This is a genomic window from Desertibacillus haloalkaliphilus (genome assembly GCF_019039105.1).
In the GTDB taxonomy this organism is placed as follows: Bacteria; Bacillota; Bacilli; order Bacillales; family KJ1-10-99; genus Desertibacillus; species Desertibacillus haloalkaliphilus.
In genome coordinates this window covers 1-184565 of the sequence record NZ_JAHPIV010000011.1, presented here as the reverse complement: position 1 = coordinate 184565, position 184565 = coordinate 1, and the positions used below count along the sequence as shown (strand labels likewise).

General features: G+C 39.7%; 167 protein-coding genes, 1 other RNA gene, 1 pseudogene and 2 riboswitches. Of the genes and pseudogenes, 49 read left to right on the top strand and 120 right to left on the bottom strand.

What is annotated here, in order from left to right:
• Positions 1-38 precede the first annotated feature (38 nt).
• Positions 39-962: a reverse transcriptase N-terminal domain-containing protein gene (locus KH400_RS13910; RefSeq protein WP_217225477.1), complete on the bottom strand. Its 924-nt coding sequence runs from the start codon at positions 960-962 to the stop codon at positions 39-41.
• A 1126-nt stretch (positions 963-2088) separates the two neighbouring features.
• On the opposite strand from KH400_RS13910, the gene KH400_RS13905 reads away from it, so the two are divergent.
• The 3 genes from KH400_RS13905 to KH400_RS13895 all read left to right on the top strand — a co-directional run bounded on the left by KH400_RS13905 (position 2089) and on the right by KH400_RS13895 (position 3509).
• The gene (locus KH400_RS13905) at positions 2089-2289 is read left to right on the top strand and encodes an alpha/beta-type small acid-soluble spore protein (RefSeq protein ID WP_217225475.1); all 201 of its coding nucleotides are present in this window, start codon (positions 2089-2091) and stop codon (positions 2287-2289) included.
• 250 nt (positions 2290-2539) lie between these two features.
• Positions 2540-3079 (top strand): hemerythrin domain-containing protein, encoded by a 540-nt coding sequence (locus KH400_RS13900; protein ID WP_217225473.1) that lies wholly within the window; start codon positions 2540-2542, stop codon positions 3077-3079.
• A 160-nt stretch (positions 3080-3239) separates the two neighbouring features.
• Entirely contained in the window at positions 3240-3509 is a 270-nt protein-coding gene (locus tag KH400_RS13895; RefSeq protein WP_217225471.1) for a DUF1292 domain-containing protein, read from the top strand.
• Positions 3510-3659: 150 nt separating this feature from the next.
• On the opposite strand, the gene KH400_RS13890 is transcribed toward KH400_RS13895, so the two are convergent.
• Positions 3660-5753: a PAS domain S-box protein gene (locus tag KH400_RS13890; protein WP_217225469.1), complete on the bottom strand. Its 2094-nt coding sequence runs from the start codon at positions 5751-5753 to the stop codon at positions 3660-3662.
• 192 nt (positions 5754-5945) lie between these two features.
• Here KH400_RS13890 and KH400_RS13885 point away from each other — a divergent pair, with 192 nt between their 5' ends.
• Both KH400_RS13885 and KH400_RS13880 read left to right on the top strand, forming a co-directional pair.
• Complete coding sequence (locus KH400_RS13885; protein ID WP_217225468.1) at positions 5946-6725, top strand: S-layer homology domain-containing protein; 780 nt, start codon at positions 5946-5948, stop codon at positions 6723-6725.
• Positions 6726-6895: 170 nt separating this feature from the next.
• Positions 6896-8344, top strand: coding sequence for a PAS domain-containing sensor histidine kinase (locus KH400_RS13880; protein WP_217225466.1), 1449 nt, complete (start codon positions 6896-6898; stop codon positions 8342-8344).
• A gap of 50 nt (positions 8345-8394) precedes the next feature.
• Here the strand turns inward: KH400_RS13880 and KH400_RS13875 are convergent, their stop codons facing one another.
• Complete coding sequence (locus KH400_RS13875; RefSeq protein WP_217225464.1) at positions 8395-8583, bottom strand: hypothetical protein; 189 nt, start codon at positions 8581-8583, stop codon at positions 8395-8397.
• A 384-nt stretch (positions 8584-8967) separates the two neighbouring features.
• Here KH400_RS13875 and KH400_RS13870 point away from each other — a divergent pair, with 384 nt between their 5' ends.
• On the top strand, positions 8968-9534 hold the full coding sequence (locus tag KH400_RS13870; RefSeq protein WP_246589568.1) for a spore coat protein: 567 nt from the start codon (positions 8968-8970) through the stop codon (positions 9532-9534).
• Between the two features lie 63 nt (positions 9535-9597).
• Here the strand turns inward: KH400_RS13870 and KH400_RS13865 are convergent, their stop codons facing one another.
• The 3 genes from KH400_RS13865 to hcp form a co-directional block, all read right to left on the bottom strand.
• Positions 9598-9891 (bottom strand): hypothetical protein, encoded by a 294-nt coding sequence (locus tag KH400_RS13865; RefSeq protein WP_217225463.1) that lies wholly within the window; start codon positions 9889-9891, stop codon positions 9598-9600.
• Positions 9892-10040: 149 nt separating this feature from the next.
• Entirely contained in the window at positions 10041-10727 is a 687-nt protein-coding gene (locus KH400_RS13860) for a DUF421 domain-containing protein (RefSeq protein ID WP_217225461.1), read from the bottom strand.
• Between the two features lie 262 nt (positions 10728-10989).
• Complete coding sequence (gene hcp, locus KH400_RS13855) at positions 10990-12645, bottom strand: hydroxylamine reductase (RefSeq protein WP_217225498.1); 1656 nt, start codon at positions 12643-12645, stop codon at positions 10990-10992.
• Between the two features lie 670 nt (positions 12646-13315).
• Here hcp and KH400_RS26415 point away from each other — a divergent pair.
• Entirely contained in the window at positions 13316-13609 is a 294-nt protein-coding gene (locus KH400_RS26415) for a nuclease-related domain-containing protein (protein ID WP_312889188.1), read from the top strand.
• Positions 13610-14243: 634 nt separating this feature from the next.
• Here KH400_RS26415 and KH400_RS25320 read toward each other — a convergent pair.
• Both KH400_RS25320 and KH400_RS13845 read right to left on the bottom strand, forming a co-directional pair.
• Complete coding sequence (locus tag KH400_RS25320) at positions 14244-14369, bottom strand: hypothetical protein (protein ID WP_281418713.1); 126 nt, start codon at positions 14367-14369, stop codon at positions 14244-14246.
• Between the two features lie 128 nt (positions 14370-14497).
• Positions 14498-15241 carry an SIMPL domain-containing protein gene (locus tag KH400_RS13845; RefSeq protein ID WP_217225459.1) on the bottom strand — a complete coding sequence of 248 codons (744 nt, stop codon included), beginning with the start codon at positions 15239-15241 and terminating at the stop codon, positions 14498-14500.
• 243 nt (positions 15242-15484) lie between these two features.
• On the opposite strand from KH400_RS13845, the gene KH400_RS24135 reads away from it, so the two are divergent.
• Positions 15485-16198 (top strand): hypothetical protein, encoded by a 714-nt coding sequence (locus KH400_RS24135; RefSeq protein WP_246589567.1) that lies wholly within the window; start codon positions 15485-15487, stop codon positions 16196-16198.
• Positions 16199-16372: 174 nt separating this feature from the next.
• Complete coding sequence (locus tag KH400_RS13835; protein WP_217225457.1) at positions 16373-17023, top strand: cation efflux transmembrane domain-containing protein; 651 nt, start codon at positions 16373-16375, stop codon at positions 17021-17023.
• Between the two features lie 205 nt (positions 17024-17228).
• On the opposite strand, the gene KH400_RS13830 is transcribed toward KH400_RS13835, so the two are convergent.
• The 9 genes from KH400_RS13830 to KH400_RS13790 form a co-directional block, all read right to left on the bottom strand.
• Entirely contained in the window at positions 17229-18233 is a 1005-nt protein-coding gene (locus KH400_RS13830; RefSeq protein WP_217225454.1) for a DUF3221 domain-containing protein, read from the bottom strand.
• A 408-nt stretch (positions 18234-18641) separates the two neighbouring features.
• Positions 18642-20135 (bottom strand): xylulokinase, encoded by a 1494-nt coding sequence (gene xylB / locus KH400_RS13825; protein ID WP_217225453.1) that lies wholly within the window; start codon positions 20133-20135, stop codon positions 18642-18644.
• A gap of 82 nt (positions 20136-20217) precedes the next feature.
• Entirely contained in the window at positions 20218-21192 is a 975-nt protein-coding gene (locus tag KH400_RS13820; protein ID WP_217225450.1) for a 2-hydroxyacid dehydrogenase, read from the bottom strand.
• Between the two features lie 74 nt (positions 21193-21266).
• Complete coding sequence (locus KH400_RS13815; protein WP_217225448.1) at positions 21267-21815, bottom strand: D-lyxose/D-mannose family sugar isomerase; 549 nt, start codon at positions 21813-21815, stop codon at positions 21267-21269.
• Positions 21816-21839: 24 nt separating this feature from the next.
• Positions 21840-22871: a zinc-dependent alcohol dehydrogenase gene (locus KH400_RS13810; RefSeq protein ID WP_217225446.1), complete on the bottom strand. Its 1032-nt coding sequence runs from the start codon at positions 22869-22871 to the stop codon at positions 21840-21842.
• Positions 22872-22915: 44 nt separating this feature from the next.
• Positions 22916-23341: an HIT family protein gene (locus tag KH400_RS13805; protein ID WP_217225444.1), complete on the bottom strand. Its 426-nt coding sequence runs from the start codon at positions 23339-23341 to the stop codon at positions 22916-22918.
• A 44-nt stretch (positions 23342-23385) separates the two neighbouring features.
• A complete protein-coding gene (locus KH400_RS13800) occupies positions 23386-24663 on the bottom strand; it encodes a TRAP transporter large permease (RefSeq protein ID WP_217225441.1) in 1278 nt (425 codons plus the stop codon).
• A gap of 39 nt (positions 24664-24702) precedes the next feature.
• On the bottom strand, positions 24703-25185 hold the full coding sequence (locus tag KH400_RS13795) for a TRAP transporter small permease (protein WP_217225439.1): 483 nt from the start codon (positions 25183-25185) through the stop codon (positions 24703-24705).
• 78 nt (positions 25186-25263) lie between these two features.
• A complete protein-coding gene (locus KH400_RS13790) occupies positions 25264-26337 on the bottom strand; it encodes a TRAP transporter substrate-binding protein (RefSeq protein WP_217225437.1) in 1074 nt (357 codons plus the stop codon).
• 284 nt (positions 26338-26621) lie between these two features.
• Here KH400_RS13790 and KH400_RS13785 point away from each other — a divergent pair, with 284 nt between their 5' ends.
• On the top strand, positions 26622-27833 hold the full coding sequence (locus KH400_RS13785) for an ROK family transcriptional regulator (protein ID WP_217225436.1): 1212 nt from the start codon (positions 26622-26624) through the stop codon (positions 27831-27833).
• Between the two features lie 165 nt (positions 27834-27998).
• Here KH400_RS13785 and dgoD read toward each other — a convergent pair whose 3' ends face one another.
• From dgoD to KH400_RS13760, 6 genes are all read right to left on the bottom strand, one after another.
• The gene (gene dgoD / locus KH400_RS13780) at positions 27999-29147 is read right to left on the bottom strand and encodes a galactonate dehydratase (protein ID WP_217225434.1); all 1149 of its coding nucleotides are present in this window, start codon (positions 29145-29147) and stop codon (positions 27999-28001) included.
• Between the two features lie 225 nt (positions 29148-29372).
• Positions 29373-29930 carry an IS200/IS605 family accessory protein TnpB-related protein gene (locus KH400_RS24130; protein WP_312889186.1) on the bottom strand — a complete coding sequence of 186 codons (558 nt, stop codon included), beginning with the start codon at positions 29928-29930 and terminating at the stop codon, positions 29373-29375.
• A 98-nt stretch (positions 29931-30028) separates the two neighbouring features.
• Positions 30029-30913, bottom strand: a complete 885-nt coding sequence (locus KH400_RS24125; protein ID WP_246589566.1) for an SSO2105 N-terminal domain-containing protein — start codon at positions 30911-30913, stop codon at positions 30029-30031.
• A complete protein-coding gene (locus tag KH400_RS13770) occupies positions 30885-31541 on the bottom strand; it encodes an IS607 family transposase (RefSeq protein ID WP_217225432.1) in 657 nt (218 codons plus the stop codon). The genes KH400_RS24125 and KH400_RS13770 overlap by 29 nt, the downstream gene beginning before the upstream one ends.
• Positions 31542-31632: 91 nt before the next feature.
• Positions 31633-32679 carry an aldo/keto reductase gene (locus tag KH400_RS13765; RefSeq protein ID WP_217225430.1) on the bottom strand — a complete coding sequence of 349 codons (1047 nt, stop codon included), beginning with the start codon at positions 32677-32679 and terminating at the stop codon, positions 31633-31635.
• Between the two features lie 26 nt (positions 32680-32705).
• Positions 32706-33131 (bottom strand): RbsD/FucU family protein, encoded by a 426-nt coding sequence (locus KH400_RS13760; protein ID WP_217225428.1) that lies wholly within the window; start codon positions 33129-33131, stop codon positions 32706-32708.
• A gap of 1229 nt (positions 33132-34360) precedes the next feature.
• Here KH400_RS13760 and KH400_RS13755 point away from each other — a divergent pair.
• On the top strand, positions 34361-36223 hold the full coding sequence (locus KH400_RS13755; RefSeq protein ID WP_217225425.1) for a DUF262 domain-containing protein: 1863 nt from the start codon (positions 34361-34363) through the stop codon (positions 36221-36223).
• A gap of 244 nt (positions 36224-36467) precedes the next feature.
• Here KH400_RS13755 and KH400_RS13750 read toward each other — a convergent pair.
• From KH400_RS13750 to KH400_RS13685, 15 genes and pseudogenes are all read right to left on the bottom strand, one after another.
• A pseudogene (locus KH400_RS13750) lies at positions 36468-37447 on the bottom strand (restriction endonuclease).
• A gap of 357 nt (positions 37448-37804) precedes the next feature.
• Complete coding sequence (locus tag KH400_RS13745) at positions 37805-40243, bottom strand: DEAD/DEAH box helicase family protein (RefSeq protein ID WP_217225494.1); 2439 nt, start codon at positions 40241-40243, stop codon at positions 37805-37807.
• On the bottom strand, positions 40236-40562 hold the full coding sequence (locus KH400_RS13740) for a nucleoside triphosphate pyrophosphohydrolase (RefSeq protein WP_217225423.1): 327 nt from the start codon (positions 40560-40562) through the stop codon (positions 40236-40238). Before KH400_RS13740 ends, KH400_RS13745 begins: the two co-directional genes overlap by 8 nt.
• A 111-nt stretch (positions 40563-40673) precedes the next feature.
• Positions 40674-41042, bottom strand: coding sequence for an HIT family protein (locus tag KH400_RS13735; protein ID WP_217225421.1), 369 nt, complete (start codon positions 41040-41042; stop codon positions 40674-40676).
• A 139-nt stretch (positions 41043-41181) separates the two neighbouring features.
• A complete protein-coding gene (locus tag KH400_RS13730) occupies positions 41182-44325 on the bottom strand; it encodes a DEAD/DEAH box helicase (protein WP_217225419.1) in 3144 nt (1047 codons plus the stop codon).
• Between the two features lie 794 nt (positions 44326-45119).
• Positions 45120-46493, bottom strand: a complete 1374-nt coding sequence (locus KH400_RS13725; protein ID WP_246589565.1) for an SNIPE associated domain-containing protein — start codon at positions 46491-46493, stop codon at positions 45120-45122.
• 131 nt (positions 46494-46624) lie between these two features.
• Entirely contained in the window at positions 46625-47206 is a 582-nt protein-coding gene (locus tag KH400_RS13720; protein WP_217225417.1) for a hypothetical protein, read from the bottom strand.
• Between the two features lie 40 nt (positions 47207-47246).
• Positions 47247-47690 carry a hypothetical protein gene (locus tag KH400_RS13715; RefSeq protein ID WP_217225416.1) on the bottom strand — a complete coding sequence of 148 codons (444 nt, stop codon included), beginning with the start codon at positions 47688-47690 and terminating at the stop codon, positions 47247-47249.
• A gap of 134 nt (positions 47691-47824) precedes the next feature.
• Positions 47825-48508 (bottom strand): WYL domain-containing protein, encoded by a 684-nt coding sequence (locus KH400_RS13710; protein WP_246589564.1) that lies wholly within the window; start codon positions 48506-48508, stop codon positions 47825-47827.
• Entirely contained in the window at positions 48468-48686 is a 219-nt protein-coding gene (locus KH400_RS24120) for a helix-turn-helix transcriptional regulator (protein WP_246589563.1), read from the bottom strand. Before KH400_RS24120 ends, KH400_RS13710 begins: the two co-directional genes overlap by 41 nt.
• A gap of 172 nt (positions 48687-48858) precedes the next feature.
• Positions 48859-50832, bottom strand: coding sequence for a DUF262 domain-containing protein (locus KH400_RS13705; RefSeq protein WP_217225414.1), 1974 nt, complete (start codon positions 50830-50832; stop codon positions 48859-48861).
• 193 nt (positions 50833-51025) lie between these two features.
• A complete protein-coding gene (locus tag KH400_RS13700; RefSeq protein ID WP_217225412.1) occupies positions 51026-51448 on the bottom strand; it encodes an SMI1/KNR4 family protein in 423 nt (140 codons plus the stop codon).
• Positions 51449-51460: 12 nt separating this feature from the next.
• Positions 51461-52183 (bottom strand): HNH endonuclease, encoded by a 723-nt coding sequence (locus KH400_RS13695; RefSeq protein ID WP_217225410.1) that lies wholly within the window; start codon positions 52181-52183, stop codon positions 51461-51463.
• 19 nt (positions 52184-52202) lie between these two features.
• Positions 52203-53093, bottom strand: a complete 891-nt coding sequence (locus KH400_RS13690; protein ID WP_217225408.1) for a hypothetical protein — start codon at positions 53091-53093, stop codon at positions 52203-52205.
• Between the two features lie 372 nt (positions 53094-53465).
• Positions 53466-54338 (bottom strand): gamma-glutamylcyclotransferase family protein, encoded by an 873-nt coding sequence (locus KH400_RS13685; RefSeq protein ID WP_217225406.1) that lies wholly within the window; start codon positions 54336-54338, stop codon positions 53466-53468.
• A gap of 666 nt (positions 54339-55004) precedes the next feature.
• On the opposite strand from KH400_RS13685, the gene KH400_RS13680 reads away from it, so the two are divergent.
• The gene (locus KH400_RS13680) at positions 55005-55646 is read left to right on the top strand and encodes a cell wall hydrolase (protein WP_217225404.1); all 642 of its coding nucleotides are present in this window, start codon (positions 55005-55007) and stop codon (positions 55644-55646) included.
• 153 nt (positions 55647-55799) lie between these two features.
• On the opposite strand, the gene KH400_RS13675 is transcribed toward KH400_RS13680, so the two are convergent.
• From KH400_RS13675 to KH400_RS13660, 4 genes are all read right to left on the bottom strand, one after another.
• Positions 55800-57275 carry a M20/M25/M40 family metallo-hydrolase gene (locus tag KH400_RS13675; RefSeq protein ID WP_312889181.1) on the bottom strand — a complete coding sequence of 492 codons (1476 nt, stop codon included), beginning with the start codon at positions 57273-57275 and terminating at the stop codon, positions 55800-55802.
• 39 nt (positions 57276-57314) lie between these two features.
• Positions 57315-58349 (bottom strand): hypothetical protein, encoded by a 1035-nt coding sequence (locus KH400_RS13670; RefSeq protein ID WP_217225402.1) that lies wholly within the window; start codon positions 58347-58349, stop codon positions 57315-57317.
• A gap of 84 nt (positions 58350-58433) precedes the next feature.
• A complete protein-coding gene (locus tag KH400_RS13665; protein WP_217225400.1) occupies positions 58434-59513 on the bottom strand; it encodes a hypothetical protein in 1080 nt (359 codons plus the stop codon).
• A 188-nt stretch (positions 59514-59701) separates the two neighbouring features.
• Positions 59702-61129 (bottom strand): DHA2 family efflux MFS transporter permease subunit, encoded by a 1428-nt coding sequence (locus KH400_RS13660; RefSeq protein ID WP_217225398.1) that lies wholly within the window; start codon positions 61127-61129, stop codon positions 59702-59704.
• Between the two features lie 351 nt (positions 61130-61480).
• Between KH400_RS13660 and KH400_RS13655 the strand changes: the two genes are divergently transcribed.
• Entirely contained in the window at positions 61481-62083 is a 603-nt protein-coding gene (locus tag KH400_RS13655; protein WP_246589562.1) for an MBL fold metallo-hydrolase, read from the top strand.
• Positions 62080-62286, top strand: a complete 207-nt coding sequence (locus KH400_RS24115) for a hypothetical protein (protein ID WP_246589561.1) — start codon at positions 62080-62082, stop codon at positions 62284-62286. The genes KH400_RS13655 and KH400_RS24115 overlap by 4 nt, the downstream gene beginning before the upstream one ends.
• 25 nt (positions 62287-62311) lie before the next feature.
• Here KH400_RS24115 and KH400_RS13650 read toward each other — a convergent pair whose 3' ends face one another.
• The 7 genes from KH400_RS13650 to KH400_RS13620 form a co-directional block, all read right to left on the bottom strand.
• Entirely contained in the window at positions 62312-62737 is a 426-nt protein-coding gene (locus KH400_RS13650; RefSeq protein ID WP_217225396.1) for a MaoC family dehydratase, read from the bottom strand.
• 327 nt (positions 62738-63064) lie between these two features.
• Entirely contained in the window at positions 63065-63943 is an 879-nt protein-coding gene (locus tag KH400_RS13645) for a serine hydrolase domain-containing protein (protein WP_246589560.1), read from the bottom strand.
• Between the two features lie 39 nt (positions 63944-63982).
• The gene (locus tag KH400_RS13640; RefSeq protein WP_217225394.1) at positions 63983-64570 is read right to left on the bottom strand and encodes a TetR/AcrR family transcriptional regulator; all 588 of its coding nucleotides are present in this window, start codon (positions 64568-64570) and stop codon (positions 63983-63985) included.
• Positions 64571-64777: 207 nt separating this feature from the next.
• The gene (locus KH400_RS13635; RefSeq protein WP_217225392.1) at positions 64778-65185 is read right to left on the bottom strand and encodes an acyl-CoA thioesterase; all 408 of its coding nucleotides are present in this window, start codon (positions 65183-65185) and stop codon (positions 64778-64780) included.
• A gap of 174 nt (positions 65186-65359) precedes the next feature.
• Positions 65360-66625, bottom strand: a complete 1266-nt coding sequence (locus KH400_RS13630; RefSeq protein ID WP_217225390.1) for a cytosine deaminase — start codon at positions 66623-66625, stop codon at positions 65360-65362.
• Entirely contained in the window at positions 66626-67885 is a 1260-nt protein-coding gene (gene codB / locus KH400_RS13625; protein WP_217225387.1) for a cytosine permease, read from the bottom strand.
• 340 nt (positions 67886-68225) lie between these two features.
• Positions 68226-68396 (bottom strand): hypothetical protein, encoded by a 171-nt coding sequence (locus tag KH400_RS13620; protein ID WP_217225385.1) that lies wholly within the window; start codon positions 68394-68396, stop codon positions 68226-68228.
• Positions 68397-68539: 143 nt separating this feature from the next.
• On the opposite strand from KH400_RS13620, the gene KH400_RS13615 reads away from it, so the two are divergent.
• Complete coding sequence (locus KH400_RS13615) at positions 68540-68890, top strand: PH domain-containing protein (RefSeq protein ID WP_217225383.1); 351 nt, start codon at positions 68540-68542, stop codon at positions 68888-68890.
• A 51-nt stretch (positions 68891-68941) separates the two neighbouring features.
• On the opposite strand, the gene KH400_RS13610 is transcribed toward KH400_RS13615, so the two are convergent.
• From KH400_RS13610 to KH400_RS13600, 3 genes are all read right to left on the bottom strand, one after another.
• A complete protein-coding gene (locus KH400_RS13610; RefSeq protein WP_217225381.1) occupies positions 68942-69283 on the bottom strand; it encodes a hypothetical protein in 342 nt (113 codons plus the stop codon).
• A 33-nt stretch (positions 69284-69316) separates the two neighbouring features.
• Positions 69317-69673 carry a hypothetical protein gene (locus KH400_RS13605; protein WP_217225379.1) on the bottom strand — a complete coding sequence of 119 codons (357 nt, stop codon included), beginning with the start codon at positions 69671-69673 and terminating at the stop codon, positions 69317-69319.
• Between the two features lie 62 nt (positions 69674-69735).
• Entirely contained in the window at positions 69736-70026 is a 291-nt protein-coding gene (locus KH400_RS13600) for a hypothetical protein (RefSeq protein ID WP_217225376.1), read from the bottom strand.
• A gap of 178 nt (positions 70027-70204) precedes the next feature.
• Here KH400_RS13600 and KH400_RS13595 point away from each other — a divergent pair, with 178 nt between their 5' ends.
• Positions 70205-70978: a YheC/YheD family protein gene (locus tag KH400_RS13595; protein WP_217225374.1), complete on the top strand. Its 774-nt coding sequence runs from the start codon at positions 70205-70207 to the stop codon at positions 70976-70978.
• A gap of 54 nt (positions 70979-71032) precedes the next feature.
• Here KH400_RS13595 and msrA read toward each other — a convergent pair whose 3' ends face one another.
• From msrA to KH400_RS13575, 4 genes are all read right to left on the bottom strand, one after another.
• Positions 71033-71497 carry a peptide-methionine (S)-S-oxide reductase MsrA gene (gene msrA, locus KH400_RS13590; protein ID WP_217225372.1) on the bottom strand — a complete coding sequence of 155 codons (465 nt, stop codon included), beginning with the start codon at positions 71495-71497 and terminating at the stop codon, positions 71033-71035.
• A 180-nt stretch (positions 71498-71677) separates the two neighbouring features.
• Positions 71678-71793: riboswitch (SAM riboswitch) on the bottom strand.
• Between the two features lie 162 nt (positions 71794-71955).
• Complete coding sequence (locus KH400_RS13585; RefSeq protein WP_217225370.1) at positions 71956-72651, bottom strand: OmpA family protein; 696 nt, start codon at positions 72649-72651, stop codon at positions 71956-71958.
• Positions 72644-74470: a MotA/TolQ/ExbB proton channel family protein gene (locus KH400_RS13580; RefSeq protein ID WP_217225368.1), complete on the bottom strand. Its 1827-nt coding sequence runs from the start codon at positions 74468-74470 to the stop codon at positions 72644-72646. The genes KH400_RS13585 and KH400_RS13580 overlap by 8 nt, the downstream gene beginning before the upstream one ends.
• Positions 74471-74703: 233 nt before the next feature.
• Positions 74704-74931: a hypothetical protein gene (locus KH400_RS13575; protein WP_217225366.1), complete on the bottom strand. Its 228-nt coding sequence runs from the start codon at positions 74929-74931 to the stop codon at positions 74704-74706.
• A 171-nt stretch (positions 74932-75102) separates the two neighbouring features.
• On the opposite strand from KH400_RS13575, the gene KH400_RS13570 reads away from it, so the two are divergent.
• The 3 genes from KH400_RS13570 to KH400_RS13560 all read left to right on the top strand — a co-directional run bounded on the left by KH400_RS13570 (position 75103) and on the right by KH400_RS13560 (position 76027).
• Complete coding sequence (locus tag KH400_RS13570) at positions 75103-75390, top strand: hypothetical protein (protein ID WP_217225364.1); 288 nt, start codon at positions 75103-75105, stop codon at positions 75388-75390.
• A 103-nt stretch (positions 75391-75493) separates the two neighbouring features.
• Positions 75494-75759: signal recognition particle sRNA large type (ffs, locus tag KH400_RS13565), an RNA gene on the top strand.
• Positions 75760-75922: 163 nt separating this feature from the next.
• Complete coding sequence (locus KH400_RS13560; RefSeq protein ID WP_217225362.1) at positions 75923-76027, top strand: YjcZ family sporulation protein; 105 nt, start codon at positions 75923-75925, stop codon at positions 76025-76027.
• Between the two features lie 279 nt (positions 76028-76306).
• Here KH400_RS13560 and KH400_RS13555 read toward each other — a convergent pair whose 3' ends face one another.
• Together KH400_RS13555 and KH400_RS24110 are read right to left on the bottom strand one after the other, a co-directional pair.
• Positions 76307-76501 carry a hypothetical protein gene (locus KH400_RS13555; protein ID WP_217225361.1) on the bottom strand — a complete coding sequence of 65 codons (195 nt, stop codon included), beginning with the start codon at positions 76499-76501 and terminating at the stop codon, positions 76307-76309.
• 291 nt (positions 76502-76792) lie between these two features.
• On the bottom strand, positions 76793-77251 hold the full coding sequence (locus tag KH400_RS24110; RefSeq protein WP_369009380.1) for a PCYCGC motif-containing (lipo)protein: 459 nt from the start codon (positions 77249-77251) through the stop codon (positions 76793-76795).
• Between the two features lie 271 nt (positions 77252-77522).
• On the opposite strand from KH400_RS24110, the gene KH400_RS13540 reads away from it, so the two are divergent.
• From KH400_RS13540 to KH400_RS13525, 4 genes are all read left to right on the top strand, one after another.
• The gene (locus KH400_RS13540) at positions 77523-78146 is read left to right on the top strand and encodes a M50 family metallopeptidase (protein WP_217225355.1); all 624 of its coding nucleotides are present in this window, start codon (positions 77523-77525) and stop codon (positions 78144-78146) included.
• A gap of 56 nt (positions 78147-78202) precedes the next feature.
• On the top strand, positions 78203-78895 hold the full coding sequence (locus tag KH400_RS13535) for a hypothetical protein (RefSeq protein WP_217225352.1): 693 nt from the start codon (positions 78203-78205) through the stop codon (positions 78893-78895).
• Positions 78896-79017: 122 nt separating this feature from the next.
• Positions 79018-79473 (top strand): hypothetical protein, encoded by a 456-nt coding sequence (locus KH400_RS13530; protein ID WP_217225350.1) that lies wholly within the window; start codon positions 79018-79020, stop codon positions 79471-79473.
• A 342-nt stretch (positions 79474-79815) separates the two neighbouring features.
• Entirely contained in the window at positions 79816-81249 is a 1434-nt protein-coding gene (locus tag KH400_RS13525; RefSeq protein WP_217225348.1) for a DEAD/DEAH box helicase, read from the top strand.
• A 428-nt stretch (positions 81250-81677) separates the two neighbouring features.
• Here KH400_RS13525 and KH400_RS13520 read toward each other — a convergent pair whose 3' ends face one another.
• The 6 genes from KH400_RS13520 to KH400_RS13495 form a co-directional block, all read right to left on the bottom strand.
• Positions 81678-82733 carry an LLM class flavin-dependent oxidoreductase gene (locus KH400_RS13520; protein ID WP_217225346.1) on the bottom strand — a complete coding sequence of 352 codons (1056 nt, stop codon included), beginning with the start codon at positions 82731-82733 and terminating at the stop codon, positions 81678-81680.
• A gap of 212 nt (positions 82734-82945) precedes the next feature.
• Positions 82946-83122, bottom strand: coding sequence for a hypothetical protein (locus KH400_RS13515; RefSeq protein ID WP_217225344.1), 177 nt, complete (start codon positions 83120-83122; stop codon positions 82946-82948).
• Positions 83123-83201: 79 nt separating this feature from the next.
• On the bottom strand, positions 83202-85049 hold the full coding sequence (locus tag KH400_RS13510; protein ID WP_217225342.1) for a S8 family peptidase: 1848 nt from the start codon (positions 85047-85049) through the stop codon (positions 83202-83204).
• 285 nt (positions 85050-85334) lie between these two features.
• Positions 85335-85496, bottom strand: coding sequence for a hypothetical protein (locus KH400_RS13505; protein WP_217225340.1), 162 nt, complete (start codon positions 85494-85496; stop codon positions 85335-85337).
• A 65-nt stretch (positions 85497-85561) separates the two neighbouring features.
• Positions 85562-86974, bottom strand: a complete 1413-nt coding sequence (locus KH400_RS13500; protein ID WP_217225337.1) for a Na+/H+ antiporter NhaC family protein — start codon at positions 86972-86974, stop codon at positions 85562-85564.
• A gap of 101 nt (positions 86975-87075) precedes the next feature.
• Positions 87076-87840 carry a potassium channel family protein gene (locus KH400_RS13495; RefSeq protein WP_217225335.1) on the bottom strand — a complete coding sequence of 255 codons (765 nt, stop codon included), beginning with the start codon at positions 87838-87840 and terminating at the stop codon, positions 87076-87078.
• A gap of 158 nt (positions 87841-87998) precedes the next feature.
• On the opposite strand from KH400_RS13495, the gene KH400_RS13490 reads away from it, so the two are divergent.
• Together KH400_RS13490 and KH400_RS13485 are read left to right on the top strand one after the other, a co-directional pair.
• A complete protein-coding gene (locus tag KH400_RS13490) occupies positions 87999-89702 on the top strand; it encodes an S-layer homology domain-containing protein (RefSeq protein ID WP_217225333.1) in 1704 nt (567 codons plus the stop codon).
• Positions 89703-89713: 11 nt separating this feature from the next.
• Complete coding sequence (locus KH400_RS13485; protein ID WP_217225331.1) at positions 89714-89971, top strand: DUF3006 domain-containing protein; 258 nt, start codon at positions 89714-89716, stop codon at positions 89969-89971.
• A gap of 66 nt (positions 89972-90037) precedes the next feature.
• Here the strand turns inward: KH400_RS13485 and KH400_RS13480 are convergent, their stop codons facing one another.
• From KH400_RS13480 to KH400_RS13450, 7 genes are all read right to left on the bottom strand, one after another.
• On the bottom strand, positions 90038-90616 hold the full coding sequence (locus KH400_RS13480) for a nitroreductase family protein (RefSeq protein ID WP_217225488.1): 579 nt from the start codon (positions 90614-90616) through the stop codon (positions 90038-90040).
• A gap of 255 nt (positions 90617-90871) precedes the next feature.
• Complete coding sequence (locus KH400_RS13475) at positions 90872-92614, bottom strand: WG repeat-containing protein (protein ID WP_246589558.1); 1743 nt, start codon at positions 92612-92614, stop codon at positions 90872-90874.
• 119 nt (positions 92615-92733) lie between these two features.
• Positions 92734-93123, bottom strand: a complete 390-nt coding sequence (locus KH400_RS13470; protein ID WP_217225329.1) for a VOC family protein — start codon at positions 93121-93123, stop codon at positions 92734-92736.
• 101 nt (positions 93124-93224) lie between these two features.
• The gene (locus tag KH400_RS13465) at positions 93225-94139 is read right to left on the bottom strand and encodes a fumarylacetoacetate hydrolase family protein (RefSeq protein WP_217225327.1); all 915 of its coding nucleotides are present in this window, start codon (positions 94137-94139) and stop codon (positions 93225-93227) included.
• A gap of 39 nt (positions 94140-94178) precedes the next feature.
• Positions 94179-96149, bottom strand: a complete 1971-nt coding sequence (locus KH400_RS13460; protein ID WP_217225325.1) for a sodium:solute symporter family protein — start codon at positions 96147-96149, stop codon at positions 94179-94181.
• Between the two features lie 12 nt (positions 96150-96161).
• A complete protein-coding gene (locus KH400_RS13455) occupies positions 96162-96932 on the bottom strand; it encodes a cyclase family protein (RefSeq protein ID WP_217225323.1) in 771 nt (256 codons plus the stop codon).
• A gap of 216 nt (positions 96933-97148) precedes the next feature.
• On the bottom strand, positions 97149-98822 hold the full coding sequence (locus KH400_RS13450; RefSeq protein WP_217225321.1) for a ribonuclease J: 1674 nt from the start codon (positions 98820-98822) through the stop codon (positions 97149-97151).
• Between the two features lie 154 nt (positions 98823-98976).
• Between KH400_RS13450 and KH400_RS13445 the strand changes: the two genes are divergently transcribed.
• Entirely contained in the window at positions 98977-99183 is a 207-nt protein-coding gene (locus KH400_RS13445; protein ID WP_217225320.1) for a hypothetical protein, read from the top strand.
• A 369-nt stretch (positions 99184-99552) separates the two neighbouring features.
• Here KH400_RS13445 and KH400_RS13440 read toward each other — a convergent pair whose 3' ends face one another.
• Positions 99553-99882: a toprim domain-containing protein gene (locus tag KH400_RS13440; protein ID WP_217225318.1), complete on the bottom strand. Its 330-nt coding sequence runs from the start codon at positions 99880-99882 to the stop codon at positions 99553-99555.
• A 236-nt stretch (positions 99883-100118) separates the two neighbouring features.
• On the opposite strand from KH400_RS13440, the gene KH400_RS13435 reads away from it, so the two are divergent.
• Entirely contained in the window at positions 100119-100517 is a 399-nt protein-coding gene (locus KH400_RS13435; RefSeq protein ID WP_217225316.1) for an SET domain-containing protein, read from the top strand.
• 105 nt (positions 100518-100622) lie between these two features.
• On the opposite strand, the gene KH400_RS13430 is transcribed toward KH400_RS13435, so the two are convergent.
• Together KH400_RS13430 and KH400_RS13425 are read right to left on the bottom strand one after the other, a co-directional pair.
• On the bottom strand, positions 100623-100802 hold the full coding sequence (locus tag KH400_RS13430; RefSeq protein ID WP_217225314.1) for an H-type small acid-soluble spore protein: 180 nt from the start codon (positions 100800-100802) through the stop codon (positions 100623-100625).
• A 133-nt stretch (positions 100803-100935) separates the two neighbouring features.
• Entirely contained in the window at positions 100936-102510 is a 1575-nt protein-coding gene (locus KH400_RS13425; RefSeq protein WP_217225312.1) for a SpoIID/LytB domain-containing protein, read from the bottom strand.
• Positions 102511-103185: 675 nt separating this feature from the next.
• On the opposite strand from KH400_RS13425, the gene KH400_RS13420 reads away from it, so the two are divergent.
• Positions 103186-104772 (top strand): LysM peptidoglycan-binding domain-containing protein, encoded by a 1587-nt coding sequence (locus tag KH400_RS13420; RefSeq protein WP_217225310.1) that lies wholly within the window; start codon positions 103186-103188, stop codon positions 104770-104772.
• Between the two features lie 53 nt (positions 104773-104825).
• Here the strand turns inward: KH400_RS13420 and KH400_RS13415 are convergent, their stop codons facing one another.
• Complete coding sequence (locus KH400_RS13415) at positions 104826-105254, bottom strand: SRPBCC family protein (protein WP_217225308.1); 429 nt, start codon at positions 105252-105254, stop codon at positions 104826-104828.
• A 63-nt stretch (positions 105255-105317) separates the two neighbouring features.
• Positions 105318-106049 (bottom strand): HAD family hydrolase, encoded by a 732-nt coding sequence (locus KH400_RS13410; protein ID WP_217225306.1) that lies wholly within the window; start codon positions 106047-106049, stop codon positions 105318-105320.
• Positions 106050-106247: 198 nt separating this feature from the next.
• On the opposite strand from KH400_RS13410, the gene KH400_RS13405 reads away from it, so the two are divergent.
• Positions 106248-107000: a Cof-type HAD-IIB family hydrolase gene (locus KH400_RS13405; protein WP_438821118.1), complete on the top strand. Its 753-nt coding sequence runs from the start codon at positions 106248-106250 to the stop codon at positions 106998-107000.
• A gap of 137 nt (positions 107001-107137) precedes the next feature.
• On the opposite strand, the gene KH400_RS13400 is transcribed toward KH400_RS13405, so the two are convergent.
• The 4 genes from KH400_RS13400 to KH400_RS13385 form a co-directional block, all read right to left on the bottom strand.
• Positions 107138-108205 (bottom strand): NAD(P)H-dependent flavin oxidoreductase, encoded by a 1068-nt coding sequence (locus tag KH400_RS13400; RefSeq protein ID WP_217225301.1) that lies wholly within the window; start codon positions 108203-108205, stop codon positions 107138-107140.
• A gap of 107 nt (positions 108206-108312) precedes the next feature.
• Complete coding sequence (locus tag KH400_RS13395) at positions 108313-109371, bottom strand: tartrate dehydrogenase (protein WP_217225299.1); 1059 nt, start codon at positions 109369-109371, stop codon at positions 108313-108315.
• A 12-nt stretch (positions 109372-109383) separates the two neighbouring features.
• Positions 109384-110061: a GntR family transcriptional regulator gene (locus tag KH400_RS13390; protein WP_217225297.1), complete on the bottom strand. Its 678-nt coding sequence runs from the start codon at positions 110059-110061 to the stop codon at positions 109384-109386.
• Between the two features lie 414 nt (positions 110062-110475).
• Positions 110476-111441: a 3'-5' exoribonuclease YhaM family protein gene (locus KH400_RS13385; RefSeq protein WP_217225296.1), complete on the bottom strand. Its 966-nt coding sequence runs from the start codon at positions 111439-111441 to the stop codon at positions 110476-110478.
• Between the two features lie 313 nt (positions 111442-111754).
• Here KH400_RS13385 and KH400_RS13380 point away from each other — a divergent pair, with 313 nt between their 5' ends.
• A complete protein-coding gene (locus KH400_RS13380; RefSeq protein ID WP_217225294.1) occupies positions 111755-113524 on the top strand; it encodes an S-layer homology domain-containing protein in 1770 nt (589 codons plus the stop codon).
• A 348-nt stretch (positions 113525-113872) separates the two neighbouring features.
• Here the strand turns inward: KH400_RS13380 and KH400_RS13375 are convergent, their stop codons facing one another.
• Positions 113873-114427 carry a hypothetical protein gene (locus tag KH400_RS13375; RefSeq protein WP_217225292.1) on the bottom strand — a complete coding sequence of 185 codons (555 nt, stop codon included), beginning with the start codon at positions 114425-114427 and terminating at the stop codon, positions 113873-113875.
• A 229-nt stretch (positions 114428-114656) separates the two neighbouring features.
• The gene (locus tag KH400_RS13370; protein ID WP_246589557.1) at positions 114657-116060 is read right to left on the bottom strand and encodes an NAD-dependent malic enzyme; all 1404 of its coding nucleotides are present in this window, start codon (positions 116058-116060) and stop codon (positions 114657-114659) included.
• Positions 116061-116244: 184 nt separating this feature from the next.
• On the opposite strand from KH400_RS13370, the gene KH400_RS13365 reads away from it, so the two are divergent.
• Entirely contained in the window at positions 116245-117549 is a 1305-nt protein-coding gene (locus KH400_RS13365; protein WP_217225290.1) for a Glu/Leu/Phe/Val family dehydrogenase, read from the top strand.
• Positions 117550-117597: 48 nt separating this feature from the next.
• Here the strand turns inward: KH400_RS13365 and odhB are convergent, their stop codons facing one another.
• Complete coding sequence (gene odhB / locus KH400_RS13360; protein ID WP_217225288.1) at positions 117598-118872, bottom strand: 2-oxoglutarate dehydrogenase complex dihydrolipoyllysine-residue succinyltransferase; 1275 nt, start codon at positions 118870-118872, stop codon at positions 117598-117600.
• Entirely contained in the window at positions 118865-121723 is a 2859-nt protein-coding gene (locus tag KH400_RS13355; RefSeq protein ID WP_217225286.1) for a 2-oxoglutarate dehydrogenase E1 component, read from the bottom strand. The genes odhB and KH400_RS13355 overlap by 8 nt, the downstream gene beginning before the upstream one ends.
• Before the next feature lie 350 nt (positions 121724-122073).
• Here KH400_RS13355 and KH400_RS13350 point away from each other — a divergent pair, with 350 nt between their 5' ends.
• On the top strand, positions 122074-122244 hold the full coding sequence (locus tag KH400_RS13350) for a Fur-regulated basic protein FbpA (RefSeq protein WP_217225285.1): 171 nt from the start codon (positions 122074-122076) through the stop codon (positions 122242-122244).
• 109 nt (positions 122245-122353) lie between these two features.
• Positions 122354-122713 (top strand): alpha-helical endospore appendage domain-containing protein, encoded by a 360-nt coding sequence (locus KH400_RS13345; protein ID WP_217225283.1) that lies wholly within the window; start codon positions 122354-122356, stop codon positions 122711-122713.
• On the opposite strand, the gene KH400_RS13340 is transcribed toward KH400_RS13345, so the two are convergent.
• From KH400_RS13340 to KH400_RS13325, 4 genes are all read right to left on the bottom strand, one after another.
• Positions 122710-123171 (bottom strand): hypothetical protein, encoded by a 462-nt coding sequence (locus tag KH400_RS13340; protein WP_217225281.1) that lies wholly within the window; start codon positions 123169-123171, stop codon positions 122710-122712. The genes KH400_RS13345 and KH400_RS13340 overlap by 4 nt on opposite strands.
• 18 nt (positions 123172-123189) lie before the next feature.
• A complete protein-coding gene (locus tag KH400_RS13335; RefSeq protein WP_217225279.1) occupies positions 123190-123522 on the bottom strand; it encodes an alpha-helical endospore appendage domain-containing protein in 333 nt (110 codons plus the stop codon).
• A gap of 163 nt (positions 123523-123685) precedes the next feature.
• Positions 123686-124333, bottom strand: coding sequence for an SDR family oxidoreductase (locus KH400_RS13330; RefSeq protein ID WP_217225277.1), 648 nt, complete (start codon positions 124331-124333; stop codon positions 123686-123688).
• A gap of 139 nt (positions 124334-124472) precedes the next feature.
• Positions 124473-126716 carry a YheC/YheD family endospore coat-associated protein gene (locus tag KH400_RS13325; protein ID WP_217225275.1) on the bottom strand — a complete coding sequence of 748 codons (2244 nt, stop codon included), beginning with the start codon at positions 126714-126716 and terminating at the stop codon, positions 124473-124475.
• Positions 126717-126921: 205 nt separating this feature from the next.
• Between KH400_RS13325 and KH400_RS13320 the strand changes: the two genes are divergently transcribed.
• Both KH400_RS13320 and KH400_RS13315 read left to right on the top strand, forming a co-directional pair.
• Complete coding sequence (locus KH400_RS13320; protein WP_217225273.1) at positions 126922-128097, top strand: hypothetical protein; 1176 nt, start codon at positions 126922-126924, stop codon at positions 128095-128097.
• Between the two features lie 367 nt (positions 128098-128464).
• Positions 128465-129484, top strand: a complete 1020-nt coding sequence (locus tag KH400_RS13315; protein WP_217225271.1) for a CDP-glycerol glycerophosphotransferase family protein — start codon at positions 128465-128467, stop codon at positions 129482-129484.
• A gap of 204 nt (positions 129485-129688) precedes the next feature.
• On the opposite strand, the gene KH400_RS13310 is transcribed toward KH400_RS13315, so the two are convergent.
• From KH400_RS13310 to KH400_RS13295, 4 genes are all read right to left on the bottom strand, one after another.
• Positions 129689-130285 (bottom strand): AarF/UbiB family protein, encoded by a 597-nt coding sequence (locus KH400_RS13310; protein ID WP_217225269.1) that lies wholly within the window; start codon positions 130283-130285, stop codon positions 129689-129691.
• Between the two features lie 52 nt (positions 130286-130337).
• Complete coding sequence (locus KH400_RS13305; protein ID WP_217225268.1) at positions 130338-131789, bottom strand: capsular polysaccharide export protein, LipB/KpsS family; 1452 nt, start codon at positions 131787-131789, stop codon at positions 130338-130340.
• A 455-nt stretch (positions 131790-132244) separates the two neighbouring features.
• Positions 132245-133426 carry an acylneuraminate cytidylyltransferase gene (locus KH400_RS13300; RefSeq protein WP_217225266.1) on the bottom strand — a complete coding sequence of 394 codons (1182 nt, stop codon included), beginning with the start codon at positions 133424-133426 and terminating at the stop codon, positions 132245-132247.
• 5 nt (positions 133427-133431) lie between these two features.
• A complete protein-coding gene (locus KH400_RS13295; RefSeq protein WP_217225264.1) occupies positions 133432-134301 on the bottom strand; it encodes an N-acetylneuraminate synthase family protein in 870 nt (289 codons plus the stop codon).
• 256 nt (positions 134302-134557) lie between these two features.
• On the opposite strand from KH400_RS13295, the gene shc reads away from it, so the two are divergent.
• Together shc and KH400_RS13285 are read left to right on the top strand one after the other, a co-directional pair.
• Positions 134558-136432 carry a squalene--hopene cyclase gene (gene shc / locus KH400_RS13290; RefSeq protein WP_217225262.1) on the top strand — a complete coding sequence of 625 codons (1875 nt, stop codon included), beginning with the start codon at positions 134558-134560 and terminating at the stop codon, positions 136430-136432.
• A 94-nt stretch (positions 136433-136526) separates the two neighbouring features.
• A complete protein-coding gene (locus tag KH400_RS13285; RefSeq protein WP_217225260.1) occupies positions 136527-137447 on the top strand; it encodes a VanW family protein in 921 nt (306 codons plus the stop codon).
• On the opposite strand, the gene KH400_RS27435 is transcribed toward KH400_RS13285, so the two are convergent.
• From KH400_RS27435 to KH400_RS13265, 5 genes are all read right to left on the bottom strand, one after another.
• Entirely contained in the window at positions 137379-137729 is a 351-nt protein-coding gene (locus tag KH400_RS27435; RefSeq protein WP_369009381.1) for a CBO0543 family protein, read from the bottom strand. The genes KH400_RS13285 and KH400_RS27435 overlap by 69 nt on opposite strands.
• Positions 137730-137745: 16 nt before the next feature.
• The gene (locus KH400_RS13280; RefSeq protein WP_217225258.1) at positions 137746-138897 is read right to left on the bottom strand and encodes a DUF2515 domain-containing protein; all 1152 of its coding nucleotides are present in this window, start codon (positions 138895-138897) and stop codon (positions 137746-137748) included.
• 412 nt (positions 138898-139309) lie between these two features.
• The gene (locus KH400_RS13275; protein ID WP_217225256.1) at positions 139310-140209 is read right to left on the bottom strand and encodes an EamA family transporter; all 900 of its coding nucleotides are present in this window, start codon (positions 140207-140209) and stop codon (positions 139310-139312) included.
• 203 nt (positions 140210-140412) lie between these two features.
• Positions 140413-141585: a CynX/NimT family MFS transporter gene (locus KH400_RS13270; RefSeq protein ID WP_246589596.1), complete on the bottom strand. Its 1173-nt coding sequence runs from the start codon at positions 141583-141585 to the stop codon at positions 140413-140415.
• 284 nt (positions 141586-141869) lie between these two features.
• On the bottom strand, positions 141870-142463 hold the full coding sequence (locus KH400_RS13265) for a hypothetical protein (RefSeq protein ID WP_217225252.1): 594 nt from the start codon (positions 142461-142463) through the stop codon (positions 141870-141872).
• Between the two features lie 288 nt (positions 142464-142751).
• Between KH400_RS13265 and KH400_RS13260 the strand changes: the two genes are divergently transcribed.
• Positions 142752-143225 carry a hypothetical protein gene (locus tag KH400_RS13260; RefSeq protein WP_217225502.1) on the top strand — a complete coding sequence of 158 codons (474 nt, stop codon included), beginning with the start codon at positions 142752-142754 and terminating at the stop codon, positions 143223-143225.
• A gap of 306 nt (positions 143226-143531) precedes the next feature.
• On the opposite strand, the gene KH400_RS13255 is transcribed toward KH400_RS13260, so the two are convergent.
• Positions 143532-143786, bottom strand: a complete 255-nt coding sequence (locus KH400_RS13255) for a DUF1450 domain-containing protein (RefSeq protein WP_217225250.1) — start codon at positions 143784-143786, stop codon at positions 143532-143534.
• A gap of 192 nt (positions 143787-143978) precedes the next feature.
• Entirely contained in the window at positions 143979-144764 is a 786-nt protein-coding gene (locus KH400_RS13250) for an enoyl-CoA hydratase/isomerase family protein (protein ID WP_217225248.1), read from the bottom strand.
• A 241-nt stretch (positions 144765-145005) separates the two neighbouring features.
• On the opposite strand from KH400_RS13250, the gene KH400_RS13245 reads away from it, so the two are divergent.
• On the top strand, positions 145006-145926 hold the full coding sequence (locus KH400_RS13245) for a DMT family transporter (RefSeq protein ID WP_217225247.1): 921 nt from the start codon (positions 145006-145008) through the stop codon (positions 145924-145926).
• A 782-nt stretch (positions 145927-146708) separates the two neighbouring features.
• Here KH400_RS13245 and KH400_RS13240 read toward each other — a convergent pair.
• Both KH400_RS13240 and KH400_RS13235 read right to left on the bottom strand, forming a co-directional pair.
• Positions 146709-150293 (bottom strand): UvrD-helicase domain-containing protein, encoded by a 3585-nt coding sequence (locus tag KH400_RS13240; RefSeq protein WP_217225245.1) that lies wholly within the window; start codon positions 150291-150293, stop codon positions 146709-146711.
• A complete protein-coding gene (locus tag KH400_RS13235; RefSeq protein WP_217225243.1) occupies positions 150294-153689 on the bottom strand; it encodes a PD-(D/E)XK nuclease family protein in 3396 nt (1131 codons plus the stop codon).
• A gap of 252 nt (positions 153690-153941) precedes the next feature.
• Here KH400_RS13235 and KH400_RS13230 point away from each other — a divergent pair, with 252 nt between their 5' ends.
• Positions 153942-154292: a YolD-like family protein gene (locus tag KH400_RS13230; protein ID WP_217225241.1), complete on the top strand. Its 351-nt coding sequence runs from the start codon at positions 153942-153944 to the stop codon at positions 154290-154292.
• Between the two features lie 54 nt (positions 154293-154346).
• Here the strand turns inward: KH400_RS13230 and KH400_RS13225 are convergent, their stop codons facing one another.
• The 3 genes from KH400_RS13225 to KH400_RS13215 form a co-directional block, all read right to left on the bottom strand.
• A complete protein-coding gene (locus KH400_RS13225) occupies positions 154347-154847 on the bottom strand; it encodes an acetate and sugar kinases/Hsc70/actin family protein (protein WP_246589556.1) in 501 nt (166 codons plus the stop codon).
• A 234-nt stretch (positions 154848-155081) separates the two neighbouring features.
• Positions 155082-155519 carry a Dps family protein gene (locus KH400_RS13220; protein ID WP_217225239.1) on the bottom strand — a complete coding sequence of 146 codons (438 nt, stop codon included), beginning with the start codon at positions 155517-155519 and terminating at the stop codon, positions 155082-155084.
• Between the two features lie 209 nt (positions 155520-155728).
• Positions 155729-156676 carry an alpha/beta hydrolase gene (locus KH400_RS13215; RefSeq protein WP_217225237.1) on the bottom strand — a complete coding sequence of 316 codons (948 nt, stop codon included), beginning with the start codon at positions 156674-156676 and terminating at the stop codon, positions 155729-155731.
• A gap of 144 nt (positions 156677-156820) precedes the next feature.
• On the opposite strand from KH400_RS13215, the gene yxiS reads away from it, so the two are divergent.
• From yxiS to KH400_RS13200, 3 genes are all read left to right on the top strand, one after another.
• Entirely contained in the window at positions 156821-157123 is a 303-nt protein-coding gene (gene yxiS, locus KH400_RS13210; RefSeq protein WP_217225235.1) for a protein YxiS, read from the top strand.
• Between the two features lie 296 nt (positions 157124-157419).
• Complete coding sequence (locus KH400_RS13205; RefSeq protein WP_217225233.1) at positions 157420-157758, top strand: YckD family protein; 339 nt, start codon at positions 157420-157422, stop codon at positions 157756-157758.
• Between the two features lie 198 nt (positions 157759-157956).
• Entirely contained in the window at positions 157957-158691 is a 735-nt protein-coding gene (locus tag KH400_RS13200) for a DUF421 domain-containing protein (protein WP_246589555.1), read from the top strand.
• 157 nt (positions 158692-158848) lie between these two features.
• On the opposite strand, the gene KH400_RS25315 is transcribed toward KH400_RS13200, so the two are convergent.
• The 3 genes from KH400_RS25315 to KH400_RS13190 all read right to left on the bottom strand — a co-directional run bounded on the left by KH400_RS25315 (position 158849) and on the right by KH400_RS13190 (position 162023).
• A complete protein-coding gene (locus KH400_RS25315; protein ID WP_281418710.1) occupies positions 158849-158983 on the bottom strand; it encodes a hypothetical protein in 135 nt (44 codons plus the stop codon).
• 42 nt (positions 158984-159025) lie between these two features.
• On the bottom strand, positions 159026-160435 hold the full coding sequence (locus KH400_RS13195) for a hypothetical protein (protein WP_217225231.1): 1410 nt from the start codon (positions 160433-160435) through the stop codon (positions 159026-159028).
• A gap of 91 nt (positions 160436-160526) precedes the next feature.
• On the bottom strand, positions 160527-162023 hold the full coding sequence (locus KH400_RS13190) for a flotillin family protein (RefSeq protein ID WP_217225479.1): 1497 nt from the start codon (positions 162021-162023) through the stop codon (positions 160527-160529).
• Positions 162024-162353: 330 nt separating this feature from the next.
• On the opposite strand from KH400_RS13190, the gene KH400_RS13185 reads away from it, so the two are divergent.
• A complete protein-coding gene (locus KH400_RS13185) occupies positions 162354-162749 on the top strand; it encodes an acyl-CoA thioesterase (RefSeq protein ID WP_217225229.1) in 396 nt (131 codons plus the stop codon).
• A 706-nt stretch (positions 162750-163455) separates the two neighbouring features.
• Here the strand turns inward: KH400_RS13185 and KH400_RS13180 are convergent.
• The 5 genes from KH400_RS13180 to KH400_RS13160 form a co-directional block, all read right to left on the bottom strand.
• The gene (locus tag KH400_RS13180; protein WP_217225227.1) at positions 163456-163617 is read right to left on the bottom strand and encodes a hypothetical protein; all 162 of its coding nucleotides are present in this window, start codon (positions 163615-163617) and stop codon (positions 163456-163458) included.
• Entirely contained in the window at positions 163610-165046 is a 1437-nt protein-coding gene (locus KH400_RS13175) for an NAD(P)/FAD-dependent oxidoreductase (protein WP_217225225.1), read from the bottom strand. The genes KH400_RS13180 and KH400_RS13175 overlap by 8 nt, the downstream gene beginning before the upstream one ends.
• Positions 165047-165124: 78 nt before the next feature.
• A riboswitch (purine riboswitch) is annotated at positions 165125-165224 on the bottom strand.
• Positions 165225-165909: 685 nt separating this feature from the next.
• On the bottom strand, positions 165910-167832 hold the full coding sequence (locus KH400_RS13170; RefSeq protein WP_217225223.1) for an ATP-dependent DNA helicase: 1923 nt from the start codon (positions 167830-167832) through the stop codon (positions 165910-165912).
• A 56-nt stretch (positions 167833-167888) separates the two neighbouring features.
• Positions 167889-170981 carry an AAA family ATPase gene (locus tag KH400_RS13165; protein WP_217225221.1) on the bottom strand — a complete coding sequence of 1031 codons (3093 nt, stop codon included), beginning with the start codon at positions 170979-170981 and terminating at the stop codon, positions 167889-167891.
• Entirely contained in the window at positions 170978-172132 is a 1155-nt protein-coding gene (locus KH400_RS13160) for an exonuclease SbcCD subunit D (RefSeq protein WP_217225219.1), read from the bottom strand. Before KH400_RS13160 ends, KH400_RS13165 begins: the two co-directional genes overlap by 4 nt.
• Positions 172133-172314: 182 nt before the next feature.
• Between KH400_RS13160 and KH400_RS13155 the strand changes: the two genes are divergently transcribed.
• Both KH400_RS13155 and KH400_RS13150 read left to right on the top strand, forming a co-directional pair.
• Positions 172315-173064 (top strand): YheC/YheD family protein, encoded by a 750-nt coding sequence (locus KH400_RS13155; protein WP_217225217.1) that lies wholly within the window; start codon positions 172315-172317, stop codon positions 173062-173064.
• Between the two features lie 39 nt (positions 173065-173103).
• Positions 173104-173865 (top strand): YheC/YheD family protein, encoded by a 762-nt coding sequence (locus tag KH400_RS13150; RefSeq protein WP_217225214.1) that lies wholly within the window; start codon positions 173104-173106, stop codon positions 173863-173865.
• Positions 173866-173999: 134 nt separating this feature from the next.
• On the opposite strand, the gene KH400_RS13145 is transcribed toward KH400_RS13150, so the two are convergent.
• The 3 genes from KH400_RS13145 to phaQ all read right to left on the bottom strand — a co-directional run bounded on the left by KH400_RS13145 (position 174000) and on the right by phaQ (position 176061).
• The gene (locus KH400_RS13145) at positions 174000-174689 is read right to left on the bottom strand and encodes a hypothetical protein (protein WP_217225212.1); all 690 of its coding nucleotides are present in this window, start codon (positions 174687-174689) and stop codon (positions 174000-174002) included.
• Positions 174690-175076: 387 nt separating this feature from the next.
• Positions 175077-175637 (bottom strand): polyhydroxyalkanoic acid inclusion protein PhaP, encoded by a 561-nt coding sequence (gene phaP / locus KH400_RS13140; protein ID WP_217225210.1) that lies wholly within the window; start codon positions 175635-175637, stop codon positions 175077-175079.
• On the bottom strand, positions 175609-176061 hold the full coding sequence (gene phaQ / locus KH400_RS13135) for a poly-beta-hydroxybutyrate-responsive repressor (RefSeq protein ID WP_312889173.1): 453 nt from the start codon (positions 176059-176061) through the stop codon (positions 175609-175611). The genes phaP and phaQ overlap by 29 nt, the downstream gene beginning before the upstream one ends.
• A 163-nt stretch (positions 176062-176224) precedes the next feature.
• Here phaQ and KH400_RS13130 point away from each other — a divergent pair, with 163 nt between their 5' ends.
• On the top strand, positions 176225-177010 hold the full coding sequence (locus KH400_RS13130; RefSeq protein ID WP_217225207.1) for an alpha/beta fold hydrolase: 786 nt from the start codon (positions 176225-176227) through the stop codon (positions 177008-177010).
• Positions 177011-177072: 62 nt separating this feature from the next.
• Here KH400_RS13130 and KH400_RS13125 read toward each other — a convergent pair whose 3' ends face one another.
• Genes KH400_RS13125 through KH400_RS13110 form a run of 4 tightly spaced genes read right to left on the bottom strand, consistent with a single transcriptional unit; the run spans position 177073 to position 179845 of the window.
• On the bottom strand, positions 177073-178140 hold the full coding sequence (locus tag KH400_RS13125; protein ID WP_217225205.1) for an alpha/beta fold hydrolase: 1068 nt from the start codon (positions 178138-178140) through the stop codon (positions 177073-177075).
• 20 nt (positions 178141-178160) lie between these two features.
• On the bottom strand, positions 178161-178742 hold the full coding sequence (locus tag KH400_RS13120) for a polyhydroxyalkanoate biosynthesis repressor PhaR (protein WP_217225203.1): 582 nt from the start codon (positions 178740-178742) through the stop codon (positions 178161-178163).
• A 47-nt stretch (positions 178743-178789) separates the two neighbouring features.
• On the bottom strand, positions 178790-179386 hold the full coding sequence (locus KH400_RS13115; RefSeq protein WP_217225201.1) for a hypothetical protein: 597 nt from the start codon (positions 179384-179386) through the stop codon (positions 178790-178792).
• Between the two features lie 21 nt (positions 179387-179407).
• Positions 179408-179845, bottom strand: coding sequence for a hypothetical protein (locus KH400_RS13110; protein WP_217225199.1), 438 nt, complete (start codon positions 179843-179845; stop codon positions 179408-179410).
• 276 nt (positions 179846-180121) lie between these two features.
• On the opposite strand from KH400_RS13110, the gene KH400_RS13105 reads away from it, so the two are divergent.
• A complete protein-coding gene (locus tag KH400_RS13105; RefSeq protein WP_217225197.1) occupies positions 180122-180925 on the top strand; it encodes an alpha/beta fold hydrolase in 804 nt (267 codons plus the stop codon).
• A 78-nt stretch (positions 180926-181003) separates the two neighbouring features.
• On the opposite strand, the gene KH400_RS13100 is transcribed toward KH400_RS13105, so the two are convergent.
• Entirely contained in the window at positions 181004-182638 is a 1635-nt protein-coding gene (locus KH400_RS13100; RefSeq protein ID WP_217225195.1) for a long-chain-fatty-acid--CoA ligase, read from the bottom strand.
• A gap of 932 nt (positions 182639-183570) precedes the next feature.
• Between KH400_RS13100 and KH400_RS13095 the strand changes: the two genes are divergently transcribed.
• Complete coding sequence (locus KH400_RS13095) at positions 183571-184395, top strand: YihY/virulence factor BrkB family protein (protein ID WP_312889172.1); 825 nt, start codon at positions 183571-183573, stop codon at positions 184393-184395.
• Positions 184396-184565 lie beyond the last annotated feature (170 nt).

Genomic DNA, 184565 nt, shown 5'->3' with positions numbered 1-184565 from the left:
GGCCCTCCCTCATCTCCTATACAGCATAGCTTCGGTGCTTACGCACCGCACCTTCGTGGCGCACAGTCGTCGGCATATCTCACTGTTGAGATTCTTGGGCTGTTCTTAGACACGTCGTTAATACTCCATCTACCATTTGGGTCTCTTTTTCTTTTTTCAAGCATGTACTCAATACCTAACTCTTTTTCCATACCATGCAGCGCGATGTTAGCCAGTAATGGTGACACTATACCGCCTTGTGGTGTACCTTGTGGTGTTTCATTAAATACATCATTATCCATGTAACCAGCTTTAAGCCATCTTCTCAAAAGTTGCTTTTGAGGGAAGTCTTTTACCTGTTCAAGTATATAATCATGATTTAAGTTGTCAAAACAACCTTCAAAGTCACCTTCAAACACCCACATTTTCCTGCTGTTTGCGCCGCTGGTTTTCAGCCAGATATCGGATACAGCATCATGTACACCTCTTTTTGGTCGGAAACCATGAGATGTCATTTCGAAACGTTGTTCCCATTGGGGTTCTAGTGCCATTTTGACTACGTTTTGATAAACGCGGTCAATCATGTTTGGAATCCCTAGTGGTCGCAGTTTTTTGTTTTTCTTTGGGATGTAGGTTCTGCGTGTTGCTTTCGGTTTATGTTGACTTAGGTGTAAATTTTTCATCTTGTTGTATAATTCCACACGTTCCTTTGGAGTTGAAGCAGTGTAGCCATCTACTCCCGCAGACCTTTTTCCTTTGTTGATTTGTGTTACTCTTCTGATGGAAAGCAGTAATGCTGCTTTACTCTTCATCAATAACCTTTGCAGGCTTCTTACCTTTCTTCTTTGACCAAGACTATCCGCTCGATAAATCCGCTGTTGTAATCTCCTCACGTACTTTTCTAGACGATTCCAAGGGATATCGTTCCAGTTAGTAACAGGAAGAGCAGCGGACTTACCGGTGTTTCTGGATAAGCTTTTCATCGCACATCTCTCCTTGTTTGGTTTGTGTACCAAAGCCATCATCCGCAGTCCTCTCGGCTAAAACGATTTGGACGGTTTCAGAGGATTTGACTACTTTTCGTTTTTTATCAAGCAAAACATACCAGATTGGAAGTCAGCTAGCTTTCGCTATGTGTCATGGGATTGGCTCTTCGCCGACACTATCCATCGCCTTATCAAGTGTTCTTTGGCTGGACTTTCGTCCTGATGGCATTCGCTTCTTCCTTCATCCTTTACCCACTATGGATTTCCGTTTTGTTTACACTCCACCTACTTAAGCCATGTCACCTTCTCTTTGTTGATAGCGAAGGGAGGGAATGCTCAAGACCATGTTGGGTATTGACAAGTTTAGCATGTGTAGATACGCATGGGTTAGATCCTCTCTATACGCCGACAGCATTGGATATAGCATAGTGTCAATAGAAGAACACTTTTCTGCTGTTTCGGGTATCAGTCTTTTTTCCCGATTTAGAGCTATAATAACGACGCTTAAAAGAATTCACTTTTCGTTAACCACGGATATTTAAGGAATTGAATTGGTCCGCAATGGCGGGATTAATTCCTTTCATATCACTACCACGCTATCCCTATATCCCGATATCAAGACTTCAGGGGATAATTAGGCATTCCCTCATGCAACCGAACACACCCATTGCTGGATGAGCCGTTTTGGGTGTGATTATCCGTATACCTCGGATATCTGAGTCATATTGTCCTTTCGAGGTCTAATAGGGTTATAGCCTATTAAATCAACGTTCGCGACAACTCAGCACTACTTATTACCACTTCATGCCAATTTCCTGTCGCACTCTATTGTTTATATTTTACCAGTTTTTCGAATATTCAACATGTTTTTTCGAAAAAGAAAGGATAGAATTACGAGGGCACTGAAAAAGTGTGAAATTCACTTTTTCAGTGCCCTTTATGTAATGTGCGAAGCCATTACTCTTCCTGTATTGACCTACCTGTTATTTTTTGGCAGTTCCTAGAATTACCAACAATTTTTCTTCACTCATTTGCATGATCACAAGTAGGACGTGAAATGATAGGACTACAACTTAATAAAGAGGTTCAAATCATTAATCATTTGAAAAGGAGTTGTTTCATCATGGCAAATAACAGCAACAATTTAGTAGCTCCACAAGCAGAACAATTCATTGATCAAATGAAAGAAGAAGTTGCGCAAGAATTTGGTGTAAACCTTGGCGCAGATGCAACCTCTCGTTCAAACGGTTCGGTAGGCGGTGAAATTACAAAACGCCTTGTTCAAATGGCTGAACAACAAATGGGAGATGTTCGAAACATCTAATGAAGGAAACATGCAGACCACGTGTCTTTTTACAGGCTGTTGAGTATATACTCAACAGCCTTTTTGGTGTGGTACAGGGGCGGAGTGCGCTAGCAAAGGGGATAAACCAGCGATGGGCGTTTATTCGCACCGCCTGCGGATAAGGATTCTCACGAACTGTGACGGTTGTTACAGAAACAACTCTAAACTTAACTTAAACTAAAGATAATCAAAAGAAAAACAACCTTAATCTCTTGAGGAGGTAGATATAATGGATTTATCACATGCTTGTCACCATCATTCAGATCTGAACCATATATCAGAGGAGGACTACTGTGAAGCGTTAAAACAATTAAAGAAAGAACATGGTCCGTTACGACAACAAATGGATGGTTTTTACAATCAGGCAAAGGCGATCTCTAACGATAATACGATTGAGAACTGGAATGAACCGATTCATGAGCTTTATCAAACCGTTATCAGCTTTGTTAAAGACCTAGATCCACATTCGGCTCGAGAAGAAGACACACTATTTCCAATGCTCGCTAAGCATATCGGTTATGAAGGTGGACCAATTGCTGTCATGGAATATGAACATGATTTAGCTAAAGAAAATATTCGGGCGTTTATTGAGCTAGTCAATGAAACAGAACATGTAACTAAAGAAATAGCGATGACACTTATTAATCACCTCCATGTCGCGTATACAACATTGGTTAATCATTTTGCGAAAGAAGAACAAATTTTGTTCCCTATGGCTGAAAAAGCATTATCTCAAGAAGAGAAAGATTCGTTGTTAGCTTTATTCTAATTAGTGCGTAGTGAAAGATTTAAACGTTGTGCATACCGTTGTCGTCCCAATAAAGATCCATTTCCATTTCTTCCTTTACTCTCCATCAATGAAGATGAAATAGGTCACTTCTTTTATGGGTAAAGTATCATTGAATCCATTAATGAGGTGAGGTGCTCCTATGGAACATCATGAAATACGTGACCAAATAACAATTGAGGATGAACAGGGGAATGAAAAAGAATATAATGTTGAAGCCTTATTCGATATGAAGGAACAATCTTATGCTCTCCTGTCCGCTGATGATGAAACGGTTCTGATGCGAGTTGAAGATGATGAAGATGGTCAATATTTAATTGGTGTAACCGATGACGTTGAAAAAAAATCAATTTTAAATGCTTATGAAGTTGCTGTTGAAGCAAATCCAGCTGACGAAACAGATCTTCATTAATAACCACTAAAAAGGCTGGGACAATAGGTTGGCTTCCCTTTTACCTTTTGTCCCGCAATGAGCGTAACCGCCACCATCTTTTTAAAGCCCGTTGTGAGTGGGTTTCTCACAACGGGCTTTTGGCGAGTGAAGCTATTACCAATATTTTAACTAGTTTTGTCCCGACCCCTCTTTTTTGTAAAATTGATAATTATTCCGTGTTATTTTTGCTTTGTACAAAGCTTCATCTGCGTGTCTGATTAAGTCTTTATAACTTTCTCCGGCACTTGGATACATCGCTATGCCGATACTTGATGTTGCTTTGATCGTTTCGCCTCTGATCTTATACGGTGTTTGCAGTGATTGATGGATTCGCTCAGCAATCACACAAACTTCCTTTTTACTTAATACATTATTAATTAATATTAAAAATTCATCTCCACCAACTCGACACAGCACATCACTTTCCCTTACGTTTTCTTTCAATCGATTGGAGAATTGTTTAAGTAATTCATCACCAATCTCATGACCAAGGGTGTCGTTAATACCTTTGAATTTATCGATATCCATATACATGACGGCTAGCGATTGGTCATTTCGTTGAATGAGTGCCAACTGCTGCTGAATGACTTCAGTAAACATCCGTCTGTTCACTAATCCAGTCAAAGGATCATGAAACGCTAAATATTCAAGTAACTCTGCTTGTTTTTTACGCTCAGAAATGTCTCTTGAAACGATGATAAGCTTCTCGAGTTCGTCCTTTTCGTCAAATACAGGTGTCATAACCGCTTCTATCCAGGTCACTTCGCTATTTTTGTGAAGACGACGAAATTCCACCAATGTTGGCTCGTCTGTCTTTTTCTTTGCAAGCTTTACTTTCGCTTCGACAACCGCAAGATCATCTGGATGAATGGTGTATAAATAAGACTTTCCAACAAAATGATCAGGTTCATACCCAAGCATTCGTCCATGTGAAGGTGAGGCGTATTGAACAACCCCATTAGGGTCGATAACCTTGATCATATCATCCGTATTTTCGGCAATGAGTCGATAGCGCTCTTCACTTTCTTTTAACGTCTTTTCCGCCTGTTTTTGTTGGGTAATGTCTCGGCATAAGCTTGAAATCATTTCGACTTCGCCATGCTCATTATGTATCGGTGATAATGTTAGGTTCACATAAATAATTGAACCATCTTTAGTACGGCTTTTAACCTCTTCTCCTTTGACAAGCTCTCCTCTTTTCACCTTCTCAAGCAATTCCTTTGCATAGCTTTTATCCTCTGACAATAAAAACACAGGTTTGCCAACGATTTCTTCTTCCTTATAGCCAAACATTTTTTCGTATGCCGGATTGACACCGATCACATTCCCCTCTTCGTCAATAATATCAATACCTTCTTCCGTATGATTGAATAAGGCTTGCAGTTTTTCTTTTGTATCAATTAATTCTTTTTCACGATGTTTTTCTTTTGTAATGTCTTTGGCAATCCCAAATACTCCAACGACTTTCCCGTCAACGACCATCGGTATATTTTTTATATCAAGGTAAACATTGAAACCCTGTTTATGTGTGATTTCTAACTCATACTCTTGTGACTCTCCAGCAATTGCTTTATCAAAATGGTCATTAATTCGCTCGATATCTTTTTTCTTTAAAATCATTTCATAAGACGTTCCTATTAACTCCTCTTGGAGGTAGCCAGTAACTTCATACACGGCATCATTAGCACTTGTAAACTCGCGATTCAAATTACAGCTATATACAGCATCTTTATTTTGTTCAACTAATGACTTAAACCGTTGTTCACTCTCTTCTAACTTTTCCTTCGCTTCCTTTAATTCTTGTTCTCGAATTGTTCGTTCCGTTATATCTCTTGTTATCGCAAGCACATATGAACAGGTTCCATCTTTATCAATGATCGGATTAAGCATTGTTTCGTAATAAGACACCTTATTTTGACCTTCGTTAAAGAGCTGATCTTCATAGCTGAGATCTTCTTTTTGCTGAACGACCATCGTGTATATGTCCTTCAATTTCATTGCTTCATCATTAGGTAAGACTTCTTCAAACGCTTTACCGATGAGCTCCGTTTCTGAGATCTTCAATGCTTTTAATGCAGCTTTATTGGCAAAAACATAACGAAAAGTATCACCTTTTACTTCCATCAAAAACATAATTTCTGATATGTGGTTGAAAATGTTTTTAAAAATAGTTGTTAATCGTTCAAGATCCTCCGAATAAACCTTCTCAAAAAATGATTTCAAACCGATCACCTTTCATATGGAAATTACACATCAATGTTAGTAACTTGTAAGGTCCGTTCATCCTTATCATATTTAATTATCTTCCCCATGACTGTTCCTTTTATTGAAAAAAATCTTGATGAAATTGACTCATTTTTCTAAGTGTAATCTTCCTTCATCTTCACACAATAATCGCGAAAGGAGGAGATAGCAATGAAGAAACATTTACTGCAGTTATCAGCAGCTACAATCTTTGCAGGAAGTCTTGTCGGGTGTGGAGGTGATCCTGGAGCACAAAATGTGCAAAATGCTGATCGTAACATGACAGCCGCACAAAACCAAAATTTCCAAACTCCATCACCAAACCCAAGAGTTGATCAAACCGTAACGCCTAACAATGTCGCAACACAGCGTAACCGCGGTGCAACTAATCAAATGACGACTCAACGTCAACAAACAAATCAGACGGCAACGCAACAACAACCAAGAGCACAGGCACAAGCACAAAATAGAGATATGGCAGCCTTGCAAAATCCTGGTCGTGGAAATGCGAATGTGAGAGGTCGTGAATTCAAAGGTCACTTTGGAGACGTTGAAGAAGATATTTGGTATACACCTTATGTTGAATGGCTATCAGAAACTGGAGTAATTGAAGGCTATGAAGATGGAACTTTCCAGCCTAAAAAGCCAATCACACGTGGAGAAGTTGTAAAAATCATTGGTGAACTAGCTGAAGAAGGCTACCTCTTTATTCCTGAGGATGACCCAACCCAAGAGGAAGATGACCCTGAGGAAGAAACAACAGAGCCTGAGGATGAGACTACCGACCCTGAGGATGAGACTACCGACCCTGAGGAAGAAACAACAGATCCTGAGGATGAGACTACCGACCCTGAGGAAGAAACAACAGATCCTGAGGAAGAAACAACAGATCCTGAGGACGAGACTACTGATCCAGATGATGAAACCACTACGCCTGAAGAAACAACATAATAATCCCTTTAAAAAAGGAAAGGCATCGTCCTTTCCTTTTTTCGTTTTGAATATAATTTTAAATCGCACGACATTTTTATGTCGAATATTCATTTACTTTGTCGAATGAGTGGCGGATTTTTACTATTTAAGCGATACTTAGGGAAACAATGAAGACAAGGTGGGATTCAATGAGCTCATCAAATTTTTACAAAACGATATGTAACCAATCACCAGCCGCCATGTCAATCTTGGACTTAAAAGGTCGATTTATCGAGGTTAATCAAAGCTTATGTAACTTTCTTGGGTACAGTAAGGATGAGATCCTTGGTGAAACAACAGCTTTGCTTTCACATCCAAATGAAGTAGAAATCACGTCAAGAAAATTACAACAATTAACTAGCGGTGAAATTGAAAGCATTCAACTAGAAAAATGTTATCTTCATAAAAAAGGACATCCTTTATGGGGGTTAGTAAGTTTTACATTAATCCGTGACCATGACAATAGACCAACGTTTATTATTGGTCAATTACAGGATATTACGGAAAAAGTAATGATACAGCAACAATTGATGGAAAGTGAAGACCGCTACCGCCGATTAGTTGAACTATCTCCAGAAGCCATTTTTGTTCACCTCAATGGAAGGATTGTTTATGTAAATCGAGTAGGCATAAAGCTTTTAGGTGCAAAGAATAAAGATGAGATTATTGGCACTCCTTCTTTTTCCTTTATACCTGACGAAGAACGGGATTTGATCCGTGAAGAAACAGTCGCTCTACTCAACCAAACCACATCTAAGAAACTTAGGCATTCAATCATTCGCTACGACGGGAAGTCATTATCGGCTATTACAACAGCTGCAAGAATTACATATAATGGTGAACGAGCGATTCAAACAGTTATCCGGGACATTACCGAGCAAAAAATGATGGAAGAATGGTTAAGAAAGTCTGAAAAACTTTCCGTCGTTGGTCAGCTTGCCGCAGGTGTTGCACATGAGATACGTAATCCACTTACATCAATTAAAGGGTTTATCCAATTAGCAAAATCAAACCAAGAATTTAAACAAGAACATCTAGATATTATGCTCACAGAGCTGGAACGTACAGAAGGCGTTATTTACGAGTTTCTATCGTTAGCCAAGCCAAATGACCAGGTTAAATTTCAAAAACATGACGTCAAAACGATCCTAACGAAAGTGATCACTTTACTTGATTCTCAGGCGTTGATGAAAGATATTGAAATCGTGACATCCCTTGGCCACCTACCTGAGATTGACTGTGACGAAAATCAGTTAAAACAGGTGTTTATTAATATTATTCAAAATGCTTTAGAAGCGAGTCCTCGAAAAGGGGCTGTATACGTCCATTTAGATCAAATTAATGACGATAACATCATCATTCGTATTAGCGACCATGGACCAGGCATGCCAAAAGACCGGTTAAAACGACTAGGAGAGCCTTTTTATTCCACAAAAGAGAAAGGAACTGGTCTTGGATTAATGGTGAGTTGTAAAATTGTAGAAAATCATCAAGGGAAAATAAATTTTTCAAGCAAAGAAGGTAAAGGTACAACAGTAGATATTGTACTGCCTTTTGAACAACGGCTTTCTCATATTGAGGAAGGGGCTGTCCACTAAGGTTTCATACCACTAGCGGACAGTCTTTGTCATTCGTTCCTTTTTGAGTGTCAATCATCACAGAGCTCGCCTTCGACCTTTTCAACGGTCGCTCGAATTTGCCCCACTTGCTCAACCTTTGCTTGACATACAGGACATGTTGCTGATTGAATATCCAAATAATGCTTATCTTTCACGAAAAATATAAAGCCACAACTTTCATCGATACATGTGATCATGTTCACTTGAATTTCACGCACAATGCTTCCCCTCTCTTTATAAATGATTGTAAAAAAATGACTTTTGATGCATGTCTAGTATAACATTTCTTCATCCAAACGGCTGATAAAATTACAAAAATTGTAAGTTTGAGAGGTAGACATTGTTTGTTCGCGCTTTGTAGAGTCATTAGCAACCATAATCATTCTCACCTATCATGGATAGGATGTTTATTTTACGTTCCAATTATGAATGGTTTTTATATAAAGGTTTATAAAAGGAGTTATCCATACGGCAAATAATCGTAAAGCTAGTTTGCCTTCTAACTTAATCAGCACATTTTAAAACATCAGCAAATAATTATTTTGAACTTGCAAATAATGAATTTGTACTTTACTTTCATTACTTCAAGGGAGGAATTCATTATGATGAACAAACAGCTAGGTGCACACGAAACAATGGAAATCCATGAAGTTTTAACTAGTGCTGTAAATGGCCTTAACCTCTTTAAACTTTATCGCACTCATGTAAGTGATCCTCAATTACAAAACCTTATGGATAAACAATTACAATTTATGACTCAAGAATACAACACAATTGTCCAAGCAGTGAACAATCGCGGGATGAGTACACCTAAACCATACCGTTCACAACTCTCACAAGCTCCTATTTATGGCACGCAGCAAGCACCGCAATCAGAATCACCAAATATGTCACCAACTCAATTGGATGATAAGGATATTGCTACGGGGATCTTAACGAATCATAAAGCATCTGCTTCTATGAAGATGGTAGCTGCTCTTGAATGTGCCGATCCAGAAATTCGGCGGATGATGCAACAAAGTGCTGTAAACTGCTCAGAGCAAGCGTATGAAGTTTGGCAATATATGAACCAAAAAGGGTATTACCCTGTCCCGACAATGCAAGAACAGGCAACATCATCAATGATCAGTTCTTATACCCCGGTACCACAAGGAATGAACTTCAGCTAAATAAAACGAGCCAACGAAGGACATCATTCTGCCCTCCGTTGGCTCGTTCATTGTTATATATATCTATGACGTAACAAGGATTGATTCTTTACCACTACTTTGTTTCTCTACCGTTAAAGTACCTTCTCCATTTGTGAACACAAATGTCGCCTTAATTGTTTCCTTTTCATCAATTTGTAACTGCCATCCATTTGGAAACTTACTTTGTAATTGCTCAATTAACGAACTATACGTTCGGTAATCAGTCGTAATTGAGTAAAACCCTTCAGCTAACTGGTACCATATATCTCTTACTTGCAAAGTTGCTTCATTAAGTTGAGACTGTTGTCGTAGGACTTCAAATGATTGATTCTCCATTTTACTCACTCTCCCTAAAAGGTTATTTTAATATATAATTTCTCATTCGCCAAGCAGTAAAGATTGGCAGCCAAAAAAACATTAAAGGACTGCTCTCAAAAGTGTGTGATTAAGCTTTTGAGAAACAGTCCTTGATAAACCGTCGTTAATTATGTCATATCCTTCCGTGTGTCTATATAAATATTACCGAGTTGATCAACCTGAGCAAAAAACACATCTTCAAGACGAACAATCTTTTGCTCTTGTAACACTTGATCCACCCAATCGCGGTCCTTACCGAGTAATTCAAGGCTTTTTTCCAAAATTCGCCCATCAACGATAAAAGCTTGCGCATTTCCCCTACTTGCCTGCACATGTTGAACGTCTTTTTGCATCGCTTCTAAATAAGGTGGTTTTTTTAGGACGGAAACAGTACCATCTGTTTCTAACAACGCACTTTCCACTTGATCTACGTAAAAAACATCTTTTTTCCTTAAGTTGGTCAATAAACTATCCATCGTCATCCTAGTCTTTTTCAAACCTTCTTCTAAGACTTGTCCGTTTTTAATCAAATATGTCGGCTCATCTTCTAATACCTTTCGTCCTGTTAAACTTTTTATCGCTACAATATTCGTAAAGAAAGTAAAAAAGGAAAAAAGAATGAGGCCAATAACTCCTATCCATAACGGCAAATCTTGCATAAGCAAAAGACTTGCTGCAATTGAACCAATCGTGATCCCCGCAACAAAATCAAAAAATGTCATTTGTGAAATCAGCTTTTTATTTAGGGTTCGGCATAAAATATAAAGAACAATAAAAGCGACTGTTGTCCGTATGAAGATTTCAGAAATTGTCATACCATCCGGTCACTCCTTCTCTCGTCCGTTCAGCTTCAATACTAGGGTTATACCTTTATGGTTCCCAATCGCATGGATTTAATGAATAGGCACTCCTCGAATCTATTTCTTCCCCCCTCAGTGATCGATCCCGAAATATCAACCTTAGGAAGCGCGAGGAAGCCTATTTTTTATCTTTGCTCTCTGCTGGCGCACTCTAGGGGTCCTCACATCATTCATAAAAAAAGAGCAGAATCACAATCGATTCTGCTCGTTATAATTATTAAGCTGTAACCTCGCCGTTCATGAACATGTTGATGTCATCTTCAGTGTTTGTAATGCCTCCAATGTTAAATTTCTCAATTAAGAAGTTCTTAACATTATCTGATAAGAAAGCAGGTAAAGTTGGGCCTACATGGATGTTTTGCACATCAAGGTATAATAGTGATAAGAAGACAATAACGGCTTTTTGTTCATACCATGCAATGTTATATGATAATGGTAAGTCATTAACACTCTCTAATCCAAATGCATCTTTAAGCTTTAAGGCTGTCATGATTAATGAGTACGAGTCATTACATTGACCTGCATCAAGCACACGTGGAATCCCGTTAATATCACCTAAATCAAGTTTGTTATAACGATATTTCGCACAGCCTGCTGTTAAAATCACTGTGTCACTTGGTAATTCTTCAGCGAAGTTTTTGTAGTATTCACGACTCTTATGACGGCCATCACAACCTGCCATCACGAAGAATCGTTTAATCGCACCACTCTTAACCGCTTCAACAACATCACCAGCTAGTTGAGATACTTGCTCGTGAGCGAAACCACCTACGATTTCACCATTTTCAATTTCTGTTGGCGGTTCACAAGTTTTTGCATGCTCAATAATAGCTGAGAAGTCTTTTGTGCCATCTTCGTTCTTATCGATATGAATAACACCTTCTACTGCTGTTGCACCAGTAGTGTACATGCGATTCTTGTATGAAGACTTCGGTGGCACTATACAGTTTGTTGTCATTAAGATTGGGCCGTTAAAGCTATCAAATTCACGTGTTTGCTCCCACCATGCATTTCCGTAGTTTCCGACAAAGTGATCATACTTTTTGAATGCTGGGTAGTAGTTAGCAGGTAGCATCTCACTGTGCGTGTAGACATCTACACCAGTACCTTCAGTTTGTTTTAGAAGGTCTTCCATATCTTTTAGGTCATGACCACTGATTAAAATACCAGGGTTGTTACGTACACCGATGTTTACTTTAGTGATTTCTGGGCTACCATATGTTGTTGTATTGGCCTTATCTAATAGTTCCATTGCTTCTACACCATATTTACCGCATTCCATTGCTAAATTAACAAGGTCTTCCATTGTTAATTCATCATTTGTAACTTCAGCAAGAGCTTTTTGCATATACGCGTGAAGTTCATCATTATCATAGTCTAAGTTGTTCGCATGCTCTAAATAAGCCGCCATTCCTTTGACACCATAGACAACAAGCTCGCGTAAAGAACGAATATCTTCATCTTTAGTTGCAAGGATACTTACTTCTTGGCTTGCTGATTTGATTTCAAGGTCATTGTTCGTTACGGCTGACCATGTTACAAAGTCACTTGTGTTTTCTACGTTATGACCTGCTGCTTCGATTACAGATTTGATCTCTTCACGTAATGCTATGCCTGTTCGTACGGTGTCATAAAACGCTTGTTTATCCCAGTTGGCATTTGTGATCGTCATGAAAAGTGCACGAACGATAAAATCATCTGTTTCTTTTTTATTTAAACCAAGTTCACGCGCAACGTTGTTGACAATTGAAACGCCTTTACTTGTATAAATTAATAGATCTTGCATATTAGCTAAGTCGTCTTTCTTACCACATACCCCGGCAATTGTACAACCTGTTCCTTGCGCTGTTTCTTGACATTGAAAACAAAACATACTCATGATTAAACCCCTCCAACGTTAATTTATAAGTGAATGTTACCTATAATGTTTTTTCGCTATACATAGAATAACAAGGATCAAAAAAATGCGTTGTGACATTTGTTACAACGAGAGGGGTTTATAGCGAAAAATCTTGACGGATTTGTTACAGAGCTTAGGAGCGGTATTGGGTTACCTGAAATGAAGGACATTTCCGCCCCGATCCAGCAGCGATTTGTCCTTCATCCGGCTTATGAAGGACATTTCCGCCCCCGATCCAGCAGCGATTTGTCCTTCATCCGGCTTATGAAGGACATTTCCGCCCCCGATCCAGCAGTCATTTGTCCTTCATCCAGCTTATGAAGGACACTTCCCCCCTCGATTCAGCACCCTTTTGTCCTTCATCCGGCTTATGAAAGACAGTTTCACCTCGACCGAGTAGCGAATTGTCTTTCATCCTGTTCATGAAGGACATTTGCCCCTCGGTTCAGCAGCATTTTGTCTTTCATCAAGCTCATGAAAGACATTTCTCTCTCGATTTGTGACAAGGTTCACCGTAATCGATAACGATATTATGTATAATAGTTTTGGATGATCAAAAATTAGGAGAGGATGTTGACTATGCCCATATAAATCTCGTAATGAGTCTACCGAGTTACTTATCCTGAAATCATTAAACAATCGCATGGATTTGTCTAAAAAAGATAAGCAACACTTTTTCAATCTAAAAAAGGGATATGAAGGGGAAATAATATTTGATTCATTAACAGAAAAGATTCAGAGTGAATGTTTTATATTAAATGATCTGCTCCTAAAACAAAATAACACCATGTTTCAAATTGACTCACTTCTAATTTTTCAAGAATCAATTTATATCTTTGAAGTAAAAAATTTTGAAGGTGATTATTATTATGAATCAGAGAGGTTATACAAGACTCCCGACTCTGAAATTACTAATCCTCTTAACCAATTAAATTGAAGCGCATCTCTTCTTCGACAGTTACTCCAGTCTCTTAAAATCACTATGCCGATTTATGCTTCTGTCGTTTATATTAATCCCGAATTCACGTTATACCAAACACCTCTCAATAAGCCATTTATTTTCCCAACTCAAGTTAATCGCTACGTAAAAAAGCTAAGTATGATACCTTCAAAGTTAAATGAAAAACACAGGATTTTGGCTGGACAATTACATTCACGGCATATAAAAGACTCTCCATTTACACAAATACCCTCTTATAATTATGACCAACTGAAAAAAGGGATCACTTGCGTTCAATGCGACTCGCTTTCAATTACGATCGAGGGTAGAGAATGTATTTGTCAGGAATATGGTTACGAAGAAGTCATCCCAACTGCTGTTATGCGAAATGTGAATGAATTTAACGTTCTTTTCCCAAATCATAAAATCACGACAAATATCATCCATGACTGGTGCAGGGTTATAAATTCCAAAAAGAGAATAAAAAGAATTCTAGACAAAAACTTTACGATAGTCGGGGTCCATCAATGGTCATATTATAAATAAAAGTCGTTTATTAATGACTAATTTTATTATGAGCCCCTTTTACGGTAACCATCACCCGGCTTATCAAAGACATTTCCCCCTCGATTCAGCCAGCCTTTTGTCCTTCATCGGGCTCCTGAAGGACATTTCCCCCTCGATTCAGCAGCCTTTTGTCCTTCATCCGACTTATGAAGGACATCTCCCCCTCAATCCAGCAGCGTTTTGTCCTCATCTTCACTTCCCCCCTATCCTGCCCCCTTACCTGCACCTCATAAACAACAAAAAAGACGAAACCGCCTCGTCCTACAGCGATTACGTCTCTCAATCGTTATTTTTATTTTCTCTCCTTATCCAAACCCCTTACTGTAATCGATAAATCACATCCACCTGTTGTCTTACTTGCACCTCACCTGGTTCGATCACAGTAGACATTGCTGCATCCTGAGCCATTTCCTGACGTAACTCGGCTTGGACAGGTAGGGTGACACGTGCGGCCTGGTCTGCGATTTGTAGCACCTCACCCCTTGAGCGACCGGCAGTTTCAGCCATTATATCAGCTCGTGCTTTTGCTTTCTCGATCGCAAGTTTTAGAGCTTCATGCTCTGCTTCTTCTGGATTTTGCAAACCAAATCGAGTTTGTTCAATTCGGTTCGCTCCAGCGGCAGTGACATCATCGAGCAGTTCGCCAATACGCTCAAGTTCCTTATATTCGATTTCAAGAATATGTTCGGCTCGATATCTCTCCTCGTCCTGATCAGGTCGTGATTCTGGATACACATGAAAACGAGCCGTTTCGATCGCATCGTCTTCAACGCCATAATCGTTTAGCACTTGACGAACCGCACTGATTCGTTTGCTCACTTCTGTTTGTGCCTCATCAGCCGATGATGAAACAGCTTGTGCGCCTAAATGAAGAAAAGCGATATCAGGCTCAACACTAATTTCACCGACACCCGTAACAACTAGCGTCCCTTCCTCGGCATTGGCTAGAGCCGTTGACATCCCCTTATGCTCTGCACCTGGTGTGATCACTAGTTGAATCATGATAACGAAACTGACGACTGCAGCAACTACTCCACTCACTTGGATCGTTTTCTTTATCATACGTTCGTTCCCCTTTCACTATATGTATTTTCACTTATATGACGCTAACCAATCTAAAAAGGTTACAGTAAAATCTTAAAAACGATTATTAATTTTCGAACAAAAGAATCGAACATTTTTTACTTGTTAAAATTACTATTTATCGAACACATTTAATTTTACATAGAAAGTTTTTAAATCGCCTACAATAAGCGCGTTGCCTCGTTAAAGATGATTCAAATGAGGCAGCCACACTGGGGGTGCATGACCATTACAGGAATGTTTTTCTTCTTGCTCGTTTTGGTACTAGCGACAGCAGGTGTGGTGATTTATCGTTATGCAGATCGACCTGAACCTGCGCCAGCGTATGTAACAAAACGTCGAGAAGGACCAAACCAACAATTTAGGGAGGAATTCGCTATGGAAAAAGACACTAGAAGCATCTTTGAAGAAAGTGCTGAAGCAGCTGAGGAGTTCGCAATGGAAGAGGACACAAAGAGCATCCTAGAGGAGGAAGCTGAAGAAGCGAAAATGGAACGCGTTGCTGCTCAAAAAGTTGATGAAGAGATCGGTGAAGAATTAAACCCACTACGCAACCAAATAAATTCGATCTCAAGTGCACTCAATCAACTTCAATCAAACAATCAACAAACAGGTTCAATGACTATGCCTTCAGGCCAAACACAACAACAATCGAGTGAGTTGATGCAACAATTACAGCAATTTAGCTCGCAAGCACAGCAGCAACAGCAAAAAACATTCCAACAGCTGCAGCAATCAATCCACCAAGCAACACAAATGTTAAGCAGTGTTGAACAATCACTTCAATCGTTTAACACATTAAACCAAATTTCACAACAAATTAGCCAATCTCAACAACAATTACAGCAACAACAGCAGCAAACACAAATGCAAGGTCAGTCTCAACAAGGCCAACAAGGTCAATCTCAAATGAACAATCAATCATACCAACATTAATCAATTCGGGGAGGTTACTGGAAGTATCAGTGCCTCCCTTTTGTAGAGCGATACTTCTGGTCGTATCATCGATAACCGTCATTATCGTTTACATAGTAGAAAAGGCTTTCCTTATTTTAAAAATCGGGTATGAACGTTTATAATATAACACAAAGCCTAAATGAGGTGTTTAGTGTGCATAGATCTTATGCATTGGAAAAGAAATGGTTACAAATGTCTGTATTTGGCGGGTTATTGTTTGCAATATTAGGTATTATTTTAGGATTATTGATACAATCGCAAATGGTCTTATTTGATGGCTTATACTCGTTTATTAGTGTGATTTTGTCACTGTTATCGTTACTTGCAGCACAAGTGATTGAAAAAGGAGATAAAAGCAGGTTTCCATATCGGAAGGACATGCTCGAACCGGTTGTGATTATTATTAAGTATGTAGCGATTTTACTCTTATGTGTAACAGCTATCTACTCAGCTTTTGAAGCGCTTTTATCAGGTGGTAGGGAAACAAACGTGAGTTATGCTCTTCTCTATTCCCTGATTTCGACCGTTGGTTGTTGGGGGATGTATATCTTTTTAAAAAAGCATAAGAAGAACTCAGGACTGATTGGGGCCGAGGCGAATCAGTGGAGAATGGACACGCTCTTAAGTGCTGCGGTACTCGTGGGCTTTTTTATCGCCGTCGCACTTTCATTTACGTCATATACGAGCGTGATCCCATATATCGACCCGCTCATGGTTCTAGTGGCAGCGGGGTACTTCCTCAAAATTCCGGTTGTCGAAATCACCCGAGCGTTAAAGCAAATGAAATGGCACCCGGTCAATTGATCTAAAGAAATTCAAAGGAGATGATCGCTTCGATTGAAGTACAAAATCAAATCGAAGACTCTATCGTTCATTATTTTGAGGGGTGAAGAGCAGCGACATGATTATGTTGTTTTTCAAGTCATTGTTCGACTGTAGAAGTGAAAAAGATGACCTAGAGGTTTATTTATAACCCCTAGGTCATCTTCATCTTTTTAAGCAATAAAACTTACCCCTCTATTTGGATCACTTCATCATTTACTTCAATCTCCCACAGCAATGTTTCGGGATTGAAGCTTACTTTCTTCACGATAATCGCCGTATGTTCATCGGCATCGTCTAGTTGAGCGATCACTTGGGCAATGGCTTCTTGTTCCGTCATCTCTGCACCTTTAGGTTGATTACTTTCTAGTATGTTGATCTGTTTTGCGGCTGCTTGTGTTGGATAGGACTCATTCACTCCACCATCAAACCAAACTTCTACACGTTCACCAATGTCAACTTCCTCATCTACATGAGTCGTTGACACCCAAGAGGCATCATAAAATTCATCCGCCCCACCAGTCTCACTAAAATCCTGAGCTTCAATACTTACAACGAGTATGTGATTCTCCCGTTTGTTCGTCACGTAACCGACGATATCTGGGTTCGCAATCTCTTCATTATCTTGGCCTGCATCCTCACCTGTCACAACAATATCAATCGATGTTGAAAGCAGATGACTTTCTTCATTTTCCTCCCCATCATTGGTCGTAAAGGACGCGGTGACTTCTATTGTATATTCACCTTCAGGAAAGCCATCGCGGTTAAAATAATCCTGAATAAAATCATCATCGCTATGCTCTCCTGATTTCGCAAAAGCTACTTCATACCATACATCGTTTTGTAGCGTTGTATGTAATAATGGCAGTGTTTGAGCAGGATGAATCGTGACTTTACGTGTATGCTCGGTCACTTCAAATGAAAACGGCGACGCACCATGTGAAATCTTGATCTCATCCTCATTACCAACATATTTCAATTGCGCAAAGATCCCTTCTTGCTCGTGCGGTTGGTAAACAGACTTATTAGATTCTAACAGCAAAACAAAGTCCCCTTCTTGCACTTCGCTTTTAGGCTTTTTGTCAGTAGAAAAGTCACCTTGATCGCCATTATTGTCCTGGTCAGTCCAACCGCAACCTACTAGTGATAGGCTAATGAATAAAATTAACAAATAACTAAATACCATTTTCATAACTTTTCCCCCTAATTTATTTATTACTTATTACAACTTTTCTTGAACAATACGATGACCAACTAATGCGTCTGACCTTTAGAACAAGTTGTGATAAACGCCTCCTTATTAGATAGACTATACATTCGGTTAACAGCACTGTTGTTACAAATAATAATCTCGCTGTCTTTCCTAACATAAGATCCCCCTCTACTAATAAGACGAATTTAGTATAGAAAAGGTTGCATTTTTTTCTCATGTACACTAAATAACCTTACCTCTGATGAAGCAATCATAGGTAAGGTTACAATTAAAGGTACAGATTAAGGTGTCTCAATTATACACTTGGTGTGTATGTGTACCAATTCTTTTCAATATGTTAACAGGTGTTGGTGTGTTGAAAAACTCACCATCTGTTGGTTCAATTCGTTATCTAAATTTCGCAAGCGCTTCATTGAGCTCTCTTGTTTGTCCGTACACTTTTCGATAAAGTTGGAAAAGTTCCTGGTAAGTCACCACTCGTTCAGGTTCAGGATGATATTCTTCCTTTACTTTAACAAACTGATTTGCACACTCTTGCAAAGAAGAAAACCAACCAATTCCAAAAGCAGCAAGCATCGCTGCACCTAATCCGGGTCCTTGTTCACTTGTTAACTTTATTACTTTGGCATTAAAGATATCTGCTTGAATCTGCAGCCACTCTTTACTCTTTGCACCACCTCCGATTGAAACAATAGATTGGATTTCTTTACCACTTTCTCGTAAAATTTCAATCGATTCATTTAAAGAGAATGTGATTCCTTCAATAATTGCTCGACAGAAATCATTTAACTGATGTCCATCATGGGCTCCAATAAAACTACTACGGATGTTTGCATCTGCATATGGCGTTCTTTCTCCCACAAGATAAGGAGTAAACAATAAGCCTTTCGCTCCTACTGGACTTACCTCAATTCCTTTTACAAAGCTTTCGAAATCTTGGTTAGGGGCAAATGTCTCTTTGAACCAACTTAAACTGTATCCCGCTGCAAGAGTGACTCCCATAATATAAAAAGCAGATTCATCACCGTGATTAAAATAGTGTACGTTCCCAGAATAATCTCGATCATCGTCTTTTTCATAGGAGAGTACAACACCTGAAGTACCAATACTGCATAATGTTTTACCGTCTTGTAAAATACCTGCACCGATTGCCCCACATGCATTATCCGCTCCACCGGCAAAAACGGGTACATCTTCTCTCAAACCAGTACGTTGAGCGATTTCTGGTAATAATTGCCCAACTTTTTCATGAGACGCAACGAGTGGCGGGCATAAGTCTACTGGGAGTTCAGCCTTATGACATACTTCTTCACTCCAGACCTTTTTCGCCACATCCAATAAGAGAGTACCTGCTGCATCCGAATATTCTGTATGTACTTTCCCGGTCAAACGGTAGCGAAGATAATCTTTGGGTAACATAAAGATATCGGCTTTTTCATACGTTTCTGGCTCATGCTTTTTTACCCACAAAATTTTCGGTAATGTAAATCCTTCTAATGTTGGGTTTTTTGTTAAAGAATGCAACTTTTCTTTGCCTACACGTTCTTCTATTTCACGACATTCTGTTGTGGTCCTTGTATCATTCCATAAAATGGAGTGACGTAAAAGGTTTCTGTCTTTATCTAACAAAACGAGGCCATGCATTTGCCCAGAGAAGCTCATTCCTTTTATTGAAGTAGCATCATCTATCTTTTCTGTTATCTGCTTTATCGCTTCAATTGTTTTCTCAACCCACTGTTCAGGGTCTTGCTCACTATAGCCTGCTTGCTCTTGAATAAGGGGATAGCTTTTTGATACTTCATCACAAACCTCCCCATTGCGATTCACTAATAATACTTTAACTGCACTCGTTCCAAGGTCTACTCCTAATACAAAGTCCATCCACTATCTCCCCTCACATGTTTTACAGACAGCTTGGTCTTGGCTTTACTTATGATGTTGAGCTCTATACACTGTGTTTTTTTCATATAAGATGCTTTAATTCTGGCACAATGTTCTCAGGTATGTTCCCTGTTACAGCAGCAACCAAATTTTCTGCCCCTTTCAAAGCCATATCATCTCGGGTTTTTTTAGTTGCTGAACCAATATGCGGTAAGGTCACGACATTTGGCATCTGCAATAATGGGTGACTCACATCGATTGGTTCAACGTCATAAACATCAAGTCCCGCCCCTTTAATTTTTTCTTGCTGTAAAGCTTTGACTAAAGCTTGCTCATCAACGGTTTTTCCTCTTGAACAATTAATAAAAATCGCCGATCGTTTCATTAACTCAAAATGCTTTTCTCCGATGAGATGATAGGTTTCATTCGTCAGTGGGACCATCACCAATATGAAATCGGATTGTGCCAACAGTGTCGGTAAATCAGTGTAATGGATGCCTAATGTCTCTTCTACCTCACGCCGTCGACTGCGATTATAATACAACACATCCATGTCAAAGCCCAATGCTGCTCGACGTGCAACTTTCTCACCAATCCGTCCTAACCCGATAATCCCTAGGGTGGCATGATGGACATCAACACCAAAAAAGAACTCTTCATCTCTGACCCATTTTCCTTGTTTTACATACTGATCAAGCTCTGGTAACCGTCTAGCTGTTGACAATACGAGACTAAAAGCTAAGTCCGCAACTGTATCATCAAGAACATAGGGAGTATGCGTGCCAAGCACTCCTCGTTCTTCCATCGCTTTTAAGTCAAACGCATCATAACCAACGGCCATGTTACTTACAACTTTCAGGTTGGGGGCATGCTCGAGAAACTCTTTTGTGATTTTCCCTTTTGGAGTCAGCAAGCCATCAACATCAGCAACTTCCTTAAGCAACACCTCATGGGGGATTTTTTCCTCCTTATCCCACATTCGATAATGACAATGTTGACTGATCAGTTCTTCTACTTCTTTCGGTATTGGTTTTTCAATAAATACTTTAGGCTTCATCAAACCCATCCTTTTCTAGTTTCTATCATCAGGATAAGGTTGTGAACATCGATGCTCACAACCTTACGTCTAATTTATGATTCTTGAATTTCGACGATCCGTGTAATGTCTGGATCAGTAAATATATCGTGTTCATCAGTACTTTTCGTTGAAAACTCTGAAACGACAGCCCCTTCATCTCCAGACTGAAACCAATGAGGTGTATTTGGCAGTAGTGTATATTGATCACCTGGCTTTAGCACGATTTCATGCCATGCCGTGTAATACTGCTTTCGATCTTCGGGTGGTAACGCCTGCGGTTGCTCGACTTTTGGTCCTGGTACATATAGATACACCGTCCCTTGTCGGCAGCGAAACGTTTCTTCTTTCCCTTCACTATTTCCTACAGGTGGATGTAAATGTTGCGGACACGTTTGCCGAGGAAGGAGAACCAACTCCTTTGCACAACAACGCTCTGTATTCATATAAACGACCAATTGCAGGCCCATTTCTCGTACTCGACCCAATCCGAAATCAGTGACTTCTAGGTGATTCGCTTCATGTTTGGTTAGAACGATCCCAGCCTGATCAATATATTTGAGAGACTCTTTTTTTATTTCTTCATATTCTTGTTTTGTAATCACTGTCCACTTCTTCCTTTCTCTTCTTTATTTCGATTCACAATCGATCATAACGTGGATCGTATCGCCCTTATGTTCATTTCGTAATTTAAAAGCTTCATCAATTTTCTCCAATGGAAGAATGTGCGTAATCGTTTCTTTTGTATTAACTAAACCATCTGTTACTAACCGCAATCCTTCATCAAATAGGCGGCGGTTATCTATGTCACGCTTAGGTTCTGTAGATAAAATATCCAACCGCTTTTTGTGGACTTTAAAAAAATCGACCGGTTCATGACATGTACCAATACACCCGTACATAACGATTCTTCCATTTTGTGCTGCTGCATCAATCGCATCAACCATGCCAGACCCTTCTAATAAACAAGGAATCACGACATCAAATCCATCAGGAAAATCGTCTCCAATTACATCCTTCGTCTTCGCATCAGCGGAAGGCATTTGATACGTATGAGTGGCCCCATATTTTTTCGCCAACTCAAGTTTTTCTTCAAACAAATCAGTTACAACTAAATTACGTGGGCTAAATAAATTGATGACCTGCGTCATCGCTAAACCGCTAACTCCTTGCCCCATAATTAACACATTCTTATTTGGTGATATTTCGCCAAGCTCGGCTGTATGAATTAAAGGGGGTAACACTTCGATTAATGACCCTTCAATTAGCGGGAAGCTTTTTGGCAATTTTTTAACTGCAAAGGGGCTACAACATACATATTCGGCAAAGGCTCCCCAGACGTAGCGTAATGTAACGTGATCACCTTCTTGTAATCCGATCACATTTTCACCTACTTGATCAATAACACCAGCGACCTCATGACCTAATCTCGTAGGGTATGAGATAAATTCAGGTTCTCTTGCTCCACGAAAGACTTCTACGTCGCTTCCGCAAATACCAACCCATTTAACCTTTACTCGAACTTCATCAGGCTGTGGTGTTGGAATACGTGCGTATTTTAGTGAAATTTCACCTACATCATCCATCACCGCACATTGTTGTGTATTTGGACCCTTTTTATCAACTAACTCCATTGGGGGTACTGTCATTTTTCTAACCATTTTCATTTCTCCTTTCAATTTAACTTACTCATTTTTTAAAACCATTAGTTTAACTGTTGTAGCAGCGCATTCATTCTCTCTTGATATTGCTCAGTCGTAAGGATCTTCTTCTCTGCTGGCTCGTTATCAAATGCTCTTCCCCAATCTTCACCCTCTCTATATTTGGGGACGAGATGAAAATGTAAATGGGAAACTAGGTCACCATAAATTGCATAGTTAATTTTATTCGGACTAAATGCTTCATTAATAGCTTTAGATGCTTTCGACACATCTTCCATAAACAAGGTTCGTTCCTCTTTCGTTAATTGAAACAACTCTGTTTTATGACTTGTTAACGCTAAGACACACCTGCCTTTATGCGTTTGATCTTTCAATAAATATAAATTTGATATCTTCATCTCTGTAATGTTCATCATTAATCGTTCTAACCGATCATCTTTTGTACAATAAAAACAATCATAATTTGTCATCGTTCCCTCACCTCCTTAAACTGATTTCCTACCGAACAATGGGATCACCTCATAAATGTTTCAGGTAAAAACATCACAAGTTCAGGGATATAGGTAATGATCAACAACACTACAATCATTGCCATAAAATACGGTAAAATCGCTTTGATAACATCGGTTATGGAGATTTCTCCAATCGCACAGGAGACAAACAAGCAGACACCTACAGGTGGGGTAAACAGCCCGATCGCTAAATTGACGACCATGATCACCCCAAAATGAACAGGGTCAATTCCAATCGCTGTGACAATTGGAAGTAGGATTGGTGTAAAGATAATGACCGCTGGACTTAAATCTAAAAATGTACCAATAAAAAGTAACAAAACCATGATCATTAGCATGATAAGAAATGGATTTTCTGTCACCGAAAGCAACGCGTTTGCAATCGTTTGTGGGATGCCTTCGATAGCAAATAGATACCCTAGTGCCGATGCCGTTGCAATCATAAGCGCCACCATCCCAGTCGTCACAGAGACATCTAGCATGATTTTCGGTAAATCTTTTATTTTAAGTTCTTTATAATAGAACACACCTAGTAAAAATGAATACAATGCAGCGATTCCCGCTGCTTCTGTAGCAGTAAAAATACCAGTTACAATACCACCTATGATAATAATGATTGTAAGTAGCGCTGGGATACCGCGAATAATATTCATGCCAGCCTCTCTAAGCGTGATCATTTCTTCTACGGGATAATTTCGCTTTTTAGCAATAACTGCTGTAACAGCCATTAAAGCGATCGCAACAAGAATCCCAGGAATAATCCCACCCAAAAACAACTGACCTATCGATACGCCCGCTGCTACACCATAAATGACCATAGGAATACTAGGAGGGATCATCACTCCAATCGTCGACGATGTTGCTGTTACCGCTACACTAAAATCTCGATGATACCCTTTTTTAACCATTGCAGGAATTAAGATGGAACCGACTGATGATGAATCGGAAGCTGCTGAACCTGTAATTCCTGCAAAAAACATACTACTGACAATGTTTACATACGCTAATCCACCCCGCAAAAATCCGACAAGTGATTTTGATAAATTAATCAAATCAGTTGTGATTCCGCCTAATTGCATAAATCGTCCCGCTAAAATAAACAATGGAATGGCAATCAAAGTAAAAGAATTAACGCCCATTAACATTCGTTGCACCATTATGGTTAAATCGATCGAGCCAACGACCGCAAACCCAAAGATGGCAGCTAATCCAGTACTAATAGCTATCGGAACATTGATTGCCATTAGTACAACCAAAACGACAAATATAGCGACTACCATGGTTCCCCTCCTTCCAGCAGTTTATTTTTGATTTTCACATTAACTTTGAAGCTCACCTTTTCTTATAAGATTTAAGAGTTGATAGAGACTATAAACAAAGAAGAGACCACCAGCAATTGGCATCGGTAAATAAAAATAAGAGCGTGAAATTCGTAAAACCGGAGATAATTGCCCCCATCCGTTCACGACAAGGTGGATTCCGTAATAGAGTAAAACACCACCGAAGAAAGAAATTAAAATATAGATTAAATAGTTCGTTATCTTTTTAAAAGAAGGATTAAACTTCATGTAAAAATATTCAACGCCTAAATGCATTTTTTTCGTAAAGGTAATGACCCCTCCCAAGAGGCAAAACCATACAAACGCTAATCGCGCCAACTCTTCTGTCCAAGCAAAAGGTTGAGTTAAAAAAGCCCGAGCAAATATTTGCAACAATATAGTTAATACCATGATAAACCCGATGATGATCACGATATTTGCTAACACCTTGTTATAGATCACATCTACAAGCTTTTCAGCCATACTTATCACCCCGGAAAGTTAGTAGAAAGGGATAACCGCGTAACCTAGAAGCTATCCCTTTCCATTACCAAACATGTATTAGTTGTTTAAGAAGGCATCAAAGTATTCTTTACCAATGATGTCTTCATACTCTTCGTAGATCGGTTGAACAGCTTCAATAAATGTCGACTTATCCTCAATGAAATTCACTTCCATTCCAACTGCTTCTAACTCTTCCACCGCTGTTGCAATTTGCGATTGTTCCTCTTCGAATGCATATTGCCCTGCAACCTCACCTGCTTCTAGTACGATGTCTTGTAAATCAGCTGGAAGACTAGTAAAGAAGTTATTATCCATCGCAATTACATTTGGGGTCATAAAGTGATCAGTCATCGAAACATAGTCTGTTACTTCGTATTCCTTTTCTGTTAATATAAGAGCGATACTATTTTCTGCTGCGTCAACAACCCCTGTTTGTAGAGCCATGTAGCGCTCATCAGCAGAAATTGGCACAGCACGCGCTCCTAGTAATTCCATTGTTTTAAGCATTACCGGACTTTCCATTACACGAATATCAAGTCCATTAAAATCATCTGCAGTCTCAATTGGACCTCTTGAGCTGTATACGTTTCTTGAACTTCTTTGTAACCAACCAACAATTTTTATATCTGCCTTCTCCTCAAGAACGGCACTTAAGTCATCGCCTATACCACTTTTAATGACTGATCGTTGATGCTCCATGTCATTTGACAAGTACGGCATATCAAAAATTAATAATCGATCATCCAACGATGAAAGGACAGCAGTGTTTATTTCTGCCGCTTGGATACTACCAAGTTGTAAGCCATCAATGTAGTCCGCGTGCCCACCGAGTTGACCACTGTGAAGAACATCAACCTCAATTCTGCCATCACTTTCTTTTTCCACCACATCTTTAAATTCATAAAAAGCTTTTACCATTGTGTCTTCTGGGTTACTTGGAGATGCCATTTTAATGGTGTATGTTGTCTCGTCTTTTTGAGTTTCAGCATTATCGTTTTGATCCTTCTCTTCACTTCCGTTTGCATCATTCTCATCATTTGTTGCTTCTTCAGTAGTTCCACAAGCAACCACAACAGCAGATAATATTGCAACTAACGTGAATAATAGTAATTTTCTGATATTTACAGACATAAAAAATTCCTCCTTTTTTAACTGTTGATAATTTACAATCTCGTCAATCTTTCGACTTATAAACTGTCGCAACCAACCCCTTCACCTTTATTGTAAACGCTTTCTAATTAAAACTATAAATCCCAATTATACTTTTGTCAATAAATAAATTATGTTTTGCTTTTATTTTATGATTTATTCGGATGATAGCGTAAAATTTCGTTACTTTAAGACAAATATGTTGAAATCTTTACTAAAGTCCTTTTATAATAAAGTAAAATCATACCAGAATTTAGGTGTTAAATATGAATATTAATAATGTAATCGATCACAAAAATAGTAAGCTTGCGATTATACAAACGTTACGCATTCATGGTAGTATGTCTAGAATTATGCTTACAGAGTTTACAGGCTTCAGTAGAGCTACAGTTTCTGCAACGATTTCAGAATTAATGGACATGGGCATTATTAAGGAAACAAAAAAGCAGCCGTCGACTGGTGGAAGACCCGCTACAACCCTTGAGCTAGTCCCTTACTCCACTTGTGTCGTCGGCGCTTGTTTAGACAACAATCACTGGAAAATTGGGGCTTTTGATCTTCTCGATCATGTAATTAACTCGATCGATATTCCGGTGTATACTCAAGATCCGATTGAAACGTTTGAGGTGTTGAAAAAAAACCTACTCACGTTTATTGATGATCTCGATCGCCCTATCCTGCCATTACTAGGGATAGGTGCCCCTGGACTCGTTGATAAAAACGATCATCTCATTAAGGCTGCCCCTCCACGGGATTGGTTCAATGTCAATGTAGCAGAAATACTAGGAAATTCGATTGATTGGCCAATCGTTGTCATGAATCGACACCGAGCACGTGGTTTAGCTGAATGCCGATTTGGAGCAGGAAGCGATTCATCAAATATCATTTATATTGGGGTAGGATCTGGTGTGCGGGCAGGGTTTTATATTAATCGACAGTTGATTACCGATTCGATGGGAGGAACAGGTGAACTGGGTCATACAACGGTTGAACCAAATGGGCCGCTATGCTCGTGCGGTAATGAAGGTTGTTTACAGATGTTGTGTTCATCACCGTTTATCGAAAAACAAATCAGAAAATCGATTCGTTTTGGTGAAACGCCTGGTATTCATCTTGCTACAAATGGTGATATGCAGTCCATTAAGGCAACAGACGTCTGTCGGGCAGCGGATCGCGGTGATACGCTTTCAATTGAAGTTATCAATAAAGCTGCCACTTATTTAGGTATTACAATGGCTAATCTCGTCAATACATTTAACCCAGAAACGATCATTCTCGGTGGTACGATTCCGAATGCAAGCGAGCTATTCGTTGAAACATCCAATAAAATTATGCGCCAGCGTGCCTTACCAAGTATTGTTTCAAATGTTAACGTTTTATCAGCCACGTTAGGTGACAACGGTGGTGCATTAGGTGCAGCTAATTTTGCTTTAGACAGAAAGTTGCCAATCAAATATTTAAATCCTGCACTTTCATGACTTAATCTAGTCTTTAACAAAAGATAAAAAGCAGGGAGGATACACTACCGTATCCTCCCTGCTTTTTAAGTGTACATTGATGTACAAGTCCCATGGTCAAGAACAATCAAGTTTACTTATGATGATGGTGAATAATGAGGGTCTTTATTACAAAGCTAAACAATGTTACCACTCAGCTACAGAACCGTCAGCATGCCTCCAGATCGGATTTTTCCAATCATGGCCTATTTTTGCCATTTCTATGACATGTTCTTCATTAACCGTAATGCCTAACCCAGGTTTATCTGGAATTGAAACGAAGCCATCCGAATACTTAAACGTCTCTTTATCGTATAAATAATCGAGCAAATCACTGCCTTTATTGTAATGTATGCCGAGGCTTTGTTCTTGAATGAAGGCATTGTGTGTCGTCGCATCCACCTGTAGACACGCAGCTAGAGCAATGGGGCCTAACGGACAATGTGGTGCAAGAGCTACATCGTAGGCTTCTGCCATCGAAGCGATCTTCTTGCATTCTGTTATTCCCCCGGCGTGAGAGAGGTCTGGCTGAATAATATCGACATAGCCATTCGATAATAAGTCTTTGAAATCCCACCTTGAAAACATACGCTCCCCTGTCGCGATCGGAATTGTAGTATGCAGCGAAATTTCCTTTAATGCTTCATTGTTTTCAGGTAATACTGGCTCCTCAATAAACATCGGTCGGTAGCTTTCGAGTTCTTTGGCTAAAATTTTTGCCATTGGTTTGTGGACTCGACCATGAAAATCAATTCCTACATCTATTGAGTAACCGACCTTCTCACGAATTGCTGCCAACCGCTCCACGGCTTGATCGACTTTTTCGTACGAATCTATATACTGCAACTCTTCTGTCGCATTCATTTTTACAGCTGTAAATCCTTTATCATATAACTCTTTTGCAGCTTGACCCACATCATTCGGACGGTCGCCACCAATCCATGAATAGACTCTAATTTTATCCCGACATAGTCCACCTAAAAGCTGATGGATCGGTGTATGATAGTATTTTCCTTTAATATCCCAAAGCGCCTGATCGATCCCAGCAATCGCACTCATTAAAATCGGCCCACCCCGATAAAAGCCGCCGCGGTACAAGACATTCCAATGATCCTCGATTTTCATCGGGTCTTTCCCAATCAAATAGGTCATCAATTCATCCACACACGCTTTGACGGTATCGGCTTTGCCCTCAATCACAGGTTCTCCCCAACCTACGATTCCTTCGTCGGTCTCAATTTTTAAAAATAGCCACCTTGGCGGTACCTTGTAACAAGAATAACTCCTAATCTTCATCTTCTGATCCCTGGTTACTAAAATCTATAAAAACTTACTTTTCGCCACCGAACCAAGTATAAGGGTGACATACCGTGGAGATTCTCACTCCATTCCGTCGGAAGGGGGTTGGCCCCTATCATTTACCTGTTATAAAAGATTATCCGCGGCTCCCTGTTAGGGACGGCGTTGGCGATAAACCATTTCTTCTGTCGATAAGTCACCGCCAAGATTTTAGTTCCCAGGTTACACCTCCTTCATTTTGAATTTGCATTGATCAAAACGTAACGTCTTATGAACAACATTCCATGTCTTCCATGAATGAAGCTCTTTAAACGTATCGATATTCTTTAATAACATACCTAAGTACTGTCGTTGTTTTTTCCCCTGTGTTGAATGCTTAACGGATTCTTCCATGGATCCGAGTTTGCCAATCAAGTGAGGTTTCACAACGGAACGGAGGACACGGACAACTTTCTTCGGAACCTTTTCATCATAGCCTAATCCTCGCCTTGCGATCACAAAGGATGCAGCTTCATGAACAGAAATACCATATTTTTGACTGTATTTAAAACGACCGATGACGGACGTATACGCCGGATTCACTTTCTTAAAGTGAACTCCTGTACGTAATGCATTCCGAACAATCGCATTCGTCAATTTTGTTTTTGTGAACGTATGAGTTTGGCGGTTAAAGCGTTTATTCGATTCGTGCTGTTGTTTGAGTTTAATATCCTCCATCACAATCGCACCGATCTTCTTATCGTTCAACCAATGAAACAACGCTTTTATCGTTTCTCCCACCACGTTATCACGCTTATTAGACGATACATATTCTAATTCATGGCAATAGAAGATATGACTCTCGATAAAATTACCCTGTCTTGTTAAAAGTGTGACAGCTATTCTATCAATGTTAAGGTCAATCCCTGCGATGACATCATGATACTCACCAATCTCATAAACCTCTTTTCCATACTCTTCTTCGTCGTAGTTGAAGTGAACGAAATAATCGCCATTCTTACGGATAATTTCCATCGAGTACGATTGAAATGGCCCTTTCTTCGGATCATTAGGGATAGCCACATGGACAATCTCTTCAAGATATTTATCAGGCCTGTCACTTCCACCTTAATACGAGGTGCTTTCGTTTTATCCTCGGGAGTAAGGAGTGGATTCGCAATTTCTAAGAAAAAGCGATCATCATGGTGAAGGAGACGAATGTTCAAGTTCCCCTTCTTTGCCTTATCACCGCGGGCGTACAAGTGGTTCGTTCGAAGATCTTTCCATGCCTGTTTAGAAAGTAAACCTTTCCTGCGAGCGATAAAATTCTTCTTCCCACCAAAAATCACTGGAGGAATCGTACCTCTCTCTTGGTGATCGTTTAACTCGTAGAGCTTACGCTCAAGCTTTTCCTTACGCTGACCCAAGCCAATTAAAGCCGTTTCGAGATCAGTCCTTTTGGGTTTGCGTCGCCCCGTTTGATACAAGTGAAACTTTTTTTCAAGCTTTTTTAGTTTTGCTTCCGCATCTTCAATACGAGAGGGTAGTAGCTCTTTTTGGCTAGTGATAATACTTTGTGCTTGTAAAACCGCATCTTCCGCATAGCGTTTGTTCATCTTAAACTTTTCAGGAAGTGTTTTGTGTAAATCGCCCGTTTTTTCACCCTCAAGCAAACGGTTAAAAGCGTAGCGTGTCATGGATGAAAACACTCGCAATAAATCATCAAGCTTGCTCTTATCTTGTTTAGACAAACCTTTAAGCTTTAATAGTCGAGTCGTCTTCATCCGAGACACCCCCTTCTATCGTTTTAATAATCTGAGTGGACACTTTCTTTCCGCCTCTTTTCCCATAAATACGTGCAGAAAAAAAGGTTGTAATGGCAATGAGATCATCAACCAATTCTTGTTCTTCGCTCATTTGCTTTTCTTCCGCAATGATGATTTCACAACCTAATTCGCGCAAGTGATTCTCTAAATACGAATATCCAAATCGTGCTAGCCGATCCTTATATTCAATGATTAAAAAAGAAATCTTTTGATTCTTGATCTCTTTTAACAGTCTTGAAAGGCCTTTGCGATTCTCATTCAATCCACTGGCTACATCCTCGTGCACACCTGCGATATGTAACCCTTGTTTAATGGCGTAATTCATTAATCGCTCTTTCTGCCTTAGTAGATTACCAGACTCTTCTTGTTTTTTCGTAGAGACACGGACATATAAAAAAGCTTTCTTTTGATCAGGTTGTCCCTGTAAGTGCGGACGTATATCTGAAAGGGCATATCTCCGATGCCCAGAAGGGGTTCGCTCAGATTGAATATACCCTCGTTTTTCCCAATTTCGTAATGTTTGAACGGAAACACCTAACATTTCTGAAGCTTCGCCAATACTAAGAAGCATTTCTTTCTTTTTCATAAAAAACACCCTTTATAGTAAATATCTGCATATAGATTTTAATACATATTATCAGAATTTACTATATTTACAAGAACCTGTTACAGCCTCCTTAATAAATACGACTATTTTTGCGGTTTTCATAATAATCAGGATTGCTTCCAAGCCGATCTAGAATTGGTTTTGTCACTTTATTTAATTCTTCGTACAGTTCAGAAGGCATGTCATAGAGAGCACCTTGAAGGTTCTGTTCAAGTTGAGTCTCGTTCCTTGAACCTACAATTGTCGTAGTAATATCTGAATTGGCAAGCACCCATGATAAAGACAATGTAATTAAATCCACGCCATACTCATTGGATAATTGCTTGATCGTTTGTAGTGCTTCCTTAATTTCTCGCTCAGTACCCTCTTCACCGTGCCTGCTTTGCTCACCACGGCTATGATGGAAATGACGCGATCGCGCTTGCATAGGTTTGACATCTTCAAGTGCGTACTTTCCCGTCAATAACCCTTGTTGCAGCGGCATATACCCAATGATGCCAATATTGTTATTTCTACAGTGCAACGTCAGCTCGTTTTCGATCGCTCTCGACAATAAATTGTATGGCAATTCATTTGTGATGACATCTACGCCGAGTTTGTGCAGCTCCGTCATTTGCTTGATCCCATGATTACTGATCCCGATATGACGAATTTTCCCCGCTTTTTTTAGCTCTGTTAAGGTATCAATTGCTTCAGCAAGGTCTGGCGGGTTACAAATTTTTCCTTTATCATTTGTGAAATGTTTTACAGATAACGGGTTGATCGGCCAATGAACCATATACAAATCAATATAATCCGTTTGTAAGCGCTTCAAACTTTCTTCGCAACTTTTTTGCAAATCATCCGGATAAACGTTTGCCGGAGTTACTTTCGTACCGATGATGGCCTCATTTCTTCTCAATTTTAATGCTTCACCAAGTGCCTCTTCACTTTTCCCGTCATTATACATTTCAGCAGTATCGAAATAGTTCACCCCTCGGTCGAGTGCACGGTTTACGACATAATTAACATCTGCCTGACTTTGTTCGCCCCAATACTTACCACCTCCATATTGCCAACATCCCATACCGACGACACTAACATATAAATCTGAGTTTCCTAATCTTCTCTTCTCCATAAATACCCTCCATTTGTTCTATGACCTTAGCGAATGACACCCTTTTCTATTAAAATATTCCCCTTATAAGAGGTGTCCGTCGTCGCAATAATTGCATAAGCGTCTTTCGCCTTTTTATAAAAATCAAACCGATCAATATAATTGATCTCATAGGCTTTTTCATGATGGTTTGCTATGATATCTTGGTACAATTGCCACACTTCTGGTTGAGGTTCATGTTCATTTACTTTCATAAGCGATACTGGCTTATGAACTTTCGCATCTAGCGGAAACAAACGTAAAATCGCATCTAACAGCTTCGCAATCGAAACCCCATCACACCGAACAATACGCTCTCCACATCGGTAAGACGGAAAGTTACCATCAGCAATAACGAGTTGATCACCATGCCCCATTTCCATTAACACCTTTATCATTTCAGGAGAAATTAGTTCAGGTATGCCTTTTAACATAAATCACACCCCATCTTACGTTATTTTTTTACAAAAGGGAAAAATAAATCTTACCCAAAAAGAAAAAAACCAAATGATTCTGTCAATAAAATAGTAAATCAGAATTTAACTTTTGTCAATTTATAAACTAACTTTATTCTTCAATCCCTTTTCTGAAGTAATTCACTCATTTTCACATACCATGGTTCGTTAGATCTCATCCTTGACCCATAGGAAAATCTAAATAATGCTTAAATATGGGCTATTACATGTTAGTTAGGTAATTAAAAAGCGCCCAGAATTTCTGGGCGCGTAATATGCTATATATAAGTTGTTTTAGGATTATCAAGCTCCTTCTTAAACAAAACTCCAGTCCAGGCGAGCCAAGAGGTATCGTTCAATACATACGAAATTAAGTGTGACAACATACTAGTTATTAACGGGATCACATTTTTCCTATTTTGGAGATAGAGTATCTCGTGTTAAATATTTTACTCTTCAAGCATCTGTACAACTTCTTTAAACACGGTCGATGGTTGTTTTCTTAAAAGTTCGAGCTCTATTTGCACCATATGCGCGCCGTTTCGAATCTCAATATGATCATCTTTCATTTGAATGATTAGATCACGTAGACGGTAGTTTGAATGGCTGAAGCTGTCCAGCGAAAGGCTCTCTTCTTGCTTCTATGTACCCAAGAATCTTTATCCCTTGTCGCGCGAGATAATAACCGTTTCTACTTATCACTATCAGCTTGAGATGCTATATTTTGCGGTTGGTATGTACCATCAAACACTTTCTCTAAACTAATGGTTTGGTTGTAACCAGCTTCAGGTAGTTGATCTACTATTGGTGCCTAGTGTATCGACTCGCTTGATTTGACTAAATATTCGATGACCAATTTGACCAACATAAAACTTCCCCCAACACCGGACATTTTATTTCTATTGTACCAATAATATACAAAAGTTGGGATAAAATAAGACGAGCGGGATTTTATATTTCTGCAAGTTCATTAAAAAAGGTTAAAGTAATTCTCAATGGCGGAAATCCTCAAAATTTCTTAGGATATATTGCTATGCTTCAAATAAAAGGGTTACAAAATTTTCCAGACTGTAAATTAGTATTATAGCTTTGTTTTTGACATGAATTTTACCCTACATCGAGTTATAAGAGGATATATTAGTCAGAGTTTGTGCATAAATGTAATGATCATACACATAAATACTTTTATTATAAAGAGGGATGCTTACATGGCTACAGAAGTAAAACAGTACAATGTTTCGGACATTGTTGCAAGTATACAAGAGGATGACCCAAATAAAAGGAAAATTAAAATAACTGTACCAAAAATGCAAAGAAATCTTGTATGGAGTAGAGAACAAAAACATAAGTTTATCGATACATTAAAGAGAGGTTATCCATTTGGATCACTTCTATTATATAAAAAAAATAATGATGATACATTTTCTTTGATTGATGGGCTTCAACGTACATCAACTATAATTCAGTATTCAAAAGAACCTACATCTTTCTTCAATGCTGATGATATTGACGATAGCTTTATTGATTATTTTATCCAAACTGTTCATGAACTCTCCGGTGAACATTCTGAAAAAATAAGAGATATTATTGAAATGTGGGTTAAGAGTTTGGACGGATTTGATGAAGGTCATAACTTTTCCGCTTATGATCTAGTACGTAAGATTTCCAAAGATTTAGAATTAAACATAACTGTCGACGTATTTGATGAGTTAGTTGATAAATACAAAGAGTTTACTTCAAAAGTCAAAAGGGAAGCCGATATTTCTCAAATACAGATTCCAGTAGTAGTATATTATGGCGAGGAACATAATCTTCCTGAAATTTTTGAGAGAATTAATTCCAAGGGTACAAAATTAAATAAGTATCAAATTTTTGCCGCCACATGGGAAAGAACATTACCTATTAACAATAAGGAAATTATAAAAAAGATTGAAGCAAAATATGAATTAATGTTAGAAGAAGGCTTTGAAATTGAAGGGTATTATCCGGAAGAACTATACGAAAAAGGTAAAGAATTTACTATTTTCGAATATTTGTTTGGTTTTGGAAAATTTTTAAGTGAAGAATACCCACACCTTTTTGGTAAGTCAGGAAAAGCAGATACTACCGAGTCTATTGGATTTAACCTAGTAACAACTTGTTGTGGGCTGCCTCTAAATAAAATGATTGAGTTACCCAAAACTATTGAAAGCTATTACGTATCTAAGTTAGAAAAAGCGATTCTTGACACAATTGAATTTGTGCATAACTCCCTCTCAGCATTATCATTTAAAGCCAATAGGAAGAATAAAAAAGACAAAGGTGATAAGATATATCATACAGAACTACAAATAGTTTCAATTATAGGAGTCGTCTTCCACTTAAAGTATGATAAAAATTTAAATGTAAGAAATACTTGGAACACTAATAAATTTACACTTAAAAAGTATATTCCTTTGCATTATCTATACGATATACTTAGAGATATTTGGAGAGGCTCCGGTGATTCAAGGTTAAAAGATATTGTTTTTGATGAAGATTTACAGACCCGCGGACGATATTTACAACCAATTTCAAAAAGCAAATGGGAAAACCTTCTTCAAGAGTGGTTCGAAACACAACTTAATAGAACTGAAATCCAAAGAGTTAAAATTTATGATCAAGATATGTTATTTATTAAATATATTTATAACAGTATTCTTACGAATGAAGAAAATTATGATGAATTTGAAGTTGACCACTTATTTGCTATAAATAGACTAAAAAAAGTTGCTCAGGACCTAAACGGAATCCCTATTAGTGCTGTTTCAAATTTAGCCATGATCAAAAAGCCAATCAACAGAGCAAAAGGCGAAAAAACACTTAAAGAGTATTTTGATTATAGTGTTGATAAAGGTAAAGTGACGCCAACCGAGGCTAATGAAGAAATGAATAAATTAAAGAAACTGATATTTTGTGATATATCTCAGGTTGACATTAATAAGGATAGTGAGGGGAACGATAATATAACCAAAGAATGGTACATTGATAAGTTGAGAACCCGTTTCAAATTAATGAAACAGGTTTTCTTTGAAAAGGTATATAGAGATTAGATAAGATTTATAAAGATATAAGTCTTCTCCCTAACTAAATATAGAGAGGCCAAGTTTTAATGGTCTCTCTGTTGTTTTATGCCATGGTTTTATCACAGATCATATAATGACGATAATAGTCAATAATTTCTAATTCTTTACATTCTCGGTATTGACAATGCCAAACCTTCACCTCTTACCTCCATTTAGATAAGACATCTAAATTATAACAATAGTACTGAATTTTCACAGACATAAACATTGTTCATTCAGGTACATACATTCTCTGCAATGGTAGCAATGCCCTAACGTCATTCGGCATATTTTCGTACCATTTAACTACTAATTCGACTAATTCGTCTAAATCTACCAGCCTTACTGAATTATGTTTTGCAACTGCTTCAGCGTGGGAGGTAAATCCACCGGTGGAAACAAATAAGCTATTAGCATCGATAGGATTTGCCCCTAGTAATTGTTGGATCTCTGGAGCAGATGCAGAAGATTTCCGATGTTTAACTTGTACTTTTATAATTGGTTTTTCAAAGCCAAAGGCATCCTTAAATGCCAATACATCTACTCCGCCATCAGGCCCTTTGGGACTTACTTTAGTATTATAATCCATTGCTTGTAATAGCCCACCTACAAGTTCTTGCATTTGCCAAGGATCAAGTTTATCCACTTTATCTTGTACCATTACTAATGCTTTACTAACTAAGTCTTCAATAATTTCACTTTCCTCTGCTTCATCATCTTTAGTACCTTCCGAATATGGATGTTCCGATAATTTATCAAACTCACTTCCCCAGTCATCAACACGAAAAACGGTTAATACAGAACCCAAACTATTCTTTGCAGCTTGCGATAAGGAATCTCTTTCTATAGCAGCTTCTTCCCAGTTCACTCTAATATGGTTCGGGTATGCAGGATTACCTATTGCTTTGTCATAGAAATGTGCTTCTGTAACCGTGCCTACCAAGTACTCTCTTGTTTCTTTAAAGTATGTTATTACGCGATCGCCTTTTTTAATGTCTCTGCTAAATCACCAAACTTGATTAACCCAACTGCTTCTAGACATTGGTTTACTACCAGAAAATTCCCCATTTGCCTTTTTTTCATTTCAGCTTTAGTATGAAATTGTTTTGGATCACCTAGCTTAGGCCACCCTATAGATTCAATACCTTCTTCTTTCCATGTAAAAATTAATTCATTATTATCCCCCGCTCGTATCATCCACCATTTTGTCATAATTAGCTCTCCTTTAAATAAACAGCCCTAGCACATTCACATTCGGATAATGCTTTCTGCTAGGGAAAAGTTGCAGTAATTATAAAATTCCATATATCTGATCAAATTATTATATATTAACTAACCAACTCCCAATTCCCTTAAAAAACTGCATCTGTAGGATCAGAATAAAAAACAGGCTGAACCTTTACTAACAAATCTGAAGGTACAGTTTGAAAGTCGGCCACTGGCGATTCATTACGAACAGTGCCTGGGACTGTTCGTCAAAAAGCTTTTGATTAACAAGATCATCAGATTGAATTGTATTCATTCCCCCACTTATAAAACAAATAAATATATATGATCATTAGAATAAAATTATTGGTGTGGCTTATTGCCCTTCCTCTCAAAATACTCATGTAAGCGGTATTCGCAAATTTCTTTTGTCCATTTATATAAAAGCTCTTGATCTTCATCGTGAATATCAAAATCCAATGAAAGCACACCGTCGGTAAATGATAGTAGACCCTTGGAGCCTCCACTCCATTTTGTCATTGGCATATCAGCGATCAGCTTGGCCACCTTCGTTTCATCGTATTCCCACAGCTTTTTCGTTCTCTTATCCGAAAAATCGGTTTGCTTCCGATACTCTTTTTCAGTTAAATAGCGATGGAAGAATGGTGCAATTTCTGTAGGTGTAACAGGTTTCGTCCAACTATCAATCCCCCGCTCAAGCATATAGAGTAGGACGATCATTTTATAGCTTTTATTCATTCCCGTACGTTCAACTTCTTGAAGCCAATCCGTGTGATGTTGATAGACATCCTTTTCCTGATCAGATAACTCTTTTGCCCAGTGCAGAAAACCTACATACGATTTAAAATCTTGCCGATACGCACGACTTTCAACATTCCCATGTAAATGAAGCTCTAAATAAGTTGGACGTCTCCCTAACTCTTGTTTTAACTCGATATACGCCTGTCGTAGCCGTTCTTTGCGTGGTTGTTTCTTTCTTGCTAACTCCTTTAGAAGGTCAATTGCTTTGACATCGAGATCAAGGACACAGCTCTCAGGTACTTGCGGCTCAACTACCGCTTTTGCTTTTTTACGCTCGTCCTCTGTTCGAGTATCAAACAAACTGAGTTTAATATCTGCATTGCGGTAGTTACCGATTAAATCAATGATCGTGCAATGGTCTTTTCCATTAAACAAACGCAAGCCACGGCCGATTTGCTGGGTGAACACCGTTAATGATTCTGTTGGTCGCACAAACAACAGCGTATCAAGTGAGGGGATATCGGTCCCTTCATTAAATAAATTAACAGTAAAAATGACGTCAAGGTCCTTATTTTCAATTTGTTTGATCGCTTCTCCCCTGCTCATCTCCCCGCCATTTGAATGGAGACTAACAGCCTTAACGCCTTGATTCTTAAAGTAATTCGCTAGAAAATTGGCTTGTTTGATCGATGAACAAAAGCCAAGTGTACGTGTCTGCTTATGCTCCTGCCATGCACGAAACACCTTTTCGGCCATCTCTTCTCTTAATTGCACAGCTAACAGCTCTTCCACATCATAGCGATTTCCGAGCCAGGTCACTTGTGAATAGTCTGTTTCATCATAGACGCCATAATAATGGAATGGCGCTAACCACTGTCGTTGAATGGCCTCAATAAAATGGAGCTGAAAGGCAACATTTCCACCACAAATGCCATAGACGTCTTTTCCATCCATCCGATCTGGTGTCGCGGTAATTCCTAACAAAAAGGATGGTTCAAAATAATCGAGCACACGCTGATAGGTTTTCGCTGCCGCATGATGAAATTCATCAATAACGATGAGGTCAAACCGATCCTTAGCAAATTGATGAAGATGCTGTTGATTGGCTAACGTAAAGATCGAGGCAAACACACAATCGGCTTGTCCTTCCTTTTCTCTTCCGTTATAAATCCCAAATGAGCGTTCAGGCATAATGTGTTTAAAAGACTCTTGAGCTTGTCTTAAAATTTCTTCACGGTGGGCAACAAATAAGACGCGTTTGTAGTCTTGAGCAAAAAAGCCAGCTAAGTATGTTTTCCCCAATCCTGTTGCCATCACGACCATCGCTTTATCATAGCCTTCTTCCACCGTTGTACGAAGAGCATCTAGTGCTTGTCGTTGTGCCGGTCGTGGTGAAAGCGGCTCATACGAATCCCTCTTTTCATAAACAGCCTCAGCTTGCCCATGCTCGACTTTCGGGAGCATTAACTCGAGTTCTTCTGTTTCCGTCCATGTTTTAGCCAAATTAGGGTTTTGCTGATGCATTCTTTCATATGCGGATTGATAGGTCGCAATCGTCTCCTCGTTCACTGGTATCGTTTGCTCATGGTAGAAGACCTTCATAAACTGATCCAGTGCATCTTCAAATGTAGCAGGTGCAACCGTAGACTCCATCGCAAGGTTCCACTCGACACCATGAGTGAGTGCCGAACGCGAGAGGTTCGATGATCCAACAATTAAAAGACCTACCTCATCCGATCTTTGAAATAAATACGCTTTCGGGTGAAAGGATTTCCCATTGCTTTTCCATAACCGAACCTCGATGCTTTCATCAACATCAATTAAAGCTTGTAAGGCTTGTGGTTGCGTGACATACAGATAATCTCCAGTGCACACTTTCACCTCAGCCCCACGTTCAACTGCACGTTTCAACGACGGAGCTAAACGTTCGACACCTGATTTCATCGCAAACGAGGTCAAAATATAAATCGATGAAGCCGTCTCCATAGCAGGCACAATTTCATCAATGAGTGCTTCAGTTAATAGCTTCACTTTAGTCATCTTCAACATCAATCAGGAACACCTTATCCTGAAAGCCTCCACGCTTTTCAGCCTTCTCCGCTCTGATCTTTTCAATTTCAGCCATTGAAAAACCATGAACAGCTGCTAGCGCATGCATGACCTCTAACAAATCAGCAAGTTCCTCAACAGCCTTCTTGTCATCACTTTCGCTCATATACTCTTCTAACTCTTCACGGCTCTTTGCCTGTAATTCTTTTATGTACTCGTTATCATCTAAAATTCTCGTACGACACAGCTTGCCAGCTTCCTCAATCACTTCAGGAATTTTATCACGAACTAATTTATTGTATAATGGCATAAACGTCTGTCCCTCCCAAACATTTCCTGTTCCCTCTAGTTTATCATGACAAGAACTGACAAGAAAATGTCTAAAAAGCCTTTCGACGAAAACATCGAAAGGCTTCAAACATTAATAGATTCTTTTATCAGGGATCACACCCCGAACCCCGCCTCGCGGGTTATCCATATCTCCATGAAAACGGGGAATCAGATGGACATGTACATGAAAGACTGTCTGACCCGCAGCTTCACCACAGTTAATACCTACATTAAATCCATCTGGGCGATACTTCTCACCCAACAGCTCTTTACACTTCTCTAACAACTCATTGATAGCCTCTCTTTCCTCTAACGTTGTATCAAAAAAGTCGGCAACATGCCTTTTTGGTATGATTAAGATGTGCCCTTTGTTCACTGGATAGAGGTCATAGGTGGCTAGTGCTAGGTCGTTTGAATAGATGATGATGTTGCTATCTAATTGACAGAATGGACAGGTCATAGGTACCTCCTGGTATTTTGATATAAAAGGATAGCGCGTTGCATTGTTAAGATCAATAATTAAATTTCGACTTTCGTCTTCTAACTATGGACAATGATGGTATATGTTGATTGAGTCATTCATTCCGCTAGCCATTGATTTACATCACTTTATTCGCCTTTTGCACCATGTGTGGTGGCATTTCCTCTTTCAACTTCCAGACAAAGCTCATTGGTTTGCTTCCCGAGTGCTTTACATATTCTGCTGTCCCTAAAAATATAAACGGTGAAGTATATCCGTTTTCTTTGTTATACTCTCTGACAAATAAGGCGATCGTATGGCCGTTTTTCTTATGATGAATATATCGCTTCGCTGTTTTGCTTCCTTCGGCGACACGGCTTTGCGTTTGCCAATGAAATAAGCGTTCATTGATTGCATAGTCATCATACAATGTTGAAGGAGAGAAATCTTTCTCAGATTTATTTAACGTGATAAAGAAAATATCAAGATCCTTGTCCTCAAAATATTTAACCCCTTCTCGAAAAGTAGGACTTTGCTTCTCATTGTAATATTCGAACGCAGCCAGTACTTGTGTCTTAGAGTAGTAGCTATGTACTTTTAAGGGACAGTCAAACGTAAAATCATTTTCCTTTTCAACAAAGGTAATCGTTGAATAGTTGTATTGCAAAATTTGCTTTAATTCCTCTCGAACTTCATTTGTTTCTAGCATTGCTCCAATACCTTCTGCCAATGATTTATACCCTTCTTTTTCTGGTGCCTTTTGGTAAAAGGAATAGTAAAACATTGCTTCCATGATCTGATCATTTTTACTGCTGCCTTTGTTACCGTTCAAGTAGTCAATTAAGTACGTAAGAAAAGTGCTCGAATCTATATGAAAGAAGTTTGGAATCCGCTTTTTGATTACTTTTTCATTTTTAAACTCAAAATCATCTTTTATTCCTGCTTCAACTTTCATCTGCATAAAAGAACGATCACCATTTTTTCCATAAAAATCATAAAGTGATAAATGATAATGTTGTAAGAAATTAGCTAGTGTTAATGATAAGCCGGTATCTTCTTCAAAGTATTTCATCTTACTTACAAGGTTTTTCCTTGAGTTCTTCGTTTCATTGATGTTTCTTAGAATATAATCTTTCGCTTGCTTTTCTAATTGAATAAAGCAGCCTTTTGGAAGGTTAAAGAAACCATTTTCCACATAATGCTTTACGGAATGTTTTGTTCTGCCAATGAGGCTACGAAACTTATCTTCAAAATTATAATTTTTATGCGCTTGACCAACAAAGTCTAAAACGGTAAGACATTCTTTCCCTTCAGAGAGTCTGAGACCCCTTCCTAATTGCTGAAGGAATACAGTGAGACTTTCTGTTGGACGTAAAAATAGAATTGTATTGACTTCAGGAATATCAACCCCTTCATTATATAAATCAACAACGAAAATAAATGAGAGGTCCCCATTTACTAGCTTACTTTTTGATTCTTCCCTTGTTTTACGATCACTCTCACCATATAAGGCAATTGAAGGGATGTTAGATTCATTGAAGAAATTAGCCATATATTTTGCATGTTCAATACTGACACAGAAACCTAAGCCTTTAACCTCATCGATATCAGTCACATACTTCTTTAGCCCTTTAATAATTTGATTGCTTCGTAGTTTGTTTGACGTATAAACGTTTTCTAATTCCCGTATGTCATACCCTTTTCGACTCCATTTTAGCTTTGATAAATCCACTGTATCTGTGACACAAAAATATTGAAATGGAGATAATAGCTTCTGATCAATCGCATCGGTTAATCTCATTTCTGCTGCAATTGTATCATCAAAGTATTCTAAAACATCTTTTCCATCCATTCGCTCTGGTGTCGCTGTTAGTCCAAGCAACACTTTAGGTGTATAATGCGTTAAAAGCTTTTGATAAGACTTTGCAGCTGCATGGTGGAATTCATCAACAATTATGAAATCATAAAAGTCGGTTGATGTTTTCTCGTATAATTTAGAGCTATTAAAGCTTTGGATACTAACAAACAAATGATCTAATGAAGACGGGGTGTAGCCAGCAACAAATAAATCACCAAAATTGAAATCCCTAAGGATAGAGCGAAAAGTATCTCTACTTTGTTTCAAAATTTCTTCCCGATGGGCAACGAACAACAGCCTAGGTCGTCGGCCATGTACCTGGATAAACCGCTTGTAATCAAAAGCAGAAATGACAGTTTTGCCGACACCTGTGGCAGCGACTAAAAGGTTTTTATACCTGCCAAATACTTCTCGTTCTGCTTGTAAACGCTCTAAAATCTCTTTTTGATAGTAGTATGGTTGAATATCAAACAATACGGCAGGGCCATTATTTTCGTTATCCTTGGACTTGTTTAACGCTGTTTTGAGCCGTTTTAAATCCTTCTCTTCCTTGTTATTAAACAACACAAATTCACCGTCATTCCAGTAACTATCAAACGTCGCATCAAACTTTTTAATGATATCAAATGAATCTTTTTCAGTGACCTTTAAATTCCATTCTAACCCTGATGTCAGTGCTGGATTTGACAAGTTAGATGAACCTATGTATGCAGTAGTGAATCCTGTATTTCGCTTAAACATGTATGCTTTTGCATGTAATCTTGTCCTATCGACATCATACGAGATTTTCACCTCAGTATTTTCTAACTGACTTAACTCAAGAATGGCTTTATAATCAGAAGCTTCCATATATGAAGTTGTAATAACACGAAGTTCCCCCCCATTTTCAGTGAAGTCACGAAGCTGTTCAATAATGCAACGGAGCCCACTCCATTTAATAAAAGAAACCAGCATATCTATTTTGTCAGACGTTTGAATTTCTTTCTGTAATTCTCCTAACATGTTTGGTTCATGATGTGAGCCTGTAAATAAAGAGCTTTCTGATAGTGGTGTGACTGGTTTGATAACTTTTTCTTGCTTTAAACTTCTTGAATGGTTCCACTTTGAGTAAATCGAAGTTAATACTTCTCCTTCCTCAGCAATCTGTAACGACTCGAATTCCTCATCGTCCAAACGTTCACTTAACACCGTGATAATCTCGTTACATGTTTCCAGTTGTTTAAATAATGCTTCCTTGTCATCTTTTACATCGTCCCTTACATAATTTAGCGCTCTTCTTGTTATAGAAGAAATATAAGAAGCTAACATCTTTCTGGCTTCTTCAACATCCAGCTTTTCCTTTCTAATATCAACATTTTCAACCTGTTCAAGTTCAGCTTTCAACCTGTCTGTAATGATTTCTTCATAAACTCCTTCTGGAAGCATCCGTTCACCTCTTTTCAACTTTGGTTTAATGAAATGTGTCGGAGCGAACCTCGATTCACTCTTCTTACCTACATCTCTGTTAGACTTTAACCGAATCTATTTATACAGGGAAATAAGAACCTCCCCAACACCAGTACATTTATTTCTATTGTAACAATAATATACAAATGATGGCTAATTTAGACAAGAAAAAGACCTGACTCTTATTTTAAGCCAGGTTATCGGACATCATTTGGCCCAGTGCCCACATTTGAAACATCTCTAACAACGCCTTATGAGACGCTTTGTTTCCCAATATACGAAGGGTATCAAAGGAAACTTATGGATCTAAAATTGACGAAAATGTAAGCACTCAAAAATATGAATTGCGTTTAACTGGTAAAAAAAAGCAGGGGATCCCCTGCTTTTAACATATCCTTATCTTTACTTTCATTTTGCGCATTAACCTATAGCAAATGTCTCAATCCCTCACCTTAAACCAAACTTCAGCATCACTTCTGCTTTGAAACGCTATGAGTGGATCTTCGTCGTCTTTGTCAACAAGGAAGTACGTAAAGCCTTCGCGTTTTGCTCCAGCGTACATTACGTTTCGTAGGTAGGCTCTAATCCAGATAATGAAATGAAGTCATCATACGTGTTTTCAGTAGTACTAACTGAATGAAACTGAGCATGCGTAAAGTCATATGGCTCTTTCGACCTCATGGACTTTCACAAAATATCTAGCTAGGATATATTCTTAGTCCTCAGCTGTTGTATCGAAACAATCTGAAATGGAAGCTATAAAATTGTTTTTGTTAGATCAACTGCATTCTTTCAGTTTGCTCTGAATTGTTAATCTTAAGCGACTTTCTGTATTCTTCTGCTTCTGCCAATTTGGTAAATTCAACTGTTTTATTGTGGTTTTCTTTTACAGTTTTAGCGATTTCGTCAAGTGTTACATTAAAGAACTCTTTTCTCGGGTTTACTTTGTTTACTTGAGCATATTCAAACGCCTTATGAAGTGCATTTTCTAATTTTGGTGCATCTTCGGAAAAAATCATTGCATGAACATCAAAACCAAATGGGACAGAAGCATTTCCTAGCTCATTAACACGGTCTAATGGCTCTAGTCGACGTGTCATTCCTATCTTGAAAATGTTTTCACCGAATGACCCAATATTTGAAATGATATATACATAGCCTGCTTTAGCATTTTGCTCTCTATAATCAACTGCTTGTTTCTCCTCATGGATATATGCTAACTTTTCTTTAATCTCATGAATTTTAGTCTCAATCTCTGTTTTCATTTCCTCGTCAGCATTTTCTAGCTTCATCTTATATTGTTCAATAGCATTATTAAAATGTTGTTCATCTTTTTCAAGCTTTTTCTTTTCACGCTCAATTTCCATTTGCACACGCTTCTCTTCTTTAATCTGCTCTTTCAGTCTTCTTTGTTCTTCCTTCTCTTCCTCTTTCTTAACCTGGTATTCATATGAAAGGTATAACTCATCTAGTTTTAACCTTAAATACTCTGGTTTAATTTCAATTTTGTTCTTTTTATTCAATTTATTTAGTTGCTTGTAAGCATTTCTAATTCTCTTCTCTATAGTATCTACATTATTAAATTTTACTTTTACTATGGCGGCATCACATTCATTATTGAATGCTCTAACAACCATTTTTATATTATCATTGTTAAGAGCCTCACCTTTCTTTTTACTACCATCTACTGTCCAGTTATTTGAATGATTTGTTGCTTTTTTATTGGAAGCCATCGTTTTTTGTTTTTCTCTAATTTTATCAAGTTGATTTTTATATTCCTCCGAATTTTCAAACCCATACTTTGGTTCATAAAAGCCAAATGATTGGTTAAGAATTTCTTCATCTAAGATAATAATTTCGCCTTTTTTCTCTTTAATTTCATCCTTCAATTTGTTTAGTTTTAATTCGTTGGAATTTATATCCCTCTGTATCTTCTCATTCTTCTTTATTAAATTATCATGTTGCTGCCTTGCCTTTACAACATCTCCAAAACCACTTTCTTCCCACTCTTCTTTTACTTTTTTATTTTCAATTATCTGCATAATTAATAATGCTACACCTATAATTAGAGGAACAATCAAGAATGATAAAGCAAACCATATACTAATAAACCAAGTTGAAAGGTACCACTTATGATTCCCCATCATACACCTCCAAATAATCATTTAAGTAAGGTCAGTCTTTACTATTTCAAATTGGCTGGGATGGTATTACAAAAAAAGTACGGATAACCCGCTTCTTCTTTTTTTATCATACAGATTGAATAATCCCAACTATCTCAATCCCTCATCTTAAACCAAACTTCAACATCACTTCTACGTTTGAACGCTACAAGTGGGTCTTCGTCGTCTTTTTCAACAAGGAAGTACGTAAAGCCTTCGCGTTCTGCTCCAGTGTACATTTCGTTTCGTAGGTCAGGCTCTAATCCAGAGACTGAAATGAAGTCATCATACGTGTTTCCTGTCGTACTAACTGCATCAAATTGAGCATGCGTAAGGTCATATGGCTCTTCTTCGACCTCATTTATTTTTACAAAATATCTAGCTAGGATATATTCTTGACCTTCACCTGGTGCTTCGTTAAATTGATTTGCTTCACGGACAATGTTCCATGCTTCTTCGCCGCTCATGACCTCTAGTAGTTCCATTTCTAATTCGACATTCCCATAGAAGAGGTCATAGTAATTTAATGTGATTCTTTCCCCAATGACTAATGGATTTGCTCGTGTTCCAATTTCATTTTCTTTTTGCTCTGAGCTTTTAGCTTGTGCATCTTGTTCTGGTTCGAATGTGACAAGGATGTCTTCTGGTGGCACTTCTGCACTTAGTAGTGCTCTAAATTCATGATAGGTGTCACGCATTTCTTCGTCTTCTGCTGTCGGGTCAAAGAACCAGCCGATTTTATCTTCGTAGACAAAGAAGATCGTTTCCTGAATTTTCTCTTCTTCTGTTTGTTGTCTTGTCAGTGTTAGCTATTCCTACTTCACCATCTTCTTCATGCTCGATCGTTTCAATAATAGCAAACTGGTCCATATCAATCGTTGGAATGTCACCTTCAGCTGAAAATCCGCTCATTAATAAAAATAACGGTTGAACCTCAGGGTGAATGTAATTTTCAATGGCTTGCTCTCGCACACCGGCATCAGCACTGAAGAAGTCGCCAACAAAGTTTTCGATCATTTCATCTTCTGTCGTTAATTGCTCCTTACCATCTAACCAATTCACTTCTGTTTGCTCACTTGCCTGAGTGCTATCTACTTCCTCGATTGTCGTTTCTCCACCACAACCTGTTACTGTCATTGCCGCTGCTGCAATGGAAATGAAAAACAAAGATAATTTTTTCATTTTGTTATCCCCCTATGAATGTTATTTACAAATACAGGATAACAAGTAGAAGTGACACCTTATTGTCAGCGAACAAACGTTTCTTCCGTCCTATTTTTTACAGATTTTCTTGTTCATACATCCCTAACCAATTCTTAAGCATCTCTCTCATTTCTTTCGCGAAATTCGACTGGCTCAATGATTTCTGCATCCGTGCCGTACTGCATCACCCATTGTAGGAACTCTCTGTCATGGTTTAACGTTACTTCAAATAATTGGCTTCCATCTTCTCTTTCGGTTAACTTAGGCTTCACAAACAGCTCCTCTTCTTTTATGTAGCGTGCGATATTTTTGTTAAACAACACCTTAAAGTGAATCTTGTCGCTCCCTTTGATAATCGACCACGTATGGTTAAAATAGTCTTTAAAATTCAGCTCTTTCTTCTCGAATGTTTCACCTGTTTGTTTGACATCAAGGAAGCGGCTCATTCTAAACGTAAGAAACTTATTTTTCTCACGACAAAAAGCAATCAAATAAAAGCGATGATCGCGAGGAATGAGATAATAAGGGTCAAGAACACTTGTCGTTGTGACATTGCGACTTTGTGTATGATAGGTTACTTCAAGAGACTTTGCATGAACAATCGCTTGAATCACTGGTGATAAAAAGTTACTTTTTTCCTCTTGATACGCAGGTGTCCCCATTTGGATTACTGACACCATTTGCTCCAAGACGGTTTGTAGATCCTTCTTTTCCTTTTGATGAGTGGCCATGACTTTTTCATAGGCTGTATAAAAATCAGGTGGAATTAAGTGACTGATTTGATCGAAGGTACACATACCCTTTTCCATAGCCTTCATTCGTAATCGGAATGTGAGCGGCACTTAACATCTCCAAATCACGATAGATAGTTCGGTTGGTTGTATCACATTTCTCAGATAACTGTTTCGCTGTAATACCAGGGTTTGATTGAATAAGTACGATGATTCGAACGAGCCGGATTAAACGATCTGACATACCATCACTCTTTCTATTAAGATGTTTAATTCAACCTAAAGTAAATTATGGGATATATTTCCTCTACATGAATCTTATCATGACAAAAGTTGACATGCATAGTGCATGATTAAAACAACAAAACAAACGAAGGACATGATATAAACATCATCATGCCCTTTTGTATCGTATTTTATTTATGTTCAATTTCAACTTGCCAATCATCTCTATTATAACCGGCTTCTTCAAATATTTTTAAGCAAAAGTTATAAATTGCTTTTGCACTAAGATTAGCTTCCAGGTAGTGCCCATTTGGTAATTTTTTTGCTGCTCTCATTTCTATACCATCCATTGATAAAAATCCTGAATTTTTCTCCATTAGTTTTTTATATTTTTTAATATCTTGCTCATATATCGCCATGATTGTTTTTTCCATCACTTCTCGCCACGTGTTAACAGGATAAGACTGTTGATGAATTATTAACAACCTGGGTGAACTTCCAGTTACTTTCTTCATTTCATTTTCCGGTTTTCCGAAATAGGGCCATATTTCCAGAAACTTATTTATTAGCACGTTTGCACGTTCTTCAATATTTATTTGATTCCATTTTTCAAATTCACTTATTTTTTTATTAAGAAAGATATTACTATCCTTATAATATTTTCTTTTTACGCTAAATGGCTCATTTGATAATTCTGTATTATATGCAGAAAGTGTAAGATTTCCTAAAGTATGTAAATAAACAGAATGTACATACTCCGCATTCTCACCTAACTCTTCAATCCATTTTTCAGTTAACGTTTGAGGCATAATATGCTCAATTGTAGCTTTTGATAGATTTGCTTTTTCTTTATGAGAATAGGAATTTTCAATTATTTTTAATATGAATGCTCCTTTTTTGCGACGATCTCCCTGTCCATATAGATGGTTTTCTTTTAAGGAAGATTTCACCTCTGGATCTTTTGGATAACCTCGATTCTGTAAATAGCCCATAAGTTCAGAAAGAGAATCCTCAGATTCATGAGTACTAATTTGATTGTATAGAGATGCAAAAATTTTGTTTAATGCTTTAGAATCAACATTACAAACAAAACGTCTTACTAAGAAATTTTCAATAATAGTCAAAATGTTACGGAATTGCTTTTCATCATACTTACCCTTTTTATAATCATGATAGATGTACAATAAAAAAGGATATGCTGTCTTGGCTTCAAAATCATTAATCCTTTTTAATAGGTTCCTGATATCTTTATTATCCTCTTTATCTGGGTAGAGTAACTTAGCATAGTAACTCGCGAGATTTGCAATTTTCTTTAAAAATTCCTTTACATCCTGTCCATCTATCTTTTCTTTAAATTTAACGTAAACATCATTTTTCTTCACATTAATATTTATACCCAGGAGAAAATGCCGAACAAATTCAGTCAAGTATTCTCCCAACTCTTCCTGGATTGGCAACCAATAACGGTTATAATAATCATCCTGATCATCTGCAGGAATCCTCATAAACAAATAATTTCTGATTAAGTCGGCCTGTGTTAAAGGTTGACCTTTAGCATTTAAACTTTCAAAAACTAGATAAGGATTGTCCTCCGTAGATAGAACAATACTTACTATAGCAAGGTTCGTAGTAAGAGTATTTTTTATTGTAGTTAAACTTTCAGCGACTTCATTTAACTTTTTGACAAAATATTCATACGCTTTAACAATTAATGAATCCTTTATACCATCCAATGGTTCCTTATTTAATATTCTTTTAAAATGTTCTTTATCAACTTGAGTTGGAAGGAACTTATATTTTTCCTCTCCCGATTTAAAACCATTTATTAGCAATGTATGATGTATCTCATCAGACAGATTTTTATCCACCTGTTTCTCTGCAGTATCTCTTATTGCGGCAAGTAAAATAAGTAATGTAGTCATTCTTTGCTGGCCATCAATAACCAAGAACTGTTGAACACCGTGTGTATTTGCATTAACCGGAATAGAAACTATTGAACCAATAAAATGGGATGTGCTTTGTTCGTCTTCAATTAAGTCTAGAATATCCTCCCAAAGTTGTTTCCATTGTTTCTCATTCCAACTATATGTACGTTGAAACATTGGTATAATATACTGTTTAGTACCTTCAATAATTGATTGAAGATTTGTTTCACTTGCTTTCATAATTTTCACACCCTTTTTGCATGTATGCTTTATGTAAATTTATGTAATGATTTTCAAATCCCTATATTATTACAATCCTTATGTGATCACTGCTTCATACGCTTGTTGTCATACAAATTTCATTAAATATTATTATCAAATCAACTTAGTATTAGTATCGAAACCAGGGCATAATCCTAATGATAAATTGTATTTACCTTACACTCCCTAATAACGCCAGAAAACCATCCCTCTCCAATTGGAAGAGTTCTGAATTTTCATGTTCCCAAAAAACGATAGTAATTTCTTTTTCATCTTTAAAGTCAAAGCAGAAGTAGTTACCGAAATCATCATTGGCAAAAGCAATTAATTGTTGTGGTAGTTTATCTTTTAAACGTTTGTTAACATTAACAATATTATCAGTGTAATCTTTACCAATCGGTAAGAACGAACGAATTCTTACTTCTTTCCCATCAATGGTATGAAAGGCATTCGGTCTTGGTCTTGCCCCATTATATTCTCTTACGATTTCTTTATAGAAGCTAGGGAACGAGACATTAAAGTATCGTTCGATTTCAGAAAGTGTTGATTCATCCACCTTGCCTTTACTATATTTCCAGATTACATTTTCCACCATAAATCCCCCTTATCAATCTTCATATCCTCCACCCCATAAGCTCATGCCGCCTGTATGAGCTGATTGTTCATGAGGCTCTGTTTCAACCAATTGCATTTTTCCGAGTTCTTCATGATGGTGCCATGTATAACCATCGGGTGTTTCACCATCTTGTATTTGTTCAAGCTGCATGTCGTTAAATTGCGACTCATAGCTAGGGTCTTGTGCAACAGCTGCTGCTAATTGCTCATTGGCGATCTGCGCATGAGTATAAGGACTAGATTCAAAATGTTCTGCCGGGATGATCGCATCAAAGGCTGAATCAAATACAGGGAAAACCCCTTCCACGAATGTTCCATCTGCTAGTTGTACCGTATTACTTTCGTATGGAACACCAGTCTCAGGATGGACAGTACCTTCTAAATCTGAATTCACTGTATCAATTTTTTCAACATGACCATCAATTTCCGGCTTAAGCGTTTCATCGATATAATCGGAATTTGTATCATGATTATACATACCATCTTTAATTTCAAATTGAGTTAAGGTCGTGTTTTGATCCAAGTCAGCTTGTAAATGTTCCAACTGTGAATCACTATATAAAGTCTTGTCAAGGTTATCTAAAACAAGATCATGATCTGTATCATCAATGGAATAGACGCCATTAGACAGCTCATATGTTTGCAGATCGTTTGTATCCACATCTAGTTGCTGATTCAAGTCAAGTGCTTCAAAAACATCTAAATCAATGGCCATAGTAGTTGCAACTCCCTTTTTATTTCAAGTGTTTGTCTAAAAAGTTACCTAGTCTCTTACCAGTTTCAGAGAATTTTTTTGTTTGTTGTTCTTTTACGTGATTCCACGTATTACCGGCACGGGAATCTAAATCTGGGTTATATGTAAAAAGGAACGTTTGGTAAGGAACATAGCTAGTATTTTGGTCAATTTTTCTTTTTTCTTCTTGATTTTGTGTTCGTTTTTTTAGAATTGATTTTATTTCTTTATCAGCAGGTTGAAACCCTAATTTTCTCGATATATTCAATGATCTTAACTGCATACGCTCTCTTCCTGATTGATTATAAAATTGGGATAAGTAAAAGAAGTATTCAGCTTGCCTTTGTTTGTCTTTTTCAAGTTCAATCGCAATCGTCATATATTTGATTGCCTTATTAAGTAGTTTTGTCTTACTTTTGGCAGTGGCGTGAGCAGATGAATAGGATAAGGCTTTCGCTAATAAAACGAGGTCAATTGGCCTAACCTTTTGCTGATCTTTTTTTATTTTCTTCATGACTAGTGCGATTGTCATGCCAATGCATTTCTTTGGATCAAACTTTTCATATTCATCATCCAAAGTATTAAGGCTTGTTGATACACCTTTTCCTACAATGAAACCAACTGGATTAATGACCACTCTTCCAACATTTGCACCACCATTCATTTTCCGGTACATCATATGTGCTTCATAATAATAAAGCCAGTTCTTAGGATTGTTCGGGTCTTGTTTCAAATTTTCTTGAAGAACAGCTAATCCGGAAGCTCCTTGTATTGCATCCCCAACGGCAGAAATGACTGGTAGTTTTGATAATTCACCTTTTGCTTTTCTTGAGAATTTAGATAAACTCTGTTGGTCTTGTTTTGACAGAAAATTATCGAAGAATTTGGGCAAGTCAGTTTACCACCTTTCTAATCTATAAATATTCTATACTAGTAAAATTGTATGATACCTAGATATAATTTACCATATAAATGAAATATTACCAATGCTAATAGTCTGACGACAACTCGATTTTGCCTTTCACCTGCTACCAACATTGCTTATTATTAAATTGGCATTTAGAGCAATGAAAAAACCTTTTGAACATTATTAGCTCAAAAGTTTTTTTATCGTTTTGGGTAGTTATCCTTACGAACAGTGCCAGGCACTGTTCGTTATCATAATTACAAAATATCATCAAATTCAGTGACTAATTCCAGTTCTGTTAAATCGTTTATAAGGTTCCTTTTATGATTGGTTGAGGGGAATGATCTATTGTCTATTTCACTCAATCAACATCCTCTTCTTAAACTTCCGATATAAATCCTTCACTAGCATCTGATAATAGCTTTCGCTAACAAAACCCTTTGCTCCTCGGAGAATTTCTCTAGCATAGTGGTCTGGCGGGGCAATTTCGTCTTGTTTGTTGATCACCAGAAATGTGAGTACATTCTCGTAGGTAACCCCATTGATTTTGATAGTTATGAAGGCTGGGCGATAGACATTGGCGTTGACACCTTCGCGTTTAAATAGATACGTAAGAGCTTCCTCGTTAATTTTATAAACTTTCCCTTCTACCCATCTGTTTGATGATTCAACGAGATCGGCTCTCCCGCCGTCAAAGCTTTCTTTTGTATAAGCTAATTGGTAGTTTTCTAGAACCCCACAGCCAATCACATCTTCAAATTGTTCAGCAACTCCCGCTTGATAAAACCTTTCGTCATCCATACATGATCCATAGGCAAAGTAGAGCCATTGATCTTGGTCTAAGTAGTGGTGACATTTCCAATCTCCACTATCGATTTTCGGCAGTCGTTTTGCTTTTTCGTCGTCGTACACGTACACAAATGCTTGTTTTTCCCCATAATCCGTATATATCGTCTGTGATACACGGTGATAATGGTTATCCTCACCCTCTCCTACGTACCCTTCTAACCAATTGAGTTGCTGGAGTTGGTCGTCATTGACCTCATATACCTCGCCGTAGACTTTCCCTCGACGATCTCGCACCATTGCCGGGTAGCCGAATCCCGTGTCGTATAAGCTTCCGTATGTCCAAGCCTGTTGTGCTAGACACTTGGCGTCTGATAAAAAGTGTGAATTCCCTTCATTTTGTCTTAACGTCCCGTATACAAATACGTTATACTTGTTACTCATTACAGATCACTCCTTTTGTTTGTGTAAGTCACTTCTCGAAAAATCTTATTCCACAGAACATTGTAGATTTCTTCTTCATTATCCATCAACTCATATAAGCACGTTCACGAATTTGACCCCCTTTACAAGTCCTCATCATCTGACATTTCACGTCTACTGCTTCCGTCTTTTTGGTATAATTTAACTAAAACCCTACGAAGGGAGCTTTTTCAAGAGGTGCGACCAATACTTGAAAAGGAGAGTGCGCGGTTGAAAAATTGAAAAAAGATATTATGAACTAATTGCGATGCAGTCTAGTTGCCGGCTGAAGTTTGCTTAAAAGATTTTGGCACCACTCACTCCTGGATAAGTCGACATCGTGGTGCCTTGCTTCCCTCTTCCCTCACCTTTACCTCTATTTAATGATCAGCTACATCAACTTATTCGCCTTCCGATACCATTGTGGTGGCATTTCTTCTTTCAACTTAACAAAACTCATTTGTTTGCTACCGGAATGTATTTACATATTCAGCGGCTACTACAAAGTGGTTCATCCGCCAAATCTAGCAACCCGCCATTTTTTGAAAATTTTTACTATTAAATTTTTTGTACTATTCTAGTTTTGCCTTTCATAGAGATAGAGTAGATAAAGCGATTAAAAACTATATCTACTAGGAGGCATATTTTATGAATAAAATATCATTTATCGTAACATTACTAGCAACTCTATGTTTTGTTACTCCAACGCTAGCCTATACTGTGCAAGAAGGAGACACGATGTCTGAAATCGCGCACAATCATGACTTAACAGTAACAGAATTAGCAGAAGCTAACCCACAAGTTACTGACCTTGACCTTATCATCGTCGGTCAGCAGCTAAACATACATAAAAGCAACGAAGTCCAACAGCCAAGACCAGAAGTAAAAAGCTCTTCAATAGAAGTGAAAGCCGATACTAATGACCATGACCTTACGGAAGAGGAATTAGATCTTTTAGCTAGAATTGTCAGAGCTGAAGCACAAACTGAACCATTCGAAGGAAAAGTCGCGGTCGCTGATGTTGTCTTAAATCGAGTAGAAAGCTCTGAATTTCCCGACACCATTGAAGAAGTCATTTATGAGCCAAGACAATTTGAACCAGTTATGAATGGACAAGTTTATAAACCAGCTGATGAAGAATCAATGGAAGCTGTAGAAGAAGCGTTAACTAATGATCGAGATATGTCAGAGGATTCTTTATTCTTCTACAATCCAGACATAGCCACAAGCCGCTGGTTAGATACAAGAGAAACCACCGTGGTGATTGGGCAACATGTTTTTAAACGCTAATCTATAGATGATTATGAGCAATCACTGGTGAAATTTAAATCTTATTTCCTATCAAAAAACACAACAATTGGACAACCCCATTGTTGTGTTTTTCTGATCTTCTCTTGTTAGGACGCAGCCACTTAAACCGTCATTGGCTCTGGTGTTACACGTTTAAATCGCCCTTGCTCTTCGATTCAACCTTCTCAATCGATTCACGATTCGCTGCAATTCTCTTCCTTGTGCAAAAACTCCTTCTAATAGGTTTAACGTACGATAACTAGCAGTCACATCTAAAGTTTCCATATCTGTATGCTCATTTTGATAACCTGCTGATAAATAAACGCTGTGTATACCGTGTTCTGCCCAAATTCGTGTATCACTGCTACCACCACTCGTTGTTTTCCATCCCTGTAATCCTTGAGACATGGCGACTCCTTCTATAAACTCTCCGTATGCTTCATGACAGAAAGGAATTTGCCCTCCGCACGATGTAACAATATCCCCAGCACCTCTCCGGTCTACAACAATTGCCGCATCCACATCCCAAAGAAAGTACTCATTGACAGCTCTAGCACCTACTAATCCCACCTCTTCTTTTACAGTGAAGATAAACTTGACTTTCCCTCTAAAATCAGATGCATCAAGACGTTTTGCCATTTCTAATACAACGGCTACGCCGGCTCTGTCATCCGCCCCTAGAATTCCTTCACTACTAGACCAAATAGCTCCATCTTTTTGAAGGACTCGCCCTGGTATGAAACTTTCTACAGTATCCAAATGAGCATTTAACAACATCGTTGGGCCATTGCCATTACGATACGTTTTTTGTGCTAGGATATTTCCATATTGATCGACAGTGACGTGATCAACAACATCACGAAGCTGATCCAACACATAACTACGAACACCTTCCTCATTCCCACTCTCCCCATCGATCGACAACAACTCCTCTAGTGAGTGATAAAAAAACTGTTCTCGGATATAACTACTACCTTCTTTTAACCAACCTTTCTCAATCAACTGAAGCTTTTCCGCTACATCAAGAAGCTGCGCTCGTTCAGTTATTAGTAATCTCATATTTCGTCCTCTCGTGACAATTCTATTTATACCAGCAGCAAGTAAAACGTTCTTTGAGGTCTCCACGTCCTCATCTCTTTTTATCATAACAAGAGCGTGTCTTGTACCATGCCCATCACAACTTCCGTTCGTATACAAACCAAGTCGATTCAATTGTCTAACGATACCAGAAATGTGCGTATCTAGTTCAAACACCCTTGGAATCTCACAGTCTGCACGAAAGTAAAAACCAGCATGCCCTCGATTCTCAAAGTCTACTAACTTCAACCACTCACCTTCTGTGATTGGTGCACTTTCTATCGATAAAATGAATGAATGGTAGCGATAAGCGATTTTCCCGTTGTCTAATGATTCTAGTAAAAACTCGATGTTTTCAGCTGACTCAGATTTACAGTCGAATACCCCGTTCTTAACTTCCGCAACTTCAAATCCTTGGCGATTAAATAATGCTGACCATGTTTTGGCTTTCATGTGTAACCATCTCCCTCTCGTTTGTGTACCTTCATTAAACCAAACAAGCGGTGACAGCCATGTCATTAAAAAAGTGCCAATACTTTTTTGTACTGGCACTACAATAAATCACTTCGAAAGTTCCGATCTCATTCTAGATCAATCGAGCGCGTCCTCGACTCGTTCCATCATCACAAAAGGCACGGCGCCATTATAAAAATACGCCGTCTGCTCACTTGAGCGATCATTCTCTATCACTTCAGGCACACCAAACTGTTTGAGCAACTTACGTAATCGACTTATTCGTTTAATGAACGTATTTTTAGAAACGATATCTTTAGTAAAGTGCTCCAGTAGATCATCTACAAGGAGGGAGGATTTTTTTGATCTTAACATATCCTTCAACAAATAAGCATCAGATGGATTCACGATTTCCCTTTTCATATTGTACCGTAACCCACATTCTCGATCCGAAAAATAAAGGATAAGACGGTTATCGATGCTATCCAACTCATATAAATTGTCACACTCTTCTTTTGAACAATGCTCTTCCCCTTCATTCATAAATTTTACGAAAGCATGACTTTTTAAATAAGTATCATTTTCATTAATGACATTATAAAGTGGTGAGATTTCATATTGTTTCATTGTTGTCTCTTCTAAAAGAGGTAATTTTTTCAGCTTCTCGTTTGCTTCGTGTGCAACAAATAAAGAACTGTTGACTAGATACAAGTGAGCTCGGTGCAGTTGCAAATCGTTCAATTGCCAGTTGTGGCTCTGCTCAAGTTCTTGAAACTCAATCGCTTGCTTAAAGTATAAACATGCATCATGAAACACGTTTTCCTTGTATGCTATAAATCCTAAACGATAATGTACAATCGGATTTTTTGCGTCAAACGTCAACACTTTCTTCAACGTCTTCTTCGCATCATAATCACTCTTCTCCGTCCCTATTTTTAAGTACGTTCCATACTTAATAAGACGATTCACAAGCTTATGCTTTACATAGTCAACAGCACCCAAATCCTCATGATCCCTTGTATGCTGAGCCCTTTTTCGAACAGACTTATACATCGATTCATACAATTGGATGAGATTGTAATTAACAGCATGATGTTCACCATTGTACTCCATTTCAAGGAGCTCCACTTCTATATCTTCTAGTTCCTCCATTGTTTTATTGCTATAGCGCATAAAAACCGTCCCTTCAAACAAGCTTCTCATCTATAACCTATGGATTAGGCCCCTTTTATCGTACATAAAGTAAATTATACTCGATTAATTAAAATACATCGTCGTCCCTACATCACTAGTAAAACCTATGACGCTAACGTGTTCTCCATAATATCCTATTTTAACATTTATCGTCGAAGGTTCAGGTAAACTCGGGCTTTCAAACTGATACCTAATATAAGGGGATTCTTCTTCGTAATCTACCATATTCACATCCACCGGCAAGATTGATTCCATGATCACCTCTGCTTCATCCAAAGTTATTGGATTTGCATCTAATCGCACCGTTAAAGATGTAATGATATGTTCGGTAGTGTGGCCATACAAATCATTTGATAGGAAAAAACTCTCTGAACTGTATCCAGAATAGGCTTCAGGAGAAACTGATAATAAATATTCTGCTGGATCACCAATTCGAATATTTTGACCGATTAAGGTATGAACAGCGATCTCTGGTGTAAAGAGCGCTGTATCAAAATTATTACTACCCAAGCCTTGTTCAACAACATCCTCTTCATAATATAATGAAATATGGGTCACATAACCCTCTAGATCACTCACAATTGCTAGATATCCTTTATTTTCTCCATACCAGACGTCTGTACTCACTGATAGAAATTGTGCCCCTGTACCAACAAACCTTTCCACCAAAACAACGTCTGCATCTTCTCCAATCACATCATAGAGGACATACCCTTCAGAACCGAAATTTTCAGATTCGATTTCATCCCCTAACTCAATGTCAAACCCAAGTAAATGAAAGGCTTCTTCATAATGTAGCTTCTCAGTATCCTTCAATTCGATATTGATTTCATTAATAATAGCGTCCTCGAGTCCATCGATACTACTAAACGAATAATAGCCATAGTCATCTTCAAATGTATAAAACAAATCATCAATTGATCGTGCTGTACCAATTAACGCTTCAACGTCCTCTAAACGATGATGTTCTCTCAGAAATTTTGCAATATCACTTAAAATGGATGTAGAGATTCCTTCATCCGATTCAAGGACGATCGGCTCCGCCCCTTCTTCCGTAAGCGCTACCTCAGTTGATTCAGAAGAACAGCCAATCATAATAAATAAATACCCGCAAAGTAATAAACTATATAAGAAGTTATTCATCCATCACGGCCTCCCAAGTTTAACATCTTAACCTTTTCTCAACATAAAAAGTATATAGCAAAACCGGCATCTATTTTAGTGGGGTCTACTGCCAATCTCATAGAAAAAGGTGCCTGACTTTTGTACAAGATCAGACACCTTTTTAAATCACCTCAAAAATAGAGAAGCGCAAGTACTGTCACTCGGTATCAACCATTGACAACCTCGCCTCTATCTTCTTTTACAGTTAATCGCTGTTTTCCCTTAACTAAAAATGACAAACAAATCCCAAGTAATGAACATGCGATCATGACATAAAACGCATATCTCGTTCCCCAGAATGCAGCTACTTCATAAGGAGCTTCCATCTGATTCGTTGTTACGCTGATGATTGTCGTCAAGAAAACAATTCCGAATGCCATTCCGAACTGACGAACGGTATTGACAATCGCAGCCCCATGAGGAATTTCTGCTGTGCTTAGACTCTCAACTCCAATTGAGACGAGTGGCATCAATGTTAAACCAGTCCCGAACATGAAGAAGCAAAAGTAAATCATAATCATGTAAGGAGAGCTTTCCATCCCGATCGTACTGAACAATATCGTTGAAACGAGGATGGATGAGAATCCACCCATTGCTAGGATCCTTCCACCATATTGATCGAACAAATGACCTGAAATCAGTGACACAATTGATAGGATGATGGTGCCAGGCACCAATAAAAACCCAGAAAGAAATGCACTTGTACCTAGGACATCTTGAGAGAACATCGGTAGGATCGTTTCCATTGATAATAAGAGCATGATATTAATGAAAATTAAGGCCGTTGAGATTAGAAACGCCATCTTTTTAAAAATACGTAAGTTGAGCACCGGAAACTGTAAATTCAACTGTCGCTTAATAAAGGTCGCTAACATCATTCCCCCGATCGCTAGCGATGCTAACACACTCCAATGGGTAAACCCGAGGACACTGATGTTACTCATTCCAAAGAGAATACTAGTAAAGCCTATCCCTGATAAGCATAGTGACAAAGGATCTAACTTCGCTGCCTGTTGCTCAGTAACATTTTTCATAAACAGATAAGCAAACACTAAGGCCACGACTGATAAGGACAGCATAATCCAAAATAATGCTGTCCAATTGTAAAGATCAATCACGATGCCAGCAATTGAAGGGGCTGAAGCTGGTGCGACATTAATCACGCAACCTAACAACCCCATCGCAAATCCTTGTTTTTCTTTTGGAAAAACAGCTAACAAGATCGTTTGGACGAGAGGGAGCATAATCCCCGCCCCAATCGCTTGAATCACCCTTGATAAAATTAATAGCATAAAGGTCGAGGCAAAAATGCCGACTATGGTGCCTGACACCAAGCAAGCTAATGAGAAAAGCACGAGTGCTCTTGATGAGAACCTAGACGTTAAATAGCCAGACATTGGTATGAAGACGATCGTCGTTAACAAAAAAGAAGTCGTCAACCATTGCACTTGTGTCGCATTAATCGAAAACTCCTGCATGATCGTCGGAAAGGCGGTAATTAATAAGAATTGATTGAACGTAAACAGAAACGTCGATATTAAAATGATTGATATTATTAGTTTGTGTGGTATTTTCTGTCGTTGTTCAGTGACCATGTTCTAGTTCCCCTCCTATTGATGACTGTTATGAGATGAGAATACAAATACTCTATCTGAAATCTTCGTTTCGAAAAAGTATGAACTATTAAACTCTAACATAAATCACTCATAAGTTTCTTCCCTATGTGCTTAATAAATCCACCATTCAAACATAAGACTACGGAAGTCGTAACAGGCTTTTAAAGGTGCGAGTCTTCTCATTGTTAACCAGTAAATGTAAATGATCCTCATTTCATTAACAGGTAATCTATACAGAATACTGACTCTTTGTGCACAAGTTATTCTATATAGCAAAATCTAAATATTGTAAATTTTAAAACGAATAAATTGGTAGGGAGAGTGAGTCGATTGGTTCAACAACTTGAAAAAGAAGGTGTAACATGTATTCAAATGAATTTTGAAGGGAGAAGAAAAGTTTTTTCTTTCTTGGTTGATGGCATGTTAGTTGATACTGGAGCCCAGAGTATTGAATCAGATTTAATTCCAGTATATAAAGAGCTTTCGTTTGACTTCGTAGCATTAACTCATAGTCATGAAGACCATGCTGGCAATGCTTCTTGGATCCAAGAAAACCGCGATGTTCCACTCTATATTCATCCAAAGGGAGTTGATCGATGTGCGGAGCCATGTACATACCCGAAATATCGTCAAGACATTTGGGGGATACGACAATCGTTTAAAGCACTGCCACTTGAAGATAACATTCGATCTCGAAACTATGAATGGAAGGTGATTTATACACCAGGACATTCAGATGACCATATTTCTTTATTCCATGAGGAATCTGGCAGGCTATTTTCAGGTGATTTATTTGTGACCCCAAAGACAAAAGTGATGATGAGAAGTGAATCCTTTCCGCAAATGGTGAACTCAATCCGAACCCTTCTCCGCTATGACTTTAGTTCCGTTTTTGCTGCCATGCTGGATATATTGAGGATGGAAAAGCAATGATGAAGCAAAAGTTAGACTATCTTGAAAACCTTTATGGGGAAGTGGAAAGACTGTATGAACAAGGACTCTCTATTGAAGAGATCGATAAAAGCATCTTTCGAAAAAAATACCCAATCACTTTTATTTCCGAAGGCGAATGGGATTCGTTGCATATGGTCTCTTCTATCGTTTCCGATCTAAAACATGGTGCCAGGCACCCTTGATAGGGTGCCTGGCACCATGTTGTTGTTAGCGTCTAATGAGTACTGACAATTCACCTTCAAAGACTTTTTCTTTCCTGTTATTATACGTTGATAATAACATTGTCAGGATCCCAGTTTCTTCTGTCTTTTCTTTCTTATCAATCACTTCACCTACCGAATGCAATTCATCATTAGGGTACACAGGCTTGAAAAATTTAATGTTATTCATCCCTGTTCCTGCAACCACATCATCACCATAAACCCCTTGTTCAACCATAAGTTTGAAGGAAATCGCTAACGTATGGATCCCAGAAGCTATAATTCCGTTAAATCTCCCATTTTCTGCTTTTTCCTCATCCAAATGCATATATTGAGGATCAAACTCACTCGCAAAGCGCATAATATCATCTTTTGTTAGTTTATAAGATTTTGTTTCAAAGACTTGTCCAATCGTAAGTTCACCTAATTTCATAACTACACCTCTACTTCCAATCCTCTAAAATTTCTCTATTATACCTATATATACCATACAAATAAGTAATAGAAAAGAGCGGTGCATAATTCAATTTGTTTTGTGTTTTTGGTGCCAGGCACCCAAACAAGGGTGCCTGGCACCAGTTAAGAGAGCTTTTTAATGATGTTTATCATCGCACGATATGCAGCGCTATGTCCCAGTCCGCTGAGCTGGTTTATTGTGCCGGTGAAGTATAAGTCACGTTCAGGGTTGTAGAAGGCAAAAGCGCCAGATTGCCCCCAAAAACCTATTACTTCCTTAATTGGCTTTAGTGGTGAGATGATTCTAGGTACCCATAACTTTTCTAAGCCAATGCCATAGTAAAATTGACCTGGCAATAAGAGAAAATTCCATTGCTTGAGCTCTTCTACCTGTTCTTTCGGAAAAAAAACAGCCCTCAAAAAAAGCCCTTAAAAAAATCATTGTTTCTTTCGCGGTCGATACAATACCTCCTTCTGAAGAAATCGAAGAGATATATTTCTGAATGTGAATCACCTTGGATTTATAGTGAAGAGGAGCCAAATTTATATCATTTACATTTTCATACACATATGTTTTTGTTAGGTTAAGTTCCTCAAAGATATATATTCGAAAGGCGTCTGCGATGCTCATACCGGTAATGTTTTCAATCATTCTACCTAGGAGTTGATAGTTTGTATCAGAATAATTGACTTTCCCTTTTTGACCTGGTTTAAATTTAGGCTCTAATTCCTTTACAAGAGTCAATGTTTCCTCAAATGACCAGCTCCTGTCATGGCCCTTGAAAAGCTCTGAAGCCACTGTTTTTCCATTGGTTTGCTTATATGCGAAATAATCGGGGATGCCTGATGTGTTAGAGATCAAATGTTTGATCTTAATCTCATTTGAGTAATCAACTCCTTTTCGTACATGGATTCCATCGATAACCTTCTCAGATAAATAGTTACTGATGGGATCATCTAATTGCAACTGTCCTTTTTCTTTTAGGAGTAATACAATAGCCGTCACATATAATTTTGTAACACTCGCAATAAAGTACTGATCATCCTCATTTAAATTCCCATCTGCACCTATCCAGGAAAAGTCATCCCCTTGTTCCACACAAAGTACAGCACCAAAGTTGTTTCTTTTGCTAGTCATTTGGACAACGGTTTGATCGAGAAACGATTCATCTATTTTGCCCAACCCAATCCCCCCTGTTTACATGCGTTTTATCAGATCCAGTCAATTTTCGTGTTTACTCTTTTGCTTACGTAAATGAGCAGCGCTCACCACATCTTCAGCAACATCATCTGAAAAGGCAATCATCTGCTCCAAGTCAAACTCCTCTGGAACTGATCGGTTGGCAACCATCATCGTCAGTCCTAGTTGAAAGGCCCTCATCTTAAATAAAATCATTTTTAGTTCTTCGTCTGAAAACACTTGTAGTTCAGGTGTGCTTTTCATATGAGTGATAAGATAATCACCCATTTCTTGATCATATTCTTGCATATAATCGTTCGGCTTCATCGCAAATTCTTTGAATAGAACTGGGTATTCTTCAGCAAACTTTAGACTAGCAATACCAATATCTCGAAATGAATTTTCAGAATGTTGTTCATGTATCATATCCTCACTTAGCTGAACAATCTTTTTTACAACTGCCCTTTTAAGATCGTCAACATCAACAAAGTTAACGTAAATGGGGGCAATTGAGCTCCCTAACTGATCAGCGACTTTTCTAATCGTAATATTTTCAATCCCTTCCTTTTTAGCGATTTCAAAGGCTGCCTCAACGACCTCATCCTCGGAGAATTTTTTCTTTGGTGACATACTGTAACACTCCTTTTCCATATCAGTTGATATATATCACTTGATATACCATATGCATCCGATGTAACGTTTGCCATACCTAAAATTCAAATGTGAATTAAAAATAAAAGCAGTCCCTATTTTGTTTTAGGAACTGCTTTTTTGACATGCTAAAATATTTATTTCTTTATTAAGACTGATAGTAGTTTGTTCACAAGTCTCTTATTCCTAGTTCTCACTTCCGCTAGGAATATGTTGTTTAATTTCATCTGCAACTACTGTACTTTTCCTCGTTGCTAGATCAAACATGACAGTAATCACTTTCGCTTCTGTGATGACTTCATCCGATTCATTTAATATGACCTGTTTAAATTCAAAGCTCCTATTCCCCATTTTAATCGGGGTTGTCTTTACTCTTAGGTGTTCTCCTAATCTCGCTTCTTTCTTGAAATTAATATCAAGCCTTACAACGACGGTACCAATCTTCTTCTCGGACATGTCATCAAATGAAAGCCCCGCTTTACTAAACCATTGTCCGCGTCCACTTTCAAAATAACTGACATATACCTTGTTATTCACATGCCCTAATTGGTCAATCTCTTCTTCTCTTACCGCTATGTCCGTGATCGTCTCCATATCTCCACTCTTCCCCGTTCCTCTTTTTGATATGTTTATTATTCTACATTTTTAACCTAGTCACCTTCTAAATCTACCAAAAGGTGGAGTGAACAGCTTTCTTTTTTAATGATAAGGAATTGAATGAATAATGAAATAAGGTCCGGCATCAACACCGAACCTCATTAGACGATCTTATTTTTTAAAAGTCACTTGTTGTTTTTCTTCATTTAAATGGACGTATGTTTCACTTGGTTTTGTTTCAGAGATGATTCTACCATTACGTACAGAGTAACGGACAGGTGCTTGGCGACGAATCGCATCATATTCATCGCAAGCGTTAAGAACAATGAAGTTCGCAGGCTTTCCTTCTTCAATGCCATACTGATCGTCAATGTGTAATGTTTTTGCACTGTTTTTCGTTATCAAGTCAATTGAATTTACGATCTGGTCATACCCTAACAATTGACACACATGGATGCCCATATGGAGTACTTGTAGCATGTTTCCTGTTCCGAGCGGGTACCAAGGGTCAAAAATATCATCATGTCCAAAGCATACGTTAATTCCTGCTTCTTGTAATTCTTTCACGCGCGTCACTCCACGGCGTTTTGGGTACGAGTCAAAGCGACCTTGCAAGTGAATGTTAACAAGTGGATTAGCGACAAAATTAATGTTTGACAATTTTAATAGGCGGAAGAGCTTTGATGTATATGCATCATTGTATGAATGCATCGCGGTTGTATGACTAGCTGTGACACGCTCTCCCATCCCGAGACGGTAGGCTTCGGCGGCAACAACCTCGACAAAGCGAGATTGTTCGTCATCAATTTCATCGCAATGTATATCAATGAGACGATCATATTTTTCAGCTAGTGCGAATGCTTTTTTCATCGACTCGACGCCATACTCACGCGTGAATTCAAAGTGCGGAATCCCCCCAACGACGTCAGCCCCCATTCGTAGTGATTCTTCAAGTAATTCTTCCCCATTTGGGTACGACAGGATCCCTTCTTGAGGAAAAGCCACGAGCTGTAAATCGAGATTGGCTGACACTTCTTCTTTTACTTCTAATAACGCTTCTAATGCAATTAATGATGGGTCCGTCACGTCTACATGAGTTCGAACATGCTGGATCCCTTGAGCGATTTGCCAAGTTAAAGCTTTTTTCGCACGGGCTTTAACGTCTTCCTTCGTTAATGACTCTTTACGCTCCGACCAACGTTGAATCCCTTCAAACAGCGTTCCACTTTTGTTCCACTCAGGCTCACCAGCTGTTAGCGTTGTGTCGAGATGAATATGTGGCTCAACGAAGGGTGGAAGGACAAGACTTCCTTCCACATCGAGCACCTCTCCTTCATACCCTTCCACCGTTTCAGCGATTGTTTCAAATTGATTGTTTTTGATTAAGATTTGCCATAGACCGTTCCGACCTCTTAATTTCGCGTTTTTTATTAACATTTAGCTCACCTTTCTCTCTTCAGTCATTATTTCTTCATGCTTGTTACGTTTTTTGATATAAGTGAGAACGATATAGGCCACTGCCGAACCGACAAGCGCATTTAATGGTGCAATCCCAGGAACAAAGGTTGCAGTCAGGACTCCGATCCCCCATGCTGCTAATGCCATCCAGTTCACAACTTCAATGGCACTTTCTTTTAATTCTTTTCCACGACGGATGATAAAGTAATCTGCCAAAATAATCGCGCCAATCGGTGGTAATGTTGAACCTAGGAACGTTAACCAATCGACAAAGTTATTGTACAACCACATCGCTAATACCGTTCCGACAATACCGTTAAAAATGACAACTTTGCTTTTTGAGATTTTTGTAATGTGTGAAAAACCTAGACCTGATGCATAGAGTGCATTATCATTCGTCGTCCAAATATTCAGACCGAGGATGATAATCGCTGGGATGATTAAGCCTTGTAAAAACATCACTTCAGAGATATCAGATTCACCCGTGGCAATCGCACCAACTGCTCCGAAAAGAAACATTAATGAATTTCCGATAAAAAATGCGATGACCGTTGTGAAGAATCCGGTTTTCTTCGTTTTCGCAAACCGAGCAAAGTCAGGTGTTAATGTCCCCGCACTAATAAATGAACCGATACAAATCGTTAATGCCACAGCTAATGCCATGCTTTCAGCGGGTTGGTACTCAAGTAAGCCGCCTAATCCACCAACTGTATTTGCAGCTTCATACGTCGAGAGACTACCGAGGATCGCAATCGATGGGACAGCGATGATACTTAACACCGTTAATGCTTTCATTCCCAGATAAGCCGTTGCTGTCATTAACACACCAGCAATCGCAATCAAAACATACGTATCAATGCCAGTTACTCGTTGTACAGGAAAAGCAAACATCGCCACCCCGACACCAAACCAACCGACCTGTGTTGCGCCTAACATAAACGATGCGACATACGAACCTTTTTCACCGAAAGCGTAGCGTGCTAAAAGGTGTGTCGATAAACCAGTTTTCGCAGCGATATAACCTAATGTCCCTGTATAGAGTCCGAGTATCAAGTTCCCGAGGATAACAATAAGGATAAACTGCGTAAAGGTTAGCCCTGCACCGAGACTCCCTCCCGACCACATACTTGCTGAGAAAAATGTTAGTCCTAGCATAACGGCGAACATCTTCCAAAACCCTTGTCTCGCCGTTTGTGGTACTGGTTGTAATGCGTAATCACGATCAACTGTTTGTTTCATGCCAATTCCTCCAATGATTTTAGATTCCTGGCACCATGGAGTTTGAAGCTTTCGTTACGATGGGTGGTTTTGTGCAAACAAAAAAGGCTTCTTATCAACCTTTTTTGCTGACAAGAAACCTAGATACGTATACATAGTTAGATAAGGCCTCAAAAAAGATACACGAATCCCCTATCTGTAACGACCTACCTTGTCAGCCTCACGGGACTGAATTAAAGGTACCAGTTATTAAGTTACTAACATTATCAATGAAGGAATGGAAAATGTCAACAAATTTTTAAAAATGGGTGCCTGACCCCCGGTACGTTAACGCGTTACTGCGCCGTGGGTCAGGCACCTGTTAATACTCATCATAAATATGATCAGCATTCTTAAAGCGAATTTCTTCTGAATTTAACGTGCCCATCTTATCACTGCGATCTTCTCTACCAGCTGGAGGAGGCCCATCTGGCATTACATCTTGATTATCACGAAATACTGCTTTTTGCTGTTTTTTATTAGAACTCGACACCCGTATCACTCCCTTCTGTGATTAATGTTACTTATGTTCTCCAAAGTATGTATTGTCATTCTTGGTGCCAGGCACCCCCTGTAGGGTGCCTGGCACCAAGAACCCGAATTGGAGTATACTTATCATGGAAAGGATGTGAGTGGATGTCATTTTTCAAATCACGTGACAATCAAGAAAAGCATATCGATCAAATACAGGAATACTTAATCCCTGGAGAGCAGTTGGAACAAACGTACGGATTAGTCATTGATTTCGTTGCCTTAACGGATAAGCGGATTTTGTTTGTTGATAAGAGCTTTGTATCTAAGGCGACCGCTGTTGTCACAATCCCGTATAGCAAAATCGAAGAAATTGCTATCCAAAAAAGTGGCACGCTTTCTTTTACGAATAAAGTCGAGATCACAACGAAGGGCGGATCGCACGAACTCTCATTCGTTAAGGGTGCCGATGTTTTCGGTTTTTACAAAAAACTCACCTCAAAGATTTGTGATTAATCGCAAATCATTCATGGTGCCAGGCACCGAGGTGCCTGGCACCATCTCTTCTCACGGGCAACAAATACAGAACGTGTGCTGAATGCTAATAAACCCAAAACAATCTAAACCTTTCTCTCCCTCACAACGAACTGTTATTCGTCGTAAGTTTTCTACCTGGATCGTGTCTTCTAAGAGCTCAGGCGTTAACCTTCTTTCAATTACTTCGTCGTCGGTTTCAATCATTGCAACAATATCACATTCACTAAGATTAAATATAGCGACCAATGATTTATTATGATTGGTAGTAAGGTTTTTGAAGTACGTTCTTTCCGTTCCATCACAAGGCTGGGCTATCGTTGCTCCTAAAATAGTCGTATCCGTAAAACATTTTGGTTCACGAACTCCCATCATAATCGCTCCTTTATAAATGTTTGTTTCTTCTTTTTACGGACAACAAATACAAAATGTTTTCTCAAAGAATATGAAGCCCGTACAAAGTGCTGTCTCATCCCCTTCACATCTCACTGCAATTCTTCTTACATTTTCAGCAACGATGCTGATCTCCCCAAAGCCAATTGGCTCATGAACAAGAACAGGTATTGGTTCTGGAGTGGGGTCCTCATCTGTTTCGATAAAAAGAAACATCGTACATGGAGGCGGTGTAGAACTTACAACATGAAGTGATACCTTATTATGATTTTCCGTGAAATCTTCAAAGTACGTTCGTTCTGTGCCATCACACGGTTGTTCAACCGTCGGAATGGCATTATGACTTGCAATTGAACAGTTCTTTTTACCCATTGTTCTCTCCCCTTTTCTTCTTTTCTTCTTTTCTTTAAGTCAATCCCTGTTTATCCTTGGCTTTAAGATTCGTGTAAAAGCTTATAAATCGTTTTGTTTTTCGGATTGTTATAAGCGTATTCACGCACCTTAGCCAACACCTGGTCAAGACGGCTCGTATCATGCCCCAACTTTGTTTGATGACTTTTAATCTTCATTAACCTTTGATAATGAGGATCACCTTCCAAAACCGTCCTCTCAAATTGGGCTCGTAACTCATCCTTTTCAACTCCTTGATCCAGCAGTTCCACAAGACTGTCCATTTTCTGCATTTCAAGAAGCCGTCTAATAGGCAGTAGGTCACCTCTATTCAACAGCAATCCCTCCTTTTTTATTTTTATATTCAAATCAGGTTATTTTGTATAGATAGATGGAAGATGGAAAATACCTATTTTGAAAAGAACTAGGTCACTCTTAGGGGGATAAACAAGCATATTGAGAAAAATTTCATAACTTATAAATACAGACTTTCTGTTTTTAGGAGAGGATACTATGGCCGAATCAAAGCTTTCTATCAATTCATTGGATACAGAATATGAACGATACGTAGGCAAATGGAGAAAGTATACATTGATGAAACAGAAGAAAAAAGTACGTCAACACCTACCAAAGACAAAACTGTTTTCAAAAAAATCTCTATGGAAGATGCTTGATAAATATGGAGAAGTTATCGTGAAACCAAGCTACGGAAAATATGGGAGGAAAGTTGCGAAGATCTCTTGCATGAACGATGGAAAAATCAAGCTTCATATGGAACAAAAGAAAAAAGTGTTTTGTAATAGAGAAGAAGCCTATACCTATCTTTCAAACTCGTATTTAAATGGCAAGTGTCACATCATCCAACAATATATACCACTTGCGACAATTAACGAATGTCCATTCGATCTAAGGGTTATGGTGCAGCGGAAAAAAGAATCTGATGATTGGATGGTAACTGGCGTAGCAGCTAAAGTAGCAGCAAGCGGATTTGCGGTTACGAATGTAGCTAAACAAGTATTAAATCTTGAAACAGCTATCGAACAATCAAATATAGTAGTAGACGATAAGTGTAAACTGATCGAAGAAATGAACAAGGCTTCTGTAAAAAACGTTCAGAGCATACAAGATTACTACCCTGAATACCGAGGTATCGGGTTAGATGTAGGCGTTGACCCAAAAGGGGATATATGGATCATAGAAGCAAATTTAGAGCCTACCATCGATATGTTTATGGAGTTAAATGATCGCTCCGCACTTCGAAAGATTCGCGCCTATAATCGAGGGTAAAACACGAAACGGTGCCAGGCACCCCTTTTAAGGTGCCTGGCACCCGAGAATGTTTTAAATCCCGCAAGCCAACGTCCCGTTTTTCTGGAAATACTTCTGATGATATTCCTCAGCTTGATAGAATGGTTTGGCTGGTGCAACTTCTGTGACAATCAGCTTTGGACTCGTACGGTTTAATTCAGCTTTCTTCTTCACCGCTACTTCTAGTTGCTGAAGGTTTTGAAAGAAGATCGCCGAACGGTATTGTGTGCCGACATCAATTCCTTGACGATTACGTGTTGTTGGATTATGACATTCAAAAAATTTATCCACTAGTTCTGCATATGAAATTTTCCACGGATTATACCAAATCTCAATCGCTTCTGCATGACCGGTTTGACCTGATTTCACTTCTTCATAAGAAGGGTGCTCTACATCGCCACCTGTATAACCGACTCTTGTTTCTTCTACGCCACGAACCTCTTCAAAAAATGCTTCAACACCCCAAAAACAACCTGCTGCAAATACTGCTTTTTCCATTTTACTCGCTCCTTTTCGAGCGATAAACCTTCTTTCCATATACAAAAACTTGGCTTTTCATCAACCGATGGCGAAAACCTTAGTTGACGTTATACTATCGTCCTAACGCTAATAAATTCTGATAGTATAAGAAAAACCTCTCTAATGAATGTAGAGAGGTTATCGTATATGTATACGATCCTCTCATCTCCCAAGGAAGTCAATCCTTGCAGGAATTAGCACCGTTCAAATCAATGACTTGATTTAATGGTTGCCGGGTTTCAAAGGGCCAGTCCCTCCACCACTCTGGATAAGAAGTCTATCGCTATTAATTTTTATTTGTTAAATAAAATTGTATCTGATTGGTGGCTACTTTGCAAGGAAAATTTTCAAAAATAAATAAAATCACCTTTGCATTACATTTTAAAAGGCAAATCACCCAATCATTCAAGATGATTAGGTGAGTCCATATCAAACTCTTATGCTCCATTTAACAGCTCATGGGTTTTTTCTAATATCTCTTCGTCCTTTAAACGGAATTTAAATTCGACTCGTCGAGATTCTTGGTTGCTATAGTTACCCTCTACATCCGTACGACCATCTGTATAGGATCGACCGTTGACGGTTAGCTTATCTTTCAAATGTGCTTGGATGTTCTGATAAGGAAAATCATCGCTGAGCACATATTCTGCGACACTAAATGCTCGCTCTTGCGACAGCTCGAGATTGTATAGATAGTCACCAATTCTGTCCGCATGACCTTCGATAATAATTTCTGAAATATACTCTTCATAGCCGCTTTCTAAGAGGACATCTAAATAAGCGGGTACAAATTCATCTAAAAACGTAAACGCCTCAGGCTTTAACACCGTTTCATCAAACGCAAACAAAATGTCCGTATCAAAGATCAGAGCACCAGTCTCCTCATCAATTTCAACATTTAACGTTGAATCACTAAATTCATCATTCAAGTCATTAATTAAATCGACTCTAACCCCCATGATTTGATCAATCGTCCGATTCATCTCTTCAATCTGAAACGATTTGATCACCATCATGATAATAAAAATTAAAATAAAACATAAAAGAAGCGCTGTTAATAAATCCGTAAATGATGGCCAAAAGTGTCCTTCCTCTTGTTCACCATGGAATAGTTTTTTATACTTCTTAATCATTGCTTCCAACCCTTACTCTCGTTGGTTGACTCATCGCCCCTTGAGAGAGCGACTGGAGTTGACGATTTAACGTGTGAATTTCTTGACTTAATTCACTGATCGTCTGTTGCATAAAACGAGCGCTTCTTTGCTGTTGATCTTCTGTAATTTCTCCGATTTGCTTAAATTCTTTTTTCATCGCGTCGTTAATATCGACAACATAACCACCGATGTTGCGACTCACCTTATCGAGGCGGTCACCCAGGGTTCCCTCTAAACTGCTAACATACCTTGAGAGGGTGTCTTTTAGCACGGACACGCTTGATTCAATCTGATTTTCGCGGTGGTTAAATGAATCTTTCATATCTGCAATCGTACGGTTGATTTCAGTAAGCATTTGATGATTCTTAACGCCCACTTGCTCATAGGAACGAGAGGCAGCATTTAAATGCTTTTCAAACGATTGCGATTCTCTGGCGTGAGCCCGTAAATGATCATGGAACTCTTGATTAAATTGCTGAAGCTCTTCAAGTCGACCTGACAAGAGACTTTTATATTCTTCTTGAGCGGTATGAATCGTTTCTAGTGCCTCAGGCAGGCGAACAATCGAATTTCCGAGTTTATCGAAGTCGTTCTTCAGCCCTCTTAAATGCGTTGAAATCCCGCTCAGCTTCGAGCTTAAATCGCCTCCAAAAATTCGCGCAAACTGTTCGTTATTCGTTTTCATCATCGATACAAGATTCTCACTTTGTGCAGTCGCTCGCACAAATGAGCCATGAATCGATTCCTGCTTCTCACTAATGGAGGCAAAATAGTTTTTCCAATCAACAACAGCTGTCTGGAATTGGTTCATCGTTTCTTTCTGTGACGTTGTTAATTCGTCTATCTTCCTATACGTTTCCGTAAAAGCACTTGCCATTCGTTCATTTCGCTGATCCATGTTATAAAAATAAGCAAATAACTGCTCAAAGTTTTTATTTAGCTTCTTAACTCCTTGATCAAAACCGTTCGTCACTTCTTTCATCCGGTTAAAAATGACCGTGAAATCTTTTAAGTTTTCAGTTAAACCGTCATTAAACTTCGCTAAGTCCTTTGCCGATTGCTGCAAACCAGCCGTATATTCCTTAAAACCGTCAAACGATTGGACAATGTTTTGTAACGATTCCTGATTCGTTTCACGAAGCTCAACGATCGATGCGTTAATCGTTTCGGACACAGTAATCAAGCGTGCCATTCCATCTTGTTCGTTTTCCTCTAAATGAGATTCGGTTTTGAGCATGATGTCGGTTAACATATATTCGGTATTCGCTACTTTCGTGATCACCGTCATCAGTAATGATAACCCCATACCCGTGATACTCGTATAGAACGCAACATCAATTCCCGCGAGAACGAGTGCGACATTTTCTACGAGTTGATCGCCTGTAGCATTAATACTTCCGAGCGACATTGCCAGTCCAATGAATGTCCCTAACACCCCGACTAAAATAAAAACAGAAACGGTCATCTGCACCATTTTAATAATACTCACAATCGGTAGATTAAACATTCGCCAACTTGAAAATTTATTTTGGACAAAGGTTTCAACTTTTACCGATTCTTGCTGACTTTTTTGCTCATACTCTGCTTGAAACCGGTTAACTGGGTCAATATCCAGAGAATGAGTGTCATTAATAAAATTCCGTACTCGTCTCAATTTCCTATACAAGGTAAAGTGAATGATGACAGCTACGATAAAAGTTACAAACAACACCATAAAAATAAATTCGATCAATGGATTGGATAAAATCGATTGAGCTTGCTCCTGACTGATAAATAACTGTAAAATCGCTTCAACCATAACAATCCCCCTAACAAAGATGACTTGTCACTACATTAGCCTTGTTAATAGCTATTCTCTACGTGGACAAATCATGCATGGAACGATGGAAAGCAGCGGGATCAAAACAAATTCCAAGTCCTTGACCCTCACGCTTCAATTAAAGGCGGCGCGATTCTGTAAATGACTCTCATTGCTCGCGCACTCCGATAAAAAAGGCCACTGATCCCAAAAACCAGTAGCCAAAATTTTCATTAGATTCTCTTTTTCACATCTTCTCTAATCGAATCAATCATACGTTCAGATAAGTTGGCCGGAACCGATTTATCATCTTCAAACATCCATGCATTCACCGTTTCTAGATCCTCTTTGCTAAAGGAAATGCTATAATCTTGATTGTTGTAAGTAAAGTCCGTCGTTACGAATTCTTCGGTATAATACTCATCATCGACAACCATTCGTTTGATTTCATAATCCTTCACGGTCTATGTCTCCTTTTTACAGTCATTAGTCTTTAGAATGAACGGAATATCAACGTTTATGCACGATAACTATTTCTACCTACCCGAACCCAATCAAGAGACTTTATTCCCTTCAGCAAAAACACTGTGATACGATGGACGAGTTGAATAACATACTAAGGAGCGATTCACTTGATCGATTTGAATTTTGAAAAATATACAGAAATGACATTGACAGATTTTCAACTAAAAGATAGTTACGATGTACAGCAATGGACACATTGTATTGTTCGCTTTATGTGTGATAACATGCCCGAAGATATCGAAGACCCGGAGGCACTCGTGATCTTGAACCAAGAAAACGACGTGTTACAAATTTCGCTTTACGAAGAGGGCTGTGACTCTCCGAATTATCAATTCACTGACGGTGAAAAAAAGCAAATCACCAATTGGCTATTAGCAACGATCCGCGAGGGTTAAGCCTCCCAATTTGTCGTTTCCATCTATCCCCTGCACTACCAAATAATTGACGTTTACGACTGCCAGCATCCATAGTATTATATATATAGAACGTTGAAACAGATCGTAATAGACGGGGAGGTAGCGGTGCCTTGTAACCTGCAATCCGCTATAGCAGGGTCAAATTCCTATAGAAGGTATCTTGATGTGTGGTCAGTCCTTTTAATTTGATGTTGAGGAAAAAGTCTTTTGTGACGAAACGCCTACGAACGGGTCAGATCCGGAAGGAAGCAGCCATAAGCAGGAGCTGTTTCGTGTATGAAAGGTCACTTTTTCTGAGTCAGAGCAAAAGACAACGCATGGATCATGATGTCGTATATAGGTTTACGATTTACATAGAGATTGACGATATTAAGGTAGTCAAAAGGTAGAATCAACCTTTTGGCTACCTTTTTTTAGTACTAAAAAACCACTATTATCCTACATAGTTCGTCCAAACATGATTACAATGACTTCATAAAATATACTAACAAAAGATTGGAGGTGAAACTTCATGAGTGATCACAAGCACAGAAGAGATTTTAACTTTGCGTTAATTGTTGTGCTGTTCATCTTACTCATCATTGTCGGAACAGCGTATGTAACGCCTTATTATTAAGGAACTCCCTCCTGCTTGTCGGGGCCACCATATGAGAACACTCCCGAAAAGAGCCCTCGCTGGGCTCTTTTTCCATAACATAGTCATGGAAATTCTAATATGTATTTGGTTTATAGTTTGTTATATACTGAATTCTTTGTTTTCAATGATAGAGTCAATACATTATTTTTAAAGATGGTAAATGAAGTTTTTTGGAATGTCTAATTGGTCAAAATGAAAGAATGAGAAAAGGCAAGGCGGGGCCTTCCCTTTTCATTGCTCATCTTAAATTTAATGCATTCAGTTCATTCCAAAATAGATCGCTACAAGTCCAACGGCAATCGCAAACAGAGCGAATCCTTTTTCCTTTGAAAATAAGCCGACGATTCCAACGATAATCGCAACAGTCCCTAAAAAGAAGTGTAAGAAAAACAAGCCGAGGATACCGAGCATAATTGCAATCCAGCCAATCAACCTACTCATCTTCACACTCATTTTTAATCCTCCTCCCTAGAAGTTCGCATTGTAAACGCTTTCAAAAATAAGGAGCATTAAGGATCCTCATGTACAAACAAACTTATTCATATTGGTTTCTAATATCATATTCACGAATGGTTCCATTGAACACAAAATCTTGTGTTTTTTATTCAAAAAAGAGAGCGAATCCATGAGGGCCGAGCCATTACTCTTCCTGAATTTTCCTGCCTGTTACTTTTTCGGAAGTCTCCGAATCCATTCGCTCTCCTACCCTTCAACACTCACAACCCAATTTAAAATTATAAATCTTTAAACCCCTTCCGGTGGATACGGGGTTGGTGTTGGGTCTGCAAAATGTGAGTATTTCTCGTCAATATAATCACGGACTTCCGTTAGAGGCTTTCCTTCGTCTCGCATTTGTTGTACATCCAGTACAATCTCGATGCAGATTCCTCAGCCAGCACCGTGCGAATCATAAACAATCATTTCATCTGTGGCTTGTTCGTTATCAATGAAACAATCTTTGACACTTTCATGGTTGAATGGTTCAACAAAACAATTACAATAGCAAGGAATATGGTCTAAATCATCACCATGGTCAACGGCATATTGATAAGCATCTATCGCCCCCGGATGATGGGCTTCTAGTACATAATCAGGAAAATCGTACTCATCACTCAACGCCTCTTGCTCCCCATTTCCGCTGCAACCAACAGCTACAAGCAAAACTATGGCAAACAAGGCTATTTTTAGTAAGCGTTCTTTCAAAAAGAATCCTCCTCTCTGTGACGATCTCTGATGACGAACTGTATGATTATAATAATCATAGCTTATTTATATCATAATCATCTGTGAATAACGTCACGGTTGATAAAACGTCAACATTTGCTCACAATTCAGTCGTCATTTCAAGCTTTTCTGTACAATGGGTGTACATGTATGTTCCCGGAGTTATAGAAATGCTCTGATCGTGTAATCCTTGCTAGTAACAAGTTCTTCGGTAGGGGGGATTAACCTGGAACAGGTCTACTTTTATTTAGTGGGAGCGTTCATTGTCTCCCATATTCCAATCGTTAGGCAGGTATTTGCTACTGTTAATACGCTCATTCATGAATCAGGCCATGCGATTGCAGCACTGCTTACAAGCGGAAAAGTCTATTCGGTTTCCTTATTTTTAAACAGTGAGGGTCTGGCTCAAACAGGGACTCGTTCGTGGCTAAGCAAGTTCATTGTTAGTTATGCGGGCTATACCTTTTCATCAGCGATCGCTTTTATTTCTTTCTACTTTATTTCAACCGGCAGAACCGCTGTCATTTTTTACGGATTATTTACTCTGGCTATTATTAACCTTCTTTTCTGGATTCGGAATGTTTATGGGATCCTTTGGTTATTTGGCTTTCTTGGATTTTGCCTATACATTGAATACAATCAGCTATCTGCTCTCAAGGAACATTTCACCCTTTTTGTCGCTTGTATCGTCCTCATCCAATCGGTGTCTACTTCATTTGCAGTCCTCTACCTTAGTCTTATTCAACCATCTCGTGCCGGTGATGCGACAAACCTAGCAAAGCTAACATTCATTCCAGCCACACTATGGGGATTTGTCTTTTTCGGTCAATCCATCGTCGTACTCTATTATGTTTTCACGCTTTTTATCATATAAATGAGAGATATTTGGTAAAATGGGAAAGAGATTGAGAGAGGAAAGGAACATCACTGATGGAAAGCAGCCTGCATAAGCACTTTAAAACACAAGCCCTCTACTGGCTAAAAGGGAAAATGACAGATTTATGTGCCAATGAAGTGAAGCTTTTTGTAAAACGGAAGAAGTTAAAAGCGGATGCTCTTGGCATAAACCTTAAACGAAAAGAAGCACGCATTATTGAAGTCAAGGTGTCACGAGCTGATTTTAAGCGTGATGATGTCTTAGATGCATCCTATGGGTACCATGCGATTGCTGATTACGCCTATATTATGACGCCTGTAGGATTGATTAGTCATGACGAGCTACCTAAAGGATATGGCCTATTAGAGATTGATGAATTCGATACGATTACCGTTAAGAAAAATCCTGTCCGTAATCCTAAACCGATCGTCAAACTGGAGACACTGATCAAACGAACGGGACGTGCCGCTACGAATGCTGTCTTATTTCAAGAGTTATCAAAAGAAACAAAAGATCAGACGAATGGTGCCTTTTCAAAAGGAGCAACGGTGCGACTCATTCGTGCAACTTGTCCGACATGTAAACAGCGCAAAAAGTATTTAGTTCGTATGGATCAAGAGAATATTGCTTGCGAATCGCGTAGCTGTAACGCGTTAATCCCACTTACACATGCCAGAGTGCATACGGTCACGTCATACAACAAGGACTTTTACAAGCAGCTTCAACAGTTAATGGAAGAACAGTAACAAAGAGCGATTAGTTAAATCGATTGTGATCATCGGTTTAGAATGGTAAAGTTATACGGAAAGAAATCAGTACAATAGGTTCGTAACAGATCATTGTTACACAACCGTAATCTGGAGGTACTATGTTAACATTTGAAGAAAAATTAGCGATTATTGAATCCTTCCCTGAACTAGAAAGGAAGGATGTCTCATTAGGACGAGTCAATTTTCATTACAACGAGAGTGCATACGATGTATTAAATGTCGTCTATCACCTACACCCGAATGGGAATGGCTTTGTTTATGCCGGAAAATTGAGCGGCTATGATACAAATAAAAAAGGATTGGTCAATATCCGCAACTTTAGCGAGGACGAACTTCGCACGATTGTAGCAGAGGCGATCGATTCTCTTACTGCAACGGAACAAGACCTACATGAAGAAGAGATCTGGATCAATGAGAACACGATGACACTACGATTAGTGCAAGAAGAAGACATGTGGAATGTTTATACAGATGATGACCGCTTAGACGGTACGTTCAACACATACCGAGAAGCGATGAACTATTTAGAGGAAGAAGGCTTCTCACTGATCTAATAACCAGGCACACTGAAGACCGCTGTGACAGGATGCAGCGGTCTTTTTCAATTTAAAATCGTTTGGAACCGCATTGACTATCCTAAAAAAATTGTCATATGTTCGTTGACAACTGGTTGCTAAAAAGATCGTAAGGTTCGTTTGTAACATAGGTGGACACCTTTTTGTTATACTGTATGATAGTGTAATAATGATTGACCATATTTAATTCTATATTTTTAAAACGGTACGTGAAATTTATATGGAGGTTCATCTAAACCCCTTTCGTCGCTTGTACATAGATCGATTCAATTAGAAGAAATATAAGGTAAACATACTAACCATTGTAAATGAGGGATTGCTATGAATTTTAAAGACTTTTCTATTAGTCACGACATCCAACGCACACTAAAGCAATTAAACTACACGACCGCTACGCCAGTGCAGCAAAAAGTGATTCCACTCGCTCTTAAAAAGCAAGACATGATTGTCAAATCACAGACTGGAAGTGGCAAGACGGCATCGTTTGCGATCCCGATTTGCGACATGGTTGATTGGGATAACAATAAGCCGCAAGCGTTAATCCTCACGCCGACCCGTGAGCTCGCTGCTCAAGTGAAAGAAGACATCATTGCGATCGGACGGTATAAACGAGTGAACGCTGTTGCCCTCTTTGGCAAACAATCATTTGAAAAACAAAAGTTAGAATTAAAGCAAAAAACACATGTTGTCGTCGGTACCCCTGGACGAGTGTTTGATCATATAAAAAAAGGAACATTAGCCCTCGGTCAGATTGAGCACCTGATTATTGATGAAGCTGATGAAATGTTAAATATGGGGTTTATCGATCAAGTTGAAGCGATTATCAAGGAATTACCGCAATCAAGAGTGACCTCACTCTTTTCTGCTACAGTACCTGAAGAAATTAAGGTGCTCTGTCGACGGTATATGCAAGAGCCGACCTATATTGAGATTGAAAGCTCTCAAGTAACAAAGAACACCATTGATCACTCCGTCATTGAAGTCAGGGAAGAAAAGAAACTTTCCATTCTCCAAGATGTCACGATCGTCGAAAACCCAGATAGCTGCATCATTTTTTGTGGAACACAGCAACAAGTCGATCAATTGCATCAGCAATTAAAGCGAGCCAATTATTCTTGCCGAAAAATTCACGGTGGTCTAAAGCAAGAGGATCGCTTTGCTGTCATGAACGATTTCAAAAGAGGCACATTTCGTTATTTAATCGCAACAGATGTAGCGGCTAGAGGGATTGATATTGAAAACATTAGCTTAGTGATCAACTACGACGTCCCTGATGAAAAAGAAAGCTATGTTCATCGGATCGGACGAACGGGCCGCGCCGGCAAATCTGGAAAAGCGATCACGCTTGTTACTCATTACGAACAAAAATACATCAAAGACATTGAAGAGCTTCTCGGTTTGCCAATCCGTATTCAACCAGCACCGTCAAAGGAGGCTGTCACAAAAGCAAAGCCCGAATTTAATGAAAAAATGAAAGCTCAAACAACCCTTAAAAAGGATAAAAGTGATGTACTCGAAAAAGATATTATGAAACTTTACTTTAACGGCGGTAAGAAAAAGAAGTTACGGCCGGTTGATTTTGTCGGCACGATAACAAGCATTCCAACGATAACCGCCGATGATATTGGCATTATTTCCATTCAAGAACGTGCAACCTATGTTGATATTCTTAACGGTAAAGGCCAAACGGTGCTCGAAGCGATGAAGGATAAAACGATTAAAGGCAAACAATTAAAGGTCCACAAAGCACGTTGAATCCCCCTCTTGCTGTTGCACTCCATCCTCGTATCCAACTAAAACTAAAAAAGGAGACCTAACGGGTTCGGTTTTGGAAGTGGAAATTTCCATCAAAAGCATATGTATCCATAAAAAAACTGCCCCCTCAATTGTTAGTTGTGTCTAACAATTGGGGTGCAGTTCTATTTTCGGGGCTATTTAGTCCTTCATCAGCTTCATGAAGGACAGTTCCTCCTGATTCTGAGCCCCTTTTGTCCTTCATCACCTTTATGAAGGACAGTTCCTCCTGGTTCTGAACCGCTATTGTCCTTCATCGCCTTTATGAAGGACTTTTCCTCTCGGTTCAGAGCCTCTTTTGTCCTTCATCGCCTTTATGAAGAAAGGCTTCCGTCACTTCAATAAACGTAGTTTCAACCCCTCCCCCTACTTCTAATGAAACATACGTCCTACGCCTTCTCGCTTTCTTCCCACTTTGCTATTTCATCGCGAACGCGAGGAGCGACCTCTTTTCCTAACCGTTCAATTGCTCCCATCACATCGTCATGTGGCATCGAACCAACAGGGACATGGAGCATAAAGCGTGTAATGCCGACTTCTTTGCGCAGATGAATAATTTTTTCAGCGACGTAATCTGAATCACCGACATATAACGCACCTTCAAAGCTACGTGCATAATCAAAAGATGAGCGATCGTAATGGCCCCACCCTCTCTCACGACCGAGCATATTCATCACATACTGTGTGGATGGGAAGAACTTATCCGCGGCGGTCTCTGTATCTGTATCAATGAAGCCGTGTGAATGTGAGGCAATCGGTAATGTTGAGACGTCATGTCCTGCCTCTTTTGCGGCCCGCTTATATAGTTTGACAAGTGGAGCAAACTGAAGCGGTCGTCCTCCGATAATGGCGAGCACAAGCGGAAGTCCAAGCACTCCAGCACGCATGACTGATTCCGGATTCCCACCACTTCCTATCCATACAGGTAACGGATCTTGGACCGGTCGTGGATAGACACCGCGATCGTTAATCGCTGGGCGGTGCCCTCCCCGCCACGTGACTTTCTCTGACTCACGAAGCTGCAACAATAGCTCTAGCTTCTCATTAAATAATTCATCATAGTCATGTATATCATAACCAAATAGCGGGAACGATTCGATGAATGAGCCGCGACCAGCCATAATTTCAGCACGACCATTTGAAATCGCGTCGACGGTTGAGAAATCTTGAAACACACGGACAGGGTCAGCCGATGAAAGCACAGTCACCGCACTTGATAGTCGAATACGTTTTGTTTGTGAAGCTGCAGCGGCTAAAATAATCGCTGGCGATGATGCCGCAAAATCTTCACGATGATGTTCACCGACACCAAACACATCCAATCCAACTTGATCAGCCAAAGTAATCTCTTCAACCACTTCCCTTATTCGCTCTGCATGACTTATCACCTTGCCAGTCTTAGGGTCTGGCGTTGTTTCTACAAAGGTACTAATTCCAATTTCCAAAGGGTCTAACCTCCTAATTTTGTTTCCGAAATTTTCTTTCGCTATGTAAACATTGTCTTCATCCTATTTTGATACGATTATTGATTAAATACAAGTGATTTGTCTACTGCTTGATTATATTTTAAGTCTCTTGGGTGCACGAAGAAACAGTAGGGCCAACTCAAACAAAAAACGGTCCCCTTTCACATTGCCGTAAAGAGACCGTCCTCCTATTAGTTCCCTAGATATTTTCTTCTAAGTTCCTTTTCTATTCCTTCTTTTTTGGCTTGCTTCATTAATTCAATAAACATCACTTGTTGCTCTGAAGGTATATTGGCAAGTCTGCTATCTTGTATATCATGGTTGACAGCACTGTGCAGTGGATTATCAAACTGTCCATCCTTAGACACCTTACCACCCCAACTATAAAGAACCTAAAAGGTTTCCCACATCCTTTTAGGCCCTCACCCCACTTTATTATTAGATCGTTTAAAAGATCCTTTGTAGTAATGCCGCCATTTGTGCCCTTGTTAATATTTGTTTCGGTTGAAAGGAGCCATCCTCAAACCCACCAAAATAACCTGCTTGATAATTTGATAAAATTTCATGATACGCCCAATGGTCACTCGTTATATCTGTAAAAGGATTTTCAAAAAGCTCCTTCTCTTCTTCGTCTAAAAACAGTCGATATAAAATAACCGCCATTTGTTCTCTCGCAATTTCATCATTTGCACCGAAGCGATGAGTCGTTACCCCTCTCATAATCCCGTGTTGATGAATAATTCTAATAGAATTATAAGCCCAATGTGAAGGACTTACATCGGTAAACGGAAGTGTATCTGGACTTATTTCTTTTAAGTCTAAAACTCTAACGATCACTGTTGCAGCTTCCGCTCTCGTTAGGTTTGTATTTGGTGAAAAAGTATTCACACCTTTCCCTACCATCCATCCTTTTCCATAAACAAAATGAATCGAAGAATACGCCCAATGTGAAGCCGGGACATCAGTAAAGGTAACTTTACTGTTTTCTTCTTGTCTTTCATCTTCCTTTTTCTCTTCTGGTATATCGATTTCTTGTTCTGCTTCTTGTCCTTCATCGACTTGTTCAGGCACTTCAATCACATTTTCTTCTTCTGGTTTTTCATAGACTTGTTCGTCTTCTGGAGCTTGGTAAGTATTTTCTTCCTCTCGTACATCATCTACATATTCTTCTTTCGGTGTAGCTTCTTTAAATTCATCATCGTCCATTTCTTTAAATTGCACAAGACCCTGCCCGTACCAATTTGATGGTTCCCCAAGAGGTAGCGTATGCGCATGCATGAGATCTCTTAGTTCGCTGTTTGTTAATTCAGGATAGGCCTCCATATATAAAGCAAGAATTCCTGAAACAAAAGGAGCAGCCATACTCGTCCCACTCATTGATCCATATGTGTTATCTAAATAAGTACTTAAAATGTTTACACCCGGAGCGACGACCTCCATCGCAGGACCAACTGAGGAGAATTCCCCTCGTTGATTGTTTGAATCAACAGCACCAACAGCTATAACAGACGAATATTGTGCTGGATAATTTATCGTGTCCTCTTTCTCTGTTCCAGTATTCCCTGCTGCTGCTACAATCAGTAATCCACTTTCGTACGCTCTATCAACAATTTCTTTAAAGCTTGTTGAATGAGTCGTCGCTCCTAGACTTAAATTAATAATATCTAAATCATTTTCGATCGACCAATCAATCGATGCAATCATATTTGATAACATCCCACGTCCCTCATGATCTAACACCTTTAGCGCGTATAAGTCGATGCCTGGTGCGACCCCTTTAACACCGATTCGATTATGCAATGAGGCAATAACTCCAGCCACATGTGTACCGTGTCCTTGATCATCATGATAACTTTCTGTGTAATCAACAAACGAATGACCTCCAACAACATCCAAATCTCTATGGATTAAGTCTATTCCTGTGTCAATCACACCAATTTTGATGCCTTTACCGGTGTACCCTAGATCCCAAGCATTTAATGCATGAACTTGCTCCATCCCTGGATCATGTCTCTCCCGCAAGACCATCACAGGTTGATCTCGTTCAATCGATTTAATGGCGGGATTTCTCGCCAACGCCCCAATCGCAATTTCGGGAATTTCAGCGGTAACCATTGGTACTGAGGATAATTCGTGTTTTATAGTCCCGCTTATCCTAGTAATCAGTCGATCGTCCACGTTTTCTTCAAAAGAAATAATCACGGGTACAAGGTGTGAATTTGCTTCAGTTTTTGCCAGCGAAGCAAATGGAGAAAAACAAAGCAATAAAATAAGAAATATAACTGTCTTTTTCATGACATCCTCCATGTTCGTTTCTAACTCATTTATATACTAGTCCATTAATAGTAAAAGCTGATCCCCTTCGGCTTTTCCCCATTTTCCTTACTAGCTAAACGTTCCTCTTTTAAATCTAGAACAGAAGAGTTAGACGGTCAATGACTAAAAATTGTTAAAACTCTAAATCAAAGCTAACCTATCATTGCGAGAAGTAAAGACTACGCCGAATGAACTTTAACAACAGCCCATTTCTAAAAAAATAAGAGCGAACAACATCATGTCGTTCGCTCCTCTTCACATCTATTATCTTTCATGATCAAATCCCGATGGATCATCATAGTCATAGCGGAGTCCATCACCTTGAGCGGAAGCGCTCGTTTTTGCTTGGGCCTCTTCCACCTTATTTTGTGTAGCTTCTACGTTTTGGTTCGTTGCTTTTTGTTGCTTTTGTCCGTTTGAATTCACGTTTATCCCTCCAAAAGAATTCATATGCCCGTAGTATTTCGCCAGCAAAAAGTTCTATACGTTTGCTAAATAATAAACGTCACGATCGTATATAACACCGTTGTGATCCCCGCTGCAATAAGGGCTGGTTTTAATTTATATTTTGCATAATCAATTACTTTCAGGTTTAAGATTTTCGCAATCGTATTCGTGTCATCACTTAATGGAGAAGCAAATGCTCCGAATGATCCGCTCGCAAACACGGCCCCAATCACTAATGGTAGGGATACATCACCGGCTAGGGCGAGTGAAATTCCTAGTGGCATCAAGATCCCCCACGTTCCCCAGGCTGAACCAATAAAATAAGAGACGGCTGCTCCGAAGACAAAAATTAACGGTGCGATAAACATTTGCGGAATCCAGCCAGAATGTGCGGTCACAAACTCGGAAAACCCAAGGTCATCGGTAATTGACGATAACCCCCAAACAACCGATAGCAATAAAATAACAGACATTAATTCATTTCCACCGATAATAAAGCCTTCAATGAGATTGCTTAACTTAAACCGTTGCCCGAGGTATAGAATCATCGATAAGACAACAGTAAAAAGGAGGGCAATCACCATCGCTTCCATCACTTCGGCTTTAATAAATGCTTCTGGAAAGCCGTACCCTTTTTCATAGCCACTCCACCACGTTAAAAATAATGTTAGAACAATCACCATAATTAACGGAAGTAATAAGTTCATCGGCTTAATCGGTAGTTCTTTTCCTACCGCAGGGTGACAATTATGCCAATCCTCCTCCTCTTCGACATGATCATCCAATTTCGTAGGTGCTTTTGATTTATCTTTTGAATGATGAAAGAAACTTAAATACACACCTAGCACGATCGTCACGATCGAAAAGAAATTAAACGGTATGCTTTGAATAAATAGTGAATAAGGATCAAGTTCGACGCCCTGATTTCCGGCCGCGATTTGAATAATCGAAACCATATAACCGACAAATGCCGTTGCCACTGGGATCAACACGATGATCGGTGTCGCAGTGGTTTCAATGACAAAACCAAGCTCTTCGGTTGTCATTTTTACTTTTTTAAGTAACGCACGCATGATTGGAGCAATCGTTACGAAACGGAATGTCGGTGCAACAAACGTTCCAATCGTCGACACATACGTTAGTAAAAGTGCCTGTTTTCTTGTTTGAATCTTTTCCGATGCCTTTTCAACGAACCCTCGAATACCACCTGTCATCTTGATCATCCCGACAAGTCCGGAAAACGCATATAAAAAGACAATGATTTTAATATTTCCTGGATCAATCACGGCTTCAACGACGTAGGTAAACATCGTCGTCATGCCTCCAATAATAGAAGGCTCCATAATATATGAGCCAACCAACAATCCAAGGAAAAGTGCGGGGAGTACTTGTTTCGTAAAAATAGCAATTGGTATTACAACTAAAAACGGGACAATTGAAAGCCAAGCTGCCTCCATCTACATCACCTATCTTTACTTCGTTCTTTAACTAATGCGAACTTAGCTTTTGATTGCGGTGAAAATTTATACTTTGAATCTAAATACCAAAGTAGACGTCGTTATCTTGGCTTGTACCCTTGCTTTTTGTACGTGTCGAGTAAAATTTGTAGCCTTTCAATTTCTTTATCCGTTAGCTCTTCAACCCTGTCGAGCTCACCCTTTATATATTCAATGGTCGGATTCTCTTTGTTATTTTTGTTATTCAAAAAGTAAGTAGCGATTGAGCTTGTCACTAATCCGAGTAATGCAATGCCAAACATCATTAAAATAACCGCAATGATTCTTCCAACAATTGTTTCTGGAGAAATGTCACCATAACCAACAGTAGTTGATGTAACGATTGCCCACCATACAGCATCGGTGTACGTATAAATACTTGGTTCAAGAATTCTTATCGGAATTGATGTAACAAATATTAGTACAAACAATGCAATGATAACTTTGTCAAGATTATTCGTTTTTAATACGGCGTAAAAAGGCTTAAAATAATGGCTTAAAATAGCAAACGCACGGATTAGCCTAAATAATCTTCCTAAACGAGCAAGCCTAAAAATACTATCCAACGGAATAACTGCGATGATATCAAGAGGATGACTCTTTAAATACTGAAGCCTATCTTTGCTGATTATAAATCGTACCAAAACATCAATGAAGAAAATAAACCATACGATAAAATCAAGGCTATGAAGCCAATCACTGGTCGACCAAATGGTAACCACCGAGAAAATAGCTAAGACTGCCATTAGGATTTCATACGTTAAGACAACCGTCTTTCGATCAATAACTGATCCTTTTGGTGGATGTTCTCTACTCTCCAGTCTCATCACCACCCATAGAGCCCTTATTATCCTTCTGTTCATTAGATTTCCCTTAGCGAACTTCATTTTATGTAGGAAATCGTACTGATCTCTAAATCCATACTACATGTTTTAGAGAAACAAGAAAAAGCTATAAGCAAGAATATGTGATGGAGGAGATCTCTGTGAACAAAAGACTATTACTACTTCTAACGATTTGCCTCATTTTAGTGAGCTGCACCCCAATCCAAAAAGGTGCTAATGATCAAGGGAATGTAGAAAATAAAGGCCATACAACAGAGAACGAGAATCATCTCACAAATCTTGCAGAACGCCCAAGCTTTCCAGATATAGATGACCATTGGGCAAAAGAAGAAATCATCTATTTAAGACATCGTGAGATCATTGGGGGCTATCCCACTGGTGACTTTGGCCCAAATGACGACATTCAACGGGTTCATGCTGCTTTGATGATTCAGCGTGAATTAAATTTCGACACAACGAATCGCCCAGACCCCGCCTTTTTAGATGTCACTCAAGATCACCCTGATTATGACGTGATCGCTACATTAGCCGATGAAGGTATTTTTACGGGCGATGAAAACGGAAATTTCAATCCAAATGATTCATTAAACCGTGCCGAAATGGCTGCTATTTTACAACGAACCTTCCACCTAGAAGGAGAAGGACATTTTCAATTTTACGATGTTCCATCAGACTTTTGGGGTTTAGATGAAATCCAAACGTTGGTTGCCAACCAAATCACAATTGGCTACCCGGACCGCTCATTTAAGCCTAGAAATAATATTACAAGAGCGGAATTTTCCACCTTTATGGCGCGAGCTCTTGATGAACGGTTCCGTGTTGAGATCGAAGAGACAGTTACGGATGATGAGTTGGAAGTCCACTTTCTTGGTGTTGGTCAAGGCGATGCCTCATTCATCGAATTGCCAAATGGAAAGACGATATTGATTGATGCTGGAACGCAAACAGCAGGTGAAAAAGTCGTATCCTACTTACAAAAGGCAGGTATAAGTTCGATTGATTTAGTTGTAGCCACTCATGCCCACGCTGATCATATCGGTGGCCTCCTTCCGGTTTTACAAGAAATTGAAGTGAAGAATATCTTAGATAGCGGTCGTACACATACATCACAAACCTACTTAAACTATTTGGGGTTGGTTGATGAAAAAGAGATTCCACTAGAAGTCGCGGAAGTTGGGTCTCAACTGGACCTCGACCAATCCGTACAGTTGACGGTGTTAAATACCGGAGATGAACAAAAAAGTTTAAACAATTCATCTGTCGCACTAAAACTAGACTACGATGAAGTAAGTATTCTATTTACTGGAGATGCTGAACAAGCTATTGAAGAAGAAATGGTAAACTCATTTGATTTATCTTCTGACATTCTTCAAGTTGGTCACCACGGCTCGAGGACGTCATCAACAGAAGTATTTTTAGCAAATGTCAAACCAAAGGAAGCGGTTTTATCATATGGTGAAGGGAACCGTTATAACCACCCGCATGAAGAGGTTGTACAACGCTTTAATGAGCAAGGCATCAATCTTTATTCAACAGCAACATCTGAAGATATTATTGTTGTAACCGATGGACGATCGTACGAAGTGAAAAATTCACCTTGGGATGGTGCAGGGAATCCTGAAGGGTCTACTGGTGATGAAGAATCTCACGTCTTCCCAATTAATATCAACACTGCAAATGAAGAAGAATTACAGCAAATTACAGGAATCGGTCCAGAATATGCAAAACGAATTATTGACTATCGCCAAACATATGGTCCATTCACTACAATCGAAGACATTCAAAACGTCAGCGGAATTGGGCCTGTAACCTTTGAAGGGATGAAAGATCAAATTATCACTTAAGGAGTGTTCTCATGAGTAAATACACCGTCGACCTGATTGAAGCAGAAATCGCCACCCTTTTGTTACGTAGCGATGAAACGGTTGTAAAAGAAGTCCCAACCCATCAACTGCCTCCGAACCTTAAAGAAGGAGATATCATCGAGATTTCATTTGCAGCAGATGGAACTACGGTCTTACAAGCAGCCATTCTTGAGAATGACACAAAACAAGCGAAGCAAAAGGCAGATGCGCTATTACAGAAAATACTTGCGAAAAATAAAAAGCAATAGCGTAAAGGCTCTTCCCTTACGCTTCAATAAATTGGAATAAGAAAATGCCCAGAGATGGGCATTTTCTTAAAAACGTTCGTTTACGACGATCTCATCTAATGAGAAACGGTCAGTTGGATGTGCTGGAGCAGCCGCATAGCCAATCGTAATCATCATCGATGGCAGATAACGTTGTGGAATATTTAATTTTTCAACAATCGCATCACGGTCAAATCCACCAATTGGACATGTATCAAGGTCCAATGCCTTAGCAGCTAGCATGAGTTGCATCGCAGCAAATGAAGCATTACGAATCGCTTCATCAACAGCGAAATTTGGTACATTTTCGTAGGCTTGTTTAATGTTTCCTAGCAACGTCTCCTTTACTTCTGTAGGAGCATCTTTATAAACGATTTCACCATTCTGATCAGCTTCTGTATCACCTAAGACAATAATCACCGCCGAAGCATCAGAAACCTGTTCTTGCCCATATGCAATCGGAACTAACTCATCTTTTCTCGTTTGGTCTTCGACGACGACAAACTTCCAATGTTGAAGGTTCCAGGCTGATGGTGCCGTTCCTGCCATTTTCAATACCTTTTCCAACGTTTCTCTTGGGATTTTTTCGCCCCTTTTATATTTACGAACGCTAGAACGCTCCTCCATCACTTTAAAAATATCCTTATTAGCTAGTTGTTGCACCTAAACTCTCCACCTTTCGAATCTAAAACTCATTTACTCGTATAGTATTGGTTACCAGCTAGAGAATCATGATTTTCCCTTCTTCACATCTCAAGTTGGGATATCTCCAATTCGTAATATATGGTAATATATTCTGATAAATTTCGTCAACAAATTACACTTACACACCGTTAAAAATATATACAGCCACTCAAAGAGCTTGAGTGACTGTATCAGACCCTAGTTTTTAAATGATTTCCAAAAGGCACCTTCTACATCAATTAGCCCGATCAACTCTTCATATCGGATAAAAAAGGTTGGAAATCCTGCAGCATACGCAGCAATCTCATATGGTTGAAAATAAATCGCTAGCCGGTCTTCTGTAATATAAAACGGTTGATTCGGTTGTATCCCCTCATATTGATCCAAAAAATAGTAAGTATCGCCTTGAGTTGCTTCTTCCTGCATTTGCTTTTCAACCAGATCACTAATCACCTTCACATAATCGCTATCAGGCTTAAACAGATCACTTAATTCATAAATAGCTCCCGTCATTAAGTCAATGTGGACGTGCACTTGATAAGGCATGCCATGTGCAGCACCAAATGGATAATGGTACCCTTCTATCTTGATCACAAGCAGATCTTTTTTGAAAAATTCGACTGCAAACGTACCAAAATAATTATAATCGAGTGGCTCATTCTCAGGCACGTTCATCGCTTTCGCCTTTTGTTTCAAATAGGCATTGACTTGCTCTTGTGCATTTTCGTTATGCAATCCTTCGACGTGTGGATAATACACTAAATAATCCTTGTTTGGATTGTACTTCTTCATACGAATACGGTACTGATCATTTAACGGAAAAAGTGAGTTTGGCTTGTAGACAACCTCTCCTTGCCGGTTATAGTACAGTAAACGATGATCAACATGAGCCTGAATGATGTTTCCTTCAAGATCTAGTGACCCTATCCCCGGTATAACCGGTAAAGATGTAGCAGCATCCCCACTTCGGTCAATAAAAAAACTTGATCGATCGACCGTAACAGTGCTTAACCCTTCTTTATACTCACCAACATGATCATAAATAAAATCGGTGAGGAGATATCCATTAAGATCTGCAATCGCATAGATCGAACCAACAAATGGTTGTTGCGAGTCGCTCGCGATACCAACGGCAATCCGTTGTTCACCTAGTGGCTTACAATCATGATACTTGGGTGGAATGATAAAGCGACCTGCCTTGTCAATGACACCATACTCGTTCTTCATTCCATCAGACGTATTAACAACCGCTCGCCCCTCTTGAAAAGGCAATGCGGTTGAAAACTGTGGCGAAATGACGATACGGCCTTGTTCATCGACATATCCCCACGGGTCATTAAAGGTTTTCTTATAGGCAATCAATCCTTCTTGATAACCCATCATTAGCGCATAGGGAAAGGTTTGAATAACCTCTCCTAATTTATTAATGATCGCAAATTTGCTCTCTCCGATCTGTACAAGGGCTTTATCGTCTGTAAAATCATAGGCGTTTTCAAATTGGGCGGGGATCACTTCATTCCCATCTACATCCAAATACCCGTACTGAACACTCCCACTAGACGTACGTGCAGTAAAGATGGCTCGTTGTCCCTTGAACGGTTTGATTAATGGATATGCTTTTTGGGTTAACTCTCGACCTAATTCATCAATGATTTTAAACCCTGCCTCATCCATAACGATGGCTCGCCCTTCAGTAAAAGGCAACATCGAAAGGTACGTAGGCGGTAGGACAAAGCGTCCAGTCTGATCAATCAAACCCGTTTTTCGTTTTTCGGTAACAATCGCGAGACCGTTATCTTGAAAATCATTCGCTTCATCAAACCTTGGCTTGAGGATGAAGCGACCACCTTCATTAATGTAACCCCACCTTTTGCCGTTCTTTGTATTGACATAGGCCGGGAGCAATTGCTTGTGTAATGTTCCACTATTTACCATTCCCATTTTAGACATCCACCTTCACATGACATTCGTTGCGTTATTATACGAGTCCATATCGAAGGTGGTGAGCTTTTTTGCATTAAAAAAGTGCCTGTCCGTGAAAAAGACAAGCACTAAAAAGCTTATGTACGTGTTGGCTCAACGAGTTGCAATAACTCTCCATTCGGTCCATGAAAGAAGATTGTCTTCGCCCCATCAACAGAGCGATTTATTGTTTCCGAATTGAACACGACACCTTTTTTCTTATAGTAATCAATCGATTCCTCGATATGATCGACCGTAAACGCTAGGTGATTGACAATACCAACACTAGAATATTCCGTTCCTTCTTTCATATCTTGCATTAATTCGATCTCGACTTCAGGTTGATGTTCGTGATAGAGAAAAGCTAAGTACCTTATCCCATTATCTCCTTTTGCACGTAGTTTGAACCCAAACATATCACAGTAGTAGTCAATCGATTCTTCAATATCTTTTACGATAATTGCTGTATGCTCTAGTTTTTTGATCATTAAAATCCCTCCATCCTATTACTAACTATTGTACCAAAATTTTGTTATGATTCTACTAAAAAAGAGAGAAGCTGCCCAGAGTGGCAACTCCTCGATTTATCCTACTCATTAATTTTGTTAATAAGTGTACCTAGCCCGTCAACTTCAAGCTTTACTTCATCACCTGGTTTTAACCAACGATGAACCTCAGGTCCTAATTCAAGTATGCATCCTGTCCCAACTGTCCCAGACCCTATAATTTCTCCTGGTTGTAGTGGAACACCAGCTGACGCGCGTTCGATCATCTCATGGAACGTGTAGTAGATACTCTCTGCGTTCCCTTTTGATAATAGTTTCTCATTAACCTTTGCTGTCATCTCTAAATTGAAACGATCGCCTTTTCGGTACGTTTCTAACTCATCTTTTGTTACCAAATAAGGACCAACTGATGTTGCAAAATCCTTTCCTTTTGCTGGCCCAAGTCCAACTTTCATTTCTTTCATCTGTAAATCTCTCGCCGACCAGTCATTTAATATCGCATAACCAAAAATATATTCTTCCGCATCCTCTGCTTTAATATTGATCCCTTCTTTACCGATAATACAGGCAATCTCTAATTCATAATCTAGCATTTGGCAAGCAGGAGGACGTGTGATTGGTTGGTTATTCCCTCTTAAGACAAGATGATTTGTAAAATAAAAGGCAGGGATTTCATACCACTCTGGAGCAACTGTAAGATTACTTCGTTTCGTCGCATTTACGATATGTTCCTCAAATGCCATAAAATCTCTCACACTAGGAGCATTGGGAAGTGGTGTCAGTAATTCAATATCAGAAATATCTATGCTGTCACGGAATTTACCAGCCTCAATCATCTCTTTTGCAATCGGTTCGTATACTTCATGATGCTGGATAAACTCCAAGAGCGTTTTTGGTAATCGTCCACTACTTGATTGTTCTAGATCAACCACCTTATCATCAACAATACAACCGGCTCTCTGTTCACCATTGGACTGTTTATAAGTCACGAGTTTCATCAAAGGTACTCCTTTCATACGATAATTCTCTTGTTTTATCTATGATAGTAAATAGGAATATTTATCTACCATTGCTTTACCAGCTTGATTGATTTTGACCTTACGTTTTAGTAGTCCAAACTCTGTTAACAAACCCTGTTTTATTAATTTTGATAGGATGACAGATATCTTAAGCGAATCATATTGTTTTTCTTTTACAAAACGCTCAAATGCATCGATTCCCTCGTTAATTTTAGAGAGCACCTCAATATCCTCCATCGATAATTGATCATCAGAAAGCAGCCTTTCTTCATCCGAGATATCGATGAACCGTATTGCATTGGTTGCAAGGGCAAATGTGTAAAAGCCAGCTCCACTATATTTTTGTCGATGGATCAAGTGTTTTTTATCAAGGCTTTCGATCCATTTATGACTGACTGATGAATCGACACCAAGCGTATCACTAATCTCTGCCATCGTATTGTAACCGAAGAAAATAAGTCTCAAAATTGATCGTTCTTGTTTGTTTATATTGATTGTTTGGGGCTCTTCTACTTCTTTGTTCCATCCTTTTTTCGCATAATAATTTGGCTTTGTCGCTAAACTAATGATGATCGTTGCAACGAGCGTTACGACTAATCCTACTAAGCCAACATGCATATATGGATTGATGCTAAAGACCTGCAATAAATCTAATACCGTTAACACGGATAAGACAACAATACCTAAGACAGCTCCCCAAAAAGCGCCTTGTACAGTTGTCCGTTTCCACCAAATTCCTAAGAAGACTAAAATGGATGGGGGGCCAAGCCATGCGGTAGAGAATGCAAATAAATACAAGGGTCCTCCAGGGTAAAAACATAGTAACCAGACGAGCAAACCTAACAAGAGCGTGATTACTTTGGCTGGGACTTTAAGTTGTTTTGGAGTTGCTTTCGGCTTAAAAAAACGCTGATACAAATCGCGAACTGCCGTACTTGATGCACCAATTAACGCAGTCGTTGATGTTGAAATTGAAGCTGCTAGTGCGCCAGTTAATGCGAGAGCCGCTACCGCAATTGGTAAAGCAGTTAACACAACACCAAAGGCAGCCATTGGATCTGTTCCCCCGTGTGGTAGAAATTGATCCCCAAATGCACTTCCCGCATACAATCCAACAAACCCTAATATCAGCATTGGAACAAACAATAGTAATAAGCCACCGTATAAGAATGAAAGTTTTGCTGTTCTTTCGCTTCTAGTGGACGAGACACGAAGCCAATAGTAGTTATTTCCCCAGACAAGGAAACAAGCAAATAAAATCACAAAGGTGATGATGCTCGGATATTGAACCGAAAAAATCGAGAGCTGTCCATCCATAAACCCATGTGTCCAATAACTACGATCGCCAGGCCATTGACTAGAGATAAAACTCGTACCACCAAACTTTGAAATAAGGGTAATGATTAAAACGGGCAATGCGATTAAACCAATACACATTTGCACGAAATCGGTTAACGTAACTGCCCAAAATCCTCCAATATACGTAAAAAGTAAAAACAAGAAGAAGATGACTGTTAATGTCCAGATGAGCGGCCAACCTGTAAATCCGTTTGCAACGATTGCCATCGATACAACATTATTTGCCATAATTCCGAGTAACCCTAGAATGGTTGTAATTGTGATTAATGTTCTCGTTCTCGTATCAAACCGCATTTCAAGCCACTCGGATAATGTATGGGCACCAGACCTTCTAATGTAAGGGGCAAATAAAAGTCCATATAACGCTAATCCACCTATAGCATAAACGAACCCGAATCCCAAAGCTCCAAAAAATCCAGTCGTTAGCGCTAATCCTGGTCCTAATGTAATCATGGTTCCGGCAAAGCCAATAGCAGCCACACCAAACACATTAATCAATAAGCCTACTTCACGTCCTGCTATGAAATAATCATTAGAACCGGATATCCATTTTTTTGTTACCCATCCACCGTACAACAAGATGACGATGAAAATGAAGCTGTACAATAAGAATACGAAGTTGAAGCTCATCTTTTTCTCCCCCTATTCTAGAATCGCCACCGGTCTGGCCCATCCTGCACTCGCATGTTTTATACTGACTGGAAATACCGCTACTTTAAATCCATACCTTACAGGGAGCTTTTCAAGATTTGCAAGCTTTTCAATTTGGCAATACTCTTGTTCCTTACCGACAAAGTGCGCAGCCCAAAGGACTCCATCTCGTGGGTTTTGTTTATAGTCATTCGCTTGTAGATAAAATGGAATATCCCATCCCCAACCATCTGTTCCCATGACCTTAATACCTTTATCAATTAACCACCTCGTTGCATCTGCTGACACACCTGCATGGGATTGCGCATAATTCTCTTGGTAATATCTCTTATCCGCATCTGTTCGGATAAGAACGATATCATAAGGCTTTAAATCATATTTCATTTCTTTTAATTGTGACTTAAAATCATCAACTTGAATTTCATACCCTTGTTGTTTATTACTAAAATCAAATAACACACCATCTCCATAAAACCATTCCAAGGGGAGCTCATCGATCGTTCGTGACCGCTCACCATTCGTTTCTGAAGCATAATGCCATGGTGCGTCAACATGAGTTCCAGAATGAGTTGAAAGTGTGATCGCCTCATTTGCCCATGCCTTTTGATCAGGGAAATCTTCTGGTTCTAACCCAAAGAGTTGCGCTGCCTGTTTTGCTCCTTCCTCATGGGTTATATAGTCAATCTGTGGTGGCATCGGCTCTTTTGCTTGTGGATCTAACGGAACACTCAGGTCAATCATTTTTAGATTTCTTCGATTCATCAACAAATCACCCTTACTTTCATTTTTTTATCAACTCATAGTAAACGCTTTCAATTATCTTTAATCTAACGACTGAATACCTAGTCTATGTTATTAGGTGTAGTGAAATCATATGCTAGAAATTTACAATATATAGGGTAATACAGTCAGCTAATGATTTTTTTGCATTAAAAAATACCCTCACACCAATTAGCGGTGTAAGGGTATATACCATTATTAAACCTCAATAATAATCGGTAAGATCATTGGTTTTTTCTTCGTTTGTTTAAATAAATATTGTCCAACTGATCTCTTTAGTTGCTGCTTAATGACACGCCACTCGTTGCGATCCTCTTCGGATAACTCATGTACCGTTCTTGAAATTAAGTCATTTACATCCTTCATCAGTTCCTCAGAGTCCTTCATATAGACGAATCCACGTGATATCGTATCGGGATCAGACACGAGATTTTTGTCGGTTTTACTCATTGTCAATACAATGACAAGCATTCCGTCTTCTGATAGCTGTTTACGATCGCGCAAGACGATTTCACCAACATCAGCTGCACCAATTCCATCAACGTACGTATTGCCGGCTTGGATTTTTCTCGTTTGGCGAGCGGTCCGATTTTCGATGTCTACAACATCACCGTTTTTCATAATAAATGTATGACCTTCCTCAACACCAACTGATTCAGCTAACAACCTATGATGATGGAGCATCCGATACTCGCCATGAATCGGGACAAAATATGTTGGTCTCATCAGCGTTAACATTAACTTTAAATCCTCTTGATAGCCGTGTCCGGATACATGCATCCCAGAAGAACTACCAGAACCATAGATAACATTGGCACCGAGGCTAAATAAATTATCGACAATACGGGTGATGCCACGCTCGTTTCCAGGGATAGGTCCAGCTGCTAATATCACCGTATCTCCTGCTAATATGTCAACACCTCGGTACTTCCCCGTAGAAAGCCTTGAAAGTGCCGCTAATGGCTCGCCTTGACTTCCTGTACAGAGGATTGCGACTTTTTCGGGAGGTAGTTGGTTAATGTCGTTTGTATCAATTAACATTCCATCAGGGACATCTAAATAACCACGTTCCATTGCAACGTTGACGACATTGACCATGCTGCGTCCAAGTAGTGCGAGCTTCCGATGAGTTTGCTTCGCCGCATCAATGGCCTGCTGAAGGCGGCTAACATTCGATGCAAACGTCGAAAGGATCACCTTGCCGTCTGCCTTCATAAACGCTTCTTCAACATGTTCTCCGACGGTCTGTTCCGTCGGTGTCGAGCCAGGACGTTCAGCATTCGTGCTTTCAGATAAAAGAAGCAAAACGCCTTCTTTACCGATCTCAGCCATTTTATGAATGTCCGAGTGTTCGTTTTGCGCAGGGGTTAAATCAAATTTGAAGTCACCTGTATGAACAATATTCCCTTCCGGCGTACGAATGACCATTCCGAGACAGTCTGGAATACTGTGCGTGACTTTAAAAAAGTCGATGCTAAAGTGAGCAAAATCTACATTAGAATTTGCATCAATTTCAACTAACTTCGATTCCCTGAGTAGCTTATGCTCCTTTAATTTTAATTCAATTAACCCGAGTGTAAAACGTGTCCCGTAAACCGGAACATTTAATTTTTTTAAGAAGAAAGGCACACCACCGATATGGTCTTCATGACCATGCGTAACAATCAACGCTTTGACTTTCTCTTTATTTTCGAGCAAGTATGTAATATCCGGAATGATTAAATCAATCCCTAAAAAATTTTCATCGGGAAACTTATTTCCACAGTCGATAATGACGATTTCATCTTTGTATTGGATGGCATACATATTTTTTCCGATTTCATTTAATCCACCTAAAGCAAAAATGGATAATGCATTCTCTTGTGTGCTCAAAACGATACCCTCCAGCTTTTAATAGTAGTTCTAGTATGTCCGTTTTCCTAGACTGTATTTATCGTTTAGAAATTTTTTTTGCACACCGCTCTGTATAGTTCATGGTAAAAACATCCAAGCTAAAACTAACGATTGTATTATTGGAGGGTCCTTGATGACAGGCGATAAAAATACAACTCCTGAAAAGAAAATCACGGTTTCGTCGCTGTTACCGACGATCACATTCATTGCTACCTTTTTCCTCACTGTCGTTTACCATGTAAACACTCAATTGTTTTCAATTATCATTTTGAGCCTCATTATCATCAGCTTGCTTGTGATTTGGTTCTTGTTTGTCAAATATAACTTTCACGATTTTTAAGCCAGAGTGTTCTCCCTCCCCCAGCATCTGGATTGCACACGCATTCTCATCAAATAGCGGAACCTAAATCCACTTCTCACCGAAACTAAGCACTTTTTTCACAAATAGAGGAACCAGGAACCACAAGATCTCTCATACCCTCCCAAGGCAACGCCACTCCTCTGGTTATCCCTCTTCTAACTTGCTAGCGCACTCCGCCCCTTTACCCTTCCTTGAATCATCATCTTCTTCCTCAGTGAACTTCCCTTAAACTTAATCCTAAGGCGGTGCGAGTAAGCCTACTTCAATGATTATTCTAACTTGCTAGCGCACTCCGCCCCTTTACCACAAAAAAAAGCTATCCTTTTTCGAATAGCCTTTTTGTATCCATTAAATCACTTCTTTTACATTAAAGTAACCTCTTAATAGATGGGTAAGGTAGTCAATCGGAGTCGTTTCCACTTGTCCGTAGCCCTTTTGTGTATATAAATGCGTGGCATTCGGTAGCTCATGTTTTAACTGCTTGCGCAAGCGGTCACCAGCTTCATCCGCATCGACTAAGATATAGACATCTTTATCTTCGATTGGTAAAATAAGTGATTCAAGCTTTTCATCACTCAGCGTACCATACGTACAAATAATGTCGACAGGTTCAGCCAACACACGCCTCACTCGTTTACGATCATTCGTTCCCTCTACGATTAAAACCTTGTCTTCCATAGCACTCACCCTTTTTTTTAAGTAAGTTACCTATATTATTGTTCACTCCACCGTGTGGCATACCATCACTAAGTGGCTGTTATTCTTTTTTTCGATACTCGCACAAAGAAATCCTGCCTTGCGATATAACACTATATACTTTCATAGAAAAAGGTTTGTTGTTTCTCATCTAAGATGGTACAGTTAGATAAAGCTTATTAACGATACTAAAATGAAAGAACGCGTAGGTGACAAACATGATTGAAATCAAGACTTCTACATTAAGTGATGGCGAATTTAATCGAGGTGTCTTTGCGACCCGTGATATAGAAAAAGGGGAACTGATTCATGAAGCCCCGGTCATCCCTTACCCCAATGAAGAACATATTTTAATTGAAGAAACGGTCCTTGCTGATTACGTCTATGAATATGGAATCAATCATTCAGCCGTCGTATTAGGTTATGGAATGTTATTTAATCACTCTTATGAACCAAATACGACCTATGATATTAACTTTGAGCACCATATGTTTTACTATTATGCCTATCGAGATATTAAGGCTGGTGAAGAGTTGCTCATCAATTATAATGGTGAAGTTGATAACTATGATCCACTTTGGTTTAACAAGGACGAGAACGAACACGATGATTCATAAGTAATATAAAACACACAAAAATAGGGCCCCATGCGTAGCTAAAAGATAGTTGTCTACCTTTTAGCAGATGGGACCCTATTTTTCTGATCTCATGTACTCGACTGATTATTGTTCTTGCAGGCTATCGACAGAAACACTTTGCTTCTGAGTTGGCTGATTCAACGGATGAACAGTTGCTGTTCCATTGCTTTGATCAACATGCTCAATGTAAACTTGCTGGCCGTTGTGCATGACATTTGCCATTGCTTGTGAAGATGAGATTTCTTGTGCACGTTTAGCATCCATTCGGAAGGCACCTCCTTTTGATTGTCTCCCTAATACTGTTTGTAAAAACTTACCTCATTATACGTTGAACCAAATACCTCCAAAAAGCCTGCCCCCACCATTCCCAAAAGGACAGGCCAATCGTCAAATGCGGTTAGCGGTTCGTCACCGTTACCGTTCGATTTTGTGGATTCCAATGAACATTTGAACCGATTTGTTCTGAGATGAATCGCAATGGCACAAATGTTGTTCCCCTAATAATTTCTGGAGCGACATCGATCGTAACCTGTGAGCCATTGACAATTACTGTACGACTTCCTCCACGTAAATTCAGGTGTTTGTTAGGTGCTGAGATGATAATGTCTCTTGTTTGCTCATCCCAATGAACGATGGCGCCTAATTGTTCACTGACAAAACGAAGTGGGATCAGCGTTCGTCCATTCCGAATATATGGTGCTTCCGGTAATTGCACCGTCTCTCCATTCACTGTCGCTTGCTTGTGATCAACTCGTAAGACGATCGTAAGAGGCTGTGGTGTTGCAGGACTCTCATCCGGTTGCTCTGTTTGTTCAGGCTTCTGTTCGATAGGCTCTGGTGCCTGTAATTGCGTTAACGTTGTACCTGGATAGTAGAAATTTAAGATCTCAGTATAGGTATGACCTTCATCTGCACGATATTTAGAACCCCATTGACTCATACCAACTCCGTGTCCAAATCCACGACCTGTCACCTTATACGCTTGACCATCATCAATGACATCATTAATGAGATACGTACGAACGAAATTGATCCCAATCATTGAACGGATCTGTTGGGCCGTTGTATTCGCAAAGTTAACCTTGTGAATGCGTATCGATCCATCATCTTCTTTGCTAAACTCATTGTCTGACTTGGTCTTAACAAGAAATTCTACTTCTATATCTCCTTTTGTTACACGATCCCCTGATGTTAACTGATCTGAAAAGGCTAATCTTGGTACAGAAACAATTTTGATTTCAGTGTTTGGGTAACCATTTCTCATCAACCATGATTTTATATTGGCTGTAATGTTGGTATCTTTTTCTTTAACCTGATTCCACCACACTTCTGGTTCAACTAAATCTCGATTATCAAGGTCGATTTGCGTTTTGTGTAATGTAAATTCCCATGGATGAATCGGGTCATAAGGATCTTCTTGTACTGGTAAATAGGAAAAGCTAGTCCCACCCCAGAGGTTTGCATTTGATTCCGTCAGCCCACCATTACTTGAAGAATAGACAGCTGAAGCAAGTCGGTTGTTGTACATTAGCGTTTGACCGGCCGTTTCGTTAACCGCTCTCGTGCTATTCGGGTGCCAGGTGTACCCAGCATACACTTGGAAGTTTATGCTATCATCGATCACACGACTCCCATGTGACATCGCGTACGTTCTCGCAGCAACCGCTTGAACCTTCAATGCCTCAATGTTCCACGAGGCTGGCATTTCATGTGGAACGACCCCTTTTAAATAATCTTCAATAGGAAGTGTATTAATTGGGCGAACAATCTCGCCTTCTCTCGTAAATTCCATCGTCCCTAAATAAGGGCGATCCTTTATGATCACCTGGTGATCAGTGTTGTAATGATTGGGAACAAATGTTAATGACGATGCATCCATGAGTTTGCTCGATCCCTCATAAAGGGCGACCTTGTCATTTTCTAGTTTGACACGAAAATTTGAGTTTGCGTTAACGGTAGTTGTATTATTCACGGTATACGTTCCTTTTATCGCTACAGGAATCTCGCTGACATGCCCAAGATAATTAAGCAATTTGACATTTATATAAGGAATGTTATTAAGTGTGAAAACCCCTGCTCTCTGTCGCTGAGCGTCTAGGATATGAAGACCATGATTGTCTATGCGATCAAAAGCAGGCCCTTGATTGATTTGCCTGTTTATTTCACCTTCATTGAGCTGTGCTTGCTGTCGTGGTTCACCTTCATTTTGATTCAGGGTGCAAGCGCTGATAAACAATAAAAGAATGATCAAAAAAATGTGTACGTATCTAACTTGAACTCACCTCTTTTCATACTACGATGCTATTGCTTACTATTTGTCAAAACCAAACCAACTATCGCTTCAAATTGATGCCAATTTTAAACGATGCGTCTTATTAAGGGGATTTTGTCCGGCATTCGGGGGATGAAGGACATTTCCTCTTCTATTTGCATGCTTTTTGTCTTTCATCTAGACCATGAAGGACATTTCCTTTTAAAGAAGCAATGATTTTGTCCTTCATAAGATTTTGAGGTGGGCATTGGTGAACCACAACTATTGTGGAAACATTTGAAAGTTATAGCTTTCTCAAGGCAGACAAATGCTACGTTTATACATTGACTAATCTGTTAAGAGAGGTGAGAGCAAATCAGAAGGATAACGATTTTGATGATTATTTTATTTGTATTAACATCATGCATGCCACAACAAGAACAAGGTATGATGCCACATGTCCAGGAACAAGAAGCTCTCGAAAATAAATTGAATCAACTCAACCTCGAAGATACAGATAGCACATCGTTACAATCTGTAGATTCTCATGAAGGTCCGATTGATTTTCAAGAAAGTTTTCTTGGAGACCTTCAATTCGAACATGGGGCTATGCCCTCAGAACAAAACGACCATGGCTTTCGAGCATTAAGCGCGAATCAAATCAATCTAATAGTTGACGGCGTTTCTTTAAACCTAACGCCTCGCCCCTTTATTGAAAATGGTACGACTCTGATTCCGATTCGTGCACTCTCAACTCATTTTGGTGCTGGGGTATGGTGGAATGGAGATTCTCGGACCGTTGGCATTAATAAAGGGGATACAAACATCACATTTGTCGTCGGATCAACAGTCGCTAGAGTTAATAATCAACAAGTGAATGTACCACCATCAAAAATTGTTAATGACTCAACATTCGTACCGATACGTTTTATTTCTGAAACATTTGGTCATGAAGTCAATTGGAATGGTTCAACACGTACAGTGACGATTGATTCGACACCAAATACGTACACGGTTGAGGCTGGTGATACACTTTGGAGTATCGCTAACCGGTTTGGTATTTCAGTTGATCAATTACGTGAACTAAATAATATGACGGATGACCGAATTCGAATCGGTCAAACATTAATTGTAACGGAACGACCGCAAGCACAACCGCAACCTCAGCCTGAGGTGCAGCCTCAACCTGCGACTGGGGAGCCACAAGAGTCATTTACAACTTACCGCGTTCAATCTGGTGATACGTTATCTCGAATTGCGAATCGCTTTAACACGACTGTTCAAGCGATTCGAGATGCCAATGGGTTAACCAATGACCAAATTTTTGTTAATCAAATGTTGCGTATTCCAGGTGGTTCCGCAGGCTCAAACCCTGGTGGCGGTGTTACGGTATCATACACAACTCATACCGTTAGATCCGGAGATAATGCCTGGAATTTAAGTATCAAATATGGTATTCCTATGCTTGAGTTATTAAAAGAAAACAATTTATCGGTCAATAGCAGTTTGTCTGTTGGTCAACAATTACGCATACCGGTTTACAACGTTCCAGTAAAACCAGTCACGAGTGACCGACATGGTGAATTGTTAGATTGGTGGACAGAAGCGAGATATGTGTTCCCAATTGGAAAAAATGCCGCGATCACCGATGTACAAACCGGTCGCACATTTCGTGTCCGTCACACAATGGGTGGAAACCACTCCGACTCAGAACCATTGACTTCAAGAGATGCACAAATTATGAGAGAAGTATGGGGTGGAAGTTACTCTTGGACACCTCGAGCTGTGATTGTTCATGTCGATGATAACAACAGACGTCTCGCTGCTGCGATGCACTCGTTCCCACATGCGGACCAAGCGATTAGAGACAATAACTACAATGGACATTTCTGCATTCATTTCTTGAATAGTACGCGCCATAACGATGGGTTAATTCAAGATTCGATGCAACGACAAGTTAGAATTGCTGCAGGCGTAAATTAAACGTGAAAAAACCCATGACACATTCAAGATGCGTCATGGGTTTTCTTTCGATCTTAGCGCTCAACAACGCTTCGTAAGTCTTTTTCTAGAAGAGAATCCCATCCACCCGACATACGATTACGAACCTCTAAATTGGTCTGTGATGGGCCTGGGATGATTTCGTCTGGTTTCCCCCATCCGGCGTGAATGAGCGTTAGTTGAGCTTTTCCATCTACGTCTTCCAATTCGAAGGTAAGTTGCCAGCCTGCTTCTCCCCATGAAAAGGATAGATGTGTTGGCGATTGAAGTTCAGTGACTTGACACGGTGACGGTCCAAATGGTGATTGTAGAGTAAATGTTGCTCCTACTTCCGGTTGAAAATCGTTCGCCATAAACCACGACTCGATTCCTTCAGCCGTGGCAACCGCATTCCATACCGTTTCAACATCTGCATTGTATACAATTTGTTTACGAATCTCTGGGGTTACAGCTTGTTCTGTCATATTTCTATCTCCTTTACAAATAGCTTGTCCACTTATTTACTATACTCGCGCGAAAAGATAAAATCATACTCTCCTAGCAAAAGTTCCTTCTTTTTGTTTCAATTTTTCAAGCAATTGGTTTAGCGTCCCTTGGTCATCGATTACGTAACTCGGTTCACCGCGATCAATCACCCAACCTTCAACCAAATAGGTTTTCATCCCTAACGAACCTGCAACCATATCTTCCTGCTTATCATTACCAACCATAATGCACTCCTCAGGTTTTACGTCTAGTCTGTTGCAAATTTCTTCGTAATAAGCCGGGTGTGGTTTCGTAAACGAACTTTCCTCATAAACGGTAACCACTTCAAAAGGTAGATCTTTTATTCCTGCCCAAGTCATTCGATGTTCAATCGCTTCTCGCGGAAACAACGGATTTGTTGCAATCGCAACACGGTATCCTTGATTAAGAGCTTCATTGACAACTTCCTTGGCTAATGGGGTCGGTTCTGCCAAACGTGAAAATTGTGGAAATACTTCTTTATAAAAATGGTCTAGCGTAGGCCAAATCTCCTCTCGCTTCAATTGAAGAAGGTTTAAAAACCTCTCTTCAAACACCGCTTCATTCGTTTTACTCGGGTCATCACTTTTAACCATTGCCTCTGTTCCCGCCCAAAGTGCTTTGACAAATTGTTCTGGATCAACAATTGGTGCAACTTTTTGAGCTAATTCTTTTAAATAATGTTTCACAAATGAATCTGTATCCATCGGTAATAACGTGCCATCTAGGTCAAATAAAATAACGTTTGCCACCAAAAAACGCTCCTCATCTGTTTGAAGATTTATTCCAAAGCCAAATTATACCACAATAATAGCAAAATGTATGTAAAAGGAACCTTGTCTTCTCACCTGATTATTTCGCTTTTCAAACTCTTTATGCTATTTACCATAGAAATTAACAATATTTCTGATAAAATAAAAACAAACCAAAGAGAGAATAAAGGAGTACATGATATCATGACAAATCAGAATCAAAAACAAATCAAACTAATCGCCATCGATATGGATGGGACGCTTCTCAATGACCAGCACGAAATCTCACCTGAAAATCGTAAAGCGATCAAAGCAGCACAAGAACAAGGCATCCATGTCGTCATTAGTACCGGGCGTACGACGATGACATGCAAAGAACTCGTCGATTCTCTATCCTTAGGTACGTACTTAATTACAGTCAACGGGAGTGAAATCTGGAATGAAGACGGTTCACTTCTAAAACGTGAGCTTCTAGATACAGAGCATGTTGAAAAAATGTGGGAGCTAAAAAACAAATATAACACCTATTGTTGGGCCGCATCGGTAGACAACGTTTGGCGTGAGCAATTTCCAGACGATATCTCCAAGCACGAATGGATGAAATTTGGATTTGACGTCCGTGATGATGAGATTCGTCAAAAAATAAAAGACGAACTCTCAAAAACCAAAGCCCTAGAAATTACAAACTCAAGTCCAACGAATCTTGAAATCAATGCCACAGGTGTCAACAAAGCACGCGCGCTTGCGGATGTCTGCGAACGGATCGGAATTACGATGGACAACGTTATGGCGATTGGTGATAGTTTAAATGATTTAGCAATGATTAAAGAAGCAGGCATCGGTGTTGCAATGGGTAACGCCCAAGAAACGGTCAAGCGTGAAGCGGACGAGGTGACAGCGACAAATGTTGAAAACGGTGTTGCAAAGGCGATTTTGACTTTTGCTGTAAAATAATCATTTATATACAGAATGATGATCATAACGATTAATGCTGACACTGTATTATGCGGTGCTATCAGGATCATATTGTTTTATAAACATAAAATGAGGTTGCATCAATAGGTCCAAATGTTGACACAACCTCATGTTCTTTATATGCGAGTATGAGGATGGACTTTAGCCATTGTTTTCGTGATTAAATCCTCAACGGTTTGTTTCTTTGCAAGTGTTGGACTTTGTCCCGACCATAATGACATTAATTCAGGGTTTTCTTGTGCGGCCGCTTCCTTTCTCATCTTCCCTGTTAATGTATTTTGGAGCGGATAACTGATAATTGCCTCTTCATGGCCTTTCATTTCTTCAATAAAAACATTTGAAATTCCTCTTGCCCACTTTCCTGAAAACGCACGTGTTAGTACAGCTTGATCGTCTTGTGCTTTGAGAATTGCTTCTTTGTAAAGAGGGTGAGCTCCGCTTTCATTTGTCGTTAAAAAAGCTGTCCCCATTTGTACGGCTGTTGCTCCTAAACAAAACGAAGCATTTATCCCTCGACTATCCATAATTCCTCCTGCAGCGATGACCGGGATCTTAACATAATCAGCGACCTGAGGAAGTAACGACATTAAGCCTATAAGAGGAGGCTCTCCCGCAAACGTGCCTCGGTGACCACCCGCCTCACTGCCTTGAACGACAACAGCATCCATACCAACCTCTTCATTAATGAGTGCTTCCTGAACCGTTGTTGCAGTACCAACGAGAATGATGTTCTTTTGTTTGAGCTGTTCGATCACTTGAGCTTCAGGGACGCCAAAAGTAAAGGAACAGAGCGGAACACGTTCATCAATGATGACTTTGATTTGCTCATGAAACCGCTCCACGTACTCGGCGGCCGACAGTAACACTGATGTATCCTCTTGTAATCCTACCTTCTCATAGAAAGGGGTTAGTGTTTGTTTTGCTTTTGTTACTTGATCATTCGTAACCGAAAAATCATTCGGAATAAAGACGTTGATCCCAAATGGTTTCGTTGTTAAGGCCTTAATTTCACGAATTTGCGTGCGAATTTGATCCGGAGTCATGTACCCAGCGCCAATCATCCCTAACCCACCTGCATTTGAAACAGCTGCTACTAACTCTGAGGTTGTGATTCCTCCAGCCATTGGTGCTTGAATAATTGGATACTTCAACTGTAACCTGTCCAACATAATATTATTAGCCATACGATCATCCCCCCTCGTTCCTTATCTCATAGCTAGACCCTGGGTATCCTACGTGCGATACAAAAGCATCACTTAAACACAGGTTCCCCTAGCATATGTAACTACCTCTATAACGCTCGTAACTTTTTAATAATCGCTTCCGTAACTTCTGATGTCGTCGCTCGACCTCCAATGTCTGGTGTTTTAATTCCCTCTTCCGTAACTTTTTCGACGACAGCTAGCAATTGATCGGCTAATTCGTGCTCTCCAAATTGGTCAAGCATCATTTTTCCTGTCCAAATTTGCCCGATCGGATTCGCGATGTTTTTGCCAACAATATCAGGTGCTGATCCGTGTACCGGTTCAAACATGGACGGATACTTTCCATTCACATTTAAATTCGCTGCTGGTGCAATCCCAATGCTTCCCATGAGAGCTGCACTAATATCTGTTAAAATATCACCGAATAGATTGCTTGCGACAACGACATCAAACTCTGATGGTCGCGTCACAAAAAAGGCAGCTAACGCATCAATATGTGCCGTGTTTGCTTCAATTGTAGGATGTTTTTTGGCAATCGAATGATATACTTCATCCCAAAATGGCATTGAATACACGATCCCATTCGATTTCGTTGCACTCGTTACTTTGTTGTTTCTCTTTTTCGCAAGCTCAAAGGCGTACTTGATGGCACGTTCTGTTGCTTTTCTTGTGAATACCGCATTTTGAACGACGACTTCATCATCGCCTTTATGAATTCGTCCACCAATCTCACTATACTCCCCTTCACTATTCTCACGAACGACCATGATATCAAAGTTGTTTGCATTCGTGATCGGCGGTGTAATCCCTTTGATTTGTTTCGCATGTCGAATGTTGAGCGTTTGTTCAAACTCTCTTCGTATTTTAATGAGTAATCCCCACAAGGAAATATGGTCCTCAACGAGTTGAGGGTTTCCGACGGCACCTAAAAAGACAGCATCACTATTTTTAAGCTGTTCAAGACCATCATCGGCCATCATTTTCCCATGTTCGAGGTAATACTCACAGCTCCACGGATAAAATTCTTTTGAAAATGATAAGCCACCGTGGATGTCTGCAACAGTATCTAACACCTCCAATGCATGTGGCATAATTTCTTTTCCTACTCCATCACCTGGTATAACGGATAACTTAAACTGTTTCATGTATAGATCCTCCTAGTCGTGTTCTGAATTAAAGATTGAGACAAGATACTCTCGATCACTTCCGATATGAATTTTCATCAATTGACCTGCCATGCTAGCATCCCTTGCTTGTATTGCTTGAAATATTTCTAAATGATCAGTAAAAATCTCTTCTCGCCGTTGTTCCCTTTTCGTGTTGTAATAACGATAATAAAATGTCAACGTTTTCAACTGTGTGATTTGTTGTTTTAAGCGAGGGTTTCCACTTGCTTCAATAATGATCATATGAAAACGATCACTAAGTTCCACAAATTCTTTAACCATCTCTTCAGCTAATGGTTGTTTTGAAGCTAGCAGTTGCTTTTTTTGTTTTATGATCGTTTCTAGCTCTTTGATTTGTGCATCAGTGATTTTTTCGGCTGCCAATTCACTTGCTAATGATTCAAGTGCTCCTCGGCATTGATAAATATGTTCGATATCCTCAGCTGTCGGCTGATAAACGAAAAGCTGATTTTTAGAGTTACTTACAATGAGCCCTTCCTGCTCTAACCTTCGAATAGCTTCTCGTACCGGGCCGCGACTAACGTCTAGACGCCGTGCCAATTGTGCTTCATTCAAACGTTTTTTCGGATCAAACGCTTGTGTAAAAATATCATTTTTTATATGGTTATAAACTAAATCATAGAGAGGTTCTGAGCGAATAACCCCCATGTCACCTCATCCCTTTCAATTTTGTATGTAAGTTGTTAACTGTTAACAGTTAACTAATTAGGAGTTTATAATAGTTTGAATCTTGTGTCAATCGCTATGAGTAAAAAGAATCCTCATGCCGATCCAGAGTCGTTTAAACTTAAAAGGAAACATTGGAATTGGTAATTTTAATAGTACTAAAGCGCAAGCGCATAGATGAAGGACATTTCATCAATCTTTTTAAGCTTCTTTTGTCCTTCATAATCCTTCTATGTACGAACACTTACTTGGATGTTAATTATTAATCAAGTGAGTGAGGTTTTCCTGCCTAAAAACAGATCACTTTTGCAAAAAAAGAGACCAATCAACGATACGATTGGTCTCCCTACTTAAGTATGTTCATTCTTTGTTACCTACACTAACAGGCGCGCTCTTCTATGACCCTTCTGTCAATTTCTTCACTCTTCCATTAACGACCTTTGACCACTCTGACCATTCTCCAACTTGTGTATGTTCAAGCACTTGCTGCACAGCTCCTACCTTTGTATCAAGCATATCAATATAATGGAGCGCAACCGCTTCTGGGATTGCAGGTTCTACGGGACTACCAAATTCACGCTTACCATGGTGACTGACGACAATATGTTCTAACAATTCAACTTCTGTACATACAGGATCAATGCCGAGCTGATACGCAGCCTCGTAAATATCGTGAGAAATTCCGACAACGTGACCAATGAGCTTTGCTGTGTCTGTCATGTGCGTCACAGTACCCCTATTCACCTTATAATCTTTCACCTTCGCTAAGTCATGTAATATCGCCCCGGAGATTAATAGATCGTATTGTAAGAGATCTGGATAGAGCTGTAGCATAGTATCGGAAAGTTTTAACACATTGACCGTATGCCAGATTAACCCACCATAAGTACGGTGATGATGTGTTGATGCTGGGTAATGAGCTAAGTATGAATGGTACTTATCATAGATTTGCTTGACAATCGCTTGGATCTTATCATTTTTTATGTTTTCGATGGTCACTTCTATTTTCTCAAATGCCTTATCAATATCAATCGGGGCAGTAGGAATAAATTCACGCAATGAAATCTCTTGATTTTCAACTGGTTGCACAATGTAGAAAATCTTGATATCAAGTGCATGCAGAAATTTTCTAACGATGCCTTTTACGAGGACAACAGTCGGTACTTCCTGTTTCACCCCTTCATAAAATGACCAATCCCTCTCCGTTAAATCCCATTTACGAGCCGTGATTTCACCAGATGTGTCTGCTAATGTCAGTTCAAAATAGGAACCATTTTTACCACGTTTCACTTCAATGCGAGTTAATAGGAAATGTTCTTTAATGGTTTGATTGACCTCTAGGCTTTGGATGACTTTTCGCAAAGGATTCCATCCTCTCCTTTCGGATTAAATACAGAAAAAAGACATATGATTCAGAAAATCTATAAATTATATGTCCCATCATCCGATCCTATGAGAAAAGAATAACCAAGTTGTCAAAGGTCTGTAATCTTAATCTCCTACCTATGGTTAATCATATGTTAAATCCGTATAGCAGATGGGTCTTGAGCTGCCCTTGGACATTCATCAAAGTTGAAAATATCCTGCCCTGGTTTTATATTACTAATGATTACTGAATTTTTATGTGTTAGTCTGTTGTTCGTACTCTAAAACGAGATATTGAGGTGGCGATATTTTGAAAAAAACATCCCTTTTATTGTTTGTATTGACTTACTTATTTGTTTTTACGATTCCATTTCTAAATATAAAAGCTGAAACTACATTTTCCGATGTGAACAGTCACTGGGCAAAATTAGAAATAGAATTCTTATCAGATATCGGTGTTATCGGAGGGTATCCAAATGGACAGTTTGGCGTTAATGATGATATAAAACGCTCTGAGGCTGCGGCAATTATTGTAAGAGAATTAGGATTACCGACTGAAAAGTCTACTTTTAATGATGTACCTCAATCTCACTGGGCTTTAGAAGAAATTGGTGCAAGTGCTGAGGCAGGGATCATCGGTGGCTACCCCGATGGAGAGTTTAAACCTGAACAAACACTATCACGCCAAGAGATGGCAGCCATATTAGTGCGGGCCTATGAATTATCTGGGAATACAGAAGTTCCCTTCCATGATGTTGACTTAGACTCATGGGCTTATGACTCAATTGAATCATTACTTGCAAATGACATTACAGTTGGGTATTCAGACCAAACATTTAGACCGGAAAATAATATTTCACGAGCTGAATTTTCTGTTTTCTTAGCTCGCGTGCTTGATGAATCATTTAAAAAAGTCACTCCTTCGTTAGACGTCACAGGAATCACTCATGGCTTAGTCACAACGAATGTTAATCATCAAATAATCGTTAGCGCTCATCAGGATGCTGAAGTTGTTGTAACTCTAAATAACGTTGTGATTGATGGTGAGAACGGGGTATATCCACTTTCATTACAAAATGGAGAAAACACAATAGATGTAATGGCTTCAATTAATGATACAAAGGAAAAAGAAACCATTCATGTCACCTATCAACCAGAGATTGCAGATATCGCTACAATTGAACCGATTACGATTTCAGCAAGTACACCAGTAAAAGAACTAGAACTACCTTCAACAATTGATGTTGTTTACACAACCGGTGAACAAGGGGAAGAAGATGTTGAGTGGAATACCACAAACCTTAATACTGAACTCCCTGGTGAATATGAAATAACTGGTGATATCACTAATACAAGTATTCAAGCAACAGTTATGATAACTATCCTAGAGGTATTACCTACTAATATAACGATTAACGATCATACCATGGAAATTCTTTTAGGTTCACAAGCTAATCTCTCGTATGAACTACAGCCGTCGCAAACAACTTCACGTTCTGTTTCGTGGTCTTCAAGCAATGAATCTGTTGCAACGGTTGATCAAACAGGTACAATCACGGCCATTTCAGAAGGTAAAACAGAAGTTACAGCAACAACGAGTAATGGTCTTACGGATACTACTGTCGTCACTGTGAAGAAAAATAATGATACAAGTATTATTCGTGATGTAGCTGCGGGAATGACAAAACAAGATGTGAAACAGGTGGAACAATCTGATTTATTTTACGAAACCGAAGACTCTTTATTCTATCATAATGCTTATCAGTTTGGCTTCCCCGCAAACATCCTTTATACGTTTAACTCTAATTCACTAGAATCCATTTTTTTCTCCTTTGAAGGGGTTGAATATTTAAGTTTAGATGACCTTGAATTATTATATACTGTCTTGTTATCGGATTTAGAAAATGAATTTGGTACAGCTGACATTCATGATGATAACTGGTTTGATGACCAAGAGGATTACGTGTTAAGAGCGATTTGGTGGAATACACAAAATCATGACTCAACCATTAGCCTTGGAGTGAGAGTTGACGATTTTGATTACTCTTCAAGCGCAAATATTTTATTTGTCGTGCAATAATAAATCCCTAAAAAACGGACCACGAATTTCCTGTTGGTCTGTTTTTTGTATACTATTTACTTTCTCTATTTTCTAATTCTAAAAGGGTTTATACATCTAAACATGGCTTATTTTGAAGTTGGGTAAGGTGAGGATCAAGCAATTAAACAGCGGGTCGTCATTGGATTCGTGAAAGTCAAAATGGGAGTTTGAGTGGATAATGGTATAATCAACTTCTAAAAAACTTAGGAACAGTCACCTCAGGCACAATATATAGAACTAGGCCTAACTCCCTGTGTATTGTGCCTTATCGAGGTGAACAGTTACTAAAGGGGCTACGCCTCCTCTGTCACTTTAATGAATTAAAACCTATGACGACAATGAATCTTCTAATAGTTTACGAATCGCGCGTAACTCCTCATACACGGAGTAAGATAATTGTCGTAGATCATTATCTTCGACTTCCGTTGAACGAGCTTCACTATTTCTGTCCATGGTTTCAAGCTCTAATGTCTCTTCCTCTGTTTGTTCTTTTTCAACGTCGTCTTCCAATGCCGAGGTTTCTGGATCTCTTCCTTTTAATGACACTTTAGGTCCTGAGTTTTGACTCGTTTTGGTCTCTTCTGTCTTTGTCACTTCAGGTTCTCGCCCTTCAACTTCACTTTCCTCGGTTGTTGCTGCGCTAGCTTCATCCTTCTCTTCAGGTTCTCGCTCTGCTAACGAATTTTCTTTTTCTTCACTTTGTGCTTGTTTTTGTAATTGGCTGTTCGAAGGGCTTCTGTCAAGTAAAGCTCGATTTAGAACTGTTGAATTTTGATTTCGCACGGATCCTTGATGAATGCTAGGATACTGTCGTGGATAAAATTGCGGAGCACTTTCGTAGTTGATCGCTTGATTTGCTAGTGGATAATGATAATAATACATATTTTTCCTCCTTTAGAAAATCAAAATCAACAACAGTGTATGTGTCATCACCTAAAATGTAACAGCATTAGCCCAAATTTATTTTTATAACAAAAGCTTATATCTAGAAAAAAGCAGTAAGATCATTCTCTTTCAATGACCTTACCGCTTTAGGACCTGTGTTATTCAATTTTTTAATTGTCTCCACAGTCACTCATGAAAATAAAAGAAATACCATGTTTCTAAGCATTTAATTCGTTTCCCTCTTGGCAACGCCCGTTTTATAGCCTGCTTCAATAACTGCTTCCCGAATGTTAGGCACAACCTGACTGTTGAATACACCTGGGATGATATAATCTTCATTCAATTCATCCTCATCAATCGTCGCTGCAATTGCCTTGGCTGCAGCTAGCTTCATTTCTTCGTTGATATCTGATGCTCTGCAATCGAGGATCCCTCGAAAGATTCCCGGGAAACATAAGACATTATTGACTTGGTTCGGATAATCTGACCTCCCTGTCGCCATCACTTTAACGAATGGTTTCGCTAGTTCTGGTGAAATCTCAGGATTCGGATTGGCAAGCGCAAACACAATCGGCTCCTCGGCCATGTTTTTAACGTCCTCTACATCAAGAATATCAGGCGCAGAAACACCGATAAAAACATCTGCCCCTATGATCACATCTGATAGTGAGCCACGTTCTTGATTTGGGTTCGTCTGTTCAGCATACCAATTCCAAATATTGCTCTCGTATGTTTCATTGCGGTGTAAGGCACCATGACGGTCCACCCCAATGACATTTTTTGCTCCAGCGGTTAACAGCATTTTCGTAATTGCAATACCAGCGGCACCGATACCACAAACAACGATTTTGCAATCGTTGATGTTCTTGTTTGTAACTTTTAATGCGTTAAGTATACCTGCAAGCACAACAATGGCTGTCCCGTGCTGATCATCATGAAAGACTGGAATATCTAGTTCTTTTTTTAACCGTTCTTCAATCTCAAAGCACTGAGGTGAAGCGATATCCTCTAAATTAATCCCGCCGAACGAAGGGCTAAATGCTTTTATCATTTGAATCAATTCTTCGGTGTCATCTGAATTTAAACAAAGCGGGTATGCATCGACATTCGCAAACTGTTTAAACAACATCGCCTTTCCTTCCATCACAGGAAGCGAGGCCTCTGGTTTGATTTTCCCTAATCCTAATACAGCTGTACCATTGGTGACTACAGCGACTGAATTTTTCTTAATCGTTAAATTGTACGCAAGCGTAGGATTTTCTTCAATCGCCATACAGACTCTCGCAACTTCTGGGGTGTAGACGTGAGATAGTTCTTCACGATTATCAATAGAACGTTTTGATGCAACCTCAATTTTCCCACCCAAATGAATTAAAAACGTTCGGTCAGATACGTGCCGAACGGTGACACCAGCTAATTCATTTATGGCATCAATCAAATGTTCTTGATCTTTTTTACTACTGAGATTGATGCTGATATCCCGGACGGTTCGTTTCGGTTCTTCTTTGATCACATCAATTGCAATCAAATCACCACCCGATTGGCTAATGATTGTTGCAATTTCTCCAAATGAAACTTGTTCCTTATGTATGTCCAACCGCAAAATGATCGTCATGTTGGATTTAGGCATTTGATTCAATCCCTTCTCAAAGTTCTGTTGTCCCTCAGCATGCATTTTGTTATAGTATCCCGAATGTAATAAGTCTCTATGAACAAAAAATATATGACAAATAAAGGAATGATCAGCTTGTACATACAAAAGAGCTCAAGTGGGAGGTTATTAGTAAGGATCTCGTTACAATGGAGGCAAAAAAATGAAGGACATCAAAGACAAAGTCGAAGCAGATATTACGACTCACGATAAAAACCCATATGAAATTGTGAAAGAGCTATTAAAACATTCCATTTCTGAACTTGGTTTCGATGAGAACATTTATCATATCTTAAAAAAGCCGATGAGAGTTCTAGAGGTCTCCATCCCTGTACGTATGGATAATGGGGACATTCGGAATTTTACAGGCTATCGTTCACAGCACTTAGATATCCTTGGTCCAACTAAAGGTGGCATCCGCTTTCATCCGAACGTTGACGTTGATGAAGTCAAAGCACTATCGATTTGGATGTCACTAAAAGCCGCGATTTTAGACCTTCCCCTTGGCGGCGGTAAGGGTGGTGTCATCGTTAATCCAAGAGAGTTATCTGAGCGCGAATTAGAAGAATTAAGTCGGATGTACATCCGCAAAATCACTCCAATCATTGGCCCTGAAAAAGACGTACCCGCCCCTGATGTAAATACAAACCCAGAGGTGATGGGCTGGATGATTGATGAGTACGATACCTTACGCGGCTACAATATTCCGGGAATGCTAACTGGTAAACCAATCATTTTAGGTGGTTCACAAGGCAGATTAGCAGCGACAGGACGCGGAGTCGTATTAATGGTCCGAGAAGCTGCTCGATTTTTAGGTATGGATTTACGCCAATGTACCGCGTCCCTACAAGGTTTCGGAAATGTCGGCAGTATGACGGCAAAGTTTTTAGATGAATTAGGTGTAAAGATCGTTGCCGTAACGGATGCTAACGGCGGCATTTACGACGGGAATGGCTTAGATATTCCTGATTTACTAGCGTTTGTAAAAGATGGCCGCAGCGTAACAGAGTATACAAAAGCGAAACCATTAAATAATCAGGACTTGTTTAGTTTGCCAGTTGATATCTTTGTCCCAGCTGCGATTGAGAATCAAATTACAAAAGAAACGGCTCCTCTCATTCAAGCCAAAATTGTAGCTGAAGCTGCTAATGGTCCAACAACCCCTGAGGGAGATAAAATCCTTGAAGAAAAAGATATTTTTGTGATTCCGGATATTTTATGTAATGCAGGTGGTGTAACGGTTTCTTACTTCGAATGGGTTCAAAATGCGATGAATTATTATTGGAAGGAAGAAGAAGTCAACCAAAAGCTTGAAGAGCGGATGGTATCAGGGTTTGAAAATGTATTACGGATGAGACAGCAACAAAAAAGCCGCATGAGAAAAGCGGCTTATATGGTCGGCATTCAGCACCTTGTAAAAGCCTTTAAAGCGAGAGGTTGGATTAAGAATGCTGATTTAACAAAATAAAAACAATGGTGGTGCCTTCTGGACACCACCATATCTTTTTATCGTTCATTACCCGTTTAAGAGCAATGACTCCGGATCTTCTAGTAGTTCTTTTACTTTGACAAGAAAGCTAACTGCTTCTTTGCCATCGACAATACGATGATCGTAAGAAAGCGCAATATACATCATTGGTCGATTTTCCATTCTCTCATCATCAATCGCCACTGGTCGGGTTTGAACTTTATGCATGCCAAGAATTCCGACTTGCGGACTGTTTAAGATCGGTGTTGACCAAAGTGAGCCAAATACACCGCCATTGGTAATTGTAAAGGTTCCACCTTGTAACTCGTTAAGCTTTAATTTATTGTCGCGTGCCTTTTCGGCGAGGTCATTAATTTCATTTTCAATGCCAGCAAAATCAAGTCGGTCAGCGTCACGGATAACAGGAACGACAAGACCATCGTCAGCCGACACAGCGACACCGATATCATAGTAATGTTTTAGAAGAATTTCATCTCCCTGTATTTCTGCATTAAGTAAAGGAAATTTCTTAAGGGCTCCGACAACAGCCTTTGTGAAAAAGGACATAAAGCCAAGTTTTACCCCATGTTCATCCTGAAACGCTTGCTTGCGGCGTTTTCGTAAATTCAGGATCGCTGTCATATCAACTTCATTGAACGTTGTTAACATCGCTGATTGATGTTGGACATCAACTAAACGATTCGCGATCGTTTGACGACGACGTGACATCTTGATCCGTTCCACAGGCTTATTGTTGTTTTCATCGCTCGCTTGTTGTTGCGATTGACTGCTTGCAAATGGCTTATGATCAGTTGGACTTGATGCTGGCTTCTCTTGATGAGAGGCGACATCGTGCTTTCTCACCCTCCCTAATGGGTCTTGTGGTTTCACTTCTTCGAGGTCAATCCCACGTTCACGCGCGAGTTTTCTCGCTGCAGGAGAAGCAATTGGACGCCCGTTTGGGTCATTCTCATCTTTTCCTTCCGATTGTGGTGACTCTTCTTCATGCTCTGTACTGTCTGTTTTCGCTTCTTCTATCTTTTCCTGTGGTTCACTGTCTGCTTGTTGCTCAAGCTCGCTCGCCTCTGCTCCTTCTTCAATGGTTGCGATAACTTCACCGACAGTCACGGTTTCACCAGCTTCTTTCTTGACATTTTGTAATACGCCAGAAAAATCAGATGTAATTTCAACATTGACTTTGTCAGTTTCAAGTTCAACGATATATTCACCTTTGGTTACTTGATCTCCAGGGTTCTTAAGCCACTGTGCAACCGTGCCTTCCGTAATCGATTCAGCTAACTCTGGTACAATAATGTCAGCCATTGATACTACCCCTTTCATTCGTTCGTGTCAACGCATCGTTTAGAATCCGCGCTTGTTCTTGTTTATGAACGTTTGGATTTCCTTCTGCTGTGCTCGAACGTTCTTTGCGCCCGATATAATCAACGGTCACTCCGGTTGGCGCACAATCTTTCAGGTGAGGCTCGATATATGACCACGCCCCCATATTTTTTGGCTCCTCTTGTACCCAAATGATCTCTTTCAAGTGAGGAAAACGAGTGATCACGTTATTTAGCTCCTCTTTCGGTAACGGATAGAGCTGTTCCAACCGTGCGACATGAAGCCAATCGACGTTCTGTTTTTCTAGCTTCGCTTTAATGTCTTGTGATACTTTCCCGCTACTCAAGAGAAGACGTTCAACTTTTTCTACATCTTCCTCCTGTTTTTGTTCTTCGAAAACAGGTTGGAAAAGGCGTTCACTAAATTCAGTACCGCTTGATGCAGCATGTGGATTTCGAAGTAAACTTTTCGGCGTCATAATGACAAGCGGACGCACGTCTTCCTTTTCTAACAACTGTGCTTGTCGCCGTAACAGATGAAAATACTGTGCTGCAGTTGAGACGTTGGCAACCGTCCAGTTATTTTCGGCAGACATCTGTAAAAATCGTTCCAAACGAGCGCTCGAATGTTCCGGCCCTTGACCTTCATACCCGTGTGGTAAAAGAACGACAAAACCAGATTTTTGGCCCCACTTTGCACGTGCTGCTGAAACAAATTGGTCAAAAATCACCTGAGCAGCGTTGGCAAAGTCTCCAAATTGCGCTTCCCAAAGCACAAGCGTTTCCGGAGCAAATACATTGTAACCATATTCAAAGCCAACCACAGATATCTCTGATAACGGACTATTATGAATCGCAAATGATGCTTTTGCCTCTGCAAGATGGTGCAGCGGTGTATACGTGTCACCACTTTTGTGATCATGCAGAACAAGATGACGGTGAGCAAATGTTCCACGCTCTGAATCTTGCCCTGTTAGTCGAATGGGGGTACCGTCTCGTAAAATCGTTGCAAATGCTAACGTTTCTGCGAGCGACCAATCGACCTTTCCATCCGCTTCTAGTGCATGTTCACGTCGTTCAAGGATTTTTTTCAGCTTCGGATACACCTGAAACTCCTGTGGCCATTCTAATAACTCACGATTGATCACTCGGAGAACATCTAGATCAACTCGGGTATCAATCGCCGGTAGCCCTTCGTTAATAGCTTCTGGTGACTCTAACGAATCATTTTGTTGCTTTTCTTGCTTAGAAACGTTCTCATATGACCGATCCAACTTCTTCTGAACGTGATCGTTCATCTCACTTGCTTGTTCTTTCGTAATAATTTTCCGATCAATCAACAGTTTTTCATATTGAGATTTAACGGACTCATGTTTTGTGATCAAGCTGTATAACTGTGGCTGCGTTGCGGCTGGTTCATCCATTTCATTATGGCCAAAGCGCCGATAACCGATCAAATCGATTAAAACGTCCTTTTGAAATGTTTTTCGGTAGTGATACGCGAGATGAACCGCAGATAAACACGCCTCAGGATCATCAGCATTGACATGGATAATCGGAACCTCAAACCCTTTGGCTACATCACTCGCATACGTTGTTGAACGTGAATCCGTACTCTCGGTTGTAAAACCGATGTTATTGTTTGCAATGATATGGAGTGTTCCACCTGTCTGGTAACCTTGGAGACCGCTCAAATTCAAGGTTTCTGACACGACACCTTGACCTGGGAATGCTGCGTCACCATGAATCAGTACCGCAAGTGCCTTTGTTTCGTTCTGCTCCGGAAGCCCTTGCTGCCCTCGCTCCTCTTGTGCCGCTCGCGTATATCCCTCAACAATTGGATTGACAAACTCAAGGTGACTTGGATTGTACGCTAAGGTCACACGTGTCTTGTGCTCTTGATCTGTGACATGACGTGAACCACCCAAGTGGTACTTCACATCACCGGTCCAGCCGTACGTTGATTTGATCTCTCCATTAGAGTCAAACGCAGTGGATGGTACGTGCATAAATTCTGAAAAGATCTGCTCATATGGCTTTCCTGCGATATGTGCCAATACATTTAATCGACCACGATGAGCCATACCGATGACAACATCATCACAATCTTCATCCAAGGAAGCTTGAATCGTCTCATCTAACATAGGCACTAATGTATCAAGACCTTCAATCGAAAAACGCTTTTGTCCAACAAATGTTTGGTGCAAAAATCGTTCAAAGCTTTCAACCTCTGTCAACCGCTGTAATAATGATTGACGTTTATCATTTGTAAGCGATAAAAATGCCTCTTCAGATTCAACCATTTGTTGCAACCAATTCTTTTCTTCCGGATTTGTAATATGGTTAAATTCAAACGCCATCGCTTTGGTATACACGTTTTTCAAGTGTTGCATCGCATCCCAGCCATTTTTGACATGATCCGGCGCATGAGGAGCGATCAACCCCTTCGGAATGCTCATCAGATCTTCCTTTGTGACTTGATAATGCTCAGGCGTAAGGATATCAACTGTCTGTTCATTAGGGTTGAAGGGCTGAATCTTTGCTGCTAAATGACCTTGACTTCTTATCGCTTCAGCCAGTTGAAAAGCCGCAGCAATCGTTTGTAACTGTTGCGGGTGTTGACCGTTTTGTTCTAATGTCTTTGGTTGTTGCATCTCCCTATCCTGAATGGACGGTGCGGGCGGGGGCCCCCACGTATCAAAAAGATCCTTCACCTCATCATCTAGGGAATCAGGATCGGTTTTGTACTTTTCGTACAGTTCGATCGCATAGGCAATATTAGGCCCATGAAACGCATCCCATACGTTATTGTCTCTTGTTGTATTTGAATCCATCTTGAAATAACACCTCTATTGAGTGAAGATTTATACAAAATACCTAACTATAATCTCTTCTACAAATAACTACCCTCACGTCATCTTTATGAAACATCATTGTGAATGTGTGACAGGTTGTATGTAAAACTTTTCCCTACAGTTACCATTTCTACTATTAACGAAAAATCATATTGTTAGACCTCTTTTTATTGAAATTTTCATCTAAACATCTTATTTTTCTATTTTTCTTGTAAATATGGTACGTGAAATTTAATAAATTGAACAGAAACTGTAAATAATTTGACAATTGACATCTTCCCCTTTATAATAAGATTGTAAACGCTTACATCATATCAAGGGGGATGCGTATGTTTTACACACAAGATCAAGTTGATAAAGACCAATTGATCGATGCCCTTTTACAAAATGAACTTTATAAAATGCCGGATGGTCGTCAATTTTATGAAGCAAGTGAAGAAGAGCTAGAGCTTCTTATTTGTTCAACGTTGGACCTCCCGGATGCCTTTTGTTCTGTATAAGAACGTTACGAACAATCGATAACTCCTTGTTGAGATAACGAGTCACATAATAGGCATGTAACCATAGAATACCATGTAGTCAAATTTTCAAGTTCAGGGAGGAGTTATCATGACCTTACCAAACGTGCCGAACATTACTCCAGACATTGATTTACGAAGAGATGATGTGATCAACCTCTTATTGGCCGCCATTGCAATGGAGGAAATTGGGCTTTCCCATATTCTCAAAGCTGAAGGGGAAAAGATCGAAAGCAGTCTCTGTAAAGCAACCTCATTTGATGAAATTATTAAAGTAAATAAAAACACTGAAAAAGTGTTACAAAATGTTATAAAAAAAGAAATGCTCCTGCAATTTAAACTCAATGATATCCTTGAAATTATCGAGGACGAGGGGAAACAAAAAGAACCCCATATACATGAGGGGTGTGGTGATGAACCAGTAGAGGCAGAAAATCTGATGGAAGACTAACTTTGTGAAGGCTTACCACCATCATAGTCACCTTTATTTAAGTGACGCTTACTGGAAAACCATGGTGTCGATGGCGGTTTCGTTAACTGTTCGTGTTCAATCCCAGATGCCTTCCGATAGTATGATACGAGGTTTCCGTTCTCCTCTCTCGTTTTTTGACGCTGTTTCACTAGACGCTTAAGCAGATCATCAAACTGTACACGGTGATCGCGATCAGTTATGTCGCGCTCTAGTAACTTAGCTTTTTTTGTTACGATAAATTCGAGTTCTACTAACGTTAGTAATGCTTGATTGACCTCATATTTGGCACGCATCAACGAAGGATCGGTTGTTTCCGGTCCCTTTTTTTCTCTTTTTATCAGCGCTCCTTCAAAGGTTGAGAGCGCTTCCGCGTACATCGAGAGCGCCTCTAACAGATTCATATTTTGACTATGTAGTTCTTTTAATGGCTCCTTCACGCAAGACACCCCCATGATTTACTCTTCTTGATGATAAATATCATCCTCTTCTTTTAAACTCGTTTCCCAAATTTGCAATAACGCTTCGACCTTTTTGACTTGTAGCCATTGCTTCATAAAGACTGTATTTAAAAACATGTCATTTGATTTAGCCAACGCTTGAATATCATCAGGACTAGGATCCGTAGGAAAATCAGCATGTTTTCCGACAAAGCGATTGAGTTGCTTGGTGTGCTCCTCAATCAAAGAAACAAGTGCACGTTCATCCTCAACAAGACTGGTGAAGATCTGTCCTATATGATCCGAAGCTGTCCGTTCTTCGTTCTCTTTATTCGAATTATCAAACGCCATCGCACCGTTTCCTTCCTTTACATAGATACTCTCAGACCTCACTTCAGTCTATGTTTATAGAAAAAAATCTATTCGAACGAAGAACAAAAACTCACTGTTTCATTGAGAATAAAAAAGCCTGTCCTGATGTTTCACTCTTACACGGACTAGGCTTTTGTTATCATTATTTAAATTGTTGTAGAGCTTCAGCAATTGCGGTATCGCCCCCGATTAAGTCAAATCCACGGCGGTACGTATTTTCCTCTTCAAGTGTAGCAACAACGGTGCTTGCCACATCTTCTCTTGTTACATAGCCACGCTCAAGATTTTTGGCAATCGAAACTTTACCTGTACCAGGATCATTGGTTAATCCTCCTGGACGTACAATGGTATAATTTAAGTCACTAGCTTTCAGACGTTCATCTGCATAGTGTTTAGCTGCGTGATAATGACGAATTTGCTCTGACCATTTTTCTCGCTTATCAGCATTAATCGCACTAACCATGACAAAGCGGTTTGCTTGCGCTTGTTCAGCAGCTTCAATCGTTTTAATCGCACCATCTAGGTCAATTAAAATCGTCTTATCAGCACCCGTATGTGCACCAGATCCAGCGGTGAAAATAACCGCATCACAACCTTTGGCTGCTTCAGCTATTCCCTTTACATCTCCTTCTAAATCAGCAATCACTGTTTCTGCTCCAACAGCTTCCAAGGCTGCTGATTGTTCTTGTTTGCGAATCATCGCTCTTACTTCGTGTTTGTTACTTTCACCTAGGATTCGTACAATATGTTTACCAATTTGACCATTGGCTCCAACAACTAATACTCTCACTGCAATCGCTCCCTTCAAATTTTCCTGTGCGACACAGATTAAGTATAGCACTTGCACTCATCAATTCCCAAAAATATGCACAAGTACCTGTGATAGCTAAAGAACGATAAAATAACTCACAAGGAGTGATCCATGTGAGTTACGAAAGTGTTACTCGTTGTTGTTGATACAAATATTTTGCAAAGCGAAGGGGATTAGTGAACGCCTTATCGATCCGTTCTTCATCATACGACTCCATTAATGCAACCTTTGCAGATTTCGTATTGCATTCAATTAACCAAAGTCTTTCCTCTTGATCAATCGCAAAGTCAATCCCCATTTCACCAAAGTGTCCATACTCCTCTTCGACAGTACGATAAACCTCTCGTAAAAACTGATTGATCTTCTGCTTCCAATTTTGACTCATGTCATCAGACCAACCGTATTGATTGGTGAAGAAATCTTCAAACGTATAAATCGACGCGCCCGCACGCGTACTTGTCACCGGAGCATGTTTTGCCCCTACACGAACTGAATTAGCCACAACCTCTAATTCCCCGTGATCGTCACGCTGGACTTCCGCACGGAAATCGATCATCGAATCATTGATCGACAACACCTGAACCCCTTGTTGCATCAATACCATTTTATCCCCAAAATATTGATTGATCCCCTGCGTTAACTCTTCAACCGATTGTACTTCATGACTTTTCAGGTCATCTTCAACCATACTATATTGATAGTGATTAGTATCTATACGTTTGACGCGCATGACCGTACGGCTATACCTACCAACGTTTGCTTTTAAATAAATCGTTTGATGCTGCTCTAGGAAATCGATGAGAAGTTCAGGATCATACAACTTTGTTTCAGGGACATATTGAGAAATCGTATGGTTCCTGCTTAAGCGGTTGTAAAACTCCCATTTATCAAAATCATCCTCTGAATTAATGAACGGTATACCTTGTTCCTTTACCACTGCTTTAAACCGTTGCGTCCGTTCTTGTGTCTGACCTGCAGATCTCCGGTTATAAATGACATCAGGAAATGGGAACCATTTTCGTTTCCAGATATCATCCTCTGAATCGAAGTACGTTCCTTGGATTCGTGCTTCGTCAAAATCAACATCTTGAATCGCAAAAAAATACAACGATGTTCCTGCTTCCTCGCTGCCTTTACTTAGTCGTTTCATTCGTTCACTCTCTTGTTGTTTAAGTAGTCGATTAATCGATCTCTTCGGCACAAATGTTCCGACAATCGGACGTTCCATTGGTGGTTCGCTTACTCTCTGTTCATGTTCTCGTTCACGTAACAAATATTCTGAAAATAAAAGTGGATTTGCAAATGCTTCTTTAAAAGTCGCTTCACCATATGCTTTCATGAGCGAGACCTTCGTACTTTGTGAATTACACTCAATAAATTTAATTTGAAGGTCATTGGTGAGTGCAAAATCAATTCCCATTTCAGCACATACACCATATTTCTTTTCAATCTCTTCATAGACCGTGTATAAAAACTCGTGAATGGTCTCCTTCAGCGCTTCTTTTTTGTTCACCTCTAGTGATAATTCACCTAACAATTGATCAAGCGTGATCGCATCTGAATGCGTTGTAATCGGTGAATTCTCACGAGCGAGCCGCGCTGAAATCCCGGTAATTTGTATCATTCCATCACCGTTTCTTTGCAGTTCCGCGCGCAAATCAATTTTGCGACCATCGACTTCCAAGAGATCAATCGCTTCTTGCACCATGAATGCTTTCCCCTCATAGAAGCGCTCTACAAAAGTGAGTAAGTCACTCAATTTTGTACGCTCGGAAATTGTTGCTTCACTCGTCTGATCATAATAGCAATACTCGTAATACCCCTCTTCTTGTTGTTCAACACGAACAACATACTTCCCTTTCCTACCGTTACACCCCTTTAAATAGACCCGCTGATACTTCTCTAGCATCTTGATCAAATCAATTTGTTGTTCATAAATTAACGTCTCTTGTAAATACTGTTGCAAGGACTCTACCGTACTAAAATAATCGTAAATCTTCCAATTTCCAAATGAAGTAGGGTTTAAGAAGATCGTCTCCTGCTTTTTGCATTGCTTCATAAATGTATCGTAATTCTCCTTATATTTTTTCGTTGGTCCACCACGGCGGTAAAGAACATCTGGATATGGAAACTGCTTTTTCAACCATTTCCTTTCCCAGAAATCATAATAAATACCGGTAATTTCTTCATTTTCAATGTCTACACGATTTATCGAAAAAAAATATAAATTCCAAGCCATGTTCTCATTTGCTTCTGCCAGTGCTTTTAATCGGTAGTGGGCTTTTTGTCTAGCCAATTTTCGAAAGCCGATATTCGGTATTAAAACTCCTAGATTGCCGATTTGTTCTTCCTGTACGGTCATGAGAAGTCACCCTTTCTTCGTGAAACCAATTATATACCTATTATATTGGTACTAGAATGTTTTGAAACGGCTATCAACTACTCTTCACGTTTTTTTAATGTGAAAGTTGATTAGGAAGGCGCCGTTTCGAATCATCCTCTTCATACATACTTGTAATTACAAGTCTAAAGACGACCACATGATGAAAGAGGGGATGACCATTCCAATGAAACTACTACTATTAGACAATGGTTTTGAACACAATGATCATTTGTTATCCTATCAGGCCCAAACTGCACCATATACCAAAAACCTACCCACGAAAACTGGAAACAAGCAATCGATGATTGAGCATATCTGTAATAAACTGAAGAAGCTGGATTTACTAGACCAGAGCTACATCGTCACGACGAAACAACACATAAAGCGTATGGATGACAAATCCATCACTCCAACAGAAATCATCACGCTACCAGCTACTCAAAGCTCATTTTCTAAGGTGCTGCTAGCCTGTTCTTATTTATATTCAGAAACCGATTGCAGTACCAATGAAATGATTGCCGTCATCAATCTCCATTCATTTACTGATCTAGATTATTCGTGTTTATCACGACTTGCACAAGCGCTAGAAAAATCAAAAGCAGATATCGGACTGTTAGGTTTAGAAACAAAACGTCCGTCAATAACCGATGACTATATGCAAATGCATCCAAAAAAAAATAGCTCTACAACGATTTTTCATGTTCAAGCATTATCCCGACCAGATACACATGAAACAGCTTACAAACACTTCTCCCAGGGGGATCTTTGTTATAGTGGAATATCCATGTTTCGTTTGAAGTCTATGATCAAGCAATTAAAACGACAACACCTTCCACAAACGTACAAACAATTACTATCAACGCGTGATAAAATAAAACATTCGAGATTGGAAGATGAGCTCATTACAGAAGAAACGAACGTCATTGCTGTCCCTTATCACGGGGAGTGGCGTAAGTTAACAGAGGACCTGAGTCACCTCAGTAATCGATCAATGTTTGAAGAACGTCGTTGGGGTTGGTATGAAGTTCTCAGCTATTACTTTTCTGGGACAGAACAAATTCTTGTTAAGAGAATTCATGTGTATGCAGGGGAAAATATTAGCTACCAACTACACCAGCATCGTAAAGAAATTTGGACAATTACGGACGGACTCGGCTTATTTGCTTACAATCAAACGTTACAACCTATTCAACAAGGGGATGTTCTAAAAATTTCGCAAGGTGCCGAACATGCTGTAAAGGCACTCACAGATTTAGATATGATTGAGGTACAAATGGGAACTGATTTAAGGGAAGAAGATATTACGCGTATCTATATGAACTGGGATGATATCGAAGCAAACTGTAAGAAAGGGTTTTAACCATTAGTTTAATGATAAGGGAGTGAATAAATTGAAATTGACACACCAGAGGATATGGGAGGACACCTTCCAATTCCTCGCTACATTTCAACCCTTAATCTATGATAAGATCCCACTAAACCTTTTATTATTTAGAGATTTTCAAAAATCGATAAAAAGGCGTAAATCAATGGTAACAACGCCACTTCGACCGATTGACCCCTACGTTAACCTACAGCAGGCCTGTGAACCCTACTTGATAAAAACACAGCCACGAGCTTTCGATGAAGGAACGACCCTCGTTCGCGCACATTTATATCCATTATTTAAAGAATGCACCAATCACAATCTCATTTTTCTAGCACATTATAAAAAAGAATATAAACAAATGAAACGATTGAAAGGCTGTCGGCCAATCATCTTTTTAAGAAGGGTCCCACCTGCCAATCTGCCCCTAGAAGAAGAAAAGCAATTGTATCAAACGCTTGAAGATATATTGGATGCAACTGGAACACCAACTTATTTTAAAACGCCCGCATTTAAAAAATGGATCTATAAAAAAGTAGGGTTTATTGTGAAGCGTATTCGTCGGATCCATACTTTATTTGACCGGTATAAAATTTCGCAAACCATTTATGGATCAACGATCAATCGCTACGGAAGTGTCGTGACGTCATTTGCACAAAGTCGCCAAGTTTTTACGGTTAACATCCAACATGGGATCCTTAGTGAGCTCGGTCACTTTCCAGTCAATGCAGACTTAAATTTAGTTTGGGGCCCTTCTCACAAAGATTATCTCGTGAGCCGTGGTGCACCGCAGGATCGTATTAAAAATATTGGTCCAGTATTCGTCCGAAACCTTGACTTCAAAGCAAACCATCAACCACCAAAAAGGAGCGAAGCACTGAACATCCTCGTCGCAATGCAGCCCTTAGGAAATAAATACAATAAAAAAATGATTCGAACGATTGAACAGGCAGCCAACAATATCAGTGAACCTATTACTATTAATTATAAACTCCACCCCGATCAAAATAATAAACAACGTTATCAAAAACATCTCATTCAACAGTGTTCTGCTGTGATCTCACATGGTCAACGTTCATTGCAGGAGTTAATTAACGAGTCTGACTTGGTTATTACACCTTTTTCAACCGTAGCCTATGAAGCTCTTCTTAACGGAAAACCAGTCGTCTTTTATAAAGATCCTGGGGATTTATATTATTTAAACAATTCTCCGTTGTATGTACACACGTCATCTGAACTCTCTAATATTTTTACAGCAGCGATTAATGATCAAGGGTTCCTCCCATCATTGGCGTCGAAATTAGCGTTAAAGGATTCTCCCCACGAACAACCACTAACCTCTGAAAGATTATTACGATTCATAGAAGAAAGCGAAACCTAAGTTGTGAGCAAAATAAACTGATTCGCCGTATGTATGATTACAAGTACATACGGCGTTTTAATAGATTACATTCAAAAATGTAGAATACATATAAGGGCCTACCTTACTCTTTTGTTCTGAAAAAAACACTTCGAATAACATCGAACAGCCGTTGTATTTTCCATACGACTCGTTCAATTAGTTACTCAAAGTGTTTTCTCGTTATCATGATATATACTTACGGATTGTTTTTTTCCATTTATTATAGGTTTTTTTATCTTTTTCTTGAAGTTGCCTGGCAAAAGAATGCAACAGACCTAATTGATAAAGTTCATTACATAATCGAGTTGGCTGTTTACCCTTTTTTCTTCGAGAAGTTACATGATCAATCATTTTTATTTTTTCATCAGCCGTAACAAGGATATGACGCATCATGACATCATATCGGGTAAAGTTTAGTCGTCTCATTTCCTTATACAGAGATAAAATTTGTTCAGTTATTGCTTCAGGTATCTCTTCTTTATTTACTAAATACTCGTCTAAAAATTGACCATGAATATATTCCATCACAATATAGTTTGAACCTGCTTCATATATAGTTGGAAAAAAAGTGGAGTTTTGGGCATCTCTTAATACATCCTCTTCTGACTTTCTATTCCTCTGCTTTAGATAAATTTTCACACATTTATCCGATGATAGTTTAAAAACAGCTCCTTGCTCCCCCCTTCCTATCATTTGATAAGGTGTTGGATTGTGTAACACTTTTACTGGCTTTCTACGCCCCCTCCTTGAAATGGTAATTGAACGAAAATCTTCCTCCATAACGCTTCACCTCCTTCTTATGGTCATTCATTTCATTACATTCACTATCTAACTATGACTTTGAAATATAATCAAATAGTTCAGTCTGTTTGTCTAAAATTAATTTTATTTCCTCCTCTGTAAATCCATTATTTTTAAACCAGTTGATCGAGTAATCAATTTTTTTCCTCTTCTCTCTGAACTGAATTGGTATTTCATCAATGTTAAAGTACAAAGCGCAAGCAACTCTATGAGACCCATCTAGTAAATGGGATTTTGAGTCAAGATTAACGTAACTATCTTTTTTTAATCCCTGTTTTTCCACGGATTCAATTAACTCCTTAAACTTCCTCTTACGTCGTAAATAAGTCTTGGCAATATGCTTGCTTCGATTTTTTTGCATTTTTTTATACAACTTAAATCCATAATTATTCTTCCCATAATAGTCTTCGATTGCTAAATAACGAACAATCAGGTCCACTCGATTAAAAACATCATCGTTAAATTGTTTGCTGATTAACTCCCTAACGTTCATTGATCCCCCTACTCCTTTACATTCCTTTTCCGGCGTTAAGTCCCTTCTAGTAAGTTCCTCAATTAATTGTACAAGCAAATCTCCTGATGATTGGTTTGATTTTGGATACACATATGACAAAAATTGATTCCTTTTTTTCGCTGTATAATTTATCATTTGTTTTTCAGTTATTAATTTACCTAAACAATTAGCTAATTTTTCATGGTTCGATTGAACAAGTTCACCTAATAAATTAGGGCTAAAATATCTTTTAGCTCCTTCTGAAAGTCGATGCTCCATTTCGAGTATAAGTACCGGTTTATTACATAACATTGCTTCTAACCCGACAGTTGAACTGTTGACAATAACTACATCCGACTGTTGCATGGCATCATAAAGTGAACTTTTTCTTGAGGAAACAACAACTTGAGGATACTTATTACTAAGTTTTTTATATTCCTTAATGCTTCTCTCTTTTGGATGAGGTTTAATAACGATACTGACTTGGAATTCTTTAATTGCGTACTCAATAAACTTTTCCCACACTTTTTTATTATTTTTTGGTTGAGTGGCAATTAAAACCTTTAGGGGGGTAGATTCTTTCAGTTGGATACTTTGTTCTTTTTTGGTTGCTGATTCATCAAAACGAGGGTGACCCGTAATTACAATCGATTCTTTATTTACTCCTTTTCCTTTAAATAAATCCATCTCAAACTGTCCATAAACTGCTTTTTTTGTTGCCAATACCGGCATTCGTGCTTGCCATGTTAACAGCAAACCATGTTGCAAGGATATTGTCGGTATTCCCCAACTACGTGGGTGAAGTTGGGGAACTCTGAGATTTCCTGAGTCTGATACAAGTACACAAGAAATAGGAACCTCACTTAAAAATTGATCCATAGCAACTACATCACGAGTAATACTAGGAATAACTTTAATAAACTTCTTTTGAAAGTACGAATCACCAAATACGATATGATTTTGCAATTGTTTAAATCGTTTTTCAGCCATTTGAATATACTTTTTTATAAGCTGATCGACGTTTTTTCGAAATCGATCTAATCGATATACTGGGATTCCGTTATACTGTTTTATTTTCGTAGAATTTCCGAGGATAACACAGTTTTCCTTATTAAAGTACTGCTTATAGAAGGTAGTAGGTAGTCTGAGGTTTCTATCTTTAAAAATTAAAATCTTTTTTTGTCCGAAAGAAGCAGGTGGATTAAGTTTTTTTATGCGCTTGAGATAATGCTCAAATTTTGGCTGAATGTCTTTATCGCTTGCGATCCAATTTTTTATAAAAGGTTTAAGTGACTGATCTTTCAGTAGTGATAGTAACCTTTTATTTAGAAGTTGATTGAACCGATGAAACAAAGCTATCGGGATACCGTTATACTCGATTTCTTTAAACTCCTCAATAAAGTCAATATTGAGCGACCAGAAGTTTTGTTGAAAAGTATCCAGATCTATTCCCTCCCTTCATTGGTTCTTTTTTCTAACAACACGTCACAAACTTCACGTACACAACCGCTCCCACCATTTTTCGAACAGATATAATCAACGACCTGCTTGACCTTGCGCTGTCCATCGTGAGGGGTGGCTGCAAATGCGCAAGTTGAGAGGGCTTCTAAATCATTGATGTCATCACCAATGTAAGCCGTTGTTGAAAAATCATAACCTTTATTGTTTGTATAAAATTCATCTAGAAATATTTTTTTATCTTGAATGCCTGTAAAAGCATAATCGACATTGAGTTTCTCGGCTCGGCGTTTGACAAGTGAATGATCCTCTCCGGTAAGGAGCATTACTTTAATGCCCGATTTTCTCAATTGTTCAATTCCTTTTCCGTCTCTCGTATGAAACTTTTTAAGTTCTTCACCACGTTCGTTGTAATACATTCCTCCATCAGTAAGCACACCATCAACATCACAAACAAGTAGGTTAATGTTTTCTAGAGTAGGATCTATAGGACTGTATTCTTTCATTTGGTGCTTTTTAAGTTGTTCGGCGATGATCCAATCGGTTGGTTCATCAATTTCAAAATAAGTTTCTTCTGGCATTTCATAAAGACCGACTTTACCGGATATGCGACATCCTGTCTTAGACAACCTTTTTGTCGAAGTCATATAAAACGCCCCGTTTTCTACTAAAAACCCATCCCAATCCTGCCGTCTCGGCCGGTTTAATGGATCATAATTGATAGGCACAGAACCACTTTTCTCTTGTTTCCACACGAACCGTTTTTGTCTAACAACAGACACAAGACTATCAAACTTATTATTTTTATAGTCAACAATAGCGGCTTGCAAGTGACTTGATTCTAATAATGGTGAAGTCGCTTGAATCAAGATGATATGATCATTGTCCACCAATGGTAAACATTCTAGCATCGCTGATTCTGTCGTTGCCTCATCAGTTGCCGTTTTTTTACTACGTTTAATCACTTGTACCTTAGAAAAAGAGAATCGTTCTATGACCTGTTTGATCTGTTCATCGTCAGTAGAAACATACACACGATCAATTTCTTTACAATCGCTAGCGGCTTTAATAACCCAATATGCAAGAGGGCGGCCGCAAAACGATTTAATGTTTTTTAGCGGGATGCTTTTACTTCCCCCACGGAGCGGAATAAATGCGGCGATACTCATCGAGCTTACCCTCTTTTTAATTTTTTTCGTTGTACTTTTTCAATCTCTAAAATCTCTTGTTCTTTAAATGTGAGAGCACTTGCTACATTTCGTAAATCAACGACCAACTGCCTTAAATCATGTGGTTCTAAGCTGGCAGAATGGTCCGTCCCCTTCCACGTACGATCTAACGTATAGTGTCGTTCTACGTACTTAGCTCCTAGCGTTAATGCTGCAACATCTGGTGCAATTCCTAGATGATGCCCAGAAAAGCCAATCCCTTTAACATCTTTTTCAAATTTATTTTTTATACGTGTAATGTCTAGCAATGATAAGTCCTCAAAAGGCACAGGGTAACCAGAAACACACGAGTAGATCACGAGGTCTTTATTTCGCTTCTTTTTCTTAAAGAAATCAATAATTTTTTCCTCTTCTTCTTGACTCGTCATTCCAAACGATAACTGAATCTCTCCTCTATAGTGGTCAGCAAGGTACTCTAGCATTTCAAAATGAAGATTACATGCGGAAGGAACTTTAATACTCGTTGGGTTCAAACTAGTAATCTCTTTGGCCGAAGTGAGATCCCAAACAGACGTACTATATTCAACATCCCATTGTTTACATGTTTCAACTAATTCTTTATGCTGCTCTAATGTTAACTCAAGATATTCACGATGCTCCCCGTACGTCTTTCCATAGGAATTCACTGGATTCGGATGAGGGGCATTGTATTCCTCTTTCGTTAACAACTCCTTTGGTGTTCGCTTTTGGAATTTAACAGCATCGACATCACAATACAATGCAGCAATTTTAATCATTTCCTTGGCAAGATCAAGATCTCCCTTATGATTACAACCAATTTCTGCTGTTACAAATGGTTTTATCATTTCTGTCATTTTATCCCCTCTTTCTTTTGATCATGATACTGTTAAATTATGATTAGCACGCAAATTAGCTTGTACGGATGTCCTACAAAAGTCTCTTTTTTAAAAAAAGGCCCTTATTGATCATTAAATCATTTGTTAGGAACTATCTTTTTCTTCACTATAGACTAAATGCGGTACGTGAAATTTCAATTGTTATACACACATAAGCCGAGTTTTGATTGAATAAAATGGTGAAAACCATTGCGAAAAGAGGGATACGTTCCTTATGGAGGTACTTGTTAATGACGAAATTGAGCGACTTCAGCGGCTCATGCAAGAGCAACAACGTGCTAATGGCTCATGGCGTTTATGCTTTGAAGGTCCACCAATGACCGATGCTTATATGATTATGTTGCTACGCACATTAGAGATCAATGATGAAGAGGTCATTCGAGGTTGTGTGCAACGATTACTCACTTTACAAACAGATGAGGGAACCTGGAAGCTTTTTGATGATGAAGAAAAAGGAAATCTATCAGCGACGGCTGAAGCTTATATCGCCCTTCTCTATTCAGGCTATGTTCAGGAGCAATCCGAGCGGATGAAGCTAGCGAAACAGTTTATTTTACGAAAAGGTGGATTACAAAACACTCAATTTTTAACAAAGGCGATGCTTGCTCACACAGGCGACTATCCATGGCCCAAATTTTTCCACGTACCGATCGAATTTATCCTGCTCCCACAAACATCACCAATCAACTTTTTTGATTTTGTTAGCTATGCTCGTGTTCACTTTGCACCGTTATTGATTACGTCAAACATACGCTTTACGCTAAAAGCAAAAGGAGCACCGGATGTTACATCACTTAATATCCCACAACCAGATTCTCTGTTCACACGTAAACGTGATAATGACTTACGCTCACTATTAACGAGCATCCTAACTGAGATAAAAAAATTAGCCTTGTCACCCCTTCACCTTCGCCGACTTGCACTGAAACGTGCCGAACAATACATGCTTGAGCGGATAGAGCCTGACGGGACACTCTACAGCTACTTTACATCGACGTATTTGATGATTTTTGCCTTACTTGCCCTTGGGTACAATAAGGATGATCCACTCATTCGTAACGCTGTTAGCGGGTTAAAAACATTTCTATGTCAAACAAAAGATGGTGCGCATATTGAATTTGCAACGTCTACGGTTTGGGATACAGCGTTAGTAAGTCATGCCTTACAGCAATCAGGGGTTCATCCAACACACCCGATGATCACAAAGGCTGGGAGCTATTTGTTATCACGTCAACATCAGAGATTCGGTGATTGGGTAATCAACAATCCAAACAGCCTGCCTGGTGGATGGGGCTTTTCTGATAGTAACACGACCCATCCCGATGTTGATGATACGACGGCGGCGTTACGAGCGATAAAAAGACTCTCTTCGATTGATTCATCCTACCAAAATGCCTGGAACCTTGGCGTGCATTGGATCCTTTCGATGCAAAATGATGATGGTGGCTGGTCAGCGTTTGAAAAAAATCAAGCAAAGGCTTGGATTGCATGGCTGCCGATCGAAGAGTCATCGAAAATTTTTATCGACCCTTCAACTGTTGATCTCACGGGGCGTACGTTAGAATTTCTCGGGAATCACGTTGTCCTCCCTCGTGATCATCCTCCAATAAAGAAAGCGATCCGCTGGCTTCGCAGTCAACAAGAACGAGATGGCTCATGGTATGGTCGTTGGGGAATAAGCTATATTTATGGGACGTGGGCCGCACTTACTGGACTAACAGCTGTCGGTGTTCGTTCGGACCACCCAATGATTAAAGACGGTGCCAACTGGCTTATTCGCATCCAAAACGATGATGGCGGTTGGGGAGAGTCATGCAAAAGCGATCAAAAGAAAACCTATGTACCCTTAGCCGCGAGCACCCCTTCCCAAACAGCATGGGCTATTGATGCTCTGCTCGCTGTTTACCAAAAACGAACACCTGAAATTGACCGAGGAATCAACTATTTGCTCGAATCCTCCGATGATCATGATTGGTCAACAACATACCCAACCGGGGCTGCATTTCCTGGTGGCTTTTACATTCATTATCATAGCTACCGCTACATTTGGCCATTAATTGCCTTAAGTCATTACAAGTCACTGCTCTAGTTTAAACGGTCACTACCTGTAAGCAATCTTCGTTAGATATTTATTCACATGAAATAAATCTTCACGACTCATACTATCATTAGGAGGCGTGAAGATGTTTACTTATTTACTCTTTTTCTTACTACTAATAAACCCCGTTTCAGATAATGGTGATTTAACGATTACCCATGATGGTGAAACGATTGAAACCGTCGAACGATCAGAGTTTAGTCACCCTTTTCTTGGTGCGCCTACCCTTGACCTCGCTACATTTGATGAGTTGATCGAACGGATTGACGAACAAGTGTATCAGGAGCCGGTCAATGCCTTTATTGATGATACAAATTCGATCCAGTCCGGTGAAAATGGCTATAAGCTTAATCGAAAATTATTTACAGAGTTGTTTTACGAATATGCCTACAGTCATGGTCCAGCTACAATTGAAGCACCAAAGCTAACGATTTATCCAAAGGTCGATAGTGAATTATTAGCTAACATACGGATTCAAAAAATTGGACAATATGTCACCTTTTTTAATAATCGAAAAAAAGGCCGCACTCATAATATAAAACTTGCGTTAGCAGCCATTGATAACCATGTCGTCTTTCCTGGAGAGACGTTTTCATTTAACAAAGTAGTAGGCAAACGAACGCCTGAAAAGGGGTATTTACCAGCTCCAGTGATCATTAGAGGAAAATTATTTGAAGGGATTGGCGGAGGCATTTGCCAAGTATCCTCAACGTTGTTTAATGCCGTCGATGACGCGGGTGTGGAAATCATTCAACGCTACTCACATAGTAAGCGAGTTCCTTACGTTCCCCCAGGACGCGATGCGACCGTTAGCTGGTATGGCCCTGATTTTGTCTTTAAAAATAACTACAACCAACCGATCTTAATTCGCGCCAAAGCGATTGGGGGGATGGTACAGATCATCGTATACTCGTCCGAACGCATTAATCGTGATACCTCACTGCATCCAACGATGAAACATACTCATAACAAGCAAAAACAGAGGGTATCCGAAACTAGAATATAGGGATTGCCACTCTGCAGAGAGCGTCAACAAACCAAGATATGCCGACACGTTTTCAAAAAGGGCAGCTCCAAGGGCTACGAACATGAGCAATGCACTCTTACTTACTACATTTCCTCGTTGAAACAGGTAAATAAACACGACTGTCATAATAGGAACGATAAGGAGTGTAAACCCGATATGAACCGTAAAGATTTCGGGGAACGGACGATGCGGAAAAGTAAAGAATCCCTTTCCGACCAACCATAAGTCAAGGTACGTCGCTACGAGTGATGACAAAATCATCGTAGCGACATAAGCTTTACGCTCTTGATACAAATGTTTCCTTAGCAATAATCGCGAGTTCGATCTTCTCCAATGTTTGACAATAATCCTCATAAACCTCTCCATCCACATCTACATCATTTTTTTGTAAATAATAAAGCACTCTCCAATCATCGAACCAATCCCCAACTTCGGCCTCATGATGGTCAACATCTGCCCAAGCTTGCGTGAGCCTCGGACTGTATATTCGCTTTGCCCCTGGGCGAAGTTGACAATTTTTTGTTCGGCGCACAAAAGGTTCACCTGGTACAGACTCATTGATATCGTGAAAAATGCTCGACCAATAATCGCGACGTGAACCTGTATGTGGGTGCCGACATGCCCATGTGAAAATTCGTTCATACACATCGCCATCAAACAGGAGTTCATAGAGTCGTTTTCCTAACATGATTCGTTCATGGACAGAGGAGAATTGATTGATGGATTGTCCAATCACCTTTATTTCACTCTGTTTTTGATATGGCATCAAAATTTGATTTAAACTGAACAACTCTTGTATTTTAAAGTTCATTGTTTCTAACACTGTTTCTTGATAATGATCGTTTTGAATCACTCGTTGTTCTAAATAGTTTTGTTCATTTATCACTAAAGCAATCGCTAACATATATTGATCTCTCGATTTCAAAAATTCATTCCAGATCACTGACATAAATGTAGAGACACCAAATCGCGGTAACAAATAAAACATGTTCGTTTGGCGTTTGATACTTTCTTCATACAGAAGCATTTGCGGATAAACATCATGAAAGATTAGCCAGTTGCCTCGTTCCAAGAAATCAAAAAATTGAGCTTGCTGCTTTGTCGTTAACAGGCGACTCAATAAATCCCCTCTTAAGTCCGTCATGTTCCAGCCACCATTCCGAGAAACGATATGACCTAAAAATGCCCATCTAATTTCTGGGTACTTTTGATAAAAGGCGAGATAAGCTTGTGTGCGCGTCACATTATTTCGGTTTTTCTCACTCGTCATTTCCTGAATGTGTTCTGCCAGCCGTTGATCTTCATTTGTCAGAGGCAATCCGTTTCCTTGGTTATTTTTGGCCTTTTTTAACTGTCTTTTCAGTTTTTTCAATTTAGGTGATAACTTCCGACTAGGGGCTAGCTTTGCTTTCAAACATGTTATTCCCATCGCTCCACCTCTATGTTCATACGTATGTCGGTGAACGATGGATTATGTAGTTCACTTGTTCATTATCAAATCATTCTCACTGCCTTCCCATTCGCTCCGAAATACACTTCGCTAGTGTTGTTGTGTCATGACCAACCAAGCACCCTAAAATTAAGGCTGTGTTAAAGTTTAGTGTTGATGCTCGTTGGTATTGGGCTCATTTCGTGCGGAACCTTAGTTTCGCACGCCTTTCAGGTACTGAAAGGTTGGAAGATATGAATGAGCCCAATATCAACATTCCACAATAACAGAGCCAAAATTAAAATCCGAACTCATTCCAATTCTAATGAAAGAACTTCGAATCAGAGTTCGGATTATTATCTCTATATACTAAAATGCTTTAGCTCAGTCATCATTCATTTCAAATCAATGCTTAAGAAGCGACTAACCGATCTCGGTTGTGACCTTTAATGGTGCCGATATTTGCAAAAGTAATTGCTAGTAAAATCAACAGAACCCCAATCCATTGCAAAAACGTAACAACCTCTGCTAACACAACTGCAGACATGATCACAGCGACCGGCAGTTCCGCAGCTGATAAAATCGTTCCAAGACCAGGTCCGACCTGTGGCATGCCAATCGAAAATAATAGCGGTGGCAAAGCTACACCAAACAAACCCAAAAACATCCCATATGGCGCCACTCCGACTAACACCGATAGGTCCCCTAAAAACAGTGGTGGAAATAATAAGAGAACAACGATCAGACCACCACTAGATAGCATCGCACTCTTAAATACAGGTGGTAAACCCTGACCGACGGAACCACTTACATAAATAAACGTTGCAAAAGTGATTGCAGCAAGCATCCCCCACACGGCCCCTTGCCAAGATAACGATGCCACTCCTTCTCTCAATACTCCTGATGCAAGTGCAGAACCTAGTAAAAGGATGGTAATCGCAACTAACTTCGACTTCGTCGGTGTTTTCTTTGCGATTCCCCATTCTAACAACGTTCCAATCCAAACAAACTGAAACAAAAAAATGATTGCTAGCGAAGCTTCTAAGGTCTGCAACGATTGATAATAAAACACTCCTGTTAGCCCCATCGGTGCACCTGAAAGAAGTAACTGTACGCTTTGCTTCCTGTTTATTTTCACCTTTTTTGTAAAAAGAACAATGGTCCAGATCAACATCGTCCCGAAAAGAAACTGACTCCCTGTCACTTCAGCTAATGAAAACCCAGCAGCATATGCGAGTTTTACGAAGGTAGATAATACGCCAAAACAACAACCACCTAAAAAAACGATAACCGCATACTGCCATAATTTCATATCGTCTCTCCCCCTTTGTAAACAAAATAAAAGCCACACAGCTGTCCACCGACAGCTGTGTGGCGAAAATAGAGTTACCTCTAGAAAAATCCACGCTTCGTTACGAAGTTTTAGTTATACGAATGACAATGTTAGTATAGGAAGATCTACCTCTCCTGTCAACAATATGGATAATCCCCCTTCTACAGTACGAGTCATTTGTCTTATGACTTTGATTCAAACACGGTCCGATTACGCCCGGCACCTAACCCGGCTGTAACCATGAACAAGGCGACAAGAAAAAAGACGAGCAAAGCAGCTGTCACGGTTTCCGTTCGGTCTAGCAGCAATCCAATGACAATAGGTCCGATGGCTGCTAGCAGATAACCAATCGATTGCGCCATCCCTGATAAGTCTGCCGCTTGCTTAGCATTCGCTGCTCTCAGCCCTAATAACGTCAAAGCCAAACTAATACATGACCCCTGTGCTAGCCCAATGGAAATAACACTTAGGGTAAATACGATCATACTTCCACCAATGAGCATGCCACCAAGACCGATGGTGTAAAGCACACCGATTACACAGACGATCCACATTTGGTTACGAAAGCGATCGGCAAGTACAGGTGTAAAAAAAGACATTGGCAGTCCAGCTAATTGCATAATCGAAAGCATCCAACCAGCCGCTGATAGTTGTAAGCCACTGCTCGTTAAAATCTCTGGTAGCCACGCGACTAGGCAGTAAAACATAAATGATTGCAGTCCCATAAAGAATGTCACTTGCCAAGCAATGCTTGATCGCCAAACCGATGGCTCGCGATGATTGACTTCGTCGGATTGGACAGCTCGCACATTTGTATTTGATTCTCGCAGTTGCGGGATCCAAAAAAGCACGGCAAGAAGTGCCAGTCCCGCCCAGATTAACAACGAAAATTGCCACCCTAACCCATACCCTTGTGCTAAAGGGATGCTTACACCAGAACCTACTGCTGCAAAGACAGACATCGACGTTGTATAGGTCGCAGTCATGAGCCCAATTTTTAGTGGGTAATTCTTTTTAATGATACTCGGCAAGAGGACATTGGCAACCGCTATTCCAATGCCAATACATGCCGTTCCGATAAATAACGTAAAGGCAAAACCGACTGAACGGATCATAATTCCTGCAAGTAGAATGAGCATACCAACAAAGACCAAGCGCTCATTCCCGAAGCGCTGACTTAATTTCGGTGCGAGAAAAGACAGAGCTGCAAAGGATAGCAATGGCAATGTCGTTATAAAACCTGCCGCCCCATTTGAGATTCCAAGGTCTGCTCGGATCGAGCTCACTAACGGACCAACTGAAGTGATGGCTGGACGTAAATTAAACGACACGAAGATAATACCCATCAAGATCATTAACTGACTTGCCGCCACACTTTTAGGGCGTAGTAAAGGTTGACTTTCCACGATGTATTGCTCCCTTTCTATGGTTACCATTCTATTGGTAATGTTAATATCTAGTATCTTACTAAACGGATTGCTTTTTTACAAATGTTTCAACTAGTTTCCTAATCACTGAGCTGGCGTAGTTAGGAGCCGTATACCGTATGCTTATCATACATCAGGAGCGCACGCGCAAGACAACTCGGACTTTTTTAAACACTCTTTCGTTCGCTAAAGATCGCGCAGAACCCTCTTTACTAGCTTATATAGCCTTCGGTCCGCATGAGCGCTACACATTGTCTAGCAAACTCGTCAGCTGCTTTTTCATGTGGAATGTTTCGATACTTTTTCTTTTCTTGACTGCTATCCCCGTGTGTCATCGTTGCTAGAAAACGTTGATAATAATAGTCACCTCGATACAAATAATCAAATAACCGCTCTCTTTTGTTTTTCCCGTTTCCACCAATTAAGCCGTGAACGTAATGACCGACTTCATGTAAGCAGACAAACGCGGCATATGAAGTACAACTAACGTCGGTTTGCTTCATATCTAATTTGTATTCACGATTCTTATAGTCTTCAGCAATCGCCATCAGATTAAGATAAATCACTGGTTTAAACCGGTGGTGGTCTTCAACCGCTAATTCGCCTGGAATGTTAATCGGTTCATCGGTGATAAAAAAAGTAACATCGGAGAGGACATTTCTGTATATAGACGTTTTCAACCATTGAATTGTTGTGTCAATGCCAGCTAATGCATCAAGTAGATCTTCTTTTGAAAGACCAAAGTGCTTTTGAAACGATCGATCATCTTCTTTATCGATAAAATGTAACGACTTAATTCTTTGCATTTACGGCACCTACCTAGTTCATCTGATTAGGTGTTGCCTTACTACTAACCTTCCTTTGATACTAGTTTCTCCATTAAGAAAAAAAGGTTTATAGTCTTTAGTCTATTCTTTGTTTTTTATTTTATGAACTACTTTCGTTTGTGCATGCTTGTCCTGACCCCACCTCCATATAATACCTGCTCCTACGATTGGGCTTATCTCTAGTCAACATTTTTCCTTGTTCACTGGAACATCTGCCTATTTGAGTGAATATGGTACCATTGAAAAGTTTCAGAGAGGAAGGATAATATGGAACAGCATCAAGAATACCAACAATACGAAAATCACGATGATCGCCACGATCATCACAAGGCACACAACCAGCAGATGCATGACACATGTACCCACTACCATTTATATTTTGTACAGCTGCAAACAACAGATGGGCAAACGTTTGAAGGAATCATTGAAGATATCGATAATGACGGCGTCACGATGTTGATGCCTGCCGGAGAGACGAGAGAAGCAGAAGATGATATAGATGAACGACAATTCGGGGTCGTTGGTGTCGGTGCTGGGTTTCCTGGAGTAGGCGTTGGTTTTGGATTTCCGGGATACGGATTTCCTGGGTACGGCTATCCAGGCTTTGGATGGTTCCCTGGTTACGGGGCATTCCCAGGTTATGGAGGGTTCCCATGGTATGGATATCCTCGTCGGTTCCGCCGCTTTAGACGTCGGCGCTTCCCATTCTACGGTATTGGAGGAGTCTTTCCATTTTATTAATTAGAGGTTACTAAGCGTTTAGCTCACTACCCGTCCTATGATGAGTGTAAGCCCGTTATTGCCGCGAACACCCATCGTAGGACGTTTACATTACATCGTTTAATAGCGGTATCCTGTATAAGCTACGCCAAGAATGAACAGTAGGAGCAATAGTACAACAATAAGCGCAAACCCAATCATCATAATCACCTCTATATTTGTTTACTACATCCACTCTTCCCTACTTAACGTATGCAAACATAGGCATGATGTATAGACGAAGGGCTATTTTTGCTTTGCCCTTTACCATTCTTCTTATCACATAAATTAAACCGCTTTCTTTTTCTTTTTAGACTTAGACGATTTTTTTAATTTTTTATTCAATGTCGCATACAGTTCATCTGCAGAATCAAAGGTTTTCACTTTTCCATCAACTTCAACAAACGCACTGCATTTACACGTTTTACATTTACCTAGACAATCTTTTCGTTTAATTTTTTGATCTGGATAGCGTGCTTTAAGATCTTTATATACTTTTTTCGATTTAAATTCATTCTTTTTGCAAAAACGGATTTTTTTCATGATCCACACCTCTTTACATCAGATCGTTGATAATAATTATCATTATCTATATAGTAACAGAATTTATCGCTTTCGTCACTACTAGTAAGTAGATTGAATGAAGAATTTTTTATCAATTCTTAACCATGAAATAACAAAAAAAGCAAGAGGTGAACTAATTTTGTCACCTTCTTGCTCTCTCGTCATCTTCTTTTATTTCACATACTTCGCTGCTCGCTTTTCCATAAACGCCGCTATCCCTTCTTGTCCTTCTACACTGTTTGCTCTTGTTGCAAGTTGCTCCGACTCAAGCGCTAATTGCCCTTCTAGTGTCTCTTGCTGTGAGTGAGCGATCAATCGTCGCGTTGCACCATAAGCATGAACGGGACCCTGGGCTAGCTTCGCGGCTAACTCGAGTACGGTTTCCTTAAGCTCATTATCGACTACCACTTGATTAACAAGTCCCCACTCACATGCCTCACCAGCACGTAATTTGCGATTCGTATACAATAACTCTAACGCTCGTCTCGTACCAACTAGCCGTGGTAAATAATAACTTCCCGATCCATCAGGTGTTAAGCCGACTTGATTGTATGCCATCACAAAATTCGCTTGATCAGACGCATAAACAAGATCACATGCACATGACAAGCTCATTCCCGCACCAGCAGCTGTCCCATTAACGGCTCCAATCAAAGGCTTGTTCATGCGTGCAAATGTAGATATTGCCTGATTTAAATAAGACGTAAGCGTTTTCAAATGAAAACCAATGTCTTCTCCTTGCGCCGCAAAGCTCTTTAGATCTCCACCGACAGAAAACTTATTACCGGCCCCAGTAATGACAACGGCACGAATATCTTCACGATCTGAACATTGAAGGGCAACCTCCATTAGTTCTTTTGCCATTTGTAAATCGAGGGCATTTCCTACCTCAGGACGATTTAACGTTACAATCCCAACACCATTTTCTACTGATAAAACTACGTGATTATTTTCCATATCCATCCTCCTAAACAATGAAACTACGAACTCTTTTCATTTTAACAGAATTTTAAGTGATTTCAAAAAAAAATATCGCGAAACGAGGAGACTGCTGAAAAAGTAACAGGCTGGTCAATTCAGGAAGCTAGCTATCTATTTTTTCGTTTGTGTGTGAAGACTTCCTTCTTTCACTGACGTCACTCATGCATAACCAACGCCTACGTGTTACAATAGCCTCTTAGAAAAGCGAGGTGATTCTATGGTACGGGCATATCTACTACTGACCATCACGATGGTTTTGTTTTCAGGGAATATCCTTGTCGGAAAAGCAATTAACGATCTACCACCCGTAACGATTACGTTCATTCGTTGTGTTATTGCCTTCATGATTCTTTTGCCACTCAGCTTTTACCAACTTAAAAACAACCACACTGTTTTGAAAAAAGAGTGGAAACCCATTGTCGGTCAAGCGATGACAGGTATTGTCTTATTTAATGTGTTTTTATATTCTTCATTACAATATACAACGTCGACGAATGTTGCGATTGTAGAAGCTACAACACCAGTTTTTACTGTGCTGCTCGCGATTTTTATTTTAAAAGAACAGTTACATCGTCTCCAATATGTTGGCGTGTTCCTTTCGTTGCTTGGTGCGATATGGGTGATTACCGAAGGCTCGTGGCAAGCACTGCTGGCCATTCAATTTAATCGCGGAGACCTGCTTGTCTTGATCGCGGTCATTGCTTGGGCCATTTATTCATTACTCGTGAAGCAACACGGTCATAAGTATCCGTTATACGCTAGCCTTACAGTGATGATTGCGATTGCAATCGTCGTTTTATTTCCGTTTGCGTTATATGAGTGGCGTGATGGGCTCATTTCATTACTTGAACCTACACTCATTCTCGGATTGCTCTATTTGGGGATCTTCCCATCCGTTATCGCTTTACTCTTTTGGAACAAAGGGGTGGCAGCCATTGGTCCATCGAGAGCTTCGATTTTCTTAAATTTACTGCCTGTCTTTACAATTGTTGGTGCGGTTGTGTTCTTAGGGGAAACAGTAACGGTGATTCAACTGATCGGCGGCGTTCTCGTCATTGGTGGGGTATACTTATCTACGAAAGAACATGCAGCTTCCTCACCCCAGCAAGTGGTAGGCAAGAAAGCTTTGGACCGCTAACTGGAACCTAATTTTGGTGTCCTAATCGATTCATTCTAATAGGACACCCTAGCTTCGTAGCTAGCGCAATGGTAACCACCGGAATAAGGGGCCTTTTACTAACCTTTTTTCTTCAACTGGTACGTTAAAATATGCCATAAAAAAGATCATCGATAAGAACGACAACCCCCATGTCAACAATGGGCGTTTCGTATGTAAGTAACTGTAGGTATACATTTTTAAATAAATGAGACTAGACCAAAGAAAGTTCCAGCCATGATTAAACCTAATGAGGTGATTTTTATAAGCAATGTATTCAGCCACCGTTGATAATGACACCCATTTCAAGAGATGGGTCACTTGCTGTGTAAGCGAATCAGGAAAACGAGTTAAACAGGCGAGTACAAGTAATGGAGTTATCAAAAAGGTATGAGCCGCTCGTAAAACCCTCCAATCGAACCCCTTAGGTGAAAACTCCCATAGGAGATGACGTTTACACAGGTAATAATAACCTGCGTTAAAAAAGCTCACATAAGCGAGGCTGCTTGAAAACCTTGGAATGTGCCTCCATGTACATTTCAAGCAATTAATTAAAATAACCAAAGTCATAATAGCGATATGCTGTTTTTGTTTTTTCATCCCTCATCCGGCTCCTTTATACTCTTTTTCTCTTGTCTACACCTATCTTTTCCTCCATTTTACATTTTATGTAAAATGGTTACCTTTCCTTGTATTCGCATGCAAAAGGGGTGTCTGAAGGGTAAAATCACCCGTCTCAGACACCCCTTTATTATCAAGATCGATTAATCGATCAGTTTACAAGCACAGCTTGGGTTTGTACAGCAGCGATAGTCTTCGATGTTGTGATGTTGCTGTACATATGAAATAATATCTGTGATTTTCTGCCGTGCTTCTGCTCGGCTTTTTTGATCGAGACTAATCGCATACGATTCTCCAGAATGAAGGAACACAAACTCCATCTTGACGACGTCTTTTTTTAGGACCTGTTCAACTAATTCAGTGTAAAAATAGCCTTGTAACAAATACGGTTGAACAACTTTTCCGACCGACCTTGTTTCTGTTATTTTATTCGTTTTAAAGTCGTAAATGGAAACTGTACCATCGTCATGATATTGAATACGATCGACTTGACCATAAAGCGGTTGATCGTCCCATAACAGGTATAATGTTTTTTCATTCTCATACGATGCATCACCTATCTGACTCATAAATGATTCATACGACTTCATATATGAGGTTAAAAGCTTGCGATCCTCATCACAAAGTGTGACCTCTGGTTCTTGAACAACTTGAAGGACTTGCTCTTCAATCAAATCGTACCAATCAATGGTTTCTAAGTCTTCGGCACCGACATGCTCGGTTAAGTGATGGACGATCGTTCCTCTCTCAACAGCGCTTAAAAAGCCAGCACGTTCTTGATCATCATCTTCACCTAGCAACGCATCTAACCCGTACATCCCCTCGATATATTGTAAATAAAAATAGCGGGGGCAACGTTCAAACAGCATCATCGCTGATGCCGACAAAGTTGGCAGCTCATTTCTTTGCTGAAGCGGATCATTCCATCGATAATCTTCACCTCTTGGTAATAACGGGAGCTCTGGCAGGTCTTTGTCCGTCACGTGATCTGAGTTTAACCATGTTTGCCACGTCGTTGTTTTCGCTAGATGTCCTTTATCATAGGCAGGCAACTCGCTTGCATGGATCATTCGGAGCTGTTCACAGTCGTCTCTTTGGTCATTCAGACAATCAAAGTCTTCAAAACCAAGGTGATGTAAGGTCCAGGTTAACCACGTATCTTTTGTACCTTTTGAGATTTTTGATCCGACGAGAATGAGATGATCCCGTGCTCTAGTCATCGCCACATAAAGTAACCGTTTGGCTTCTTCAGTTTCTTTTTGTTGTTCGATTGTTCGTAATTCTTCGTGAAACCCATTCCCATAATTGGTATCGATTAATTTTAAACCAAGCCCTTTGTCCGGGTGAAAGTAGGTACGTTCCGATGAGCCTCCTTTTTTCAAAAAATCTTTTTTCATCTCTGGAATGCAGACAATCGGGAACTCTAGCCCTTTTGAACTGTGTATCGACATGATCACGACCGCATCACCGCGATCTTCAACAACAGATGCCTCTTCTTCCTGGATTCCTTCAGCTTGCATGAGATCGATATAATGAACCAAATCGTAAAGTAGTTTCCCCTGCTCATCAAATTGACTTCGAGCCAACTGTAAGAGTTTCTCGACATTCGACACTTTTTGTTCACCTTGATAACCAGCAATTAACATCCCAAGGTAACCCGTGTCATCAAGAATCATCGTTAACAGCTCATGAATACTCACAGAATTACGATACAACAACCATTTCTTTACCCATTGTTGAGCAAGCTGGAATTTTTCCCATTCACGCATTTCAACCTCGGCCGGTTTTTCTTTCAGGCGATGAAAGGCTTTTGTTAGTGACTGACCGCGCGTTAACCAAAACAAGGTTGTATCTTTTACGTGAACAAACGGAGATCGTAAGAACCCGAGTAACGCCAGCTCATCATCTTGATTTTGGATCAGCTTCAATACATTGGCGACATCAAGAATTTCCTGCTTTTGATAAAAGGAGCGTCCCCCAACAACGACATAAGGAATCTGGTAGTCTTGAAAAACCGATTCGTATAGATGCATCTGCGAACGCGCAGCTAACAAGACAGCAAAATCACCATATGTAGCTGAGCGTGGGGCTTCCTCGCCATCATCATTTTTATCCCAAATGACGCGCTCACCTTCTGTTACGATTTGTTTCATCCGTCGTGCGAGACTTTCAGCTTCCACCTCAACCCAATGAACATCCTCATCTTTTTTTTCCGTGTGCTCTTCACCTTCTTCTGTTGTGACGATCATTTCAATCGCTTGATCCTCACGTTCCACTTGACGGTGCGCTTCTAACGCTTCGTAAACCGTCGCATATGACGATGATGGATGGTCTTTGGTTTCCATTAATTCTGCAAATAGTGAATTAATATAGGCAATCACAGGTGACTGTGTCCGAAAATTCATCGCAAGTGAAACTGTTTCGCCACCTTTAGCGACAATTTCCTTTTCAATATCATAAAACACTTGGACATCTGCGCCGCGAAATTTATAAATCGATTGCTTCCCATCACCAACGACAAATAACTTGACCTTGTCCCCCTGCGCTGTTAAATGATCAATAATCGACTTTTGCAGTGCATTCGTATCTTGAAATTCATCAACCATTAGAAATTCAAGGCGTTGCTGCCACTTGTTCCTCACCGACGGTTGTTTGGCTAACAATTTGGCAGCTAACGTCTCTAAGTCATTAAAGTCAACCGACTGACGCTTTTCTTTGGCCTGCCGATAATTCCGATCGGTGATACCAATCAAGGTTGCTAAACTACGAAGAAGGGGCACATACTCTTCGGAAATAAATAAGTTGCTCAAGTCTGGCAGATATTCCTCCCTGAGCATATCTGTCATTTCTTTAAATTGCTCCGTCCCACTTTTCCTCCATTTGCTTGCTTCCATTGCTTCAAACTTAGCACTGATTTCCTCATTCATCACTGCGTCACTTGCTCTCAAAAGTGGGATAGCCTCCTGAAAATGAGCCATCCAACGCTCATATTTTTCAAAGTATGCTGCTGGCTTTTTCGCTTTCGCTTTGATATCAGCAAATACTTCATTCATCTTTTCCGTATGAGTGATTAAGCGGTCAAGCGCCTCTGTAAAATTTTCCTGTCTTTTGGCAAGCTCTCGCTCTGTTGTGGCAAGCATGTCCTGTGGTGTTTGATTTAGTGTGCGCAAGTTCGTATAGATCGCAGAAACGACACCCACTAACTCTTCGGTGTCCGGGAATTGCTTATATAAGCGCGCCGCCCCTTCCTTGCCCTCTTCCATATAATCTCTTACTGTTTGCCAGGTCACATCACGAAGCAACAGCTTGGCCTCTGTACCATCAAGGACGTTAAAAAATGGGTCTAATCCAATCTCAACCGGGTTTGTCCGTAGCACTCTTGAACAAAATCCATGAATCGTCGTGACGATGCTATGTTTGACTTCGCGCTCGCACTGCTCCCAATACAGCTTTTCATGATCATCTGATGCTTTGTTGATCATCTTTTGGATCGCCGAGCGAATCCGAGTTTTCATCTCACCAGCAGCTTTTTCCGTAAACGTAATCGCTACAATTTGTGATGGTCGATACCCTTTACTCAAAATTTCAAGATACCGTTCAGTTAACACCCATGTTTTCCCTGAACCCGCACCTGCTGAGACGAGCAAGCTCCGATCTAACGTCTCAATCGCTCGTTGTTGGCCTGCAAATGGCTTCGGATCACGCTCAATTGTAAAATTGACCTCCATTTATCTCTCCTCCTTATCCTGCTGCTTATCTTTTGAACGAACAGCTACCTCGTTGTAGCGGAACACAGCATTATCACCATAAAAATCATTCGGCTTTTGTTTCGAGGTTAAGAAAAACTCACCCGCACGCAAACGTGAAAGCGCGTCAGCCACCGCCGCTAAGTCTTCATTGATTTGCTCCTCGATCGGTTCATAAAAGCCTTTTTTCTGATTGCTCCCTAATCCGCTCATCTTCTTCAATGGTTTGGACCAGATGCCGACCTGCTTAAATTTATCCTTCTTTCGAGTGCTGTAAAACGTACCACCGACAATGACTGCTTCTTGCTGTCTCTCTTCTGTCAGCCATTGTTTCATCGCCGCTAAATAGATCGGCAATTGATAGTTATAGACCCCTTTATAAAGCTCCTTGTAGTTTTGGGCACTCCCAAGACTTGATTTGTAATCGAAAATCGTAAAGTGACCTTCCTCATCACAATCAATACGATCAATCTTCCCATATAAACGTACCGCTCCTTCTGGCAACGGAACGACAATCTCTTCGGTACTTGACTGAGGATCGATTTGGTCATCCGCTGAAACCGGCAACCCAAAGGAAAGCTCTAAATAAGATGGCGTTAACGCGCCACGATTACAATTTATATCATTTTTTAGCCATGCTTGTAATTCACGATCAAGCCGATCGACTTCAAGCTGCCAAAGCTGTGATTGTTCATAGATCGTCTCACTAGCAAACTGAGTCGCTTCCTCTCGGAAAATCGCTGATAACACTTGTTGATAGGACTCTAGTTCAGCACTATTTAGCTTTTGACCACGGTATTGTTCATAAAACCGCCTCAACGTTTCGTGAATAATATTTCCTTTATCAAGCTTCGAGACTTCAAGCTCTCTCTCCTCGACTGGATTCACACCAAGTACACGATTAAAAAAGAAGGTCAGCGGGCTATTGATATACTCATTGAGCTGTGAGACACTAAAGCGTCGTTCTTCTGAATAAAGTGAGCGAATCTTTGCCACCGCAGCCTCATCTTTGATCGCCCCTTCCCATTGTGAATAGAACCTACCAAATGTTCGCTCATGCTCAACGGCAACCGCATCGAGCATGTGGGTAAACAGTGGGCGCGAGAGCCATTGCTCATGATACAGATGCACGTTGGCATCCGCCTCTTCCTTCCCTTTATTTAACAACCATAGTTGATAATCTTTAACAGATGAGATTCTGTTTTCGTTGCCTGGATAAGGCCGCTTGCTGAGCGCTTCTTTTTGACGTTCAGTCGTTTCCGCTGTACGATCTAGGCGCTTGGTCACCTCTTCAACAAACGGTGAGAGTAGAACCTTTTCTTCAATTTCTGGTGACACATACGTAAATGTGAGCTTGTTTTGTGGTACTGCCATCGTCATTAAGAAAAAAACCTGTTCCATTTCATTTTGAAAATGGGTAGAAGAAATCGTGCAATAGCTTTTTAACTTCCGGCGATCAGTATCATCTAAGAGCCATTGCTCACTATGATGCATCGGAAATACACCGTCATTGCAACCAAGAACATAGACCGAATGGTACTCTAGTCCACGGATCGAAGATGGGTCGAGAACAGCAATCCCATTTCGATGACCTTTCTTTAGCACCATTCGTTCCGCCTTCCAGCCATTGGTCCATGCATAAATAAAATCAGAAAACGTTAACTGACGCTCGTTTTCTCCGAGACGGGCCACCGATATTCGAAGCTGCTGCAGACTTTCTTTTATCTTCTCAAAACTATCAAGATCGCGTTTTAAACGTTCATGACTGTAGCTCCCATTGCGTAGGTGAATGACAATCGCTTTCTTGATATGTAAATGCCCCAACCATTGATCGACATTCTCTATATACGTCTTAAAGCTTGCTTGACGTGGAAATTGTGCTGTCTTCTCAGCTACTTCTTCTAACCACAAACGCAGGCGCTTCGTTTCCTCAAGCTGATAAGCAAGCGCTTGTTTTTTACGCTCTTCGTTTTGATCGGCCTCTTCAAGCTGTTGCTCCAAAAACGTAAGCTGGCGCTCGGCAAATAATAACCACTTTTCTTTGCCACTCATGATCCCTTGCTCTTTTATCCAAGCAATCACATGCGCAGGTGGTTGATTTTCCCAATGAATGTAATCCCCTTCAAACACCTTAATTAAATCATCCCGGTTCCAGTCCGTTTGCTCTAGCTGTAATAGCGATAATACTTGCTTCACAACAGGTGTTTGCTGAAGCGAAACGGTAATCGCTCGTTGCAGCGGAAGGTTTTCTTGCTCAAAGCGCTCAACAAGATACGATTCATACCGCTCAACATCGCGGGCGACAATCGCAAGGTCACGTGGGGTTAAGTCTGGATTGTCTATTAATTCTTGTTTCATTTCTTTAGCTACGATCTCCACCTCTTTTTTGATCGAGGCACAAGGAATCACGTCAATTGCATCCGAATCGACGAGTGATACGTCCTTTGTAAAAAGCTGCTCATTTAAGGAATTAATCGCCTGATTCGAGCTTGTAACTGTCTTTGTTGGCTCCACTCCCCAATCACTTGCTACCTGTTGATGGATCGCTTGTTGCGATTGCTGAGCGAACGACTCATGGGTTAAGCCATGACGAACAAGAGCGTTAAGGTTGTTCTCAAACCGTTCATTAAACTCCGGCAACTGTTCATATAACGATGGATAATAAGGGATATAGATCCCAACGTTCTTAACGTGATCTCGGTCAATTAAGGCGTGTAACAGCCGTAACTGTAAGGGAGTAAAATCAGTAAAATGGTCGATCCAAATCGTATCGATTTGCTCAACCCACGTTGGGACGTTTTTCGACTCCAACACGGCGGCAGCATGATTTAAGCGCGCCTCCGTTGACATTCCTGTTAGGTCATTCATTTGGTTAACGTTACGGATTGCTTCTTCGGAATGAACAAATAAAAACAGTAACGCTTTTTGTAAGCGATCAATATCATCATGTTCTAACAGTTTGTTCGCATCTGCAATGGTGAGGCCTGAGCGTTTCAGTTCCCCTATCGCATGGACAATCGAACGTTTCACGCCTGTTAAATGATAATTTTTATAAAGAGCTTGTACATCCGGGTGATCGGCATACTTTTCAACAAGGTTTTCATAGATGCGTTGCAGTTCAAACGATGTCAATGGATAAGCGGTCGGGTCACACGTTTTGACAAGGTCGTTGGCAATATCATCAAAACTGAGTAAATGCACGCCCGGCATTGCTCCAGTTGCTTGTAGAAGCGTTTCACGAACGTCTTTTAATAATTGAGCCGTTGGCAAAATAAATAAAAACGACTCGCCTTCTCCTTGCTGAATCCGCTTAATCGCTTGATCGACCCACACATTTCTCGCACTTGGCCCAAATGGACCTGTATAGATTTTTTTCACGAGCACTCTCTCCTTTATTCCCAGCTCTTGTGTGACTAGATGATGATACCTTAGCCACGGTTATCTTAAAAAGGTTTCATTTATTTTATTGTTCTTATAGGAGTCCCTCTGGTCACTTCAACGTAATCGTAGCACGAATTTTAGCAAATTGATATTGACGTCACCAAAAAATGGTGTTTTCTCCCTCACTTGCATAACGAACATATTTTCGTATATAATAAGAACAAAAGTTCGTCAAGGAGGTTATATCATATGGAACCGCTAATGGCAAACAATAAAGATCGAGGTACACTGAAATGGACGAGTATGATGTTACCAGAGCACGTAGCGATGCTCAAAGAATGGGCAAACGAGGTGGAGAAAGTACCGAGGCCGCAATTGGACCCACAGCAATTTGAGGAATTTGAACAAACGATCAGCGACGCCGTCGTTGAAAATCAAGCCCTTGCATTCGTTTATTGGAGTAGAGGGGAATTTCATACGCTCGTTGGTCACGTTCACTACATTGATTATCACGAAAAAAAGCTTCGAATTATCGACAAATTCGAAGAGCGGTTTTTTTTATCGTTTATCGATATCGTTGATGTCAGAATGAATGACTAAACAAACGTCGATGGCTAGTCTGCGATGTAGACTAGCCGGGAGCTGATCTTTTGATTACTTTTGATCGCCTCTTCGTTTTAACACGTCACCAATGAGTTCAATATGGACATTGGCCCAAGCGTTTTCACGAAAATGAATAATGACACTAAAAAAAAGCACTGTCACATAAATGAAAATAAAAACGAGCCAAAGGTATGTCCCTCCTTCAAATAACAACTGCTGCAATTGTTTTGAAAAAATAAACAACAGCCAAGGAATCGAGGTCACAAAAATCGGGATCATTCCCGATCCTTCTTTTTCTTTTAGCATCCGGTAGCGGATGTTATGTAGCGTATCGTCATCGAGCGTCACATAAAACGATTGAATCTCTTCAATTTCTTTGATCTCATTCAACTGTTTTACGCTGTCACCGTTCCGTTCCGTTCTCCGTAATTTCTGATAAAACTTCCAAGCGTCACCACGTAGCGAAAACAAATTATCAACCCCCATACTCTTAATATGACAAACTTGCATGGAAACATTCGCTTGAAAACTTTTCTTTTTAGCGCTTCTCAAACGAGCTACTCCTATTAAAATCGGTGTGAACAAACCCCTTCACTGGCGCGCTCCGCCCTCCCACCACAATTTGATGAAGACGATGAAGGACATCTCGCGGCCCAATTCTACTTAAATAAGAACAAAAAAGCACCGCGAACGGTGCTTTTTTGGCATAATGATCTTGTTAATTTTACGATGGGTAATAGAACCCACTAGGCTTCTTGCCCCTCTTCTTTACGTGTTTGTTACGTTTTATCCTAAGAATGCTTTTAGCATCCAAATATGTTGCTCTAATGTTGTCTTCACTTGGATAAACATATCAGCTGTTGATTCATCATTGGCTTTTTCAGCAACTTCGATCAGCTCGTTTGATTCTGCCACGATCTGTTCGAAATCTTTAGCAATCGCCGCGACCATCTCTCTTGCTGTTTCCGTACCCGTTGCTTCACTTAACGTTGTGCCCTTTAGATACTCGGATAACGACGCAACTGGCTTCCCACCGATCGTTAAAATTCGCTCAGCAATTTCATCAATCGTTGTAGCAGCTTCATTATAAAACTCTTCGAACTTTGTATGTAATGTGAAAAAGTCACTTCCCGTCACATTCCAGTGATAATTATGAAGCTTTGTGTTTAGGACATTCCAGTTTGCTAGTTGTTTATTAAGTTCTTCAATTAATTGTTTTTGCATGTATACCACTCCTGTTTTTTATAATGTTCTCTTTCTGTATTTAGAATAACACAGATTATAATTATTATCAATTAATAATAATAATAATAAATTAACTTTTATTTTTCCCTACCATTACCGAGTGTAACAAAATGCACTATAACAAAACTGTGACCGATCTAACACTCCTGCTATCTGTCACCTATCATTCATGAGTCATCTAACAGAGATCACCTGCGAAAATGCTTGGTTAACCATGTTTCTAATACCTCTTGTAGTTGCTTTGCCATCGGCTCATTGATCCCTTTCTTATAAATGCTCATAAGCCTTTGTATTTCAATGTCTTCATGTTGAATTTTTAACATATGATTCATATTTTCAATGACGTGTGTTTCAACATCAGTTGACACATACTGTTCAAGTTTATCTAGAGCCTTTGGGTTTGATTGGACATCCTTTGATCCTGTGACGGCTAAAAGCGGACAAGTCATTTGGTTCAACGCTTCAGGCAACTGAAATTGCATATGCTCACGCCACCATTTGGCATTTAACTTCACAAAGTTATACCTGATCGTATCTTTGGTAGTTGTTCTCATTTTTTCAAAGAGGCGCTTCGCTTTTTTCTTGTCTTTGTTGACAATTTTTAATTTTCGAATCAAAAATCCCTTCAAACCTGAGAGCGATTCTAATTGATCATAAGCGATCTCTCGTTGATAATCAGTCGCTTCAAGGAGGGTTTCACCAGCACCACCAGCCAGCATAACGATGCCATTAATCTCCGTTCCCATATTAATCGCGGAGGCAAGCAGACCGCCTTCACTATGCCCTAACACGACAATTCGATTCGGGTCAACACGACTATGCTCACGTAAAAACGCGACCGCACTCACCGCATCGGTCACTAAATCAGACATTCCTGCAGTTGCAAAGTCACCCTCACTTTCACCAACCCCTCGTTTGTCATATCGTAATGTCACAAAACCGATTGATTCAAGAAAATCAGCCAACTCTTTATAAATATTTCCTTTCAATTGTGGGGCATTTCCATCCCGGTCTGTTGGGCCACTACCAGAAACAATTAAAATCGCAGGCAGGTGTTTATCTCTTGATTCCGGAATTGTTAATGTTCCACTGATCGTAACATCGTCTCCAAACGCAACATTCTTTTCCTCTCTCATCTCGTTCACCCTTTCTCACTGTCATCTACATTTAACCGTGTGAAGCAAGCATAACTCTATTTTTCCAATGTCACTATGCTTTTATTTTCCCTTCACATCCATTCGTTATATAATGAGTGAATATCAGCATAAAGGGGAGATTGTATGAACAAAAAAGAGATCGAACAACAAGTCGTTGAAAATTATCAGCGTGATGAACAGATGATGGTTCTCGTATTTGCACAGTGGTGCATCAATCATGACCTCGACCCGTTAAACTTATACATGCGAGCATATCCACAACAAACGGTTAACGACGCTCTTAAACAAGCACTAGACTTAACCGTACCGAAGAGCGAATCAGAGGACATCCCTGATGAAACATTACTTGGAGTATTATCGTTATTCGGTAATGATGACCTCGCTTTCGTTGTTACAGAAGAAATCGCGCAGCGCAACAAGCAATAAACTACTCATTGAGCAAAAAAAGGCTGTCCCAAAAAAGGTGCACTAAAACTTTCTAGGACAGCTCCCTCATTCTCTCTTACACCTCTAGTCGCACCTATAACCTAATTCCTTCTCATTGATAATGTAGTTATTATTAATTAATCATTCTTATCACTTTCCTTATAGTAGGTACTACCCGTACTATCCTACAACAAAACATTCATTTACCGAGAAGACTCAGTTTTTTTGGTAAACCATGGATAAATGTTCAAGAAAAGCAAAAGCTAACGTGAAATTAATTGTAAGGAGTGTTTCAGATGAGAATATTTTTCTGCAGTCTCATGGTTGGACTATTTTTATGCGTAGGGTCTGTGACAGCAGCAGAGGCACATGAGGGTTGTGAAGATGCCCCGATTCAGGTTGAATTAACCGAACAGCAGCAACAGGAATTAGCCGCCCTCTCACAAAGCATCCATGAGCAGAAAAAAGAGATGATCGATAAGTACGTTGAATTCGGTGTGTTTACAGAAGAAAAAGGGAATAAAATCATTTCAATGTTTGACAAACATCAAGAAAAATTAGAGGAAAATGGCTATATTCCAACTTGGGGCAAATGCAAAAAAGGACATAAAGGAGATCAGGACAAAACTAGTTAAACGATTGGCAATCGCTTCACTCGCCACATGTAAGAGGCGCTGAAAAAGTGAAGTTCACACTTTTTCAGCGCCCTCAATCACACCAGGCTTCTAAAAGATGGTAGCGGTTACGCTTATTGCTTAGGGGATGGGACAAAAGGTAAAACCAACCTTTTGTCCTAGTCTCTTATATAAAAGTAATGAAAGGTGTGTCACCTTTTGGAACAACTATTAAAAGAACAAGGGATTCTCTTCTTACGCATCATTACCATTTTACCACTCTTACTCGTTATGACGATGATTATGGGAAGGCGTTCAATCGGTGAGTTACCGGTTTTTGACTTTTTAGTTGTGCTCATCCTCGGATCAGTCGTTGGGGCTGACCTAGCGGATCCAAGCATTGATCATATTCATACAGCTGTTGCTATTATATTGATTGCCTTATTCCAAGTGTTCGTTACAAAAACCAAAATTACGAACAGAACATTTGGGAGGCTTATCACCTTTGAACCGGTGATTGTCATTTATCAGGGTAAATTTCTAATCGAGAATTTAACAAAGATCCGTTACTCGATTGATAACATTTTACAAATGCTCAGAGAAAATGATGTCTTTGATGTCAGTGACGTTAAGATCGCAATCATTGAAGGAAATGGCAAGCTTACGATTCATAAGAAAGGCGAGAAGTCAGCCGTCACAGTCGAGGATCTTGGGCTCACGAAAAAGAAAACAGGTCTATCCTTTCCAGTCATTATAGATGGTGAAATCTATTACGACGTTCTCGAAAAATTAAAGTTAGATGAACAGTGGCTCAAGGATCAATTACAACAAGCTGGCATTTCTAAGGCTCAGTCTGTCTTTTTTGCCTCTGTCAATGAACAACATCAGTTACATGTGTCGATCAATGAAGATCAGCACCTCCTTTTAAGAAATGTACCTCCAATGCATCACTAAGACCAATTGTGTGTTTACAGCGACGTAGGAAAAAGAAATCGCATCTTGATCAAAAATAGCGGTGCTCTCTCACTCCACCGCTAAACACTCACGGGGGAAAACCGTTCACCACCAAAAAAGCTGACATAAACACATGTGTTCACGCCAGCGAGAATAATCAGTCACGATCTTGTTTACCTTTTAATAGCTCAATCATTTGTTCATTTTGTTGATTGATGCGTGTTAATTTCCGCTCAATCGCAAAGAGCGTTGACATTAATAATGCAAATGCAATGAGCCAAAAAATCGCCATAAACACTCCCCTTCCTATGCACACCAAACCGGCGCACTAATTTTATTGTTGCAGATAAGCCTCTATCGTGTCCCGCTCAAAGTGAGGATGATACGTTAACCACGTTAAATCAAGCTCGAAGGAGTCTCCTTCGTCCGTCTCAATCTCAACTCGAAGCGGGGCGGAAACACTGGCTAATCCACCAATATCTCCGCACGGTTCCAGCGTAAACGTCAGTCTATCCCCTGGTAAAAACGACTGCCCGACGGACACAGGATTGCGCTCACTCGTCCACGAAATCGAGAAATAATCACCGATTTGGTCGTCAAACGGGAGAGCAAATTCATCAATAAGTGTAAAAGATTCAACAACTTCAAATGTCACAGCTGTTTCATCGTAACTAGTTCGGGTTGAGCGTAACTCGATATAATGATCATCACGCTCAGCAAGTGGCTCTAATCTCGCTACATGCAGTGGCTCGACATCGGTGATTGGCGTTCCATCATACTGCCTTAGTTGATCCGGTTCCAAAAGTATATGTTCGAGATCATAACTGTTAAGTGGCAGCTCATTCAGCGCATAATAACTGTACGAAAACACCGTCTGGTGCGGGGCATTCAACCGCCCGTTTACAACGACTTGCTGGTTATACCCGTTCGTATGGAGGTAATACAACTGCGTTTCGCGATGCTCATTGGTTTCATATGCAATAAAGGTTGGTAAAAATAACGGTTCGTCAAGGCGGTGTTGTTCCACCCAGAAAAAACCAATTCCCCAACTAGCAACAATCACCATAGCACCGATGAGTGATGCTTTCTTTTTCTCAAAGAAAACCGCTGTTAACCGTTCTTGCTCACCAACCTCAGCACGTATTTCCTCAGCCTCAGCAAGCTTCTTCATCCGGTAAGCACTCATTAAAACCCGGATAAACGCAATAAAATTGAGCAGCATCAAGAGTGCAAACGGGAGGGCCAAGGCCGCAGGACCGATCATCACAAGAGGCATGAGGAAGAGCACGAGTATATGTACAACGACATAAAAGTTTCTGCGATTTCTAAACACTCGCTCCCAATACGGATGCTCACTTCGCCTTAGCATGAGAAGATAAAGGTTCATAAGCAAGGTCACAAACACGAGGCTAAAGACCATCTCGAGACCACTTGCTAGATGTTGAAGGTCAAATGGTGGCAACTCGACATAAAAAGGCCCTTGTTGCTCTCTCGCCCCTTGCAGATTATCAGGACGTTGAAAGAGGCTTAACCAACTGAGGGCAGTAACGATTAACAGTCCATTCAGCCACGGCTTCAATCGTTTTACTTGTGGGTCTTGTTCGGCGACCGCTTTGACTCCAGCTAGCACGATCAAATAGCCGATAAACGAAGGTAAGGCAGACACTTCATTAATCGTAAAATCGATGAACGTCAGAATCAGTCCCCAAAAAATTAACCGAAATCCTTTTTGATATTGTTCCAATCATACCTCTCCTCTCGATCATCTACCGTCACTACTGTTATGTACGTAAGGCCCTGCCATTTCGATAGCAGGACCTCACTAGAGAGACTTATTATCTTTCCTCATTTGGTGTGTCATCAGCGCTCTTTGACTGTACTTCTTCAGCTGTTGGTGCGGCTTCGGACTTCGATGACTCAAAGTTATTGACATTGCCACGAGATACATAGCTTTCAAGCATCGCCTTCAAATCCATGCCTGTGCTTTCTTTTAAACTTTCTTGTAGGCCGAGCATCGTTTTCGTGACATTGTTCGTGATCTTTGAAGAGCCCCCACTTGAATCCGAGCCTCCCATGTCAATCACTTTCATCTCTTCAATTTTAGAGAGTGGTTGAGCAATTTCATGCGCATACTTTGGCAGCATCTCAATAAACATTTCTAGGATCGCAGCTTCACCATATTTCTCCATTGCTTCAGCCATTAATTGCTTCGCTTCCGCTTCTGCACGTCCGCGTTCACGAACAACTTCCGCTTCAGCAAGACCTTTTTGTTTTTCAATGGTTGCTTTCGTTTCCCCATCAATTCGTGATTTTTCTGCTTCCGCTTCGGCTTTGGCCTTAATGTCATACGCATTCGCATCCGCAAGCGCTTTACGTCGTTTTTGTTCTTCAATCTCTAGTTCTACTTGTCGTTGACGCTCAATATATTGCACTTTCATTTCTTCTTCTTTCACTTGTTGAGAGAGTCGAGCTTTCTCTAATTCATACGATTGTTCAGATTTCGCACGTGCTCGTTCCGTTTCTTCTTTAATTTGAGCTTCTTTAATATCCTTTTCTTTCTTTGATTCTGCGACAGCACTTAAACGGATATTCTCCTCATTTTGAGCTTCTTGGTCATTTTTCGCACGATACATGCGCGTCTCCTTCTCAGCATCCGATTCAGCCATTTCCGCTTTTTTGCGAATTTCTGCAATACGAGGGCGACCTAAATTATCAAGGTAGCCATTCTCCTCATCGGCATCACGGAGATCATCAAGACCAAAGGACGTAATTTTAAAACCCATGTTATCCAATTCTTTTTGAGCAATCTCTTGCACCTGATGGTTAAATGATTCTCGATCATTATTAATCTCAATCACGGTCATTTTTGATAGAATCGCACGAAGATTTGTCCCAAGAACCTTTGAAACTTCTTCTTCAATTTCAGATTGCTTTTTCCCTAAGAACTGTTCAGCATAGTTCGCTACACCTATTAACGTATCCGAAATTTTCACTGATGTAACGGCATCAGCAATGACCGGAACCCCTTGCGATGTATACACTTTTGGTGTCGTTAATTTAATTTGAAACGAGTTTAAATCAACAGGAGTACACGTTTGAAACATTTTTAAGCGGATCCCACCACCGCGAACAATCTTTAAACTTCTGCCATTTTCATCAACAAATATCCTAGAATCGTCATCAGGATTCCCTAGCTTGGGACCAGTAATGATTAACGCCTCATTGGAACTAGCAGTTTTATATCGTTTTTTATAAATAAAAAAACCAACACCGCCTGCAATAAGTAAGACAAACAATAAAATGACCAATAAAATAAACCAGATCATACTCATCATAAACCATTCACTCCTAGTAAAAAAATTTCCTTAAAAATGAAGAGATAAGAATTTCTCCCTTTCCCTCCTCGCCTATATGTACGATTCAGCATCCAAAAGGTTTCACACTTTTTTAATCTTAACAACGATAAACGATCATGAGAAGGGGTGTTTCAGGAAAATAATTGGAAATCTCTTATTCTAGACATTTTTATTAGAGATCAGATGGTCAATAGACGAGTAATGAAAAGACAAGCTAATTACCAACAGCTTTTGATTGAAATATAATGGTGTATTTGCTACACTCAAAGTACTAACCAGTCGGTATCTAAAAAGGCGGTGAGAGAAATGGCTTACTCCAAATTACACATCAAAGCGGAAACAACTAGTGATCATATCAATAATGTTATGTATATGGAGTATCTAGAAAAAGCACGGAAGGTATGGTATCAGTTTTGCCTATCACATGACGTTCGCGCGATGGTGGTCAATATTAACGCTGACTATAAAAGAGAAATGTTTGATCAAGAGCGATTAACCATACACACAGAGACTGAGCGCGTCGGTCGCACTAGTTTCACTCTCAAACAAACGATCATCAATGAGGAAAACGAGCTTGTTCTCTCTGCCAATGCCGTACTTGCGGTCGTGGACCGCCAAACGAAAGCGAAAACCCATGTGCCTCAGGCAATTCGTGAGTTAGTCGCAAAGAAGGAGCCATTACAACCACTCATGACCAACTAAAAGATAACTGCAAAGAGCTAAGTAGTTCAGTTTTGAAGGAAGAAAACGAACGTACAAGGTCCATACCAAGTTAAATCGTATCCTTTTAGAATCACACCACACAGAAAAAGGCAGGGGTCACCATCCTCTGCCTTTTCTATTATTCAACTAACGCCATCCCGTTCATTTAAGTGAAAACATTCACAATCTGTAGAGCTACTCGCCACTTGCCGGATACTCATTCCGTTATTCCTTATATTCTCCCTGTTTGGAGTATCGTTTCGGATCTTCATTCCGCTAATTGCCTGATCTCCACAATATTCCATTGATTTTGTACGAGTAACGGAACCAGAATCCGTTTCTACCTCGTCGGAGCAACCTTTCTTCCTTTTAACGGAATGAGAATCCACTTTGCACTCCGTCCATAAAACCAAGCGCGTCCTCTTGTTGAAGGAATACTCTCCGCAGGGTAAGGACTTTTCCTTTGTGATTCTCGACTGCTTTGTCCTTCATCCGCCTTATGAAGGACATTTACACTGTGATTCTCGACTCTTTTGTCCTTCATCGCCTTTATGAAGGACTTTTCCCTTGTGATTCTAGCCTCTTTTGTCCTTCATCCGCTTTATGAAGGACATTTTCCTTTGTGATTCTCGACTACTTTGTCCTTCATCCGCCTTATGAAGGACTTTTACACTGTGATTCTCGACTCTTTTGTCCTTCATCGGCTTTATGAAGGACATTTTCCTCGTGATTCTCGACTGCTTTGTCCTTCATCGCCTTTATGAAGGACATTTCCTCCGTGATTCTCGACTGCTTTATCCTTCATCCGCTTTATAAAGGACTTTTCCCTTTGAAATTCCCCCTCTACTTTATCTCGTTCATTAGGCATTTAATTTCCTTGCGATACTGCGCGCGACCCAAACACCAGCAGCACCTGCTTGTGCTAGACCACGTGTAATTCCGGCACCATCACCACCACAATATAACCCTTCAATTTCCGTTTCAAATTCTTCATTTAGTTTCGGACGAGCAGAGTAGAACTTCGCTTCAACCCCATAGAAAAACGTATGCTCAGAGGCAATCCCCGGTGTCACTTTATCTAGCGCCTCGATCATCTCGACTAAGCTTTTCATTGTATTATATGGGAGAACTAAACCGAGATCCCCAGGTACCGCTTCCTTCAATGTCGGTTCTAAGAACGATTCACGAATCCGCTTTTCTGTCGAACGTCTTCCTTTCATAATGTCGCCAAACGTTTGGATGATCACACCACCATTTGATAAATCATTCGCTCGCTTACAGATCTCTCGCGCATACTCGTTTGGTTTATCGAATGGCTCAGTAAACGTATGGGAAACAAGTAACGCAAAGTTTGTGTTTTCTGAGCCTAATGTCGGATCTTTATATGCGTGTCCATTGGCGGCCATCACACCACTATGGTTTTCGACAACAACATGTCCTGATGGGTTGCTGCAGAAGGTTCTAACACGCGTACCGACTGAAGTGTTGTAAATAAACTTCCCTTCATAGAGGTGCTCATTAATCTCGCTCATAACAACATCAGAGGTTTCAACACGTACCCCAACATCGACTTGGTTGTTCGTCATTTTCAATTTACGTTTCTTTAAAATCTCGGTTAACCATGCTGAACCGTCACGCCCTGGGGCAATGATGACATGATCACTGTATAGCTCTTCACCGTTTTTGAGGACAATCCCTTGAATCTTATGCTTGCCGTCCTCTTTTACCGTCAACATGTCACTGACTTCCGTTTTGTACATCATATCTATTTTGTCACGTAAATACTCGTAAATCGATGTTAAAATTTCAAGGTTTTGCTCCGTTCCTAAATGACGGACTTGGGAACGCAATAATTTTAGCCCTGCACCGTAACCACGTTGCTCAATCTCTCGTACTTTATCTGTAGTCGGATCGGTAATCGTATCCGTTGCTCCATGCTTTAAATTAATTTGATCGACATATTGAATGAGTTCCATCACGGTAGAGGGACTAAGGTAATCACTCATCCAGCCACCGAATTCAGTCGTAATATTAAATTTCCCATCGCTATAAGCACCTGCACCACCAAAACCATTTGTAATTGAACATGCCGGTAAGCATCCAGCGAATTCTTTCTTGCCTGCAGGCGGCGGACATAATTTAATTTTTTCCTCTAAAATTGGACACCTTCTCTGATAAATATCATGACCTTTATCAACTAAAAGCACGTTCGCATTCGGTACCTTTTCTAAAAGTTCATAACTAGCAAAAACTCCAGCTGGTCCAGCTCCAACAATAATCGCATCATATTTCTTCATGACTCATTCCCCCAGTATGACAATGATCGTTCACTTCTTATTATTTAAAAAAGTACATAAAAAAGCCTAACTTTAGACAGGACAAATATACCTGTCCGTAGTTAGGAATTATCGGTTCCTTCTAGAGACCCCTAAACCATATTATTAGGGATATACGAACAACAAATATATGTTCAACACGTTTTATTGTAACGTAACAGTTAGGGGAAGGCAATAGTTACATTCGTGTTTTTAATATTATTTTATGATGAAACCGCTTCAAAGTTTAAATCAATTCATTAAACACGAACATTGTCTCGCAAAGAGTAGAGTTATCTTTGCGATAAACAGATTACTATTATTGCAGATAACAAAAAACGAGGCGGATGATTCACTCTCACCGTCTCGTTATCTTTTGTGTTTTATTGTTTTGTTCACTTCCTCGAACCTTCTTCTTTTCCTCAGTGAACTTTTACCCTAAAATTTAACCCTAAGGAGGTGAGAGCGGACTTACTACATTGCTTACTACCACCATGACCTTCCACCATTGTCGCTTCATGCTAGGTAGCTCCGTCCCCTGCCCTCCCTCGAATCATCATCTTCTTCCCCAGTGAGCTTACCCTTAAACTTAATCCTAAGGCGGTATGAGTAAGCGTACTTCTCTGGCTATCCCTCTTCGTTCGCGCGCTCCGCCCCTTTACCACTAGGCTGTGTTAATGTTTAGTGTTGATGCTCGTTGATATTGGGCTCATTTCGTGCGAAACCTTAGTTTCGTACGCCTTTTAGGTACTGAAAGGTTGGAAGATATGTTCAATGGTAACAGAGCCTACCACTAAAAAAGGGAAGCATCATCATCTGCTTCCCTTTCACACGTATCTATATACTTACTCCCATTTGACATTGACAGGCAGCACTTCTGCAATCTCACTCAAATGTTTTTGTTGTTCGTCGGTCATCCACATATGGACGATGCCTTGATCACTACTCGATCGAATTAACCGACCGATCCCCTGCCTGAGTCGCAAAAGCATATAAGGGGTATCGACTTCGAACTCCGGATCACTTGCATGATTACGTTTTGCCTGGAACACAGGATCATGTGGCGGAAATGGGAGTGATGATAAGATCACTTGTGTCAACGATTCCCCTGGTACATCTAATCCTTCCCAGAGGTGATAAGAACAAAGAACGGTTGTTTCTTGCTGTTGGAACGTTATGACGGTTTCACTAATTTCACGATCCCCTTCATAAACGATCGTAAATGACCATTGTTGCTCATCTGCCCACGCGCGAAAACGATTCATCTCTTCATTCGAACGAAACAGCACTAAAGACCGACCGCCATGATTTGCTAACGCCAAACCAATTTGCTCCCACTTTGTTTGTTCATCCGTTTCGATATGACCCTTCAGCTCCATTTGCTCCTCATAATCAAAAGGCGATTCAACGGTAAATGAAGTAAATTGTTCAATCCCTAAGCTCTTTGCGATGTACGAAAAATCGCCCCCTTTTGATAAGGTTGCCGATGAAAAGACAAACGGAAGACGCTCTGAGAACACTTCTTTTTTCAAGATATCCTCAACAAGACGTGGCATGATTACAAACGACCGGTCTGTGTCCGTCTCTTCTAGCCAAAAGATTCCCTCATCTGCCTTTAATAAGATCGAAAGACCGTAAGCAAAAAACTCTAAATACTCTTCAATAATTTTGACATGATAATCTTCAATCACATGAAGTTCGGAATCGAACACAAGCTGTTCCAACAGTTCTTGCGCTTTTTGTTCCATTTTCGATGCGAGTCCGAGCATATGCTTCGATCGCGGTACTTCACGACGATTGGAGCCTTCAACGAGTACCGCCGTTTCACTTAACAGATCAAACCACTCATCATGTAAGGCTAATAGATCTTCAATCGCAACGAGCGATTCTTCTCGAACATCTTGATTCATGTACCCAGTGAGCACTGTTGTTAATGTTTCTGAGTGAAAACGGTACGTTAATGCTTTTTGCGCTGCAAACTCAAGCAAATGCCCTTCATCAAAGACAACACAGCTTGGCTCAGGTAATAACGGTAATTGCCCTTCACGCTTTCTCGATTCTTTTGTCCAGACATGCTCCATATAAAAGTCATGAGAACAAATGATCAGATCGGCTGCTTCCCGGTAATAGGTGCGGTTTAACGTTTGACCACAACGGTGGCGCCAATCACATGTCGAGCATTGCTGCAGTGGATCCCAAGCCATTTCGCCCCATTTTTCATTCGTTACCCACGGGTACTGCTTACGATCACCATACCGTTCAAACGCATTCATCGAGACGCTTGAATCAAAGACGAAGCTTGGAATTTCTGTATGGACACGTAACATGTCATCGTCATCTGTGCGGTGGACGACATGGTCTAACTTTTTGACACAAACATATTGTTCACGTGCTTTTGCTAAGCGTACATCAACAGAAAAGCCTAATGCTTTTTCTAACTTCTTTATATCTCCCTCTTCTTTAACAAGCTGCTCAATTAATGTTTCATCCGCACAAGAAATGATGGCAGGTTTCCCCGTGTAACGTGCATAACAGATGGCATAAAGAAGGTAGACAAACGTCTTACCTGTCCCTACACCAGCTTCCGCAAAAATCGTGCTCTTATTTTTAAACGCTTGTTCGACTTGAAAGGCCATATAAATTTGTTCATCCCGTAAATCATAGCCTTGTTCAGGGAGGATATCATAAAAAACGTCCCCAATATAATCGCCTAATCGATCAAAAAAATGATCTGTCTTTGATATTGCAAATGGAAGTGAATATGCCATGAATGTTCTCCTTTTTCTACCTGTTGTATCACGTAAAGCTTGCCTTGGCGTACCATCTACCTGACGACAAACCTCGTTTTGCTATGTCCTTCTTTTGATTTCTTAACTTCTAGTACCGCAGGAATCGTATTTTTTAATTCCTGTACGTGTGATATGACACCGATCATTCTCCCTGCCTTTTGTAAATCAACAAGGGTTTGGATCGCTTTATATAACGATTCTTCATCTAATGATCCGAATCCTTCATCAATAAACATCGTATCGATCGAGATACCACCTTGATAAGATTGAATGACATCCGCCATCCCTAATGCTAGACAGAGTGAAGCATTAAATTTTTCCCCACCAGACAGTGATTTTACATCCCGCGTTTGACCGGTATACGCGTCATACACATCCAAGCCGAGCCCACTTTGTTTACCACCTTTTTCGACTTGATCACGACGTTTTAAATAAAATTGCCCATTTGAAATGGTTCGTAACCGTTCGTTTGCTGCTGCAATGATTCGCTCCAAAAATTCAATTTGCAAATAACGCTCAAACGATAGTTTCATCTCATTATTCCCTTTAACAACTTCAAACAAGTCGGTCATCACCTGGTACTCGGCTTCAATTTCTTTTCCTTGTTGGTCAGCTTGCTCAATTTTCTCCTTTAATTTTACGGCTTCATTCTGATAACGCGTAAGTTGCTCAAGCTCAGTTCGCAATCGTTCACATACGTCATAGATATGGGCAACATCCTGTTGTAATGCCTCAAGATCAACGCGTGACTTTCCGGACAATTCCTTGGTAAGCTCGTCAATCTGTGATTGCAGCGTCTGTAGTGACGTTTTAAAGTCATCAAGTTCTTTTTTTGCAGCAAGTCGCGAAGGCTCATCCATTTTCGCTCGTTTGTATTCCTCTACATCCGAAAAACCTGCACGGCTCACTTCAGCGAAAAAGCGACGTTCGGTGTCTTCAGCCTTCACTTCAAGCTCTTTTAAAGCGGTTCTTATATGCGCAAGATCACTTTTGGCAACCGTATAACGTTCACTTTCCTCTTGCAAATTGCTTTGGGCTTGTTTCCACGCTTGTTCAAGCTGCTGTTGTCGCTCTGTTTCTATCGCTAACTTTTGTTTTAGCATCGTTAACGTCTCGATCTCATTTGGAATACGTGCGAGTTCCGCTTCAAACAGCGCTTGTTTCACCTCAAGCTCACGGCTCGTTTGCTGGTACTTATCTTCTACCTCCGCTTTCACTTCAAGGCGTTGGGTAAGCTGTTGATCAAGCTGCTCAAGTTCTTTTTTAACTGCTTGCAGTCGTTGCTGCTGTTGCTCTAGGCGCGCGTGCTCCTCTTGTAAATTAGCTTGCTTTAACACCCATTCTTCATACGTCGTTTGTACGTTTGATAAAGGGATTTCGGCTTGAGATAACTTTGTTTCATTCGCTTTGATCTGTGATTGAACAGTGCGTAAATCAATCACGGCTTGGTTTAAGCTTGCTTCTAGCTCTTGAAGGTGGTTACGTTTTTGCTCAACTTGCTCCTTCGTAACAGCTGACTGCGTGCGATTGGCTTTGTGAGGGTGCTCTGCGCTACCACAAACCGGGCACGGCTCGTCCGCATGCAAATGTTCTGCAAGTACCGCTGCTTGATTTTCGAGCCACTGATCTTCAAGCTCCTTATAATCTTCTTTTACCTTTTTCACCTGTTCGCCTTGACGTTGTTCTTCTGCTTGCAGGCGACCTTCATCTTTTCGCAACCTCAGGATTGTCTCTAATGTCTCAACCGTTTCGTTGGCAGTGGTCAGCTCTTGATGTGTCATTTGCCATGTTGACACTTCGGTTTCAATTTGATTTATTTCCTCTGTTTTCTCCGTTTTTTTCTGCTCTAGTTCACTGCTGACTGCTTTGAGTTGTTCGGAGTTGTTCAGAAGCTCAGCTTCCATTTTTTTTAACTGATTAATCTCTTGCTTTTGTGACTCCATTTGTTCAAACATCGGCAGGAGTTCGTTAAGACGGTCCACTTCAATATTTGCCTTTTTTCGTCGTTCTTCGTTTTGTTCTTCCTGCTCATAACGAGCTTTTGCTCGTTCAAACACATCCGTTACTTGTTCGAACACGGCTGTTGCACGTTCAAGCGAACCTGCTTTTTCTCTTTTTTCTCTAGTAACCGACTCATGTTGCTCTTCATAAAAACGAATCGCCTCTGCTTTTTCTGCCTGAGCAAGCTTTTGTTCGACTTGTTTCATGTCTACTTGCTTTTCGTGAAGAACAGCGATTTCTTTCTGCTTATTTTCGAGCAAAGAAAACCGTTCATTTAAGGCTTCTGCTTGATGGAAGGCAGCAAGTTTCTTCTGATACTGCTCTTGTTCTTGCTTTAACACCGCCCGATAACGTACTGCTTGCTGTTCATAATAGTGAGCTTCAGCTTTCAATCCTTCGACAAGCTGAGCGGTATTTGGATGTTCAAGAGAGAGCACTTCAAATAAACTCGCTTCTTCGCGCGTAGGAAGCGTTTCAGTAATCGCACTCATATACGTTTGCTTTTCAGCCAATTTCTTGTCCGCTTTATTCTTAATTTCTTTTGTCTTCTCATCTAGTAAGTCGCGCAAAAACTTCAAGGACTCGGTTTTAAAAATCCGCCGAAGAATTTCTTCTTTATTTGCCGTTTCTGATGTGAGTAATTTACGAAACTCCCCTTGTGGAAGCATCACAATTTGTGTGAATTGTTCCTTCGTTAAACCAATAAGCTGCTCCAATTTTCGATTTACGTCTGTCACAGCGAAACGTTCCACACATGGAGTCAACTGGCCATCCGTCGTTTCATAGAGCTCGATTTTCCCACCGGTCGCTGTTTTATTATTTTTCTTGACGTGAGGCAATTGTCGAAAAACACGATACGTTTTACCACGAAGTTCAAAGTCAAACTCAACTGCCGTATGGTCATCATCATTTGCAAAATGACTACGCAACAGTTTAGAATCATTTCGTTCTTCCCCATTAGCCACACCGTACAAGGCAAAGCAAATGCCATCAAAAATCGTTGTTTTCCCAGCACCCGTATTCCCTGAGATCACAAATAAACTTTGCTCTTGTAGGTCACGGAAATCAATGACTTCCCTATTACGATAAGGGCCAAACGCAATCAAGGTTAACTTTACTGGTTTCATAGTCGTTCCCTCTCTTTTTTAAAGACTTCATCTAAAAGATCCGCAAAACGCGCCTCTTTTTCTTCTGTCAATTCGGCACCTTTGACTTCTTTATAAAATGAACGGAACAAGGAAAGCTCGTCCATCTGCTCACGATTCACGTCCATGTTCGATTGTTCACTATGCTGACGGATGATTTTTCGCTCCACATGCATCGCATTCGGATAAACAGAACGAACCTTCTCCATCGGATAAAGAACAGGATTTTCATCAAGTAATCGTACAAAAACGTAATCATCATTCATCTCATGGGTCTCTAATTCATCGATATAAGCCTCTACGGTATACATATCACGGCGCGGTTTTAATAAGCGCTTTTCAACCGTCACCTCACCGAATTCATCCAACTCGACAACATAAAAGCCTTTCTTGTGGTTTTCCTCTGAAACTGAGTACTTTAACGGAGACCCTGCATAACGAATTTGATTTGAAGACACGTTATGCGCTTGATGAAGATGGCCAAGGGCCGTATAATGGAACGCCTCAAAATAACTCGATGGAACATGCTCCGCCCCACCGATCGTAAGCGGTCGCTCAGAGTCACTCGTATTCTCTGCTTGTTCCCCTTTAGCCGTTACAAATGCATGACCAACAAAAACATGTCGCGCCTGGTGATCAAGCGCTTCTGTAATCTTCGTTGTGATCACTCTCATCGCATCATCATGGGTGCGAATACTGTCATCCGCAAATACATGACGGACCATTCCAGGCTCAGCATATGGCACGAGGTGAAAATGTACTTCTCCATATTGATCACGCAACTTAACTGGGGGAAGTGATGTGCGAAGTTGTCCAACAAGGTGAAGCCCGTTACTTTTCATAAATGAATTTCCAAAATCAATTCGATCTGGTCCATCATGGTTACCTGCAATCGCAAGTACCGGGGTATTTAAATTCGTGACAATCTCCTCAAACAGTTCATCTAATAGATTCACAGCCTCTGTCGGCGGAATTGCTCTGTCATATAAGTCACCCGCAACGATGACTGCGTCAGGTTTCTCCTCTTTAATGGCATCGATAAATTGGGTTAAAACGTAACGTTGATCCTCTGTCATATAAACACCTTGGATCAGCTTTCCTAAGTGCCAATCAGCGGTATGGAATAATTTCAACTCGATTCACCCTTTCCAAACTTACTTTCGACTAGGATATTGTCTTTTTTATACTCTCTTATTGTAAATGATAGAGCCAATGAATTCATGACCTTTCCATTAAAACATAACCTGTACCTAGACATTCGCACATACAAGAAATCCACTCTTAACATAAATAAGAACATAAGGAGTGGTCTGTGATGTCTAAACATAAAGTCATTAGAAGTAAAATGGATAAGACGAAAGTACTCATGAACGATCCAATCATTTGTGAGCACATACCAACAACAAAATGGTTTACTAGAAACCATTTAAAAATAATGCTAAAAAAGTATTCTAGTATTTATATCAAACCTGATAAAGGAAGGCAAGGGCTAGGTATTTTTCGGATAAAAGCTGTTTCTAATAACAAATGGGAAATTTCAAATGGCAAAAATTTCAGCAAGATTGTTGACCAGAAGCAAATCTATCAAGAAATCAGGAAAAAACTTTCCTACGAAAAACAGTATTTAATCCAAAATGGAATTGATCTTGCCACTTACAACCACCGCCCCTTTGACATTCGGCTTGTCATGCAAAAACCACTCGATCGATGGCAACTTTCAATCACTTGTGCAAAGATAGGAGACCATAAAGATTCTGTTGTCACGTATGCCAAAAACCGTTCTTTAGAATTACCGTTAGAAACAACATTAGCAGACATCGATCAAGACATTGATCCTTTGCCCGTGTATCGAGAACTAGTTGACCTCTCTCACCAAATAGCTACAATGCTAGGGAATCATTTTCCATTTCGAATTCTTGGATTAGATATGGCTATTGATAAGAACGGTAAATTGTGGTTCATTGAAGCAAACACCAAACCAGATTGTATCGGCATGAAAAAATATAATGATGAACAATCATATCATAAATTTCTAGTGGCAAATGAATTTTTACGCAACCAATGATAAGGCACATCATTCAAGTGTCTAAGAGAAGGTGATTAGATGTCAATAAAACGTCATCAAGTGAAAAGTAAATTAGCTGTTGCCTATGTTCTTGAAAACTCAAGTCATACTGCATCATACATCCCAGATACTGAACTACTTTACAGAGCAACCTTTGAACAAATGATTGAAAAACATTCATCCGTGTTTGTCAAGCCAGATAGTGGGAGAAAATCTCAAGGCATCCTTAAAATAAAACGTTTGGCGAATGACCACTTTCAATTACGAGAAAGCTGGAGTACGAACATCAAGAACTTTACAAGCAAAAACAATCTCTGGACAGCACTTAAAAAAAGAACAAAAAACAAAAGATATGTCATTCAGCAAGGGATTAACAGCTATACGGAAAGCGGTCGACCCTTTGATTTACGCTGTCATGCCCTACGAGTAAACGGAGATTGGTTGATAGGCGGGATATGCGCTCGCATTGGTCCTGTAAAAGAAATCGTTACAACCTCTCATAACGGGGGAACACCAACTCTTATCGAAGACTTGTTTTCTTTGCATTTATCCTTTACTAGAGAAGAGCAAACTGAAATCATCGATCGTTTGCATGCTTGTGTGTTACATGTAGTCAAAACGATCAGCCCAATGTATCCATGTAATTATGAATTTGCTGTAGATATCGGGCTAGATGATAAAAAGGACATTTGGGTTTATGAAGTCAATATTGAACCACTAATACGAGGTAATTTCAAACAATTAAAGGACAAAAGCCTCTATAGGCGCATTCGTGCATTACGAAGAAAAGCAAAACCGTGACCTTTCACGATCAATCAAAATCCAACCATCAAGGTTAAAACCGTTATAAGAAAAATTAAAAAAGCTTGGTATATATACCTACCAAGCCTTTATTTTCATGCCTCACGTCAAACAAAACCTTATCATCACTAAGATTACATTTGCTCTAATCGCTTTTCCATTTCTTTTACTTTATATTCTTCTTCATTGGACTTCTCGAACGCTTTTATTTTCTTTTTAAGCTTCGACTTGTTAAAGCTAGATGAAACAATATTCTTTTCAATTAAATATTTAGCAAAGAAGTCAAGTCTTCCACTCTCGAACTTAAACTCCTCTTCAACGACTTCAAGGTAATGCGCAATCGCCTCTTCAAGACTAGCACCCTTGCGTATAAAATCACCATAGCGATCATAGCAAGCGTTGAAGTTATTTTCACTTAATTTATTCATAAAGATTGTAAAAAAACGCTCTTCATTTCCTTTTAACGTAACACCCTTTTTCTCGAGGATACGGATGAATATACTTAACTCCTTATGATAAAACATATGAGCTTTTCGCATCTCTTTAGTCATTTGAAGAATTGGACTTTTTCTACCTTCGGAACGAGCATATAACATATTTAGCACCGCTTTAGAAATCTCAGGCTTTAATAAAAAAGACAGGTGAGTGGTAGACAAATATTTATCCACGTCTGCAATAATCGTCCTACTTTCTTCCTCTTCCCTCTTTGCAATGGCTAACGCTTCCTCTCGTTGACGTTCAGCAAATTCCTGAATTCGTTGTTGCGTTTCTTGTGATAAACTCTGTCTCTTCTCCTCAAATTTCTTTTTTAGTGCACCAAACATGATATAATCCCCCTTCCAACTGTATTTTTTCATCCATACTTGGCTGCAAAATTAATGACTTTTTTCTTGAATTTTCTAATCCAAAGAGAGTTTAACATACAACAATCGCAAATAAAATAGAGAATTCAAAAGTATTTTTAAAAATATTTATCTCAATCTAATCACAAGCGCGAATTTAACTGATTATAATGATAAATGCACGTTAACAAAAAATCCTTTCAATGCTAAAGGTATATTAGGCAACATCGTCCCATGTGTCCTACACTTTAAACCTACACATGACGGCATACGAGAGAACACAGAAAAACTGCACCATTAATGATTCGCTCGTACCATTAAGGTGCAGTTCTTTATCTGTGTTCTAGGTTATCTATGCCAACAAAGGACTTACGCTTTTTGTTCACTCATCGTTGCGAGAGGGCGAAAACGATCTTCTACGTTTCGTGCGAACTGTTGATGATTACGTCTAGCGAGGCTGACAACTTCATCTGTGACAGGCTCCCACGATTTGCGTCGATCGCTTAAAAACTGTACATACTCTTCATTATTATCTGCAAGCTGCTCTTGGGCTCGGTCAATAAAATCAAACGTCGCTCGTAACGGTGTGACCGTGATCTGTTCGACCTTCTCAGTCACGTTCGTTGCACGGGATGAAAACAACTCCTGATGATCATCATTGGTTGTCGTTACATTGTTCATGAGTTGCTTGACTCGATCACGATTTGTATCTATAGACTTTTTATACAGGTCTCTCCACGTCTGACGATATTCTTGAGAAAATTTCACAGTCTCTTTTAATGAGCGAACATAGGCTTTTTCTTGACTGTCGATCTGCTTTCGCGCTCTCTCAAGGGCGGATTGATAATTGTCCCAAAACGCCGTTACAAATGAGTCGCTTACATACGTCACTTCCTGAATGTCATCGGTCTTCTTCTTTTTCTGTGCCATCGTGATTCCTCCTCAGATCTTCATTAGATTCCTCTATCTTATCCTCCTTGTTGCGAAGCGGAGGTATGTAGAGCTCAAGCATACTTGTGTACATCGTAAAGAATTGGTCCAGCATCGATTGATATTGTTCTAGCTGGCTTGCATAGCTTGTTAAATACGTGTGCCCTGCTTCGGTGATGGAATACAATCGTTTGGCAGGGCCTGGTCCTGTCGTGTCCCATTCTGAACAAACAAGTTCCTCTTTCTCCATCTTCCGTAACATTCTGTAAATATTTCCTTGGTCTAATGAATGGAAACCAAATGTTGTCAATCGTTGAATTAAATCATAACCATGAAGAGACATTTTGCTCAATAACAATAAGATAAACGGTAGTAGAAAATTTTTTGGCGGGCTAATTGAGTCCTTTTTCTTGTCTGCTGCCACCTCGAACACCTCAAATTATTATTTTTTCTATATGTGTATTTTACACCTATGTGGCATATCAAGTCAATGGTGCATATATATTTAATAGCACTCGCTTAATTGATGTTTAGATGGAAGTCGATTTGGATATAAAAGCAAAATAGCATAAAAAGGAGGGCTAAAGATGTATGAAACAAATGTTGATCAAGTCACTCTGCACTATGATCGCCTAGGATCAGGCGAACCACTTGTGTTGATTCACGGACTTGGTGAAATCAAAGAGGGATGGCAAGAACAGCATTGCTTAGCCGATCAATTTGACCTGATCATCCCCGAGCTTCGCGGACATGGGAGATCAACAACGTTAGATGGGATTTCAATAGAGAATTTCGCGGCTGACATTTTAGCACTACTTGATCACCTCAACATTGAAAGCGCTACCATTTGTGGGCTTTCGATGGGCGGTGTTGTTGCTCAAGAATTATACCGGCAAGCCCCTCACCGTTGTCGAGCGCTGATTCTTGTTAGCACCTTCCACTATGCTCCAACGCTTTTTGGCAGGTGGTTTTATGCCTACAAAAAACAGCGGGCAAAGCACTTTTCTGCACAACAGCAAAAAGAATTCGCCGCTAAAACGTGTCTCTATTCATGGAAAAAAGAGGTTGTAGATCGCTTCTTTACCTTTTACAACCCAAACCCAGAAGGCTATTTAAAATCTTTGAAAGCCTGCCTAACCGTCGATAATCGATCGTTATTAAAAGAAGTCGATGTCCCTACACTTGTGATTGGGTGTCAATACGATACACTCGTTCCCGCTTGGGTCCAGATTCATATGCACAAGCTCATCCCAAAATCTGAGCTGATCATTTTCAAAGACGCTGGTCATATTGCGAAACTAGAAAAAACAAAAGAGTTTAATGAAGCCGTTCGTCGCTTTATTACCAAACAACAGCTACCCATCTCCTCTTAAATCGTAGTCCCAGAGCCCAACACGGCCTGGGACTACTATAAGGTTATTCACTTTCTCTTCATTTATACCAGTTGAAGGGGTTGCGATCGCTCTGAGAGCCAATCGTCAAGTAGAGCTGCAAACTTTCCAGTTAGCGCTAATGATACGTGACCCGCATCCACTAACTTGTACGTTTTGTCCTCACTCGAAACGAGATCGATAAATGGTAGACTTTGTTCTTCCGGGATAAGATGATCATTTGCGGAGCTAACAACGAGAAGGTTCGTCGTTATGTTTGCTAAATCTACTTTTTTTCCACGAACAACAAACTCACCGTTAACAAGTTTATTTTCTTTCATTAAATCATTGGCTAGCTGTCTAAAAGCAGCCCCCGTAAACGGCACATGCTCTCGTGTCCATTTATTCAACCGTCGCCATTTGTCAACAAAACGTTCATCATAAGCACGATGAAATAAGGTCACATAAGGGCTGAAGTAGATCGGCGCACTGACTGATCGGAACATTGCATCAACAAGTTGAGGCGGAACCATCTCATACACATCGATCAATCGATCTGTACTTAACCTCCCATCCTTCAACGCTTGCATCCAAGTGTCCGGCCCAGCAGTGACACTAAAATCAATCGGTACCGCCGCAACCATTAAATTCTTAATCGGCTCATCGGCAATCGCTGCATACATCGCCGCAATCGTTCCCCCTAAGCAATATCCCATCATTGAGATTTCCTGTGCGCCTGAATGCCGTAACGCACGTTTGACCGCGTTTTGCAAATAATCGACGATATAATCTTCTAGTGAGAGGTCTTTATCCTCTAACGAGGGCTCACCCCAATCTAGAAGATAGACATCATAGCCACGATCAACTAGTCCCTTAATAATGCTCGTTTCAGGCGTTAAGTCCAAGATAAACGGTTTATTAAACAATGAATAGACGATAAAAAGTGGCTCTTCAACCTTTTTTTCTGTCGCTGGATAATACCATAGTGTAGATTTATTCTTTTTCCAGATCGCCTGTTTCGGGGTTTGACCTACATTTGGTTCAGGTTCATTCAGAATGTTAAAAAAACGATTCCAGCGTTTCCACTCTTTTTCGATATCTATTGTCGGAATTATTGATGCTGTTTTCGTCACAAACGTTCCTCCATTTCATTTCAACTCGACGCGCTCGTTCCAACCAAGCCATTAACTGCTGTGTCTTCATTCAAATTGTTCGTATCTGTTAATAATTTCTTAATCGATTGAACATCTTCATTCACTTGCCTCATCTCAGCTAGCTCTGCCTTTAATTCTTGGATCTCTGTTTGCATGGCTGTTGTTTCTGCTAATTGTTTTTTTGTTTTTGTTAACTCTGTTTTTATTTGCTTCGTTACTTTGATGACCTCTTTAGAAACTTTGATTACTTCTTCTACTTCTGTTTGTGTATCAGAGACAGAGTCAGAAACACTCCAAACTTGTTCTTCTAATGTATCGAGCTTCTCTTCCGTCTGAACAATCATTTTCGAGACATTAGATATGTCCCGTTTTGATGGTAAGTTTAACTGATTTAAAACCATTTCTTGATTCTTTTTAAACAGATCTAAATAACGTGCTTGTGAATCTGAGGTCATCCGTGAATAGCGAACAAACTCGTTATTGTTCGTCCATAAATGGATCATATCATTCATTTGCTTTTCCCACTGATGACTTACTTTTTTGAACAGATCAAACGGTTCATAAGAATCATAGCTTGACATCTACTTTCCTCCTCGTTTTATGTATCGAATCAAAATAGGTGGTATCTTTATTTACCTGAGTGCTCTAGGTATTTTTGAAATGGAAAGAAAATTGATTTCACTTGTTTTTCAAACATTGAAACAACACTTTGCTGGCTTTCTTGAATCACCTTACTCACTTCTTTAAGATTCTTGACAAACTGAATCCGGTTTTGTCTTCTATAGGCAATATAGTCTTCAATCAAGTTTAAAAATTTTTCATTGTCAATCCCTTGCGTCACCTGAGCTGGTCGGTTCATAGCAGTCTCAGCTTTTTGTTGGAAGTTGGCAATCGATCGATTGATCTCCTCATAGGATTGGAATGGGAAAAAGTATTGAATCATCGTTGTTGATGCTTGTAGCTCTTCACGTGCGAGTCGCTCCCATTCGCGCTGCTCTTTGAAAAACTGTTCAGCTAACTCTTTCATATTTTCTCGATTACGCTTCATCTGTTCTGAAACGTCTTGTGCCATGTCTAGCAATGCTGTTTCTCTCTTTTCGGCACGATTATTCCAAGCATCAACTTCACCTATCCATTGCTCCCAAATCATTTCAATACTGTTACTCTCTACCTTTGTAGACGTCTGATCTTGTTCATTTTGTTGTTTATTATTGTGATCTGTCATACCTAAACTCCCTTCCCTCTTTCAGTCTATCTTTTGCAATTGTTTTAATTCTAGCTGCAACTGCTGTACATGACGTTGGTTCATTTCTCGTTTACATGACACCGACTTTAATTGTTCATAGCTTGATTGGATCGATTGCGTTAAATTCTCACAATTCTTGACAACTTCGTTCATCGTCTGATTGACCGTATACAACGTGTCATCAAGCAAATCAACGCGAGCCTCTAGTCTGATGTAAGCTTTTGTAAGCACACATATATCTTTCTTCGTCGCCAATCCGAGCTGCTTGAGAACTGCTTCCGTAGATTGTCTACATGTCCTGACAAGGTTGAGGTGGACGTCGAATTGATCGCTCATCGATTGAATAAAAAAGGGATTACTCATACTTTCTTTGACCTTTTCGTTGAGGTCGCTTTCTAGTTGTTTATAACGATTAATTTCATGCTCGACGTTGCTCATCCGATCCTCCAGCACACCAACCTAACCTGAACTACTTTGTATGCAAAATTATCTTATCCCAAAATAATTGTAAGGTCAATTGTGAATTGGCTAAATTTTCTAAAATCGACAATAATAGTGGCTCTGTGACAAAAATAGAAATTTTTTGAATCTGTTTTCTTACATTTTTCGTACTATGTTCTTTTTTCATTTGAACAAGTATATAGTTGAAGTGTATACAACCACGTTTCAGGTCACGACTATATTCACTTCTATTGATTAAGGAGGTTCACGATCATGCCGATTGCAAAATCACAGTCAGAGGACATCTATTATGAGATTTACGGTGAAGGCGAACCATTGTTATTAATCATGGGACTTTCATTGAATTCATTGTCCTGGTATCGAAGTATCCCTGAATTTTCAAAGCATTATCAAGTCATCGCTTTTGATAACAGAGGCACAGGCCAAAGCAGCAAACCGTCATCACCATATTCGATTAAACAAATGGCAGCTGACGCACGAGCTGTACTAGATGACGCTGGGGTTAATGCTGCACATATTTACGGCATATCAATGGGGGGAATGATCGCCCAACGCATAGCCATTGATTATCCCGAACGCGTGCGGTCGTTGATTTTAGGATGTACAACGCCTGGTGGTTCTGTTCATGTTCAGCCCGCTCCGGAAGTCTCCATGCAGATGATGCAACGAGCGAATATGGATGGAACACCTGAGGAGATCGCCTGGGCGGCTGCACCTATTCTATATTCACCTGAATTCCTTGAACAACATCGCTCTGAAGTTGCCGCTGATATCAACAGGAAGATTGAAACCCCAACACCTGCCTATGCCTATATGCGCCAATTGGAAGCCTGTCTTGCCCATGATACGTATGAACACCTTTCTAATATCAAGGTACCGACACTGGTTATCCACGGTAATGAGGATACTCTAGTTCCTTACGACAACGGCAAACGATTAGCAACTGAAATAAACCAGGCTGAACTACTAACGATCGAGGGAGCGGGGCATATGTATAGTAGCGAAGCACCAGAACAAGTGCATCAATCGGTCCTCTCATTCCTCAAATCACTTTAAATGAAATTGATAGAAGAAAAGACGTTCAAAACGAAGATCGTTTAAGAACGTCTCTTCTTACTTTTGGTGTGACTAGTCTTAATTTTCAATTCGCTTTAATTCTTCATCACGCAAACTTCTTCGCAACAATTTGCCGACGGCAGACTTTGGCAACTCTTCACGAAACTCAACAAATTTCGGCACTTTGTATGCGGCCAAAAATTTACTAGAATATGAGATAATTTCAGCTTCAGTTACTATTTCTTGATCCTTTAAAGCAATAAAAGCTTTAACGGTCTCGCCTCGATACGCATCTGGAACACCGACCACAATGACCTCTTGCACTGCAGGGTGTTGGTAAAGGACCTCCTCAATTTCTCTAGGATAGACATTATATCCACTTGCAATAATCATATCCTTCTTCCGATCAACAATATAGAAATAGCCGTCTTCATCCATGCGAGCCATATCTCCAGTAAAAAGCCAACCATCCTTAAGCACTTTATCTGTCTCGGCAGGCCTTTTCCAATACCCTTTCATCACTTGTGGTCCTTTGACAGCTAGCTCACCAACCTCACCGATTGGTGCTTCTACAAAACCATGATCTGTCTCTTGAAACACCTTAGCATCCAAACTTGGTAATGGTATGCCAATACTTCCTACTCTACGTTTTCTAAATGGTGGGTTGAAATGGGTCGTTGGCGAAGCTTCTGAGAGCCCATAACCTTCACAAAGGTTACACCCTGTTCTTTTTTCAAACAAGTGCAATTGTTCCACAGGCATGGCAGCACCACCACTGTTATAGTAGTCGACTTGATCAAACCCATATTCTTCAAGGTTAGGATGACTGTTTAATGCAATGTACATCGTAGGGACAGCAGAAAATTGGAACGGCTTTTCTCTTTTTACCGTTTGTACAACCTCTTCTAACTCAAACCGAGGTAAAATGATTTGATTACACCCCGCCCGAAAGCCTAGAAACACATTACATGTTAGCCCATAAATATGAAACATAGGGAGGATACTCATAATTTTTGGCGCATCTGGAACGTCAACAGGCCGAAACATAAAATCATAAATTTGTTCCGCATTTGCCATTAAATTTTTATGCGTAAGCATGACCCCTTTTGAAACGCCTGTAGTCCCACCGGTATATTGAAGAAGAGCAATATCCTCGTCTGGCTTGCATGACACATCCGGTGCTTGTGGGACGTCCATGCTTTTTACCTCATCAAACCAAAGGTCACCCTCTTCAAGGTCAACTTGTTGCTCCTCTAATTGTACGACAATGATCTTCTCAAGCGACGTTTGGGCTTGTACTTTTTTTACTAATGGATAAAGACGATCTAATACAATCATATGCGTTGCACCTGAATCATTCAGTACATGTTCTACTTCTCGTTCAACATACATCGGATTTACTTGGACATTCACTCCTCCAGCTTGTGCAACCGCAAATAGTGTAAACACATAATGAGGAGTATTCGGTAACATAATTGCCAAACGATCACCTTTTGTAAATCCGATCGAATGTAGGACATTTGTTAGTGTTTGCACGGTCTCACTAACCTCTTTAAACGACCATTTTTGTTCATAAAAGCTGAGCGCAGGTTGATCACCATATGTTTCGACTGACCACTTTAAGAGATCCGCCAAAGACATCTCTTTTACTTGCGAATGTTCTGACACGTGTTCACCATATAATGATAGCCATGGTTTTTCATGATATCCCATGTGTATGAAAGCCCCCTATTCTAGTTAATTGACAACATCACGAACGACATTTTGCTGAATTATGTAACAGTCGCAACGCTTCCAACCGTTATGGTTCTTCGATGAAACTCCAACATACCAATTAGTATGTTGATACTTTTATCATAAAGGAAATTATTGTTTTCAGTCAATTCGGAATAGAGGGTAAATTATCGTCAAATTCATCCCTTGGCAGACAAAAAGTGACCGATTTTGACTACATTTCCACTATACTGGGCTGAATAGTGTCAAAGTTACTCCTCCATCATAAAACGGGATCGGTACAAAACAAGTTAATGAGACTGGTACGGAAGGTAAAAGGCAGGCCAATTTAGGAAGTGTAATGGCTTCGCACATAACATAAAAGGCGCTGAAAAAGACCCTTTCTCTTAAAAGAGAAAGGGTTCAAATGAGATTTGGCAAATTCGTTCTCGTACACGCAAATGGATTCAGGTAATGGTTCTGTTACAACTAGGTACATCCAGTCATGGACATATCAACTATGTTATTTACAAAGACTATAATAGTCATTAATCATGTCTAAAATCGTTTCTTCTTCTTCAACTACCTCGAATTGCTGTGGGTTTCTTTCGTTTGTGTTTGACATAACGACCATCCTTTCTTTGTAAATAATTGTTTGAATATTTAATTACATTCATTATAACGTTCTGTTATATAATAATCAACACATTTATTCATGTGTTACAAAACATTTTTTTTATTTATATGCTTCAAAAAAGTTATCATCTGATGTTTTGAATTGAATGGGCCATTATACTGACATTTGTTATAATACAGGGATTGGTGGTCGTTTTATTTTTTTAAAATCAGGGGAAAAATAAAGGAAATCTAGTGGTAGGGGTGAACAATACACTAATGACATTGTTTGCCTATCAGCCTGAAGATTGAAAGGGGTGATAATCATTTCATTTATTAAACAGCTCAGTCAACGTTTTTTTAAAGACCATGTGTTAGACTTGGCTGCTCAATGCGCCTATTACTTTCTATTATCGATCTTTCCATTTCTCATCTTTGCCGTTGCATTGCTTGGCTTTTTACATATTTCATCTGACGACGTCATTACTATGTTGTATCAATACGTGCCTGATGTTACCGTAGAGATGATTAGCCGAAACCTTACCGAGATCCTTGATTCACGAAGAACAGGTTTGCTTTCTTTCGGATTTATTTTAACGATTTGGTCAGCATCACATGCAATTTCAGCACTGATTCGATCATTAAACCGAGCCTATGATGTGCCTGAAAGTCGCCCATTTTTACAAGCAAGGTTCGTAGCGATCTTACTAACGATTTCGATGATCTTTGTTATTATAATTGCCTTGCTGTTGCCTGTTTTCGGGAAATTGATCATTCAATGGATCACCACAACATTCGGACTGCCAGAAACAACGGCTGAATTTTGGAATAATTTACGTTGGTTTTTAAGCTTTATCATTTTAACCGTAGCTTTTACCTTTTTATATATCCTCGGTCCAAACGAAAAATTAACATTTCGTGAAGTTATTGTTGGCGCGGTGTTTGCTAGTACAGGTTGGCAAATGAGTTCATTAGGTTTTTCTTATTACGTCAATCATTTAGGAAATTTCACGGCAACCTATGGTGGTATTGGCGGGGTGATCGTGTTGATGATGTGGTTCCATCTATCGGCAGCTCTCTTAATTATCGGTGGGCAAATCAACGCGATTCTTCGAGAAACGGACGCTCAATCATCCATTTAAATCGGTTCGTGTCAAATGAAGTGGCCAGCTTCGCATACAATGATAGGGATTGAACGAACGATAATAAAAGAGGCTGAGACAAAAGGTTGGTTTACCTTTTGAACTGCCCCCTGTCAAGTAGACAGTGGAAATAATAAAAATGACCTAAGCGGCTTTAGCTCTATATTCTA

Excerpts from the sequence above, each read along its gene's own strand:
- KH400_RS13910 (WP_217225477.1), bottom strand. The coding sequence starts at position 962 with ATGAAAAGCTTATCCAGAAACACCGGTAAGTCCGCTGCTCTTCCTGTT.
- KH400_RS13905 (WP_217225475.1), top strand. The coding sequence starts at position 2,089 with ATGGCAAATAACAGCAACAATTTAGTAGCTCCACAAGCAGAACAATTC.
- KH400_RS13900 (WP_217225473.1), top strand. The coding sequence starts at position 2,540 with ATGGATTTATCACATGCTTGTCACCATCATTCAGATCTGAACCATATA.
- KH400_RS13895 (WP_217225471.1), top strand. The coding sequence starts at position 3,240 with ATGGAACATCATGAAATACGTGACCAAATAACAATTGAGGATGAACAG.
- KH400_RS13885 (WP_217225468.1), top strand. The coding sequence starts at position 5,946 with ATGAAGAAACATTTACTGCAGTTATCAGCAGCTACAATCTTTGCAGGA.
- KH400_RS13880 (WP_217225466.1), top strand. The coding sequence starts at position 6,896 with ATGAGCTCATCAAATTTTTACAAAACGATATGTAACCAATCACCAGCC.
- KH400_RS13870 (WP_246589568.1), top strand. The coding sequence starts at position 8,968 with ATGATGAACAAACAGCTAGGTGCACACGAAACAATGGAAATCCATGAA.
- KH400_RS13865 (WP_217225463.1), bottom strand. The coding sequence starts at position 9,891 with ATGGAGAATCAATCATTTGAAGTCCTACGACAACAGTCTCAACTTAAT.
- KH400_RS13860 (WP_217225461.1), bottom strand. The coding sequence starts at position 10,727 with ATGACAATTTCTGAAATCTTCATACGGACAACAGTCGCTTTTATTGTT.
- hcp (WP_217225498.1), bottom strand. The coding sequence starts at position 12,645 with ATGTTTTGTTTTCAATGTCAAGAAACAGCGCAAGGAACAGGTTGTACA.
- KH400_RS26415 (WP_312889188.1), top strand. The coding sequence starts at position 13,316 with ATGGATTTGTCTAAAAAAGATAAGCAACACTTTTTCAATCTAAAAAAG.
- KH400_RS25320 (WP_281418713.1), bottom strand. The coding sequence starts at position 14,369 with ATGAGGACAAAACGCTGCTGGATTGAGGGGGAGATGTCCTTCATAAGT.
- KH400_RS13845 (WP_217225459.1), bottom strand. The coding sequence starts at position 15,241 with ATGATAAAGAAAACGATCCAAGTGAGTGGAGTAGTTGCTGCAGTCGTC.
- KH400_RS24135 (WP_246589567.1), top strand. The coding sequence starts at position 15,485 with ATGACCATTACAGGAATGTTTTTCTTCTTGCTCGTTTTGGTACTAGCG.
- KH400_RS13830 (WP_217225454.1), bottom strand. The coding sequence starts at position 18,233 with ATGAAAATGGTATTTAGTTATTTGTTAATTTTATTCATTAGCCTATCA.
- xylB (WP_217225453.1), bottom strand. The coding sequence starts at position 20,135 with ATGGACTTTGTATTAGGAGTAGACCTTGGAACGAGTGCAGTTAAAGTA.
- KH400_RS13820 (WP_217225450.1), bottom strand. The coding sequence starts at position 21,192 with ATGAAGCCTAAAGTATTTATTGAAAAACCAATACCGAAAGAAGTAGAA.
- KH400_RS13810 (WP_217225446.1), bottom strand. The coding sequence starts at position 22,871 with ATGGTTAGAAAAATGACAGTACCCCCAATGGAGTTAGTTGATAAAAAG.
- KH400_RS13805 (WP_217225444.1), bottom strand. The coding sequence starts at position 23,341 with ATGACAAATTATGATTGTTTTTATTGTACAAAAGATGATCGGTTAGAA.
- KH400_RS13800 (WP_217225441.1), bottom strand. The coding sequence starts at position 24,663 with ATGGTAGTCGCTATATTTGTCGTTTTGGTTGTACTAATGGCAATCAAT.
- KH400_RS13795 (WP_217225439.1), bottom strand. The coding sequence starts at position 25,185 with ATGGCTGAAAAGCTTGTAGATGTGATCTATAACAAGGTGTTAGCAAAT.
- KH400_RS13790 (WP_217225437.1), bottom strand. The coding sequence starts at position 26,337 with ATGTCTGTAAATATCAGAAAATTACTATTATTCACGTTAGTTGCAATA.
- KH400_RS13785 (WP_217225436.1), top strand. The coding sequence starts at position 26,622 with ATGAATATTAATAATGTAATCGATCACAAAAATAGTAAGCTTGCGATT.
- dgoD (WP_217225434.1), bottom strand. The coding sequence starts at position 29,147 with ATGAAGATTAGGAGTTATTCTTGTTACAAGGTACCGCCAAGGTGGCTA.
- KH400_RS24125 (WP_246589566.1), bottom strand. The coding sequence starts at position 30,913 with ATGAAGACGACTCGACTATTAAAGCTTAAAGGTTTGTCTAAACAAGAT.
- KH400_RS13770 (WP_217225432.1), bottom strand. The coding sequence starts at position 31,541 with ATGAAAAAGAAAGAAATGCTTCTTAGTATTGGCGAAGCTTCAGAAATG.
- KH400_RS13765 (WP_217225430.1), bottom strand. The coding sequence starts at position 32,679 with ATGGAGAAGAGAAGATTAGGAAACTCAGATTTATATGTTAGTGTCGTC.
- KH400_RS13760 (WP_217225428.1), bottom strand. The coding sequence starts at position 33,131 with ATGTTAAAAGGCATACCTGAACTAATTTCTCCTGAAATGATAAAGGTG.
- KH400_RS13755 (WP_217225425.1), top strand. The coding sequence starts at position 34,361 with ATGGCTACAGAAGTAAAACAGTACAATGTTTCGGACATTGTTGCAAGT.
- KH400_RS13745 (WP_217225494.1), bottom strand. The coding sequence starts at position 40,243 with ATGACTAAAGTGAAGCTATTAACTGAAGCACTCATTGATGAAATTGTG.
- KH400_RS13740 (WP_217225423.1), bottom strand. The coding sequence starts at position 40,562 with ATGCCATTATACAATAAATTAGTTCGTGATAAAATTCCTGAAGTGATT.
- KH400_RS13735 (WP_217225421.1), bottom strand. The coding sequence starts at position 41,042 with ATGACCTGTCCATTCTGTCAATTAGATAGCAACATCATCATCTATTCA.
- KH400_RS13730 (WP_217225419.1), bottom strand. The coding sequence starts at position 44,325 with ATGCTTCCAGAAGGAGTTTATGAAGAAATCATTACAGACAGGTTGAAA.
- KH400_RS13725 (WP_246589565.1), bottom strand. The coding sequence starts at position 46,493 with ATGATGGGGAATCATAAGTGGTACCTTTCAACTTGGTTTATTAGTATA.
- KH400_RS13720 (WP_217225417.1), bottom strand. The coding sequence starts at position 47,206 with ATGCGTGACACCTATCATGAATTTAGAGCACTACTAAGTGCAGAAGTG.
- KH400_RS13715 (WP_217225416.1), bottom strand. The coding sequence starts at position 47,690 with ATGAAAAAATTATCTTTGTTTTTCATTTCCATTGCAGCAGCGGCAATG.
- KH400_RS13710 (WP_246589564.1), bottom strand. The coding sequence starts at position 48,508 with ATGTGTACCTTCGATCAAATCAGTCACTTAATTCCACCTGATTTTTAT.
- KH400_RS24120 (WP_246589563.1), bottom strand. The coding sequence starts at position 48,686 with ATGTCAGATCGTTTAATCCGGCTCGTTCGAATCATCGTACTTATTCAA.
- KH400_RS13705 (WP_217225414.1), bottom strand. The coding sequence starts at position 50,832 with ATGAAAGCAAGTGAAACAAATCTTCAATCAATTATTGAAGGTACTAAA.
- KH400_RS13700 (WP_217225412.1), bottom strand. The coding sequence starts at position 51,448 with ATGGTGGAAAATGTAATCTGGAAATATAGTAAAGGCAAGGTGGATGAA.
- KH400_RS13695 (WP_217225410.1), bottom strand. The coding sequence starts at position 52,183 with ATGGCCATTGATTTAGATGTTTTTGAAGCACTTGACTTGAATCAGCAA.
- KH400_RS13685 (WP_217225406.1), bottom strand. The coding sequence starts at position 54,338 with ATGAGTAACAAGTATAACGTATTTGTATACGGGACGTTAAGACAAAAT.
- KH400_RS13680 (WP_217225404.1), top strand. The coding sequence starts at position 55,005 with ATGAATAAAATATCATTTATCGTAACATTACTAGCAACTCTATGTTTT.
- KH400_RS13670 (WP_217225402.1), bottom strand. The coding sequence starts at position 58,349 with ATGCGCTATAGCAATAAAACAATGGAGGAACTAGAAGATATAGAAGTG.
- KH400_RS13665 (WP_217225400.1), bottom strand. The coding sequence starts at position 59,513 with ATGAATAACTTCTTATATAGTTTATTACTTTGCGGGTATTTATTTATT.
- KH400_RS13660 (WP_217225398.1), bottom strand. The coding sequence starts at position 61,129 with ATGGTCACTGAACAACGACAGAAAATACCACACAAACTAATAATATCA.
- KH400_RS24115 (WP_246589561.1), top strand. The coding sequence starts at position 62,080 with ATGATGAAGCAAAAGTTAGACTATCTTGAAAACCTTTATGGGGAAGTG.
- KH400_RS13650 (WP_217225396.1), bottom strand. The coding sequence starts at position 62,737 with ATGAAATTAGGTGAACTTACGATTGGACAAGTCTTTGAAACAAAATCT.
- KH400_RS13640 (WP_217225394.1), bottom strand. The coding sequence starts at position 64,570 with ATGTCACCAAAGAAAAAATTCTCCGAGGATGAGGTCGTTGAGGCAGCC.
- KH400_RS13635 (WP_217225392.1), bottom strand. The coding sequence starts at position 65,185 with ATGGAGACGATCACGGACATAGCGGTAAGAGAAGAAGAGATTGACCAA.
- KH400_RS13630 (WP_217225390.1), bottom strand. The coding sequence starts at position 66,625 with ATGTTAATAAAAAACGCGAAATTAAGAGGTCGGAACGGTCTATGGCAA.
- codB (WP_217225387.1), bottom strand. The coding sequence starts at position 67,885 with ATGAAACAAACAGTTGATCGTGATTACGCATTACAACCAGTACCACAA.
- KH400_RS13615 (WP_217225383.1), top strand. The coding sequence starts at position 68,540 with ATGTCATTTTTCAAATCACGTGACAATCAAGAAAAGCATATCGATCAA.
- KH400_RS13610 (WP_217225381.1), bottom strand. The coding sequence starts at position 69,283 with ATGATGGGAGTTCGTGAACCAAAATGTTTTACGGATACGACTATTTTA.
- KH400_RS13605 (WP_217225379.1), bottom strand. The coding sequence starts at position 69,673 with ATGGGTAAAAAGAACTGTTCAATTGCAAGTCATAATGCCATTCCGACG.
- KH400_RS13595 (WP_217225374.1), top strand. The coding sequence starts at position 70,205 with ATGGCCGAATCAAAGCTTTCTATCAATTCATTGGATACAGAATATGAA.
- msrA (WP_217225372.1), bottom strand. The coding sequence starts at position 71,497 with ATGGAAAAAGCAGTATTTGCAGCAGGTTGTTTTTGGGGTGTTGAAGCA.
- KH400_RS13585 (WP_217225370.1), bottom strand. The coding sequence starts at position 72,651 with ATGATTAAGAAGTATAAAAAACTATTCCATGGTGAACAAGAGGAAGGA.
- KH400_RS13580 (WP_217225368.1), bottom strand. The coding sequence starts at position 74,470 with ATGGTTGAAGCGATTTTACAGTTATTTATCAGTCAGGAGCAAGCTCAA.
- KH400_RS13560 (WP_217225362.1), top strand. The coding sequence starts at position 75,923 with ATGAGTGATCACAAGCACAGAAGAGATTTTAACTTTGCGTTAATTGTT.
- KH400_RS13555 (WP_217225361.1), bottom strand. The coding sequence starts at position 76,501 with ATGAGTGTGAAGATGAGTAGGTTGATTGGCTGGATTGCAATTATGCTC.
- KH400_RS13535 (WP_217225352.1), top strand. The coding sequence starts at position 78,203 with ATGGAAAGCAGCCTGCATAAGCACTTTAAAACACAAGCCCTCTACTGG.
- KH400_RS13530 (WP_217225350.1), top strand. The coding sequence starts at position 79,018 with ATGTTAACATTTGAAGAAAAATTAGCGATTATTGAATCCTTCCCTGAA.
- KH400_RS13525 (WP_217225348.1), top strand. The coding sequence starts at position 79,816 with ATGAATTTTAAAGACTTTTCTATTAGTCACGACATCCAACGCACACTA.
- KH400_RS13510 (WP_217225342.1), bottom strand. The coding sequence starts at position 85,049 with ATGAAAAAGACAGTTATATTTCTTATTTTATTGCTTTGTTTTTCTCCA.
- KH400_RS13500 (WP_217225337.1), bottom strand. The coding sequence starts at position 86,974 with ATGGAGGCAGCTTGGCTTTCAATTGTCCCGTTTTTAGTTGTAATACCA.
- KH400_RS13495 (WP_217225335.1), bottom strand. The coding sequence starts at position 87,840 with ATGAGACTGGAGAGTAGAGAACATCCACCAAAAGGATCAGTTATTGAT.
- KH400_RS13485 (WP_217225331.1), top strand. The coding sequence starts at position 89,714 with ATGAGTAAATACACCGTCGACCTGATTGAAGCAGAAATCGCCACCCTT.
- KH400_RS13480 (WP_217225488.1), bottom strand. The coding sequence starts at position 90,616 with ATGGAGGAGCGTTCTAGCGTTCGTAAATATAAAAGGGGCGAAAAAATC.
- KH400_RS13475 (WP_246589558.1), bottom strand. The coding sequence starts at position 92,614 with ATGGGAATGGTAAATAGTGGAACATTACACAAGCAATTGCTCCCGGCC.
- KH400_RS13470 (WP_217225329.1), bottom strand. The coding sequence starts at position 93,123 with ATGATCAAAAAACTAGAGCATACAGCAATTATCGTAAAAGATATTGAA.
- KH400_RS13465 (WP_217225327.1), bottom strand. The coding sequence starts at position 94,139 with ATGAAACTCGTGACTTATAAACAGTCCAATGGTGAACAGAGAGCCGGT.
- KH400_RS13460 (WP_217225325.1), bottom strand. The coding sequence starts at position 96,149 with ATGAGCTTCAACTTCGTATTCTTATTGTACAGCTTCATTTTCATCGTC.
- KH400_RS13455 (WP_217225323.1), bottom strand. The coding sequence starts at position 96,932 with ATGAATCGAAGAAATCTAAAAATGATTGACCTGAGTGTTCCGTTAGAT.
- KH400_RS13445 (WP_217225320.1), top strand. The coding sequence starts at position 98,977 with ATGACAGGCGATAAAAATACAACTCCTGAAAAGAAAATCACGGTTTCG.
- KH400_RS13440 (WP_217225318.1), bottom strand. The coding sequence starts at position 99,882 with ATGGAAGACAAGGTTTTAATCGTAGAGGGAACGAATGATCGTAAACGA.
- KH400_RS13435 (WP_217225316.1), top strand. The coding sequence starts at position 100,119 with ATGATTGAAATCAAGACTTCTACATTAAGTGATGGCGAATTTAATCGA.
- KH400_RS13430 (WP_217225314.1), bottom strand. The coding sequence starts at position 100,802 with ATGGATGCTAAACGTGCACAAGAAATCTCATCTTCACAAGCAATGGCA.
- KH400_RS13420 (WP_217225310.1), top strand. The coding sequence starts at position 103,186 with ATGATTATTTTATTTGTATTAACATCATGCATGCCACAACAAGAACAA.
- KH400_RS13415 (WP_217225308.1), bottom strand. The coding sequence starts at position 105,254 with ATGACAGAACAAGCTGTAACCCCAGAGATTCGTAAACAAATTGTATAC.
- KH400_RS13400 (WP_217225301.1), bottom strand. The coding sequence starts at position 108,205 with ATGGCTAATAATATTATGTTGGACAGGTTACAGTTGAAGTATCCAATT.
- KH400_RS13395 (WP_217225299.1), bottom strand. The coding sequence starts at position 109,371 with ATGAAACAGTTTAAGTTATCCGTTATACCAGGTGATGGAGTAGGAAAA.
- KH400_RS13390 (WP_217225297.1), bottom strand. The coding sequence starts at position 110,061 with ATGGGGGTTATTCGCTCAGAACCTCTCTATGATTTAGTTTATAACCAT.
- KH400_RS13375 (WP_217225292.1), bottom strand. The coding sequence starts at position 114,427 with ATGTATTATTATCATTATCCACTAGCAAATCAAGCGATCAACTACGAA.
- KH400_RS13370 (WP_246589557.1), bottom strand. The coding sequence starts at position 116,060 with ATGCCTAAATCCAACATGACGATCATTTTGCGGTTGGACATACATAAG.
- KH400_RS13365 (WP_217225290.1), top strand. The coding sequence starts at position 116,245 with ATGAAGGACATCAAAGACAAAGTCGAAGCAGATATTACGACTCACGAT.
- odhB (WP_217225288.1), bottom strand. The coding sequence starts at position 118,872 with ATGGCTGACATTATTGTACCAGAGTTAGCTGAATCGATTACGGAAGGC.
- KH400_RS13355 (WP_217225286.1), bottom strand. The coding sequence starts at position 121,723 with ATGGATTCAAATACAACAAGAGACAATAACGTATGGGATGCGTTTCAT.
- KH400_RS13350 (WP_217225285.1), top strand. The coding sequence starts at position 122,074 with ATGTTTTACACACAAGATCAAGTTGATAAAGACCAATTGATCGATGCC.
- KH400_RS13345 (WP_217225283.1), top strand. The coding sequence starts at position 122,354 with ATGACCTTACCAAACGTGCCGAACATTACTCCAGACATTGATTTACGA.
- KH400_RS13335 (WP_217225279.1), bottom strand. The coding sequence starts at position 123,522 with ATGGCGTTTGATAATTCGAATAAAGAGAACGAAGAACGGACAGCTTCG.
- KH400_RS13325 (WP_217225275.1), bottom strand. The coding sequence starts at position 126,716 with ATGACCGTACAGGAAGAACAAATCGGCAATCTAGGAGTTTTAATACCG.
- KH400_RS13320 (WP_217225273.1), top strand. The coding sequence starts at position 126,922 with ATGAAACTACTACTATTAGACAATGGTTTTGAACACAATGATCATTTG.
- KH400_RS13315 (WP_217225271.1), top strand. The coding sequence starts at position 128,465 with ATGAAACGATTGAAAGGCTGTCGGCCAATCATCTTTTTAAGAAGGGTC.
- KH400_RS13310 (WP_217225269.1), bottom strand. The coding sequence starts at position 130,285 with ATGGAGGAAGATTTTCGTTCAATTACCATTTCAAGGAGGGGGCGTAGA.
- KH400_RS13305 (WP_217225268.1), bottom strand. The coding sequence starts at position 131,789 with ATGGCTGAAAAACGATTTAAACAATTGCAAAATCATATCGTATTTGGT.
- KH400_RS13300 (WP_217225266.1), bottom strand. The coding sequence starts at position 133,426 with ATGAGTATCGCCGCATTTATTCCGCTCCGTGGGGGAAGTAAAAGCATC.
- KH400_RS13295 (WP_217225264.1), bottom strand. The coding sequence starts at position 134,301 with ATGACAGAAATGATAAAACCATTTGTAACAGCAGAAATTGGTTGTAAT.
- shc (WP_217225262.1), top strand. The coding sequence starts at position 134,558 with ATGGAGGTACTTGTTAATGACGAAATTGAGCGACTTCAGCGGCTCATG.
- KH400_RS13285 (WP_217225260.1), top strand. The coding sequence starts at position 136,527 with ATGTTTACTTATTTACTCTTTTTCTTACTACTAATAAACCCCGTTTCA.
- KH400_RS27435 (WP_369009381.1), bottom strand. The coding sequence starts at position 137,729 with ATGATTTTGTCATCACTCGTAGCGACGTACCTTGACTTATGGTTGGTC.
- KH400_RS13280 (WP_217225258.1), bottom strand. The coding sequence starts at position 138,897 with ATGGGAATAACATGTTTGAAAGCAAAGCTAGCCCCTAGTCGGAAGTTA.
- KH400_RS13275 (WP_217225256.1), bottom strand. The coding sequence starts at position 140,209 with ATGAAATTATGGCAGTATGCGGTTATCGTTTTTTTAGGTGGTTGTTGT.
- KH400_RS13270 (WP_246589596.1), bottom strand. The coding sequence starts at position 141,585 with ATGATCTTGATGGGTATTATCTTCGTGTCGTTTAATTTACGTCCAGCC.
- KH400_RS13265 (WP_217225252.1), bottom strand. The coding sequence starts at position 142,463 with ATGCAAAGAATTAAGTCGTTACATTTTATCGATAAAGAAGATGATCGA.
- KH400_RS13260 (WP_217225502.1), top strand. The coding sequence starts at position 142,752 with ATGGAACAGCATCAAGAATACCAACAATACGAAAATCACGATGATCGC.
- KH400_RS13255 (WP_217225250.1), bottom strand. The coding sequence starts at position 143,786 with ATGAAAAAAATCCGTTTTTGCAAAAAGAATGAATTTAAATCGAAAAAA.
- KH400_RS13250 (WP_217225248.1), bottom strand. The coding sequence starts at position 144,764 with ATGGAAAATAATCACGTAGTTTTATCAGTAGAAAATGGTGTTGGGATT.
- KH400_RS13245 (WP_217225247.1), top strand. The coding sequence starts at position 145,006 with ATGGTACGGGCATATCTACTACTGACCATCACGATGGTTTTGTTTTCA.
- KH400_RS13240 (WP_217225245.1), bottom strand. The coding sequence starts at position 150,293 with ATGGAGGTCAATTTTACAATTGAGCGTGATCCGAAGCCATTTGCAGGC.
- KH400_RS13230 (WP_217225241.1), top strand. The coding sequence starts at position 153,942 with ATGGAACCGCTAATGGCAAACAATAAAGATCGAGGTACACTGAAATGG.
- KH400_RS13220 (WP_217225239.1), bottom strand. The coding sequence starts at position 155,519 with ATGCAAAAACAATTAATTGAAGAACTTAATAAACAACTAGCAAACTGG.
- KH400_RS13215 (WP_217225237.1), bottom strand. The coding sequence starts at position 156,676 with ATGAGAGAGGAAAAGAATGTTGCGTTTGGAGACGATGTTACGATCAGT.
- yxiS (WP_217225235.1), top strand. The coding sequence starts at position 156,821 with ATGAACAAAAAAGAGATCGAACAACAAGTCGTTGAAAATTATCAGCGT.
- KH400_RS13205 (WP_217225233.1), top strand. The coding sequence starts at position 157,420 with ATGAGAATATTTTTCTGCAGTCTCATGGTTGGACTATTTTTATGCGTA.
- KH400_RS25315 (WP_281418710.1), bottom strand. The coding sequence starts at position 158,983 with ATGGCGATTTTTTGGCTCATTGCATTTGCATTATTAATGTCAACGCTC.
- KH400_RS13190 (WP_217225479.1), bottom strand. The coding sequence starts at position 162,023 with ATGAGTATGATCTGGTTTATTTTATTGGTCATTTTATTGTTTGTCTTA.
- KH400_RS13185 (WP_217225229.1), top strand. The coding sequence starts at position 162,354 with ATGGCTTACTCCAAATTACACATCAAAGCGGAAACAACTAGTGATCAT.
- KH400_RS13180 (WP_217225227.1), bottom strand. The coding sequence starts at position 163,617 with ATGCCTAATGAACGAGATAAAGTAGAGGGGGAATTTCAAAGGGAAAAG.
- KH400_RS13175 (WP_217225225.1), bottom strand. The coding sequence starts at position 165,046 with ATGAAGAAATATGATGCGATTATTGTTGGAGCTGGACCAGCTGGAGTT.
- KH400_RS13170 (WP_217225223.1), bottom strand. The coding sequence starts at position 167,832 with ATGGCATATTCACTTCCATTTGCAATATCAAAGACAGATCATTTTTTT.
- KH400_RS13165 (WP_217225221.1), bottom strand. The coding sequence starts at position 170,981 with ATGAAACCAGTAAAGTTAACCTTGATTGCGTTTGGCCCTTATCGTAAT.
- KH400_RS13155 (WP_217225217.1), top strand. The coding sequence starts at position 172,315 with ATGTCTAAACATAAAGTCATTAGAAGTAAAATGGATAAGACGAAAGTA.
- KH400_RS13150 (WP_217225214.1), top strand. The coding sequence starts at position 173,104 with ATGTCAATAAAACGTCATCAAGTGAAAAGTAAATTAGCTGTTGCCTAT.
- KH400_RS13145 (WP_217225212.1), bottom strand. The coding sequence starts at position 174,689 with ATGTTTGGTGCACTAAAAAAGAAATTTGAGGAGAAGAGACAGAGTTTA.
- phaP (WP_217225210.1), bottom strand. The coding sequence starts at position 175,637 with ATGGCACAGAAAAAGAAGAAGACCGATGACATTCAGGAAGTGACGTAT.
- KH400_RS13130 (WP_217225207.1), top strand. The coding sequence starts at position 176,225 with ATGTATGAAACAAATGTTGATCAAGTCACTCTGCACTATGATCGCCTA.
- KH400_RS13120 (WP_217225203.1), bottom strand. The coding sequence starts at position 178,742 with ATGTCAAGCTATGATTCTTATGAACCGTTTGATCTGTTCAAAAAAGTA.
- KH400_RS13115 (WP_217225201.1), bottom strand. The coding sequence starts at position 179,386 with ATGACAGATCACAATAATAAACAACAAAATGAACAAGATCAGACGTCT.
- KH400_RS13110 (WP_217225199.1), bottom strand. The coding sequence starts at position 179,845 with ATGAGCAACGTCGAGCATGAAATTAATCGTTATAAACAACTAGAAAGC.
- KH400_RS13105 (WP_217225197.1), top strand. The coding sequence starts at position 180,122 with ATGCCGATTGCAAAATCACAGTCAGAGGACATCTATTATGAGATTTAC.
- KH400_RS13100 (WP_217225195.1), bottom strand. The coding sequence starts at position 182,638 with ATGGGATATCATGAAAAACCATGGCTATCATTATATGGTGAACACGTG.